The following is a 164,417-nucleotide window of genomic DNA, read 5'->3' on the forward strand; positions in this document are numbered from 1 at the left end:
TTCTACGGTCAAAATTCAACAAAGTAAATTGATGATGATCAATTAATTCTCAATGGAACTTTGAAAAAATTTTAGAGATATACAGTTTGTTATTATTTATCTTTTGCCAAAATGGGATGCTCCCGTTTTTAGAGCATTGTTTTAATACTCCTCTAATTTCTTCCCAGATAATATAAGGTTCAATTTTATGTTGTTGTACAGCTTTTTCGATAAAAGATAAAGACTTAAAAATTTCAAAAGTCATTTTTTGTGAAGGGGTAAAACTATGACTACCAGCAATTATACTTAGTAATAGTTCTTCCACAGTTATAAATTCAATGGGATTAAGTTCTAAACCAACAGTAAGAGAGTTAAATATTTGTTTTGCATATTCTTTTAATCCCGAAGTGTAAGTGACATAGATTTTATTAATTGTTGAGGATTTTAGTAGTCGATAAATACTAACAGTAGTTTTGCCACTTCCTGCTGTGCCTCTAAGCAAAATCGGACCTGATTGTTCTAAAAAACTTTGTTGTGCTTTGTTTAATACCCTTAATAATTCTGCTTTGACATTTTGCTGTAAACGTTGTTCTTCTTCTTGACTCCAAATTCTGCCAATATAAGAAAATTCATATTCATAAGGACTAAGAAATATATCTTCTGTATTTGTTAAATCATTTTCGATTAGTTCTTGAGATTCTGTAAATTTATATTCTCGCTGATGTAATTTTATCCCTTCTTCATGATTTTGAATATTTCCTAATATTAAACATAATTCTAAATCATCATTTTCATATATTTTAAATGGGAGACGTTCTGATGGTGAATAACGTATTTTATAGATATTTTTTCCTTGAACTGAACGAATAATATTTGAGTATGATTTTCCTCTCTTTAATGAATTTAGATAAAATACTTCAATCTTTTCTACTAATTTTTCAATAAAATTATATTGTTGTTCTCTATAAATATATTGATAAAGTTTTTCTTCTAAAAAAATGTGTTTAAAACAGTGATTTCTCATTGATGAAAACAATAAATTATAATAAATTTTTGAATTTATAAATTAAATAAAGGCATCTCGATCGATTCTATTTGAGGAATGTAACCTGATATGGGGTTTTCGGTTAAGGCATAACGTATTGCTTTACGCCATCCTTTATTACGTCCTGTAATAGCGTGTCCTGTTGCCGCATTTGTCATGGTAAAAAGCCACCAACGCTCTTCAGGCTTTAATCCTAGCCAATTTTTGATGGCTACAGGGATTAAATTAGGATCTGCATCCTCGATCGACCAACATAATAATACTAACTCTTTTCCTAATAAACGAGATAGATAATTTTCCCCCATTTTCCACTGACTAGATTTTAATTGATTTTCCCGTAATCGTTGATTAAAATAAACTTGCACTTCTGGGGAGATCGCATCCCATTTAAGACGTGATAAAATAACCCGTAATTTATGATCTTCTTGCCCTAAAGCCAGACTCAATTCTTTTCTTGCAGTATTTTCATCCCAAATTAAATGCTCAGAAATAGTAATATTATCTTTTTTATTACGAGGAATATTAACTAAAAAATGATGTTCTGATTGATGAGGAATAAAACCAAATCCAAGAGTTTTTAAATTTTGTTTCATGAATAAAAAATATATAAACAATAAGGAATAAAAATTCAATAATTTATTTAAATCGCATTGTCATTGCGAGGCACGAAGCAATCTCTTATCGCAAACTTTTCTATTTTATTTAATCTTAATTCCTAAAGCATTTAAACTAAATTAATCACATTAAAACTATTTTTATCATTTATTAAATAAAAGAAAAAATCAGAATCAAAAGTTAAAATAGTTGATAGCTTTAAATTTTCTGCCGTGACAACCAAAGTTCCATCAGCTAAATCCATAGGGCGATCTTTGTATTTATCCATTAATTGAAATAAACGAGGATAATCATCTATTTCAATAGAGTGTAAAACCAATAATTTTTGTAATAATAATTGACTTAATTTATTTTGCATTATCCATCCACCTCTTTGTAAACTTAAATACATAGCTTCGGTAAAACATGACCAAGTTGTTATTAGAGTAGAAGGATTATTTTTAATAAAGTTTTTAACGGCTAAATGACGTGGTTGAGATTTATCTACTAGGCAAAATAAAGGAGCTGTATCACATAAAATCATAAATCTAAGCCCTGTTTTTTATATTTATCAATTAATAAATCTTCGTATTTATTAGATTTATTATTGTTATTTATTGGTTCAATTTTTTCTACTTCTTCAAACCAATCAGCCCAAGTATTAGCCAAATTAGATTCTGATTTAATAGTTAGAGACACTTCAATATTATCAGAACAATTAATCAAATAATTTTCTATTTCTGAAGGAATAATTAACCTTCCATTTTCTATTGTTAAAGCAAACGTTTTAGTATTCATCTTTATAAAATGTCACAATATTTATTATTAAAATTATAGATAATTTACCCATTAAACCTCCATAAATAGAGGATTTTAAAATATGAAAATAATATCTTTAATAGTATTTTTATTAGTGGTTGTTTGTTCCAATTATATAAAACTTTAGCAACATATTAAGCAATTTTAATAACAATGCTAAAAAAGCGGAAACAGTAATTGGACTTAGTGAAAAATCACTTAACATCCATTTGATAAATATTTTAATCAATTCTTCTCACTTTTCCCTCTTCCTTGACTTCTGCAAGAAGTCTAATTTATAATTTTATTGCTCAACTTCATAAGAATTAATTTGTGTTCTAACTTCTGCTACCCAATCTAACAAAAGTTGTCCAGTAGGAAAATGAAGCTGTGGTGCATCGATTTCAACCTCACCATCACTCAGAAAAGATCGCAAGTAATTAATAGCTTCCTCGATTTTGTCACCATCAAGAGTTAAATTCTCATCCACCGTCAATTCTAACCAATTAGTACCATTAATATAAACCTTAACCCCTGAGACAGTTACTTGATATTTTTTCAACCTAGCCAAAAACTCGTATCTCATTGTTCGCTTATTTGAAAAAGTCAAAGAGTGAAAAATAACTTCAAATGTTTAATATATAAGGATTTGAGTCAAAAAAGTAGTGACAAAGTCTAATTCGTTGAGGAGGTTGATTATGTTAGCGACTTTCGTGTTACAATCTACTCTCAAAAATAATAATTAGCGTAATTAATACTATAATTAAAAGTAAGATTAATTGACTCAATCTGAAACTTTGTTATCAACGATCAAAGGGATGAGAATTCTCCCACAAATACCAGTTTTAATCCGAACAAATCCTCTCTAGGCGAGAAAATATGCCCACCAATCGTTTAGACGAATAGACAATTGTTGATTTTCACGAGCATAGATGATTTTTTGTCTTAAATCCAAAGAATAAGGACGCATTACATTAATGTTTATATAGTCAAAAATTTCCTCTCAAAATTGTACCTCATCATTTTAATAAATGCTATATTTTTGGGAATTATAAGGGTTGAACAATCTTCAACCCTCCTATTAGCTCAAAATTATCGAGTCTTATTCAGAAAATTCAGCATCGATGACATCGTCACCAGCATTTTTTGAGCCAGTGTCAGCACCACCAGTAGAATCTCCGCCGGGGGTTGCACCTCCTGATTGCTGATAAATGTTAGTGCCGATAGTGTACAATACCTGTTGTAGTTCGGGCATCACAGTTTTAATTTTCTCATCGTCATCTTGTGCAACAGCATCTTTCAAGTCTTTAATTAAGCCTTCTGCTTTGGCTTTATCATCAGAAGATACTTTATCACCTAACTCACCTAATTGTTTTTCAGCTTGGTTAACTAAAGAATCAGCTTGGTTTTTACGCTCTACTTGCTCCCGTTTTTCTTTGTCAGCAGCCGCATTTGCTTCTGCTTCTTTCACCATACGATCGACTTCACTATCAGGTAAAGTAGAAGCACCAGTGATACTAATAGATTGTTCTTTACCAGTACCTTTGTCCTTAGCAGTTACATTTAAAATACCGTTAGCATCAATATCGAAGATAACTTCAATTTGAGGTACGCCACGGGGAGCAGGAGGAATACCATCTAAACGGAAAGTACCCAAACTCTTGTTATCCTTAGAAAATTCACGCTCACCTTGTAAAACATGGATTTCCACGTTACTTTGCCCATCCACCGCAGTGGAGAAGGTTTCCGATTTTTTGGTGGGGATGGTGGTATTTCTGGGGATGATTTTGGTCATTACACCGCCGAGGGTTTCTACCCCAAGGGAAAGAGGTGTTACATCCAATAAGAGAATATCTTTAACTTCTCCTGCTAAAACGCCCCCTTGAATAGCCGCACCCACAGCAACCACTTCATCGGGGTTAACGGTTTGATTAGGGTCTTTTCCGAGAACTTTTTTAACTACTTCTTGCACAGCGGGGATACGAGTTGAACCACCGACCAATACAACCTCATCAATGTCACTAGCAGTAAGTTTAGAATCTTTGAGAGCATTTTGTACAGGAATAGCACATCGATCGATCAAATCAGAACATAAAGACTCAAATTTAGCACGAGTTAAAGTTAATTCTAAGTGCTTAGGTCCATCTTGGGTAGCGGTGATGAAGGGTAAGTTAATTTCTGCTTGAGATACGCTAGAAAGTTCAATTTTAGCCTTTTCTGCGGCTTCGGTAAGACGTTGTAAAGCCTGTTTATCTTTGCGTAAATCAATGCCTTCTTTGCCTTTGAAATCTTCCGCTAAATAGTCCACAATTTTTTTATCAAAGTCATCTCCTCCTAAGTGAGTATCACCAGAGGTTGCTAAAACTTCAAATACACCGTCTCCCACTTCCAAAACAGAAACGTCAAATGTACCACCACCTAAGTCAAATACTAAGATAGTTTCGTTACTTTTTCTATCTAAACCATAAGCCAAAGAAGCGGCGGTAGGTTCGTTTATAATACGTTTTACTTCAATCCCCGCAATTTTTCCAGCATCTTTAGTAGCTTGACGTTGAGAATCGTTAAAATAAGCAGGTACGGTAATTACTGCTTCGGTAACGGTTTCCCCTAAATATTTACTAGCATCTTCGACTAATTTGCGTAATACTTGAGCGGAAATTTCTTCGGGTGCAAATTGTTTACCTTGGGAGGGGCAGTCAATTTTAACATTACCATTGACGTTTAATACTTTATAAGATACCTCTGTGGTTTCGTTGGTAACTTCATCAAATCTTCTACCGATGAAACGTTTTACCGAATAGAAGGTATTTTCGGGATTCATTACCCCTTGACGTTTAGCGATTTGTCCGACTAATCGATCGCCATTTTTAGCATAAGCTACTACAGAAGGAGTAGTTCTAAAACCCTCAGCGTTAGCAATAACAACGGGTTTGCCCCCTTCCATTACTGCTACACAAGAGTTAGTTGTACCTAAATCTATACCTACGACTTTTCCCATATATTTTTTTTCCTTTTACTATATATAATTTTCTATAAACTCAATCTTGACTATTGATAATTTTCAATCTATAAATATCATTGTTAATAGTCAATACTCAGTGATTGATGTCCTAATATCTATATTGAAGGAAGCGATCGTTTTCTGGTAGTGTAGTTTTCCGTACCTTTTAGGGATAAATAGGGTCTGCTGAAAAAGTATTTTGATGAGGGTAGGTATCAGGAGGTAAGTAGATGGGCAAATTAATTGTATGTTTACTTTGTGAAAGGCAAAAGGCAAGAGGCAACAAAGATTATGGGTTATTTCCATTAATTTTAAAATTTTAAAATATACAATCTATTTTGCTATTGCTTATGCCAATCAAGTCGAAGAAGACTATCACCTTCTCGTGGAAGCAGTAAAAACTAACAAAATACAGGCAATGATTGAAGATGACCTATAATTGTAAGCTAGAACACATTTAAGTTTACTGATTGAGAGAGGGAATAGGGAATTAGGATTTTTTATTTTGCCCCGGTAATGTACGACTAACTTTAGCAGGTAGTAAAATATTATCTTTTTGACGATAACCCACAAAACGAATGTAAACTATTTCTTGAGGGGTTAAGTTTTCGTCACTATAATGTATGGAAGAATCATAAGGCACTTTTTCCCAAGGTTTACCAATGATTTCTATCTTCCAGTGATGTAAAATTTTATCTAATGGTTTTAATAAGGTAATGACATTTTTGGCTGGTAAGTCTGGTTTTAGTTTCACCATAACTTTAGCGGTAGGATAATTTGCTAATAAGGTGTGTAATAATTCAAAGGTTTTTTTCTGCCAGTCTTTAATTAATTGTTGAGGCAAAGTTTCTATTTCTTGATTTAATCTCTGACATGTTTTTTCTAATGTTTCTATCTGGTTTTCCAGATTCTTAACTTTGATGCCTGATTCTTGTTGCGATTTTATATAGTTATCTTCATTATATTCTAGTCGATCGAGTACCGTTTGTAATTGAGTTTCTAGGGCTTGGATTTTTTCCTGTGCGCAAATTAAATCACGGGTTTTAATATCTAATTCAGTTTCTAAGACTTCAATTTTTTTGACATCAGGGGAAAGAATATCTTGGAATTGAGGGGTTGTTTTCTCCTCCTCCGATTGATTATCATCCCGCCGTAAAATAATTAAAAATCCACAACTTCCTAACCAAAGTAAAACCCCTAGAGAAAAATAATTTATGTCTATCATAATTAACTGATTTTAATGATCATCATTTACAGAATGTGAACTACCAACACTATACCGCAAGGTTAGTGTTAGCTTCATCTTTCACAGGCTTATGCCTCAAGACGGACTTGCGTCCGCCCTTTGATCTTACAGTGCCTCCAGATGGAGAAACGGCTGTTCCATCCGCCTGTATTTTTCTGATGCCTTCTGCCGCTAATAACCCACCTTTTTGTTTGAGTTTATACTCTAGGAAATTGATAAAAGTTACCCATCCCACATCAGATATAGCTTTGGCAGATGTTTGTTCAAAGCTATCTGTGTTAGCCCTTTACCTGTCGCCTTAAGTAGGGGGTGCTGAAAAAGTATTTTGATGAGGGTAGGTATCAGGTATCAGGTATCAGGTATCAGGTGTCAGGTTAAAGAATGAAAAATCAAGATTTTGAAGCGTTATCTCTTCAACAAATACACAGGTGTATTGTGAATAATCGGATTTGAAATGCCCTGTTTTTGAGTAAAAATTGCCAAAAATTAACACTTTTTGTGAATATAGTGTGCCTAAACCATTGATTTTAATAACCTTTTGATTTATTCAGCAAACCCTAAGTATATTTGTGTGAAATTTTTGTTTTATCTCATCCACTTGTTAAACTGTCAACAAGTCTAACTATTCTCTGTTAATGGAAATTAGACTTAATTAATATAAAAACAATATTTAACAAGTACCATTATGAATCAAGTTAATAATCAATACTTTGAGCTTAATTCTTTAGGGGAAATGTGGGATTTGGTAGTGTCTCAGTTTGGAGATATTATCGCCTTGTCTGATCCTCACAGTCAACCCAAAGTTGAGTTAACTTATCGAGGAGTCGATCGAAATATTAAACAATTTGCCTCAGCTTTGCAATCTTTGGGGGTAGAGTCGGGAGAAAAAATCGCCCTATTCGCTGATAATAGCCCTCGTTGGTTGATAGCAGATCAAGGTATAATCCGTAATGGGTGTGTGGACGCAGTTCGATCGTCCCAAGCCGATCGAAAAGAGTTATTATATATTTTAGAACATAGTGATAGCACTGTCCTTGTCATTCAAGATTTGGCTACCCTCAAGAAATTAGAGCCTGAATTGACGGAATTTAGCTTAAAATCCATTATTTTACTTTCCGATGAAGCCATAGAAACGGAATTTGCTCAACCTATCTACAATTTTCAGCAATTTATGAAGTTAGGGGCAAATAATACCTTTACCCCCGTATCTCAAAACATCGATGATTTAGCTACATTAATTTACACATCAGGCACAACAGGACAACCTAAAGGGGTGATGTTAAGTCATCGTAACCTATTGCATCAGGTGCGTTATTTGGAAACCGTTATCAAACCGTTACCCGGCGATCGAATTTTGAGTATTTTGCCGAGTTGGCACTCCTACGAAAGAGCGGCAGAGTATTTTTTACTATCAAGGGGGACAACCCTAATTTATACCAATATTCGCTATTTTAAAGGAGATTTAAAGGAATTTCGTCCTCATTTTATGGTAGGAGTGCCTCGTTTATGGGAATCTATTTATGAAGGAGTGCAAAAACAATTTCGAGATGGTAGTAAAACTCAACAAAAAATCGTCTCTTTCTTCCTCTCAGTGTCACAGAAATATTTGGACGCTACCCGAATTGCTCAAGGCTTAACCCTAGATAATCTTAACCCTTCTTCGATCGAAAAAATTACTGCCCAAATTACCGCCTTATTATTATTACCCCTCCATAAATTGGGGGATAAATTAGTGTATCAAAAAATACGAGATGGCGTTGGTGGTTGTGTTAAAACATGGATTAGTGGCGGTGGTTCGTTAGCTAAACATATTGATAATTTCTTTCAAATTGTCGGTATTCCCCTGATTGTGGGTTACGGCTTAACCGAAACATCCCCCGTCACCAATGCCAGAAGAATGCACAGAAATATTGTTGGAGCTTCTGGGCAACCTATCCCCGAAACAGAAATTAAAATTATCGACTTGGAAACCAAAGAAGCCTTACCTGTAGGAAAAATTGGCTTAGTATGTATCAAAGGCACTCAAGTTATGCAGGGTTACTATAAAAATCCTGAAGCTACCGCTAAGGCTATTGATAGGGATGGATGGTTTGACAGTGGAGATTTAGGCATGGTGACACCCCAAAATGATTTAGTCATCACGGGCAGGGCAAAGGATACGATCGTACTAAGTAACGGTGAAAACATTGAACCGCAACCCCTTGAGGATGCTTGTGTGCGTAGCCCTTACATCGATCAAATTATGGTAGTCGGACAAGATCAAAAGTACTTAGGAGCATTAATCGTACCGAATCTCGATGCGTTGCAAAAATGGGCAACTTCGCAAAATTTGAGTTTAACCTTTCCTGATGTTACCATGAGTTTGGACTCGATCGAACAAACCGATCTTTACGCTAAAGAGGTTTTAAGCCTTTATAAACAAGAATTAGCCCGTGAAGTCAAAAACAGAGCAGGATACCGCCCAGACGATCGAATTGGGGCATTTAAGCTCATTTTAGAGCCTTTTTCTATGGACAATGGTATGATGACTCAAACCCTAAAAATCAAACGCCCTGTCATAACAAGTCATTATCAGGATATGATTAACTCTATGTTTCTTTAATAATTAGAAATGAGGAATTAGGAATGAGGAATTAGGAATGAAAACTTAGTCGCTTTAGCAGACTTAAGCTATTAGCGTTGAAATTTATTTCAACGAGGGTGATTGATTAACGCCGATGATTTTTCTAAAGAAAATTAATTTATCAACACTTTTTTCAAGGAATAATTTATCATACTGAAAGTATAAAAAAATTAAATTAAAACAAGAGAAAATTTTTGCATCATGACAAAAAAATTAACCTTAAAGCGTCCAGTAAATGTTAAAGTAATTGTTACCCCCGCTTGGCAGGATGAAGCCCAAAAACAATTACAAGCTCAAATCACTCAAATTGACCAACAAATGATACAGTTAGATCAACAAGGTCAAAGTGCCATCGCTGAAATTAGGAAACAAGGTAGTTTACAAGCACCTCAACAAATCGAGAATATTCAAGGGCAAGTTAACCAAAAAAAAGGCGAAATGTTGCAACAAAAAAACCAATTTTTACAGCAAATGCAACAAGTCCAATTATTAGAATTAGGGCAAGAGGTATTTCAAGCACAAATGGAAAGTTTTTTTGAGGTAAAAGAAGGGGATAATTTGGTAGAAAAATTAAATGTGGAAATCATTTTAAGAGATGGTGTAATTGAGGAGATTAGAGGAAATCTTTAAGAATGAAGAATGAAAAATGAAGAATGAAGAATGAAGAATTATCTACTTTTCCCTTTTCCCTACTTTCATCACAATACTTTTTCAGCAACCCCTAATTAAGATAAGTTACATAATCTACCCCCTAAAGCTGAAAATAAGTTACTTTAAAAATAAAGATGATTCTCTTAAGTCTCTTGTGAATCAAGATTTGCTGATACATCAGACATGAGAATTAACGTTACATTAGGAGTAGCAATTATGACTCAAAATAACGGTGAATCCATCAGGAATATAGCCATTGTAGGTCCTTATTCTAGTGGAAAAACTACTTTATTGGAAAGTTTATTATTCGTTTCAGGGGCAATTAATCGCAAAGGCAATGTCAATGATGGTAACAGTGTAGGGGATTTTTCCCTCGAAGCCAAAAACCGTAAAATGACGATCGAAATTACTAGCGCCTATACCGACTATGAGGGTATTAACTTTACTTTTCTTGATTGTCCGGGATCGGTGGAATTTATGCAAGAAACCTATAACGCTTTAGTCGGCGCAGGAATGGCGATTATCGTTTGTGAGCCTTCTGTGAGTAAGGTTTTAACCCTCGCACCCTTGTTTAAATTCCTCGATGATTGGCAAATACCTCATCTAGTGTATATCAATAAAATGGATCGATCGCAAGACTCCTTTTTAGATGTGCTAAAAGCAATCAAAGATGTTTCTAGTCGTCCTCTTGTACCGCAACAATACCCCATCAAACAAGATCAAGACATCATCGGTTACATTGATTTAGTCACAGAACAAGCCTATCATTATCATCAAGGTAGTCAAGCGGATTTAGTCTCTTTTCCCGACGATTTAAAGGAAATTGAAACCCAGACAAGACAGGAGATGTTAGAAACCTTAGCAGATTTTGATGATCACTTATTGGAAGAATTAATCGAAGAAATCGAGCCTCCTCAAGAAGAAATTGTTAAGGATTTAAAAATGGAATTAGGCGCAGATTTGATTGTGCCAGTATTTTTTGGTATTGCTTCCGAAGACTACGGAGTGCGCCCTTTACTAGATTGTCTCACGAAGGAAGCACCAGAACCTAGCGTCACTTCCCAAAGACGAGGTTTAAATAGCTTAACTCAAGAACCAGCCATCGCTCAAGTATTGAAAACTTACTATAATAGTCAGGGTGGAAGACTGTCTTTAGTCAGAGTTTGGCAGGGTAAGTTAACCGATGGTATGACTCTCAACGGTGTCAGAGTCGGCGGAATGTATCGTTTAATGGGTAGTCAACAAAAATCCTTAAATTCTGCGGAAGTTGGAGAAATTGTGGCATTAGGCAGACTTGAAGGCATTAAAACAGGAGAAACCCTTACGGATTCCACAAAAACCATTCAATCTTTACCCCAAGCTCAAATTTTTGAACCTGTGTATGCTAAAGCAGTAGTCGCTGAAAACCGCCGTGATGAAGTGAAAATCTCCAGTGCGATCGCCAAAATCCTCGATGAAGATCCCTCTTTGAAATGGGAACAAGACGAAAACACCCATGAAGTTATTTTGTGGGGACAAGGAGAAATTCATTTACAAGTCACCTTAGAAAGATTAAAAAATAAATATAACTTATCTTTACTAACCCAAAACCCCAAAATTCCTTATAAAGAGACGATTCGCAAGGGTACAACTATTCATGGGCGCTATAAACATCAAAGTGGTGGTCATGGGGCGTTCGGTGATGTATATTTAGATATTAAGCCTTTAGAAAGAGGGGAAGGCTTCCAATTTGGGCAAACTATTGTCGGTGGTGTTGTGCCGAAACAGTACATTCCGGGGGTAGAAATGGGAGTAAGGGAATATTTACAACAGGGAGTTTTAGGTTATCCTGTAGTGGACATCAGCGTCACCCTTACCGATGGATCATATCATTCTGTGGACAGTTCTGAACAGGCTTTTAAACAGGCAGCACGAATTGCCATGACGGAAGGATTGCCCCAATGTGAGCCTATTTTACTCGAACCGATTTTACAAGTGGATATTTCTGTACCTTCGGAGTTTACCTCAAAAGTATTGCAGTTAGTTAGTACCCATCGAGGGCAAATTTTAGGTTATGATGCGATCGAAGACTGGAAAAATTGGGATCAAGTTAATGCTTATTTACCTCAAGGTGAAATGCAGGACTTTATAATCGAACTTCGATCGTTGAGTTTAGGAGTAGGCTTTTTTAACTGGCAATATGATCATTTAGATCAAGTACCTGATAAAGTGACATCTAAAATACTTAGTTAGAGAAGTAAGTTGCTTGTTTTATTAAACTTTTTCAATAATTTTTCTACCATAAAACGGGCTTCTTGCCCGTATTTTATTAATAAAATTAATACTGATTTTTCATCTATTGTGTCAAAACTATAAAAATTAAAAAATCTCGGTAAGCATTAATTCAGGAGGATGAAACATTAATTATGAGTTTAAAACAATTATATCGAGATAAAATGGCTGAAGTTGAAAGACAAGGCAAACTTGAGGGCAAACTAGAAACAGTACCCCTTTTAAGGCAATTAGGCATGAGTGTAGAAGAAATAGCTACCCGTTTAGAGTTACCTCTTGAGGATGTCATTAAAGCCTCTCAATCATAAAGGCGATGCTTTATTTTGGGTTGAAAAGTGTTCAACCCCTACAGACAAAACTCGATCGAACCCTCCCTTGTCATTGCGAGGTAACGAAGCAATCTCGATCGAACCTGCTCTAAAATATGAGCTAAAGGAGAATTGAGCAATTTTTTTTGCTTCCCAAACTTAACAATGTGGAGATTCTAACATGAATACAGTAACAGAAAATGACTTAAAAGATTTAAAGGATATGATGAATCGTGTCATCATCCAAAACGAACAGATTAACTCGAAAGTTAATAATTTAACAGTGGAAGTCGCAGTAATAAGAGAAAGTCTTAACGGTGTTAATAAAAGATTTGATGATGTCAATAAAAGATTTGATGACGTTAATAAAAGATTTGACGATGTTAATAAACGATTAGATGATTGGAAACCGCAAATAACCAAAGCAACAGATAAAGCGGATAAAGTTGCCGAAAAGATGTCGGATTTATCAGAGAAAGTTGGAGAACTAAAAAACTGGAGACAAGTTGCAATTATTGTTATTACTGGACTTATTACTACTCTTTTTTGGCTTCTTCGTGATGGAAAATTTTAGCTAAAATCGATCGAACATTCCCCCTGTCATTGCGAGGCACGAAGCAATCTCTCCATAACTCGATCGAACCTCCCTATCCTGTCATTGCGAGGCACAAAGTAATCTCCATCGAACCTCCCTATCCTGTCATTGCGAGGCACAAAGTAATCTCCATCGAACCTCCCTATCCTGTCATTGCGAGGCACAAAGTAATCTCCATCGAACCTCCTTTGTCATTGCGAGGCACGAAGCAATCTCCATAACTCGATCGAACCCTCCCTTGTCATTGCGAGGTACGAAGCAATCTTTATGATAGGATAAAATAAAACAACCTAATTTCATTTCAACAATGTCTCAGTTTCCTCACGATGAATTTGCCAAAGAATACCTCCCCGAATTGTATCGGGAATATGGTATTGTCACCCCCTCGGTGGATGTGATGAGCGAAAAAAGAGAAATCGATGTTATGTTTACTCCCACAAAACCCGTACCCACATCCCCAGAAACATTAGGATTATTAGGCAAATTAGCCCAGTCCACCTGTATTATAGAAGTTTATCGCAATGCCGTAAGTAAAGACCAAATCAAAGAATGTGTTAATAAACTATTAACATTGCATAGAAATTATCTGAGGGCGGAGAAAAAAGAAGGAAATCCCGATTCTGAGTTACCCTTTTTATGGATTCTCACTCCCACTATTTCTCAGGAAATCCTAGCACAATCAAAAGCAGACCCAGAAGAAAATTGGGAAAAAGGAGTCTATTTTTTCCCTCAAATATTGTCCACTGGTATCGTTGCCATTCATCAATTACCGAAGAATAAAAATACCTTATGGTTAAGAATCTTAGGTAAAGGTAAAATTCAAGTGGAAGCTATCGAGGAATTAAAAGCATTACCACCCGATAATCCCTATCGAGAGAATATATTAGAATTAGTTTATGGATTATTGGACAAACTTGAAACCAAACAAAGACAAAAACAAGGATTAATTCAGGAGGATGAAACATTAATTATGAGCCTAAGACAAATATACCGAGATAAAATGGCACAAGTCGAAAGACAAGGACTTCAACAAGGACTCCAACAGGGGAAACTAGAAGGTAAACTGGAAGGTAAACTGGAAGGTAAACTAGAAACTGTGCCTCTTTTAAGGCAGTTAGGTATGACTGTAGAAGAAATTGCCACTCGTTTGAATCTACCCCTTGAGGATGTCATAAAAGCCTCTCAATCATAAAGGCGATGTTTTATTTTGGGTTGAACAATGTTCAACCCCTACAGACACAAAATCGATCGAACCTCCCTTATTCCGTCATTGCGAGGCACGAAGCAATCTCTCAAAATCGATCGAACCCCCTCTCCGTCATTGCAAAGAATATCCCCCCTAACCCCCCTTACTTAAGGGGGGAATAAGAAAAATAAAAAAATTTTTGATAGGGTGATAGGTTTTTGATCGATCGAGGGTAAGATGTGCATAGAGAAAAAAATAAACATTTAAACTTAACTCTCACAGGAGAAAAGAATTATGAAACCCGAAGTAACTTTAAAATATTTAGCCTACCTCCGCAACAAAAAAGCCAATAACGAAGGTTTTACTTTAATTGAACTCTTAGTCGTAGTAATCATTATCGGTGTATTAGCGGCCGTTGCGTTACCTAACCTTTTAAGCCAAGTTGGTAAAGCCAGAGAAACCGAAATCAAAAATGCTGTGGGTACAGTAAATCGTTCTCAACAATCCTACCATTTTGAGCGTCAAAATTTCAGCCCTAACTTAGCAAACTTAGGTCTTAAAATTCCCTCCCAATATATCACCAATATTACTTCTTCTGGTACTGATCTAATTTCCGTATCCTCTGGTGTTAGTGCTGTTTTCACTCCTGCAAATACCAACGCTGCTAATGATGGTACTAGAGCTTATTCTGGTGCTATCGGTCATGAAAATGGTAACTATAGTCAAGTTCTTTGTCAAAGTAACGAAGTTGCTACTGGCCTAGCGGCACCTACTGTAACTAACCCCACTTCTGTTGTTTGTGCTGCTGGAGTACCAATACGCTAATCACAATGTCTTAAGTAGAAATATTTAAGTGTAAAAATATTTGATGAATGTCACAAAACCAGATAGATCTTTTCTGTCTGGTTTTTATACTAAATATCGTGTTTTAACTTAAAGGTATCAACGATGAAAAAAATAGATAATTATAAATATTTATATCTTTCCCTCCGTTGTACCAAAGGATTTACGTTGGTTGAGCTATTAGTTGTGATTATTATCTTAGGAATTTTATCAGCTATAGCATTGCCTAACTTTTTAAATCAGGTGGGAAAGTCAAGAAACATAGAATTTCAGAATGCCATAGGTTTAATTAATCGCTATCAACAAGCCTATCATTGGGAAAAAGGTGTTTTTGCCCTTAGTAGCACTCCCCAAGATACTCTTAGAACTCTGAATATCTATATCAACAGTAAATATATAGATGAGTACATTTTTGATGTTACTTCCGACTATGCAACTATACAGTTGGTTAATAATGATGCCCTTAATGATGGTACCAAAGGATTCTCTGGGGGAGTGTTTTTTGATGCCGGAGATTATCACTTAATAGCTTGTCAGTCATTAAATGCGGCTAATCAAATTTCAGCACCATCCTCTGGTACAGATTGTAACGGTTTTGAAAGGATAAGATAATAATATCTTTAATTATCATTCCTGTTGTAAGAGATTATGTTTGACATACAAAAAATTATTTCTTTCTTTGTCATATTTAGTATATCAGTCAGTGGAATTATTAAGCTACAAATTCCTTTCATTAATAAAACTGATCAATCAATTTCAGAAGAAGAATATAAAAAACTAGAACAGAAAGATTCCCTTCAACTTTCTTTTTTCAAAAGAATACCATCTCTAGGCTTTAATAATTTAATCGCAGATATTACTTTTTTAAATTTCATCCAATATTACGGTAATGCCGAAGCAAGAAATATAACTGGATATAATTTAATTCCAGACTATTATCAAATAGTCGTTAATCGTGATCCCTATTTTGTTACATCTCATTTTATTCTCGAACCTGCTAACACTCTTTTTGCAGGAAAACCCCGATTAAGTGCTGAATTAATCAGTAAAACCTTAGATAAAGTTAAACCGACACAAACACTAGCTTATCAATTATGGTTATATAAGGGAATTTTACAAATATTATTTTTAAATGATCTCGAAGGGGCAAAATATTCTTATACTATGGGTGCCAATTGGGCGAGACAGGAAAACACAGAAAATAGTTTGCATAGTGCAGTTTTAGCAGAAGCCACAGTGAAATTTTTAGAAACAGAACCCGATAACCGTAAAATTACCGCATCGGCTTGGTTGAGCATTGTTGTTAATGCCAGAGATGAGCAAACTAGGGAAATTGCGAAAAAACAAATTGATGAACTAGGAGGTAAAATTATTGTGGAAGGTAATATGATTAGAGTAGATTTTGATAATTAACTTTAGGTGTGATTATGAACGAAAAAATAGAGAAAAGACTCAATTTAACTCCCCAAAAAATTAAAGATTTTTGTGAACAAAATCACATTCAAGAATTATCGCTTTTTGGTTCAGTTTTAAGGGATGATTTTAATAGTAATAGTGATGTGGATTTTTTAGTGGTTTTTCAGCCTGAATTTCAACTTAGTTTAATGGATTTAGTCGATATTCAATATCAATTAGAAAAGTTGACAGAGCGTAAAGTTGATTTGATTGAAAAACGATCGATTGTTGATAGCCACAATTGGTTACGTCGCCAAAATATTTTAAACACCTCAAAAGTTATTTATGAATTACGATCAGTCTTATTTACTTGATATTGCTAATCTTTGTGAAACAATTTTAAGATTAACTGATAACATGACTAAAGAGAATTTTTTTGATGATGAAAAAACTTATCTTGCTGTTTTGTATGAAATCACAATTATTGGTGAAGTGGTAAAAAGATTATCTTCTGAGTTTAGAGAAAATCACCCTCACATTGAATGGCGAAAAATTGCAGGAATGCGAGATCGTTTGGTGCATGATTATGATGAAGTAAAATTAGATTTAGTTTGGCAAGTTGTGATTAATTATATTCCTGAACTTTTAAGTTATATTACTCCTCTTTTACCAGCAAAATCTGATTGATTTTTGTTCAATTTCTGACTAAAAATAATGAAAAACCTAATTAATTAAGATTACTTCGTACCTCGCAATGACAAAATATCCTTATTATTTCCATTGTGTAAATCCCGTCCTAACTAACTAATTTATTCTTATGTAATAAATTTTATTTAACCTAATTATTTATGAATAACTGGCTATCTTCTACCATTAAATTTTTAGAAACACAAAATTATCAAGAAGTTATCAATATCTATGAAAATTTGCTCAAAAATAATCCCGATGAAATTACCTATTATTGGTATTTAGGATTAGCTTATTTACTCAATCAACAAGAAACAGAAGCACAAACCACTTGGTTTATTCCTTTTAGTCAAGGGAATGAGCAACAATGCAATTTATGGATGGAAGAATTAACTCAGATTCTCACTACTGAAGCTATTTTACAAGAGCATAAAAAAAATTATGATTTAGTCTGGTTAATTGGTAATGCTTTAAGAGAAATGAACCCTAATAATCTAGTTAATTTATTATCTTTATTACAACTGTCAGTTATTATTGATAAATTTGAATCAAACTTTATTACTGATTGGCATATTTCGGAAATTTTAGAAGGAGAAAATCATCCTGTTATTTCTATTGAACTTTTAGCAAACACTTTAGATAAAGTTTTAAAATTTCCTGTTTCTGAAAATATTGGCCTAGCAAAAAGCTGTTTAATTTATACTAATAATAATAACCTAATTTTTGATAAAATTCGGAATGTTGCTTATTCCATGGGCAATGAAAAACTATACATTTTTTACGCTATTACTTTGCTGGAAATGTGCCAAGAAATACATCCTAATAATATTAATCCATATTGTGATTTGCATATATTTTATTCTTATATAAGTAAATATAATGAAGCCATAGAAATAGCAAAAGAATTGAAAAAATTAATGGAAAAAAAATCAGAAATTGAGGGAAAAATATTAGCTAGTAATCTTTTGCATATTTCGTATATGACGTTGGGAAAATGGCAAGAAGCTAGTGACATAGAAAAAGAGCAACAAAGAAACTGGTTAATATTTATTGAAGAAAAACCAACAATTAACGAACCCATTTTAAAACAAGGTTTTATCGCCTCTTTAATGACATCCCTTTATATTAGAGATGATTTAGTTTATCATCGTAATTTATTCAATGAAGTTTCTTCTTTATATCAATTTTATAATAAGGATAATGAGTTAGTTATTAATCACCATAAAAACAAAGAAAATAGACCTTTAAAAATAGGTTACATTGGACATACTTTTAGATGTCATTCTGTCGGTTATTTGTGTCGATGGTTGCTACACTATCATAATCGAGAATCTTTTGAATTATACATTTATTCTGTACAAGGACATGAAGACGAAATAACAGAAAAATGGTTTAAAAATAAAGTCACCAAATTTTTTCAAGGACAAAGAAATGCTAATGATATAGTAATGAATATTATCAATGATGAAATTGATATTTTAGTTGATTTAGATAGTGCAACTTCTAATGTTACTAACTTGGTGTTGTGTCAAAAACCTGCACCCATACAGATAACATGGCTTGGTTTAGATGCTTCTGGTTTACCCAGCATAGATTATTATATTGCTGATCCTTATGTATTACCTGACTATGCAGAAAAATATTATCGAGAGAAAATTTGGCGTTTCCCCCATACCTACCTCGCTATCGATGGTTTTGAAATGGCAACTCCCACTCGTCGCCGAGAAGATTTGGGATTGAGTAACGATGATGTTATTTTTATGAATCTACAAAACCCCGCAAAACTTAATCCTGACATTCTGACATCTCAATTAAAAATAGTAAATGCTGTACCCAATGGCTATTTATTTACTAAAATACGCAAAGATGAAGAAGCATTAAAAAAATTAGTGACAGAAATAGCTAAATCACAGAATGTCTCTTGTGATAAATTACGGTTTATTCCTTCTGATATTGAGATAAAAACTCATAGAGCAAATTTACAAATTGCTGATGTTATTCTTGATACTTATCCTTATAATGGCTCAACGACAACACTGGAGGCATTATGGGCAGAAATTCCTGTCGTTACGAGGGTAGGGGAACAGTTTGCCGCTCGTAATAGTTATACTTATATGGTAAATGCAGGTATCACTGAAGGCATTGCATGGAGTGAGGAAGAATATATCTCATGGGGAATAAAATTTGGCACGGATGAAAATTTAAGAAAGGAAGTGAGTTGGAAGTTAAGGCAATCGAAAAAAACATCTCCTTTATGGAATGCAAAACAGTTTACACGGGAAATGGAAAAAGCATATCAGCAAATGTGGCAAATTTATCTGGAGGAAAATAAATAAATTATGATTTCACAACAAGAAATAGAGTTATTATTAGGGAAGAATGACTATGATAAATTAGTTGATTATTTAGAAATAAAAGTCGAAATTGAACCTGATAATATTGATTATCATTGTTACTTAGGATTAGCTTATTTATTAAGTGGAAAAAAAGAAGAAGCACAAATGACATGGTTTTTTCTTTTCTCCCAAGAAGATAATCATTCTTTGACAAAATTAAGTAATATTTTAAACATAGAAGCTCAAAGACAACTAGAGCAACAAAATTTTTTATTAAGTTATGAGTTGAGGCAAGTTATTAGAGAAATTAAGCCTCATGATATTCAAAATCTTACTTTTATTGTAAAACTGGCAATTCAATTAAATATATTAAATAATGATTATATTCAAGAATTATCTTTACTTGATACCTTAAAAAATATAAATAATGTAAAAGATAATCGAGATAATTTATATCAATTTTGTGAATTAATTTTAGACTTTCCTTTTTTTATTAATATTGATTTAATTGATGTGATACTAGAAAAAGTCAAAGAAGATCAAAACTTTTTGACATTGATAATTAGTAAAGCTCGTATCATGGGATATGAAAAAAGATATTTATACTATAGTGTTGATTTATTGAAACTTTGCTTGAAGTATTTTTCTAATGATTTAAAGGTAATAAAAGAATTTTTTTGGTATTATATGGAGGTAAAAGAATATGAAAATGCGATAATATTTGCAGATAAATATATTCAAGATGGTAAAAACAAAGAAGATAGTTTACATGGAAATTACTTAAAATTATATTTAATGTTAACTACGGGAAACTGGTTTGAAAATTTAGGATTATTTGATAGTTTATATTTTTTATTAAATGATTTAGACTTAGAGAAAATTGATAATGATTTTAAAACTTCTTTAATTGCGGTATGTCAGTTTTATTTATATTTCAAAGATAATCCGCTTAAATTTAGGTCTAAAATACTGACAAAGGTGATGCCCACGATACAAAATTATTTGAATAGAGAATATTCTTCTTTAATAAAACATGATAGACAGGTTTTGAGATGGGAAAAAATAAGAATAGCTTACATTGCGCATACTTTTAATAATCACTGTGTAGCAATGTTATGTCGTTATCTAATTAATTATTTGAATAAAGATAAATTTGATGTTTATATTTATATGTTGGATAAAAAAGAAGATAATATTACTGAAAAATGGTTTAAATCTAATGTTGATAAATATATTCAATGTTCTTCCGATTGGGTGGAAACAGTCAAACAAATTCAGGAGGATAATATAAATATTCTGATTGATTTAGATAGTTTTACCCATTATAAAACTCAAATGATTATGGCTTTAAAACTAGCCCCGATACAGATTAGTTGGTTAGGTTTAGATTCTACTGGTTTGCCTACTCTGGATTATTTTATCGTTGATCCTCATGTTTTACCAAATAATGCACAAGAATATTATCGAGAACAATTATGGCGTTTACCTCATACTTATCTGGCAGTAGATGGCTTTGAAGTTGGTATTTCATCTATAAAACGTCAAGATTTAGATATTCCTGAAAATGCGATAGTATATTTAAGTTTACAAACGGGATTAAAAAGACATCCTGATAGTATTGCTTTACAGATGAAGATTTTAGCTCAAGTACCAGATAGTTATTTTCTCATTTCTGGTGGTACAAATGAATGTAGTTTGGAAAATGTCAAAAAAATATTTACACAAATTTCGATCGAACAGGGGGTTAATCCCGATCGAATAAAAGTGTTACCATTTTTACCAACAGAAGAATATCGAGGTATTTTAACTTTAGGGGATGTGGTATTAGACACTTATCCTTTTAATGGTGCAACGACAACTCTTGATGCTTTATGGTTAAATATTCCCCTTGTTACTAGGGTTGGTGAGCAATTCCACGCCCGTCAGGGTTATACTTTTCTGAAAAATTTGGGCATTGAAGAAGGTATTGCTTACACTGATGAGGAGTATATCGAATGGGGAGTAAGATTTGGCAAGGATGAGGAATTAAGAAAGAAAGTATATTGGAAATTACGGGAGTCGAAAAAAACATCTCCGTTATGGAATGGGAAACAATTTGCGAGGGAAATGGAAAAGGCTTATGAGCAAATGTGGGAAATTTACGTTAATCAACAAAATAAAATAACTCGATCGAACTCAACTTCAACTACCGATTAATTGTAAGTAATTATGGTAACTTGATATAATTATGCTTATGACTCGATCACCTTCGGTGGCGTTGCTCGATCGAAATAAATAGAAATAAAAGAATATGTTAACTTTACCTCGTAAAAAATTTGCTCTGGAAGAATATCATCAAATAATTGCATCAGGAGTGTTGAGAGAAGACTATTTAATTGAGTTAATTAATGGAGAAATTTTTGAAATGTCACCCGTAGGATTTAGACACGCTTCTTGTGTAAAAAAAATTAATTACTTATTTGCGGAAAAGTTAGGTTCAAAAGTAATAATTGGGGTACAAGATCCCATTAAACTTAATGATAACTCAGAACCACAACCAGATTTAGTTTTACTCAAACCTCGTGATGATTTTTACGCTAATCAACATCCTACTCCCGAAAATATTTTTTTGTTAATTGAAGTAGCAGATAGCAGTATTGACTACGATCGAAACTTTAAAATTCCCATTTATGCAGAAAATAAAATTAAAGAAGTGTGGTTAGTTGATCTCAATCAAAACTTATTAGAAGTATATCAAAATCCCCAGAAAAACTATTATCAGAATATCAAAAAACTGTGTTCTGAAGATTCTCTTACCTTGACTCAACCAGAGGTAATTACTATAAGTCTCGATCGAATTTTATTTTAATCGTTTCCTGAAAGTGATGCCCCATTTTATATTTATTAATAATAGCCTATTTATTGGTACAAATTTATATTTTAACTAAGCTCAATACAAGTCTCATCCCTAAAAGTCTTGTTTCTCTTCACCTTCCTTCGGTAACTTTACTCAAACTAGCTTTGTAGTGTGGGTCTTCTTTGTCCATTCAAGATAAATTAAAGAAATGATATAATGGGTAATGAATCATTGATTATTGCTCCGACTGAAACCTTACAGCCGTATTTTCATTATTCGATCGCTACCAAAAATTCTCAGGGACGTTTCCCAATCATTCGTTACGATGATTATAATAATCTTAATAAGATTGTCGAAGATTATAGTATTGGATATTATTAACCCTCCCTACGAAACAAGCAAAAATCATTAAATATTCCTATGTTATATTGGAGATCGAAAAGACTGAATATATCAAGAATCTTTTTTAGGGTTTCTAACTAAGCCATGATACAATCCCCTGCTTCGCCCATAACGCAAATAGAATCACTTCCCGAAGGATGGGAAGAAATGTCTATTCCTGATATTAGTGACATTGTTACAGAAGATGATACCCCTGTGGATAATTTAATTTCAGAAAAACAACAGAGATTACTAACCAATTCTCTTTATAGCTCCCTCGATCGAGATTTTCCTTTTTTAGCCTCTGCTAATATAGGTTTATTTTACGGGGCGAAACGTCCTCCTTTAGTGCCTGATACTCTCCTTAGCTTTAGAGTTAGTATGCCGGAAGATTGGACACAAAAACAAAATCGCTCATATTTTTTGTGGAATTTTGGTAAACCTCCAGAAGTAGCAGTGGAAATTGTCTCCAATAAGGTAGGCAATGAATTAGGTAGTAAATTAATCGATTATGCCGATGCTGGAGTCGCCTATTATGTAGTTTTTGATCCTCTCTTTTGTCTTGGGAAAAAACCTTTATACGTTTATGAATTAAAGGCGACACAATATGATTTACTTGATGATTATTTTATGCCCAATATTGACTTAGGCTTAACTCTTTGGGAGGGCAAGTTTGAAGATAAACAATACACTTGGTTGCGTTGGTGCGATCGAGACGGTAATATCCTTTTAACAGGAGATGAAAAAGCCCAACAGGAAAAACAACGCGCTGACAGTGAAAAACAACGAGCGGATAAATTAGCAGAATATTTAAAATCTTTGGGAATTAATCCTGAAGAAATTTAACTCTCTAATTTTGACACAGCTTAAATAGGGTTGTTATAATAACTATATCAACTGTCAACTTGGGTTATTTTTTAGCCCGTACAAGTCAACTATCAACTAGCCTCCCTGTCTTTTTAGACACCCTTCTTCCGAAGGAATGGGAGGTTTTAATTTTTTTCCTAATAGATCAATCAATATTCTACCGTTTTACTGTCAGGATTGCGATTATTGCACAGGTAAAAGGAGGCAATTCCTCCGCTCTTTAAATTTATTTTTATGATAAAGTGATAAATGAATCTATTGATATTTAGAGTAATATAATGTCGAAAAATGCAGTCATAAAAGCAGTAACTGATGCGGAATTGAAAACAAAAGTTGAACAAATATTTATTGATATTGGTATGACTCCTGATGAGGCTGTAAATCTTTTTTATACACAGGTTTTATTACACAATGGGTTGCCTTTTGACCTGAAAATACCAAATCAAATTACAATTTCAGCTATAGATGATACAAATAAAAAAATTGGTGAAACATTTAATTCTGTAGATCAGCTTTTTGAGGATTTGAATGATTAACTAAAAATGCTTAAAATACATAGAACATCCCAATTTAAAAAAGATTTTAAAAAAGCGGTAAAATCAGGAAAAGAAATCAAATTATTAGTAGAAATTATTGAAAAATTTGTCAGAAAAGAACCTTTACCAACGAAAAATAGAGATCATAATCTTTCGGGAAATTATGCCGATTTTAGAGAATGCCATATACAACCCGACTGGCTTTTAATATATAAATATGATGAAGAAACCTTATTTTTGACTAGAATGGGCAGTCATTCAGATTTGTTTTAAGTCGATCGGTTTTATATCAAACTCAAGTAATTAATTCATAGGCTTTGATGGTTTCTTGGGCTACCCTATCCCATGAGTATAACTTCGATCGAGCCGTTCCTTTCATAATTAAATCCTCTCGTAAATCAGGTTGACTGATAACTTGATAAATCGTGTCGGCAAGGGAAATATAATCTTCTGGATTAATATACAAAGCCGAATCTTGAGCTACTTCGGGCAGAGATGAAGTGTTAGAAGTAATCACAGGAGCACCTAATGTCATGGCTTCTAAGACGGGTAAACCAAAGCCTTCGTAAAAAGAAGGATATACAAATACATCTGTAAGATGATAACAAACGGCTACTTCTTCATCGGATAAATAGCCTAAATGGTGAATATCTTGTTTAAATTCAGAGTTTTCGATTTCACCAAAAATTGTCTCATAATTCCAGCCTTTTTGTCCTACTAAGATTAAATGATGATTAATACCATAGTTTTTTTTGAGTAAATTAAAGGCTTTAACTAAGTTTATAATATTTTTTCTCGGTTCGATCGTGCTAACAAATAAGATATAAGGTTGGCTAAAATCATAATTAATTTTACTTTTAATTAACTCAATATTTTTAGATTTTAAATAGTTATTATTATATCTACTCGCTTCGGAAGTAATGACTATTTTCTCACTTTTAACGCCAAAATACTCCATAATATCTTGTTTAGTACTATTAGCAAAAGTAATAATTAAATCAGTCCATTGCAAACATTTTTTAATTCTTTGAGTATAAGTTTTAACAATTTGATTACTATAAAAAGGATATTTAAGAAAAGTTAAATCATGGATTGTCATGACTTTTTTACCATCAGAAAAAGGATAAACATAATGATCCGTACCATGAATTATATCCACATCTTGCCAAAATCGATCGAACTTAGGTACAAACAACCCTGCGGATTTACCTAAAAAATTACTCACCGTGACAGGTAAAGGTAAAAATTGTAAAGGAGAAATGTCTTGTAAACTATCAGGAAGAAGACGACTACCCTTTAACCATTGAGCCATAGAAGGTTGTCGATAAATATTAAAAGAGTAATCCGTGTCATTTTCTAAGGCTTTTAAACTCTTAATCAAGTTATAAGTATAGTATCCAACACCACTAGGACAATCTCGAATTGAACCACAATCAACTAAAATCTTCATCTTTATTTATTTTACTACCGTAGCACAGGCATCTTGCCTATGTGTATTTTTTCCGAATATCTATTATTGTACATTAAAAAATTTCTCTGTGTCATTGCGAGGTACGAAGCAATCTCAAATCCTTATATTAATTATGTCATTGCGAGGTACAAAGCAATCTCAAAGCCTTATATTAATTATGTCATTACGAGGCACGAAACAATCTCAAATCCTTATATTAATTTTGTCATTGCGAGGTACGAAGCAATCTCAAAGCCTTATATTAATTTTGTCATTACGAGGTACGAAGCAATCTCAAAGCCCTATATTAATTTTGTCATTGCGAGGTACGAAGCAATCTCAAATCTCTATATTAATTTTGTCATTGCGAGGTACGAAGCAATCTCAAAGCCTTACTTTATACTCAAAGAGAATTAAAATTCCTCATTCCTAATTTCTCATTCCTAATTATTTAAAAGGGATTACTAGGTACATTTAAACCACGCTCTCGCAAAAACTGACCAGTTTCACGGGAAGGACTATAATTATATCCAAAACCACTATTGCCCTCACCATCATCAAGAATTTGGGGAGTGAGCATGACAATAACTTCCGATCGACGATTATCCTTAAAGGTAGAACGGAAAAGACTACCAATAATTGGTAAATCACCCAAAATAGGAACTTTAGAAACATTAGTTCTTTCTTGATCCGTGATAATACCTGATAAAATTAAAGTTTGACCATCTCGTAAACGGATTAATCCCGAAGATACCTTTCTTTCAATTAATGGTCTGATAATATTAACCGCTCCAGGACCACTTTCAAATTGTTGTTCACTACCCGGTGCGCTAATAGTAGGATTTGCCACTAAATTAATAAAACCATTATCATCGATTTTCTGAATTGCAACAGATAAAGTTAAACCAGCAGGTTCAATCACAGGAGTGGTAGTTCTGACACTACTTAAGGGATCGATTTCTGTATTAACACTGGTGACAACATTTTCCACTAATTCAACACTACCAATTTGTCCTTCTTGAACTACGAGGGTAGGATCAGTCAAGATTTTAGCATTCCCCGAAGAAATATTGGCACGAATTTGAGCTAAAAAGGCTTGAGGTACATTAAAGTTCCCCCCCGGAATTACTACGGCACTATTACCCGGTTGTCCTGGACTCGCCGTAGAACCAAAGGGTGAAATCCGCCCCGTATTAGGAATCCCTATTACTTCACCATCTGGAAATGGAACTAATTGTTGATTATCATCAACTCTCCATTGTTGAGGATCAACATTACGTTGATTCGTCCCAAAGTTAATTACCCCAATACCACCACTTTGTACAACTCCAGTATCGTTAAGCCCCCAAGAGAAACTTAATCCAAAACTATCTCTTTGATCTAATTGTACATCAACGACTTTAACGTTTACGGCTACTTGACGACGACGAATATCTAATTGAGTTAAAAAGTTTGTAGCTTTCTGAATTAAATGAGGTTCACCGACTAAAGTAACGGTATCATGAATAGGATCGGCATGAACGGTCAAGCCTTTGAGTACTAAAAATTCGTTATCTTTTTCTTCACTTTCTAGTTTTTTAACAGTAAATGTTCTTTTACCATCATCCGCTATTTCCACCTCCACAATGTTACCCTGCGCCCCTTGGCTATTCAGGAAACTAGCGGCTCCGATCGCACTGTATTGATTTAAGCGCACACTACGAGTAATGGTATTTTTGACACTGGGGGGTAACTTATTACCGACAAAGATAGTATTACCTTGACGATTTGCCCTCAAACCAGAAACCATCAATACATTATTAAAAACATCTTGTACTGGTTCATTCTGTAAATCTAAAGAGACAGTGCTTGTAGTTTGTCCTTCGGCACTTTGATCTGTGAAAATAATATTTAATCCTGCGGCTCGACTAAGTAAGGCTAAAACTTCGGTAGCTGGAGCGTCTCTTAACACTAAACGGGGAACTGTGGCGTTCGTTCCTAAGTCAACAACTGGAAAATGAGTGTTAACATTAGAGATGGACATATCACCCACTGGTGGAGCTACCGCTCTAGTAAAAGGTGGAGGTGCTGGTTGATTATTCACAGGTTGCCCATTAATTTTAATAGTGGGATTAGGTACTAACACATCCTGATTTTGTGGAAAGGCTTGAGCAATCCAATTCGGTGGCTTTTTCAGGGTTAATTTTTTATTAACACTGGGATTTGCTAAGGCTAAAGATTGCCAACAAAGAAGAATGACAGCACTACTGCTTAAAAACTTGATTTGATGAAAAGAAAATTTGATCATTGATTTAACTCCCACACACAATTAATTAAATTTTAAAGGATGAAAACTGAAAATACTAAAATAAATAAAGCTCTTAAAAAAACTTATTGAGCAGGTTGTTCACCCTCAGCAGGAGGGGCTTCAGCAGGAGGCGTACCTTCGGCAGTTGGAGGTGCTGTATTTGGTACATCAGGAAAAACTGCTGTTAAAGTAATGGCGGTTTTAAGTTTTGGTTCTCCCACACTTAATAATTGACCATTTTCATATAAATATTGAGCTGGATCAACTGTAGAAGTTGTCAAGTTTTGTACTACTAATAAAGGTTGTAGCCTTTCTAAATCTTGTAAAAATAGTTGTAACTGCGTAAAAGTTCCTTCTAAGTCAAGATTAAAGGTTTTTACACCAATATTATTAGTAGCAAGAGTTCCCAATGAATCATCGGTGACTGCTTGTATTTCTCCTGCTGGAACGTAGCTATTCATTCTCACATTACTAATATTTCTAAAAGTATTGACATCTAATAATAAGGTGTCTATAGTTTCAGGGGATGAGAATAACTGCATTACATCTTCTTTAAGGTCTTTAGTTTCTTCTAACTCGTTACGCTTGTTGACAATAATTTGTTCTAATTGAGTGGAACTAAGTTGACTTAATTGAGCTTCTTTTTCTTGTTTTTGGTTATTCAGTTCCGATAATTCATTCAACACAGGCAATGCTTGAGACCAAAATAAGTAAGCGGCAATTAAAAAACCGCCCACACCGATGGCAGTACCTGTAATTTTAGGGGTAAATGTTATACCAAAGGCTTCGGGATATTCGCTACTGTCTCCAAAACCACCGTCTTGGGGATCAAATTCATCGGATGTGGTAAAAGATGTTGTCATTGAGTTGCTCCTCCTTCTGCTGGTGGTTGAGTTTGTACTACTGGTTCTAAATCTAAAGCTCCTTTTCTTTGTAAATAGGTTAATCGAGATACCAGCCCGATCGCTCCCCTTGCGTTCAGTTGATTTAAAAGTTCGGCGGAAGATGTATCATTAATTTCTGTGTTAATAGTATAACTGACCACTTCGGGTAATTCTATATCCATAGATGCTCCTCCGCCACCGTTTTGGGGAGTTGTTGTGGTTTCACTGCCCACTATTTGCGATCGATCGAAAATCACACTACCCGGATTAGCGGTTAAGGTGGTAGTAGCTAAAGTAGTTTTTTCGGGATCAAGAAAACGGGAATTTTTTAAGGTTAACAGAAAATCATTAACTCGATCGTAGGAATCAGCATAGCCGTTAATAGTCAGATTTTTATTGCCCGATTGATTAACCGCTTGAATTTGTACCCCTGAAGGCGTAACACTACTGATTTCCGCTAACATAGCAGACCAAGGGCGAATTTGTTTAAAAACACTTACCAGAATTGCTATTTCATTTTTTATCCCCCCAATTTCTGTTTCTATTTGTTGAACTTGGGCGTTTTGACCTTGTAATCTTTGAATTTCAGCATCTAACTGTGCGATCGTGTTGTTAGTAGCCGTTTTTTGATTATTTAACAAAAATAAAGCCCCTCCCGTGGCGGCAATAAAAGCCACTGCTACCCCCGCACCTATAATAATAGGTAACTGAATAGTTTTTGGGGTTGCTTTCGTAAATTTAGTGCTACCACTGGCGGCATCAAGTTTACGATCCTTAAGAAAATTAATATCAATATTGTACATAGTTAACTCATCCTCATGCCTAAACCGAGTACTGTACCTAATCCAGCCCTTTGCATTGGTGATAAATCCTCTTTAACTGTTAATGATAAAGCAGAAACGGGATCAACTTGCATGGCAGGAAGACTTAATTTTTTGGTAAAAAACTCGTCAATTTGAGCTAAACCTGAACCAGGACCTGCTAAAAGCAGTTGTACTACTTCCACATCGCCACTTTGATTCAAATAAAAATTGACCGATCGACGTAACTCGTCCACTAATTCCCCTAAAACCCTTAACAAAGAATCCATACCCGGGTTAATCCATGTTTGACTACTGGTAGTATTAGTTGTCGTTTGTTCGGGATTATTGGGAATAGTAATTTCTTGTAATAACTCCGTATTTTTAGAGGTAGGTAAATTCATAGCTTGGGCTAAAGCCGTTTGCATTTGATAAGTACCAATGGGAATAGTACGGGAAAATTGAGGTACACCCTCCACAATGATGGCAATTTCAGTACTATCAAATTCAATATCCACTAAAACCACCGCTTCACTAGAAGAAAATTGTTTTAACTGTTCTTTGATAGTTCTAATTAAAGCAAAACTGTTAATTTCTAGCACATTAACTTTTAACCCTGCTTGTTGAAAAGTCTCTAGGTATAAATCCGTCACTTCTCGGCGAGTAGCAACTAATAAAACTTGTACTTTCTCAATACCATCATCGTCCACAAAGTAACCTAGTTTTTGATAATCCAGATCGACTTCTTCTCTGGGATAAGGTAAATAAAGACTTGCCTCATGGTTTAATACCATATCACGCAATTCTTGATCATTTAATTCGGCAGGAATGGGAATAATCCGAATGATCGATTCTTTCATCGGTACAGCCGTAGCGATTTGTTTCGGTTTAACTTTTGCTTCTTTTAAAAGTTGATCAATTAATTCTGCTAAACCGGGGGAATCGACTATTACCCCTTCCTCAAATATTTCGTCGGGAACATCGATCGAGTGATATTTTAAAAGTTTATATTGTTGTCCTTTTTTTGCTAGTTGAGCTAAAGTAATTTTATCGGGATTAATTTCTATCCCCACACCGTTACTCCCTCCTCCGAGCAAACCATCGAAAAAACTAAACATAGTAAGTTCTCCTTCTGCGTATTTTCACGGATTCAAGATCAAAATTTTATAAATCTATATTATCCTATTCAAATAAACAATGAACAATAAATAATTAGAGGTGGGCAAAAAAAGTATTTTGATGAAGAGAGGGAAGAGGGAAGAGGGAAGAGAGAATAAGTGACCAAAATCAAGGTTTTGATTTTTTATTGTCATGAAATTTTGAGCTAAAATAAGGATGTAGGTAGTAAAGCGAGAAAAGTATATGAAGGGCAAATTATCTCGAAGGTTAAAATTGATTTATCGTCAAGACAAAGTTTCTACTTTTCTGTTTACCCTTGGTATCGCAGATAGTCTATTGGGGGGTTTTAGTGAACGGTGGACATTACTATCTTTGGGCGTTTTTGTTGCCACCATGGGGGTATTTGTGCGGTGGTTACAGTTAGAAAAATCTAAAAAAATGGCTTCCTTATCTCGATCGAATTCCTATAAATATCTTCCCCCCAGTAACGAAAATTTACTCCCCCTCCCCCCTCTCAAAAGAAAAAGAGATTTAATGTAAATTGTCAATTCTTCATTCTTCATTCTCAATTCTTCATTCTTACCGTCTATCCCAACGAGTTTGAGTTAAGTTCGATCGAGTCGTTCTATTAATAGTAACGGGTTTAACGATTTGTTTTTGTGATTGAATATCAGGAGATACGATTTCTTGAATAGTACCTTGAGGAATTTCTTCGGGTAAAGTAGCAGGAGGAGTATTTACTTCTTGATTAGTCGCTTCTGTCTGAGTTGGTTCATTATTATTTAAAGGCAGAGGAGTTTGAGCCGTAGCGGAATCATAGCTAAAATAAACATGACCTAAAACTTTACCTTCGTAGGTTCTTTTACTAAAGCGCCACCCCTGATTGAGATTGATTTTCATGGGTTGCCCATTTAAACCTTGAGCCGTACCAATGATAATAGGAGCTTGACCCGGATTTCTACGGTGATTTCCCACCAAGATTAAATTACCATTTTGTTCTACTAAATCTAAGAGAATATCTAAACCGTAGTCTTGTCCATCAGAACGAATGGAATAACCATTAGAATCGGTACTACGGCGACAATGACCACTAAAATCGAAATTAGCTAAAAGTAAATCCACATTGACAGGATTCGCTCCAGCTTCGCTCCAGCATTGATTTTTACCTTGAATTTGCTCGATCACGATTAAATTATATTTACCATCACCGTAGGGTTGTGCCACCGCAATAAAATCTGATTGTTGTACCTCTGTTTCCTGAAAAGTTACCCCGTGAGCCGATGGTAAAGGTAAAATGGCTGATAAGGTTGTTAAAAGTAAAACTGATAGTTGTGTCGATATTAATGATTTAAACATAGTTATTTTTCCTATTTGATTTGTGTTCCTCACATTCAGCAAAATGCTCTAATTATTATAGATAATCTTAGGACATACTTTAAAACATTAGATGTTAATTATCTGTACTCCCCTGTTATACCGTTTGACGATCGATCGTTAACGATGTTCCTTAAAAATAATATCTGATTTTGCCATGATCACGGCATGGTTTAGAAATAATTTGTCTAAGGTGTAATAAAAACATTTACAATAACTAGAAAGATTATTTATGACAATGAAACAATGGTTTATAATCTCAGAATCGCAGATTTACCCTTAAGCGAACGTCCTAGAGAAAGATTGTTAGAGTTAGGTGCTAAAAATTTGACCCCTGCGGAGTTAATCGCTATTTTATTGGGTACAGGGCAGGGAAAAGGCAAATTATCCGCCGTAGGATTAGCTCAATATATCCTTAATCAACTGAGTGAAAATAAGCGAGATCCCCTTAGTGTATTGCGAGAAATTTCACCAACCGAATTAATGGGCATTTCGGGAGTAGGACCGGCTAAAGCCACAGCTATACTAGCAGGAATGGAGTTAGGAAAACGAGCTTTTCAATTTCGCCCTTCCGCAAAAGCTATTATTGATAGCCCCAATGCCGCTGCCGCAGCTTTCAGCCATGATTTAATGTGGCAATCTCAAGAACGTTTTGCTGTATTGTTATTAGATACGAAAAATAGTTTAATCAGCTCTCAAGTTATCACCATCGGTATTGCTACAGAAACTTTAATCCATCCACGAGAATTATTTCGGGAGGCGATTAGACATTCTGCGACAAATATGATTATTGCTCATAACCATCCTTCAGGCAATCTTGAACCTTCGATCGAAGACTTAAATTTAACTGAACAATTATTAGAATGTGCCAAAATTGTCGGTATTCCCATCCTAGATCATCTCATCATCGGTAATGGTAACTTTCGCAGTATTCGTCAAAATTCCACCCTTTGGGATCAATATTCTGATTGATCGATCGTCAGAGTTTGAGGAAGTTTTAGCCTTTTTGAATATTTAAAGGGATTTAAAGAAAACATGAATATAAATCAATTTCTGTCTAAAAAAAGAAATCTAATTTTATTAACCTTAATTTTATTCGGTTACTTCATATTACGTCCTGCTCCTTCTTTTAAATCTCAAATTCAAACATCAGATAAGATTAAAGGTGTTTGGGTAACAAATATTGCAACTTCTTTTTTTCATCATACAACCTTATTAGACAATGTTTTTTATCATTTAGCTAAATCTGGCTATACTCATGTTTATGTTAGTACTTATAGTTTTGGAGGCACACTTTATCCCTCTAAACACATCAAAAGTAACCCGTTAGTTGTACCACCATTTACAGATGTTTTAAAAGCATCAGAAAAAGAAGCCCAACGTCAAGGCTTAAAATTATATGCTTGGTTAGAGTATGGTTTAATGTTGATGCCCAATGATTCTATTGCCTTAAATAATCCAGACTGGTTATTAAAAACTGCTTCAGGAGAAACCGTTGTTGATGGATTTGTCTGGCTTAACCCTGAACATCCAGAAGTACAAAAATATATTTTAGGCATGATTGAAGAAGTTGCCAGTTATCAAGGTTTAACGGGAATACAACTTGATGATCATTGGTCTGTACCTCGTCAATTTGGTAATCATAGTACTGCTATGAATAAACTTACTGCTAAAGTTAAACAACGTCTTGAGGAGGTTAATCCTGATTTGATTTTTAGTTTATCTCCTAATCCTTACAGTTTTTCCAAAGAAAAATATAATCAAGACTGGTTAAAGTGGGCAAGACAGGGATATATTGACGAGGTTGTAATTCAAATATATCGATCGAATGCCGAAGAATTTGAACGATCGATCTTGACTTCTCAGATTCATCAATTACCGAAATCGATACCTGTAGCCATCGGAATCTATGCAGGGAATTTTGGTAATTTTAAGACATCTTCAGAGATTCAAAAACAGATAGATATTAGTAAAAATCTTGGTTATGGATTTTCTATTTTTTGTTGGGAATACAGATTTCTGGGATCTTTATAACTTGTTAAAATATTGCTCGATCGAACTCAACCATAATAAATATTTATGGATAATCAAATATTGAAGAATTTTAATTAACTTTAAAAAATGTAAATTATATCTCTCAAAATTAAGAGATTTATTATCCTTATCTAATTAATTTGAAAACATATTTATTAGTAAATTAAACATTCTGAAAAATTTTAAATAGATTAATAAAAGAAAGTTCTATTAATTAGAATAAAAAATTGTTAAAACAAATTTAATAATTTCTTAACCATTAAACTTCATAAATAGTTGAAAAATTTTAGAACTTGATGCTAGACTGAAAGCGAAATTTAAAAATTCACCAATATTATGGTTCAAGCAATCACTAAACCTGTGACAGAGACTCTGTCAACAGAAGAACTGCAAAAAATTCACGCCTATTGGCGCGCTTGTAATTATTTAGCAGTAGGGATGATTTATCTACAGGACAATCCCTTACTCAAAGAGCATTTAAAACCAGAACACGTTAAAAATCGTCTCTTAGGACATTGGGGATCGAGTCCGGGGTTAAGTTTTGTTTATGTACATCTCAATCGCCTGATTAATAAATACGATCTGAATATGATCTATTTAGCAGGACCTGGCCATGGTGCGCCCGGTATTTTAGGACCTGTATATTTAGAAGGTACTTATTCCGAAATCTACCCCGATAAAAGCCTTGATGAAGAAGGAATGCGTAGATTTTTTAAACAATTTTCGTTCCCTGGGCATATCGGCAGTCACGTCACCCCTGAAACCCCCGGTTCAATCCACGAAGGAGGGGAGTTAGGTTATAGCTTATCCCATGCCTACGGTTCAATTTTAGATAATCCTGATCTGATTTCTGTGGTAATGGTGGGAGATGGTGAGTCGGAAACTGGTCCTTTGGCAACTTCTTGGCATTCTAACAAGTTTATTAATCCTATTCGTGATGGTGCGGTATTACCTATTTTGCACTTAAACGGTTATAAAATTGCTAACCCTACCATTCTTTCTCGTATTTCCCATGAGGAATTAGAAGCTCTTTTCATCGGTTACGGTTATAAACCTTATTTTGTGGAAGGATCAGACCCCGAAGAAATGCACCAGAAAATGGCTGTCACCCTTGAGGAGTGCGTCAGCAAAATTAGGGCGATTCAGATGGAAGCGCGTGAAAGTGGCGTTCCTAAGCGTCCTCGTTGGCCTATGATAGTATTTCGTTCTCCTAAAGGTTGGACTGGTCCAAAAGATGTGGACGGCAAGAAAATGGAAGGTTTTTGGCGATCGCACCAAGTACCCATGGGAGAAATGCACAGTAATCCCGAACATCTAAGACTTTTAGAAGAATGGATGAAAAGCTATAAACCTGAAGAATTATTCGACGAAAATGGTCGTTTAATCCCTGAATTACAGGCATTAGCACCGAAAGGCGATCGACGTATGAGTTCTAACCCTATTACTAATGGTGGTTTACTCAGAAAAGATTTAAACTTGCCTGATTTTCGTGATGCTAAATATGCCGTAGAAATTCCCTCCCCGGGTACAGTGGAAGTGGAAAACACCAAAGTTATGGGTATCTTTTTGCGGGATGTGATGGCGAAAAACATGACCAGTTTCCGAGTATTTGGTCCTGATGAAACCGCCTCGAATCGTTTGAATCCCATTTACGAAGTATCCAAAAAAGTTTGGATGGCGGACTATTTACCCGAAGATGCAGACGGTGGCGAATTGTCCCCTGATGGTAGGGTAATGGAAATGTTGAGCGAACATACCCTCGAAGGATGGTTAGAAACCTATCTTTTAACGGGCAGACATGGCTTATTTCATACCTACGAAGCCTTTGCCCATGTTATCGATTCCATGTTTAACCAACACGCTAAATGGTTAGATATTTGTAAAAATCATGTACCTTGGCGTGCGCCCGTTTCCTCTTTAAACATTCTTTTGTCTTCTACCGTATGGAGACAAGATCACAATGGTTTTTCCCACCAAGATCCGGGTTTTGTGGATTTAGTGACCAATAAAAGTGCAGATGTAACCCGTGTTTATTTTCCCCCTGATGCTAACTGCTTATTGAGTGTGATTGATCACTGTTTACGCAGTAAGGATTATGTTAACGTCATTGTGGCAGACAAACAAAAACACTTGCAGTACCTAAATATTGATGAAGCCGTCAAACACTGTACGAAAGGTGTTGGTATTTGGGATTGGGCTAGTAATGATGATCAGGGCGTTTCTCCTGACGAACCCGATGTAATTATGGCTTGTTGCGGTGATGTGCCTACTAAAGAATCTTTAGCGGCAACTCAGATTTTACGCCGTGAATGTCCTGAGTTGAAAGTACGTTTTATCAACGTGGTGGATATTTTCAAGTTACAAGACGACACTGAACATCCTCACGGTTTATCCCGTCGTGACTTTACTACTTTATTCACTGAAGATAAACCGATTATTTTCAATTTCCACGGCTATCCTTGGTTAATTCACAAACTCGCTTATCGTCATATTAACAACGATCGACTCCATGTCAGAGGTTATAAAGAGGAAGGTAATATTAACACTCCCCTTGAATTAGCTATCAAAAATCAGATCGATCGATTTAACCTTGTAATTGACGTGATCGATCGAGTTCCCAAACTTGGTTCTCGTGCGGCATACTTAAAAGAACGCATGAAAAACGAGATCATCGATAACTTAAACTACGCCCATACCCACGGTATCGATAAACCAGAAATGAATAACTGGAAATGGGAAGGGTAATTAATGAGGAATGAGGAATTAGGAATGAGGACTTAAGAAGTAAGAATAGTTTTAGTCATTAGACTTCTCCAGAAATTATTATTTTATCACCGTAGAACAGGCATCTTGCCTGTATTTTTGAAAATGTCTATTCATCCATAACCCACAATGTAATAAATTACATTGCTAACAGCTAACGTCTGCTAAAGCGACTCTATTCACTATGGTTATCGAGGGTAGTCGAGATTTGTATTGAGCGTAGTCGAAATATGCACTATTCCCTTTTCCCTTTTCCCTCTCTTCATCAAAATACTATGAGACAACTTCTAAGTCGCTTGTGCTAAATACACGATCGCACCTAAACCAGAAGCCATTTCTTCAGGAGTAATTTTGCCATCATGGTTAATATCTAAAGCATCAAACACCGCATCAGCACCAGCCCATTCTTCACGGGAGATAAAACCATCTCCGTCTAAATCATAGACATGGAAAATATCACTAACGGCATGGGCTAAAGATTTATCTCCTTCTAATCTTTTTAAGCGATTTGCCAAAAGTTGCTCAAGGGTTTCTAAGGCTTTTGTAAATCCGATAATACCTTCCTCTAGTTTTTCCGATGCCATAGCGTCTTCTGAGTGCATTTTGTCAAAAGTAGTCTTATCGACTGTTATCTGCTCAATATCGAGCTTTAATGCTGTCTCAGGGCATAATTTACGGATTAATTCCCCCTCTGTATTACTTAATTGTTCTAATAATTTAGGGGAGATAGTCAACAAATCACATCCCGTTAGCTCAATAATTTCGCCAATGTTGCGGAAACTTGCACCCATGACTTCGGTTTTATAGCCGAATTTTTTATAGTAATTATAAATTTGAGTTACGGATTGCACCCCCGGATCATCTGCTCCTATATAATCTTTACCAGTGGTTTTCTTATACCAGTCGAGGATTCTACCCACAAAAGGAGAAATAAGAGTCACTCCTGCTTCGGCACAGGCTACGGCTTGATGAAAACCGAATAGTAAAGTTAAATTACAGTGGATGCCTTCTTTTTCCAGTATCTCGGCGGCTTTGATACCTTCCCATGTAGAGGCAATTTTAATTAAAATCCGCTCTCGATTAATCCCTGCTTTTTCATATTGAGAGATTAAATAATGGGCTTTTTCGATCGTACCTTGGGTATCATAGGATAAACGAGCATCAACTTCCGTAGAAACCCTACCCGGTACAATATTTAAGATTTGTTTACCAAAGGCAACCGCTAACCAATCAATCGCCAGTTTTATCACTGTATCAATATCAGCATCTTCCCCTAACTCCTGTCGAGCTAATTTTAAAGTATCATCGACAATGCCTTGATATTCGGGCATTTGTGCCGCCGCCGTGATGAGTGAGGGATTAGTTGTGGTATCTCTAGGAGTAAAATTTTCAATGGCTTGAATTTCGCCTGTATCTGCCACCACGATCGTGTATTGTTTTAATTGTTCTAATAAATTAGTCATATTTTTATTTGATTCAGAAAGTTTCAATATGTTGTCAAGACTTAAAAGAATCACCTTGATTTTTCTGTTTTTAATCCTCGTAAATATTGTGACAACATTTATTATGCACCTTGACAAGTCTTTATCTTCAATGATAATCACAAACAATAAAAATATAAGTTAAGTTTCATTAATGCTAAAATGTTGATCAGACATTTCCCAAAAATATAGGCAATGTTTAACAATACAGGTAAGATGCCTGTTTCACGGTTTTAAAAAAAAATCTATCAATTAAATTATCTGAGTTTTCAATTAATTCTTAATTTTTAATTCTCAAAAATGCTAGATAAATTACCACCTCTTAATAACGAAACAATTTGGCAAATTATCGAAGAAAAATTAGATGATGAAATTGCTAATCAATTAGTTTGGTATTATTTAGGTTATCGTTATGATTCTACTACTCAAACATGGGATAATTCTCAAGTAGAAACATCATGGCGTGAAGAATATCCAACCCCTCCAGATTTTATCGCTAATCGTCCTCCTACTGTCAAATTAACTCGCTCTATTCCTCCTGAAAATAAACAACTTTTAAAGGAAGAATTAGGGTTTAAAGGTTATAAAATAGGGGAGTTTACTCCTCGTCATACCCGTAGGGCTACGATCGCAAATTGGCTATTAAGTTATCGAAAATTAATGACTAATAATAGAAATGTTTGAGAATGAAAAAGCACCGATTTAGTAGGTTGGGTTAGCGATAGCGTAACCCAAAGAAATGGGTTATTTCTTATAGTCCATGAAAATTTATCATCTTCTCCATTATTATATTAATCATCCCATCCTTAAATAACTTATGAGTGAAACTATTTTTAGTAAAATTATTCGCAAAGAAATACCCGCAAACATCGTCTATGAAGATGATTTATGTTTAGCATTTAAAGACATTAACCCTCAAGCGCCCACTCACATTCTGGTTATCCCGAAAAAGCCCCTTGAAAGAATTGATAGTGCGCAAATGGAAGATCAAGCCTTATTAGGACATTTGCTCTTAACTGTTAAAAAAGTAGCTCAAGAAGCGAATTTAACTAACGGTTATCGAGTCGTTATTAACAATGGTAACGATGGAGGGCAAACAGTGGATCATTTACACTTACATATTTTAGGCGATCGATCGATGCAATGGCCTCCCGGTTAATCAAATTATCATCCATCACCAGTAATATATATTCTTATTTAACAAAATCTTTTATGATTAAAACTCTTATCATCGCTCTTGTTTGTCTTTTTTGCCTATTTCAAAATCCTCTCCTTGCAGAAGATAACGTCAATATTACCATTACAGAAGAACAACTACAACAAGGGGAAAATATCGCACGAGAAGCCATTTTAGCCACAGAAAATGGTGATTTTCCTCAAGCAGAAATCTATTGGACTCAATTAGTTGAGCAATTTCCCACCAATCCTGCCGTGTGGAGTAATCGAGGAAATGCTAGGGTAAGCCAAAATAAACTCAAAGAGGCGATCGAAGACTATAATCAGTCTATCACACTAGCTCCCGATGCTCCCGATCCTTACCTGAATCGTGGGACAGCTTACGAAGGGTTAAAACAATATCACAGTGCGATCAAAGACTATCAAAAAGTATTAGAATTAGACCCAGAAGATGCCATGGCGTATAATAACTTGGGCAATGCTAACGCAGGATTAGAAAACTGGGAAACTGCCCTAGAATACTACCATAAAGCCTTTGATTTAGCTCCTAATTTTGCCTTTGCCAGTGCCAATGAATCCTTAGTATTGTATCAACTAGGCAAAAAAGATCAAGCCTTAACTAAAATGCGTAACCTTGTGCGCAAATATCCCATGTTTGCCGATATGAGAGCGGCATTAACCGCAGTATTATGGGAAAAAGGAAAACAAGGGGAAGCAGAAAGTAACTGGGTTGCGGCGATCGGTATTGATACCCGTTATAAAGATTTAGACTGGCTAAAAACCGTGAGACGTTGGCCTCCCAATATGGTTGTAGCCTTAGATAAGTTTCTAAATCTTGAGAGCAACTAACAGATGAAATGTAGGGGTTTAATACATTAAACCCACCCTTATCAAAATATTTAGCAAAATGGGATTAAAAGATATTGAAAAATTTTAAAAGATATTGTATAATGGTAAACCGTTAAGCAAAAGGCTTGGTAGCTCAGTTGGTTAGAGCAGGGGACTCATAAGCCCAAGGTCGGCGGTTCAAATCCGCCCCGAGCCATTGTTGTACAGTGCCAAATTAATTGTCATCGGTGACAAATTAATGTCGTTGTGCCAAATTAAGTGCCGTGATGACAAATTCTTGTCGTTGAGGTAGCAGTGACAAATTAGTGTCGTTAAAATAATCGTCATAAAATATGAGTACCCTGCTCTCTTTCAATCTATCCTAGGTTTATTATACTGTATGGATTTATTTTGATTCGATCGATCATTGATTTTTTGTTTTACCCTATTCGATCGTAACCAATCTTTGCAATCAATGACATGGACAAAAAATAATTGAAATACGATTCCTTCGACTTCTTTGGAAGCAGCTTAGTACACTTTCAATCAACCCCAGAGGGAAACATTGATTGAAACCCCTTGAATAAATCTCATAATCTCGATCAATAATAGGCTTTCAATCAACCCCAGAGGGAAACATTGATTGAAACAATAAAAATCCTGTAATGAAAGGGGGTTTTCTTGCTTTCAATCAACCCCAGAGGGAAACATTGATTGAAACTTTCCACCCTCATTTTTTTCGATCGCCATGATATCTTTCAATCAACCCCAGAGGGAAACATTGATTGAAACGCCTATGAACTAATTGATCAGATTTTTAAGGATACTTTCAATCAACCCCAGAGGGAAACATTGATTGAAACAACATTAAGTGGAATGTAGAGATCATTATTAGAATCTTTCAATCAACCCCAGAGGGAAACATTGATTGAAACGGTAGCCACTAGGTTCGAGTGATGTTCAAATACTCACTTTCAATCAACCCCAGAGGGAAACATTGATTGAAACTGGCATTAGTCGTTTAATAGATTGTTTAACTTTTCGACCTTTCAATCAACCCCAGAGGGAAACATTGATTGAAACCCCTATGGTTCAGAAGCCTTATCATATAAGGAATTGAATGCCTATTTGCGGAAGGCTCTGGGTAAAAGTTCATTTCAGCCAAGACACGATGATTTTGGACTGAAAAGAAAATCCCAAAAGACTTGATATACATAGCTTCTATCGTTCGCGTAAGGGTCAACTTTAAATTTCCCATCAAGACCGAAAAATAATACAGTCTCAAGGATAGATTCCTCCTTGATCGGAGGTGGTTCAGTGCCATCACTATAGTACGTCTATCCCCTTTTTGCTGGGAGCACACCTTATTCCTTACGCAAGGTAAGCAGCATCAGGGTGGACAGTCACCAGGGTCAGAAAGCACATCTGTTATGATACAGATAAACTAACCCGAATTTAACACAGCACAAAGGTCGAAACATGAACTGCGGTGCTATTATTTATTAATTAAGCTAGGCCGCATTTAATCTGCGGTTTTAACGTCTAAACCTCTTGCCATCTCTAGTCTATAGTTGTAAAGAAAATGCGTTTTAGCTTATCTATTTAGTTGTCAAGGTTCAATAATTCAATTTAGTCTTTGGTCGATAAAGCTAAATCTTTCGCTTTTTCTTGGGGACTGCCTCGAATTGATTGCTTTGCTTCTGTGACGATGATATTAAGTTTCGATGCTTGAAGTGTGATATTTTCAATTAAGCGACCATAACTCCATTGATGAAGATTGATGCGATAATTTTTAAGATAACGTTTCTGAGCTTCTAATGAGCCTTGTATTTTAGCTTCGGCTTTAGCTGTTAGTTCTGCTTGGATAGATTCACGAATGTTATTTAAACTAGGAACAATTATTATTCCTGCTTTATATTGCAGTGCGATCGCAACTATTTCTTTTGCCAGAAGTCGATCAATGTACTGACCTAATTCAGACTGACTTTTATTGCATTTTCTCGAAGAAACATTTCTTTGAGATTTGTGTCTTTCATGGGATTGCTTTTGTTTGTGTAACCGTTGAAGATTTAGTAACTTGTAATCATCTCCTAATAATTGTTTCAAACTTCTATAGGCAATTACTTCTCCTGTGGATTGATTTACCACAGCAATAGTGGCAGGTTTTTCAATCCCCATAGAAACTCCAATGACAATGCAAGGATTCCCTTGATATAAAGGTTTACTTGGTCTAGGAAAAGGATTATCTAAACGAGCAAGAGTAGATTGTTTCCTCTGGAGAAAATTTTCTTGAGTCTTTGTTAACTCTCCCTTATCCCGAATATTTTCAATGGTTTTTAAGACTTCCTCGACCTTTTGTTGTTTTATCAGTTCTGTACCTTCGATAGTTTCAAACTGAGTTTCCAGAGAACAAAATAGGGCTAAGTGATTTTTTGTCCAAGGTTCTTGTTTGCCTTCCCCTTCTCGCCAAAGTAAAATCCCCGAACGGAGGGAGAATAATGCACTAGAGTGTTGATTTTTGCCTTGACGCTTAACTTGCTGATCTTGATAAAATCTCTCAAACCACTTTAATTGTCGTTGGTCGCAACAAACTTCAAAAGCTAATCCCTTTTTACTTAAGCCATTAAAGGTAACGCATAAACGACCTTTTTCATTTTTACTCCATATTAAGTCTTCGTTAGTGTTGAAGATAACAGGATAAGGAACTGACTTAGATTGTTTAAGTAATTGATCCTGCCATTGTTTTGCTTGTTCATCTGTTTGAGGAGCAGACTGACAGACAATATTCAAAATGTTGATCCATTTCTCATCGGATAAATCTCTGCCCAAAGGAGGACTAGATTCCGCAACTCTTTTTTCTAATCGTTCAATTTTGATTTTGACTTTATGCCGACGTTTAACGAAGCGTTCAATATCTTCTACTTTCTGGGGAATCTTACAACCATTTTTTAATAAATAACTAATAGCAACTTTGATAATCTTATCTTCTGCAAGATTATAAGCATCAAACAGACTCTGACTAAGACTCTCCGCATTTTTATATTTTTTATATTTTGCGAGTAAACTCTCTGCCTTATTTCTTATATCTGTTAAAGAACATTGTGCTTCCTGTTTGAATTCACTATCACTTTTGAGCATTTGGTACCATCGCTGTTGCCCTTGCAATCTAAAACGTAATTGTCTCTGAGTTCTTAAATATGATTTGTAGATGTATTCAACAAAGTTGGTAACGCTCAGATAAAATCGGCTTGGTTGATTATCAAAAGGTGGTTGATTTTTTAATTCATTACAAATTTTTGCGACTAAACCGTTTGGTAGTCTCCCCGTTTGATACCAGTTTTCCAGTTCTTCGTGATTGGATAAGCGTTTCAATATCTCATTAATCATAGGAGTATTTTTCAACGCCATTACATCCCAAATCTGATGACGGCAAGATTCTGGGGCAATTAATCGGCAATGAATAGTAACTATACTCATAGGGATAATTTTAGAGATAATAACTAGATAAAATATTAACACATTTATGTTGTTATTTGTCAATGGTAAAACATAAAAGTTTTTTTGATGGTTTATTTTGGATGTCTCAAGATGATTTAGAATAATAGTTGGACTTTCATAAGACTGGTGAAAGAAAAGACATTGACGTACTTAACCACTAAACAGGTATCAAAAATAACTGGATGTAGCCTAAGACAGTTGCAATATTGGCGTGAACAGAAAGTGATTGTTCCCACGATCGATGCTCAAGGAAAAGGCAAAAGCGTTCTCTATGAGAAAGGGGATCTGATTGCTGTGATGGTGATGAAAAAACTATTGGATACTGGTTTAGACTATCAAAAGGCGTGTGGTGTGCTAAATAATCTGCGAGAGCAGAATCTATACTTTTCTGAACAAATCAATATCAATAACCGTTACCTAATTGTGTTGGGTTCAGATGATGAAACCATAAATGTTGTAGAATTTGATGTAGAGAGCATAAAGGATAATGTCACTTCTGGGCACACTTTTATTCCTTTGCTATTAGATGATATTTGTGGAGAACTAGAGGCAAAGTTGAAAGATTTAAAAATACGAGATAATAACAAAAAAAATTCAACAGAGTCGGAACAAATAACTAGAGAGTTAAGGATCGATAATATATTAGAACAATTAGGTTGGAGAGGACTTAAATATCATAATGACTTGGAAATTGCTGAGTTAAATGGTTATTGGATCGAAGAGTATCCTTTAGCCACTGGTAAAGCCGATTATGTATTAATCGTTAATGGGCTTTTAGTGGGAATAATTGAAGCAAAAAAAATATCAATCGATCCTCTGTCGGCGATGGAACAGGCAAAACGCTATTCAAGAGGAGCGTTTAATGGTGTTGGTGATTGGCGAGGGTATCGAGTTCCGTTTCTTTATTCCACTAATGGAGAGTCAATATATTTCCTTGATGTTAGACAAAAATATAATTTAACCCGTTCCATTTCTTCTTTTCATACTCCTTCAGGATTATTCGAGTTGTTGAATCGCAATGAAGGGATAAGTAATTATTGGTTGACTAATAATCCCATTGAAGAAAATCAATATTTAAGACCATACCAAGTAGAGGAGATCGCATCTATAGAGAAAGCCATAAGAGAAGGTAAGCGAGAGTTACTGATGGCAATGGCAACGGGTACAGGTAAAACCTTTACGATCGTTTCTTCTATTTATCGTCTGTTGGTTTCTAAAAGGGTGAAACGAGTATTGTTTTTAGTTGATCGCAGAGCATTAGCGGCACAAGCAGTAAGAGCCTTTGCGTCCTTTTCTACTCCCAATGGCAAGAAGTTTGATCAAGAATACGAAGTTTATAGTCAACAATTCAAACAAGAAGACTTCGGGGAAAACGAAAAGTTTAATTCTAAAGTATTGCCCAATAAATATTTAACTGAACCTTCAGAGATTCATACCTTTGTGTATGTATCAACGATTCACAGAATGAAACTTAATCTATTTGGTAATTCTTCTTCTGAGGAAATGGAAGAGAGAGGGGATGAAGAGAGTGAAGATGACGTAGAACAATTGCCCATTCCCATTCATGCTTTTGATTTAATCATTTCTGATGAATGTCATCGAGGTTATACAACCAGTGAAAATGGTTATTGGCGTAGGGTATTGGAGCATTTTGATGCTATAAAGATTGGCTTAACCGCTACTCCTGCCATTCATACTCTTAATCTCTTTCGAGAAGTTGTTTTTCGTTATAGCACGGAACAAGCGATCGCAGATGGTTATTTAGTGGACTATGAACAAGTTAATATTAACTCAGACGTAACAATTAATGGAACTTTCCTCCGACAAGGGGAAGTAGTTACCAGAGTAGATCGAGAAACAGGAGAGAAGTTCTATGATCAATTAGAGGATGAAAGAGAATTTAACACAACTGATATAGAACGTAAGATAGCAGTACCTGATCGCACCCGAAAAATTATTCAGGAGATTGCTAAATATGCAGAGCAACATGAACAGGAAACAGGGCGTTTTCCAAAAATATTAATATTTGCTTGTAATGATTTAGAATATATCTCCCATGCGGATCAGGTGGTATCTATCTGTAAGGAAGTATTTAACAGGGGGGATGATTTTGTCCAAAAGATAACAGGGAAAGTCGATCGCCCCTTACAAAAAATCAGGGAGTTTCGTAATCGCCCCAATCCAGCCATTGCCGTTACGGTGGACTTATTAACTACGGGTATCGATATACCTGCCATTGAATTTGTGGTATTTATGCGATTTGTGAAGTCTCGTATTCTCTGGGTGCAGATGTTGGGAAGAGGTACAAGGCTTTGTCAAGACATAAATAAAACTCATTTTAAAGTGTTTGATTGTTTTAATGGCTCTTTAGTGGAATATTTTGCGGATACTACTGATTTTCGCTTTGTGCCTCCCCGTCAACAGGCTATGCCCCTTTTTCAAATAATGAGTAATATCTTCTATGATGTCGATGTAGAAATTCATCTGGATATGTTAAATCGACGATTACAAAGAATTGATCGGAGTATTTCCGATGAAGACAGAGAACATCTGCGAGTTCATATACCTGCTACCAGCATCAAAGGTTTAGCTCGATATTTTCAAGAACTATGTGGAAAAGAGCCACAAGATGCAGATTCATTGTTACAAAATCAAGAATTTATAGAACTTCTGGAGAACTATGCCCGTCGTCGGGCTACTTTTTTAATCGCTGAGGAGGTTGAAGATACCGTTACTTCAGAAGTGGTAGTACAGGGACAAAAGCCTGAAGATTACTTAACTGCTTTTTATCGGTTTGTGGAGAAAAATACAGAGGAGATTGAAGCCTTACAAATATTACGCCAACGTCCTCAAGATTGGGGTGTAGAGGCATTAGAAGAATTGAGAAGCAAATTGAAAGAAAATCGTTTCACTGAAAATAACTTACAACGAGCTTATAAGTTAGTCCATCAAAAGGCTTTAGCTGATATTATTTCTTTGATTCGCTCTGCTTTTGATCACTCTTATCCTGTTTATACCGCAGAAGAAAGAGTAGAAAGAGCGATCGCATCTGTAACTGATGGGAAACAGTTTACTGATGAGCAATTAGAGTGGTTGGGGTATATCAAGCAACATCTAATCCAGAATCTTAGTATCGATTTAGATGACTTTGAGTATGCCCCTATCTTTGAATTGCATGGGGGGAAAGGAAAGGCGAGGAGGGTGTTTGGTGATGACTTTAACAGTCTTATTCGTGATTTGAATAGTGCCATTGCGGCTTAAAACCTATAGGAGAAAACAAAAATGGATGTAGTAGGAAAATTATGGGGTTTATGCAATACCCTGCGACATGATGGAATCGATTATGGTGATTATATCGAACAGCTAACCTATCTGTTATTCCTCAAAATGGCAGATGAAAAGACGATCGACGTTCCCCCTGATTGCGATTGGAAAAGTCTCAAAGCCAAGTCTGGAGAAGAATTAACGGAACATTATCTCACCATCATTCGGACTTTACAAAAACAGTCAGGGTTATTGGGTGACATCTTCAATCAAGCAATACCTCGCTTTAATAATCCCGTCAATCTAAAAAAAGTCATTAATATTATTGATGAGATTGAATGGACTGCTTTAGATGTAGATGTGAAAGCCGAAGCCTTCGAGGGATTGCTAGAAAAAGCCGCTAGTGAAGGCAAAAAGGGTGCGGGGCAATATTTCACTCCTAGAGTCTTAATTAAGTCGATCGTACGCCTGATGAAGCCCGATCCTAGAGTGAGTAGTGATTTTAAGATTTGCGATCCTGCCTGTGGTAGTGGTGGTTTCTTGGTTTCTGCTTATCAGTGGTTATTAGATGAAACGGGGGGAGTATTTGATCGAAAGGAGATTAAACGCATTAAAACCCAAACTTATTACGGACAAGATTTAGTGCCTCGCCCTCGCCGTCTGGCTTTGATGAATCTCTTTTTGCAAGGATTAGAGCCGACTATTTATCTTGGGGATGCTATTTATGAGCCTGAGAGTGGCGATCGATTTGACTGTATTTTATCGAATCCGCCTTTTGGTACGAAGGGAGCGAATCAATTACCCATTAGGGATGATTTTACCATCGAAACCAGTAACAAACAACTTAACTTTATTCAGCATATCCTCACTATTTTAAAGCGAGGTGGTAGAGCGGCGATCGTCCTTCCTGATAACTGTTTATTTGAAGATAAAGCAGGGGAAGTGTTTAAAATACTGATGGAAGATTGTAACGTGCATACGGTGTTAAGACTGCCGAGGGGTACTTTTACTCCCTACTCTCAAGGAGTTAAGGCAAATGTCATCTTTTTACAAAAAGGCTTACCCACCGAGAATATTTGGATCTTCGATGCTCGTTCAAATGTACCAAGTGTAACCAAAAAGGAACGCCCGTTAACTAAGGCTCATTTTGAGGAGTTTGAGCAGTGTTATGGAGATGATCCCAATGGTAGGGCAAAACGGAAGGATTTAGGCATTGAGGGGCGGTTTAGATGCTTTTCTCTGGATGAGATTAAGGCTAGGGATTATAAGCTCGATATTACTTGGCTTAAAGACGAAAGTTTAGAGGATGCGGACGATTTACCAGAGCCTGATTATTTGGCTAGTGAGGCGATTACCGAGTTAGAGGCGGTGGTTGACAGTCTTAAGGACATTTTAGAATTGATTGAAGATTAATTCTCTTGTCATGCTGACGTTATGCTTTCAACTGTCATGCTGACGCAAGGAAGCATCCCAAAGATTCTTCGCAGTCGCTCAGAATGACAAAAAAGTTACCTGTCATGCTGAGTTTAGGAAGCATCTCTCTAAGATTCCTCGACAAGCTCGGAATGACAAAGAAAAAACCCTCGGAATGACAATAATAAAAGCTCGAAATAAGATAATAAAAGGAGGATTCATCGAAAGTGCCGAAAAAAATTAGAGAACTTAAGTCGATGTTGCTCAAGGCAGGATTTACTTATCGTTCAGGTAAAGGAAGTCATACTGTGTGGAGTCACGCCCTTTTAGATTATAGTTTAACCCTTTCTGGTAAAGATGGTGCTGATGCCGATCGCTATCAAGAAAAAGACGTTAAAAATGCCCTCAAAGATTTAGAAAATATACAGGAGTAAATCAATGAATTGTCAATATAGTATTCTTATCCAATGGTCAAACGAGGATCAAAAATATATCGTTAGTTTACCCGAATTTGGTCCTTATGCTCATACTCACGGGAATAGTTATGAGGAAGCCTTAAAAAATGGTCAAGAAGTTTTAGAGTTATTGATAGAAGACTATCAAGCCAGAAATAAACCTTTACCTAAGCCAAGTAATTTAAAAGTCACGGTTGAAGTATAGGAGATTTTGTAAATGAAAATAGAAGATTTAAAAGTAGATGATAAGTTACCTCAAGGATGGATAATATTACCTTTACCTGACTGTGTTTATTTTCAAGAAGGACCTGGCTTAAGAAAAAAGCAATTTGCCGAGCAAGGTATTCCTTTCTTAAATATAAGAACTTTTGAAGATGGATTTATTAATAAAAGTAAATGTAGATTTGTTGATGAAAAAGAGTTTACTAATCGATACGAACACTTTTTGCTAAATGAGAATGATATAGTTGTTTCTAGTTCTGGAACAATAGGTAAAATCGCCGTTATTAGAAAGCAAGATTTACCTGTAATGTTAAATACCAGCGTGATTAGATTTCGTTCTAAATACGAAGATTATCTATTACAGAGCTATTTAAAATACTATCTACAATCACAACATTTCTTTCAACAAATAGATTCATCTAAAACAGGAAGTGCCATTTTTAATTATGGACCGTCTCATTTACAAGAGATGTCTATTCTAGTACCCCCTTTAAATGAACAAAAGCGAATAGTTGCAAAGTTAGAGAAGTTGTTAGCAAAGGTGAATGAGAGTTGCGATCGACTTTCCCGAATACCAACCATCCTTAAAAGATTCCGTCAATCCGTCTTAGCTTCCGCTTGTTCAGGGCGTTTAACTGCCGATTGGAGAAAATCACATCCAGACAACCCAGAATGGAAAGATGAAATTCTTATTGATATAATCAAAACTAAACCTAGAAATGGATTTTCAGCTAAATTAGTTGATTTAGTTGATTATGAAACGAAAACGAAAATCATCACTTTAACCGCCACAACATCGGGGAAATTTAAGGGAGAATATTTCAAATATTTAGATCAAGAAATTGATTTAGATTCTTATGTCTGGCTCAATCCTAAAGATATTCTGATTCAAAGAGGTAATACCATTGAGTATGTAGGGGTATCAGCTATTTATGAAGGATTACCTCATCAGTTTATTTATCCTGACTTAATGATGAAAATTCAAGTTAGAGAAGACATAGCCGATTATCGTTTCATTTACTATGCACTATCAAACATACAAACTAGACAATATTTTCGAGATAATGCAACTGGTACAGCAGGTAATATGCCTAAAATAAATCAACAAGTTGTAATGAATACTCCTATCAGTTTACCCCCTCTTGAAGAACAAAAAGAGATTGTGAAAAGAGTAGAAGCATTATTCAAAAAATGTGACCTAATCGAACAAAGATACTTGAACGCCAAAGCCTACACCGATAAACTAACTCAATCAATCTTAGCCAAAGCCTTTCGAGGGGAATTAGTACCGCAAGATCCCAACGATGAATCAGCAGAAGTATTATTAGAGAGGATTAGAGAGGAGAAAACCTTAACCGAAAAATCAAGCAAAAGTAAAAAGACAAGCAAACGCAAAACCACCTAACCGCCTTGTCATTCATTTTCCCCCTTCTGTCATTCTGAGTGAAACCAAGAATCTCCCTAGATGCTTCCTATCGTCAGCATGACATTTTTTAAGATGAATTATCTATTTGAGGTTTTATTTCCCACCCTCGCTCATTAGCCAAATATGCTAAACGTTCTAATAATTTTCTAAAAGGTTTTTGATTTCTGTATTCTGGACTTGGTTCAATTTGTGCATGGGCTTTATTTTCATCTAAAGGGCGAGGTAAAACGTCAATCTTATACTTAAACTCCTCTTTCCCTTTTTGATCATTTTGAATAATACTATCAATTTGTCGAACTTGATTTGTAACAAGACTAACAACTCCATCTGTAGATTCTTGTTGAGAGTATTGAGGTTTATGATTACATAGACTTGCTCTATCTACTGAAGGACGTTGATTCCTGTCTGTGAATGCTTGAGATGATACCCTAATTGTATTTGGATCATTGCTGTCGATTTTGTAGTATTTTTCTTGAGAAGGCACTCGCCGATATAAAATTTCATCATCTTCAACATGATCCATTGTCATTTACTTAATTTTTTATAATCATTTATATTTTATTTATCCAACTCCAAAGAGGAGTAAAATCATCATGTAAATCAATTGAGTCATCTTCCATTTCATTATCCATATCAGCACCCCAAACTTTGATATAATCAATTGTTTTGTCACTGATATAAATAGTAATTTTTTTAGTGTTATTCCACCATTCCAATACAATTTCTTGATCCTCAGTAACATTAACTAAAGGTTCATCCCACCAAAAACCGCTATTTTTAGCAATAGAATATATTTTGTTTATTAACTGATTTGCTGTGTCTAAAACCCTGTGATTAATTAAAGATTTATCTTCTTCAGTTAAGAGATCATTTATATTAATTAAATCGCTAGGGTCATGGATAGTAATTAAATTACTATCATAGTAATGGCGTATATTGATGATTGTTTCAGTAGTTTGTATGTCTTGTTCTGATTTTAGTTTAGAAGAACTGTGCAAAAACTGATTTTTTCTTCTCGTTAAAGAATGATCATAGGATTTTAGCTTAGTAACATCACGCACCCAATCACTTGCCATATCAGTTGGAACAGCTTTTTTATATCGGGCGTGGGGACATGGCATCATGTAACTTTTGCGTGATGCTGTATCGGAATCTTGTTCCTGCTTCTTCTTTAAACTGATCGATTCTGTTAAATACTTCATTTTTACTTACCTTCCCTTCGACATAAAAATCATAATCAAGAAGATATGCTTCTTCTTCCTCTTTCATTTGTTCAGGATCTTGTGCTGTCACAATACCATGATTGAATCGGAGTTTTGCAGAAGAATCAATTTTTATCTCTATACTTTTATTAATAGATTCTATTTTGTCAGATAAGTAAGGGTTTTTCAATTCAAGTATAAGAGACTCATCGATCAACTCTAACCAAGGTTCATCTTGAATATTTAATTCAGATCTAAGAATTAAATCTCGATACCTTAAACCGACTCTTACATAAAAAGGAATAGTGTAAGTTGTCTCTAGTAATTTTGTCAAATCAACAAATTTTTCTCTAAAGTCTTCATACTTTTCATATTCCAAAGTCGATAAAGCTAAAGTGTTTTCAGTTAAGGAAACTTGCCACTTGGAATTTTCCGAACGGAATATAAAATTACAAATGTTATTAGAAGATGATTCCAATTTTTGGCAAAAAGGATAATCTGACTGGATTTTCTCCTGAAACTCAAATGCACCTTGATTAGCTATTCTTAACACCGTAGGAAATCGTACTTGACAAATTACCTCTATCAAGGGGTTTTTATCATAAATAACTCTTTCGTACGGTTGTGATTTCATTGTTATCGGAATACATTAAGTGCAATTTTAGTTATTAAAATTATAAACCTTTTTGCCAATAAGTCATCTCAAAAAAAGTTAAACCACATCGATCGCACTTACCAAAATCCCAGAGAGAAGGAATCTTAAACCTAGCACCACAGTTAGGACACTTACACAACAGTTTTAAATCATGTCGATCACATTTCCATCGAGACTTATATTGCCATTCAATGCGATGATGAGGAGACTCACCATAACAAGCCCCACAAAGGCGGATAGGCTCTAATTTCATCGGTTCAGAAGGTAACATCGCCTTTAATTGAAACAACCTCAACCCCAACAAATTACCTAAAGCAGTTAACTCCTCATCTGAAGGGAAAGGATTATGACGAAATTTCTCCCAACGGGCGACAACTCCCCCAATTCCTGCCAATTCACCTAAAGCATTAGGACTGAGATAATTTTTTCTTCTTACCCTTCCCAGAAAGTGACTTAAACTCTCACCCTCTAAAGGTTGAACAGGTAGTAACCACGCCTTAATATCAGTATTCAACATGAATAACTTATTACCTCCTTTTAACCAAATATGTAATTCTGAATCGTTCCCCTTATTGTCATTCCGAGCCTTTTTTTCTTTGTCATTCTGAGTGAAACGAATAATCTCCGAGATGCTTCCTATCGTCAGCATGACAGTTAAAAGCGTTACCTCACCATGACGAATCGAATTATGAGTATTCTCTTGCTACCTCCTGTAAAATGTCCTTTTCAATACTTTTTTTGCCCCTAGAAAGAGATTTAATCGCTGCCTCTCGTAAAAGTTCATCCAATCTGCCGATATAACCCTCCGTTGCTTTGGTAATAATTTTCAACATATCGGTTTTCGTTAAATTAGAGGCAACAGGCAATTTTAGAACCTTCTCCTCCCAGATAAATACTGTTTTTTTGAAATCCTCTCCCGTTAATTTACCGAATCTACGATGCGATCGAAATCTGTTGTAAATCTGCTCATCTCGCTTAATGACAGCCTCTAGCCGATCAGTTCCCACCAATACCACAGAAATTTCTAACTTATCACTAATATCTCTCACATCAGGAAAGGTATCAGGTTTTAAACGATCGGCTTCATCCACTATCAACATTTGTACGTCACAGGCTTTTAATACTTCCATCGCCCTCGATCGAAAATCTGACACTGTACCTTTTACAGCTCTATATCTTAGAGATTCAATAATCTCCTTAAAAAAATCTTTAGCAGAACACTTAGTCGGAGGCATAATATATACAACAGGAACAGAGGGTGTTTGTTGCCCCTGTTGATTAGGTTTATTCCTTAATGTATAGGATTCACAAGCAATAGTTTTTCCTGTTCGAGATTCCCCCACAATACGGCAGGATTGTCGTGCTTTACGTTTTTCATCTAGCCAACTATGTAGTTCTCGTAAATGCTCTAACGGTACGATACTATTACGATTAAGACGATCAATTTCTAACTGTAACCATTGTTCATCTTGCTGTAATTCCCCTAACTCCGTTGCGATCGATTGTGCATTACTCATATTTTTACCATCCATAATCTTCTTTCATTTCATCTAAATCCCACACTTCGATTTCCTCGATCGCCGAATCAACGCTTTCATTGACTAATTCATCGTCAGTTTGATTCTCTTTTTGTTCCTCTGTAATAACAGGTTGCTGAGATGTTGCCTTATAGCTCTGCTCTTGCTTTTGGCGTTGCTTACGGGTTTTTTTGTTAACAGATACTTCCCGTTCAATCACCTCCTGCAATATTGCATCATTATTAATGGTTTTAGCCTGTTCTCGAAGTCTTTTTGCACTTGCCTTGGCATCGTCCAAACTTAAACTTTCAGTTTCTAAGCCTTGAGCAAAAGCACGAGTTAAAAATTCTTCTTGTCCTTTGTTCCATTGGTAAATCCAAATTGTGGTAATATCTCTGGGATCGTATCTGATGCTAATAGTTTTTCCAGCATAACCTTCCAAATATTCTCCTTTGTAGTTGATATTTTCAAACTGAATATAACCACCCCTTTGAACTTGTCTTCGAGCTTGTTTCATCAGACAAATATCTAATTCTCGTTCCGATAGGACTTCAGGAATAGCCCTTAATCCTGCTTCCCATCGTTGAAAACGAGTTTGGTCGCCCATTCTCGCATCAATGCTTTGATTGTACTTATCCACAATGAAACGGACGATTAGACGTTCTAATTCTTGCAATGTTAATTGGGCATCTTTTTCAGCATCTTTAGGACGTTCTTGAACATTCGAGCCAGTGTAACCTGGTAGAGTGGAAAATAAACTTTGATTAAGAGTTTTAAAAGGACGTTCCACAATACCACCTTCAGAGGGTCGATCGCGTAACTTTAAAACAAAACCTAATTGCGTGGCAATCTCCGCTAAGTGGTTAGAACGGAAATCCTTGCCACCATCTGTAAAAAGATATTGAGGCACTCCATAAGTACCCCAGTCGCAGTTAAGCCCGTAATCTTCAGCGTAATTCTTAGGTAAAATAGCATGACGTAAAGCTAAACCAACAACCAAAGAACTGGGAGCATCAAAACCCAAATTAATCCCCACTATACAACGAGAGTAACTATCAATTACAGTAGTAAGCCAAGGACGACCGATTAACTCTCCATGTCGATCGACTAAAAGTATATCTGCACGGGTATGATCACATTGCCAAACTTGATTACTGTAACTAATATCTAAGTCAAAACCATCACGAGTTTTAACGGATAAACTATTATCCTGCCACCCTGGCGATCGAATACTTTTATCTTTCTTTTCAATATATGGTTTGAGAACTCTTAACACTGTTCTATAGGATGGATAGTCGGTTTCTTTGAGTTCGTATGCTTTTGCTTGAACTCGAATAGCAACCTGTTTAACGTTCATTCTTTTACTACCCTTATTTCCCTGTTGGTAGGTTTTGACAATGAACTCTTGCCAAAAATCATCGATGCGATGTTTCCCTTTATCTCTTCTGTCAATCGTCACTAAGGCAGTTATACCTTCGTGTTGGTAACGTTTGAACAATCTCTGTAACGATCGAACTGAGATTCCTAATTTCATTGCCCCTTCTCGCAGTTTGTGACCATAGGTGGTACGATCGCACGGCTCTAAAAGAGTTTGGATCACCTCCAATTTTTTTCGAGCTTCCACAGGAAGTTCAGAAACTATTGGTTTCGGGATTGTTTTAGTCTGCTCCTGTTGAATATTCTTTTCTTCGTAGTTCATCTTCCTTCAGTTTTTTAAAATCACTAATGCCATTTTATCTGTCATAAACCTAAAATGACAACACTGATGTTTTAATTATTTGCAAACAATTCCATTAGCTTCGCAGAAAAGTCTCCCCTCTCTCCGATCTAACTTAGGCTCATATCACGGTTACTTCTTTTTAAAGCCGTAGATAATTGTCTGAGTCGTTCACTTACTTCTAAATTAAACTCCTGTGATTTTAAATTTCTTGGCAACTCAGCTAAAAGTTGAGGATTTTCTTTATACCATTCATTTTGAGCCACACCTGCCCACGTTCCCTCCTTCTCTCGAAAAAGATCAACTAATCCTCTTAATTCTTGGATACAATAAGACTCAAACCCTGCTGCTTCAAAAATACCATTGCGTAAGTATTCTTCAAAAGCATTTATATCGTTAGTAACTTCAAAGGTAACAATATCTCTGGCTGATTTTAATTCGTCAGATAAATCCATGACTGTATCAATTGTCATACCAATAACATTTTTAGCGATTTCCGCTACACCTAAAACTTGTTGACGTAGATCCGCCTTAAAGAGTAAATCAGAGCCATATTTAACATACTTTTTGAGGACTCTAAAAGCAGGTTCATCTCCTTGATAATAATTATCTATCAACTCAACATCAGCCCCCAAAGATTTAACAATTTGGCTTCGGGTATCGCTATTAACTGGACCACGAATTAATGCTTCGGCAACGGGACGAGCAAATCTTAAAAATAAAACACTTAGACTATTTTCTAAACGAGTTAGAAATTCTTGCTCAGAATAACCAATTAATCGGTCTTTAACTTGATGACTTCCCCATAATAAGGATGACATATAATCCACTAATTTTAAGGCTTCATCCTTTAATTCGGCGGCTAATTGTCGGGCAAGGGCATCTAAAAACTTTCTAATATCGGCATATAAATCATCTCGCCAAGCATAATTAGCTCTTGCTTTGTCGAAGTCTGGGAAAGAGTTGGCATCAAAAATTGTCTCTTTTTTTCTTAAGGTTTCTTGTCTTAATTTCTCCATTTCACTTTCTACCAGTTGTTGATAACGTTCTCTAAATTTCTCAATACTACTGGAGGAATGATTATTAACTTTTTCTAAGGGTTTATTAATAACTGATGTTTCATAAAATTTTTGTAAATCTGCTTTAATCTGTTCCCATCGACTTTTCCACCATTCTGAAAAAGATATACGTCTTTTTTCTTCTTCAAAGCGTTGTGCTTCTTCGGGATTTTCGGGAAATTTTTGACTAACCAGATGATAAATTTCTTCTGAGGTATTAACAAGTTTATCGATCGAGGCTTCACACCGTTTTCTGAGAATTTCTACTCGTTCGGTATTAATATAATTAAAGATTTTTTGTTTAATGTTAGGGATTCCAGTACCTTCAGTTTTTAAGATGTCATCGTCTATAATTCCTGTTAAAGTTCTTAGTTTATCTCGAATATTACTGGTTTGACCGATTTCTAATTGAGTATGTTCTTCTGCTAGATTATTTAAGATCAAATAAGCTCCTGCCGAACCAGAAACAATGCGATTGACGGGTAAATTAGCCCGTTTTGACCAATCTTGAGAGGCTTCTGCAATATGAGTTTTCAATGCTTCTGCACTACCTAATGAGTCAATATGACTTAAAAAGACAAATAATTTATCAGCTATGGTTACATTTTTATCCCCTTGTTCGGTAAATTTAATGATCTCTAATTCCGCTTCTCGAATACTGCGAAAACGTTGAATAACAATGACTGCATCACAGTCGGATAACATTTGTTGTGCTTCGTCAACGTGCTTTGCTAACCCAGAATCTGAGCCAGGAACGTCATAAAAAACGATTCCTTCAGCTTGAGCAAGTTTATTGGTATAAAGTCGGGCTTCTAAAACAGCGTGAGCATATTTTTCATCAGCAACGTATTTTTTCAGTTGTTCTCGGATGTCTTCTAGTCGGGTAAAGGGAATGACTAAATTGCCTTCTTGTCTGACTTGTTGTAAGGTAATTTTGTTTTCTTGGATGGTTTTTAAATCTTCATTTGCACCAGCCGTTTCTAATGCTTTGAGGAGATGAATAAATTGTTCTTCCGTGCGAGTTTGTACTTCTAATCTTTGTTCAGATTCACTTTTAACGGAGTAAATTTGAGTGGTGGTAAAGGTACATCTTCCTCCTTTGGCGGGAAGTAAATCACATTCTAACCAAGCGTTAATAAAGGTACTTTTTCCTGCTTTTTCTAAGCCAACAACAGCAATGCGAAATTCTCTTTTTCTCAGTCTTTCCAGTTGACGGTTAGCAGGTTTGGCTTCTTCTATAAGAGTTTCAGTTAATTGGGGGGGAACTTCTGCTTGAGGAAGTTTGGCTAAGTCCACTGCAAAATGTTGGATGTTTAAGACATCACCGAGGAGTGTTTCATAGTATGATGAAGCTGATTTCCAATCCATTTCACTCACTCCTTAAATACGGTTAAATGATTTTAAACTATAGACACTTCCTAGACGACCTAACTTCTTAATTTTACCCTGTGTATTGGAAGGAAGTTCTCGAATATATCCTTTAAGGATAGGTATAGTTTGTACGCCTAAAATATTTTTGCCATCAGGAATATCAATTCTAATATAAAATTTTAATTGACTATCAGCTGAAGGTTCTTGAGAACTATCAATATCTATAGATAGTTTGCCAGCCTCTTCTATTTCAGAACATAAAAAATAGGATGCCGAATCAATTATCTGAATTATCTGATCTCTGTTAATTACTTTTCCTACAGTTAAATCATAAATTGATGATGAAGGAACTGCTAAACATATTGCAGTAGGAATAAATGTGTTGCGACGTTGGTTAATATTATTTTCTGGGTTTAACTGAAGTATTGAGGAATTTTTACTTAACAGTTTTCGAGACAAATATAATCCAATTAAAATAACGGATGTAAATACGATCAATTCTATTTTGTATTGATTATCATTGCTATTTAAAGCGTCGATAATTTTTTGTCGAAAGTCTTCAAAATAATTTTTAAATGATTCGAGAGAATTTTTCATGATACTGTTCTCACTAACTTTTTTTTGTCTGGCTATATAAACTGTATATATAATGTTATCAAGAATCTTTAGGTCTTCATTTAAAGGAGAAGTATTGCCAATCCCATATTTTTGACAAAGTTGTTCAGCTTGAACTTCATCTAAAATAAAATAAACGACAGAGTTTAAAGTACCTATTTTTTGATCTTTAATATGAGGATAAACTTTGTCCATGAGTTGTTTATAGTTTTTATCAAAATCATTACTATCCACTTAAGTTAACACCCTCCTCTTTCTCCTGAAGTTTACCCAGTTGAGAAAATTCTTGTTCTAATTTTTTTGCTTTTTGTTGCATCGGTTTCCAAACATTTTGCTGTTTTTGGTAATCAAAAGTAACTTCGTGTATAGCTTTCTCTAGTCTCTCTCTATATTGATTAAGAATTGTATTGTTAACAATTTCTACATTTGTTGTTAAATCATTAATTTGCGACAATAACCATTGTACAACTTGCTTTAACATATCAGGTTCAAATTTTTTCAACTGTTTTTTCCAGTCTGTAACAATTATTTTAGTGCTAGGAACAATAGCATTATCACTAGAACGAGTTTCTTTTTTACGAAAAATACCTAACCAATATTTCCAACTTCTATACTGCACAGTATATTCTTGAGGAGTAATATCAAATTTGGATTCAAAACTTAACTTAAGAAAATTTAACTCTTTCGTAATCTGTCCAAGTTTAGAAGTAGGAAATCTAATAATAATATTTGGAGCAATATCATTTCCACCCTTCTCTAAATAAGCAAGATGAAACTTGAATAATTCTGAAACAGCTTCATACATTCTATTTATTTCCTGTGTGGATAATTTATATAATACTTGTGCGACAATTTGATTTAAACTACTCGATAATTCATTTAATCCATCATTGATTTCTTTAAGTTTCTTTTTGTCGTCATCATTTTTCGCTTCTATTTCTTGACCATCCTTAGCTATAGAATAGCTGTAACCTGAGTTTATTAATCTTCTTAAGTTATTTTCCAGCCAAACAATACTCTCAGGATCTGCTTTTTTGAAATGTGGACTATCTAAAGTAATTTTTCCGTTATTTAATGATTCCGATACTGCTTCTAAAATCTGATTAACTCCTCTACTTAATGCTTCTTGCCAATCATAAAGCGGAACTAATTTATTTGCAATTTGTTTGTAAACGTCAGTTTTTTGAAGTTCTTCGACAGCACCTTCTAAACTCATTACTAGGTCTTCCATATTGGGTTGACCTAAGTATTCTTGGCATTTTTGATGAAGTTTCTCAAAAGGGCGGCGTAAATCCTCATTATTTTCTTGAAGAAATTGATTTAAAGAGTGTTCTATGTATTGGATTCTTTCAGATTCCTGCTGATAATTTTCTTTGGAACTATTAAGAATTGCAGTAGTTGTTTGCACTGCCCATTGTGCAATACTATTTCCTGCCGCAACATTAAATCGCTCGATCGCCTGGGGAATAACTAATTTAGGAAAATGTTGAGTAATATGTAAGCTCAAATATTCTTGAAATTCTCCAGCATAAGATTTTTGCCATAAATCTTCAGCTACCCGAATCTTATCTTGACTGGACCAATTTTCTGCTTTTCTGGGTAAATCCTCTAAAATATCTTCGTCAATTAATTGACTACATTTACGGTCAGCATCCCGACAAGCTAAGGTGCTATCATTTTGATTATCACTGCGGATTTGTAAAGCGAATAAAGCAGGTAAAGTACTTAATTTGATAATTTTGAGATTTTCGATCTCTTGGGTGTATTCACTCAATTGTTCGGTGAGTTCTTTTTTTATACTTTGGGTGGTTTTTTCCACAAAACGTCTTTCACTTTCTACCCAATCCCTATCATTTCTGAAAACATCAATCTTGTTGAGAATAAACAACATTCTATCAGGGGAACCCCCCAAACTTTTAACTTGTTCAACGACTTGTAGTAATAGACTTCTAACTTTTTGCGGATCGGTTTCTTGACTGTTGTAGGTAACGAGGCATAACGCTTCTCGACACTGCCTAATGACTTCCATATTGGTTTCATCACCTACATAGGATAGACCTGGTAAATCTAGTAATTTAACCCTTACACCTCTAGGTAAATCTCGTTCATATTCTTTAAAAAGTCTGAAGGGATAATGAATCAAAAATTTCGGATAAGCCAAACTGGATTGATTTTTTTTGTTATCAATATAACTAATCATCACCTGCTCCAAGCGTTGATAAATTCCCTCATCACTAATATTTCTCCATTCACCACATTCCCACGAGGCTTGAGTTGTTTCTTCAATGATTAGAACTTTTTCCTCACTGTATTCGATCGTAACAGATCCTGCACTCATTTCACTTACCGCAGTAGGCACAATATCAGCCCCACACAGAAAATTGACTAAGGTACTTTTACCACTGCTCGTTGTGCCAGTCGTCGCTAAAGTCAGGGTTGGATGACGCAATTCATCGATTAATAACCCTAAAGATTTTTCTAGGTTATTAGAGAGTTCCTCGATTTCACCATGATAGGATTCTGGTAAATGCTGAATAATCTCCGCTTTGAAGTTATCCCAGTAACCTGCAAGGAGGTTAGCCTTGTTTTCTACCGATTGGAAGACTTCATAAGTTTTTTTTGTCATCGCTTTTATATTCTGTCCGAAATCACTTACAACTTAATTGTATTCAAAATTCTCAATAGGGATACAAAAACAAAATATTTCTCATGAATATATGTTATGGAGAAAAAGCGACACTGAATTTGTCACTTTGAATAAAAAGAAAAGCGACATTGAATCTGTCATAAATTTGACAAACGACATTGAATCTGTCACTAAAATTAATGGTACAAAATTAGTACAAAATGGCTATAATGAAGAGCAGAAAGAATTTATAGCCGATGACAGTAATTTGTCATCACGTCATTTAATTTGGCACTGTACACAAGTGTACACTGTTACTTGTCCCTTATTGCCCAATTTAATTACCGATAAACAGATTAAAGTTCGATCGAACAGCACCGCAGAAGATCGAGTTTTGAAGGTGTGATCGAAGGTTTTAAAATTTGATAAGATGATTTAATTACTAAGAATGAGGATGCAAATTTTTTACCTTTGTAAGTTTTGTTGAATGAGGGAAATTCCCTCACTCTGAAATCTAAGCGGAAAGTAACGCTTCTACAAATTCATAGCTAGAGAAAGGGCGTAAATCTTCAATGCCTTCTCCTGCACCAATAAACCTTATGGGTAAATTCAGTTGTTGACATACCGCAAGAGCAACACCGCCTTTAGCTGTGCCGTCTAACTTGGTTAAAACAACCCCCGTTAATTGTGCCGCTTCTGAGAATACTTGGGCTTGTCTGAGTCCATTTTGTCCTAAAGTGGCATCTAGTACCAATAATGACTCTACATGGGCGTTTATGGCTTTTTTATCGATGATACGGCGGATTTTGCTTAATTCTTCCATTAAGTTCTTTTTATTTTGTAATCTTCCTGCGGTATCTACCAATAATAAATTTGCTTCCCGTGCGATCGAAGCGGTAATACCGTCAAAGACAACGGCGGCGGGATCGGTATTTTGTCCTTGATTAGCAATGACAGGAGTATTGGTTCTTTCACCCCATACTTTAACTTGTTCTACGGCAGCAGCACGGAAGGTATCGGCGGCGGCGATGACGCATTTATAACCTGATGTTTGCGCTAAATGGGCTAATTTACCGATCGTAGTGGTTTTGCCTACACCATTCACCCCTGTTAACAACCAAATATTGAGTTTTCCTTCTTCGGGGTCAAATTCGGTTTTTGTCAGTTTTTTGAGGGGTTCGTCTAATACAGACTGTAAAATTTCTTTTAAATAAGCAATGGCTTCTTCGGGTGGTAAGGCTTCCTCTTTTAGTTTATTTTGTAAAGTCGTAATGATATAGTCGGTGGCTTCGATACCCACATCAGCACTTAATAACATCGCCTCGATTTCCATTACCGCCTCTTGATTGAGAGGTCCTTGTCCGACAACAGATTTCAGTTGATTAATTAAATTACGGCGAGTTTTGCCTAAGCCTTGACGGAGTTTTTTCAGCCAAATAAACTCATCTTCGGACACATCTTCGGGTAATCGTCCTTGATTGGCTAATACCTGAGCTGACCATAAGAAATCTTCGTCTAGCTCTTGTTCTTCCTCAATAGCGGTTTCTTTTAATACTTCCAATCGATCGGACTTTTGCAACCAAGCGGGAACATTTTGCTCGATCGAATCTTCTTTTACAACATCTTCTGTGGAGACAGTTTCTGTTTCAGTGGTAGAAGGTTCTATTTTTTCTGTGATTGTTTCAGAATCAGATTCGGAGGCTTTTTCCTCTGTGTCTGTTTCTTGTAATTGTTGTTTTTGTTTTTGAATATTAGCAAAGGCGGTTTTTGCCCATTCTAAGGAGGCTTGATCTGCTATAGGGGTTGTGGTTTCTTCGGTTTTTGTCTCCGAAGATTTATTTTCTACCACTGGCGCAGGAGTTTGATTTTCTTTATTCTCTTTATTACGGCGAAACCAATTAAACATAAAAGATTATAATTAAATGTGATGAATATTTATCTCGACTTAGGCAATAATAACTATATTCTGTCATTGCGGTGAGGCGCGTTGCGAGGCAACGAAACAACCTGAAGCAATCTCAATTATTGATTTCTAGTGCAAAATGCGTAAGTCTTATTCTATTTACTTTAACTTAAATTCGTTATGGTCTTCTTTTTCACGATTCACAGTATCAAAAAAGAATGTAAAATAACAAATACATTCCAAATCTTAATCTAATGTTATAAAATTATTTTTTCACCTATCCTCATCAAATACAAATTATTCCTTCGTCAAATACATATTATTGCCATGAAAGTCTCGATCGAACTGCCCAAAAAAATCCTCTATTCATCCTTAATCACTTTATCTGTTTTAACCCTAAGTGTTTTCGGTTTCTCCAGTCAATTCAAGTTTAATGAAGTTCAAGCTGTAGCACAAGGACAACCTTTAACGGTTCGATCGGACGTGCAAGAAGCTAACTCTGAAACAGGAGTAATCACCGCTAGGGGAAATGTCTATATCAACTATCCTGCTCGAAATCTTCAAGCGACTTCCACCCAAGCCCAATATTTTAGTAGAGAAAGACGCTTAGTATTAACAGGAAATGTTTATGTTTTACAAGATGGCAACACCATGAGAGCAGAGACTATGACATACTTAATCGATGAAGGGCGTTTTATTGCTACTCCTGAAACTAAACAACAAGTAGAATCAATTTATTTAGTAGAAGAAAATGAAAATCAAACTAGATAGTGTATAGTGTATAGTGTATAGTGTATAGTAAATAATTCCTCATTTCTCATTGCTCATTCTTAATTCCTCTCTATAATGAAATTATTATTAGATAATGTCCACAAATACTATGGTAAAAGATGTATTGTCAATCGAGTAAATCTCAAGGTTTCTCAAGGAGAAATTGTCGGTTTATTAGGACCAAATGGAGCAGGTAAAACCACAACTTTTTATATTACCACTGGTTTAGTTAAACCCAATGAGGGTAAAGTTTATTTGGATGAGGAAGATATTACTAAATTACAACTCAATCAACGAGCAAAATTAGGTATTGGTTATTTAACTCAACAGGCTAGTATTTTTCGTAATTTAACCGTCAAAGAAAATATACTATTAGTATTAGAACAAACTAACCCTTCGGCTCGTTTTCGTAAAATGCGTTTAGAACAATTAATTGCTGAATTTCGTTTGGATAAAGTAGTAAATACTCAAGGTTCTCAGGTATCGGGGGGAGAAAGACGTAGAACCGAGTTAGCAAGGGCGTTAGCGGTAGGTAAAGATGGACCTAAATTCCTTTTGTTAGATGAACCATTTGCGGGAGTTGATCCCATTGCCGTATCAGAGATTCAAGATATTATCGCTGGACTCAAGGAACGAGGTATGGGTATTCTGATTACAGATCACAATGTGAGAGAAACTTTGGCTATTACCGATCGATCGTATATTATGAGAGAAGGTCAAATTTTAGCATCAGGTACGGGAGAAGAACTTTACAATAACCCCCTCGTTAAACAATACTATTTAGGAGATAATTTTCAAGTCTAAACCTCATGGAAAAAGAACGTTTTTCAATACCATTCCCCCAAATATCCGTAATGGATCGATATATTACGATCGAACTATTATTACCCTTTCTCTTTGGGATAGGCTTGTTTACCTCTTTAGGATTATCCATCGGCACACTATTTGAACTCATCCGCAAAGTAACCGAGTCTGGATTATTATTAAGCGTTGCCGTCAAAATTTTACTGCTAAGAATGCCCGAATTTATCGCCTTAGCATTTCCCATGTCAGTATTACTCGCTACCCTCATGGCTTATAGTCGCCTCTCTAGTGATAGCGAAATAATTGCCCTTAAAAGTATCGGCGTTAACGTCTATCGTTTAATTTTACCTGCTCTTATGTTGAGTCTTATCGTCACGGGCATAACCTTTTTTATCAACGACGTAGTTAGCCCCTCAGCCAATCGAGAAGCTACCTTAACCCTACAAAAAGCACTCGATCGAGTCCGCCCCACCTTCAAAGATCGCAACATCTTATATCCCGAATACACCACCGTAGAACACGAAGACGGTAGCCGTCACTCAGTATTAGTGCGTTTGTTCTATGCCGAAGAATTTAACGGCGAACAGATGAAAGACTTAACCATTTTAGACCTTTCCAGAGACGGAGTAAACCAAATTTTAACCTCCAAAACCGCCACATGGAATATAGGGGAAAACGTTTGGGATTTTTTCAACGGTACAATTTACTTGATTTCTCCCGATGGTTCATACCGTAATATAGTGCGTTTTGAACATCAACAATTAGCCTTATCCAGAGCGCCTTTAGATTTAGCGCAAAGACCGCCAAGTTATGATGAAATGAGTATAGCCCAAGCTAGGGAACATTTAAAGATTGTTAAATTAAGTGCCAATGAAAAAGAAATCCGTAAAATCTTAGTCAGGATTCAAGGCAAAATATCTCTACCCTTTGTGTGTGTAGTTTTTGGCTTAATCGGGGCGGCTTTGGGAGTGCGCCCTCAAAACACCAATAAAGCCACGAGTTTTGGTATCTGTGTTGGTTTAATTTTCTCCTATTACCTTCTTTCCTTTGTCAGCGAATCCATGGGCGTATGGGGCATTTTAACACCGTTTATGGCGGCATGGTTGCCCAACTTCTTGGGATTGGGTACGGGTACATGGTTATTAATTCAATCCGCAAAATAGTGAATAGTGAATAGTGAATAGTGAATAGTGAATAATGAATAGTGAATAGTGAATAGTGAATAGTGAATAGGGAATAATGAATAGTTGTTAATTGTTAATTGTTAAAAGGGTAGATGACTACCATCCCAAGAAAAAAACTTCCCTGTATCTTTAATAGTTAACTTACTTATTACCGATAATAATTGTTGAGTGCAAAGATTTACAGAAAAAAGTTTTTCAGAGGGTACATTTTTTTGAAAAGGTAAAGATAATTGAGTATCAGTTGTACCCGGATGTAAAGCCACCACGATCGAACTTTTACTAACCCGACTATACTCGATCGAGATATTTTTAATCAACATATTTAAACCCGCCTTCGACATCCGATAACCATACCAACCCCCTAAATGATTATCCTCAATACTGCCAACCTTAGCGGAAATAATCCCAAAAACACTAGAATCTGAATGTTTGAATAGAGGTAATAAATGTTTTGCCCAAATACCAGTGGGAATTGTGTTAACTCGAAAATAGTGCAATAAATTATCAGCGTTAAGGTGTTTAAGGCTTTTCTCAGGTTGCAAATCCTTCTCATGGAGAATACCCACACAATTAATCACTAAATGTAAATCTTTCACCCTAGAGAGAATAGTTTTAACAGCATTTTCGATGTCAGTCTCTTGGGTAACATCTACCTTAACAGGGATAACTTTTTCTGTAGATAAACCTTCCAGTTGTTTGAGACTATGACGATAAGTCGCAAAAATATAATTAACATCAGGTTGCGTCATTAACTGTTGCACAAAACCATTGCCAATACCTTGACTACCACCAATAATTAAAACATTTTTTTTCGTGAGCATCGATCGATTAACCTGATTTCGCTAAAATAATTAATTCTCAGATAAGCTAAGACGCATTTAACTTACATTTTTTATTAATTTGTGAAAATGACTGAAAGTCTTAACTCTTCCCTTTTCCCTCTTCCCTTTTCCCTACCATCACCAGTAAACTTCAATAGACATCTTCAAAAATACAGGCAAGATACCTGTTCTACGGTAATAAAATCATAATTTCTGGAGAAGTCTAATGCAAATTAGCTTATTTAACCAAATCTTCCGCTAACATAATCTTTGGTGGACTGTTCTTCTGGATTACTAAATATTTTTTCAGTCTTGTCATATTCCACTAAATAACCGACTTTACTTCCTTTCCCTACTGCTTCCGCATTGAAAAAGGCTGTCATATCCGCTACCCTCGTGGCTTGTTGCATATTGTGGGTGACGATTACGATCGTATAGTTCTCCTTTAACTCCTGCATTAATTCTTCTACTTTTAGGGTAGAAATAGGATCAAGGGCAGAACAAGGTTCATCCATAAGTAATACTTCGGGTTCGGCGGCGATCGCCCTTGCAATACACAATCTTTGTTGTTGTCCTCCTGATAGAGAAAAACCACTTTCTCCTAACTTATCTTTTACTTCATCCCACAAAGCCGCACGGCGGAGAGAAGTTTCTACTAACTCGTCTAAATCCCCTTTATAACCGTTCACCCTTGCACCATAGGCAACATTATCATAGATAGTTTTAGGGAAAGGATTAGGTCTTTGAAATACCATGCCAATACGTTTCCTTACTTCTACAGGATCAATATCCTTAGCGTATAAATTTTGTCCGTGATAAGTGACAACACCATGAATTTTAAAAGAGTTAATTAAGTCATTTAAGCGATTTAAACATCGTAAAATAGTACTTTTACCACAGCCCGAAGGACCAATAAAAGCAGTGATTTTTTTGGTAGCAATATCTAAATTGACATCTCTGACTGCCTTATGACTACCATAAAAAATATCCACACCTCTTAATTCAAATACTGGAATATTAAGAGATTCTTCTTCATTTATTAATGATTCTTGCATGATTTTTTTTGCTATTTAATATAATTAATTGATTAAAAATAAAGATTGCTTCGTACCTCGCAATGAGAGAATATCTATTGACTAAGTTAAGACTAATAAATCTTTCTACGGGTGGCTAAACGAGCCAGAATACTTGTACCTAATACTAAGAATACCAAAATTAATGACCCCGCCCAAGCTAATTCTTGTTGTGGTTTAAAGGGTAAAATAGCAAAGTTATAGACTAGCACGGATAAAGTGGCAATGGGTTCTTTTAATCCTTGTACAGATACATTAGGCCAAAAATTAGAGAATAAGGCGGTAAAGATTAAAGGTGCGGTTTCTCCAGCCGCCCGTGCGATCGCAAGAGTAACACCTGTAATGATACCGGGTAAAGCCGCAGGAAGCACTATTTTAATCACGGTTTGATACTTATAAGCACCAACCCCTAAAGCCGCCCAGCGAATTTCTTGGGGTACAATTTTTAAGGCTTCGTCAGTAGTCCGAATAATGGTGGGTAACATCAACACCGATAAAGCAACTCCCCCCGCAATAGCAGAAAAACCAACAACACCACTACCTACTAATAAACCGAAGGCGAAAATCCCCGCAATAATGGAGGGTACACCACTTAAAACGTTAGTGGCAAAACGAATACTGGTGGCGAATTTATTATTATTACTAAATTCCGAGAGATAGACGGCGGCTAATACTCCAATGGGTACAGCAATAATTACAGCTATACCAACTACGACTAAAGTACCAATAATGGCATTAGCTAAACCCCCTTCACTTAATCCGGGGGGAGGCGGTAATTGGGTAAATAAATCAAAATTGAGACGACTAAAACCTTGTACAATGACAAAATAAAGTACTGCAATTAAAGGAACTAAAGTTGCTATTAAACATAAAGCACTTAATCCCGTCATAACTGATCCTAAAATAACTCTAGGACTAGAGGATTTCTTTTTTAAACTACCGATACTAAGAGTACTCATAATTAAGAATTAAGAATTGAGAATTGAGAATTAAGAATTAAGAATTGAGAATGAATAGCTGATTTAAGATTGCTTCGTTACCTCGCAATGACAATTAATTTGTTTTATTCGTATTTGGCTTTAACTTGACTAACAATGTATTCAGCAAGGATATTGACGATTAAGGTTAAAATCATTAACACTAAACCTGCGTACATCAGAGCTGAAATTTGTAAACCACTGGCTTCAGCAAATTGATTGGCAATAAGGGATGCGATCGTATTAGCAGGGTCTAAAATAGAGATACTGATACGGTTAGAGTTACCGATAATCATGGTAGCCGCCATGGTTTCTCCCATAGCACGACCTAAAGCTAACATAATTCCGCCCATAATGCCTGAAATTGCCGCAGGAATTAAAACTCGGAAAATGGTTTCCCAACGGGTTGCACCCAATCCGAGGGAGGCTTGACGTAAATCAGGGGGTAAAGAAGCTAGGGAATCACGAGAAATGGCAATAATAATCGGTAAAATCATAATCGATAAAACAATCCCCGCAGGTAACATACCGGGTCCGGCGGGAGTACTACTAAATAGAGGAAACCAACCAAAATTTTCATTAAGCCATGTGCCAAAAGTAGTCGTCAAAGGTATTAAGACAAAAATCCCCCATAAACCATAAACCACACTGGGAATAGCGGCTAATAATTCGACTAAAAATACTAATACAGTCCGAATTTGTTCGGGTATAAAGTCTTCACTCAAAAATACTGCCGCCCCAACTCCTAAAGGAATGGCAATTAATAGGGCGATTAGAGAGGATACGATCGTACCGTAAATAACCGCAATTACCCCGTATTCATCGGTGACGGGATTCCAGTTACTATTGGTAAAGAAACTAAAATTAAACTCTTTAATGGCAGGAAATGCACCTACGGCAACAATGAGAGCTACACTAATCAAAATTAAGCCAATGCTTAAAGCAAAGGCAAGGGTTAACCATTCAAAACCTCGATCGAAGGTTTTTTCAAAAGGGGATCTTTCCCTCAAGATTGGATTGTTAGAAGGATCGGAGTGTGTCATTTTACTTATAGTTATACTTTTATAATCATTAGTGTCAAATCTTCTTGATTCTAAGAAGTTGATATGTTTTAATTTTTAATATATGATTTTTGTAGTAATTGTTACTAGATTACCATTAATTAATTTCCTCATGGGCAGGAAAGTTAATCAAAATAATTGATTGGATTCTTTCCTTACCTGATTCAACAATTATTCCCTATAACCTAAACCATGAAGGTTAAATTTTAGTTAACCTTTATAGTAAAATCTGGACTAATTTGATCCGCTACTTTTGCCACCGTTTCAATTACGTTTTGAGGTAAAGGAATATAACCTAAATCTGAGGCTACGTCTTGCCCATAGGTTAAAGCATATTGAATCATGGCTTCCATAGCAATGGCGATGTTAGGATCATCATACTTTTGATAAGCTAAAATCCAAGTGTAGGTGACAATGGGATAGGAATTTTCTCCGGGGGGATCAGAAATAAAAGCGCGTAAATTTTCTGGTAATTCTACATTAGCCAGTGCATTTGTACCTGTTTCTTCGGTGGGAGCGATAAAATTACCTTCTTTATTTTCGAGAATTGCCATAGGAATATTATTTTTCTTGGCAAAACCGTATTCTACATAACCGATCGAACCTTGATTTTGTTGAATAATCGCCGTCACCCCTTCATTGCCTCTACCTCCTAAAAAGGTAGCACCCTGACGACCCCATTGAACAGAAGTTCCCTGTCCTATTTGCGTATTCCATTCTTCGCTAATATCGGCTAAATGTTTGGTGAATACCCCAGTTGTACCACTACCATCAGAACGATGAACAAAGGTAATATTTCGATCGGGTAAGGTTAAATCGGGATTGTCGGCAACAATTTTAGGATCATTCCAACGAGTAATTGTACCCAACGCAATACCCACATAGGTATCTCGGCTTAATTTTAACTCCTCTATTCCGGGTAGATTATAGGCAAAGACGATCGATCCTGCGGTAACTGGTAAAAGCAAAACACCTCTACTCACCGCACTCATCTGTTCATCACTCATGGCAACATCACTAGCCCCAAAATCCACTGTTCCTCTGGTGAATTGTTCAATACCAGCGCCACTACCTACGGATTGATAGTTAACCTGTAAATTTGGTACTAGGCGATTTAAAAGAACGAACCAGTTTTGATATAGGGGAGCGGGAAAAGTTGCCCCTGCACCCGTGAGAGTCAAAGGACTGGTAAAAGGAACGGTAATTGTAGGAGGTTCTCCATTTTTTCCTACCCCTTCTCGATTCTGATTATTACCACAGGCGTTTAAGCTCAGGGCAAAAGTAAGCAATGTGAGAGATTTGATTAATCGACTTTTGATGATTACCATGATTTTGGCTTTGTATTTAATTTCTCTCTATAAAGTAAAGGAAGAAGATTAAATTCTAGTTAACGTTAATCGTAAAATCTGGAGTGATTCGATCCGCAACTTCTGCTACTTGTTCTCTGACATTTTGAGGCAATTTAATATAACCTAAACCGATAGCTACTTCTTGACCTTCGGTTAAGGCGTATTGAATCATGGCTTCCATAGCGATGGCTTTATTAGGATCATCATATTTTTCATAGGCTAAAATCCAACTGTAGGTGACAATGGGGTAAGAATCTTCACCTTCGGGATCGGTAATAAAAGCTCTTAAATTCTCAGGCAATTCTACGGCGGCTAAAGTAGCGGAAGTGGTAGCATCTTCAGGATAAACAAAAGCACCCGATTTATTTTGTAAACTGGCTTTGGGAATATTATTATTAACGGCATAACCGTACTCAATATAACCGATCGCGCCTTCTGTTTGTTGAATAGTAGCTGTTACTCCTTCATTACCTTTACTACCTAAAAATGTACCCCCAGAACGTCCCCATTGTACGGTAGTTCCTTCTCCCACTTTTTCTTTCCATTCGTCGCTAATAGCGCTCAAATGCTTGGTTAAGAATCCTGTCGTACCACTACCATCGGAACGATGCACAAAAGTAATATTTCGATCGGGTAAAGTTACATCAGGATTATCGGCGACAATTTTAGGATCATTCCAACGAGTAATTTTACCTAGTGCCATGTCCACATAGGTTTCCCTACTTAATTGTAGTTTATCAACTCCGGGTAGGTTGTAAGCAAATACAATTCCTCCAGCAGTTACGGGTAACAATAACACTCCTCGATCGACTTTGGCTATATCTTCATCTTTCATTGCCACATCACTAGCACCAAAATCAACATTCTGCTGAATAAATTGCTCAATTCCTGCACCACTACCTACAGATTGATAGTTAACTTGTAATTTAGGCACTTCTCTATTTAAAGAAACAAACCAGTTTTGAAATAAAGCGGCGGGAAAAGTCGCTCCTGCACCAGTCAAATTGACAGTACTATCAAAAGGAACACTAATAGAAGAAGTAGAAGTTTCGCCTCCTGTATCTCCTCCACCAGTGGTAGTGGTTTCACCACCGCCCCCGCCACAAGCAGTCAAACTCAAGGCAAAAGCTAATACAGACAAAGAACTAATAAATTTATTTTTACTCTTAATCATAGTAATTTTCAAAATTATTTTTATATTTAGACTATTCAGCTTTTTATAATAGTATAGTGTTGACTTTTTTTTGGTAAAGAAAAGGTTAAGAACTTAAAATTTCGTAAAAAAAAGAGACTCTTTTCTTTAAATCTTGTAAAATCATAAATAGAAAATACTCATATTTTTAACTCTAATAATATATGAAAGGTTAAGAATAAATTAAGAAATTTTCCCTTAGCTTAATCGCTTTTTTCTCTGTCTAAAATAAACAGAAAATTCACTTCAATCCTTTACTACCTAATTATTTACTAATTTTTATGCTTAATAAAAAGTTATTATCTAGTCAAAAAACGATCGTTTCGGGTTTAATGTTATCGTTGTTATTAACTGCTTGTGGAGGCACAAAAACAGAGGAGTCAAAAACTGTGTCGATCGATGGTTCAAGTACTGTTTTCCCTATTACTAATTTGATTGTGGAAAAATTTAATGCTTTAGACTCTGATGATATTAATGTGGAGTCTAATTTTTCGGGATCGATCGGCGGATTTCGTAATTTTTGTCAAGGAAAAACCGATATTAATAACGCTTCTGTACCGATTCCTGAACGTTTTATGGAGGAGTGTAAAAAAAATGGGGTTGCTTATATTGAGTTACCCGTTGCCTTCGATGCTTTAACGGTGGTTACTCATCCTAGCAATGATTGGGCAAAAACCATGACAGTGGAAGAATTAAAAACTATCTGGCAACCTTCTGCCGAAAATTCGATCGTGGGTTGGAATCAAGTTGATAGTCAATGGGCTGATAAACCCCTTAATTTATTTGGTCCGGGTAAAGATTCTGGTACATTTGAATACTTTACTCTAGCCATTGTCGGAGAGAAAGCCAGTCGTAACGATTATGTATTTAGCGAGGATGATGACGCTTTGGTTAATGGTGTAGCACAAGACCCGAATGCTTTGGGTTATTTCGGTTATGCTTATTATTCACAACATCAAGACAAGTTACAGGCAGTTTCGATCGATAACGGAAATGGAGCTATAATGCCTTCTGATGCCACTATTATTGATAATACTTATCGTCCTTTAACTCGTCCATTATTCATCTACGTTAACGCTAAAAGTGCGCAAAATAATAGAGCATTAGCACAATTTGTGGACTTTTATTTAAGTAATGCGTCTAAAGTTGTTCACGAAGTGGGTTATTTACCATTGCCTGAGTCAGCTTATGGTGTGGCAAAAATTCATTTCCAAAAAAATAAAGTTGGTACAGTATTTAATGGTCAACCCATATTAAATGCTACCATTAATGAGTTATTAACTAGAACTTATGCTTCAGAAGGCAAAGAGGGATATGTTTATTAATCCTTCCATTCAATACCTGACGATTTTATGAGTTGAAACCATTGGATTGAGATTCAGTGGCACAGGCATCTTGCCTGTATCAACTAGTTTTCCTTCACCGATAATTTATATCGAAGTCAGCTATCAATAAGGTAAAATCAAGGATGACTTAAAGTAGGAATTGTTATGCGAATATTTGTTAGTACTGGCGAAGTATCAGGAGATATGCAAGGGGGATTGTTAATACAAAAACTCTATCATCAAGCTCAACAGCAGGGAATCTCCTTACAAGTTGAAGGATTGGGGGGAGAAAAAATGCGATCGGCAGGTGCTAACATTATTGGTGATACTACTGCTATTGGTTCGATCGGACTGTTAGAAGCGTTACCTTTTGTTTTTCCTACATTACAAGTTCAAAAAAAAGCCAAGCAATATTTAGCGAAAAATTTGCCCGATGTTATCGTCTTGATTGATTATTTAGGACCGAATTTAGCTATTGCCTCTTATTTTAAACAAAAATATCCTCACATTCCTATTATTTGGTATATTAGTCCTCAATTTTGGGTGTGGATTCCCAGAAAAAAAGATTTAGATGATTTGTTAAAAGTTACGGATAAAATTCTGGCTATTTTTCCTCAAGAAGCAAAGTTTTATGAGGATAAAAATATCGAAACTGTTTATGTAGGGCATCCTTTAGTCGATCGAATTAAAACCGCCTCTAGCAAAGAAATTGTTAGGGAAAAATTAGGTATTAAAGAAGAAGAAAAGATGATTGTTTTGTTACCGGCTTCTCGTCATCAGGAGTTAAAATATTTGTTACCTGTGATGTTAGAATCTGTACAAAAAATTCAAGAAAAAAATCCTAATATCAAATTTTATTTACCTGTTTCCTTACCTAAATATCGTCAAAAAATTGAACAATTAATTAATCAATATCAAGTAAAAATTAATCTTTTTGAAGGAAATATTTTAGATATTTTACCCGCAGCAGATTTAGCAATTACCAAGTCTGGTACTGTTAATATTGAATTAGGTTTACTGAAAATTCCTCAAATTGTTATTTATAAAGTCAATCCTATTACTATTTCGATCGCACGAAATATTTTACGTTTTTCTATACCTTTTATGTCTCCTGTTAATCTTGTTTCTATGAAGGAAATTGTGCCTGAATTATTGCAAGAAAAAGCCACTGCTGAAAATATTTTTAACCTTGCTCAAGATTTATTATTTAATTTCGATCGACTAAAGAAATTAGAGTTAGACTATCAAGAAATGATCCAAATTTTAGATAATGGAGTGGACTCCGTGAGTGAAAATGCGGCTCAAATAATTTTAGAAACCAATAATAATTTTCAAGGAAAAAATTAAAAAAATAAAGGGAAAAGTAAAACAAAATATAATTATTATGCTATCTTTAAAAGTTACAATTTCCTGATTAGGATAATGACCTTTATACATAAATCCTAAAGATAAAAAACCTAAAACATAAACTAAAATTGTAAATAAAATAATAGTAATTAAACCTAACAAAATCTTAAATAATATCATATATTTACTTTAATCTTTATTGTGTATAGATGTTTGGTTCTTATTTTACTAAATATGCTATATTATATTTAAAGATTTAAAATTGTACCGTCAATTTAGCTAAAGTATTCTTTAATTTGACAATACCAATAGGTTTACTAATATAATCATCCATCCCCGCATCTAAACATTTTTGTCTATCTTCTTCTAAAATATTCGCAGTAACAGCAATAATAATTGGTTGTTTTGTATCGGATTGACGAATTTTTTGGGTAGCAGTAATACCATCCATTTTCGGCATTTGCATATCCATTAAAATCACATCATAAAATTGTTTTTCTAACATCTCTAAAACTTCTAAACCATTATTGGCAATATCCGCAGTATAGCCTATTTTTTTGAGGGTTAATAATCCTACTTTTTGATTAACTTTATTGTCTTCCGCTAGAAGAATTTTTAATTGAGGTAATTCATTTTTAGGCTGGGGTTTATCAGATTTTGCCTCTGAAAAATAATTAGGACTTAAATTGCAATGTAAAACTTCTTTAACTTGAAAAGTAAAATAAAATGTTGAACCTTGAATATGAGGTTTATCGTATATATAATTAACCTTAGAATACCAATTATCGGGTTGTTTTCCGCCTATCTTACCGTTACTTTCTACCCAAATTGTTCCCCCCATTAATTCTACTAAATTTTTACTAATTGCTAGTCCTAATCCTGTGCCTCCATATTGACGATTAATAGACGCATCTCCTTGGGTAAAGGGTTCAAATAATATATCTATTTTATCTTTATCTATACCAATTCCAGTGTCTTTAATGGTGACTAATAATTGATATTGTAATTCTTCTTTTTCTTCATCAAACTTAAATTTTCGATCGATATTTATGGTAATAAAAACACTTCCTTTGGGTGTAAATTTAATTGCATTACTAATTAAGTTTAATAGAATTTGACGTAATCGAAAACAGTCTCCTAGAAAATAGTCGGGAATATCAGAATCAATGTGGTATTCTAATTTAATGTGTTTTTTTTCTGCTTCTTTAGACATGAGAAGACAGATAGATTTAATAAGTTCAAATAAGTTAAAATATTGTTCTTCTAATTTAATTTTGTTAGCTTCAATTTTAGAAAAATCAAGAATATCATTAATAATAGTTAAAAGACTTTTTCCACTATCTTGAATAACATTAATTAATTCTTTTTGTTCTGTATCTAAATTTGTCAATGATAAAAGTTCAGCAATACCAATTACCCCATTCATGGGAGTCCTAATTTCATGACTCATATTCGCTAAAAATTCACTCTTAGCTTTTGTGGCTAATTCTAATTCAATATTAGTCTTTTTAAGTTTTTGAGTAATGGCTTTTCTTTCCCTTAATTGTTTTTCTAAAATAATAGTATTTTTTTCGATTATACTAGCCATTCGATCGAACGCACAGGAAATTTTAGCTAATTCATCAGAGCCAGAAAGTTGAGTGCGAATGTTTAAATTACCTTGGGAAAAACTGTTACTGGCTGATACTAATTTAGAGACACGGCGAGTTAAAGTTAACTCAAAGAAAAACCATAAAACAATACAACAAATGATTAAAAGAGTAAGGGAAACTACATTTCTTTGGGCAATATTATTAAAGGCTTTTTTTCTGGCAAAATTTAAGTCATATTCAAAAAAAAGAATACCGATACGGGAAGGATGCAATTCTCCGGGTAAGGTATTTAATAACACTGGATAAAGTGCGACTAAACTATCATTATTATTTGACAATAAAATTTGTCCTTGTTGATGATTTCTAATCTGATTAAAGAGAGATAAATGAGATTTTGCATTAGTATTTTCAGCATCAAGATTGATTAATTCATAACGAGTAGAAACTTTGACATTATCATTTTCATCAAATAAAATGACTTTTTTTAAATGTGAGTCACTGCCTAATTGACTAATAATAGTTATAACAGCACTTTGTGTATCTTTTCGGCGATAAAGATAGTCTAAAATTATAGCTGTTTGCCCTGCTGATATTTTTAAATAATTTCTTCCTTCATTTTCCGTATCTTTATAAACTTGTTTGATTTCCTGATAAGAGGAAAATAGCCCTAATAAACCACCACATAATATCAAAATCACCGGAATAGAATATCTAAGGGGAAAAGGAAATTTTGTCATAGAAATTATTGATTATTAGAGAAATTATCCTTCTTGCTCATATCTAATTCAACAAATATGATACTCTATTCTACATCCTAAATTATTTTGTCTGTTCATTATCTTTTAAGGTTACATTTTGTACAAATCGATCGTCAAGAATGCTATCAATGTCCACTGTATTTGACAATAAGTTATTATCTAACATTATTTTGGTTCATTTTTCTATAGCATGAATCAAGGAAGGATCATTTTTACTAAATACTCAGGAAGGGTATAACGTAAATTAGTAAGTCTAGCAGAAACGTCCCATTAATTAAGTATTTTTATTCAAAAAATAAATTAATGTTTCCGTTGTCCAAGTAGCACGACCACATCCAATGAAATCACTGTCTTGAGTCCATATGTCAGCATTTAGCAAGATTGAAATAGCAACTATTTCCCAATCATGAGGATCTCTTGGAATACGATTTTTAGCTTCTTCTTCTAAATGTGAAAATTCAGATAGATGAACTATTTTTATAGTATCATTAATTGTTGATTTCCAAAAACTGAGAGTTTCTTCTCCTAGATAAGATTCAATTTTTTCTTTTTGGATCATCAAGTTTATTCTTTTATTTAATTCATAGCCTGTTTCATTAACAACTCTTTCTGAAATATAAAGATTTAGTCGAGGATGATTAAATAAAATTCGCCCTCTTTTTCTTAGTAGTTCACCGATTAAAATATTAGCATCCACAACTAAACGCATAATTAAAAGGGGAAAGGTTTATTCGGATCTAAAGCATCTATCAATTCATCAACGGTTAAACCGCTTGATTTTGCCATTTTTTCTATATTTTCATTTAGCTTGTTAAAAAGTTGATCTATTTCTTCATGATTTTTCTTTTTTACTCCTATTTTGTTTCTGTAGTATTTTACATCTTTAACTACTTTTTTCGTATCTTGAATATTAGTTGTCATCATAATTTTATTCTCATTTTTAATTCTATTCTTACTTTAACATTTCTATCTGATTTAAGTTAAAACGCATTTAACTTGCATTTTTTACTAATTGAAAAATATAATTTTATCTTTGCAAACGTGCTTTATTACTCATTCTATATCCTCAATTATTTTGTATGTTCATCATCTTTTAAGGTTACATTTTGTACAAATCGATCGTCAAGAATGCTATCAATGTCCACTGTATTTGACAATAAGTTATTATCTAACATTATTTTGGTTAATTTTTCCATAGCCTGAATCAGGGAAGGATCATTTTTACTTAATAAATCTTGATTTTCTTGTAAATTAGGCAATTTTAAGCCATTTAATGACTGCAAAAATTCTTCGGGAGTGACTTGGCTTCTTTTTGCCATGATAGGGGAGACTTCCTCTGGTTTCTTTCTTAAATAATTTAAGCCCTTAAAATGTCCATTGATTAAAGTTTGAATAGTTTGAGGAGAGTTAGTGAGGGTTTCTGTATTAACAATTAAAACATCAACTATTTCCCCCGGTATTTGACTACTATCGAATAGTAAACTTGCACCCATAGCTAAAATTTTGGACTTGGGAGGATAAAATGTGACAATAGCATCAATGTCCCCATTTTTAAAAGCGTTTGTATGCTCAGAAAGTTCCAAAGAAACAATTTTTATGTCTTCTAAAGACATCCCCGATTTTTCTAGCGCACGAGTCAGGAAAAAAGCACCTAAAGCAGTGGATTCTACCCCTACTCTTTTACCTTTTAAATCTTTCATGGTTTTGATTTCTGGTTTTGCTAATATCACATCTCCACCATGGGAAATATTAAAAATGGCGATAATACGAATATTATCCTGAGTTGATGCTAACACTAATGCTTCATCGATCGTCAGCGCAGCGACTTCAATTTCTTCATGACGATAAGCCCTTATCACTTCCGTTGTAGAAGGATAATCCACTAACTTAATATTTGTATCATCGTAGTCGCCTAAATCTCTTGCTAGATATAAAGTAGCATAACCAGGCCAAATATTTGAGCCAATACGCAGGGGGTAAGAAATTTCGGTGGTACAGTTACTTAAAGTGACAGATAAAATACCACTAATCAAAATGAGAATCAGAGATTTGAAAACGCTTTTTTTTCTGTAATGTTTATTCATAGGAATCCTAAGATAGAGAAAAGTTAAGAGTCTGAGTTATTTTTAAACATCAAGATATTAAAAAAGTTATAGCATTCCGAAGCGGTTGTCAGAATTTTATTCCCTCTTCCCCTCAGCAGGGTTTTTTTCAAAGTCGGGGTAAAATTGCATTTTGTTAGTTCAATTTATTGAAGCAAAAATGTTAGCTGTGGAATTTATTACACAGCTAGTTATGAGTCGAAACCATTATCCCAACGTGTAATTCATTACACGTCTAATAGCGATTGTTAAATAAATTTAACTTAATTTTCTCACAAAATATCATGGTTTTTAATAATAATTGATTTTATAATCATAAAAAATGGCTATATTTCTTATTAATTATGGTTTATAGTATATCAAATTTTGAGAATGAAAACACCCTGCTCTTAAAGAAAGGGGAAACTTATTTTTACTTTCTCACGAATGATTTAGGATTGCCCTAGTTTTAAATCTAAGAAAAAACAATCCCAAACTAAACGGGGTTGTACATAACGCATTAATGTTTTTTTGACTTTTTCTAAACCTTCAATTAAATTAATTTTTCTGTGTTTATCCCAATATAAATATTGTAAATAATCTGCTAACCAAATTTGATTTTCTAGCTCTATTTCTTTAGTTATTTCTTTGGCTAAAATTAAGCCTTCTATTACATTATTCGGTAATTTCGATAATTTTGACAGCAAATCTGATGGTATTTCTCTCAATTTTTGCCAGTCTTCGATCGCTTTTCCGGGGCATCCTTGAGACATTTTCATTAATTGAGGATAGTCTAATACTTGAGCGGCATCTTGACGATATAAAACTAATTTCAAATGTTCTTCACTTAAGCGAGAAAAGGGGATAATTTGACATCGAGAAACAAGGGTTGACAAGATAGAATCGACACTAGGGGCAATTAAAATAATTGTAGCTTTCCCCGGTTCTTCTAGGGTTTTTAATAAAGCGTTTCCTGCTGATTCTGCCATTAATTGTGCTGATTCTATTACAACGATCGATCGATCGCTTTTGAGGGGCGGACGTGCTAAAAATTGGCTAATTTCTCTAATTTGTTCAATTCTAATTTTTGGTGCTGTTTTACGTTTTAAGCCTTTTTCTGTGGCTTCTTTAGCAGTTAACAACGTTCCTTTATCGTTGTAAGTTGGTTCAACCCATAAAAAATCTGGGTGGTTTCCTTCGTATAATTTTTTACAGGCGGAGGCATAATTTTCTGTGGGAGAAATCATTAACATTTCTGTAAAACACTTAGCCGCAAAGGCTTTGCCGACTCCTTGCGCCCCGACAAATAAATAAGCCGGTGCAATTCGATCGATTTCGATCGCCCTTTCCAACAATTCTACGGCGAGGGGTTGTCCAATTAATTTTGCTAATGGTTTCATGGTAATTAGAGGTTTGCTAAAGAAGTTTTTTTAGGGAGAAAAGAAGGGTTCGATCGAAATCTTTTTAGGTATTATATTCTAAGCATAATTCTAAATCTTCCAAACAATCAAACTCAAAAAGAGCAACGGTTAATTCTTCCATTTTCTCTAAGGATAAATTTTTAATTTTATTAGCCAAAATTTCTTCTATTTCTCCTAGATATTGATTACTAATTTTTAAAATTAAGTTGAAGGCTTCTTCTACTTTACCTTCAATTTTGCCCTCAATTTTACCTTCAATTTTACCTTCAATTTTGCCCTCAAGTTTGCCTTCAATTTTACCTTGTTTTTTGATCTCTTGGTAAATAACAGAACTACGCATAATTTCCTCCTTTAATAATGATTGAATCAAATTTTTGTCTAATTTTAATCCTGCTAGAATACTAACGCTAGTCATTAAATCTGATTGTAATTCCTTTTCCTCAATGTCATTAACTTTTGTGGCAACTTCCTCTAAGATTTGTTGAGGGGATTCGGTTTTTGCTAATACGGCAAAAGGATATAAAATCGGTTCAGATAAAAAAGATGTTGCTTCTTCTTCCCATAGGCGAATAATCCTATATTTGTGAATAGTATTTTCATCTTCATATTGTTCTTTGAAAACAACTTCTGAATTACTTTGTTGCAAAAATATAATGACTTGTGTAATAGGATAATTATATTTCCTTTTTAGTCTAACATAATAATCTAACATCCTTAAAGGTAAAGGTGGTTTAGATTTTGGTTCGGTTTGAAATTCCAGATGCAAAATCCGTTTTCCTACTCTTAAAAATAATACGGAATCTGCATGAATGGGATTAACATTTAACTCTGTTTTTAATAGTTTAATTGACGTTTCTTCACTATCAAGTAACCATTTGACAAAAACTTGCGGATATTGCTCTGCTAAAAATTTACAAACATTATCAAAACTCATTTTTTTTCATTAAAGCCTAAGTTATTAGTATCATTTTTATTATTAATTTTAATTATTTATTATGACTTAAATTCTTTTTACATTGTCAGAATAATTGTACCTATTGTAAAGTATTCGATCGAACCAGATTAATCCTATAACAATCCTAAATGAATCATGAGAATATAATCCCCCCTAACCCCCCTTAAACAAAGGGGGAACTTAGTTTTATTTTCTCACAAATGATTTAGTACTGCTATATTATATTGGGGTAAAGTTGATGCTGTACGCTACTGACATTCAGTCCTGAAAATTATTGGCACTTTTTACAAGGCTACTGAGGTTAATGATTAAGATTTTTAACTTATTTGTATAATTTGAGCTAAACTTCGTTTATTTTTGGTTTTATCAGTATCATTATTCTCATCGTCTTTATTTATTCGTCCTTGATATAAATATGTCTCTTTCTTCTGAATTTATTAAACGCCCTGTGTTGACTACGGTTTGCACGATCGTAATCATCCTCATCGGGGTTATTTGTATGGCACTGTTGCCCCTCGATAAACTGCCTCAAATCGCACCAAAACAGGTATCCGTCACCGCTAACTATGTGGGTGCTGATGCTCAAACCGTTGTGGATAACGTTACTAACGTTTTAGAAAGAGAAATTAATGGTACAGCCAATGTTCGTTGGATCAGTTCCAATACTGCTAATACAGGACAAAGTACTATTAACGTTAGTTTCCCCGTAGAAGTTGATATTAATACCGCTCAAGTTTTAGTACAAAACCGAGTCGCTCAAGCTCAATCTAGTTTACCCCCCATCGTGAATCAATCGGGTGTGACAACAGAACAACAGTCTCCTAGTGTAACTCTTGCCTATGCTTTCTATTCAGAGAAAGGAGAAGACGGAAAATATTTATACGATCCTGTATTTTTGTTTAACTATCTCGATCGATATATGTGGAATGAGTTAGCAAGAATTGAAGGGGTAGGAAGTTTAACGGCTTTTGGTTCATCTACTTATGCCATGCGGATTTGGCTCGATCCCAATAAATTAGCAGCTAGAGGCTTAACAGCTACAGACGTAGTGGGAGTTATTCAAGAGCAGAACTTTGATATTGGTACTGGAGGGGTAGGAAGATTACCCAATCCTCAAGGACAACAATTTGAAATTCCTTTGAAAGTACAAGGACGTTTTATCACGGAAGAAGAAGCAGAAAATATTGTGGTGAAAGTGGGAGAAAATGGTACTTTAATTAAAATTGGCGATATAGGTAGAGCCGAATTAGGGGTTGAAAACTACATTACTTTAACTATCTTAGATGGTGATACCCCAGGGGTTGGTTTAGTTATTTATCAGTTACCCGGTAGTAACGCCCTTGATACTGCCAATGCCATTAAAGCGAAAATGGATGAGTTAAGAAAGTCTTTTCCCCCCGGTTATAAAGATGTTTTAGTGTTAGATAATACTGAATTTATTGATGCCGCATTAAGAGATTTAGTCGTAACTCTGTTACAAGCCATCGCACTGGTAATATTAGTTATTTTCGTCTTTTTACAAGATTGGCGCACCACCGTTATTCCCTCCGTTGCTATTCCCGTAGCTTTAATTGGTTCTATGGCTGCCTTAAAGGCTTTGGGATTCACCCTTAATCAGTTAACTCTATTCGCTTGTGTATTAGCTACTGGTTTAGTGGTGGACGATGGTATTGTTATTGTAGAATCTGTTTCCAATAAACTTGCTCAAAAGATGCGCCCCTTACAAGCCGCCTTCGATTCTATGGATGAATTATTTGGAGCGGTTATCGCTACTTCAGTAGTATTAATGGCAGTATTTATTCCCGTATCTTTTTTCCCAGGTACAACGGGCATTGTTTATCAACAATTTGCCTTGACGATCGCCGCCGCCGTTTTATTTTCTACCTTTAACGCTTTAACTTTTTCCCCCACCATGTCAGGAATATTACTTAAAGCCCCCAGCAAAACAAAAGGTCCTTTAGGTGTATTTTTTGAAGCGTTTAACAGGTTATTTGATCTATTTAAAGAGGGGTATAAAAAAGTTATCACCTTCTTAACCAAATTGAAAACCCTGATTATGATTATTTTTATCAGTGGTTTAATTCTCACAGGATGGATGTATCAAAATATTCCTCAAGGCTTTATTCCCGAAGAAGATCAAGGGTACTTCTTTGTCATTGTCAGTGCCAACCCCGGTGTTTCTCTTAACTACACGGAAGATATTAATAAACGAGTCATGAATGAAATCATGCAGTTTGAAGAGGTTGATCATGCTATGGCAATTACGGGATTTTCCTTTGATGGTGTTAATAGTAATCAGGGAACATTCTTTGTAAAATTAAAACCTTGGGGTGAACGAGAAGGGGGTAATCATTCTGTATTCGGAGTAATTCGCCGTCTAAATCCTATTTTACGTCAAAAAATTGATAATGCTAGAGTTTTCGCCGCTAATGCTCCACCAGTGGACGGTTTAAGTAACTTTAGTGGTTTAGAACTTTATATTCAAGATCGTCAACTATCAGGAATGGATGCTTTGATTGACAATACTCAAAGGGTAATTGCGGCGGCTAATCAACGTCCTGAAGTTGCTGGAGCGTTTACTACCTTTACCTTTAACTCTCCCATTCTTCAAGCCCAGATCGATCGAGATAAGGTAAAAGCCATGAATGTGGACATTAACGTCTTGTTAGCTAACTTACAAACCTATCTCGGCGGTAACTTTGTCAATCAATTTGTCTTAGACGGACGTTTATATCGAGTCTTTGCCCAAGCCGATGCGGATTTTCGATCGAACCCCAGAGATATAGAAAATATTTATGTGCGTAGTCGCAATGGTGCAATGGTACAAATGAGCGATATGTTAACCATCCAAGAAACCACCGCTCCCCCGATTATCACCAACTATAACGTTTATCCTGCTATCAAAATTAACATCTCACCAGCTCAAGGCTATAGCTCAGGGCAATTAATTCAAATCATGGAAGAAGTCGCTCAAGCTACCCTACAACCAGGGTTTGGCTTTGAATGGACAAACACCGCCGCCGAAGAAAAAACGGCAGGGGGGGCAGCACCCATCGTATTCGGATTAGGTTTTGTGATGGTATTCTTAGTATTAGCCGCTCAGTATGAAAGCTATATTGACCCTACCATCATCATGTTAACCGTACCCCTATCAATCTTAGGTGCATTAGGTGGCATCTGGTTAAGAGTTCAATTTCAAGGCTCAGACAGCATTTGGCCTATTCTCGACAATAATATTTATGTACAGGTAGGATTAGTAATGTTGATTGGGATGTCCAGTAAAAACGCCATTCTGATTGTGGAATTTGCCAATCAGGCTCGTACTTTAGGCATGAATATCACCCAAGCAGCTATTTACGCCGCTACCGAGCGTTTTCGCCCAATTTTAATGACTACATTTTCCACTCTATTTGGTTTCTTACCCCTCTTAGTTGCTAGTGGTGCAGGAAGTGTCAGCCGTTGGTCATTGGGTACATCTGTATTCGGAGGGATGATTGTTTCTACCGTATTGAGTTTATTATTTGTGCCGAACCTTTATATAGTCATCAAGAGTTTTGAGAAAAATATCTTAGACGGTGACAAAAAACCCCGTAAACCAAGCAAGAAAGACAAAAATGACAAAAACGGAGGAAGTCCTAATAGAGAAATAGATCAATCTTCTACCTTAATTTCCGATAATTAGTTATCCGTAGGGTGGGCATCGCCCACCATCAATAAAATCCCTTATCATCACTTTTTCCACTATGATATAAGGCAAGTTGATAATATTTTTGAGCATGATTGATTAAATCTTCCGCTTCTTGTTCACTAATATCCCTTATTTTTTTGGCTGGAATACCAACCATCAACGATCGATCGGGAACATCTTTAGTTACAACACAACCAGCCCCAATAATTGAGCCTTCCCCCACTACCACCCCGTCAAGTACGATCGCACCGATACCAATTAAGCAACCTTTTTTAATATGGGCGCTATGAATTACAGCTTTATGTCCGATCGTCACATAATCTTCCAAAATAGTGACTTTATGAGGATCTCCATGTAATACAGCACCATCTTGAATATTAGTATAAGAACCGATAGAGATTTTTTCCACATCTCCACGCACGACTGCATGATACCAGATACTTGATCCCTTGCCCATATCCACATCTCCCATAATAGAAGCATTGTCGGCAATAAAAGCACACTCAGGAAAATCACTGTTTTTTAACAATTTCATGACATTATTTCGGTTAAATCTTGATATTTTCCATTTTAAAATTTATTTTGTCAATGTCAAAAACGATCGATAATTTTGAGAAAAAGTATGTTTAGATGTGTATAAAATTATGAGAAAGTGAATGTTAATTGTTTATGTCATTACCAGAAACCATCGTCCAATTAACTGTAACCAGTCAATGTTGGCAAAAAGGAGAAATTAAAGGAGAAGTAAAAGCAGGTAGTTATGAATGGTATTTTCAGTGGTATTTTCTCAAAGGAAAATTATCTGTTCATCCTACCCTTGGACGCAGTTTAATTCACGAGCCTTTATCCCGTTTTTTGGAAAGATACGATTATCAATTAGAAGTAGGAGGAGATTATCAATTTTTCTTGAGAACTAAATTATAACCCACATCCCACATATTTTAATAGAACATAAAAGCAATACACAAAAACATCTAAGCTAGAACGCATCTAAGTTTACTGATAAAGACAGGCAAAAGGCAACAGTTAATATTACCTGAGTTTGATATAAAAATAGGTGAGGGCTAACTTGGAAGACTCCGAAGACAGGCAGACAGGCAGATTGTATTTCTGGTGAATGAATAAAATTCTCTCAAAAGTACATCAAATATTGACAATTTTTCTCCCCGTCCACTTGTCCACTTGTCCACTTGCCCTCCTGTCTAGTTTTCATCATTTTCTTTATGTCGAACTGAGGTTAATATTAGTCAATAGTTATCAGTATTTTTAATTATTAGAGAAAAATGCAAGTTAAATGCGTCTTAGCTTAGGTTAACTCAGAAATAGCAAATGTTACCTAATCCTGATAAAATAAAGGGAGTATAATCTTGATCCCTAAAAGCAAAAATGTCTATTAATCCTTCCATCCCCCTCAGTCAATCAATACCCGTTGATAAAATCAAATATAATGAGCAAGGATTAGTACCCGCCATTGCCCAAGACTATCTTGATGGCACTGTTTTAATGATGGCATGGATGAACAAAGAATCTCTACAAAAAACCCTCGATACAGGAGAAGCATGGTATTGGAGTCGCTCTCGTCAAGAATTATGGCATAAGGGGGCAACATCTGGACATATTCAAAAAGTGAAAACTATTCGCTATGATTGTGATAGTGATGCTTTATTAATTTCGATCGAACAAATAGGAGACATCGCTTGTCATACGGGAGAAAGAAGTTGTTTTCATCAAATTGATCATTCTAAATCTGCACCTCCGGCGGATACCCTTACAGAATTATATAAGTTAATTTTCGATCGAAAAGAGCATCCCATAGAAGGTTCATATACCTGTAAACTGTTTGAAGGAGGAGATAATAAAATACTGAAGAAAATAGGGGAAGAATCTGCCGAAGTCGTCATGGCTTGTAAAGACAACAACCCCGAAGAAATTGCTGGAGAAATCGCTGATTTGTTTTATCATTCCTTAGTTGCGTTAGCTTATCATCAAGTCAACCTGCGAGATGTTTATAAAAAACTTGAAGAAAGAAGACGATAAATAGGAATTAAGAATTAAGAATTAAATAATACGAAAATTACACATTTGTACCAAAAATTGGAGGATTGAGATTCAGTGGCACAGGCATCCTGTTTGTATTAGTGCGTTTATAATATTTAAAGTTAGTTGAAAATAGGTTGATTTTATGCTTATTAATTATGGGCAAAATTAGTTAAATAAATCATTAATACTAATACTAAAACCAGTTAAAACTTTTTGAGTTGTTACTATATCATTATTGCTAAAAACAAGGGTTCGATCGAGCATAATAATAAAAACTTTTTCATTTTCAGGTAAAACCAACCAAACTTCTTCACTGCCTGAAGCTAAATACTCATTCGCCTTAGCAAATAAATCCTCCGCCGAATCCGCAGGAGAAGCAATTTCAGCAATTAAGGGCGGACTTTGAGGTAAACTAGGTGCATTACTATAACTTTTGACCAATTGTGAGGTAAGATAACAAACATCTGGCCTTCTTCCTTGCTTAATAGTTTTACAAGGCAACTCGGAATAAACTTTTCCACCCTGTTGAGAAGTGTTGATGTATATTCCCCAAGCAATAATTAATTTAGCCTGTATCTCGCTGTGTCTAATTGTCATACCAGTTGTCTCCTGTAATTTTCCGTTAATCCACTCTTGATGATTGGGGGGATTAGCTAAAAAATCATCTAAAGTAAAAGTAGGTTTTGTAATTACTGCTACCATAGTTTCTACATAAATAGTTAGCAACTCAATTATAGCTTAATGATTCAAGATTCATAAACACATCAATAATAGACAAAAAATTAAAATTTTTAATTTATGAGTAATCAACAAATAATTATTTTCGGTGAAGTTTTATTCGATCGATTCCCAGATGGTAAAGTGGTATTAGGAGGTGCTCCTTTTAATGTAGCGTGGCATTTGCAGGGTTTTGGAATGTCTCCTTTATTTATCTCCCGTGTCGGCAATGACTTAGAGGGAGAAAAGATTAAGCAAACCATGAAAGATTGGGGCATGGATTTATCAGGGATACAAACCGATAGGCAATACCCTACGGGAGTTGTCAATGTGCAATTCAAAGACAATGAGCCTCATTACGATATAGTCGAAAATAGTGCCTATGATTTTATGGAGTCGGCTTCTATTCCCTATCTGTCAAAAAATAGTATCCTTTATCACGGCAGTTTAGCCTTAAGAAACAGTGCATCTCAGGCAACTATTGACAGTATCAAAAAAAATATTTCTCCTTCTATCTTTCTTGATGTTAACCTTCGATCGCCCCATTGGCACTTAAATTCGATCGAATCTTTATTATCTGGTACATCGTGGTTAAAATTAAACGAGGATGAATTATCGTTAATTGTACCCCAAGAAAACAATACTCAAAACCGCATTCAGCATCTATTTAACCATTATTCCTTAACTCAAATTACCCTCACTCAAGGAAAAGCAGGGGCGACTTGTTTTACGGCGGATAAGCAACATTATCAAGTTTCTCCCTCTCAAAATACCGTAGTAGTGGATACCGTAGGTGCAGGAGATGCTTTTTGTAGCGTCTTAATTCTCGGTATTCTCAAGCAATGGGATATATCGACTACCTTGCAACGGGCGCAAGAATTTGCAAGTAAGATTGTAAAAATACAAGGGGCTACTAAGTTCGATCGAAGTTTTTATCAAGATTGTTAAATTTTGCCTGTAGGTTGGGTTGAGGATACGAAACCCAACAAAAGCGGATAATAGATAAAACTAATTAGGGGGTGCTGAAAAAGTATTTTGATGAAGAGAGGGAAGAGCGGATTTGGGAAACCTAAATATATTTAATCATTTTCATAAAATCTGCAAAAGAAATTGTTTCTTGAGGATAGACAGTACAAGCATATTCTATCCATAGTTTTCAGATTTTATTGGACGATTAACAAAAATAATTACGATCGAAAAATAACTTAATTTTAGTTTAGGATAATGACGTAAACCATGATAAACTTTCTCTTCATCGGTAGTGGCTTTTTCCACAATATAAGCTCGATCGAGCAGGTTTCTTTGTGCTAAAATTTGCCATACTTGATCATAAACAGAAGCCACCTTCATTAAGACAATGACATCCCCCCAATCCAAAGCCTCCTCGAATTGTTTGAGAGAATAAACAGTAGGTAAAACAATCAAATTTTCCCCTTGCATCGTCAAAGGCAATCCCAAAGCCGAAGCCACCGCCATAGGAGAAGAAACCCCCCCAACTCGTTCGATTTTTACATCAGGATATAATTTTTCGATCGTTAAAGCTAAATAAGTAAAGGTACTAAAAAAACTTATATCTCCTTCACAAGCAAAAGCCACATCTTCTCCATTTTTGAGATATTCCCACACCTGTAAACTTACCTTATGCCATGCTTGAGTCAAGATTTCCTCAGAGAAAGTATAGGGGAAAGATAAAGGTAATGTGTGATGATGAGGTTGTAAATAAGATTGAATTATTCTTTGTGCTACCCCTAACCCGCCATTAATTCCAGCAGGAAAAGCAATAATTTTAGTTTGCTGTATAATTTTTAAAGCCTTGATGGTGATTAATTCTGGATCACCAGTACCCACACTGACACCGTATAGAGTACCTATTTTATGGGGCATAAATTTAAGAAAAGTTAAAAAAAGCTAAAAAATGAGAAAAGGTTTACAATTAATAGATTATAAGAAAATTAAATATAACATTTTTTTTACTCTATTTACAATTTCACCTTTAAATGAATAGTTTTAATAACTCTAGTTCAAAAAACACTTTTGCTTTAACTACTCCTTTATATTATGTTAACGGTCTTCCCCATATCGGAAGTGCCTATACAACTATGATTGCAGATGTGATCGCCCGTTGGCATCGCCTTTGTGGTGATGATGTTCTCTTTGTCACTGGTACAGATGAACATGGACAAAAAATTCAACGTACTGCCGAAGAATCAGGAGTTGATCCTCAATTGCACTGCGATCGAATTGCTGATAGTTTCGCTCAACTATGGACAAAACTTAATATTCAGTTCGATCGATTCAGTCGTACCACAGCAAAAAACCATGAAGCCATAGTCAAAGACTTTTTTCAAAGAGTATGGGACAAAGGTGATATATATTTAGATCAACAACAAGGATGGTATTGTGTCGCCTGTGAGGAATTTAAAGAAAAAAGAGAACTTCTTGAAGATGGTAGTTGCCCCATTCATACTAACTTAAAAGCCGAATGGAGAGATGAACAAAACTACTTCTTTCGTCTTTCTCGGTATCAACAGCAGTTGGAAGAATTTTATAACTCTTATCCTGAGTTTATTCAACCTGAATCGAGACGTAATGAGGTATTAAATTTTGTTAAACAGGGTTTACAAGACTTTTCTATCTCTAGGATTAATGTTTCTTGGGGTTTTCCCATTCCCAACGATCCCAATCATACTATATATGTCTGGTTTGATGCGTTATTAGGTTATGTTACCGCCTTGTTAGACGAAAATGACGAACCCTCGATCGAAAATGCTGTAAAAAAATGGTATCCCTTCGATTTACACCTGATCGGAAAAGATATTCTGCGTTTTCATGCTATTTATTGGCCCGCAATGCTGATGTCGGCAAAACTTCCTTTACCCAAACAGGTATTTGGTCATGGATTTTTAACCAAAGACGGGCAGAAAATGGGCAAGAGTTTAGGAAATACCCTTGACCCGATAGCTTTACTAGATCAATACGGTTCTGATGCCGTACGTTACTATTTTCTCAAAGAAATTGAATTTGGTAAAGATGGCGACTTCAATGAAATCCGTTTTGTGAATATTATCAATGCAGATTTAGCAAATGACTTAGGAAATTTACTTAATCGCAGTTTAGGGATGCTGAATAAATACTGTGGTGGTATTTTGCCACCCATAACAGGAAATGATATTAGTAATGAGAATATTCCTAAGCGCATGGGAGAGACTTTAAAGTCAAATCTTTTTGAAGGTTATAAACTCTATCAATTTAATGGGGTGTGCGAATCGGCATTAAATTTAGTGCGTAGTTGCAATAAATATATTGATGAAAGTGCGCCTTGGAGTTTATTCAAAAAAGGAGAACAAAAGGAAGTGGAAAAAATCTTATATACGGTTTTAGAATCCGTCAGATTTTCTGCTTTTGTGTTAGCCCCAATCATTCCTAATATTAGCAATAAAATTTACCATCAATTAGGCTTTGATTTTGATTTTAATAACAAAGATTTAGGTGTAAATACGGAGTTCGATCGAGGTCATTTTGAATGGGGTATTTTACCCTTAAATCAAGACTTACCTAAGCCTTTTCCAGTATTTGTAAAATTGGAATTACCAACTACAGAAAGTTAATATATTGCTGTCTAAATTGTTTTGATTATATAAGAATTTTCTATGGCATTAATGGATTTAGCTTATAGTTTAATTAATAAAAATTTAATGATCACTAATAATTTAGATTTGCTATATTAATTGTATATAAAACTAAATTTAATAATTGTTACGTTTTGATTTTTTAAAAGTTTAATTTTAATCTCTTTTTACATAACTATTTTTTTATATATTTAACTCAAAAATAAAGATAAAACAATGTGGGATAATTTTGATAGTGATCCCGTTTTTCCCCCTGAACAAGTCTTGGAAAATAGGGGTAGAGTCGCCATTTTTATTGATGGTTCAAACTTATTTTATGCGGCTTTACAATTAGGGGTGGAAATCGATTACACTAAACTTTTATATCGTTTGACTGCTGGTGCAAAATTGCTCAGGGCATTCTTTTATACGGGTGTCGATCGAACTAACGAAAAACAACAAGGTTTTTTACTATGGATGCGAAGGAATGGCTATCGAGTCATCTCCAAAGATTTGGTACAATTACCCGATGGCTCAAAAAAAGCCAATTTAGACGTAGAAATTGCGGTGGATTTAATGGCTTTAGTCGGTTCTTATGATACAGCAGTATTAGTAAGCGGAGATGGTGATTTAGCCTATGCTGTGGATGCAGTCAGTTATCGGGGTGCGAGAATTGAAGTTGTCAGTTTACGATCGATGACCAGTGATAGTTTAATTAATGTAGCCGATCGATATATTGACTTAGATCAAATTCGAGAAGATATACAAAAAACCCGAAAATCAAACTCTACCTATGATGGTTTTTCCCCTTATCATCTTATTGAACCCCGTGATCCTTCTGATTTCATCTAATTAGGGGTTGCCTCATAGGCTTTTGATGAAGTTCAGTAATAGTGAATAGTGTATAGTGAAAAAGAGAGGCAGAAAATTGGGTATTAGGGTATTGGGGTATTAGGGAGTAATTGTTGCATGAGTGCCTGTTGCCTTTCTTAATTCTTAATTCTTAATTCTTTACTCTTTCAAGATAAGCAAGAAACCCTGCATTTTCTAAGGATTCTACAGTATTATCTGCATTTTGTACCCAATAATTATCTCCAAAACGAACAAAAATTCTTTCATTTAGACTATCTATGATCGCCATAATTGGAATTACCGCTTCATTTTTATCGCCAGATTGTTCTTGTAAAATACTCTTTAATTTGCCCTGAATTTGAGGATTAATTGCTTGTTCTGGACTTAATTTAATATATACTGTTTGGATATTTTCCATTTTATTAATTTGATTAATAATAATTTGTGATTTGTCGCCTTTATTATCTGCTTTACCCCAAATAAGTAAAGGAGTATCTTCAATTAAATTATCTTTTACCTGCTCATAATTACTAGCAAAAACAACACCATCAGCTTGTCCAGAAATATCTTCTAAAGTCAAAAAAGCCATATTATTATTATTTTTATCAATATGTTTTTTGATAGTAGTTAACATAGCAACAACACAAATTTTGGTGCGAGATTTTTGTTCAGATAAATCACTCAGATTCACAGGATTTAAAAATTTAGCTGATTCTTTAAAAGGTTTTAAAGGATGTTCAGAAACATAAAATCCCAAGTGTTCTTTTTCTGATTTGAGTTTTTCTTGGGGCGTAAAATCTTCTATTTTTGGTAATTGGGGAGCATTTTCATATTTTATTTCTGAGGAGGATTCGGATGTATTTCCTAACATTAAATCAAACACATTTAATTGCCCAGTTTCTTTTTCTTTTAGTCTTTTTTGCGCCCAATTAATCAGTAAGTCTAAACCTTCTATTAATTGACGGCGGTTAGCATGAATGCTATCAAATGCCCCCGCATAAATCAAGGTTTCTAAGGCTCGGCGATTCACTGTTTTTAAGTTAATTTTACTCATAAAATCAGCAAAATCTGTAAATTTTCCTCCAGCTTTTTCCCTCGCTTCTAAGATATTATCTATCGCACCTTCACCTAAATTTTTGACTGCTGAAAAACCAAAAATAATATCTTTGTCTTGGGGGGTAAATTCTTTCTGGGAATAATTAATATTAGGTGGTTTGACATCAATCCCAATTTTTAAACAATTTTCTCGATATTTTTCAATTTTTTCTTGACTATCACTACTAGCAGTCAGCAACGCTGACATATATTCGACAGGATAATTGGCTTTTAAATATGCCGTTTGATAGGTGACATAAGCATAAGCAGTAGAGTGAGATTTATTAAAACAATTGGAAGCAACTAAACCATTTGCTAACAAAAAATTATGATCTTTTTCTACCCCAATATCATATACTTGCTGTGAGGAAATCGATCGTCTTTTTAATATTTTTACCATATTGTTATTCCCATAAATTTATTATTGAAAAAAACTTTATTATATTAAAATTTTCATTGAAGTTTTTAATTCCATTTGTTTTTCTCATAATTTTTAACTCTTTTGATACTATTTTATGATAAATAAGTTCGATCGAACCTAAGTTGGTAAATTAATAAACATTTTTACTTTAATTCGGATATAATACTTTTTAATGAGTTTCAATAAACAAAACTATGACTCAAATTGCTAATTATGAATATTGCAGATTTAATAAAAAATGATTTTTTCTGCTGACTATTGTTGGGTTGCACGTCGTTTAACCCAACCTACATTCTTTGAAAAATAAAAACTACAAAAGTTTTAGCTTATCTATTGAAGATTATTATTTCCCCCAATCACCCCACCCTTGACAAAATTTTTCTAATCCCTTTGTTAGTTTTTCCATGTCATCATTAAATTTATCTACATCATTAGTTTTTTGGGTGTTTGCTTTATATTCATCTCCTTCAATTTCTGTTAAAATAACCTCTTTTTTCTGATTATTAGTAAGTAAACTAATTTTACTATGATCATTAATCATTTCATCAAGAATTTGAAGATCATCTGAATTATACACTGGAATTATCCCCCCCAAATAATCTCATCCTGAATACGATTCATGGTTTCGATCGTATCATCAAAACTGCTAACTTCAATACCTAAATTGGGAGTTATATCGGCTTCTACTAAAGTCTGACAACGAGTGCGCCGTTGACGATTATCTAAAACCATTAAATCTTCTTTGGCTATATAAACTTTTAGTTGATTTGGACATAATAATTCTTCTTTTCGATAACCTTCACGCAAAGCAATTTCTTGTAAATAAGGTTTATCTTGATTTAACATTATTAGAGTATTTAATTCTTTAATAATATAATCACTGTGAGTAGTAATTAACACTTTAATATCTAAGTTAATTAATCTAGCTAAAAGTCTAGCAATTAAACGTTGATTTTCTGGGTGTAAGTTTAATTCAGGTTCATCAATTATTAACAAATCTCCTTTTTTTGCTATGTGTTTAAGATAAAAACCTAAATCTAATAATGATCTTACAGCACTAGAACTTTCATCCATAGATAACTTAATTTTTTTTCCTGTAGGAATAAAATAAATTTGATCATTTTTATCAAGATTATAAATACCGCCAATAATATTAGTAAAATCATTTAGTATCTCAGGATATTCTTTGATAATAAAACTATTTTGTTTAACAATAATATCAAGTTCTTTGATAAACTCAAGATTTTTTTTCACTGCTAAAGGATATTTAATTGTTCTTGTTTCATGTAATAAAATACGAGGAGTTTCTAACTCTTGTCGGAAAATTGCAGTACCTGTTCTTTCGGCACTAACAATAAAAGAATTAGGAAAAAATTGAGCAAAAACTATATGTTTAATAGTAGATGAAATAATTTTTTTAATAACATTTTCTGAAATTTCTATTTCCTTATCTTCCGATAATAAAGTAATCAATAATTCTGGAGAATCTTCTTTTTTTTCTAAAGAAAATATTTGCTTATTTGTTGAACCAATAAATTCTTCATATTTTTGATTTAGTTTATTTTGTGCTAAATCTATATCAACAGAAAAAGTGGTATTTTTAAAGCTATTTTCAGGAGAAGAAAAAACGAAGGGTAATAATTCAATATATTTACGGCATCCATCTTCAATAATCTGTTGACTATTTTCTAAATATTGTTGTAAATTTATTTGAACTATTCCTTCTGATAATAATTTCTGGATATTATTTTGTTCTATTTCACAATTAATAATATTATTCCAAAAATTTAAAAATCCAAATAATGAATAGGTTACATAGGTTTTTCCAGTATTATTTTTACCACAAATAATAGTTAAATCACCTAAAGTAAATTCTCCTTGTTTCAAAATGCCCAGATTTTTGATTTTTATTTTCATATAACTATTTTGATGTCATAAAAATTACCTTAGATGTGATTAATTTTAACCATCTAAACTCTTATTAAACACCAGTCGATCGACCTCCAGTGTTACCATTACTTTATCCCCTTCTGTGAAAGTATTTTCAAGGATTTTTGTGGCAAGAGGATTCTCAATTTCCCTCTGAATTGCTCGTTTTAACGGACGTGCACCATAAGTAGGATCATAACCTACCTCCACAATATAGTCTTGTGCTTCGGGAGTAAGCTCGATCGAAATATTTTGTTCTGCCAGTAGTTTTTCTAACCTCACAAGCTGTAAACTAACAATATTGCGTAATTCCTCTTTCTTGAGTCCGTGAAATATAATTAAATCATCGATACGATTGAGAAATTCAGGACGAAAATGCTTATTCAACGCCAGTAAAACTTTATCTTTCATGGCTTCGTAATTTTTATCATCCCCTGCCAACTTCAAAATATACTCACTACCGATATTAGAAGTCATTACAATAATCGTATTGCGAAAATCCACAACACGCCCTTGACTGTCGGTAATTCTACCATCGTCTAACACTTGCAGAAGGATGTTAAACACGTCACGATGAGCCTTTTCTACCTCATCAAGTAAGACAACGGAATAGGGGCGACGGCGTATGGCTTCCGATAATTGCCCTCCTTCTTCGTAACCTACATAACCGGGGGGCGCACCAATTAACCTTGACACTGCGTGTTTTTCCATGTATTCAGACATATCGATTCTGATCATAGCGTCTTCGGAGTCGAATAAAAAGGCGGCTAAAGCCCTTGCTAATTCGGTTTTTCCCACCCCTGTAGGACCCATAAACAGGAATGAACCAATAGGACGACTGGGATCTTTCATTCCTGCTCTAGCCCTGCGTATGGCGGCAGAAACGATGGCTACGGCTTCATTTTGTCCGATGACTCGATCGTGCAGATGAGATTCTAATTGTAATAATTTTTGTCTCTCGGTTTCCAAAAGACGATTAACAGGTATTCCAGTCCATCCTGCCACAATTTCGGCAATATCTGACTCGGTGACATCTTCCCTCAGCATAGCGTTTTCCTGAGATTGAATTTCGAGCAATTTCGCTTCTTTACTCTCAATATCGTGCTGTAATGTCTCTAACTTGCCATATTTTAACTGTGCCGCCGTGTTTAAATCATAGGCTCTTTCAGCTTGTTCAACTTGTAATCTTAGCTCTTTTTCTTCCTCTTTCAAGGCATGAATTTCGTCTAATAATTCTTTTTCGATGAGCCATTGAGAGGATAATTCCCGTTGTTTGATCTGTAAATCATCTATTTCGGCAGTGATGCGCTCTAGGTTATCCTGTGCAGATTTATCATTTTTTTCCTCTCCTTGTAATGATAACTGCTCCATTTGCAATTGCATCAAACGTCGATCGAGTACTTCCAATTCTACAGGCTTTGAGGTGATTTCCATTTTCAACTTAGCCGCCGCTTCATCCACTAAATCAATGGCTTTATCAGGCAAAAATCTACCTGTGATATAGCGATGAGATAAAGTAGCCGCCGCAATCAAGGCAGAATCAGTAATTTTCACCCCGTGATGGACTTCATAACGCTCTTTTAAACCCCGTAAAATGGAGATGGTATCTTCGACACTAGGTTGTTTAATATACACTTGTTGGAAACGTCTTTCAAGAGCAGGGTCTTTTTCAATATGTTTACGGTATTCATCAAGGGTACTCGCCCCGATACAACGCAATTCTCCCCTTGCTAGTAAAGGTTTTAAGAGGTTTCCTGCATCCATTGCCCCTCCTTCCCTTGAACCTGCACCCACTACAGTATGAAGTTCGTCAATAAATAAAATGATTTGTCCATCGGAGTTAATAACCTCTTTTAATACCGATCGAAGTCTCTCCTCAAATTGTCCTCGATATTTAGCACCAGCGATTAAACTGCCCATATCAAGGGAAATTAATTGACGGTTTTTCAAGGATTCTGGCACATCTCCATTAACAATTCTTTGGGCTAAACCTTCAGCAATAGCGGTTTTACCTACCCCGGGTTCACCGATTAGTACAGGATTATTCTTCGATCGACGTGAAAGTACTTGAATAACGCGCCTAACTTCATCATCCCTACCAATAACAGGATCAAGTTTGCCGTCTTTGGCTTCTTCAGTCAAATCTCGTCCAAATTTAGTTAAAGGAGGTTCTTTTTTGGTAGTTTCCTCTGGTTCACTCGTGTTTGCTTCTTCTTTCTCAATTTTGAGCTTAAAATCTTTGACTTTGATTTGAAAATCTTGAGGATCGATATTGAAACTTTTAAGAGTTTTTTTGCCTATACGTTGATCATCAGAAAAGGCGACTAATAAATGAGAAATACCGATAAATTCATCCTGCCAACTTTCTCGACAAATTTCTGCTCTATCCAACATAGAATCTAAACTACGCCCAAGATATAGCTGATTAACACTAAACATTCTCGGTTGACGAGTGGCAAATGTCTGTAACTGCTTATTTAAAAGGTTTATATCAATATTAGCTTGACTAAAAATTTTTGTGGCGATCGTATTTTCTTCTAATAAGGCAAGTATTAAGTGTTCAACTTCTAAGTTTTGATTTTTTAACTCCTTACAAATATCTTGCGATCGCACAATGGCATCCCAAGCAATTTCAGTAAACTTATTTGGATCGGTTGGCTGCATTTTATCTCATCTATTGGTTATCTGTATCAATTATTAATCTTTTTTAACAAAATGTCATTAATTTAGCCTCAAACTACCTCCGTTCGATGTAAGAATAACCCACTGAAGTAGGTTTCAGATAGCAGGTTTAATGTTTAGCAGATTATGTTATTTAATCCAAGAATTGAAAACAAAAAAATCAATTAAGATATATTTTTAATCAATTCTTTAACCTAATACCTAATACCTAAGAGCTAACACCTGACACCTTTACATCACCTAAAATTTTAGGCTCTTCTACAGTAGTTATGATAAATAAATAGAAAATAAACTCTTTAGTGATTACTTAATAAGATTTACAGCAAAATAAAAATTTAATTTTTATAAACTATTAATTTTGAAATTCTCTATTGCCTTTGCCCCAAAGCCTTTTGCCTACCTTCATCAATAATTTACCATACTCAAAGTAGAAGAACCACAAATCTTAATATTTATAGGGCAGATAAATTGTTAGAATTTGACTAATAATTTTACAAAGTTGAATCATGTCTTTTAACTATATTAACGAGATAACATCCTCCGAAAATTTAGCGAAGTTTGCTGATTTGGTAAAAATTGCTGGAGGTGCTGTGCAAGATGTTAGTAGTGCTTTTAAAGTAAGTGATCGATTTTTAGGCACAAAACCGATGGAATTGTGTGTCAGGGCGGTAATGAATGACTCCAATTCAGCAGAAATAGTTAAGGAAAGATATATTGGTTTACCCTACGATTTAGATGCAATGTTAGCTATGCCGAAACATTCTCTTGGTTGGACTTATGCTAAAGTAATGAGTACAATGGGTTACGATCCTCAATTTTATCCCTCTGCAAAACCAGAAATGAGCGATGAAGAATATGTCAATTTTCGAGTCTTTAAAACCCACGATATTCACCATATTTTAACAGGATTTAGTCTCAATAATTTTGGGGAATTAGGCGTAATTTCTGTCACCGTTGCCCAAAGTCGTTTCCCCGGTTTTTTGTTTATTGATTTATTATCTTTATTAATTAGTTTTTTTGCGTCTGATAAATTAATCTCTGAAACCTCTTTACCCGAAGATCAAATTAAAACTTTAGGTTATAAATTTAAGTTAATATCTCAAGGTTTAGAAATGGGGGAGTCTGCAAAACCTTTATTTCCGATTAAATGGGAGGAATATTTTGAACATCCTTTAGATGAGGTACGAAAAGAACTTGCTATAATTCCTGCTACTACGGGGGCTTATAGTTGGTATAGTAATCCTCAATTACAAGATGCGATCGCTTAATGGTCAGCTAGAAAGCCTCGATCGATGTACAATCGTTAGAGAATTTATTATGACACCAAAGGATAAAAGTTAATGCCTCCGCAGTTAAAAATTTTTGTACCCCCTCATCCTTTAATTAAACATTGGTTAGGAGTCGCAAGAGATAAAAATACTCCACCAACTCTTTTTAAAACCGCTATGGTGGAATTGGGACGTTGGTTAACCTATGAGACAATTAGAGAATGGTTGCCTACCCTCGACACTCAAATCGAAACCCCCTTAAGTATAGCTTCTGCTACTTTTATTAATCCTCAAAGTTCGATCGTCACTATCCCTATTTTACGAGCAGGTTTAACCCTTTGGGAAGGAAGTCAAACTCTATTACCCTTAGCCAAAACCTATCACTTAGGCATAGTCAGAAACGAAGAAACCTTAGAGGCAAGTTGTTATCTCAATAAATTACCAAAACAATTTGAAGCTGATACTCGTATTTTAATCTTAGATCCGATGTTAGCAACGGGAGGCTCTATTATGTTAGCAATGGAAGAAATTGTTAAACGGGGTGGCAATCCAGACTTAACCCGTATCGTTTCGGTGGTGAGTGCGCCTCCAGCCTTACAGAAATTAAGCGCTAACTATCCTAGCTTAACTATCTATACCGCCATGATTGATGAACAAGTCAACGATGTTGGTTATATTGTACCCGGTTTAGGTGATGCGGGCGATCGAGCTTTTGGTACATTAGATGATTAAGAGAATTATTATATTTCTCGCAAAAGACTTGTTTTTGAGTCAAACAACATACATCCTATAATTAAACAATCAATGATTAACATCTTAAAATAAATAAAAATTATGAGTGAAAAAGATAATTTCGGCAGTGGTTTTATACTAGGTACAATTATTGGCGGTGTAGTCGGTGGTATAATTGGTACAGTAATAGCCAATAAAAATAATGATAAGAAGAATAATTGGGATGATGAAATGAATGTAAAAAATCCTAAATATTCTACTTTTGATGATGATCAAATGGAGGAAACTAGAATGAGTTTAGAAGAAAAAATTAATCAGTTAAATCATGCTATTGATGAAGTAAAAGTTTCCCTCATTAGAAATGCTGAAAAAGGAATTATCGAGTAAAAAACTATAAAAATTATTGTTGTAAACATAAATCTAAAAGTTGATTTATCCTTAATTCACTTATGGGATCAATCCATTGAGATGCTATCTCTGTCAATGGCATTAATACAAACAATCTTTCTCTCATTCTCGGATGAGGGATTTCTAAGTCATCAGTTTTGATTACTAAATCATTATAGAGAATTATATCTAAATCTAAAGTTCTCGCCCCCCATCTTTCTTTCCTCTCCCTCCCAAATTCTAATTCGATCGAGCCTAAATACTTTAATAATTCATGGGGAGAATAGCTGGTTTTAATGACGATACAACCGTTTAAATAATCAGGCTGAACAGGACCCATGGGCTTAGTTTTATGCCATGTAGAACGCAAAATAACCTCAATTCCTTCACTATTTGCTAACGTGTTAACAGTGTCATTGAGAATCTTTAAACTATCTCCTAAGTTACTTCCCAATGCGATGGCACAATAATTGTTATCTGTGTTAAGCTCGATCGAACTATTCATACTTACTTAATCTATCTGAACTTTTTTATAAAAATTTCAACCCAATTTTATTTTTATTTACGCACATTCAAGAATGAAATTTTGACTTTGTTTCTATGTTAAGTCATTATCTGTTACTGTACTCATGGTAAAATACTCAATGATTATGGGTCTTCGACTTTGAGTATGATAAATTATTGGTGGAGGTAGGCAAAAGGCAAATGGCAAAAGTTAATTTTATTTTAAGCTAATTTTGACTCTGAAAAAAGTTCGATCGAGCTAGAATAAAATAGAAATTTGATCGAGCTTGAGTAACATTATGAAAAAACTATTTCTTGTCTGTGTCTTTTTAATCGGTTTAGGGTTTGCCTTATTCACCTTCAAAGGGTTAACCACCAAAGGGGAATTTAACTCTATCATCATCAACTTTCGTCAGGATATTCCCACTAATATCTTAGAAGAAAATCTCAGTTCGATCGCCGCCAAAGTGCAAGAAATACCGATACTAAATAGCATTTTTTCAGAACCCGAAAGGGTTTATATTGTAGAAGGAGATAAAAATACCCTCAAAAAAATAGCTCGATCGAACCTCAAAAAATCCATAGAATATATTGAGCCTAACTATATCTATCATAGTTTAGAAACCCCCAACGATCCCCAATATACTCAACAATGGAATTTACGCAGTATCAATGTAGAACAAGCGTGGGATGAAACCAAAGGAGAAGGTGTCACCGTTGCTGTCATCGATACAGGAGTAACAAAAGTACCCGATTTAGAACAAACCGAGTTTGTGGAAGGTTATGATTTTGTTAACAATAAAACCGATGTTTATGACGATGTAGGACATGGTACTCATGTTGCAGGTACGATCGCTCAATCCACCAATAACGGTTATGGAGTTGCTGGAATTGCCTATAAAGCAAAAATCATGCCCTTAAAAGTATTAGGAGTAAATGGAGGTACAGTTGCAGATATAGCCGAGGCTATTAAATTTGCCACAGATAACAAAGCCGATGTTATCAATATGAGTTTAGGGGGAGGAGGAGATAGCCAATTAATGCGAGATGCCCTTACATACGCCCATGATAAAGGAGTAGTTATTATCGCCGCCGCAGGTAATGAAAATCGCAATAGTGCCTCATTTCCAGCGCGTTATCCCCAAGTAATAAGCGTTTCAGCTACCGATTCCGTAGGTAATAAAGCACCCTATTCTAATTTCGGTGCAGGAGTGGATATTAGCGCCCCCGGAGGTAGTGAAACAGGCAAAATTTTACAGGAAACCATCATTGATAATCAACCTAGTTTCATGGGTTTTCAGGGTACAAGTATGGCTTCTCCCCACGTTGCAGGGGTAGCGGCATTAGTTAAAGCCACTGGTGTGGAAAATCCCGACGAAGTGAGGGAAATTTTAATCAAATCTGCTCGTAAAATCGAAAAAGACCCATTAAATCATTATGGCGCAGGACAGTTAGATGCAGGACAAGCGGTAAAATTAGCCCTCAAAGGCAAAATCACCCCCAGAGACTTCTTAAGATGGCTTAAAAATAGTGGTTACTTAAACCCCGGCTTTTGGTTAGACGGTGGCACAATTACCTTATTACCTAAATTGGGTATGGTTTTAGGTTCATATTTATTAGCGTGGTTTTTACGCAACTATCTTACCTTTAACCTCAGTTTAGCCACGGGTTTAGTTACGGGAAGCAGTGGTTTATTTTTCCTACAAGGATTATATATCTTCGATTTGCCTCAATGGCCTTTTCGTTTAATGGGTAGTTCTGTGCCAGAATTAGGTAATGTGGTAATGGGTACAACTAGCTTAAATCCTCTCTTTGCTAGTGCCTTGATTCCTGTTATTTTAATCGTCTTATTCCTTAGTCATCCTATCTTAAAATGGGTTTCGATCGGACTTACTTTAGGAGTCGCCTCTTGTTTAACCATTACTGCCTTTACTAATCCCTTAGTATGGGGTTTTGGTTATGGTTTAGCTTCTCAAATTTTCTTGTTAGTTAATGCTATTCTTTGTTTCTATTTAGCGCAAATTGCGAGTAAATCGATCGAGAATCAATATTAATATACTTCAATTTGTTAATACAGGCATATCAGCTTGTGCCACTGAATCTCCATCTCTCGGTTTTTGGTACAAGTGCGTAAATTGACTATTTTATTAAATCGGGGGTGCTGAAAAAGTATTTTGATGAGGGTAGGTATCAGGTATCAGGTATCAGGTATCAGGTATCAGGTGTTAGGTTAAAGAATGAAAAATCAAGGTGTTGAAGCGTTATCTCTTCAACAAATACACAGGTGTATTGTGAATAATCAGATTTAAAATGCCCTGTTTTTGAGTAAAAATTGCCAAAAATTCGCACTTTTTTATGAATATAGTGTGCCTAAAGCATTGATTTTAATAACCTTTTGATTTATTCAGCAAACCCTAAATCCTCATTCCTAACTTAAAAAGACTGTAGGGGTTGAAAATAGTTCAACCCTTCCCCATCCAAAATACTTTTTCAGCAAACCCTAATTACTTCCGATAAACTTAGATACTTCGTAACTTACCATAAAGGAATACCAAAAATTTTAGGGGCTTCTTTTTTGCCATCCTTAGATTTAGATTTGTCTTTACCCTTATCTTTCGATTTATCCGCAGGTTTACCACTTGCTTTGGCAGTTTTTGCCGTAGTGCTTCCGCCTTTATCTTTTTTGCCTAACTCTTTAAGTTCTTTTTGTGCTTGAATAGCAATAGGATCATTCCCATTGAGAGTCATGGCTTTGTTTATATGAATTTTGGCATAGGTAGCGTTATTTTGTTTGAGATACAAAGAACCTAGTAGTGCATGAGCAGTACTACTATTAGGATCAATTTTTACGGCTTCCCTTAAATCAATAATCCCTTGCTCATAATTATCATTTTCGGCGTGTTGTTTAGCGGATTCAATCAATTTATCAAGACGAGAAACCGTTACTTTGGGAGGATTATCCGAAACAGGTGGATTGTTATTTACGGAAGAGTTGGGAGTGGGAGATTGACTGATAGCACCCTCACTCATCACTATTTGAGGTTGACTAGCTTGAGGTTGACTGGATGCACCTTTATTAAAATTAGGATTTTTTTGACGCATCAAATAAACCATATTAAGTTCACTTATCAACCCAATTTTGATAGCTAATTTGTCTAAATCTAAATATTGCTCAGGTGCTAGTTTTTCAAGGGTATCGAGATATATCTTATCTATATTTTTTTCTTCCTGTAATAGTTTTTTGCCTGTTTCACTCCCAATAGTAATTTTATACTGATCTGTCGCTAATCTACGAGCTACTTCGGAAAAAATCAGTTGACACTCTTTGCGTAAATTATCTTTATACAAATTCTCATAGGCAGGATTCACCAATTTAGAAAGAATGGTACTAGCTTTTTTCTTGTCGGCTTCTGTTTCAGCACGATTCGTGTCGGGGTGAAGCTGATAAGCAATTTTGAGATAACGCAATCTAATCTCTTTCGGCGTTGCAGAAACGGGTACTCCTAAAATGGCGTAATAATCTTTCACATCGTACTTGAATAAACCGTGTTTTAAATCAGAAATCATCATAATAATAACGTTACTCTCTCCCAAATAATTAAATTATAGTTAAATTTTCACAGCAAAATATTTTCTATTCAAAATAATTGATCACTTTACATCTAATGGTATTATAAACCATAGCCTCCTCTTGCTCTTAATACTTCTTGAATACTATTAATTCTTTCCTCCTATTCGACTTTCCTACCTTGTCTTCGCAAGTCTGCACCTTCACCAGAATCTGATTGTAAAAAATCTACCCTTGTGAGTTTCCCCCTCTTATCACAGAGCTGTTTCATTTTCAAATTTTTGGTTAAGAGGGAGTAATGAGTAATGAGTAATGAATAATGGATAATGAATAATGAATAATATTAACCCCTTGAAAAATTTAATTCTACTTTAGACTAATGTTATAGGTAGCGTTTTTAAGCCACAACTTATCGTTTAGATACACTACTGGTAGTGTAATTTTTCATTTAGTCTAAAGTACAGATTTAAAGTTCAATTTATTGAACGAAAAACTATTAGACGTGTAATTCATTACACGGCGTGCTATTGATTGACACCTTTAATTCTTAATTCTTAATTCTTAATTCTTAATTCTTAATTCTTAATTCGATGCCCGATGTCTCGGCGATAGTACATATTCTCAAAATGAATTTTCTGGACGGCGTTATAGGTGGCTTCGATCGAACTCTTGAAATCTTCAGAAATACAAGTTACCCCTAAAACTCTACCACCATCGGTAACAATATCATCACCTAATAATTTAGTACCTGCATGAAACACAGTCGCTCCGAGGGCTTCAGCATCAGCAATACCTGTAATTACTTTCCCTTTTTCATAACTAGCAGGATAACCCCCCGCAGCCATCACCACACAAACAGCACTACCGTCATGCCATTCAAAGGGCGGTAAATCAGCTAATTTTTGTTGAGTACAAGCTAATAATATATCTACTAAAGAAGTTTTTAACATGGGTAATACTGCTTGAGTTTCTGGATCGCCAAAACGACAATTAAACTCCAAAGTTTTAGGTTCACCTTCAGGAGTAATCATCAATCCTGCGTATAATACCCCCCGATAGTCGATACCTCGTTTTTGTAATGTGTGTAAGGTTGGTTCTAAAATTTCTTTAGTAATTCGATCGAGCAAAATCGAATCCACGATAGGGGTTGGGGCATAAACTCCCATACCGCCAGTATTTGCTCCCGTGTCACCTTCTCCGATTTGTTTGTGATCTTGAGAAGGGATTAAAGGACGGATTGTGACTCCATCTGTCAGAGCTAAAATTGATACCTCCTGCCCCGTTAGAAACTCCTCTATGACCAGTTTGTCAAAGTTTTGGGTAAAAAGTTCCTCCACAGCGTTTAAGGCTTCTTCCTCGTCCATTGCTACCACGACACCTTTTCCTGCCGCCAAGCCATCGGCTTTAACTACAATCGGTGCGCCTTGTTGACGAATATAATTTTTTGCCTCTTGTTTATCGGTAAAAGTAGCAGATTTAGCGGTAGGAATCCCCCCTTCTATCATTAAATCTTTTGCCCATGATTTACTCGCTTCAATGGTTGCGCCCTGTTGATTTGGTCCAAAAACCTTGATATTATGGGATTGTAAATAATCACTGATACCTAATGATAAAGGCAATTCGGGTCCTACTACCACCAGTTCGATCGAATTTGCTTGAATTAACTTTAATATACTCTCAAAATCATCTACTTCGATCGAGATATTTTCACAATTTTTTAATACAGCAGTGCCACCATTACCCGGAGTACAAAAAACTTTTTCAACCTGATTAGATTGTAATAATTTCCATGCCAAAGCGTGTTCTCTACCACCGCTACCAACAACTAAAACTTTCACTTTCGTCAACAATTCCTTTTATGAATATCGCTATCTATTGTACAGTGATCTAGTGAACGATCGATCGCAAATCAAAAATTATGTTATCAGCAACACTCCTAAAATTTTCATAAATCAAATAAGTACTGTTAGCATAATAAAATTAGAAAAACCAAATATGATTGTTTAATTTTTTGATTCCCTAAAATTATGTATAAAATTCTTTTAGTCGAAGATAATGAGATGAATCGAGATATGCTTTCTCGTCGCTTAAAACGCAAGGGTTATGAAATAATTATTGCCGTTGACGGTGGAGAAGGGGTAGAAAAAGCCATGTCAGAAAAACCAGACTTGATTTTAATGGATATGAGTTTACCAGTTATGGATGGTTGGACTGCCACAACCCATTTAAAACAACAAGAAGAAACAAAAGCTACTCCTATTATTGCTTTAACCGCCCACGCTATGCAAGGTGATTATGAAAAAGCATTAGCGGCAGGATGCGATGATTATGATACAAAACCCATCGAATTACCAAGATTGCTCGGTAAAATTCAATCTTTTTTAAGTTAAAAACCCTCAACTAAGATTTTGAAAACTTAAATCTTAGTACCTAATTTTCTCATTCTTTTTTCTCTTTTAAAAACTAAAACTATGACTGATATTAATAATACCGAAAACATTACGATCGATTCCTCATTTATAGCAAATTTAAGGCATGACTTACGCACTCCTATTAATGCGATTTTAGGTTATAGTGAAATGTTATTAGAAGAATTAGAAGATGATGTAACTTTACAAGAATCCCATGGAGAAAGTGTAGAAGATTCCATAAATAAATTAAACGATATTCAAAGCAATGGAAAAGAAGTATTAAGACTAATTAATCAATTATTAAATGATCAATATGGTAGTCAATCAAAAAATATTTTAGTAGAAAATTTATTAAATTTAAAAATAGCGACGAATCCCTTAATTACCGATATTATTAGTAACTGTAATCTGTTAAAAAACGAATTAGAAGTGTTCGACAATGAAGACTTTATCGTGGACATTAATAGAGTCTATAAATCAGGGATTCATCTGAAAGCATTGTTTATTGATATTCAAGAATTAAACTTTTTACCAATTGATGAAACAGAAAATTTATCCCATGTTCCTATAGATAATTTTATCCAAGTTAGATACCCTAAATTATCCTTAGAAAATCAAAAAAATGCTCTGACTGGACATATTTTAGTAGTAGATGATAACCAAAATAATCGAGATTTACTTTATACTTTATTAACCAAAGAAAATTATACTGTTTCTACGGCAATTAATGGGAAAGAAGCCCTTGAAATGATTGATAAAAAAGACTATGATTTGATTCTTTTAGACTTATTGATGCCAGAAATTGACGGTTATCAAGCATTAAAAAATATTAAAGAAAATCCCAAGAAAAAACATATTCCTGTCATTATGATTTCAGCCCTTGATGAAGTAGAAAATATTATTCGTTGCATTGAAATTGGGGCAGAAGATTATTTACCAAAACCTTTTAATAAAACCCTTTTAAAAGCGAGAGTTGATACATCTTTAGAAAAGAAAATTCTGAGGGATAGAGAAATCGAATATGTCAAAAAATTAAATAATGAATTAGATAAAGGGCGAGAAATGCAGTTAAACTTTTTACCCCTTAAACCCTTACAAATTCCTCAATGGGAAATAGCTAGTTTCTTTAAACCTGCCCGTCAAGTAGCAGGAGATTTTTACGATACTTTTTTATTGCCTAATAATCACGTTGTTTTAGTCTTAGCTGATGTGTGTGATAAGGGAGTTGGTGCGGCATTATTTATGGGACTTTTTCGTAGTTTAATTCGGATTTTTTCTCATCAAATTTCGATCGAAGGAGATATAAATGAGATATTATCTACTCATAAACCCTTAGAAACGGGATGGATAAGTGATGATATGGAAACGAATTTTATCCACTTAAACGCGCTTAATTCCGTGAGTTTAACGAATAATTATGTTGCGGATAATCATGGTGATTTAGGAATGTTTGCGACAATGTTTATGGGCATTTTAAATCCTGATACTGGATTATTAACCTACATTAATGGAGGGCATGAATCGTTAATTATCACTGATTCCCATGGTAACAGAAAACATGAGCTTAGTTCGATCGCACCTGCTGTGGGTATGATGCCTGATATGGTGTTTAACTGTAAACAAATTTACCTTGAGCAAGGAGATATACTATTTGGCAATACTGATGGTGTCACGGATGCTCGATCGATCACCAAAGAATTTTACCATGATAAAAGGTTAAATGCCATTTTAGAGCAACCCTTTAATTCGGCTCAATTATTAGTCAATACCATAAAAGACAGTGTATTAGAACATATCGGCACAGCAGATCAGTTTGATGATATAACTATGTTAGCTATCAGGAGAGAAAATCGAGTCTTCTGCTAATGGTTTCATGGATAAATTATGAATTATGAATTATTGATGAGCGATAATTTCCTGACTGACGCGCAATCCGCTAAGATAAGCACCATGTACAGTGGCAGGATAATCGACAGAAGTGGCTTCCCCTGCGAAAAAAACTTGTTGATTAATGGGTTTAGCTAATTCCTGACGATGGTTTGGTGTAGAATTAATGGCATAATAAGAGTAAGAACCAAAACTAAAAGCATCTTGACTCCATCGGGTTAACTGATAATCTATAGGTTGGGGAATAGAATTGCCGTAAATTTGCCGTAAATTTTTCATGGCATCAGCGACAATTTTTTCATCACTCCATGACTCTATTTCTTTCCCGAATTTTCCCGCATTAAATCCTAATAATATTGGTTTTTTTAGTGCCGATTCAAGATTAACCCATCCACTCCATTGTCCTTTTTTATCTGAAATCTTCCCTATCCAATGGTAATTTTTTTGCCAAAATGGCTTCGGAAAAAGTAAGTATAATTTATTTAAAACTCCCATACCTAATTGATTAATTGCCCCTAATTTTTTCTCTGGTAAAGGAGGAGAAAACTTAACGATATTTTTTTGTAAAACTCCTAATGGTAAAGTGACAATGACTTTATCCCCCTGAAAATTGCCTTGATTAGTAATAACATTTACGCCCTGATTATTAGATTCGATCGAAACTACTTTATGATTAAGTCTAATATTCAATCCTTTAGCTAAATAATCACTGATAACAGTATAACCTTTAGGAAAGAGTAAATCATCACCATCAAAAGCTTTACCATCATCAAAATAGAAAGCGGAAAGTTGAGATATATCGGCTGCGTATTCTAGCTCAATATTATAGTTAAATAAAAAGTTAAAATAGTCTTTATCTGAGTTGGATAATTGTTGCCAATTTAGTTCTTTTTCTAAGGCTTTTTGCAAAGAAATATCGTCATTATATTTATTCTGAATTTTAATAATAATTTGTTCTATTTTCTGAGCTAATTTATCTAATTTTTCTTCTTTATCCTCTGTAATTATTTTGCCATTAAGATCGTATATAATAGCTTTTTCACTCTTAGTAGGAAAAACTTGAGCATTAATAGAATTAGCTAATTTTGTAATGGGATTACCTTGCTTTCCATGAATCCAAGAAGCCCCCATATCTACCGAAGCATTATCCCATTTTTTACTTGTCCATAAACGTCCACCAATACGATTTCTTGCTTCTAATAAGATTACCTCAAAACCTTGATTTTGCAAAGTTTTACCTGCTGTTAATCCTGCTATTCCAGCACCTATAATAATAATTTTCCCCTTAGCTTTATTGATATTATTAGCTAAATTTTTTGAGGAGAAAGTATACGTTGCTATTAGGGATGTTAAACAAAGAAAAAAACGACGATTAACCATTGTAATTAAGAATTAAGAATTAAGAATTAAGAATTAAAAAACTCTCTTAAAAATTACTATAATTGAGTGCTGATTGCATTGATATAGTAATGGTACAAGTACAAACAAGATGCTTGTTTTACGATACAAAAATAAAACTTATGGTAAAAGTATCCTAGTCTTTATTTTCTAAGGGAAGATTCACCTTTGCGACTTTGCGTCTTTGCGTGAGATAAAAAATGTTATTGATTCCATGAAAAGTAAGAGAAATAGAAGGTTTTTAATTACCATGCTAGAATAGTTTACAATTCTTAACAAAAGTTAGAAAGCAAAGACGATGAAACGTATAGTATTAATAACAGGATTTGAGACATTTAACAGTAGTTTATACCGGCAATCAGCGATTCTCGCTACATCTCGCTGTGAAGGTTTAGAAGTTATCGTTTTCACCGATGCGGATATTAATACTCAAAGGGAAAACGTCGAATCTGCCTTACAAACTGCTGATGTTTTCTTTGCTAGTTTGCTTTTCGACTATGATCAAGTAATGTGGTTAAGGGAAAAAGTGAGTCATATTCCCATTCGTCTGGTTTTCGAGTCGGCTTTAGAATTAATGAGTTTGACTCAAATAGGCAAATTTTCGATCGGGGATAAGCCTAAAGGGATGCCTAAACCTGTACAATTCATCTTGAGTAAGTTTACCAATAGTAAAGAAGAAGATAAGTTAGCAGGATATATTAGTTTCTTAAAAACAGGACCTAAATTATTAAAGTACATTCCCGTTAAAAAAGTCCAAGATTTGCGTAACTGGTTAATTATTTACGGTTATTGGAATGCAGGAGGAGTTGATAATGTGGCTTCGATGTGTTGGTATCTTGCAGAAAATTATCTCGGTTTAAAGGTATCAGAAATTCCTCCTGTCATAGAAACTCCTAACATGGGTTTACTTCATCCCGACTATGAGGGTTATTTTACTTCTCCTAGTGAATATCTTAATTGGTATTTGAGGAATGATCCCCCCCAACCCCCCTTAGTAAGGGGGGAGAAAAATTCGGGAGACTTAACAAAAGGGGAGTTAACTCCTGTTGTTGGTATATTGTTATATCGTAAGCACGTTATCAGCAAACTGTCTTATATTCCTCAACTGATTCGCTACTTTGAAGAAGCAGGATTGATTCCCCTTCCTATTTTCATCAATGGTGTTGAAGGTCATGTGGCTGTAAGAGATTGGATGACAACAGATTATGAACAAGAAAAACGTAGTCAGGGTATTAATGAAACTCTCTCGTTATCTAAGGATGCAGTGAAAGTTGATGCGGTTATCTCTACCATCGGTTTTCCTTTGGTGGGTGGTCCTGCTGGTAGTATGGAAGCTGGAAGACAGGTAGAAGTGGCAAAACGTATCTTAACGGCTAAAAATATTCCCTACATCGTCGCTGCGCCTCTGTTAATCCAAGATATTCATTCATGGGTGAGAAAGGGCATCGGTGGTTTGCAAAGTGTGGTATTATACGCTTTACCTGAATTAGATGGTTCGATCGACACTATCCCATTAGGTGGTTTAGTAGGGGAAGATATATACCTTATTCCTGAAAGGGTTAAGCGTCTTACTGGTAGAGTCAATAATTGGATTAAGTTAAGAAGAAAGGAGAAGTTCGATCGAAAGGTTGCTATTATATTGTATGGTTTTCCCCCCGGATACGGTGCAACTGGCACAGCCGCTTTATTAAATGTACCTAAATCTCTGCAAAAATTACTAACGGCATTGAAGGAAGAAGGTTATAACATTGATAATATTCCCGAAGACGGCGAGGAAATTCTTAAACAAGTCAAAACTGCCGATGATTTTATTTCCTATTCAGGGAAAAAGAATCCCCCCCAACCCCCCTTATTAAGGGGGGAGACGGAGTCGGGGGGATTACCCTTATTAAGGGGGGAGACGGAGTCGGGGAGATTACCCTTATTAAGGGGGGAGACAGAGTCGGGGGGATTAAATACCGTTGATGTGAAGACTCTCGATCGATGGTTAGGGTATATACTAATAAATAAAATCCAAAAACAATGGGGAAATCTCACTCAAACAGGGATTAAAACCATCGGTGATAAATTTCAAATCGGCGGTATTCAACTCGGTAACGTCTGGATTGGAGTACAACCTCCTCTCGGTATAGCGGGTGATCCCATGAGGCTTATGTTTGAAAAAGATTTAACACCCCATCCTCAATACACAGCCTTTTATAAATGGTTGCAAAACGACTTTCAAGCCGATGCGATTATCCACTTTGGAATGCACGGCACTGTAGAATGGTTGCCCGGTAATCCTTTAGGTAATACGGGTTATTCGTGGTCAGATGTACTATTAGGCGATATTCCTAATCTCTACATTTACGCCGCTAACAACCCCAGTGAATCCATGTTGGCAAAAAGAAGGGGTTATGGTGTGATTATCTCTCATAACGTGCCTCCTTACGGTAGGGCGGGTTTATATAAAGAGTTAATGGCATTAAAAGAGTTAATTAACGAGTATCGAGAAGATACTGAGAAAAATCAGCTATTAAAAGGGGATATTGTCCAAAAAATAGTCGATAGTGGTTTATATAAAGATTGCAAATTTAGCGAAGGAGAAAAGTCTGGTATTGAGTTTACTGCTGACAATGCTAAATTATTCAGTAAACAAGCACTCAACGATTATTTTGTGCAAATTTACGACTATTTGCAAATTGTCGAGCAAAGATTATTTTCCTCTGGTTTACACATTTTAGGAGAAAAACCGAATCAAGAGCAACTGCAATCTTACCTTGAGGCTTATTTTAATGATACTTATAGTCAACAAAACTTCTCTCAAGAGTTAAACAATAGTGACTTATTCGCCAGAGTGGAGAAAAAAGCCGAAAAAGAGGAAGAATTAAAGCAACGTTTTGCACAACAACAGCTAATTACTGACTTGTTAATGCAGACAGAAGACGAATTGACTAACTTATTAAGAGGTTTAAACGGTGAATATATCCCCCCTGCGCCCGGAGGTGACTTACTCAGAGATGGAGCAGGAGTACTACCTACGGGGCGTAACATACACGCATTAGACCCTTATCGGATGCCTTCTCAGGGTGCATATTTACGGGGTAGAGAAATTGGTAAGAAGATTATTGAGCAAAATTTAGCAGAAAACGGCAGTTATCCTGAGACTGTAGCCGTCATGTTATGGGGTTTAGATGCCATTAAGACTAAGGGGGAGTCGATCGGCATTTTATTGGAATTGGTAGGTGCACAGCCTGTTAAAGAAGGCACAGGGCGCATAGTTAGATATGAGTTAATGCCCTTAGAAAAAGTCGGACATCCCCGCATCGATGTTTTAGGCAATTTATCGGGAATTTTTCGAGATACTTTTTTGAATATTATCGAATTGTTGGATGATTTATTTTACCGTGCTTCGATCGCAGATGAATCTCCCGAAAATAACTTTATTCGCAAACATTATCTTGAATTAAAGGAAAAAGGTATAGATAACCCCTCCGCACGACTGTTTTCTAATCCTAGCGGTGATTTTGGCTCATTAGTAAACGATCAAGTTGTGGATGGAAACTGGGATTCAGGGGATGAGTTAGCGGATACATGGAAAAGTCGCAATGTTTTCAGCTACGGTAGAAAGGATAAAGGGCAAACTCGCCCCGAAATTTTAGATAAACTATTAGAAACTAGCGCTACGGTGGTGCAGGAAATCGATTCTGTTGAATATGGTTTGACGGATATTCAAGAATATTATGCTAACACAGGAGGCTTGAAACGATCGGCTGAAAAACAAAGCGGTAAGAAAGTAACGGCTAGTTTTGTGGAAAGTTTCTCTAAGGATACCACTCCCCGTAAATTGGAGCAGGTTTTAAGGATGGAATATCGCACTAAGTTACTTAACCCCAAATGGGCGAAAGCTATGGCTGATCAGGGTTCTGGCGGTGCTTACGAAATATCCCAACGGATGACGGCTTTAATCGGTTGGGGAGGCACAACGGATTTTACCGATAATTGGGTATATGATCAAGCGGTTGATACTTATGTATTAGATCAGGACATGGCGAATAAGTTGAGGGAAGCAAATCCCGAAGCCTTCCGTAATATTGTGGGGAGAATGTTGGAGGCGAATGGGCGCGGTTTTTGGGATGCGGATGAGGAGAAGTTGGAGAAAATCAAGAGTCTTTATGAGATGACGGAGGATGAATTGGAGGGGGTTACTGTTTAATTAGTTTCTGTGTTAGGTTGCGTCTAGGTTCACCCACCGATATTATGGGATAATTTTGATCATATTCAAAAAAATTTTACTCCCATAATCTCTGAATAGGGTAAAGATCAAATTTACTATCTCTACTGATTAAAATTAAGTCTCTTTCTATTGCTTGAACAATTAACATTCGATCGAATGGATCTCTATGATACAATGGCAAATTACAAATCGCCTGAGTATCACCTACTGAAATTGGCAATATAAGAATATCCGATGATTTGAGTTCGATTTCAATGTGTTGATAAGTTTTTTTAAGAGATAATTTACCAATGTTGATCTTAATGGCAATTTCCCAAAGACTGACAATGCTAAGATAAACTGTCTCTGCTTCTTGAATATGTGATCGAGCTTTTTGTGGTAAATTAGGATCATCCTCTGATAACCAAATAAAAGCATGAGTGTCTAGAAGTAAGCCTTTCATAGCATATACTCCTCAAAATCTTCTAAGGATTCATCGAAATCATCAGCTAATGGTAAAACAAATGTACCCTTTAATATCCCTATTCGATTTTTAACACCAGAATTATCTTGTGTCGTATTTTCTTGATGATATTTTTCTTGAAGATACTCTGCATAATGTAATAATTCGGCTTGGAGAGACACTGGCATTTTTTCCACTGTTTCCCATATTTTACTTTTTAATTCCATTTATTTTTCGCATCATTTTCTAACTCTTTAAGACTATATTTTAATATTAACTCATTGAATTATAAGTTCGATCGCACTGCATCATTTTGTAATCTTATTTAATCCAATATAATGGAGTATAACAATCTCAATCAAATAGAAGACGATGGAAAATACAAAAGTTATCTTAGGAAGAATCACCTTTAACCCTGAAATTATTGGCGGAAGGGCTTGTATTCGAGGAATGCGCATTACAGTCGCTTTAGTGTTAAAATTGTTAGCTAGTGATATGTCGATCGAAGAAATCTTAACAGAATATCCAGACTTAGAATTAGGCGATATTCAAGCCTCTCTTAATTATGCCTCTTTGTTAGCCGATGAAAAAGTTTATAGTTTTGAGGAGAAAGTGGCATGAAATTTTTAGGTGATATGGGAGTCTCTCAAACTGTCATCAATACTCTGCGAAATTATGGTTATGATGCCATACATCTCAGAGATGAGAAATTACAAAAACTCCCTGATGAAAATATTATCATCAAAGCAAAAGATGAAGGAAGAATAATTTTAACTTTTGATTTAGATTTTGGTGAATTATTAGCTTTTAGCGGTGATTCTCTGCCCAGTGTGATTATTTTTAGATTAGAAAAAGCCAATCCTGATTATGTTTTATCGAAATTAAATCCTGTTTTGCAAAAATGTCAAAATATATTAGAAAATGGTGCAATTATTACTATCAAAGATAAGAATTATCGTATTCGATATTTACCTGTTAAAAATGAATAAATGAAAGTTTTAAAAGATGTAAAATTTATTGATTTATTCGCTGGAATTGGCGGTTTTCATCAAGCATTGAGTTATTATTCTGCTAAGTGTGTTTTTGCTTCCGAATGGGATAAACATTGTCAAGAAATTTACTTAAAAAATTATGGTATTTTACCCGAAGGAGATATAACAATAATCCCCGAAAATGAGATTCCTCGTCATGATATTTTGTGTGCAGGTTTTCCTTGCCAAGCCTTTAGTATTTCTGGTAAACAATTAGGATTTAATGATACTAGGGGGACTTTATTTTTTGATATAGTGAGAATTGCTAAATATCATCAACCATCATTATTAATCTTAGAAAATGTGAAAAATTTTGCTAGGCATGATGAGGGTAAAACGTTAAAAGTTGTAGAAAATACTTTAAATGAGATTGGTTATGATGTTTTTTATCAAGTATTAAATGCTTCTAATTTTGGTGTACCTCAAAAGCGAGAAAGAATTTATATTTTAGGGTTTAGAAAAGATTTAAAAGTAAAAAACTTTACTTTTCCTAATAGTTATAGTCAGGCAACAAGTTTGATTGACTTCTGTTTAGATGATTCAGAAACTAAAGATTTTATAATTAATAGAAGTGATATAAAAATTAACAAAAATTTAGAAATAACTAGAGATATTTTAGGTAATTATCCCCAAAAACCGATTAGAATTGGTATGATTAATAAGGGTGGACAGGGTGAAAGAATTTATCATCAATTTGGTCATGCTATCACATTATCTGCTTATGGTGGGGGTATTGGTGCAAAAACTGGTATTTATTTAATTAATGGTAAAATCCGAAAATTAGCACCGAGAGAATGTGCCAGAATTATGGGTTTTCCTGATGATTTTATTATTAGTAATAGTAACAATATTGCTTATAAACAATTCGGAAATAGTGTGGTGGTTAATGTGTTAAGATCGATTGTTGAAAATGTTTTGCAGATTAATAATTTATTTGCAGATTTAATTTTGTTATAATTTTATGTGTATATTAACTTTAGTTTTAGGTATTTTATGTTGATCGTAGATTTAATTAAAGCAGAAATTGATAACATTCCCGAAGATAAATTAGCAGAATTATATCAGTATATTAAAGAGTTAGTAAAACCACAAAAAACTCTTAATAATTTATGGCAAAAAATAGATAAATTAGGAGAAGATGAAAAACAATTATCAATGGAAGAAATTGTATCTTTAGTAAAAGAAGTTAGAGAAAATAAGACTAAATAATCAAACTTTTATTAGAATAGGTTTGTTGTTTTGCATCTAGCTTCTCAAAGCTACATTATTTAATTGATTGATATAATTTTAAGCCTTCGATAAAACGAAAATCTTTTTGATTGAGGGTGTATAAATCGAATTGATAAATTAAAGCGGTTGAAGCAATTAAAGCATCTGGAATACTTAGTTTATGACTGAGAGAGTATGTTTCCATTAGTTGGATAAATTGATTTGACACTTTTAAGTCAATGGGTAAAATACGAATTGATGTTAAATGTTTTTTGATTTTATTTAACTCCGCTTTCTTAATAGCACCATAGTATAACTCGCTTTGAGTAATAATACTAATAGCCAATTTCTTGACTCCAATTTGATTTAATTCACCAATAACTTGAGGATTATTTTTATACAACTCTATCAAAATATTTGTATCACAGAGTATCATTTATTTCTGTCCAACCATGCTTGTTTACGAATTAATTCGCTCGAAATTTCTCTATTTTCCCATAAACCTGCTAAAGAAAAAAAATCTTCTTCTTCAATATCTTCTAAAGATTCTTTAGCAGTATCTTTTAATTTGTCTATTTGACTTTTAATCATCAAGTTATCTTGTGTCGAATTTTCTTGACGATATTTTTCTTGAAGATACTCTGCATAATGTAATAATTCGACTTGGAGAGACACGGGCATTTTTTCCACCGTTTCCCATATTCTAGTTTTTAATTCCATTTATTTTTCTTATCATTTTCTAACTCTGTAATACTATTTTATACTAGCTCATTTAATTATAAGTTCGATCGAACTCTTTAACATAATCTGTTATAAATATTTTGATTTTGACCAATATCCTTGTAAGTCATGTTTTAAAGGTTCTGGTTTACCCAATCCAGTAAAAGGATTTTTTTGTGTATCTTTTAGTAATAATAAAATCTTTTTAAATATTTTCTTGTCCGTATTTACCCAATAATTAAATTGTTCAAATGCGTTAATTTCAAAGGTTATTTTCCTCATAATCTTCTAAATTTATCGACACAATTTTTCCCTGTTTTACATTTTCGATCGACTCTAATAACTGTTTTTTATTGGCTTCTGATTTTAATAAATAAGTGGTTTCATCTTCAATTTCCGTAGAGTTATTGACGATAATAACTTCGACAGAAGCACCTTCTTTAAATTGACTTTGAGAAATTTCTATTTTGCCATTTTTGCCTACGATGGCTTTTTGTCTGATTGTACTAACCATTTTTTGCTTAAATTAATACTGACTATAATTGATCATTTTAACAAATTCCTTCAATGATGGTTTTTTCCCCTAAAATACTAAATTATCGATCTTTATTATTTAATTATAAGAGTGCGTAACTCCTAGTTCTTATATTTTATAATATTAACCATTAATCAATCAGATAATTATTAAATAATATGACTTTTAGTGACGTTGTAGAAGCCGTAAAAAAACTATCTAATGAAGAAAAAAATGAGATAAAATAACTCATTGAACATTATCTAAGCGAAGATAAAAGAGAAGAAATTTACCATAATTATTTAATTAGTAAAGAAAGCTATAAAGAAGGGAAATTAAACTTTTTTTAGACATAGATGAGTTAATGAAGTCTTTGAAAAATTAAAGATTTATAAATATTAAAAAAGTAATCCAATATAATGGAATATAATAATCTCAATCAAATAGAAGACGATGGAAAATACAAAAACTATCTTAGGAAGAATCACTTTTAACCCTGAAATTATGGGCGGAAGGGCTTGTATTCGAGGAATGCGCATTACAGTCGCTTTAGTGTTAAAATTGTTGGCTAGTGATATGTCGATCGATGAAATCTTAACAGAATATCCAGACTTAGAATTAGGCGATATTCAAGCATCCCTTAATTATGCCTCTTTGTTAGCCGATGAAAAAGTTTATAGTTTTGAGGAGAAAGTGGCATGAAATTTTTAGGGGATATGGGAGTCTCTCAAACTGTTATCAAGACTCTGCGAAATTATGGTTATGATGCCATACATCTCAGAGATGAGAAATTATAAAAACTCCCTGATGAAAATATTATTCTCAAAGCAAAAGATGAAGGAAGAATAATTTTAACTTTTGATTTAGATTTTGGAGAATTGTTAGCTTTTAGCGGTGATTCTTTGCCCAGTGTGATTATTTTTAGATTAGAAAAAGCCAATCCTGATTATGTTTTATCGAAATTAAATCCTGTTTTACAAGAATGTCAAAATATATTAGAAAATGGAGTAATTATTACAATCAAAGATAATAACTATCGTGTTCGATATTTACCAGTTAAAAATTGAATAATGAAAGTTTTAAAAGATGTAAAATTTATCAATATTAAATGACACTTCCGTTATTGATCCATAGTATAATTAAAAAAAAACGTCATACTATTAATTTTTTCTTTAAGTAATTATAAAATCTTTTTAGATACTTTTTATCTGTATTTGCTCAATAACTAAATTGTTCAAATGTGTTAATTTCAAAAGTTATTTTTTTCATAATATTTTAAGTTTGTCAACACAATTTTACGTTTTCGATCGAGCAGATAGATAATGTTATAAAATAATGCTTAATAGAATCAATAAAATAAACTCTAATTTAGTTTATGTGGTTGTGATGGGAAAAATTAGAAAGTCAAAATCATTATCTCAACTTTTAAAGAATCTTGATAATGAAACAAAATTTAACGAGCTTTTCTTGTTACGATCGGAGTATAAATCGATCGATTCTAAAGGAAGATATTTACACTGGGATCAATTTCAATGGAGAGTAAAAAAAGGTGATAATGAAGATTTAGTATGGATTGCGACAAAAATGGCACGGGCTTCCATGGCTAAAAAAATACCATTACAAGCAGAAAAAGATACTGTATTTCATTATTGTGTACCTGAATCATTATTTGCTCAACTCCATAAAATCGATAAATTAACAGGAGGAGGAAAAGATATTAGTGATGGTAATTTAGTGACTAAAGCAGAAAAAAATCGTTACCTTATTCAAAGTTTAATACAGGAAGAAGCAATTACTTCTTCTCAACTTGAAGGTGCGTCAACCACTCGCAAAGTAGCGAAAGAAATGCTTAGTAAAAATCTTCCTCCTCAAGATAAATCACAACAAATGATTTTAAATAATTATCTGTTGATGAAAAAAGTTGTGGAAAAAAAAGACGAGAAGTTATCCATAGAATTTATTTTAGAATTGCATAAAATTGCTGTTTATAATGCGATCGAAAATGAAGGCATAGCAGGAGAATTTAGAAATAATAATAATATTTTTGTTTCTGATTTATATAATGAAAATACCTTTCAAGCACCAGATTATAAAACTATAGTTGATCAATTAAAAGAACTATGTGAATTTGCCAATAAAATAGATAATGATAGTGATAATTATAGTAATTTTATTCATCCTATTATAAAGGCAATAATTTTACATTTTATGATTGCTTATATTCATCCTTTTGCCGATGGAAATGGTAGAACTGCTAGAGCAATTTTTTATTGGAGTATCCTAAGATCAGGTTATTGGTTATTTGAATATATATCTATTAGTAAATTTATTCAGCAGAAAAGAAATGATTATGATAAAGCCTTTATTTATGTAGAAACAGACGAATTTGATCTTACTTATTTTCTTTATTATCAAGTAGATATAATCATTAAAGCTATTAATTCTTTATATGAATATATCGACAAGAAAAAAAGAGAATTGTATGAATTTATGGACTGGATTGATAATAGTATTGTTGCCAAAACATTAAATAAAAATCACCTAGAAATTTTAAAACAAGCCTTAAAAAATATCGGCAAAGAATTTACGGCTCAACAAGTCGCTAATGATTTAGGTTTAACACCAAATACAGCAAGAAATTATCTTAATCAATTAGTTGAAAAAGATTTATTTTTAGCGACTAAAGCAAGAAAAGGTAAAACAATTATTTATGTTGCTCGTGATAATTTAAAAGCAAGATTAAAAATATCTTAGGTTCGATCGAACTCTTTAACATAATCTATTACAAATATTTTGATGAGGGTGGGCAGAATGATATTCTGCCCCTACATTTTATATATTGTAGGGGTTGAACATTTTTCAACCCTTCTTCCTCAATTAATCTATTTGCCCTTGAAATAAAAACCTTTTCTTGATAAAGTGAACTGGTAATGTTATCTTAAAATGATGAAAAGACCAATTGCGATCGACCTTTTCTCAGGATGCGGAGGAATGTCTTTAGGTTTAGAAGCCTCTGGATTTGACATTGCTGTAGCAGTAGAATTTGATGCGATCCATGCCTTAATTCATCATCTTAATTTTCCCTACACTCATACTATTTGTCAAGATATAAACCATCTCAACACCGATTATTTAAAAGAAATTCTCCAAGATAAAGGCATTAATGAAGTCGATTTAATCGCAGGAGGTCCACCCTGTCAAGGATTTTCTCTCATGGGTAAACGACAATTAGATGATCCTCGTAATTCATTAGTGTTTGAATATGTGCGCGTGATTCAAGATTTACAACCGAAATATTTTGTTTTTGAAAATGTACCGGGTATAGCTGTTGGTAGTCATAAACAATTTTTAGAAGAATTAATCAACGAATTTGAGTCATTGGGGTATCATATTGCCAAGCCCATTAAAATCCTCGATGCAAGTCTTTTTGGCGCACCCCAGAAACGAAAACGTCTTATTCTCATGGGTAGTCGTCACGATGTGAAACCCGTTAACTATCCTCTGGAAACTGAAGAATTTAATAATGTAGAAAGTGCCATCAATGATTTAGTATCTTTTCCTGCGTTTATTGGTGAAAATAAAAGTATAGATGCAAATAAACTAGATTATTCAGGATTTAGGCGTAATTTTGCACTAAAACCTCAAGGTATTTATGAATTATGCCACGATCGACAAAGAGATAATTTAGTTTATAATCATGTAGGCTCAAATCATACAGAAAAATCAAAACAACGTTTTCAAGATACCCCTCAAGGGGAAGTGGAAAAAACCAGTCGTTTCTTGAAACTTTCACCTACAGGATTGTGTAATACTCTAAGGGCTGGAACTGCCAGAGATAAAGGAGCTTATACCGCAGCTCGTCCAATCCACTACAACCAACCAAGATGTATTACAGTCAGAGAGGCTGGAAGATTGCATACATTTCCAGACTGGTTTTTATTTCATGAGACAATTTGGCATGGTTTTCGAGAAATTGGTAACGCAGTTATTCCCATGTTAGCTAAGGCAATTGGAGACGAAATAATTACAGTTTTAGAGGTGGATATTAACCAATTAGAAGTGAGAAAATTAGCAAAAATGGATTTAGAATTTATGGCTTATAATATGGACAAAGCATCAAATTATTGGAATATTTCTAATGAGATTATTCCAAAAAGAAAAAGATTAGAAATGAGTGTTTTATTGTTTTCTGATAAGTTCGATCGTCCAAAATATTTTAGAGATTAATAATTTATTTCCTGAGTTAATTTTGTTATAATAAAAGCTCAATCAAAGTTATAAATGAGCATTTTCTCCTAAGTATTTAGTTACCAGATAGTCAACTTCGGGTAAAACCGTTACAGGTACATAAATTTTATATTGCTGAAAAATTTTTACTACTGAAGAATGATATTGGTCATCTCTATCTAAAAAAGCGATAATACCACTGGTATCTGCTATTATTTTTCTGTCCATAATAATTCATCTACTTTAGAAGATAAATCACCTCTACCACTCGCCCCCATTCCCATAGATTTAGGTAGTTTTTTTGGCTGATTTTCTAGTTGATTAATAACAATTTCTTGGATTACTTCGGCAACAGTTTTCCCTTTTTCCTGACATATTTTTTCCAGTTTGTTTTGCGTTTCTGTCGGTAAATAAATAGTTGTTGCTTGCATAAGTTTTGATTAATTCAATCTTGTTCTATAAGTCAGTAAAAATTATTTTACAATGTTTTATACTAATGCAGGTGGCTATTATTTTATCACAAGTTAGATCGTAAAGTAGAGTCGATCGATCGAACCTTAATTACCTGAGTTTGATCGAAATAGACATTATATTATTCATTGATAAAACTACACTGGTTATCAAGGGCTTTTGCTAAAAGTTTCATATATTCCCGATTATCGATAATATAAGAGCCAAATCTTTCTAAATGAGGGTTTTGCATTTGAGCATCGAATAAAACAAAATTTTGCGATCGAAGATGCTCCACTAATTTTACCATAGCAACTTTAGACCCATTGGGGATATTAAAAAACATCGATTCTCCAATAAATGCACCCCTAATCACAATACCTAAAATTCCTCCAGCTAACTTATCATCCTGCCATGTTTCAAAACTATAAGCCCATCCTGCTTGGTTTAATTGCTGATAAATGTCGATTAATTCCGATGAAATCCAAGTAGTATCTCGATCAGCACACCCCTTACAAACCCCTAAAAAATCTCGATTGATAGCTACAGAAAACACATTTTGATTTAATACCCTTTGTAGTGATTTAGGATAACGAAAACGATCGTCTAGGGGAATTAAAGTTCTTTGGTTGCTAGAATACCATCCTAACTGCTGATGATCGTCAGCCATTAAAAAATTACCGTGGGCATAACCTTGAATAATAGATGGAATATCTATCATAACTGATGAACTAAATATATAATTTCTAATAAAGGAAAGCTATATAATATTTAATCATGTCTCAACCAATTCCTCCTATTGTTTTACCACCCATAGAAAATCCTCAACTCGAACAGCAGTGGCTAGAAACCGCTTTACGTCAATGGTTAAACGATGAATTTATACCTGAAGTGATTAACGATACTATTGCTTCTAGGGCTTCTCAAATTTTTATCCGTCAACGGTTAGAGGGTGAAAATGATTTAGGCTCACTTGTCATTGCGATCGTAACCGAAATGCAATCTTTTGATTTTCAGAAAAGTTTTTATAGTGAATTTGCCATTGCTAACGCTGTAAGTGATTTAATTCTCAAAAGTATGGGTATTAACACTTGTTGCGGAGGATAAAATCACTAAGCTAGTTTGCATTTAAGTTTACTGATGAAGATAGGGAAAAGGGAATAGGGAAAAGGGAAGAGTTAAGAATTTTAGTTATTTTCAAGACTCAATAAAAAGTGTAAGTTAAATACGTCTTAGCTTATCAATAATAATGAAGATAAGAGGACATTTTTAGCCTAAATTTTATCTCAAATTTAAGTAAATTTAGGTTATGGAAGGGCGAATATTATAATGACGATAACGTAAATAATCTTTTAAAATTACATCATGATCAAAACAAAGATTTGAGGGAATTTCCCACACATTAAAAACACCTAAATTCAAGGCATCATCGTCAGCTTTTGGTTGTCCAATGGCGCTGGCAATAAATACTATACTTATGGTGTGTTTTCTTATATCTCGTTCTGGATTAGAGTAAACATGAAATTGCTCAACTAAATTAACCTTAAGACTGACTTCTTCTAGGGCTTCTCTACGCGCAGCATTTTCCACCGATTCCCCGTAATCCACAAATCCCCCCGGAATCGCCCATCCAAAAGGTTCGTTTTTACGCTCTATTAATATAATAGGTCGATGGGGTCGATCGATCAATTCAATAATTATATCCACCGTTGGCGCAGGATTTCGGTAATTTATCATCTTTTGAATGAGGAATTAAGAATTAAGAATTAAGAATTAAGAATTAAGAATTAAAGGTGTTAATAAATTACACGTCTAACAGTTTCTCGTTCAATAAATTGAACTCTGAATTTTTCAAGTAGTTAATAAGCGAAAACACATTTAACTTGACATTTTTTATTAATTGTTGAAAATAACTAAAAATCTTAACTTTTCTCTCTTCTCTCTTCTCTCTTCTCTCTTCCCTCTTCCCTTTTTTGATGATTATAATTGACTTAGAATTTCTCGATCGAGACTAAAATCCACCTCAATTTTATCTCTACCCGAAGCTAAATAATCGTTTTCAAAAGATTCTTTTAAACCCGAAATTAAGTCATATTTAGGTTGCCAATCTAAATCTTTTTGAGCTTTGGAAATATCGGTAAAAAAATGTTGAGTTCTAATGGGAAAAGCCTTTCTTTTTCCTAAATTAAATTTCTTAGGTTCATAGTATTTTAACTCAATTTCTTCGGGATTTTTGCCCACTGCTAAAGCACAACTTTGCGCTAATCCTTTAAAAGTGACGTATCGATCGCCCGAAATATTGTATATTTGTCCTATAGCCTTAGAATTGCCTAAAACCTTACTCATAGCAATAGCTAAATCTTCTACATGACCAAATTGAGTAAAGTGTAAGCCACCATCAGGAATTAAAATGGGGAAATTGCGCACAATTCGATCGAAAAACCATGCCTCTAAATCATTATAATTGCCCGAACCATAGATATAAACAGGGCGAATAGAAGTAAAGGGAATCCCCTCTTTCGCTAAATATTGTTCTGTTTCATATTTCCCCTTGTGGCGACTTTGTGGGTCAACGGGATCATTTTCTCGATGGGGCATTGCTTCCGATGGTAAATATACTCCTGCCGAACTAACATAAACAAAATGAGAAACCTGATCCTTGAACAATTCTACCAAAGGTTGAGTATCACTTAATTCCCTTCCATTGTTATCGAAAATCGCATCAAATTTTTGTCCTTTCAGTTTGTCTTTTAATAGTTGTAAATTTTTTCGATCGCAGTGTATTTGTTCAATACCTTCCACGGGAGTAGCTTTATTGCCACGATTACACAAAACAACTTCATGTCCTTGAGCCACAAGAATTTTTGTCAGGGAAACACCGATAAAACGAGTCCCCCCCATAATTAGAATACGCATATTTAAGTAATGAATAATGAATAATGAATAATGAATAATGAATAATGAGGAACGTAGGGGCTTAATATATTAAGCCCAACCTCATCAGAAAATAATCAGTCGGTGTTAATTCCTCATTCCTCATTTAATTCTTACTTTTGAGAAAGGGTACGGCGTTTAAACACCATTTCGTATGCTTCAATGCGATCGCCCTCTTGCCAATCAGCAAATTTATTAACGGCAATACCACACTCAAACCCAGAGGCAACTTCTTTGACATCATCTTTAACCCGTCTTAAAGAATCTAAGTTACCGTTATAGACAATTTGTCCATTGCGAATCACTCGAATAAAGCGGTTTCTGAGGACTTTTCCAGATTGAACATAACAACCAGCCACAGCACCTTTACCAACGGCAAATACCGCACGAACTTGAGCAACCCCAAGGCTTTCTTCGATTTCTTCGGGATCGAGTAATCCTTCCATCGCCCCTTCAATTTCATCGAGCAATTTATAGATTACGTTGTATTCCCGAATGTCCACTCCTTCCTGTTCGGCGGCTTGTCGAGCGTTAGGGGCTAAAGTTGTGTTAAATCCAATTACGACAGCACCACTAGCGGCAGCTAAATCCACGTCGGTTTCTGTTACTTCTCCTGCACCCGAAAGCAAGACTCGAATTTGTACTTCTTTTTGAGGAAGTTGTTTTAAAGAGCCTAAAATCGCTTCCACCGAACCTTGTACATCAGCTTTGATGATTAAGTTTAGTTCTTTTAAGTCTCCTTGTTGAGCTTGTGCTGATAAAGAGCTTAATGTTACACGGCGAGAGGATAAGGCTTGTTGTAAACGGGTATCTCGACGTTCTTGCGCACGGGCTTCGGCGATGGCTTTGGCTTCTTTTTCGTTTTTGTAAACGTCAAATTCATCTCCTGCCGCTGGTACTTCATTTAAGCCCAATACTTCCACCGCAAAAGACGGAGTTGCGTCTTCAACTTTATCGCCTCGATCGTCAATCATTGCCCGAATTTTACCTGCTACTGAACCTGCTACGATGACATCTCCTACTCTCAATGTACCATTTTGTACTAATAAAGTAGCAACAGGACCTCTGGCTCGATCGAGGTGAGCTTCAATAACTGTACCTTTTGCCATTCGATCGGGATTAGCGGATAGTTGTTCCATTTCTGCCACTAAAACGATCATCTCTAAGAGAGTGTCTAAATTATGCCCATTTAAAGCACTAACAGGCACCATGACAGTATCACCGCCCCAGTCTTCGGGTACTAATTGTAAGTCCACTAATTCCTGTTTAACTCGATCGGGATTAGAGTCGGGTTTGTCCACCTTATTAATGGCTACCACAATGGGAACTTTCGCCGCTCTGGCGTGACTGATCGCCTCTTTTGTTTGAGGTCTTACGCCGTCATCCGCCGCAACTACTAACACCGCAATATCGGTTACTTTTGCACCCCTTGCCCTCATGGCGGTAAAGGCTTCGTGACCGGGGGTATCTAAAAATACAATCTGTTGAGTTTTGCCTTCATGTTCCACATCCACATGATAAGCTCCAATGTGCTGAGTAATGCCTCCTGCTTCTCCTTGTACAACTTTTGTGTTTCTGATAGAGTCTAAAAGGGTAGTTTTACCGTGATCAACGTGACCCATAATGGTAACAACGGGAGGACGACTTTGAAGACTATCAAGATCAGTTTCTGTGATCATCTCAGTTTTCTTAGCACTGGCTTTTTCTTCTTCGGTAATCACTTCTACTCCTAAATCGGAAGCCACGATTTTGGCAATTTCCAGATCAAGAGTTTCGGTAATATTAACCGCAATACCTTTAAAGAATAAGAGTTTGATAATTTCTGTGTCTGGTGTCTTGAGTAAATCCGCTAATTCTCTGAGGGTAGGACTTTGTTTTAAAACAATAAATTCAGGGGGTTGTTCTTTCTCCGCCTTGACTTTTTTATCAACTTTGAACTCAGTCTTGTCTAATTTAGGTTTTTGTTTACGGGGCGATCGAGCTTTTTCAGGGGGTTTAGGTTGTTGACTAACCTGTTTCTCAGGACGTGCTAAGGCTAAATTGAGGAACTCATTATCAGCATCATCATCATCTAAATAGTCCGTTAAATCGTCATCATCGTCATCAATGAGCAGTGAACGGCGTTTCTTAGCTGTTTTTTTAGCTTCTTTACTATCGTCATCATCATCCCATACGGCAGTTTCGCCTTTTTCCAAAGGTTTCTTAATTTTCTGCTTAATGCGCTTGGGTTTTTCCAATAAAATTGGTTCTGCATCAAAATCATCATCAGTTGAAGCTACTGCAGTATCATCAATTTCCTCGTCTAAATCTAAGTCTGGTTCAACAATAGCAACTGGTCTTTGAGGTGGTCGATGTAATTTAGGTTTCGGAGTCGCTTTTAAATTCTCTTTTTCTGTGGCATCATCTTTCGCCACTAAAGGACGTGGAGGCTTCACAGTTTTTTCTGTAGGCTCTTTTGCGACTTCTGGACTGTCAAAATCTTTCCGTCGTTGATTATTTTTATTACCTCGACGAGGGGCATTAGTTTTATTCCCATTATTGGCGATTTTGGGACGGGGTTTTTTGTCTTCTTCACTTATAGAGACAACAGGGGGTTTTTTTGCTCCACCATCATCAGAAGAATTGTTACTTTTTTGAGACTCATTAGGGCGTTGAGGCACGGAAGGAGGAGATTTTAGAGTTGGTTTACTGGCAGTGATAAGAGTTTTAGGAGATGTTGTTTTAGGAGATGTACCTTGAGAACTATTATTGTTCGCCACTGAATCAGAAGATGAGGGCATTTGAGGACGAGGGGGGCTTAATAAGGTAGGAGGCTCTTTCCCCTCGGTGGAAGACTGATGACTGCTATATACTGCAAGAATTTCTTGCTTTTTATTCTTAGTTTTCAATTCTGGTGATGCTAAATTTTTTTGTTCTTTATGGTGGGTTGTTGTTGTCTTTTTGACTTGGTTATTAACAGAGGTCATAGGATAGTTTTTTGCTACTTCTTTGATGTTGTCAGCCTGAGATTCTGTGATAGTACTACTATGGTTCTTCACATCGATCGATAAACGAGAACATATTTCTAATACGTCCTTATTATCCAACTCAAGTTCTTTTGATAAATCGTATATTCTTACTTTTCCGTTTTTCATCCACAAATTGCCCTAATTGTACTATATTATAACTGTTTTTACTAATTTTAGTTAGATTTTACATTTTATTAGAATTTACGACCTTAGTGAATAACAGAAGAATTGATATTGCTCTGCTATTATGGTTTTAGGTGTAGAATCCTGTTGATTAAATTTAACTGTGTAAATCCTATTATATTTAATTCTGATCTATTTAATAAAGGTGAGGGATATTTAAAAAAAATGTCAACTCTGAAATCAAGTGATATAGTGGGAAAAAGCACGGGAATCTTTTTTGGGAAAGAATAAATCATTTCCACCAAAAGCGTCACCTAGTAAAGATTTTAATAATCTTCGATCCTGATTAAATGGTTTTGACTTGAAACTATCCATCTCAAATAATCGTCTTTCCCACAGAATATAAATATTTATTATCTTTCTTTCAACCTTATGAAAAATAAATCCTTATTAACTCAAATTAAAAATGTTAGTTTAATTGGAGCTACCGTTATTGGTTGTTGGTTAACGAATACCACTAAATTGTTAGCTTTACCCCAAGAGGTGATCATTCAGAAACTTCGTCCGATCCCTGTTTTTACGATTGCTGATGCTCAAGGTGCGCCTTTGATTGCCTCTAATGAAGAAAATGCGAAAGTGGCAGGAGTATTTATCAGTAAACAGGATGCTAATAGTTTTGTCGATCGATTAAAAAAAGATAATCCAACTTTAGGAAATCAAGTACAAGTAATCCCTGTGTCACTAGGCGAAATCTTTGAATTAGCGGAAGCAAATGCTAAAGAAAAAGAACCTGTTATCTTTGCCTATGTACCTACTCAAGCTCAAGTTGAACAGGCAAAAAAATTAAATAATCAATATCAGTCTGGAGTGCCTTTATTCGTGGCTAAAGCAGGAGATGATCAGGGTTATTTAACGATTAAACAAAATGATCAAGAAGTAATTCCCTTTTTCTTTGATCAACAGCAAGTACAACAATTAGTGGACAATTTCAAAAAAGCACAACCTGATTTAGCAGGTAGTGTCAAAATTGATGTAGTGATTTTAGAGGGTGTATTAGAAGCCTTAAAAGAGGGTAATGATGAAATGTTAACGAAAATTGTTTTGTGGCCTTCTAAGGAGTCGATCGACTTTTTACGCGCTAATGCCCCCAACCAGAACTAATGAGTAATGAGTAATGAGTAATAAGTAATAAGTAATGAGTAATAAGTAATGAGTAATAAGTAATAAGTAATAGGTAATAAGTAATATTAAAACAATCCCTAATTGTCTATGATTTGGAATTTCGATCGAGCATTATTAATACAAGGAATTGATCAACCAAAAGCATTGTCTTATCTGCAAGAACTAAATTTAGATAATCAAGATATTATGGCAGGAATTGGGGATCAATATATCGGGGAGCAAATAGAAAATATCCTTATTTTTGATTTAGTTACAGAGGCAATAACTGCTTATCCAAATATCCAAACTTCTCTAATTTTTAGTCATCCTTATAATGTCTTAAATGCAGGTTTAGAAGCGATCGAAGCGGGTATAAAACAACTGATTATTTATAGTGAAAAGATACCGCCTTTGGATTTGATGAAATTATGGCAACAAGCTAAAAATCAAGAGGTACAAATATTAGGGGCTTCTCAAGGGGGAATGTTAATCCCTGAAAAACTTTGTTGGGGAGTCAGTAATGCTGATTTATATACTTCTGGTTCGATCGCACTGATTAATTATGGCGATGCGATTATTAGTACTGAAATCGCTTTATTTTTACAAAAACATAATTTAGGTACTTCGATCGTTCTTAATGTCGGTAACGAAAAATTTATTGATATTGATTGGGACTTTTTGTTAGGAATATTAAGAGATCATGAGTCCACAGAAGTCATTTTGATTAGTATAAATGATTGTTCTAATATTGATGCTGAAAAATTTATTAAGGCTTTAAATCAAGTACAAAATAAGTCGATTATTGTTTATTTATTAGACCCTAATAATCTGAAATTTATTATTCAAAATAATAGTGCTAAAATCATTACAGATCAAATTCCTCAATATCTGAATAGAGTTTTATCACCTCAATATTTTCAAGATTCTTTACAAGAACAAGGAATTACCGTCATTCAAGACATTTTTGAAGTTTTACCATTGTTAAAAAAATAAGGACATTTTTGTATTATTCTTGATTTTCTGATTGATTTTCCTCTTCTCTTAATTCTCGCAAAATCTCAGCAATTTTAGCTTGTCGATCGTCTATTTGGTCAAAACGACTATAAAAGTCTGATTGTATTTCATAAAAATCTGCCATAGAACGAGTTAAGCGACCTAAAAGTAAATATAACCCTTTACGGTCTTTTTCCCATTGTTCTCGGTCTTTTTCCCATTGTTTACGATCTTCTGTCCATTGATTAGTTAAGGCTTCGATCGCACGAGCATTAGAGTCAGTTCGTTGTCTAGTTTGCTCTAAACCTTGTGCGAGTTGATTCGTTGTTTGTTTTGTTTGCTCTAAACCTTGTACGAGTTGATCCGTTGTTTGTTTTGTTTGCTCTAAACCTTGTACAAGTTGATCCGTTGTTTGTTTCGTTTGTGCTAAACCTTGTAAAATTTTATCTGCTAAGGCTTCTAATCTATCTAATCTATCTTGTGACATAATCTTACTAATAATTTCAAATTGTTTAATAATTATAGCGTGTATCAAAAACCGTTTTTACCATTACAAGAGAGCCTATTTCCTATTGATCATAACAATAATTGCTATATTGTAACTGAGAAGCTAGAAATAAAATGCTTCTTGTTTTAGTGGTATCTTAAAATATGATTTTAAATAAATTTTTATCGTAAAAACTATTATGAAAGCAATGATTTTGGCTGCGGGGAAGGGAACTCGTGTACGTCCTATTACTCATACTATCCCTAAACCTTTAATCCCTATTTTGCAAAAACCCGTAATGGAGTTTCTCGTTGAACTTTTAAGGCAACATGGGTTTAATCAAATAATGGTAAACGTCAGTCATTTAGCGGAAGAAATTGAAAACTATTTTCGAGATGGACAACGTTTTGGGGTAGAAATTGGTTATTCTTTTGAAGGGCGCATTGTGGATGGTGAATTAGTGGGAGAGGCTTTAGGTTCGGCAGGAGGGTTAAAGAAAATTCAAGAATTTAATCCTTTTTTTGATGATACTTTTGTGGTTTTATGTGGTGATGCTTTAATTGATCTGGATTTGACGGAAGTGGTCAAAAAACATAAGGAGAAAGGTGCGATCGCAACAGTAGTAACAAAATCTGTACCGAAAGAGGAAGTCTCTAGCTATGGGGTAGTAGTAACGGATGAGGATGATAAAATTTTAGCTTTCCAAGAAAAACCTTCTATAGAAGAAGCATTAAGCACTCAAATCAACACAGGGATTTACATTTTTGAACCAGAAATTATAGATTATATTCCAGCAGGTCAAGAGTATGATATTGGTAGTGAGTTATTCCCTAAATTAGTCGAATTAAATTTACCTTTCTACGCTGTGAATATGGAATTTGAATGGGTTGACATCGGTAAAGTACCAGATTATTGGGAGGCAGTTCGATCGGTCCTTAAGGGGGAAGTTAAAAATGTAGAAATACCGGGTAAAGAAGTTCAACAGGGAGTATATACGGGGTTAAATGTGTCAGTAAATTGGGATAAAGTAGATATAACTCCTCCTGTTTATATCGGTGCGATGACTCACATCGAAGATGGAGCAAAAATTGTGGGTCCGAGTATGATCGGTCCTAACTGTTGGATTTGTGAAGATGCTACTGTTGATAATAGTGTTATTTTTGAGTATTCCCGTTTAGGATCAGGGGTGCGTTTAGTGGATAAACTGGTATTTGGTCGTTATTGTGTTGACAAAAACGGTATTGCCATCGATGTTCAAGCCGCCGCTATTGACTGGTTAATTACAGATACTCGTAAAGATTTAGTGGAAACTTCTCAAAAGAATCCACTGATTGCAGAGATTGTTAATAATTCTTAAGTAATGAGGAATGAAGAATTAAGAATGAACATATTTTACCTATTACCTCCTCTCATCTAAAGACTATGGTGCGCAACCCCTAATTATTAATGGACAATCACTTAGAATTAATAGTCACCGACGGCGGTGAAAGAATGGATTTATGGTTAGCCGATCGAATTACAGATTTATCTCGATCGAGACTACAAAAAATCATCGAACAAGGACAAGTATCATTAAATCAGGAAATTTGCCTTCAAAAAAAGACGATTTTAAAATCAGGGGATGTGATTAATATTGACATTCCACCTCCTATAACTTCATCGGTAATGCCCCAATCTATACCCCTAAATATTCTCTATGAAGACGAATACCTAATCATTATCAATAAACCTGCTAACTTTGTGGTACATCCTTCCCCCGGACATCAAGACGGCACTTTAGTCAATGCTTTATTAGCCCATTGTCCTGATTTACAAGGCATTGGAGGAGTAGAGCGCCCCGGTATCGTGCATCGCTTAGACAAAGATACTACTGGAGTGATGGTAGTGGCGAAAACAGAGCCAGTTTTACGCAGTTTACAGGGGCAAATCAAGGCGAAAACCGCCACTCGTGAATATTTTGGGGTGGTATATGGATCGCCCAAAGAAGACTCTGGAATGGTTAATTTACCTATCGGAAGGCATCCAGTCGATCGAAAAAAAATGGCAGTTGTGCCTGTGGAAAAAGGTGGTAGAGAAGCTGTAACCCATTGGCAACTAGAAGAAAGATTAGGTAATTATAGTTTGATTAAGTTTCAATTAGAAACAGGGAGAACCCACCAAATACGAGTTCATGCTAGTTATATTAAACATCCTATTGTCGGTGATCCCTTGTATAGTGCTGGTCACTCCGTTGGTGTCAATTTGACGGGACAAGCCTTACACGCTTTTCGACTAACTTTAACTCATCCTATTACACAAGAATTTATTGAGTCGATCGCTCCCTTACCCCCTGAGATGGAGAAATTATTAAGAATTTTGAGAACTATTCATAATAAGTCCTGATTTTTGCAAAAAAAAAACGATCGAATAGTGATCGTTTAAAATAAGAATAAGGTTTAAAAACAAAAGGGAGGGGCAACTAGAATCTAAAAGTAGTTCTTAATGCTCCTACCCATATAGCATCGTTGCGACTATCATGGTTAGGATTGAGTACCACATACGCCCCCGGAGTAATTAAGATATTGTCTGTGATGGGATATTTATACTGGAATTCGATCGTATAAGAGGTATTTCGATCGTTAGAGGCTTTAGGAGGCATACCACCAAGTAGGGATAAGATAGCTCCCTCTTTTCCTACATCAAGGAAAGAAATATTCCCAGCCCATGTCCATAAATCAGTACTACTTCTTGAGCCAACTCCTGTAGCTTGTCGTTGTAGGTTATCAGCAGAGGCAAAACCTCCTCCACCAGAGACATGAACTTTGTCTGTAATTCTCCAATTTCCTTGTAAACCTACCCTGTTAGCAGTTAAAGCACTTCCTGCGAAGGGATTATTTCCTCTGGGACTTCCAGTACTACTGGTGATATTGACATTTCCTTCAGGCTCGTAGGTATAAAGATAAGTGGCAGATAATTTAAGAGTTTTTGTCGGCGAAAAGACAATTTGAGCTCCTGTACTAAAAGCACCGTTGAAGAAACCTTTTCCTTCTTCTGGACTAGAGCCATTTCGTGCTACATAAAGAGTATTAAAATTCCATTGATCATTAAGTTTAACTTTAACACCGCCCCCGGCACCTTCAGGTCCACGAAATACTAGAGGATTACGTCGTAAAAAGCGAGTTAAAGCACCAGTGCCTCCACTTTCTAAATAGGGATTCCCCACATCAAAAACCTTGTCAATATTCATCGCATTTGTACCGACAAAAGCTGTCACTTTGTTACCAATAGGAAAACGATAAAATAAATCATCTAATACGACATCATTATTTGTATTGGTATCGTAGCCTAATCTTGTCATGTCAGTATTTTGATTAAAAGCCTGAATATTTCCAGCTTGAAGACGCACTCTTAGTCTATCTTTCCCCGTAAAACTGGTATCAAAATTTAAACGCACCCGATTAGCTAACACGGCTTGATTTTCATTGACGGCATTTGCCCGTTTTGTCAAACCGCCATAACTACCCGTATCTGAATTGAAGGCATTTGCCAAGCTAATAATCACTTCTCCACTCAGTTTTGTGGTGGTAGAGAACTGATGATCTTCTAAAAAGGCTACTCTTCCTTCTAGGTTATCAACTCTTGCTCCCAATGTCGCTAATTCTGTTTCAAATTCCTGCATTAATCGCTTAAGTTTCTCAATATCTTCCCTCATTACTGATTGACTTGAGGCAATTAATCGTTCCATTTGTTGCATACAAGCGTTTAATCCTGCTGCAAATTCATAACGACTCAAAGCTCGATTTCCTCGAAAGGTTCGATCGGGATAACCCACAATACAACCATAATTTTCAACTAAACTTCTCAAGGCTTCAAATGCCCAATCTGTAGGCGATACATCTCTTAATTGGGAAACAGATGTAACTTGACTCATTTCTGAGTCCATATCCATAGGTACTTCGATCGCACCGACAGCAGAAGCCATCAATGCAGAGACAATCCCCATAACGGAGATTTTTCTGAGATGTAATGACATAAAATCCTCACAGTGAATTTTTAATTATTGAATGAATTTTTCAATAAAGTATAACCAAGATAACAAATAATTGCAAATAAAAAGCAACAAGATTGTAGAAATTAATCTGAATTTTTATATTATACATTTGCCAAAATAATGCTTTTCAAACGGTATAATAAGCATTTACACCCCATTTTTAGGAATGCTTAGAGATATTTATTAATAAAAAAAATCAATAGTTAATGAGGACTGTTGATTATTGCTTTGTAACTTAGGGTTTGCTGAAAAAGTATTTTGATGAAGAGAGGGAAGAGCGGATTTGGGAAAAGGGAAGAGTGAATAAATGACAAAAATCAAGGTTTTGAGGCTTTGTATCAACATATAATTACAAAGTTGTTTTAAATAAAATTTAGTAAAAAATGCTCAGTTTTTGAGTAAAAATTGTGAAAATTGAACACTTTTTAGTTTGTGTAGTATGTCCAAAGCGTTGATTTTAATAGTCTTCTGATTTATTCAGCAAACCCTACTTACTTTTTTCTTGAGTCTTCATTTTACTTATTTGATCCTTTGCTATAATTACTCATTGCCAATTATTGATGATGATTATGAGTTATTTTATGGATAGACGCGCCTATGCTGAAACTTATGGTGCGACAGTAGGCGATCGAGTTAGACTAGCAGACACAGAATTAATTATTGAGGTAGAAAGAGATTACACCGTTTATGGAGAGGAAGTAAAATTCGGAGGGGGTAAAGTAATTCGAGATGGTATGGGGCAGTCTGGTATTTCAAGGGCTGATGGTGCAGTAGATACGGTGATTACTAATGCTTTAATTCTCGATTGGTGGGGTATTGTGAAAGCCGATGTTGGCATTAAAGACGGTAAAATTTTCAAGATTGGTAAGGCTGGAAACCCTGAAATTCAGCCTAATGTGGACATTATCATCGGTGCAGTCACAGAAGTTATCGCTGGAGAGGGAATGATTTTAACGGCAGGAGGCATTGATACCCATATTCATTTTATCTGCCCTCAACAAATCGAAACCGCCCTTGCTTCTGGAATTACAACTATGATTGGTGGTGGTACAGGACCTGCTACAGGCACAAACGCCACTACTTGCACCCCAGGGGAATGGCACATTTACCGAATGTTAGAATCTGCGGACGCTTTTGCCATGAATTTGGGCTTTTTAGGTAAGGGTAACAGTAGCCAACCAGAGGGGTTAATTGAGCAAGTCAAAGCAGGGGTAATGGGGTTAAAACTCCATGAGGATTGGGGTACAACTCCTTGGAGTATCGACACTTGTTTAACTATTGCGGATAAATACGATGTGCAAGTAGCCATTCACACCGATACTTTAAATGAGGCGGGATTTGTGGAAGACACCATCAACGCTTTTAAAAACAGGGTTATCCATACCTATCATACCGAAGGGGCTGGAGGTGGTCACGCACCAGATATTATTAAGGTATGTGGGCAAATGAATGTTTTACCCTCCTCGACAAATCCCACTCGCCCTTATACCATGAATACCTTAGAAGAACACCTAGATATGTTAATGGTGTGTCATCATCTCGATCGAGGTATTCCCGAAGATGTCGCTTTTGCGGAGTCTCGCATTCGCCGTGAAACCATCGCCGCCGAAGATATTTTGCACGATTTAGGTGCTTTTAGTATGATTGCTTCTGATTCTCAAGCTATGGGAAGGGTAGGAGAAACCATTATTCGTACTTGGCAAACTGCCCACAAAATGAAGGTACAAAGAGGACATTTATCACCTCCCGTTGATAATGGGGGAAGTCTTAACCCCCCTCAATCCCCCCTGAGTAATGGGGGAAGTCTTAATGATAATTTTCGGGCAAAACGCTACATTGCCAAATATACCATTAACCCTGCTATAACCCATGGTATCGCTGATCATGTGGGTTCGATCGAGGAGGGTAAATTAGCGGATTTAGTGTTATGGAAACCAGCCTTTTTTGGAGTAAAACCTGAATTAGTAATTAAAGGAGGGATGATTGCCTATGCCCAAATGGGAGACGCTAACGCTAGTATTCCTACCCCTCAACCTCGTCATTCTCAGCCTATGTTTGGTAGTTTTGGAGGTTCGATCGCGTCCACTTGTTTAACATTTGTGTCTCACGCTTCCTTAGAATTAGATATTAAAGGGAAACTAGGCTTAAGAAAACCCACAGTAGCGGTGACAAATACCCGTAATTTAAGTAAAGCTGATATGAAGTTAAATGACTATGCACCCTTTATGGAAGTGGATGCTCAAACCTATGAAGTAAGGGCAGATGGACAACTTTTAACCTGCGAACCTGCGGATATATTGCCAATGGCACAACGTTATTTCTTATTTTAGCTTAAAAATCACCTCATCAAGAATATCTATACTGTTGATTTTAATAGCTTTCTAACTTATTCAGCAAACCATATTTAATATCAATTAAAAAAGATATTCATTCAATCTTCTTTGATTAAAGATAAAATATTAAACTTTAATAAATATAGTAATGTTCTAATTAATACTTCAGGGTTTTCCTGTCCGTAAACAGCTAAAAAATAAGACACTTTTAAACTTCCTTGATTTTTTAAATCTTGGATAATTTTATCAATAATTTGATTGTTTAAACGATAATTAGCCCCTAAATTAGTTGCCCAAGTCGATCGAATTTTGTTGAGATAATTGTCATCAAAAATTTCGCTTAATTTTAACCTATTTTCTGGTAATAAATAGTTAGTGCTATAATGACCAAATAAGTTGAAAGGATCATTAGATAAAGGATGAAAGGGGATGGATTTATTAACAGGCACACTCATTTCTTTTTGATTTCTAATTTCTGCTAAAGAAGCCCATAATTGATCATAGGATTTGATCACATTTTGCCAATCATAAATCTCTTTAACTCTTTGTTTGCCATTTTCCCCCATTTTTCTCCTTAAATTAGGATTATCTATCAATTTAACTAACGCTTCGGCACACTCATCAATGTCTATCACCGTAGAAAAACAAGCATGAGCAATATAAGTACTATAGTTAATATTATCAAGGTGATAATTATAAGCTAAATCAAAGCTATTATTTTGAGGGGGAATCATGGTAGAAATACGAAAACCATCTATCTCGTGACGCACAGATTCTTGATAACCATTCCAATCCGAAACGATTACAGGTAAACCCGCCGCCATCGCTTCAATAGGGGTTAAACCAAAGGTTTCTTGAATATTATCAGCTAAGGAAATAAAAATATCTGCACAAGACCAAATTTTTTGACGAATTTCAGGATGTTTTCCATTTAAAAATACATGATTTATAGAGGGTGCAAATAATTTACAACTTTCTTGAAAGGCTTTTTCTTCTCTTTTATCCTCAAACCAACCACACTGAATCAAATGAATTTTGCCTTTATGATTAATTTTTTTTACAGCTTTCTCTAAGGCTAAATACATTGGCACCGGATGGGCTTTTGCGTAAAAGATTAAACGTCCTAAAAATAAAACAACTATATCTTCTTCGTCAATATTTAATGCTTCTCTGAGACTTTTTCTGTAGTCAGAATTAGGAATAAATTTTTCTGCTTCTACTCCTAAAGGGATAATTGGTAGTTGTAATTCTATATCTATCTTACTGTTGAATCTGTGTCCCAAATATTCTTTCCAGTCGTAAAATATTTTATCTACAGTTCTTTTGACAGCATTAGAAGTACAGATGAGAGCATCCCAAGGCTGAATGGGCGTAATTAATAAATTACTGATGTGATTAACAGCTTCTTTATTGGCAATAGTATGGGTAATACCACATATACTATAACCTCTTTGGTCATAAAATCTCCTTGTCCAAGCAAATTCTCCTAAATTCGGACCTGGTATATAAAGATTTCCTGCTTCCGCTAATCGATAAGATTGATTTCGAGGAATAAATTGAAATATTGATGGTTTTTGTAAAATCGAAGTAATTGATTCTTGAAAAGATTTATATTCTATTTCACTATCACTATAACAATAAAAAGTTTTTTCTTGATGTGATTTAACGTAAGCCTTAAAAAAACCTTCTCCTGCCGATTGTCTGCCTAATAGTCTAGCACCTTGAGTATTGTATCCTTCGGCTTTGTAATACATAGCCGTAATGGATTGTTTTTTGATCATATAAGAAAATGAATATTGATTTTAATAAATATGAGTAGGTAGGCAAAATCAATTGGATATTTAGATTGTAAAAGGGAATAGTGCATCTCGACTTTCCTCGATAACCATTGAATTATACCCAAATCAGTTTTCTCAATCAGACGACTTAAATACCTCCTAGTTTATCCTAAGTAAAACTAAACCACTGCTGTAATTCTTCCCATCCTAAACCTTGTCGTACGATCGAAGGGTTATTAGTAGAAAAATCAATAATGGTTGAAACCTGTACCCCCGGATCAGTATAATCATCGATAATGATGTCCACTTGTTTCTCAAATTCATCAAATAATCTTGCTTTTTCCCACTCTAGGGAAGGAGAATCACCATCTTCGTCAATAACATGGGCAGAAGTGGAAATAATAGGATTATCAAGGGATTCAAGTAACGCCTGACAGACATTTTGATCGGGAACTCGTATTCCAGTCGTCTTTCTTTTGGGAGACATGACCAATTTAGGCACTAATTTTGTGGTAGGTAAAAGAAAAGTATAAGGACCCGGTATCAAGCGTTTCATGATACGATAGGCTTCATCACTAACAACGGCATATTCTGATATTTTCGATAGTGAAGAACAAAGAAAAGTCAAAGGTTTATCATTAGACAGTCTTTTCAACATTCGTACTTTTTCCACTGCTGATTTAACATTCATATCGCAACCGATAGCATAAACGGTATCAGTGGGATAAAGCATAATAGCGCCTTTTTTTAAGGCTTGAGTAATTTGTTCAATATCTCGTTGTTGTGGATTATCGGGGTTTAATTCGTAGATTGTTGCCATGATGTTTAGCTATTTTTAAACAATTGTATAACGAAATTTCCGTTATCTGTTCAATTTCTCTACCGAAAAATAATTATTGAGAATTTAAAAAAAAACTTAACAATTATACGATCGATTTGAGATTAAATAAGCTCTTTGATTTTAAAATGGTTTTGAAAATGACAAATTTCAGTAAATAAAGGATAACTAGATAACTTAATATTTTCTTGCTCAAATTGTTGCATAAAATCCTTAATAGTGATAGACAAACATTGATAAAAATCCTCAATTTTTTTAAAAGTGATATGTTGTTTACCATAACTAATTTTAAATTTATTAAATAACCTTTCAAAAGTAATTGATTCAGGTTCTTCAATTATATCTATTTTTATATTTTGGTTTTTCTGTAAACTATCATAACCTTCAATTAAAGCAGAAAACCATGAATCTAAATAAGTCGATCGTACAGATATTTCTCCATCATCGCTACTAATTATAATATCTCCTAAAGCATCATTAGGATCAATTTTTTCTTCCCGATCTAAACTAAATAAAATCTTCATATTTAATAGTTAATATCTAATGTGAATTAAGCAGATATTTCCTTGAAGAGTCAGAACAACTCTGACTCTAATTATTTGTTTTCCTAATTTAATCTAAATATTCAAAAACTTATTTTAGACTCGATCGAGCTACATTAATCAACAATCTTAAGGCATCATTTACAGACTTGTTATCAGGAAAATATTGAGCAATATCTGCATCTAATATAACGAAATTTAGGTCATTTTTTTTACTAATTTTTTGGGCATTTTGCCAAAACTCCATATCAGTTTCAGGTGCATCCGATAAATCAATATCTTCATCTTTTATATTTTTAATTCTTGTTAATTCTTCTTGAGTAGGGATATAATTTTTTGTAACATTATCCATAATAATAATCCTCCCAAATTTTTCTTTCGTATTTAATTTAATATCTTGTCTCATTACATTGTTAAAAGAAATTATACAGTGATTTCTAACGGGAGAAATGCGATAACTAAATCACTTTTGTCGATACCTTGATTGATTAAATCATCACTAATTCCTTGCTCAATACCATCATATTCCAGATAAACTTTTTGATTTTTAATAGTTAGATAAAGTATGTTGCCTCTTACTCTTTTATCTTTATCCCAACCTACTTGCATTAAAGCATAATGATCTCGAATTTCGTCAAACACTGGATGCAACTCAATATTTCCGTGAGATGGTTTTAATTGTGCATATTTAAGGATTGTATTTTTGACAATTTCTCTATATTGTATTAGTTTATCCATTCCTGAATTTCCTCTTTTAGTAAGTCCACAATAATTAATTTTAAATTTAACTTTTTAATAACTAATTTTCCTATAGCCTCATCAAATATTTCTTGATAAACCTCAGTAGTAATTGCTAAATAAATTTCTCTTTGAGGATCAACTTGTTTTAGTAAAAGTTGATAAAGTATATATTGACCGATTGCTTGTTCAAGATCAACAATAGGAGAAGGGCTACGAAATTCCTTAATTTCAATAACGATCTTTTTTCTCCTTGTTTAGCACCAATTGTTGCACTACTTCTTGTTTCAAAGTTCTTACTTATTCAGCACCTAAGTCCACAAATAAAAATCTTTCTCCATAGGAAATAACATAAGGATCATCTGTAATATCTCATCCTGATTTAATAATAGCTTTTTTGACAATAGGGTGAATAGTATCTCTTCTGGGCATTATTTAACAAAGGTTTAATTTCTTCATCAGAAAATAATTATTGAGAATCTAAAAAAATACTTAACAATTCTTTATAATAGAGAGGATCACGATCGAACGGTTATAGACAAAGCTAATGTATCTTTTGTTACTAAGTCTGAATAACCAATAGGTAGTAATATAACGAATCTAAGTATGCAAGGTCAAGATATAATGATAAATTCTATTAATAGTGAGTTACAACCATTTCAAGGGCAACCTTGGTTAGTGGAAGAAAGAGACGCTTGTGGTGTGGGTTTTATCGCCTATCAAGATAACCGCAAATCTCATAAATTGGTAAAACAAGCCCTCAAAGCCTTACACTGTATGGAACACAGAGGCGGATGTGGTGCTGACAGAGAAACGGGGGACGGTTCTGGTATTATGACTGGTATCCCCGTAGAAATTTTTAAGACGTGGTTTGCAGAAAATAATATTGAGATGCCTCCTTTTGAGGAGTGGGGTGTGGGTATGGTATTTTTACCCCAAGATGAAAAGGAAGCGCAAGAAGGGCGCAAGTATGTAGAAGAAATGGTGGCAGTGGAGAGTTTAAAAACCCTCGGATGGCGTACTGTACCTGTAAATTCTGATGTATTGGGAGAACAAGCAAAAGCTAATCAACCTCGCATCGAACAAATTATCGTTACTTCGGGAGATACTCACTATAAAGGAGATGAACTCGATCGAAGATTATATGTAGCACGATCGAGAGTAGGTAAAAAATTGAGCGATGACTTCTATATTTGTTCTTTCTCCTGTCGTACGATCGTCTATAAAGGATTAGTACAAGGAGACGTATTAGAAAAATTCTACCTAGATTTACAAAACCCTGCTTATGAGAGCCGTTTTGCGGTGTATCATCGTCGTTTTAGTACTAACACTGTACCAAAATGGCCTTTTGCACAACCCATGCGCGTATTAGGGCATAATGGCGAAATTAATACCCTCATCGGTAACATTAACTGGATGAGTGTCAGGGAAGCAAATTTAGAATTACCCGGTTGGAGTCAAGAAGAATTTGACGGTGTAACTCCCATTGTCAACATGAATAATAGTGACTCTTACAACCTTGATAGTTCTTTAGAATTATTAGTGCGTACAGGTCGCAGTCTTCCCGAAGCCTTGATGATTCTCGTGCCTGAAGCCTATAAAAATCAGCCAGAATTAGACAAATATCCCGAAATTGTGGACTTTTATAACTACTATAGCGGATTAAAAGAACCTTGGGATGGTCCTGCTTTACTCGCTTTTAGTGAAGGTAAAACTGTGGGCGCTTGTCTCGATCGAAATGGCTTACGTCCAGCGCGCTATGCTATCACAAAAGATGGTTATGTGGTAGTAGGATCAGAAACAGGAGTTGTTGACTTAGACGAATCAGAAATCATCGAAAAAGGCAAATTAGGTCCCGGTCAGATGATTGTGGTGGATTTAGAACATAATAAAATCCTCAAAAACTGGGAAATCAAACAACAAATTGCCTCTCAAAAACCCTATGGGCAATGGTTAAAAGATTATCGCTTAGAATTACCGAAACAACCTATTACTCCTTTACCCTTACAAGAAAAACAGGAATTATTGCAACAGCAAACCGCCTTTGGTTACACCGCCGAAGATGTAGAAATAATTATCGCTGACATGGCAAGGGATGGTAAAGAGGCAACTTTCTGCATGGGTGACGATATTCCTTTAGCGGTGTTATCCGATAAACCTCGTTTATTGTATGACTATTTTAAACAGCGTTTTGCTCAAGTTACCAATCCTCCTATTGATCCTTTACGGGAAAGTTTGGTAATGTCTTTACAGATGCACTTAGGAGAGAGAGGTAATTTACTCCATATCAAACCCGAAAATGCCCATACTTTTTGGTTAGAATCTCCTGTCTTGTCACGGGGTGAGTTAGCAAAAATCAAAGCAGAAGATTTTGAGACTTATGAATTATCGACATTATATCCTCTCAGTGATGGACCTAACGGCTTAAAGGTAGCCTTAGACAAATTATGCCAAGATGCCACTAAAGCGGTATTAGAAGGGCATAAAATCCTCATTTTGAGCGATCGAGTTGCCCTCACCCCCATACCTCACCCCCCCGCCCCTCTCCTAAAAGGAGAGGGTAGCCCCACAGGAGAAGGGAGAATTGATAGTGAAACTACTTATATTCCCCCTCTCCTCGCTATAGGTGCAGTGCATCAACACCTAATTAAAGAAGGATTGAGACTCAAAACCTCCTTAATTGCTGATACTGCCCAATGTTGGAGTACCCATCACTTCGCTTGTTTGATTGGTTTTGGTGCTTCCGCCGTTTGCCCCTACCTAGCTTTGGAATCTGTTTCCCATTGGTGGCACGATAGCAAAACTCAAAAACTGATGGAAACAGAGAAAATCGAGAAAATAACCGAGTCTGAAGCCTTAGAACGTTATCGTAAAGCAGTAGAGGCAGGATTACTCAAAATTTTGTCAAAAATGGGGATTTCCCTCTTGGCTTCCTATCATGGTGCGCAGATTTTTGAGGCAATAGGATTGGGTGTAGATGTCATGGAATTAGCATTCAAAGGCACAACTAGCCGTGTCGGTGGTTTAAACCTTGCAGAAGTGGCTAACGAGGTTGTTTCTTTTCATCAAAAAGCCTTCCCTGAATTACAAGGCAAAAAGCTCGAAAATTACGGCTATGTCAACTATAAAAAGGGTGGAGAATATCACATGAACTCCCCTGAAATGGCAAAAGCCTTACATAAAGCAGTATCAGCTTATGGTACTGAGGAAGGTTATGATCATTATGAATGGTATCGTAAATATTTACAAGAGCGTCCTGTCACCGCTTTAAGAGATTTATTGGAGTTTAAGAGCGATCGAAATGCTATCTCGATCGATGATGTAGAGCCTGTAGAGAGCATTGTTAAACGCTTTTGTACGGGGGGTATGTCTTTAGGTGCATTGAGTAAAGAAGCCCACGAAACCCTCGCTATCGCTATGAATCGCATCGGCGGTAAGTCCAATTCGGGAGAAGGAGGAGAAGATACTAACCGTTATACTCCCATTGATGATGTGGATGAGGAAGGTAAAAGCCCTCGTTTCCCTATCTTAAAAGGTTTGAAAAATGGCGATCGTGCAGCTTCTGCTATCAAACAGATTGCTTCAGGTCGTTTCGGTGTCACTCCTGAGTATTTAATGAGTGGTGAACAGCTAGAAATCAAGATGGCACAGGGTGCAAAACCGGGAGAAGGGGGGCAATTACCGGGTAAAAAAGTTAGTGATTACATCGCTACCCTAAGACTTTCTAAACCGGGAGTAACTTTAATTTCTCCTCCTCCTCACCATGACATCTACTCCATTGAGGATTTAGCCCAATTAATCCACGATTTACACCAGATTAACCCCTCTGCTAAGGTATCCGTTAAATTAGTAGCAGAAATCGGTATCGGTACGATCGCTGCAGGTGTAGCCAAAGCCAATGCGGATGTAATCCAAATTTCTGGACATGATGGTGGTACAGGTGCATCACCTTTAAGCTCTATTAAACACGCAGGTTGCCCTTGGGAATTGGGAGTAACTGAAGTACATCGCACTTTATTAGAAAATCAACTGCGCGATCGAGTCTTACTCCGTGCTGACGGTGGCTTAAAAACAGGTTGGGATATTGTCATGGCGGCGTTAATGGGTGCTGAAGAATACGGTTTCGGTAGCATTGCCATGATTGCAGAAGGTTGTATTATGGCTCGTGTTTGCCATACAAATCAATGCCCTGTGGGGGTTGCGACTCAACAAGAGCGATTACGTCAACGTTTCTCTGGTGTACCTGCGGATGTGGTTAATTTCTTCTACTTTGTAGCGGAGGAGGTTCGATCGATTCTCGCTAAATTGGGTTATCGTAGTTTAAATGAAGTGATCGGACGTGCTGACTTATTAACCTATCGTCAGGATGTGAAACTCACCAAAACCAAAGCCTTGATTCTCGACTGTTTAACTAATCTTCCTGACACGAAAACCAACCGTGACTGGTTAAATCATGGGGTTACTCATACTAACGGTCATGTTTTGGATGATGAAATTTTAGCAGATGCGGACATCATGGGTGCGATCGAATCTCATGGTAATGTTACCAAAGAAATTAAGATTATTAACACCGATCGTTCCGTAGGGGCGAGAATTTCGGGAGTTATCGCCAAAAAACACGGTAATTTAGGCTTTAATGGTCAATTAAACCTCAATTTCAAAGGCTATGCAGGACAAAGTTTCGGTGCTTTCAACATTCAAGGGATGAATATTCACCTCGAAGGGGAAGCTAACGACTACGTCGGTAAAGGCATGAATGGAGGTGCGATCGTCATTGTACCTCCCACTGAGTCAACTTTTGAGGCTTCGGATAACGTGATTTTAGGCAATACTTGCTTATACGGTGCAACGGGTGGTGAATTATACGCCAATGGACGGGCAGGAGAGCGTTTTGGGGTGCGTAACTCTAAAGCTACTGCTGTAATCGAAGGTGCTGGAGATCACTGTTGCGAATATATGACAGGAGGCTTAATCGTTGTCTTAGGAAGCGTTGGGCGTAACGTGGGTGCAGGTATGACGGGAGGCTTAGGTTATTTCTTAGATGAGGAGGGCAATTTTGAAGCAAAAGTTAACCCTGAAATCGTCAAAATTCAGCGTATTTGCACTGCTGAGGGTGAGGCACAATTAAAAGAATTAATCACCAATCATGGGGCAAAAACAGGTAGTAAAAAAGCTCAATTAATCTTAGATAATTGGGCAAATTATGTACCGAAATTCTGGCAAGTTGTACCGCCTTCGGAAGCAGAAAACCCTGAAGTTAAAACTCAAAAAGAGTTAACAACGGTGTAATTCGATCTTCCTTAAGGATTATGGTGAAGAAGGGTTAATAGAGTTAATTGAAGAAGAAGGGTTAAATTGATTAATTGATGGGGGTTGGGTTGAACATTGTTCAACCCCTACAAAGCACATAACCGTAGGGGCAGAATAATATTCTGCCTACCCTCACCCAAATTTATCGCTCATCATCACCATAAAACTTGTATTAAGTTTGATGCAATAAACTGTTATGATAATCATTAAATAAATTAAATTAGTAAATTTTATGAAGACGGAAAAATTAGATCGAGATATACTTGGTAAAACAACTCAAGCATTGATAGATGATCAAGTTATGGAAGGTAGAATATTAGCAATTGCTAGATCTATCGATAATGAAAAAATTTGCTTTCAACAAAAAAAAGGGCAAAATGGAATTTGGATTCCTGCATCTAACTTAATCGCAGAAACAATAGAACCTGGACAGGAAATAGAACCCAGTTTAGAAGAAATAGGTAATATTAAAGAGAATTACTTAAAAGAAATTAAAAAAGAAGTTAATAAATCACCCATACTTCTTGATTTAAAAGCAAAATCAAATGAAAAAGCATGGAGTCAATTAATCGATATTGTTGCCGACTCCGCCTGTAATGTTCAATTTTTATCATCACAAAAATCAGTAAATAGATTAATTACCCGTTCTATTAAAAGTAAATTAAGTCGAGATGAAATCGCTCACCGATTAATTTTTCATAAGTCATTACAAGCTGCAGGTTTTGAGTTTTTCTCTGATATTATTGAAGCATTTAATCGGATTTTTCAAAATATAGTAAATATACCTTTACCTTCTCTTGCTAAATTATCCGCAGAGATGATTTACCAAATAGCTATTATTTATGGATCTGATCCTGAGTCTCCAGAGGCAAAATTAGAAGCATTAAATATTTTTGCCCTTACATCAATGGGAGAACAAGCTCTGAACATAGGTTTAGACTGGCTTAAATTTGATCCAGCACTTAATAAAGCAGTGAAAGTTACGGGTAAAGCAGCCATGATTTATGGAATCGGTTATGCCGCTTGTTTATTTTATAAATATAAATCTGAAACTGGCAAAAATTTACTAAATGAGACAAAATGGCTAAAAGAGGATTTCTTACCACAGACTCAAGAATATCTTGAGATTGCAACTTCTGAAGAAAATATGAAGGACAGTTTAATTCAGGAGTTTCAAGCATATTATAAACCGATTGATTATCAGAAAATAGAAGATTATTTATCGGAACAAAATTGGAAATTAGCAGATCAAGAAACTGGGAAAATTATTTTAGATATATTAACTCAAAATATGACTGAAAATTTACAAAGTATTCCTGATAAAGATTGGCACAAAATAAATACAATTTGGACAAACGCCAGTAAAGGAAAATTTGGATTTACAGTTCAAAAGCAAATATACAAAACAAAAACTGGGTTTCTAAAGATGAATCCTATTGGTAATTTTGGGCAAGAAGTTGGATGGAGAGGTGAAGCAGGAATTTTTGGAGGTGTTTTTGGTTGGAAAGAATATGATGACTTAGTTTTTGATCTAAAATTAGCTCCAAAAGGACACTTACCAGCATTTTGGTTCGACATATATAATGATCATCATGGATATATTGTGAGACAATATTTGTTACCTATTTTTGGAAAAAATATTGATAAAACAGATAAATAAAGATGTATCACATGGATTAGTTGATGGGGGTGGGTTGAACATTGTTCTGCCCACCTCACCCAAATTTATCGCTCACCTCCACCAAGATTTATCGCTTATTACCACCGAAATTATTGTTATTAAAAAGGTAAATCTATAATGATATTTTTTGATGATGAATATTCCGAATCTTTCTCCCAATTACGAGGATTATTAACGATATATTCTCTAACATTATTTAGCATTTCTTCATCTTTAATTATCTTTTCATGATAGTTTCTTTGCCATATTAAAGATGTGCCTTTTTGTTGACATATTTGATTAATTTTTCTCGTCACTGCCCCTTTAAACGATCGAACTATACTAGGAATTGAACCTTTAACCACTTTCTGAAATTTATTATATTGTTCTTCTTTATTTACCGATTCTTTAATCCATAAAATACCGTGCAAATGATTGGGCATAATCACAAATACATCCAACTCCACAGAAGGAAAATGTAAGGGAATTTCTAACCAACATTGAAGTGCGATCGAACCTAAATGATTTAATAACATTTGATCATGTTTAATTTCACCCCATAAACATTGTCGATATTCGGTGCAAATTGTTACGAAATAAGCTCCTTGTTGACTATAATCATAATGTTTTAAACGGATCGATCGACGATTTAAAAAATTAATATTATATTTCATGTTTTTTCCATGAATCATAATTTATTATATTAATAAACAAATAATGGGTCATTAATGAAATTATCAAATCCGCAAAAAGCTATAATAGGAGATAAATTAGAGCGTTATTCTCTAAATTTACAACATAGTTTAGGGAAACATAAAGCCTTAATTTTTCAAAAACGTTTAGGAATAACTTTAGCAAACAAAAAAATTTTAGAAAATGCTTTAATGGAAGCGATAAAAAATGAAGAAGCAATTTTGTATAAAGAAGATGCTTTTGGGATTCATTATGATCTTAAATTTTATTTAAAAACAGATGATGGTGAATCATGGATTTTAAGTTCATGGATTGTTCGTCATGGAGAAAATTTCCCCCGTTTAACTAATGTTTATCCTGTTAATAAATAATCAATAAATGAGGTAAAAAAATGAATAAAATTAAAGAATATGATTTAGTCGTTTTAACTCAAGATACTGAAGTAATTCATAAAGAAACTTTAAAGAAAATTTTATTACGTCGGGGGCAAGTTGGAACAGTTTTAATGGATTTTAATCAGGAGGCTTTTTTAATTGATTTCGTCGATCGAGATGGTATTACTTACGCCATGGAAACTGTAACTAAAGAAAATTTAATTCCTTTAATTTATGAACCGATCGAACTATTAGCATCTTAATATTAAATAATATATGTTTAAATAAAAATTTAATTCCAGATTATTTAATAACATTTGATCATGTTTAATTTCACCCCATAAACATTGTCGATATTCGGTGCAAATGGTGACGAAATAAGCCCCTTGTTGACTATAATCATAATGCTTTAAACGGATCGATCGACGCTTGAAGAATATCATAATATCTCTTATATTGATAATAAATGATAAGGTGATCATGGGTTGAACATTGTTCAACCCCTACAATTTATATATTGTAGGCACAGAATGTCATTATGAAATAACTAGATGTAATTAAAGCATGGATTAATAAGGCAAAAGAGTGCGATCGCACCATTCCTAAATCAAGTAATAAAAAATATTATAGTTTAATATAGTATATAAGTTTTTGTTTAAAGTTAATTAAAACAATGTTAATAAAACTAGATATTAAAAATTTTCGTTGTTTTTCTGAGACGAAAGTACAAGGTTTTCAAAGATTAAACTTAATTGGTGGAAAAAATAATTCTGGAAAAACCGCATTATTAGAAGCGTTATATTGTTGCATATTACCAATTCCTCAAAGTTTTCTTTTTTTAAAACACTTAAGAAACGAATCTTATATTGATTCTCCTAGTGAGAAATATTGGGATAATTTATTTTTTAATAGAAATAATAATCAATTAATTGAGATTACTTCTGATTATTTAAAGTTTATTGATCATCATGATTCTTTACAGATAAATAATACCCTAATGGTAAAAAATTTATCTAATTTAGAGTTTGATTTTAACAATACAAATACTGAATTTTTTAACGATAGTTTTAGAAGAAAATTAACTGGTAATTCAACTTTAACTATTAAATCAAAGTCAGGTAATGATAACTGGCACACAGAAAAAGAATATACCATTATAAAACGTTATTCTTCCGATTTAGAAATAAGACCTAATCAACCAGCACTTTGGGGTATTTCATATAAAAGTGGAACAAAATATCAACAAAAATATAGCCAATATATTGATCAATTTTTGACACAAATACCTATTTTTTTCCCATCGTCATTCCCCAAAATTTCCAGTAGAGAATTAGCTCAATATTTTGATTTAGCAATACTTAACGAAAAATCAGAAGAAATACTAAATATTTTGCAAAAATTAGATTCTTCTATTATAGAGATTAGAAGTTTAAACATAGGGGAAGCTGATATTTATTTACGCAGGGAAGGTGAAACTTTTTTACCAATTTCTCTATTTGGTGATTGCTTTAATCGAGTTTTAGATATTATTTTAAGGTTAATTAATACTAAAAATGGTGTGTGTTTAATTGATGAAATAGAAAATGGTATTCATTATCAAAATCAACGAGAATTTTGGCGTAGTTTATTTAAGTTAGCAGTGGAATTAGATATTCAAATTTTTGCCACAACTCACAGTTTAGAAATGATCAAAGCCTTTGCTGATGTAGGGTTAGAATATCCTAATGAAGGGGCTTATTTTGAATTAGCCAGACATGAAAAAACGAATCAAATTGTGAGTATAAAAAGAGATTTAGATGTTTTGCAATATTCTTTAAAGCATGAGGGAGGAGTAGGATTAAGAGGTGAGTAATATTCTTATTGTTGAAAGCAAAAACGATCGAATTTTTTTTGATGCTTTAATTAATTATCTCAATCTACCAATCGAAACAGAAATTATCGTTAATGAATATGAAACTTTAGATGGTTTATCAGAAAAAATATTGATAGAAAAACTAAAAAGTTTACAAGCTAGAAATTTGAAAAAACCAATTGATAAGTTAGGTATTATTATCGATATTGATAATTACACAATAAAGGAGAGAATAGAATTTATTAATAAGTGTTTAAATTCAATTTTTTCGGATATAAATATATTAAAAAATATCAGTGAATTTATTGAAGTATCCAGTCCTAGTAATAAGATTAAAATAGCTTGTTATTTCACTAATGTTGAAGGTAAAGGAGAATTGGAAACGGTATTAAAAGCTATAAAATCTCACGATTCACCCCATGCAGATTGTCTTGAAGATTGGCAAAAATGCTTAGAAAATCAAGGTAGAAATATCAAACAAAAAGATTTTGATAAATTTTGGGTAAATATTTACATTCGTTATGATACTTGTTCTAATAAAGAAAGAAAACAAGCGGGGAAAAAATGCAGTATGAATAATTTTGAATACGTTATGACTAATAAAAAAGATATTTGGAATTTTGAAGATAAAAATTTACAGGAATTAAAAGATTTTTTATTTTTATTTAATGAAAAAGTTAATGAGTAAAATAAATGCTATTTTAATAGAAAAAAATAGTAGAAGCATAGATTAATACAGCGAACCCAGATTATTTAATAACATTTGATCATGTTTAATTTCACCCCATAAACATTGTCGATATTCGGTGCAAATGGTGACGAAATAAGCACCTTGTTGACTACAATCATAATACCTTAAACGGATCGATCGAAGAACATCATATAATATATAAATTATAGAGTTAAATAAATTATGAAAAGAAGTGACTTATGTTAAAATACCAACTGTTTTAAGATATAAAGGTTATCGTTTTTATAGTCATGAACCAAATGAGCCACCTCATATTCATGTGGATAAAGATAATTTGTCGGCAAAATTTTGGTTATCTCCAATTTTTTTAAGCTAGAAATATGGGTTTTTCTGGAAAAGAATTGAGAAAAATTCAGTCTATTGTAGAATCAAATCAAACAAATTTTTTGGAGGCTTGAAATGAGTATTTTAGCTGATATAAGAGTCAAAAATGTAATCATTGAAGATGATAATTTAGCTGTAGAAGTTATGGATGGACGTACGATAAAAGCTCCTTTAGTATGGTATCCTCGGTTATTTAATGCTAGTCATCAACAATTACAAAAATGGCAAGTTTGTGGTGGTGGTTATGGTATTCATTGGGAAGAAATTGATGAAGATATAAGCGTAGAAGGATTATTACGAGGTGCAACAGCCCCTGATTATGAAGCAAATATTACTTTAAGGAGGTAATTTAGTTAATTGATGGGGATGGGTTGAACAATGCTCAACTCCTACAAAGCATATCACCGTAGGGGCAGAATAATATTCTGCCCACCCTCACCTAAATTTATCCCTTACTATCACCGAAATATCTTATCCTATTGTATTTAAAAATAGAGTATTTTATTATGAATATAAAAGAACAAATTAATGCAGAAATTGAGCAATTAAATGATGAACAATTACAGGAAATTTATCGATTAGCAAAAAATCTCAAAGAATCGCAAATATCACCTAACTAAATATTTCCTCACCATCTCCATTAACTCCTCCCCGACAATGGGCTTACTCAAATAATCATCCATGCCCATGTCTAAGCATTTTTCTTTCTCTCCCTTGACAGTTCCCGCCGTTAAAGCAATAATGGGAGTATGCTCATCACTCTCTAATCGTCTAATCTCGATCGTAGCTTCATAACCACTCATAACAGGCATTTGTATATCCATTAAAATCAAATCAGGGTTTTCCTGTTGATACTTTTTCACTCCTTCCTCACCATTCATAGCAGAGATAATTACCCCATTTGGTAATAACTTTTTCAGTAATACCTTAGCTAAAGTTAAATTCACTCGATTATCTTCCACAATTAACACCGTAAAATTACCCTGAATAATCTCAGTATCACTAGAATTTTTAAGAGATTTAGCATCATTAAAATCTTTAACTCTTAACTTAGATAAAGTGAGAAATAATTGATTAATAGTAATAGGTTTAGTTTGTTGATTCTGCACATCTAACTCTTGACATAAGCGATTAATTTCTTGATCATTACTAATACTATGTAATAAAATAATCGGTAAATTGTCCGCAGAAATATTTAAACTTTTTCTGATATACCTGATAAACTCTAAACCATTAAGATTAGGTAAACTATAATCAATAATCGCTCCATCATAATCATGATTATTTGTCAGATTATCTTGAGCAGATTCTGCTGAATAATAAATATCAGAATTAATATTTTTTAAAGCTAACATTGACTCTAAAATATTACAGTTATTTTTATTATCATCAACTACCAATATTTTTTTATATTTATCTAAACCATCGTAAGTAATTTTATCTCCAAATTCAGTTTTAACCATTAAAGTAAAAAAGAAACAACTACCTTGATTAACTGCACTAATTACCTTTAATTTACTCCCCATTAAAGCTAACAATTTGTTAGAAATAGTTAACCCTAAACCTGTACCCCCATATTTACGAGTGATAGATTCATCCTCTTGAGAAAATGCCTGAAAAATTTTAGCCTGTTTTTCTGGAGAAATACCACAACCAGTATCTCTCACAGAAATCTTAATGTTAGAAAAGTAAGAATCGTCATTATCTAAAGTATTATTTTCTATTTTAATAAGTTCAAGTTTTAGCTCAATTTCTCCTGTTTCTGTAAACTTAACACTATTGCCTAAAAGATTGATTAAAACCTGTTTAATACGCACATCATCTAACCAAGCAAAACGAGGTAAAGAAGGCGGTATATTTAATAATAATTCCAGATTTTTCTCTAAGGCTTTAAAACGAATTATATCGATTACTTCTGATGCTAAATTCCAAATGTCAACTTTTTGAATAGATAATTCTAACTTTCCAGCTTCTATCTTAGAAAAATCCAAAATATCATTAATTAAATCTAATAAAATATTGCCTGATTGATGAACTAATTTTAAATATTTTTCTTGGGTAGTATTTAAAGGAGTGTCTAATAATAACTCAGAAAAGCCAATAATACCGTTTAAAGGAGTGCGGATTTCGTGACTCATATTCGCTAAAAATTCTGATTTCGCCATATTAGCTGATTCCGCTTGTTTTTTCGCTTCTAATAAATTTTCTTCTAAATTTTGCCTTTGAATGGCACTAGCAATACTATCGGCAAAACTCAATAATAAATTGATTTCTCCTTCACTCCAAACTCTCTCATTATTACAGTCATCAAAGCCAATTACTCCGATAGTTTTTTCATAGGAAACCACTGGGATATACACAAAAGATTTAATATTTTCGGCTTCTAAAAATGATTTCAAAATCACTGAATCACTTAATTGACTAATTACGCCTTGATAGGGTTGATTATTCAATACAAATTTTGCGGCTTCGGGGAAAAATGAGACAGGAATATTTTGTAATAAAGGATGCTTAATTAAGAAACTATTATCATAAATATTATACTGATATAAATTATGAAATAATATCTCTGGTTCAGTATATTCTACTTCTAAATAATAGGCTTGATCTGTTTCTATAGCTTTACATAATATAATTAAACACTGTGCGATCGAACCTAAATTTTGATCATCATTTATAGTTTTAATATTCTTAGCAGTTAACAACTCTTTGGTAGCTTGAGAAATTGCAGAAAGCATTTTTTCTTTACGGCGTAAAATTTGATTAACTTCTTTTAATTTTAGCTCAGTGTTTTTTTGTTTATTAATATCAAATAATAACCCTTCCATATAAAGAAAATTACCATTTCGATCGTAAATTCCTTTCCCTTTTTCTGATACCCAAATAATATTTTGATTAATAGTTATAATTCGATATTGAAGCTCATAAATAGTTTGTTCTTTTATGGCTTGATTAACGGTTTTACGGACATAATTAATATCATCAGGATGAGTAATTGTGGCTAAATTAATTTGATTCTCTAAAAAATGTTGAGTGGTATAACCTGTTAATCTTTCAATTTCATCACTGACAAAAAGCATTGTATAAGGCTCATCATTTAAACACTGATAAACCACTCCCGACATATTAGCAAGAATATTTTTGATTTTATTTTCGCTTTTTTGTAAAGCAATTTTATTTAGTTGATTTTCATTTATATCAGTAATAATCCCATCAATTCTAATAATTTTTCCTTGCTCATTTCTAATATTTTTACCACGATTAGAAACCCATTTAATTTGCTTATTACTATCAATTATACGATATTCTACATCATAACTATCATAATTAGCTAGTGAGTCAAAAATGACATTAACAATATCTTTATCTTCAGGATGAATTACTTTATACCAATAAGAGCTATCTTCAAACCATTTTTCATAGTCAATACCATAAATATTAACTACAGAAGGTGTGATATATAAAAGTTTATAATCAGGATAAGTTACTGACCAAATTACTTCACTCAGAGATGATAAAATACTCTGTAACTGATTTTTTGTTTCTGTTAATTCATTTTGGATAAGTTGAGAATCAGTAATATCAGTTTGTGTGCCGAACCAATACCACTTACCATTAATATCTTGATGAGGTTTAGACTGTATTCGCATCCACCGCACTTCACCATCAATAATAAACCTTACCGTTTCATTAAAGGAAAATTTATTGGTAAGGGCAATCTGATTTTTTTCAAGAAATAAGGGTTTATCTTCGGGATGGATAATATCTAGTGTAAGTTGAACATTCCTAAAAATATCTTCTGCTTGTAAATGGTTAATTTTACACCAAGCGGGGCTAACATAAGTAAATTTAAAATCCTCACCTACTTTGTAAATACCAATAGGAATAATCGAAACTAACTCATTAAATTCTTCGGTTTTTTCCTGTAGCCTTAAAGCATTTTTTTTCTCCTCATCAATATCTTGAAAAGAGCCATAAATTCTCTTACAAATACCATTTTCAAACTCAGAAGTGATAATTGCTCTTACCCAGATTTCCTTCCCCTTTGCCGTAATTAATTGCAACTCAAAACGAGAATTTTCTCCGAAATTAAGAGCTTTATTTACTGCTTCTCTAACTTTTTCTCGGCTTTCACCTTCCTTATAAAAGTTAATAGATTCTTCTAAATTTGGTTGATAATCTAAGGGTAACTCATGGATAATTTTAGTCATATCTGTCCACTTTACCTCATGGGTTTGAAAATTAACTTCCCAACCACCAATTCTGGCTAAGTCGCTAGTTTGATTTAAAAAATCTTTCGTTTGACTAAGCTCAATTTCTATTTTTTTCCTTTCGGAAATATCTTTAAAGGTGGCACAAAGACAAATTAAGTTACCGTCTTTATCTTTTACTGGTGATGCCTTAATTAATACTGGAAAAACTTCTCCATTTTTACGGATAAAATTTAATTCAACATCTAGTTTTGCACCATCAATCATCGTTTCGGCAAATTTTTGTGTAATTATATCAATTTCTTGCGGATTCCAATAAACAAAAGGAGGAGTTTGATTCAGCAATTCTTCTTGAGTAAATCCAGTCATCTCACAGAAAGCCTTATTGACTTGTATTTTTTTCCCTTCTGGAGATACGGCGGCAAAACCATCGGGTAAACCATCGAGAATAACACTAGAAAAATACTCTTGTCTTTCTATTATTTCTTCCGCCTCTTTTTGTCGAGTAATGTCATGAAACATCCCAATTAATCTTACTGCTCGATTATTTTTGATGACAGGATGCCCAGAAGCCCTTACCCAACGATGATTACCTTTGGCTGTAATAAATCGACAAGTGACATCAAAGGATTGTTTGTCTTGAATGGCTTGATTGATAGCTTCGGTAATGACACTTTGATCTTCAGGATGATAAAATTCGATACCATTAGTTTTATTATGGTCAAAATCTCTTTCTACTTCGTGAATACGGTAAACTTGATTTGTCCAAAAAGTCTTTCCTGTACTTAAATCTAATTCCCATCCGCCGACATTTGCCATTTCTTGAGCATCATTAAGAAGGGCAGTGGTGCGTTTTAGTTCAATTTCTATCTGCTTTCTTTCGGTAATGTCTCTGGCTACGGCATAAATTAAGTTGTTATGGGGTTGCGATTTCCATTCAATATAACGATAACTTCCGTCTTTGTGACGATAACGATTTTCAAAGTAATGAATTTGTTGATAATTTTGTAAGTCATTAATGGCGTTTAGGGTAGCTTCAATATCATCGGGATGGATTAAGTCTAAAAAACAAGTACCTTCTAATTCTTTAGCTGTATATCCTAATACTATTTCCCATGCAGGATTAACCCGCAAAAAGTAACCGTCTAAGTCGGCTATACATAACAAATCTAAGGCTAAGGAGAAAAACTGTTGTAAGTCTTCTTCTTTGATGGTTTTTAGGGAATTTTGACTATTTTTATCCGTTGTTTCTCCTGTCATGTCTTTATTACTTCATAACCCTTAATTTAGTTATATTTTACTCATATCTTGACTTAATAGGGAATTTTACTGAATATTTTTAGATTTTATCTTTCTTTCTCATAAGTAACATTTTGAGAATTTAAGTAATTTTACCAAGAATAAAAGGTTTTGAGTTTATGAACTAAGGTTATAATAACGAGTTTTCGATCGAGCTTAAGAAAAAGTTACATTTTGAACATATGATGAGTTTTTTATTCACATTTATTATAAATCAAGTAAAATATTAATACAACTCACTTTCGGCTTGTTGAAATTTACTCAATCTTAACTTATACATTTAAACAAAAAAAATTAATTAATTATTCGTATTAATTTTCCTGCTCAAAAAATAATGTTGATAGATTTTCCTAACACTCCTGTACCCCTTTATTCTCCCTTTTATATAAATCGTCCACCTCTGGAAGAAAATGCTTTGAGAGAAATTGAACGCATGGGTAGTTTAATTAGAATAAAAGCCCCTAAACAAATGGGTAAAACTTCTTTATTAATTAGGATTTTAGCCCATGCAAAAAAGAAAGAATATAAAACTATTTCGATCGATTTTCAAGAAGCAGAAAAAAATATTTTTAATAATTTAAACACTTTTTTGCGTTGGTTTTGTGTCAAAATTGCTAAAAGTTTAAAACTTCCACCTTTATTAAATAACTATTGGGATGAAGATATAGGAGCAAAAACCAGTGCGACTGTTTATCTTGAAGAATACATTTTAACTGAAATAAATGAGCCGATTGTTATTGCCTTAAATAAACTACATTTAATTTTTGAATATCCATTTATTGCCCAAGAATTTTTATCTTTATTAAGGTTTTGGTATGAACAAACTAAACAAGTTGATATATTTGAAAAACTTAAATTAATTATTGTTCATTCTACAGAAATATATGTGCCTTTAAATATTAATCAATCTCCTTTTAATGTCGGTTTTCCCATTGAGTTGCCTTATTTTAATAGTGAGCAAATTTATGAGTTAGCTATTACTCATCAATTATCCTTTCTTTTACCAAAAGATATTGAAAAGTTGAGACAATTTACTGGTGGACATCCTTATTTAATCAGACTAGCTTATTATCATCTATACGAAAGAAAAATAACCTTAGATAAATTATTAGAAGAAGCTAAAACACCTAAAGGAATTTATACTGATCATTTATTAAATCATTGGAATAATTTAAAGAAAAACACTGAATTATTAATCGCATTAAAAAAAATAATTAAAGGCGGAGAAAATACTTGTTTAGATTCGACAATTTTTTATCAATTAGATAGCATGGGTTTAGTTAAATGTCAAGGGAATCATTGTGAATTTTCCTGTGATTTATATAGAGATTATTTTGCTCAACAAAGCCGTGATTTAAAAATCAGAAATAATCATAATCTTATTCAAGTTAAACAATTACAAGCCGAAAATGAAGCGTTAAAAGAATTAGTGAATATAGACTCTTTAACCAAAGTTGCTAGTCGGAGATATTTTAATGAAATTTTACAAATAGAATGGAATAGAAATATGCGTGAAAATTCACTATTATCTTTAATTTTATTAGACGTTGATTACTTTAAAATTTATAATGATACCTATGGGCATCCGATGGGGGATATTTGTTTGGGAAAGGTTGCTGATGGCATAAAAAAAGCGCTAAAAAGATCAGGTGATTTAGTGGCAAGATATGGTGGAGAAGAATTTGCCATTATATTACCTAAAACAAATCAAATAGGGGCAATTTCTGTGGCTGAAAACGTCAGAAATACCATCAATTCTTTACAGATAGAACATATTAATTCTCAACTGAATGAGAAAATAGTTACTGTCAGTTTAGGAATTGCCACCATTCGCCCTCAGAAAAATACTTCAGTAAACATTTTAATTGATCAAGCCGATCGAGCTTTATATGAAGCCAAAAGACGGGGCAGAAATCAGTGTTATTTAGACTTCCAAAGAATTTAATATATAGAAATATCGATCTTTATTTAATATTTTGGGCAAAAGATTTTAAACGTAATAAATTAAAAGTTTGCAGTAGATTAAGGGGTAAAACAGAAATACCTTCTAAACGAGATTGAATCCAACCATCACCCCAACACCATTCTTGATAACCGTCAATACCACCGCTTAAAATAAACCGCACACAATTATTATTAAGATAGTCCACCTGATTCTTAATTTCGATTAAACCTAAATAACAACTAAAACTATCCCCTTGGGATAATTTTTCTGTGGTTTTTTTCGTCAAAGTAACAGGAAAACACCACTGTTTTAACTCGTTTATATTTAAAAGGCTATCCCGAAAAATAGTTTCTTTTGCTTTGACTTCAATTCTTAATTCACTTTTTTGAAATTTACCCAACATAAACCTTTTTTATTGCTAATTTAACTTATCGATCGATATTGTAAATCATTTTTCCCAAATCTTATGTCTGTCATTGCGAGGCACGAAGCAATCTCTTATTTGATAAGTATTTCTTCTAGTCTTCTAGTCTCCTTGTCTTACCCTCACCATTAAACTTAGAGGCAACAACAAAAACATCTTGCTCAATTTGCCACGATCGATGAAAATTTGATAATCTAAGCAAATAAACTTATAGCAGAAAAAATAAAGTGAGTATTATAATTGGTCGTGGTAAACAAGCCCGTAGAGCTTATGGTATAGATGAAATCGCCCTAGTACCGGGTAATAGAACATTAGATCCAGCTTTAGCGGATACCCGTGTTACCATTGGCGGTATTGAAAGAGAAATCCCCATTATTGCCAGTGCTATGGACGGTGTAGTGGATGTTAAAATGGCTGTATTGTTATCAGAATTGGGATCATTAGGAGTTTTAAACTTAGAAGGAATCCAAACTCGTTACGAAGACCCTAATCCCATTTTAGATCGCATTGCCTCCGTGGGCAAATCAGAATTTGTGGGTTTAATGCAGGAATTATACAGCGTACCCGTCAAACCTGAGTTAATTAAACAAAGAATCACGGAAATTAAACAACAAGGAGGCATCGCCGCCGTTAGTTTAACCCCTGCTGGTGCTAGTCAATACGGTAAAGTGGTAGCCGAAGCAGGAGCGGATTTAGTGTTTATTCAAGCTACAGTGGTTTCCACAGCCCATTTATCCCCTGAAACCGTTACACCTTTAGATTTAGCTAGTTTCTGTGCAGATATGCCCATGCCTGTTATTTTGGGTAACTGCGTTACTTATGATGTAACCATGCAATTATTAAAAGCAGGGGCTTCTGGTATTTTAGTAGGAATTGGACCGGGGGCGGCTTGTACTTCTAGGGGAGTTTTAGGGGTAGGTGTACCTCAAGCCACTGCTGTGGCAGATTGTGCCGCCGCTAGGGATGATTTTGAGAGGGAAACGGGCAAATATATTCCTGTTATTGCCGATGGTGGTATTATTACGGGAGGAGATATTTGTAAATGTATCGCTTGTGGTGCGGATGCGGTTATGATTGGTTCGCCTATTGCTCGTAGTGCTCAAGCTCCGGGTAGAGGTTTCCACTGGGGTATGGCAACTCCTAGCCCTGTTTTACCTCGTGGTACTAGAATTAATGTCGGTACAACTGGTTCGATCGAAGAAATTTTACGAGGACCTGCTAAACTAGATGATGGTACTCATAATCTACTGGGTGCATTAAAAACCAGTATGGGAACATTAGGTGCGAAAAACATCAAAGAAATGCAGGAAGTGGAAGTAGTTATTGCACCCTCTTTGTTAACCGAAGGTAAAGTCTATCAAAAAGCTCAACAATTAGGGATGGGTAAATAATTGAATGAGGAATGAGGAATAAGGAATAAGGAATTAAATATTAGACTTCGACCATATTGATGATTTTACCATCGTAGAACAGGTATCTTGCCTGTATTTTTGAAGATGTCTATTAGATGTGTCCTAGCTTATTAATAAACCAAGATGTCAAAGATATTAGTATTAGTTTGAGTGGGAGTAACTCCGTTGGTAAAGTTAGCAATTAATTCATAGTTATTGGTTGTATTACTAGGATTAGGATCATAAAATAGGGATGCTTCTGGTACATTTGGATCATTTCCATTTGGAATAACGGCGACAATTTTAGCCGTAGCAGTTATTAACTGTGCGTTTAAATCAACGACTGTCGTAGCAGTTACTTGTTCATAATCGGAGTCGTGTAATCGGTAAAATCGTCTGTTGCTGGTAAATAAGTTGGATTGAACAGCTAAATTAAAAGATAGTGGTCTTGCAGGATTGATTCGGTTAGTATTGTTTCTAGTTAAATCAAAATTATTGGCATTTCCATTTAAGACAATTTTATCTAAACCTTTGGTAAAGTCTAGAACGGTATCACCAATGTGATTGGTATTTCTCCAGACAAACCAGTCAATGAAAGCATCCCCATTAACACCTCCATTGCCTCCTGCTAAAGTATCTCTACCTCCTCCACCGACTAAAATATCTGAACCGTCACCTCCAATCAGAGTGTCTCTACCTCCTCCTCCGTCTAAATAATCATGCCCTGTGCCTCCAAAAAGATAATCTCTGCCACCTCGCCCAAATAATCGATCGTCTCCACTACCTCCGTCTAGGGAATCATTACCATCACCTCCATCGAGATAGTCATTTCCTGCCCCCCCTATCAAGGTATCATTGCCATCATTGGTATAAGTAGCATTTGGTTGTCCTCCATAAAGGCTATCATTTCCGTTACCACCTTCAATAAGATCATCTCCTCTCAGTCCATAAATAATATCATCAAAATTTGTGCCAATTAATTTTTCTGTATAGAATAACCCGGGTAGTAACGCTGTTCGGTTTGTGCCGACTATAAGTGCCATAATTTTTATCCTCTAAGTGATCTAAATTTCATTATGACAGATTATTTAGGGTCTGCTGAAAAAGTATTTTGATGAGGGTAGGTATCAGGCATCACCTGAGTTCGATATAAGATGATGAAGATAAGAGGGGGAAGAGGGGGAAGAGGGGGAAG

At 34.7% G+C, this 164,417-nt stretch carries 146 protein-coding genes, 1 tRNA gene, 3 pseudogenes and 1 CRISPR repeat array; of the genes and pseudogenes, 76 read left to right on the forward strand and 74 right to left on the reverse strand.

From position 1 onward, the window contains the following. Positions 1 to 49: 49 nt before the first annotated feature. The 8 genes and pseudogenes from ACN4EE_RS00005 to ACN4EE_RS00040 all read right to left on the reverse strand — a co-directional run. Positions 50 to 1,003, reverse strand: coding sequence for a DEAD/DEAH box helicase (locus ACN4EE_RS00005; protein WP_431704335.1), 954 nt, complete (start codon positions 1,001 to 1,003; stop codon positions 50 to 52). Between the two features lie 35 nt (positions 1,004 to 1,038). Beyond that, positions 1,039 to 1,617: a DUF3780 domain-containing protein gene (locus ACN4EE_RS00010; protein WP_431704336.1), complete on the reverse strand. Its 579-nt coding sequence runs from the start codon at positions 1,615 to 1,617 to the stop codon at positions 1,039 to 1,041. A 131-nt stretch (positions 1,618 to 1,748) separates the two neighbouring features. After that, complete coding sequence (locus ACN4EE_RS00015) at positions 1,749 to 2,162, reverse strand: type II toxin-antitoxin system VapC family toxin (RefSeq protein ID WP_431704337.1); 414 nt, start codon at positions 2,160 to 2,162, stop codon at positions 1,749 to 1,751. Further along, entirely contained in the window at positions 2,159 to 2,416 is a 258-nt protein-coding gene (locus tag ACN4EE_RS00020) for a hypothetical protein (protein ID WP_431704338.1), read from the reverse strand. Before ACN4EE_RS00020 ends, ACN4EE_RS00015 begins: the two co-directional genes overlap by 4 nt. A 304-nt stretch (positions 2,417 to 2,720) precedes the next feature. After that, positions 2,721 to 3,002, reverse strand: a complete 282-nt coding sequence (locus ACN4EE_RS00025; protein WP_431704339.1) for a hypothetical protein — start codon at positions 3,000 to 3,002, stop codon at positions 2,721 to 2,723. A gap of 516 nt (positions 3,003 to 3,518) precedes the next feature. After that, positions 3,519 to 5,414, reverse strand: a complete 1,896-nt coding sequence (gene dnaK, locus ACN4EE_RS00030) for a molecular chaperone DnaK (RefSeq protein WP_431704340.1) — start codon at positions 5,412 to 5,414, stop codon at positions 3,519 to 3,521. 493 nt (positions 5,415 to 5,907) lie between these two features. After that, positions 5,908 to 6,642, reverse strand: coding sequence for a hypothetical protein (locus tag ACN4EE_RS00035; RefSeq protein ID WP_431704341.1), 735 nt, complete (start codon positions 6,640 to 6,642; stop codon positions 5,908 to 5,910). Positions 6,643 to 6,691: 49 nt separating this feature from the next. Further along, a pseudogene (locus ACN4EE_RS00040) lies at positions 6,692 to 6,916 on the reverse strand (RNA-guided endonuclease TnpB family protein); the annotation flags it as partial. Positions 6,917 to 7,348: 432 nt separating this feature from the next. Here ACN4EE_RS00040 and ACN4EE_RS00045 point away from each other — a divergent pair. The 20 genes from ACN4EE_RS00045 (at position 7,349) to ACN4EE_RS00140 (ending at position 24,451) form a co-directional block, all read left to right on the forward strand. Then, on the forward strand, positions 7,349 to 9,265 hold the full coding sequence (locus tag ACN4EE_RS00045) for an AMP-dependent synthetase/ligase (RefSeq protein WP_431704342.1): 1,917 nt from the start codon (positions 7,349 to 7,351) through the stop codon (positions 9,263 to 9,265). A gap of 222 nt (positions 9,266 to 9,487) precedes the next feature. Beyond that, positions 9,488 to 9,916, forward strand: coding sequence for a YlqD family protein (locus ACN4EE_RS00050; RefSeq protein ID WP_431704343.1), 429 nt, complete (start codon positions 9,488 to 9,490; stop codon positions 9,914 to 9,916). A gap of 237 nt (positions 9,917 to 10,153) precedes the next feature. Next, positions 10,154 to 12,169 (forward strand): elongation factor G, encoded by a 2,016-nt coding sequence (locus ACN4EE_RS00055; RefSeq protein ID WP_431704477.1) that lies wholly within the window; start codon positions 10,154 to 10,156, stop codon positions 12,167 to 12,169. Between the two features lie 173 nt (positions 12,170 to 12,342). Then, entirely contained in the window at positions 12,343 to 12,516 is a 174-nt protein-coding gene (locus tag ACN4EE_RS00060) for a hypothetical protein (RefSeq protein WP_431704344.1), read from the forward strand. Between the two features lie 181 nt (positions 12,517 to 12,697). Beyond that, entirely contained in the window at positions 12,698 to 13,090 is a 393-nt protein-coding gene (locus ACN4EE_RS00065) for a hypothetical protein (protein WP_431704345.1), read from the forward strand. 29 nt (positions 13,091 to 13,119) lie between these two features. After that, entirely contained in the window at positions 13,120 to 13,332 is a 213-nt protein-coding gene (locus tag ACN4EE_RS00070; protein WP_431704346.1) for a hypothetical protein, read from the forward strand. Between the two features lie 86 nt (positions 13,333 to 13,418). Continuing rightward, positions 13,419 to 14,303 (forward strand): RpnC/YadD family protein, encoded by an 885-nt coding sequence (locus ACN4EE_RS00075; protein WP_431704347.1) that lies wholly within the window; start codon positions 13,419 to 13,421, stop codon positions 14,301 to 14,303. A gap of 27 nt (positions 14,304 to 14,330) precedes the next feature. Next, positions 14,331 to 14,468 carry a hypothetical protein gene (locus ACN4EE_RS00080; protein ID WP_431704348.1) on the forward strand — a complete coding sequence of 46 codons (138 nt, stop codon included), beginning with the start codon at positions 14,331 to 14,333 and terminating at the stop codon, positions 14,466 to 14,468. Positions 14,469 to 14,591: 123 nt separating this feature from the next. Next, the gene (locus ACN4EE_RS00085) at positions 14,592 to 15,122 is read left to right on the forward strand and encodes a type IV pilin protein (protein WP_431704349.1); all 531 of its coding nucleotides are present in this window, start codon (positions 14,592 to 14,594) and stop codon (positions 15,120 to 15,122) included. 123 nt (positions 15,123 to 15,245) lie between these two features. Further along, positions 15,246 to 15,752, forward strand: a complete 507-nt coding sequence (locus ACN4EE_RS00090; protein WP_431704350.1) for a type IV pilin protein — start codon at positions 15,246 to 15,248, stop codon at positions 15,750 to 15,752. Positions 15,753 to 15,788: 36 nt separating this feature from the next. After that, entirely contained in the window at positions 15,789 to 16,553 is a 765-nt protein-coding gene (locus ACN4EE_RS00095) for a hypothetical protein (protein WP_431704351.1), read from the forward strand. A gap of 14 nt (positions 16,554 to 16,567) precedes the next feature. Next, positions 16,568 to 16,909, forward strand: coding sequence for a nucleotidyltransferase family protein (locus ACN4EE_RS00100; RefSeq protein WP_431704352.1), 342 nt, complete (start codon positions 16,568 to 16,570; stop codon positions 16,907 to 16,909). Continuing rightward, positions 16,881 to 17,222, forward strand: coding sequence for a HepT-like ribonuclease domain-containing protein (locus tag ACN4EE_RS00105; RefSeq protein WP_431704353.1), 342 nt, complete (start codon positions 16,881 to 16,883; stop codon positions 17,220 to 17,222). The genes ACN4EE_RS00100 and ACN4EE_RS00105 overlap by 29 nt, the downstream gene beginning before the upstream one ends. 161 nt (positions 17,223 to 17,383) lie before the next feature. Further along, complete coding sequence (locus ACN4EE_RS00110) at positions 17,384 to 19,558, forward strand: O-linked N-acetylglucosamine transferase, SPINDLY family protein (RefSeq protein ID WP_431704354.1); 2,175 nt, start codon at positions 17,384 to 17,386, stop codon at positions 19,556 to 19,558. A 3-nt stretch (positions 19,559 to 19,561) separates the two neighbouring features. Continuing rightward, a complete protein-coding gene (locus ACN4EE_RS00115; RefSeq protein WP_431704355.1) occupies positions 19,562 to 21,754 on the forward strand; it encodes an O-linked N-acetylglucosamine transferase, SPINDLY family protein in 2,193 nt (730 codons plus the stop codon). Between the two features lie 94 nt (positions 21,755 to 21,848). After that, positions 21,849 to 22,406: a Uma2 family endonuclease gene (locus ACN4EE_RS00120; RefSeq protein WP_431704356.1), complete on the forward strand. Its 558-nt coding sequence runs from the start codon at positions 21,849 to 21,851 to the stop codon at positions 22,404 to 22,406. 204 nt (positions 22,407 to 22,610) lie between these two features. Continuing rightward, complete coding sequence (locus ACN4EE_RS00125) at positions 22,611 to 22,775, forward strand: hypothetical protein (RefSeq protein WP_431704357.1); 165 nt, start codon at positions 22,611 to 22,613, stop codon at positions 22,773 to 22,775. Between the two features lie 105 nt (positions 22,776 to 22,880). Further along, the gene (locus ACN4EE_RS00130) at positions 22,881 to 23,621 is read left to right on the forward strand and encodes a Uma2 family endonuclease (RefSeq protein ID WP_431704358.1); all 741 of its coding nucleotides are present in this window, start codon (positions 22,881 to 22,883) and stop codon (positions 23,619 to 23,621) included. Between the two features lie 299 nt (positions 23,622 to 23,920). After that, entirely contained in the window at positions 23,921 to 24,178 is a 258-nt protein-coding gene (locus ACN4EE_RS00135; protein ID WP_431704359.1) for a type II toxin-antitoxin system RelB/DinJ family antitoxin, read from the forward strand. Positions 24,179 to 24,184: 6 nt separating this feature from the next. Beyond that, on the forward strand, positions 24,185 to 24,451 hold the full coding sequence (locus tag ACN4EE_RS00140) for a type II toxin-antitoxin system RelE/ParE family toxin (RefSeq protein ID WP_431704360.1): 267 nt from the start codon (positions 24,185 to 24,187) through the stop codon (positions 24,449 to 24,451). A gap of 22 nt (positions 24,452 to 24,473) precedes the next feature. On the opposite strand, the gene ACN4EE_RS00145 is transcribed toward ACN4EE_RS00140, so the two are convergent. The 5 genes from ACN4EE_RS00145 to pilM form a co-directional block, all read right to left on the reverse strand. Next, positions 24,474 to 25,628 (reverse strand): glycosyltransferase family 4 protein, encoded by a 1,155-nt coding sequence (locus tag ACN4EE_RS00145; RefSeq protein WP_431704361.1) that lies wholly within the window; start codon positions 25,626 to 25,628, stop codon positions 24,474 to 24,476. 451 nt (positions 25,629 to 26,079) lie between these two features. Next, on the reverse strand, positions 26,080 to 27,915 hold the full coding sequence (locus tag ACN4EE_RS00150) for a secretin and TonB N-terminal domain-containing protein (RefSeq protein WP_431704362.1): 1,836 nt from the start codon (positions 27,913 to 27,915) through the stop codon (positions 26,080 to 26,082). Positions 27,916 to 27,998: 83 nt separating this feature from the next. Continuing rightward, a complete protein-coding gene (locus tag ACN4EE_RS00155; protein ID WP_431704363.1) occupies positions 27,999 to 28,778 on the reverse strand; it encodes a type II and III secretion system protein in 780 nt (259 codons plus the stop codon). Further along, the gene (locus ACN4EE_RS00160; protein WP_431704364.1) at positions 28,775 to 29,602 is read right to left on the reverse strand and encodes a PilN domain-containing protein; all 828 of its coding nucleotides are present in this window, start codon (positions 29,600 to 29,602) and stop codon (positions 28,775 to 28,777) included. The genes ACN4EE_RS00155 and ACN4EE_RS00160 overlap by 4 nt, the downstream gene beginning before the upstream one ends. A gap of 2 nt (positions 29,603 to 29,604) precedes the next feature. Then, entirely contained in the window at positions 29,605 to 30,717 is a 1,113-nt protein-coding gene (gene pilM, locus ACN4EE_RS00165; RefSeq protein ID WP_431704365.1) for a type IV pilus assembly protein PilM, read from the reverse strand. Positions 30,718 to 30,961: 244 nt separating this feature from the next. Here pilM and ACN4EE_RS00170 point away from each other — a divergent pair, with 244 nt between their 5' ends. Then, positions 30,962 to 31,258, forward strand: a complete 297-nt coding sequence (locus tag ACN4EE_RS00170; protein WP_431704366.1) for a hypothetical protein — start codon at positions 30,962 to 30,964, stop codon at positions 31,256 to 31,258. 39 nt (positions 31,259 to 31,297) lie between these two features. Here the strand turns inward: ACN4EE_RS00170 and ACN4EE_RS00175 are convergent, their stop codons facing one another. After that, positions 31,298 to 32,074 (reverse strand): DUF3747 domain-containing protein, encoded by a 777-nt coding sequence (locus tag ACN4EE_RS00175; protein WP_431704367.1) that lies wholly within the window; start codon positions 32,072 to 32,074, stop codon positions 31,298 to 31,300. Between the two features lie 264 nt (positions 32,075 to 32,338). Here ACN4EE_RS00175 and radC point away from each other — a divergent pair, with 264 nt between their 5' ends. From radC to ACN4EE_RS00190, 3 genes are all read left to right on the forward strand, one after another. Beyond that, positions 32,339 to 33,064, forward strand: coding sequence for a RadC family protein (gene radC, locus ACN4EE_RS00180; RefSeq protein ID WP_431704368.1), 726 nt, complete (start codon positions 32,339 to 32,341; stop codon positions 33,062 to 33,064). Between the two features lie 63 nt (positions 33,065 to 33,127). Next, positions 33,128 to 34,126, forward strand: coding sequence for a glycoside hydrolase family 10 protein (locus tag ACN4EE_RS00185; protein WP_431704369.1), 999 nt, complete (start codon positions 33,128 to 33,130; stop codon positions 34,124 to 34,126). 336 nt (positions 34,127 to 34,462) lie between these two features. Continuing rightward, positions 34,463 to 36,871, forward strand: coding sequence for a phosphoketolase family protein (locus ACN4EE_RS00190; protein WP_431704370.1), 2,409 nt, complete (start codon positions 34,463 to 34,465; stop codon positions 36,869 to 36,871). Positions 36,872 to 37,176: 305 nt separating this feature from the next. On the opposite strand, the gene ACN4EE_RS00195 is transcribed toward ACN4EE_RS00190, so the two are convergent. Then, complete coding sequence (locus ACN4EE_RS00195; protein WP_431704371.1) at positions 37,177 to 38,352, reverse strand: transaldolase; 1,176 nt, start codon at positions 38,350 to 38,352, stop codon at positions 37,177 to 37,179. Between the two features lie 318 nt (positions 38,353 to 38,670). Between ACN4EE_RS00195 and ACN4EE_RS00200 the strand changes: the two genes are divergently transcribed. From ACN4EE_RS00200 to ACN4EE_RS00215, 4 genes are all read left to right on the forward strand, one after another. Beyond that, positions 38,671 to 39,054 (forward strand): DUF1823 family protein, encoded by a 384-nt coding sequence (locus ACN4EE_RS00200; protein ID WP_431704372.1) that lies wholly within the window; start codon positions 38,671 to 38,673, stop codon positions 39,052 to 39,054. A 133-nt stretch (positions 39,055 to 39,187) separates the two neighbouring features. After that, a complete protein-coding gene (locus ACN4EE_RS00205; RefSeq protein WP_431704373.1) occupies positions 39,188 to 39,529 on the forward strand; it encodes a histidine triad nucleotide-binding protein in 342 nt (113 codons plus the stop codon). Positions 39,530 to 39,582: 53 nt separating this feature from the next. Then, positions 39,583 to 40,395, forward strand: a complete 813-nt coding sequence (locus ACN4EE_RS00210) for a tetratricopeptide repeat protein (RefSeq protein ID WP_431704374.1) — start codon at positions 39,583 to 39,585, stop codon at positions 40,393 to 40,395. A gap of 122 nt (positions 40,396 to 40,517) precedes the next feature. Then, a tRNA-Met gene (locus ACN4EE_RS00215) sits at positions 40,518 to 40,591 on the forward strand. 322 nt (positions 40,592 to 40,913) lie between these two features. Next, positions 40,914 to 41,457: direct repeats of the CRISPR family, unit length 37 nt; unit sequence CTTTCAATCAACCCCAGAGGGAAACATTGATTGAAAC. 546 nt (positions 41,458 to 42,003) lie between these two features. Here ACN4EE_RS00215 and cas12k read toward each other — a convergent pair. Further along, positions 42,004 to 43,851, reverse strand: a complete 1,848-nt coding sequence (gene cas12k, locus ACN4EE_RS00220) for a type V CRISPR-associated protein Cas12k (RefSeq protein WP_431704375.1) — start codon at positions 43,849 to 43,851, stop codon at positions 42,004 to 42,006. A gap of 147 nt (positions 43,852 to 43,998) precedes the next feature. Here cas12k and ACN4EE_RS00225 point away from each other — a divergent pair, with 147 nt between their 5' ends. From ACN4EE_RS00225 to ACN4EE_RS00245, 5 genes are all read left to right on the forward strand, one after another. Beyond that, on the forward strand, positions 43,999 to 47,133 hold the full coding sequence (locus tag ACN4EE_RS00225; RefSeq protein ID WP_431704376.1) for a type I restriction-modification enzyme R subunit C-terminal domain-containing protein: 3,135 nt from the start codon (positions 43,999 to 44,001) through the stop codon (positions 47,131 to 47,133). Between the two features lie 21 nt (positions 47,134 to 47,154). Next, a complete protein-coding gene (locus ACN4EE_RS00230; protein WP_431704377.1) occupies positions 47,155 to 48,549 on the forward strand; it encodes a type I restriction-modification system subunit M in 1,395 nt (464 codons plus the stop codon). A 227-nt stretch (positions 48,550 to 48,776) separates the two neighbouring features. Further along, entirely contained in the window at positions 48,777 to 48,983 is a 207-nt protein-coding gene (locus ACN4EE_RS00235; RefSeq protein ID WP_431704378.1) for a type II toxin-antitoxin system HicA family toxin, read from the forward strand. Between the two features lie 4 nt (positions 48,984 to 48,987). Then, positions 48,988 to 49,209 carry a type II toxin-antitoxin system HicB family antitoxin gene (locus ACN4EE_RS00240; protein WP_066344268.1) on the forward strand — a complete coding sequence of 74 codons (222 nt, stop codon included), beginning with the start codon at positions 48,988 to 48,990 and terminating at the stop codon, positions 49,207 to 49,209. Between the two features lie 12 nt (positions 49,210 to 49,221). Continuing rightward, positions 49,222 to 50,631 (forward strand): restriction endonuclease subunit S, encoded by a 1,410-nt coding sequence (locus tag ACN4EE_RS00245; RefSeq protein WP_431704379.1) that lies wholly within the window; start codon positions 49,222 to 49,224, stop codon positions 50,629 to 50,631. A gap of 88 nt (positions 50,632 to 50,719) precedes the next feature. On the opposite strand, the gene ACN4EE_RS00250 is transcribed toward ACN4EE_RS00245, so the two are convergent. From ACN4EE_RS00250 to ACN4EE_RS00290, 9 genes are all read right to left on the reverse strand, one after another. After that, positions 50,720 to 51,175: a hypothetical protein gene (locus tag ACN4EE_RS00250; protein ID WP_431704380.1), complete on the reverse strand. Its 456-nt coding sequence runs from the start codon at positions 51,173 to 51,175 to the stop codon at positions 50,720 to 50,722. A 28-nt stretch (positions 51,176 to 51,203) separates the two neighbouring features. Continuing rightward, positions 51,204 to 51,728, reverse strand: a complete 525-nt coding sequence (locus ACN4EE_RS00255; protein WP_431704381.1) for a hypothetical protein — start codon at positions 51,726 to 51,728, stop codon at positions 51,204 to 51,206. A 19-nt stretch (positions 51,729 to 51,747) separates the two neighbouring features. Then, positions 51,748 to 52,488: a TIGR04255 family protein gene (locus ACN4EE_RS00260; protein ID WP_431704382.1), complete on the reverse strand. Its 741-nt coding sequence runs from the start codon at positions 52,486 to 52,488 to the stop codon at positions 51,748 to 51,750. Between the two features lie 40 nt (positions 52,489 to 52,528). Further along, entirely contained in the window at positions 52,529 to 53,158 is a 630-nt protein-coding gene (locus ACN4EE_RS00265; RefSeq protein ID WP_431704383.1) for a TniQ family protein, read from the reverse strand. A 37-nt stretch (positions 53,159 to 53,195) separates the two neighbouring features. Beyond that, positions 53,196 to 54,026 (reverse strand): TniB family NTP-binding protein, encoded by an 831-nt coding sequence (locus tag ACN4EE_RS00270; RefSeq protein ID WP_431704384.1) that lies wholly within the window; start codon positions 54,024 to 54,026, stop codon positions 53,196 to 53,198. A gap of 4 nt (positions 54,027 to 54,030) precedes the next feature. After that, complete coding sequence (locus ACN4EE_RS00275) at positions 54,031 to 55,725, reverse strand: Mu transposase C-terminal domain-containing protein (RefSeq protein ID WP_431704385.1); 1,695 nt, start codon at positions 55,723 to 55,725, stop codon at positions 54,031 to 54,033. 128 nt (positions 55,726 to 55,853) lie between these two features. Beyond that, positions 55,854 to 58,169 (reverse strand): dynamin family protein, encoded by a 2,316-nt coding sequence (locus ACN4EE_RS00280; RefSeq protein WP_431704386.1) that lies wholly within the window; start codon positions 58,167 to 58,169, stop codon positions 55,854 to 55,856. 12 nt (positions 58,170 to 58,181) lie between these two features. Next, positions 58,182 to 59,021, reverse strand: coding sequence for a hypothetical protein (locus tag ACN4EE_RS00285; RefSeq protein ID WP_431704387.1), 840 nt, complete (start codon positions 59,019 to 59,021; stop codon positions 58,182 to 58,184). After that, positions 59,014 to 61,413 carry a dynamin family protein gene (locus ACN4EE_RS00290; protein WP_431704388.1) on the reverse strand — a complete coding sequence of 800 codons (2,400 nt, stop codon included), beginning with the start codon at positions 61,411 to 61,413 and terminating at the stop codon, positions 59,014 to 59,016. The genes ACN4EE_RS00285 and ACN4EE_RS00290 overlap by 8 nt, the downstream gene beginning before the upstream one ends. Before the next feature lie 91 nt (positions 61,414 to 61,504). On the opposite strand from ACN4EE_RS00290, the gene ACN4EE_RS00295 reads away from it, so the two are divergent. After that, positions 61,505 to 61,819: a hypothetical protein gene (locus tag ACN4EE_RS00295; RefSeq protein ID WP_431704389.1), complete on the forward strand. Its 315-nt coding sequence runs from the start codon at positions 61,505 to 61,507 to the stop codon at positions 61,817 to 61,819. 108 nt (positions 61,820 to 61,927) lie between these two features. Here the strand turns inward: ACN4EE_RS00295 and ftsY are convergent, their stop codons facing one another. Next, positions 61,928 to 63,319 (reverse strand): signal recognition particle-docking protein FtsY, encoded by a 1,392-nt coding sequence (gene ftsY, locus ACN4EE_RS00300; RefSeq protein ID WP_431704390.1) that lies wholly within the window; start codon positions 63,317 to 63,319, stop codon positions 61,928 to 61,930. A 324-nt stretch (positions 63,320 to 63,643) separates the two neighbouring features. On the opposite strand from ftsY, the gene ACN4EE_RS00305 reads away from it, so the two are divergent. The 3 genes from ACN4EE_RS00305 to ACN4EE_RS00315 all read left to right on the forward strand — a co-directional run bounded on the left by ACN4EE_RS00305 (position 63,644) and on the right by ACN4EE_RS00315 (position 66,054). Continuing rightward, positions 63,644 to 64,087 carry an LptA/OstA family protein gene (locus ACN4EE_RS00305; protein WP_431704391.1) on the forward strand — a complete coding sequence of 148 codons (444 nt, stop codon included), beginning with the start codon at positions 63,644 to 63,646 and terminating at the stop codon, positions 64,085 to 64,087. Between the two features lie 75 nt (positions 64,088 to 64,162). Then, the gene (gene lptB / locus ACN4EE_RS00310; RefSeq protein ID WP_431704392.1) at positions 64,163 to 64,891 is read left to right on the forward strand and encodes an LPS export ABC transporter ATP-binding protein; all 729 of its coding nucleotides are present in this window, start codon (positions 64,163 to 64,165) and stop codon (positions 64,889 to 64,891) included. Between the two features lie 5 nt (positions 64,892 to 64,896). Next, on the forward strand, positions 64,897 to 66,054 hold the full coding sequence (locus ACN4EE_RS00315) for an LptF/LptG family permease (protein WP_431704393.1): 1,158 nt from the start codon (positions 64,897 to 64,899) through the stop codon (positions 66,052 to 66,054). A gap of 101 nt (positions 66,055 to 66,155) precedes the next feature. On the opposite strand, the gene ACN4EE_RS00320 is transcribed toward ACN4EE_RS00315, so the two are convergent. The 6 genes from ACN4EE_RS00320 to pstS (ACN4EE_RS00345) all read right to left on the reverse strand — a co-directional run bounded on the left by ACN4EE_RS00320 (position 66,156) and on the right by pstS (ACN4EE_RS00345) (position 72,530). Continuing rightward, a complete protein-coding gene (locus tag ACN4EE_RS00320) occupies positions 66,156 to 66,896 on the reverse strand; it encodes an SDR family NAD(P)-dependent oxidoreductase (RefSeq protein ID WP_431704394.1) in 741 nt (246 codons plus the stop codon). 242 nt (positions 66,897 to 67,138) lie between these two features. Further along, positions 67,139 to 67,951 (reverse strand): phosphate ABC transporter ATP-binding protein PstB, encoded by an 813-nt coding sequence (gene pstB / locus ACN4EE_RS00325; protein WP_431704395.1) that lies wholly within the window; start codon positions 67,949 to 67,951, stop codon positions 67,139 to 67,141. Between the two features lie 92 nt (positions 67,952 to 68,043). Continuing rightward, positions 68,044 to 68,928 carry a phosphate ABC transporter permease PstA gene (gene pstA, locus ACN4EE_RS00330; protein ID WP_431704396.1) on the reverse strand — a complete coding sequence of 295 codons (885 nt, stop codon included), beginning with the start codon at positions 68,926 to 68,928 and terminating at the stop codon, positions 68,044 to 68,046. A gap of 104 nt (positions 68,929 to 69,032) precedes the next feature. Continuing rightward, on the reverse strand, positions 69,033 to 69,998 hold the full coding sequence (pstC, locus tag ACN4EE_RS00335) for a phosphate ABC transporter permease subunit PstC (RefSeq protein WP_431704479.1): 966 nt from the start codon (positions 69,996 to 69,998) through the stop codon (positions 69,033 to 69,035). A 215-nt stretch (positions 69,999 to 70,213) separates the two neighbouring features. Continuing rightward, positions 70,214 to 71,335 carry a phosphate ABC transporter substrate-binding protein PstS gene (gene pstS / locus ACN4EE_RS00340; RefSeq protein WP_431704397.1) on the reverse strand — a complete coding sequence of 374 codons (1,122 nt, stop codon included), beginning with the start codon at positions 71,333 to 71,335 and terminating at the stop codon, positions 70,214 to 70,216. Between the two features lie 55 nt (positions 71,336 to 71,390). After that, on the reverse strand, positions 71,391 to 72,530 hold the full coding sequence (gene pstS, locus ACN4EE_RS00345; protein ID WP_431704398.1) for a phosphate ABC transporter substrate-binding protein PstS: 1,140 nt from the start codon (positions 72,528 to 72,530) through the stop codon (positions 71,391 to 71,393). A gap of 299 nt (positions 72,531 to 72,829) precedes the next feature. Here pstS (ACN4EE_RS00345) and ACN4EE_RS00350 point away from each other — a divergent pair, with 299 nt between their 5' ends. Continuing rightward, on the forward strand, positions 72,830 to 73,873 hold the full coding sequence (locus ACN4EE_RS00350) for a PstS family phosphate ABC transporter substrate-binding protein (protein WP_431704399.1): 1,044 nt from the start codon (positions 72,830 to 72,832) through the stop codon (positions 73,871 to 73,873). A gap of 165 nt (positions 73,874 to 74,038) precedes the next feature. Continuing rightward, entirely contained in the window at positions 74,039 to 75,220 is a 1,182-nt protein-coding gene (gene lpxB, locus ACN4EE_RS00355; RefSeq protein ID WP_431704400.1) for a lipid-A-disaccharide synthase, read from the forward strand. 256 nt (positions 75,221 to 75,476) lie between these two features. On the opposite strand, the gene ACN4EE_RS00360 is transcribed toward lpxB, so the two are convergent. The 6 genes from ACN4EE_RS00360 to ACN4EE_RS00385 form a co-directional block, all read right to left on the reverse strand. Continuing rightward, complete coding sequence (locus ACN4EE_RS00360) at positions 75,477 to 77,549, reverse strand: ATP-binding protein (protein ID WP_431704401.1); 2,073 nt, start codon at positions 77,547 to 77,549, stop codon at positions 75,477 to 75,479. A 295-nt stretch (positions 77,550 to 77,844) separates the two neighbouring features. Continuing rightward, positions 77,845 to 78,279 carry a putative toxin-antitoxin system toxin component, PIN family gene (locus ACN4EE_RS00365; RefSeq protein WP_431704402.1) on the reverse strand — a complete coding sequence of 145 codons (435 nt, stop codon included), beginning with the start codon at positions 78,277 to 78,279 and terminating at the stop codon, positions 77,845 to 77,847. Between the two features lie 2 nt (positions 78,280 to 78,281). Further along, entirely contained in the window at positions 78,282 to 78,494 is a 213-nt protein-coding gene (locus ACN4EE_RS00370; RefSeq protein ID WP_431704403.1) for a hypothetical protein, read from the reverse strand. Positions 78,495 to 78,640: 146 nt separating this feature from the next. Next, on the reverse strand, positions 78,641 to 79,654 hold the full coding sequence (locus ACN4EE_RS00375; protein WP_431704404.1) for an ABC transporter substrate-binding protein: 1,014 nt from the start codon (positions 79,652 to 79,654) through the stop codon (positions 78,641 to 78,643). A 449-nt stretch (positions 79,655 to 80,103) separates the two neighbouring features. Then, the gene (locus ACN4EE_RS00380) at positions 80,104 to 81,051 is read right to left on the reverse strand and encodes a DNA polymerase III subunit delta' (protein ID WP_431704405.1); all 948 of its coding nucleotides are present in this window, start codon (positions 81,049 to 81,051) and stop codon (positions 80,104 to 80,106) included. A gap of 64 nt (positions 81,052 to 81,115) precedes the next feature. Then, positions 81,116 to 82,006 (reverse strand): Rpn family recombination-promoting nuclease/putative transposase, encoded by an 891-nt coding sequence (locus ACN4EE_RS00385; protein ID WP_431704406.1) that lies wholly within the window; start codon positions 82,004 to 82,006, stop codon positions 81,116 to 81,118. A 436-nt stretch (positions 82,007 to 82,442) separates the two neighbouring features. Here ACN4EE_RS00385 and ACN4EE_RS00390 point away from each other — a divergent pair, with 436 nt between their 5' ends. Continuing rightward, positions 82,443 to 85,709 carry an efflux RND transporter permease subunit gene (locus ACN4EE_RS00390; protein WP_431704407.1) on the forward strand — a complete coding sequence of 1,089 codons (3,267 nt, stop codon included), beginning with the start codon at positions 82,443 to 82,445 and terminating at the stop codon, positions 85,707 to 85,709. Between the two features lie 28 nt (positions 85,710 to 85,737). Here the strand turns inward: ACN4EE_RS00390 and ACN4EE_RS00395 are convergent, their stop codons facing one another. Further along, positions 85,738 to 86,250 carry a gamma carbonic anhydrase family protein gene (locus ACN4EE_RS00395; RefSeq protein WP_431704408.1) on the reverse strand — a complete coding sequence of 171 codons (513 nt, stop codon included), beginning with the start codon at positions 86,248 to 86,250 and terminating at the stop codon, positions 85,738 to 85,740. A gap of 134 nt (positions 86,251 to 86,384) precedes the next feature. On the opposite strand from ACN4EE_RS00395, the gene ACN4EE_RS00400 reads away from it, so the two are divergent. After that, positions 86,385 to 86,639: a DUF3146 family protein gene (locus ACN4EE_RS00400; RefSeq protein WP_431704409.1), complete on the forward strand. Its 255-nt coding sequence runs from the start codon at positions 86,385 to 86,387 to the stop codon at positions 86,637 to 86,639. A 462-nt stretch (positions 86,640 to 87,101) separates the two neighbouring features. Next, positions 87,102 to 87,752: a bifunctional phosphoribosyl-AMP cyclohydrolase/phosphoribosyl-ATP diphosphatase HisIE gene (gene hisIE / locus ACN4EE_RS00405; protein WP_431704410.1), complete on the forward strand. Its 651-nt coding sequence runs from the start codon at positions 87,102 to 87,104 to the stop codon at positions 87,750 to 87,752. Between the two features lie 168 nt (positions 87,753 to 87,920). Here hisIE and ACN4EE_RS00410 read toward each other — a convergent pair whose 3' ends face one another. Further along, entirely contained in the window at positions 87,921 to 88,457 is a 537-nt protein-coding gene (locus tag ACN4EE_RS00410; RefSeq protein ID WP_431704411.1) for a Uma2 family endonuclease, read from the reverse strand. Positions 88,458 to 88,553: 96 nt separating this feature from the next. On the opposite strand from ACN4EE_RS00410, the gene ACN4EE_RS00415 reads away from it, so the two are divergent. Beyond that, positions 88,554 to 89,420 carry a carbohydrate kinase family protein gene (locus ACN4EE_RS00415; RefSeq protein WP_431704412.1) on the forward strand — a complete coding sequence of 289 codons (867 nt, stop codon included), beginning with the start codon at positions 88,554 to 88,556 and terminating at the stop codon, positions 89,418 to 89,420. Between the two features lie 195 nt (positions 89,421 to 89,615). Here the strand turns inward: ACN4EE_RS00415 and ACN4EE_RS00420 are convergent, their stop codons facing one another. Beyond that, entirely contained in the window at positions 89,616 to 90,356 is a 741-nt protein-coding gene (locus ACN4EE_RS00420; RefSeq protein ID WP_431704413.1) for a precorrin-2 C(20)-methyltransferase, read from the reverse strand. A 113-nt stretch (positions 90,357 to 90,469) separates the two neighbouring features. On the opposite strand from ACN4EE_RS00420, the gene metG reads away from it, so the two are divergent. Together metG and ACN4EE_RS00430 are read left to right on the forward strand one after the other, a co-directional pair. Further along, positions 90,470 to 92,080, forward strand: coding sequence for a methionine--tRNA ligase (metG, locus tag ACN4EE_RS00425; RefSeq protein WP_431704414.1), 1,611 nt, complete (start codon positions 90,470 to 90,472; stop codon positions 92,078 to 92,080). 237 nt (positions 92,081 to 92,317) lie between these two features. Continuing rightward, positions 92,318 to 92,932: a LabA-like NYN domain-containing protein gene (locus tag ACN4EE_RS00430; protein ID WP_431704415.1), complete on the forward strand. Its 615-nt coding sequence runs from the start codon at positions 92,318 to 92,320 to the stop codon at positions 92,930 to 92,932. A gap of 151 nt (positions 92,933 to 93,083) precedes the next feature. On the opposite strand, the gene ACN4EE_RS00435 is transcribed toward ACN4EE_RS00430, so the two are convergent. From ACN4EE_RS00435 to clpB, 4 genes are all read right to left on the reverse strand, one after another. Then, positions 93,084 to 94,427, reverse strand: coding sequence for a helix-hairpin-helix domain-containing protein (locus ACN4EE_RS00435; RefSeq protein WP_431704416.1), 1,344 nt, complete (start codon positions 94,425 to 94,427; stop codon positions 93,084 to 93,086). 364 nt (positions 94,428 to 94,791) lie between these two features. Then, positions 94,792 to 95,025 carry a hypothetical protein gene (locus ACN4EE_RS00440; RefSeq protein WP_431704417.1) on the reverse strand — a complete coding sequence of 78 codons (234 nt, stop codon included), beginning with the start codon at positions 95,023 to 95,025 and terminating at the stop codon, positions 94,792 to 94,794. Positions 95,026 to 95,030: 5 nt separating this feature from the next. Beyond that, positions 95,031 to 96,365, reverse strand: coding sequence for an AAA family ATPase (locus ACN4EE_RS00445; RefSeq protein WP_431704418.1), 1,335 nt, complete (start codon positions 96,363 to 96,365; stop codon positions 95,031 to 95,033). Between the two features lie 45 nt (positions 96,366 to 96,410). Further along, on the reverse strand, positions 96,411 to 99,041 hold the full coding sequence (gene clpB, locus ACN4EE_RS00450) for an ATP-dependent chaperone ClpB (RefSeq protein WP_431704419.1): 2,631 nt from the start codon (positions 99,039 to 99,041) through the stop codon (positions 96,411 to 96,413). Between the two features lie 524 nt (positions 99,042 to 99,565). Between clpB and ACN4EE_RS00455 the strand changes: the two genes are divergently transcribed. The 3 genes from ACN4EE_RS00455 to ACN4EE_RS00465 all read left to right on the forward strand — a co-directional run bounded on the left by ACN4EE_RS00455 (position 99,566) and on the right by ACN4EE_RS00465 (position 101,446). Then, on the forward strand, positions 99,566 to 100,327 hold the full coding sequence (locus ACN4EE_RS00455; protein WP_431704420.1) for a Coq4 family protein: 762 nt from the start codon (positions 99,566 to 99,568) through the stop codon (positions 100,325 to 100,327). A 72-nt stretch (positions 100,328 to 100,399) separates the two neighbouring features. Continuing rightward, on the forward strand, positions 100,400 to 101,059 hold the full coding sequence (upp, locus tag ACN4EE_RS00460; protein WP_431704421.1) for a uracil phosphoribosyltransferase: 660 nt from the start codon (positions 100,400 to 100,402) through the stop codon (positions 101,057 to 101,059). A gap of 102 nt (positions 101,060 to 101,161) precedes the next feature. After that, the gene (locus ACN4EE_RS00465) at positions 101,162 to 101,446 is read left to right on the forward strand and encodes a hypothetical protein (protein WP_431704422.1); all 285 of its coding nucleotides are present in this window, start codon (positions 101,162 to 101,164) and stop codon (positions 101,444 to 101,446) included. 13 nt (positions 101,447 to 101,459) lie between these two features. On the opposite strand, the gene folK is transcribed toward ACN4EE_RS00465, so the two are convergent. Beyond that, complete coding sequence (gene folK / locus ACN4EE_RS00470; RefSeq protein ID WP_431704423.1) at positions 101,460 to 101,951, reverse strand: 2-amino-4-hydroxy-6-hydroxymethyldihydropteridine diphosphokinase; 492 nt, start codon at positions 101,949 to 101,951, stop codon at positions 101,460 to 101,462. A gap of 298 nt (positions 101,952 to 102,249) precedes the next feature. Here folK and ACN4EE_RS00475 point away from each other — a divergent pair, with 298 nt between their 5' ends. Further along, positions 102,250 to 104,004 (forward strand): S8 family peptidase, encoded by a 1,755-nt coding sequence (locus tag ACN4EE_RS00475; protein ID WP_431704424.1) that lies wholly within the window; start codon positions 102,250 to 102,252, stop codon positions 104,002 to 104,004. A gap of 481 nt (positions 104,005 to 104,485) precedes the next feature. Here the strand turns inward: ACN4EE_RS00475 and ACN4EE_RS00480 are convergent, their stop codons facing one another. Further along, complete coding sequence (locus ACN4EE_RS00480; protein ID WP_431704425.1) at positions 104,486 to 105,520, reverse strand: J domain-containing protein; 1,035 nt, start codon at positions 105,518 to 105,520, stop codon at positions 104,486 to 104,488. 573 nt (positions 105,521 to 106,093) lie between these two features. Continuing rightward, entirely contained in the window at positions 106,094 to 107,356 is a 1,263-nt protein-coding gene (gene purD, locus ACN4EE_RS00485; protein ID WP_431704426.1) for a phosphoribosylamine--glycine ligase, read from the reverse strand. A gap of 189 nt (positions 107,357 to 107,545) precedes the next feature. On the opposite strand from purD, the gene ACN4EE_RS00490 reads away from it, so the two are divergent. Together ACN4EE_RS00490 and ACN4EE_RS00495 are read left to right on the forward strand one after the other, a co-directional pair. Next, positions 107,546 to 107,908: a response regulator gene (locus ACN4EE_RS00490; protein ID WP_431704427.1), complete on the forward strand. Its 363-nt coding sequence runs from the start codon at positions 107,546 to 107,548 to the stop codon at positions 107,906 to 107,908. A gap of 81 nt (positions 107,909 to 107,989) precedes the next feature. Then, a complete protein-coding gene (locus tag ACN4EE_RS00495; RefSeq protein WP_431704428.1) occupies positions 107,990 to 109,795 on the forward strand; it encodes a SpoIIE family protein phosphatase in 1,806 nt (601 codons plus the stop codon). 30 nt (positions 109,796 to 109,825) lie between these two features. Here the strand turns inward: ACN4EE_RS00495 and ACN4EE_RS00500 are convergent, their stop codons facing one another. Then, positions 109,826 to 111,196, reverse strand: a complete 1,371-nt coding sequence (locus ACN4EE_RS00500) for a flavin monoamine oxidase family protein (protein ID WP_431704429.1) — start codon at positions 111,194 to 111,196, stop codon at positions 109,826 to 109,828. 316 nt (positions 111,197 to 111,512) lie between these two features. Between ACN4EE_RS00500 and ACN4EE_RS00505 the strand changes: the two genes are divergently transcribed. After that, complete coding sequence (locus ACN4EE_RS00505) at positions 111,513 to 115,409, forward strand: cobaltochelatase subunit CobN (RefSeq protein WP_431704430.1); 3,897 nt, start codon at positions 111,513 to 111,515, stop codon at positions 115,407 to 115,409. A 76-nt stretch (positions 115,410 to 115,485) separates the two neighbouring features. On the opposite strand, the gene ACN4EE_RS00510 is transcribed toward ACN4EE_RS00505, so the two are convergent. Together ACN4EE_RS00510 and vapB are read right to left on the reverse strand one after the other, a co-directional pair. Continuing rightward, a complete protein-coding gene (locus tag ACN4EE_RS00510) occupies positions 115,486 to 115,872 on the reverse strand; it encodes a type II toxin-antitoxin system VapC family toxin (protein ID WP_431704431.1) in 387 nt (128 codons plus the stop codon). Further along, entirely contained in the window at positions 115,869 to 116,099 is a 231-nt protein-coding gene (vapB, locus tag ACN4EE_RS00515; protein ID WP_431704432.1) for a type II toxin-antitoxin system VapB family antitoxin, read from the reverse strand. The genes ACN4EE_RS00510 and vapB overlap by 4 nt, the downstream gene beginning before the upstream one ends. Positions 116,100 to 116,244: 145 nt before the next feature. On the opposite strand from vapB, the gene ACN4EE_RS00520 reads away from it, so the two are divergent. From ACN4EE_RS00520 to ACN4EE_RS00535, 4 genes are read left to right on the forward strand one after another with little or no spacing between them, the layout of a single operon-like run. Next, positions 116,245 to 116,493 (forward strand): DUF433 domain-containing protein, encoded by a 249-nt coding sequence (locus tag ACN4EE_RS00520; RefSeq protein WP_431704433.1) that lies wholly within the window; start codon positions 116,245 to 116,247, stop codon positions 116,491 to 116,493. Further along, a complete protein-coding gene (locus ACN4EE_RS00525) occupies positions 116,490 to 116,861 on the forward strand; it encodes a DUF5615 family PIN-like protein (protein ID WP_431704434.1) in 372 nt (123 codons plus the stop codon). Before ACN4EE_RS00520 ends, ACN4EE_RS00525 begins: the two co-directional genes overlap by 4 nt. Further along, positions 116,862 to 117,860 carry a DNA cytosine methyltransferase gene (locus tag ACN4EE_RS00530; protein WP_431704435.1) on the forward strand — a complete coding sequence of 333 codons (999 nt, stop codon included), beginning with the start codon at positions 116,862 to 116,864 and terminating at the stop codon, positions 117,858 to 117,860. It abuts the gene before it with no gap. Between the two features lie 36 nt (positions 117,861 to 117,896). After that, positions 117,897 to 118,112: a hypothetical protein gene (locus ACN4EE_RS00535; RefSeq protein ID WP_431704436.1), complete on the forward strand. Its 216-nt coding sequence runs from the start codon at positions 117,897 to 117,899 to the stop codon at positions 118,110 to 118,112. Between the two features lie 55 nt (positions 118,113 to 118,167). Here the strand turns inward: ACN4EE_RS00535 and ACN4EE_RS00540 are convergent, their stop codons facing one another. From ACN4EE_RS00540 to ACN4EE_RS00555, 4 genes are all read right to left on the reverse strand, one after another. Beyond that, positions 118,168 to 118,548, reverse strand: a complete 381-nt coding sequence (locus tag ACN4EE_RS00540) for a type II toxin-antitoxin system VapC family toxin (RefSeq protein ID WP_431704437.1) — start codon at positions 118,546 to 118,548, stop codon at positions 118,168 to 118,170. Beyond that, a complete protein-coding gene (locus ACN4EE_RS00545) occupies positions 118,545 to 118,832 on the reverse strand; it encodes a DUF2281 domain-containing protein (RefSeq protein ID WP_431704438.1) in 288 nt (95 codons plus the stop codon). The genes ACN4EE_RS00540 and ACN4EE_RS00545 overlap by 4 nt, the downstream gene beginning before the upstream one ends. Positions 118,833 to 118,922: 90 nt before the next feature. Continuing rightward, entirely contained in the window at positions 118,923 to 119,114 is a 192-nt protein-coding gene (locus ACN4EE_RS00550) for a Txe/YoeB family addiction module toxin (protein WP_431704439.1), read from the reverse strand. Further along, positions 119,095 to 119,346, reverse strand: a complete 252-nt coding sequence (locus ACN4EE_RS00555) for a type II toxin-antitoxin system Phd/YefM family antitoxin (RefSeq protein WP_431704440.1) — start codon at positions 119,344 to 119,346, stop codon at positions 119,095 to 119,097. The genes ACN4EE_RS00550 and ACN4EE_RS00555 overlap by 20 nt, the downstream gene beginning before the upstream one ends. A gap of 453 nt (positions 119,347 to 119,799) precedes the next feature. On the opposite strand from ACN4EE_RS00555, the gene ACN4EE_RS00560 reads away from it, so the two are divergent. The 4 genes and pseudogenes from ACN4EE_RS00560 to ACN4EE_RS00575 all read left to right on the forward strand — a co-directional run bounded on the left by ACN4EE_RS00560 (position 119,800) and on the right by ACN4EE_RS00575 (position 123,573). Then, positions 119,800 to 120,048, forward strand: coding sequence for a DUF433 domain-containing protein (locus ACN4EE_RS00560; protein WP_431704441.1), 249 nt, complete (start codon positions 119,800 to 119,802; stop codon positions 120,046 to 120,048). A gap of 110 nt (positions 120,049 to 120,158) precedes the next feature. After that, a pseudogene (locus tag ACN4EE_RS00565) lies at positions 120,159 to 120,413 on the forward strand (DUF5615 family PIN-like protein); the annotation flags it as partial. Positions 120,414 to 120,681: 268 nt separating this feature from the next. Beyond that, positions 120,682 to 122,100, forward strand: coding sequence for a Fic family protein (locus tag ACN4EE_RS00570; protein ID WP_431704442.1), 1,419 nt, complete (start codon positions 120,682 to 120,684; stop codon positions 122,098 to 122,100). A gap of 189 nt (positions 122,101 to 122,289) precedes the next feature. Beyond that, a complete protein-coding gene (locus tag ACN4EE_RS00575) occupies positions 122,290 to 123,573 on the forward strand; it encodes a DNA cytosine methyltransferase (RefSeq protein WP_431704443.1) in 1,284 nt (427 codons plus the stop codon). A 48-nt stretch (positions 123,574 to 123,621) separates the two neighbouring features. Here the strand turns inward: ACN4EE_RS00575 and ACN4EE_RS00580 are convergent, their stop codons facing one another. From ACN4EE_RS00580 to aat, 3 genes are all read right to left on the reverse strand, one after another. After that, a complete protein-coding gene (locus tag ACN4EE_RS00580; protein WP_431704444.1) occupies positions 123,622 to 123,801 on the reverse strand; it encodes a hypothetical protein in 180 nt (59 codons plus the stop codon). Then, positions 123,786 to 124,004, reverse strand: coding sequence for a hypothetical protein (locus tag ACN4EE_RS00585; RefSeq protein ID WP_431704445.1), 219 nt, complete (start codon positions 124,002 to 124,004; stop codon positions 123,786 to 123,788). The genes ACN4EE_RS00580 and ACN4EE_RS00585 overlap by 16 nt, the downstream gene beginning before the upstream one ends. Positions 124,005 to 124,165: 161 nt before the next feature. Continuing rightward, positions 124,166 to 124,744, reverse strand: coding sequence for a leucyl/phenylalanyl-tRNA--protein transferase (aat, locus tag ACN4EE_RS00590; RefSeq protein ID WP_431704446.1), 579 nt, complete (start codon positions 124,742 to 124,744; stop codon positions 124,166 to 124,168). 56 nt (positions 124,745 to 124,800) lie between these two features. On the opposite strand from aat, the gene ACN4EE_RS00595 reads away from it, so the two are divergent. Continuing rightward, positions 124,801 to 125,130: a hypothetical protein gene (locus ACN4EE_RS00595; RefSeq protein WP_431704447.1), complete on the forward strand. Its 330-nt coding sequence runs from the start codon at positions 124,801 to 124,803 to the stop codon at positions 125,128 to 125,130. A gap of 195 nt (positions 125,131 to 125,325) precedes the next feature. Here ACN4EE_RS00595 and ACN4EE_RS00600 read toward each other — a convergent pair whose 3' ends face one another. The 3 genes from ACN4EE_RS00600 to infB all read right to left on the reverse strand — a co-directional run bounded on the left by ACN4EE_RS00600 (position 125,326) and on the right by infB (position 130,091). Further along, complete coding sequence (locus ACN4EE_RS00600) at positions 125,326 to 125,760, reverse strand: NUDIX domain-containing protein (protein WP_431704448.1); 435 nt, start codon at positions 125,758 to 125,760, stop codon at positions 125,326 to 125,328. 243 nt (positions 125,761 to 126,003) lie between these two features. After that, the gene (locus tag ACN4EE_RS00605) at positions 126,004 to 126,939 is read right to left on the reverse strand and encodes an NAD-dependent epimerase/dehydratase family protein (RefSeq protein WP_431704449.1); all 936 of its coding nucleotides are present in this window, start codon (positions 126,937 to 126,939) and stop codon (positions 126,004 to 126,006) included. 131 nt (positions 126,940 to 127,070) lie between these two features. Further along, positions 127,071 to 130,091, reverse strand: coding sequence for a translation initiation factor IF-2 (infB, locus tag ACN4EE_RS00610; protein ID WP_431704450.1), 3,021 nt, complete (start codon positions 130,089 to 130,091; stop codon positions 127,071 to 127,073). Between the two features lie 429 nt (positions 130,092 to 130,520). Between infB and ACN4EE_RS00615 the strand changes: the two genes are divergently transcribed. After that, the gene (locus tag ACN4EE_RS00615; RefSeq protein WP_431704451.1) at positions 130,521 to 131,249 is read left to right on the forward strand and encodes a Tic22 family protein; all 729 of its coding nucleotides are present in this window, start codon (positions 130,521 to 130,523) and stop codon (positions 131,247 to 131,249) included. Between the two features lie 108 nt (positions 131,250 to 131,357). Then, positions 131,358 to 132,242: a hypothetical protein gene (locus tag ACN4EE_RS00620; protein ID WP_431704452.1), complete on the forward strand. Its 885-nt coding sequence runs from the start codon at positions 131,358 to 131,360 to the stop codon at positions 132,240 to 132,242. Between the two features lie 13 nt (positions 132,243 to 132,255). Here ACN4EE_RS00620 and ACN4EE_RS00625 read toward each other — a convergent pair whose 3' ends face one another. Continuing rightward, positions 132,256 to 132,729, reverse strand: coding sequence for a hypothetical protein (locus tag ACN4EE_RS00625; protein ID WP_431704453.1), 474 nt, complete (start codon positions 132,727 to 132,729; stop codon positions 132,256 to 132,258). 199 nt (positions 132,730 to 132,928) lie between these two features. On the opposite strand from ACN4EE_RS00625, the gene ACN4EE_RS00630 reads away from it, so the two are divergent. Then, positions 132,929 to 134,086, forward strand: a complete 1,158-nt coding sequence (locus ACN4EE_RS00630; protein WP_431704454.1) for a sugar phosphate nucleotidyltransferase — start codon at positions 132,929 to 132,931, stop codon at positions 134,084 to 134,086. 89 nt (positions 134,087 to 134,175) lie between these two features. Next, positions 134,176 to 135,111: an RluA family pseudouridine synthase gene (locus ACN4EE_RS00635; protein ID WP_431704455.1), complete on the forward strand. Its 936-nt coding sequence runs from the start codon at positions 134,176 to 134,178 to the stop codon at positions 135,109 to 135,111. A gap of 76 nt (positions 135,112 to 135,187) precedes the next feature. On the opposite strand, the gene ACN4EE_RS00640 is transcribed toward ACN4EE_RS00635, so the two are convergent. Then, positions 135,188 to 136,741: an iron uptake porin gene (locus ACN4EE_RS00640; RefSeq protein ID WP_431704456.1), complete on the reverse strand. Its 1,554-nt coding sequence runs from the start codon at positions 136,739 to 136,741 to the stop codon at positions 135,188 to 135,190. A gap of 587 nt (positions 136,742 to 137,328) precedes the next feature. Here ACN4EE_RS00640 and ureC point away from each other — a divergent pair. Further along, positions 137,329 to 139,089, forward strand: a complete 1,761-nt coding sequence (gene ureC, locus ACN4EE_RS00645; RefSeq protein WP_431704457.1) for an urease subunit alpha — start codon at positions 137,329 to 137,331, stop codon at positions 139,087 to 139,089. Between the two features lie 101 nt (positions 139,090 to 139,190). Here the strand turns inward: ureC and ACN4EE_RS00650 are convergent, their stop codons facing one another. The 6 genes from ACN4EE_RS00650 to ACN4EE_RS00675 all read right to left on the reverse strand — a co-directional run bounded on the left by ACN4EE_RS00650 (position 139,191) and on the right by ACN4EE_RS00675 (position 143,230). After that, the gene (locus ACN4EE_RS00650) at positions 139,191 to 140,873 is read right to left on the reverse strand and encodes a glycosyltransferase family 4 protein (RefSeq protein ID WP_431704458.1); all 1,683 of its coding nucleotides are present in this window, start codon (positions 140,871 to 140,873) and stop codon (positions 139,191 to 139,193) included. Positions 140,874 to 141,039: 166 nt separating this feature from the next. Beyond that, on the reverse strand, positions 141,040 to 141,690 hold the full coding sequence (locus ACN4EE_RS00655; protein ID WP_431704459.1) for an L-threonylcarbamoyladenylate synthase: 651 nt from the start codon (positions 141,688 to 141,690) through the stop codon (positions 141,040 to 141,042). A gap of 122 nt (positions 141,691 to 141,812) precedes the next feature. Beyond that, entirely contained in the window at positions 141,813 to 142,232 is a 420-nt protein-coding gene (locus ACN4EE_RS00660; RefSeq protein WP_431704460.1) for a hypothetical protein, read from the reverse strand. A 109-nt stretch (positions 142,233 to 142,341) separates the two neighbouring features. Then, positions 142,342 to 142,602, reverse strand: a complete 261-nt coding sequence (locus tag ACN4EE_RS00665; protein WP_431704461.1) for a hypothetical protein — start codon at positions 142,600 to 142,602, stop codon at positions 142,342 to 142,344. 71 nt (positions 142,603 to 142,673) lie between these two features. Continuing rightward, positions 142,674 to 142,988 carry a XisI protein gene (locus tag ACN4EE_RS00670; protein ID WP_431704462.1) on the reverse strand — a complete coding sequence of 105 codons (315 nt, stop codon included), beginning with the start codon at positions 142,986 to 142,988 and terminating at the stop codon, positions 142,674 to 142,676. Next, positions 142,976 to 143,230, reverse strand: a complete 255-nt coding sequence (locus ACN4EE_RS00675; protein WP_431704480.1) for an element excision factor XisH family protein — start codon at positions 143,228 to 143,230, stop codon at positions 142,976 to 142,978. Before ACN4EE_RS00675 ends, ACN4EE_RS00670 begins: the two co-directional genes overlap by 13 nt. 364 nt (positions 143,231 to 143,594) lie before the next feature. On the opposite strand from ACN4EE_RS00675, the gene gltB reads away from it, so the two are divergent. Together gltB and ACN4EE_RS00685 are read left to right on the forward strand one after the other, a co-directional pair. Further along, positions 143,595 to 148,277 carry a glutamate synthase large subunit gene (gene gltB / locus ACN4EE_RS00680; protein ID WP_431704463.1) on the forward strand — a complete coding sequence of 1,561 codons (4,683 nt, stop codon included), beginning with the start codon at positions 143,595 to 143,597 and terminating at the stop codon, positions 148,275 to 148,277. 253 nt (positions 148,278 to 148,530) lie between these two features. Further along, a complete protein-coding gene (locus tag ACN4EE_RS00685) occupies positions 148,531 to 149,958 on the forward strand; it encodes a GUN4 domain-containing protein (protein ID WP_431704464.1) in 1,428 nt (475 codons plus the stop codon). Positions 149,959 to 150,077: 119 nt separating this feature from the next. Here the strand turns inward: ACN4EE_RS00685 and ACN4EE_RS00690 are convergent, their stop codons facing one another. Then, the gene (locus ACN4EE_RS00690) at positions 150,078 to 150,632 is read right to left on the reverse strand and encodes a transposase (protein WP_431704465.1); all 555 of its coding nucleotides are present in this window, start codon (positions 150,630 to 150,632) and stop codon (positions 150,078 to 150,080) included. Between the two features lie 54 nt (positions 150,633 to 150,686). Between ACN4EE_RS00690 and ACN4EE_RS00695 the strand changes: the two genes are divergently transcribed. Both ACN4EE_RS00695 and ACN4EE_RS00700 read left to right on the forward strand, forming a co-directional pair. Next, positions 150,687 to 151,022, forward strand: a complete 336-nt coding sequence (locus ACN4EE_RS00695) for a DUF6883 domain-containing protein (RefSeq protein WP_431704466.1) — start codon at positions 150,687 to 150,689, stop codon at positions 151,020 to 151,022. Between the two features lie 20 nt (positions 151,023 to 151,042). Continuing rightward, positions 151,043 to 151,288, forward strand: coding sequence for a DUF4926 domain-containing protein (locus tag ACN4EE_RS00700; protein ID WP_431704467.1), 246 nt, complete (start codon positions 151,043 to 151,045; stop codon positions 151,286 to 151,288). A 36-nt stretch (positions 151,289 to 151,324) separates the two neighbouring features. Here the strand turns inward: ACN4EE_RS00700 and ACN4EE_RS00705 are convergent. After that, a pseudogene (locus ACN4EE_RS00705) lies at positions 151,325 to 151,468 on the reverse strand (transposase); the annotation flags it as partial. A gap of 230 nt (positions 151,469 to 151,698) precedes the next feature. Here ACN4EE_RS00705 and ACN4EE_RS00710 point away from each other — a divergent pair. The 4 genes from ACN4EE_RS00710 to ACN4EE_RS00725 all read left to right on the forward strand — a co-directional run bounded on the left by ACN4EE_RS00710 (position 151,699) and on the right by ACN4EE_RS00725 (position 154,300). Beyond that, entirely contained in the window at positions 151,699 to 152,877 is a 1,179-nt protein-coding gene (locus ACN4EE_RS00710) for an AAA family ATPase (protein WP_431704468.1), read from the forward strand. After that, positions 152,870 to 153,565 (forward strand): DUF3226 domain-containing protein, encoded by a 696-nt coding sequence (locus ACN4EE_RS00715; RefSeq protein ID WP_431704469.1) that lies wholly within the window; start codon positions 152,870 to 152,872, stop codon positions 153,563 to 153,565. The genes ACN4EE_RS00710 and ACN4EE_RS00715 overlap by 8 nt, the downstream gene beginning before the upstream one ends. A gap of 235 nt (positions 153,566 to 153,800) precedes the next feature. Continuing rightward, positions 153,801 to 153,944, forward strand: coding sequence for a DUF4160 domain-containing protein (locus ACN4EE_RS00720; protein WP_431704470.1), 144 nt, complete (start codon positions 153,801 to 153,803; stop codon positions 153,942 to 153,944). A gap of 83 nt (positions 153,945 to 154,027) precedes the next feature. Then, a complete protein-coding gene (locus ACN4EE_RS00725) occupies positions 154,028 to 154,300 on the forward strand; it encodes a DUF2442 domain-containing protein (RefSeq protein WP_431704471.1) in 273 nt (90 codons plus the stop codon). A gap of 260 nt (positions 154,301 to 154,560) precedes the next feature. On the opposite strand, the gene ACN4EE_RS00730 is transcribed toward ACN4EE_RS00725, so the two are convergent. Next, a complete protein-coding gene (locus ACN4EE_RS00730) occupies positions 154,561 to 159,423 on the reverse strand; it encodes a PAS domain-containing hybrid sensor histidine kinase/response regulator (RefSeq protein ID WP_431704472.1) in 4,863 nt (1,620 codons plus the stop codon). Between the two features lie 373 nt (positions 159,424 to 159,796). Between ACN4EE_RS00730 and ACN4EE_RS00735 the strand changes: the two genes are divergently transcribed. Continuing rightward, on the forward strand, positions 159,797 to 161,407 hold the full coding sequence (locus ACN4EE_RS00735) for an AAA-like domain-containing protein (protein ID WP_431704473.1): 1,611 nt from the start codon (positions 159,797 to 159,799) through the stop codon (positions 161,405 to 161,407). A 19-nt stretch (positions 161,408 to 161,426) separates the two neighbouring features. On the opposite strand, the gene ACN4EE_RS00740 is transcribed toward ACN4EE_RS00735, so the two are convergent. Then, positions 161,427 to 161,810, reverse strand: coding sequence for a hypothetical protein (locus ACN4EE_RS00740; RefSeq protein ID WP_431704474.1), 384 nt, complete (start codon positions 161,808 to 161,810; stop codon positions 161,427 to 161,429). Between the two features lie 248 nt (positions 161,811 to 162,058). Between ACN4EE_RS00740 and ACN4EE_RS00745 the strand changes: the two genes are divergently transcribed. Further along, positions 162,059 to 163,222, forward strand: a complete 1,164-nt coding sequence (locus ACN4EE_RS00745; RefSeq protein ID WP_431704475.1) for a GuaB3 family IMP dehydrogenase-related protein — start codon at positions 162,059 to 162,061, stop codon at positions 163,220 to 163,222. Positions 163,223 to 163,353: 131 nt separating this feature from the next. Here ACN4EE_RS00745 and ACN4EE_RS00750 read toward each other — a convergent pair whose 3' ends face one another. Next, positions 163,354 to 164,265 (reverse strand): calcium-binding protein, encoded by a 912-nt coding sequence (locus tag ACN4EE_RS00750; protein ID WP_431704476.1) that lies wholly within the window; start codon positions 164,263 to 164,265, stop codon positions 163,354 to 163,356. Between the last annotated feature and the right edge of the window lie 152 nt (positions 164,266 to 164,417).

Origin of the sequence: Geminocystis sp. CENA526, assembly GCF_050753365.1 — a bacterium.
GTDB lineage: Bacteria > Cyanobacteriota > Cyanobacteriia > Cyanobacteriales > Cyanobacteriaceae > Geminocystis.

Coding starts and splice junctions, on each gene's coding strand:
- ACN4EE_RS00005 (WP_431704335.1), bottom strand. CDS start 1,003: ATGAGAAATCACTGTTTTAAACACATTTTTTTAGAAGAAAAACTTTAT.
- ACN4EE_RS00010 (WP_431704336.1), bottom strand. CDS start 1,617: ATGAAACAAAATTTAAAAACTCTTGGATTTGGTTTTATTCCTCATCAA.
- ACN4EE_RS00015 (WP_431704337.1), bottom strand. CDS start 2,162: ATGATTTTATGTGATACAGCTCCTTTATTTTGCCTAGTAGATAAATCT.
- ACN4EE_RS00020 (WP_431704338.1), bottom strand. CDS start 2,416: ATGAATACTAAAACGTTTGCTTTAACAATAGAAAATGGAAGGTTAATT.
- ACN4EE_RS00025 (WP_431704339.1), bottom strand. CDS start 3,002: ATGAGATACGAGTTTTTGGCTAGGTTGAAAAAATATCAAGTAACTGTC.
- dnaK (WP_431704340.1), bottom strand. CDS start 5,414: ATGGGAAAAGTCGTAGGTATAGATTTAGGTACAACTAACTCTTGTGTA.
- ACN4EE_RS00035 (WP_431704341.1), bottom strand. CDS start 6,642: ATGATAGACATAAATTATTTTTCTCTAGGGGTTTTACTTTGGTTAGGA.
- ACN4EE_RS00045 (WP_431704342.1), top strand. CDS start 7,349: ATGAATCAAGTTAATAATCAATACTTTGAGCTTAATTCTTTAGGGGAA.
- ACN4EE_RS00050 (WP_431704343.1), top strand. CDS start 9,488: ATGACAAAAAAATTAACCTTAAAGCGTCCAGTAAATGTTAAAGTAATT.
- ACN4EE_RS00055 (WP_431704477.1), top strand. CDS start 10,154: ATGACTCAAAATAACGGTGAATCCATCAGGAATATAGCCATTGTAGGT.
- ACN4EE_RS00060 (WP_431704344.1), top strand. CDS start 12,343: ATGAGTTTAAAACAATTATATCGAGATAAAATGGCTGAAGTTGAAAGA.
- ACN4EE_RS00065 (WP_431704345.1), top strand. CDS start 12,698: ATGAATACAGTAACAGAAAATGACTTAAAAGATTTAAAGGATATGATG.
- ACN4EE_RS00075 (WP_431704347.1), top strand. CDS start 13,419: ATGTCTCAGTTTCCTCACGATGAATTTGCCAAAGAATACCTCCCCGAA.
- ACN4EE_RS00080 (WP_431704348.1), top strand. CDS start 14,331: ATGTTCAACCCCTACAGACACAAAATCGATCGAACCTCCCTTATTCCG.
- ACN4EE_RS00085 (WP_431704349.1), top strand. CDS start 14,592: ATGAAACCCGAAGTAACTTTAAAATATTTAGCCTACCTCCGCAACAAA.
- ACN4EE_RS00090 (WP_431704350.1), top strand. CDS start 15,246: ATGAAAAAAATAGATAATTATAAATATTTATATCTTTCCCTCCGTTGT.
- ACN4EE_RS00095 (WP_431704351.1), top strand. CDS start 15,789: ATGTTTGACATACAAAAAATTATTTCTTTCTTTGTCATATTTAGTATA.
- ACN4EE_RS00100 (WP_431704352.1), top strand. CDS start 16,568: ATGAACGAAAAAATAGAGAAAAGACTCAATTTAACTCCCCAAAAAATT.
- ACN4EE_RS00105 (WP_431704353.1), top strand. CDS start 16,881: ATGAATTACGATCAGTCTTATTTACTTGATATTGCTAATCTTTGTGAA.
- ACN4EE_RS00110 (WP_431704354.1), top strand. CDS start 17,384: ATGAATAACTGGCTATCTTCTACCATTAAATTTTTAGAAACACAAAAT.
- ACN4EE_RS00115 (WP_431704355.1), top strand. CDS start 19,562: ATGATTTCACAACAAGAAATAGAGTTATTATTAGGGAAGAATGACTAT.
- ACN4EE_RS00120 (WP_431704356.1), top strand. CDS start 21,849: ATGTTAACTTTACCTCGTAAAAAATTTGCTCTGGAAGAATATCATCAA.
- ACN4EE_RS00125 (WP_431704357.1), top strand. CDS start 22,611: ATGGGTAATGAATCATTGATTATTGCTCCGACTGAAACCTTACAGCCG.
- ACN4EE_RS00130 (WP_431704358.1), top strand. CDS start 22,881: ATGATACAATCCCCTGCTTCGCCCATAACGCAAATAGAATCACTTCCC.
- ACN4EE_RS00135 (WP_431704359.1), top strand. CDS start 23,921: ATGTCGAAAAATGCAGTCATAAAAGCAGTAACTGATGCGGAATTGAAA.
- ACN4EE_RS00140 (WP_431704360.1), top strand. CDS start 24,185: ATGCTTAAAATACATAGAACATCCCAATTTAAAAAAGATTTTAAAAAA.
- ACN4EE_RS00145 (WP_431704361.1), bottom strand. CDS start 25,628: ATGAAGATTTTAGTTGATTGTGGTTCAATTCGAGATTGTCCTAGTGGT.
- ACN4EE_RS00150 (WP_431704362.1), bottom strand. CDS start 27,915: ATGATCAAATTTTCTTTTCATCAAATCAAGTTTTTAAGCAGTAGTGCT.
- ACN4EE_RS00155 (WP_431704363.1), bottom strand. CDS start 28,778: ATGACAACATCTTTTACCACATCCGATGAATTTGATCCCCAAGACGGT.
- ACN4EE_RS00160 (WP_431704364.1), bottom strand. CDS start 29,602: ATGTACAATATTGATATTAATTTTCTTAAGGATCGTAAACTTGATGCC.
- pilM (WP_431704365.1), bottom strand. CDS start 30,717: ATGTTTAGTTTTTTCGATGGTTTGCTCGGAGGAGGGAGTAACGGTGTG.
- ACN4EE_RS00170 (WP_431704366.1), top strand. CDS start 30,962: ATGAAGGGCAAATTATCTCGAAGGTTAAAATTGATTTATCGTCAAGAC.
- ACN4EE_RS00175 (WP_431704367.1), bottom strand. CDS start 32,074: ATGTTTAAATCATTAATATCGACACAACTATCAGTTTTACTTTTAACA.
- radC (WP_431704368.1), top strand. CDS start 32,339: ATGGTTTATAATCTCAGAATCGCAGATTTACCCTTAAGCGAACGTCCT.
- ACN4EE_RS00185 (WP_431704369.1), top strand. CDS start 33,128: ATGAATATAAATCAATTTCTGTCTAAAAAAAGAAATCTAATTTTATTA.
- ACN4EE_RS00190 (WP_431704370.1), top strand. CDS start 34,463: ATGGTTCAAGCAATCACTAAACCTGTGACAGAGACTCTGTCAACAGAA.
- ACN4EE_RS00195 (WP_431704371.1), bottom strand. CDS start 38,352: ATGACTAATTTATTAGAACAATTAAAACAATACACGATCGTGGTGGCA.
- ACN4EE_RS00200 (WP_431704372.1), top strand. CDS start 38,671: ATGCTAGATAAATTACCACCTCTTAATAACGAAACAATTTGGCAAATT.
- ACN4EE_RS00205 (WP_431704373.1), top strand. CDS start 39,188: ATGAGTGAAACTATTTTTAGTAAAATTATTCGCAAAGAAATACCCGCA.
- ACN4EE_RS00210 (WP_431704374.1), top strand. CDS start 39,583: ATGATTAAAACTCTTATCATCGCTCTTGTTTGTCTTTTTTGCCTATTT.
- cas12k (WP_431704375.1), bottom strand. CDS start 43,851: ATGAGTATAGTTACTATTCATTGCCGATTAATTGCCCCAGAATCTTGC.
- ACN4EE_RS00230 (WP_431704377.1), top strand. CDS start 47,155: ATGGATGTAGTAGGAAAATTATGGGGTTTATGCAATACCCTGCGACAT.
- ACN4EE_RS00240 (WP_066344268.1), top strand. CDS start 48,988: ATGAATTGTCAATATAGTATTCTTATCCAATGGTCAAACGAGGATCAA.
- ACN4EE_RS00245 (WP_431704379.1), top strand. CDS start 49,222: ATGAAAATAGAAGATTTAAAAGTAGATGATAAGTTACCTCAAGGATGG.
- ACN4EE_RS00250 (WP_431704380.1), bottom strand. CDS start 51,175: ATGGATCATGTTGAAGATGATGAAATTTTATATCGGCGAGTGCCTTCT.
- ACN4EE_RS00255 (WP_431704381.1), bottom strand. CDS start 51,728: ATGGCAAGTGATTGGGTGCGTGATGTTACTAAGCTAAAATCCTATGAT.
- ACN4EE_RS00260 (WP_431704382.1), bottom strand. CDS start 52,488: ATGAAATCACAACCGTACGAAAGAGTTATTTATGATAAAAACCCCTTG.
- ACN4EE_RS00265 (WP_431704383.1), bottom strand. CDS start 53,158: ATGCTGACGATAGGAAGCATCTCGGAGATTATTCGTTTCACTCAGAAT.
- ACN4EE_RS00270 (WP_431704384.1), bottom strand. CDS start 54,026: ATGAGTAATGCACAATCGATCGCAACGGAGTTAGGGGAATTACAGCAA.
- ACN4EE_RS00275 (WP_431704385.1), bottom strand. CDS start 55,725: ATGAACTACGAAGAAAAGAATATTCAACAGGAGCAGACTAAAACAATC.
- ACN4EE_RS00280 (WP_431704386.1), bottom strand. CDS start 58,169: ATGGATTGGAAATCAGCTTCATCATACTATGAAACACTCCTCGGTGAT.
- ACN4EE_RS00290 (WP_431704388.1), bottom strand. CDS start 61,413: ATGACAAAAAAAACTTATGAAGTCTTCCAATCGGTAGAAAACAAGGCT.
- ACN4EE_RS00295 (WP_431704389.1), top strand. CDS start 61,505: ATGTTATGGAGAAAAAGCGACACTGAATTTGTCACTTTGAATAAAAAG.
- ftsY (WP_431704390.1), bottom strand. CDS start 63,319: ATGTTTAATTGGTTTCGCCGTAATAAAGAGAATAAAGAAAATCAAACT.
- ACN4EE_RS00305 (WP_431704391.1), top strand. CDS start 63,644: ATGAAAGTCTCGATCGAACTGCCCAAAAAAATCCTCTATTCATCCTTA.
- lptB (WP_431704392.1), top strand. CDS start 64,163: ATGAAATTATTATTAGATAATGTCCACAAATACTATGGTAAAAGATGT.
- ACN4EE_RS00315 (WP_431704393.1), top strand. CDS start 64,897: ATGGAAAAAGAACGTTTTTCAATACCATTCCCCCAAATATCCGTAATG.
- ACN4EE_RS00320 (WP_431704394.1), bottom strand. CDS start 66,896: ATGCTCACGAAAAAAAATGTTTTAATTATTGGTGGTAGTCAAGGTATT.
- pstB (WP_431704395.1), bottom strand. CDS start 67,951: ATGCAAGAATCATTAATAAATGAAGAAGAATCTCTTAATATTCCAGTA.
- pstA (WP_431704396.1), bottom strand. CDS start 68,928: ATGAGTACTCTTAGTATCGGTAGTTTAAAAAAGAAATCCTCTAGTCCT.
- pstS (WP_431704397.1), bottom strand. CDS start 71,335: ATGGTAATCATCAAAAGTCGATTAATCAAATCTCTCACATTGCTTACT.
- pstS (WP_431704398.1), bottom strand. CDS start 72,530: ATGATTAAGAGTAAAAATAAATTTATTAGTTCTTTGTCTGTATTAGCT.
- ACN4EE_RS00350 (WP_431704399.1), top strand. CDS start 72,830: ATGCTTAATAAAAAGTTATTATCTAGTCAAAAAACGATCGTTTCGGGT.
- lpxB (WP_431704400.1), top strand. CDS start 74,039: ATGCGAATATTTGTTAGTACTGGCGAAGTATCAGGAGATATGCAAGGG.
- ACN4EE_RS00360 (WP_431704401.1), bottom strand. CDS start 77,549: ATGACAAAATTTCCTTTTCCCCTTAGATATTCTATTCCGGTGATTTTG.
- ACN4EE_RS00365 (WP_431704402.1), bottom strand. CDS start 78,279: ATGCGTTTAGTTGTGGATGCTAATATTTTAATCGGTGAACTACTAAGA.
- ACN4EE_RS00370 (WP_431704403.1), bottom strand. CDS start 78,494: ATGATGACAACTAATATTCAAGATACGAAAAAAGTAGTTAAAGATGTA.
- ACN4EE_RS00375 (WP_431704404.1), bottom strand. CDS start 79,654: ATGAATAAACATTACAGAAAAAAAAGCGTTTTCAAATCTCTGATTCTC.
- ACN4EE_RS00380 (WP_431704405.1), bottom strand. CDS start 81,051: ATGAAACCATTAGCAAAATTAATTGGACAACCCCTCGCCGTAGAATTG.
- ACN4EE_RS00385 (WP_431704406.1), bottom strand. CDS start 82,006: ATGAGTTTTGATAATGTTTGTAAATTTTTAGCAGAGCAATATCCGCAA.
- ACN4EE_RS00390 (WP_431704407.1), top strand. CDS start 82,443: ATGTCTCTTTCTTCTGAATTTATTAAACGCCCTGTGTTGACTACGGTT.
- ACN4EE_RS00395 (WP_431704408.1), bottom strand. CDS start 86,250: ATGAAATTGTTAAAAAACAGTGATTTTCCTGAGTGTGCTTTTATTGCC.
- ACN4EE_RS00400 (WP_431704409.1), top strand. CDS start 86,385: ATGTCATTACCAGAAACCATCGTCCAATTAACTGTAACCAGTCAATGT.
- hisIE (WP_431704410.1), top strand. CDS start 87,102: ATGTCTATTAATCCTTCCATCCCCCTCAGTCAATCAATACCCGTTGAT.
- ACN4EE_RS00410 (WP_431704411.1), bottom strand. CDS start 88,457: ATGGTAGCAGTAATTACAAAACCTACTTTTACTTTAGATGATTTTTTA.
- ACN4EE_RS00415 (WP_431704412.1), top strand. CDS start 88,554: ATGAGTAATCAACAAATAATTATTTTCGGTGAAGTTTTATTCGATCGA.
- ACN4EE_RS00420 (WP_431704413.1), bottom strand. CDS start 90,356: ATGCCCCATAAAATAGGTACTCTATACGGTGTCAGTGTGGGTACTGGT.
- metG (WP_431704414.1), top strand. CDS start 90,470: ATGAATAGTTTTAATAACTCTAGTTCAAAAAACACTTTTGCTTTAACT.
- ACN4EE_RS00430 (WP_431704415.1), top strand. CDS start 92,318: ATGTGGGATAATTTTGATAGTGATCCCGTTTTTCCCCCTGAACAAGTC.
- ACN4EE_RS00435 (WP_431704416.1), bottom strand. CDS start 94,427: ATGGTAAAAATATTAAAAAGACGATCGATTTCCTCACAGCAAGTATAT.
- ACN4EE_RS00445 (WP_431704418.1), bottom strand. CDS start 96,365: ATGAAAATAAAAATCAAAAATCTGGGCATTTTGAAACAAGGAGAATTT.
- clpB (WP_431704419.1), bottom strand. CDS start 99,041: ATGCAGCCAACCGATCCAAATAAGTTTACTGAAATTGCTTGGGATGCC.
- ACN4EE_RS00455 (WP_431704420.1), top strand. CDS start 99,566: ATGTCTTTTAACTATATTAACGAGATAACATCCTCCGAAAATTTAGCG.
- upp (WP_431704421.1), top strand. CDS start 100,400: ATGCCTCCGCAGTTAAAAATTTTTGTACCCCCTCATCCTTTAATTAAA.
- ACN4EE_RS00465 (WP_431704422.1), top strand. CDS start 101,162: ATGAGTGAAAAAGATAATTTCGGCAGTGGTTTTATACTAGGTACAATT.
- folK (WP_431704423.1), bottom strand. CDS start 101,951: ATGAATAGTTCGATCGAGCTTAACACAGATAACAATTATTGTGCCATC.
- ACN4EE_RS00475 (WP_431704424.1), top strand. CDS start 102,250: ATGAAAAAACTATTTCTTGTCTGTGTCTTTTTAATCGGTTTAGGGTTT.
- ACN4EE_RS00480 (WP_431704425.1), bottom strand. CDS start 105,520: ATGATGATTTCTGATTTAAAACACGGTTTATTCAAGTACGATGTGAAA.
- ACN4EE_RS00490 (WP_431704427.1), top strand. CDS start 107,546: ATGTATAAAATTCTTTTAGTCGAAGATAATGAGATGAATCGAGATATG.
- ACN4EE_RS00495 (WP_431704428.1), top strand. CDS start 107,990: ATGACTGATATTAATAATACCGAAAACATTACGATCGATTCCTCATTT.
- ACN4EE_RS00500 (WP_431704429.1), bottom strand. CDS start 111,196: ATGGTTAATCGTCGTTTTTTTCTTTGTTTAACATCCCTAATAGCAACG.
- ACN4EE_RS00505 (WP_431704430.1), top strand. CDS start 111,513: ATGAAACGTATAGTATTAATAACAGGATTTGAGACATTTAACAGTAGT.
- ACN4EE_RS00510 (WP_431704431.1), bottom strand. CDS start 115,872: ATGAAAGGCTTACTTCTAGACACTCATGCTTTTATTTGGTTATCAGAG.
- vapB (WP_431704432.1), bottom strand. CDS start 116,099: ATGGAATTAAAAAGTAAAATATGGGAAACAGTGGAAAAAATGCCAGTG.
- ACN4EE_RS00520 (WP_431704433.1), top strand. CDS start 116,245: ATGGAAAATACAAAAGTTATCTTAGGAAGAATCACCTTTAACCCTGAA.
- ACN4EE_RS00525 (WP_431704434.1), top strand. CDS start 116,490: ATGAAATTTTTAGGTGATATGGGAGTCTCTCAAACTGTCATCAATACT.
- ACN4EE_RS00530 (WP_431704435.1), top strand. CDS start 116,862: ATGAAAGTTTTAAAAGATGTAAAATTTATTGATTTATTCGCTGGAATT.
- ACN4EE_RS00535 (WP_431704436.1), top strand. CDS start 117,897: ATGTTGATCGTAGATTTAATTAAAGCAGAAATTGATAACATTCCCGAA.
- ACN4EE_RS00540 (WP_431704437.1), bottom strand. CDS start 118,548: ATGATACTCTGTGATACAAATATTTTGATAGAGTTGTATAAAAATAAT.
- ACN4EE_RS00545 (WP_431704438.1), bottom strand. CDS start 118,832: ATGGAATTAAAAACTAGAATATGGGAAACGGTGGAAAAAATGCCCGTG.
- ACN4EE_RS00550 (WP_431704439.1), bottom strand. CDS start 119,114: ATGAGGAAAATAACCTTTGAAATTAACGCATTTGAACAATTTAATTAT.
- ACN4EE_RS00555 (WP_431704440.1), bottom strand. CDS start 119,346: ATGGTTAGTACAATCAGACAAAAAGCCATCGTAGGCAAAAATGGCAAA.
- ACN4EE_RS00560 (WP_431704441.1), top strand. CDS start 119,800: ATGGAAAATACAAAAACTATCTTAGGAAGAATCACTTTTAACCCTGAA.
- ACN4EE_RS00570 (WP_431704442.1), top strand. CDS start 120,682: ATGCTTAATAGAATCAATAAAATAAACTCTAATTTAGTTTATGTGGTT.
- ACN4EE_RS00575 (WP_431704443.1), top strand. CDS start 122,290: ATGATGAAAAGACCAATTGCGATCGACCTTTTCTCAGGATGCGGAGGA.
- ACN4EE_RS00580 (WP_431704444.1), bottom strand. CDS start 123,801: ATGGACAGAAAAATAATAGCAGATACCAGTGGTATTATCGCTTTTTTA.
- ACN4EE_RS00585 (WP_431704445.1), bottom strand. CDS start 124,004: ATGCAAGCAACAACTATTTATTTACCGACAGAAACGCAAAACAAACTG.
- aat (WP_431704446.1), bottom strand. CDS start 124,744: ATGATAGATATTCCATCTATTATTCAAGGTTATGCCCACGGTAATTTT.
- ACN4EE_RS00595 (WP_431704447.1), top strand. CDS start 124,801: ATGTCTCAACCAATTCCTCCTATTGTTTTACCACCCATAGAAAATCCT.
- ACN4EE_RS00600 (WP_431704448.1), bottom strand. CDS start 125,760: ATGATAAATTACCGAAATCCTGCGCCAACGGTGGATATAATTATTGAA.
- ACN4EE_RS00605 (WP_431704449.1), bottom strand. CDS start 126,939: ATGCGTATTCTAATTATGGGGGGGACTCGTTTTATCGGTGTTTCCCTG.
- infB (WP_431704450.1), bottom strand. CDS start 130,091: ATGAAAAACGGAAAAGTAAGAATATACGATTTATCAAAAGAACTTGAG.
- ACN4EE_RS00615 (WP_431704451.1), top strand. CDS start 130,521: ATGAAAAATAAATCCTTATTAACTCAAATTAAAAATGTTAGTTTAATT.
- ACN4EE_RS00620 (WP_431704452.1), top strand. CDS start 131,358: ATGATTTGGAATTTCGATCGAGCATTATTAATACAAGGAATTGATCAA.
- ACN4EE_RS00625 (WP_431704453.1), bottom strand. CDS start 132,729: ATGTCACAAGATAGATTAGATAGATTAGAAGCCTTAGCAGATAAAATT.
- ACN4EE_RS00630 (WP_431704454.1), top strand. CDS start 132,929: ATGAAAGCAATGATTTTGGCTGCGGGGAAGGGAACTCGTGTACGTCCT.
- ACN4EE_RS00635 (WP_431704455.1), top strand. CDS start 134,176: ATGGACAATCACTTAGAATTAATAGTCACCGACGGCGGTGAAAGAATG.
- ACN4EE_RS00640 (WP_431704456.1), bottom strand. CDS start 136,741: ATGTCATTACATCTCAGAAAAATCTCCGTTATGGGGATTGTCTCTGCA.
- ureC (WP_431704457.1), top strand. CDS start 137,329: ATGAGTTATTTTATGGATAGACGCGCCTATGCTGAAACTTATGGTGCG.
- ACN4EE_RS00650 (WP_431704458.1), bottom strand. CDS start 140,873: ATGATCAAAAAACAATCCATTACGGCTATGTATTACAAAGCCGAAGGA.
- ACN4EE_RS00655 (WP_431704459.1), bottom strand. CDS start 141,690: ATGGCAACAATCTACGAATTAAACCCCGATAATCCACAACAACGAGAT.
- ACN4EE_RS00660 (WP_431704460.1), bottom strand. CDS start 142,232: ATGAAGATTTTATTTAGTTTAGATCGGGAAGAAAAAATTGATCCTAAT.
- ACN4EE_RS00665 (WP_431704461.1), bottom strand. CDS start 142,602: ATGGATAATGTTACAAAAAATTATATCCCTACTCAAGAAGAATTAACA.
- ACN4EE_RS00670 (WP_431704462.1), bottom strand. CDS start 142,988: ATGGATAAACTAATACAATATAGAGAAATTGTCAAAAATACAATCCTT.
- gltB (WP_431704463.1), top strand. CDS start 143,595: ATGCAAGGTCAAGATATAATGATAAATTCTATTAATAGTGAGTTACAA.
- ACN4EE_RS00685 (WP_431704464.1), top strand. CDS start 148,531: ATGAAGACGGAAAAATTAGATCGAGATATACTTGGTAAAACAACTCAA.
- ACN4EE_RS00690 (WP_431704465.1), bottom strand. CDS start 150,632: ATGAAATATAATATTAATTTTTTAAATCGTCGATCGATCCGTTTAAAA.
- ACN4EE_RS00695 (WP_431704466.1), top strand. CDS start 150,687: ATGAAATTATCAAATCCGCAAAAAGCTATAATAGGAGATAAATTAGAG.
- ACN4EE_RS00700 (WP_431704467.1), top strand. CDS start 151,043: ATGAATAAAATTAAAGAATATGATTTAGTCGTTTTAACTCAAGATACT.
- ACN4EE_RS00710 (WP_431704468.1), top strand. CDS start 151,699: ATGTTAATAAAACTAGATATTAAAAATTTTCGTTGTTTTTCTGAGACG.
- ACN4EE_RS00725 (WP_431704471.1), top strand. CDS start 154,028: ATGAGTATTTTAGCTGATATAAGAGTCAAAAATGTAATCATTGAAGAT.
- ACN4EE_RS00730 (WP_431704472.1), bottom strand. CDS start 159,423: ATGACAGGAGAAACAACGGATAAAAATAGTCAAAATTCCCTAAAAACC.
- ACN4EE_RS00735 (WP_431704473.1), top strand. CDS start 159,797: ATGTTGATAGATTTTCCTAACACTCCTGTACCCCTTTATTCTCCCTTT.
- ACN4EE_RS00740 (WP_431704474.1), bottom strand. CDS start 161,810: ATGTTGGGTAAATTTCAAAAAAGTGAATTAAGAATTGAAGTCAAAGCA.
- ACN4EE_RS00750 (WP_431704476.1), bottom strand. CDS start 164,265: ATGGCACTTATAGTCGGCACAAACCGAACAGCGTTACTACCCGGGTTA.